This window comes from Rhodoferax aquaticus, assembly GCF_006974105.1.
Taxonomy (GTDB): Bacteria; Pseudomonadota; Gammaproteobacteria; order Burkholderiales; family Burkholderiaceae_C; genus Allorhodoferax; species Allorhodoferax aquaticus_A.
In genome coordinates this window covers 962,147-1,192,832 of record NZ_CP036282.1, presented here as the reverse complement: position 1 = coordinate 1,192,832, position 230,686 = coordinate 962,147, and the positions used below count along the sequence as shown (strand labels likewise).

Sequence of the window (230,686 nt, the reverse complement as noted above, 5' to 3'; positions counted from 1 at the left end):
TGCCAAGGCAGATACAACCTCATCTTTGGCGTTCACGGTCAGCACCGGGCCACCGTGAAAAATGAGATCAGGCTCGGGGCCTTGGGTGCACGCGGACAGCAGTGTCGCTACTAGGCATAGAAGAAGCCGCAAACGCAGCTGTTTGTGTGGATACATGAGCGGAAATGAGGAGTTGTGGGCCGACGCGGCCCGCGCGTTTCATCTTAGATGGGGCGCAGTGTTGTGCGCCCCGAGAGAAACCCGCACAAGGATCTGACTTCAGTCGCCTAGGCGACCCGCAAGCGCACCATGGTGGGTGGTCGGCGCGCTTGCGGCTCTGTCATTGCACTTCCGGTAAGAAGCGCCTGCGGCAGCGTATGTGGGCAAGGTCTGCCACGCCCCAAGACCTGTAGGCCTTGGGTGAAACTGCTTGAAGGCCTAGGTATTTCAGCACGCCATTAACCATCTGACAAATACTGAATTCATCTACTTCCATCTGGATTCAAGATGGATAATTCAAGGCACCAACACCTTGCACCCAGGGCACCTCCCATGGAATTACGTCAACTTCGCTACTTTGTCGCCATTGCCGAACACGGCGCTTTCTCTAAAGCCGCTGACAAGGTGTTCGTGGCCCAGTCGGCCCTGAGCCACCAACTCGCCCAGCTAGAAGACGAACTGGGGGTGCAACTGCTGCTACGCACACGCCGGGGCGTGGAGCTCACCGAACCAGGGCGCGTTTTTTTGGCGCATGCTATTTCCATCTTGCGTCAGACCGAAGATGCCCGCTCCAGCGTGCGCAGTGCTTTGGGGGAACCGTCTGGCAAAGTGGTGTTTGGCATTCCCCACAGTGTCTCGAACGCGCTGGCCCTGCCACTCTTGCAGGCGGTGCGCCAGCGTCTGCCCAAGGTGGAGCTAGAACTTACAGAGGAGCTCACCGGCAACTTGATCCCGCAGTTACGCACTGGAGTTTTGAACTTGGCGGTGCTGTTTGACGATGGGCACTTGGATGAGTTCACCACGCTAGCGCTGCTGAGCGAGCGCTTAAGCCTCATTGGCTCCACCCAGTCACCGGCCTTGCGCGTGGCGAAGTCCATCACCCTCAAAAAGGCGCTGGCATTGCCCCTCATCTTGCCCGCGGACCCGCATGGTGTGCGCCCCACCATTGAAGCGGCTGCGCGCAAGCGTGCTTACCCACCGCCCCATGTGGTGGCGGACATCAGTTCTATCAGCATCTTGCGGACCACCTTGCTCGCGGGTATGGGCCACACGCTGCTGCCCGTCATGCCGCTGCGCGCCGATTTAGATGCGGGGACGCTCAAGGCCATTCCAGTCGTTTTGCCCACGCTCCAGCGCGTAGTGAGCTTGTGTGCGTCCAAGCACATCCCCATTTCCACCGCGGCCACTGCGGTAGCGCAGTTGACGCATCAGTTGGTCCATGACTTATGCAAGGAGGGTGCGTGGGTCGATGCCAGTCCAATAGAGGGCAACACCACGGGCTTCACGATTGCGGGGCGCACTGCCAAGACCTAGGGCGTGCATGCTGAGTGCTAACTGCAGAGAGGTCCTAAGCCGAGCTGTCTGAGGTCTCCGAATCGCTGCCACTCGGCCTGTCGCGGTGCGGCACAGGATAGGCATCTGCCACGTAGCCCGGGCCTTTCATGACCATGACCACCCAACACCCTATGCCCACGGTGAGCACCATGGTCAAATGAAACACTACGGCGCCCACGGCCACGTAGCCCGCTGTCGACAGGAACCGGGCGTCTTTCGCATGGCTTGCAGCATCGAGCCACAGGTCTAGGCCCAGCCACAGCAAAGCGGGCAACACACTACCCAGCAAGGCGATGAGCGGCAGTTTGCGCCAAATCTGCCACTCCAAGCCACTGGCCGAGCGCTGAGAGCCTTTCAAGACGGTAAACCAATTCATGCGCCACAGGCTAGCACTGCCCGCCTTGCGCTGCAATGCCTTAGGTCAAGCTCCCACAAACTGCAGGCTGAGCCGCAAACCTCAAGCTTGGGGAAGCACCTTCTCGAACTCTTCAAACATCAGGTTTTCCACCAGCATGGTTTCTTTGCCGTTGTTTGCGGGGAAAGGGTGCACACGGCCGGTGCGGCGGTAGCCACGGCGCTCGTAGAAGGCAATCAACTCATGGCGCACGGTGATGACGGTCATCCACATTTTCTGCACATTCCAAAGCGCTTGGGCATAGCGCTCGGCCTCTTGCATGAAGCGCTTGCCCAAGCCGCCACCTTGCAGCGTAGGTTTGACGACAAACATGCCGAGGTAGGCGCCATCGCCCTTCTTGGCCAAGTTCACGCAACCGACCAACTCGGAGGGTGCGCCCGTCGCCGCTTCAGCGTCTGCAAAGCAGAGGTAGACCACGGAGTCTGGGGCTGCAATGAGTCCGCTCACCTCATGCGCAGAGGTACGTGAGCCCTCCAGCAAGTCAGCTTCCGTAGTCCAGCCTTGGCGGCTGGAGTCGCCCCGGTAGGCGCTATTGACCAGGTCTGCAATGGCAGGGGCGTCAGCCGCAGTGGCGATGCGATAGCTGAGCGCGGGTTGCGATGGGGTTGTCATAGAAGCAAAGGTTAAACGGATGAGCACGCATTATCGAGGCCGGGGGTGGGATGCCCCCTGGGCTGCGCAATGCGGGCAAAAAGCCATCAGAGCAGCGCTGGAATGATGGACAAGACCAAGAGCACCGCCATCACCCAGTTGAACACTTGGCGCTGCTTCGCATCGGCCAAGTAACGGCGCAGGTGCTGGCCCATGAGTGCCCACGCTGCACAACAGGGCAAACCCACTATGGCAAACAATGCCGCCATGCCCACCAAGTAGATGGGGCCCTTGCCCGCAGGGACATAGGTGCTGAAATAGCCAATGGCCATGATCCATGCCTTGGGGTTGATCCACTGAAACGCTACCGCCCCCCAAAACCCCAGGGTCTTGCCACCGTCGCCCTCGGCCCCAGAGCCCGCGCTGTGGGCCAAACCCCAGGCCAGATACAGCATGTACGCCACACCCAACCATTTCATGGCCGTGTGGGCCATGGGAAGGGCCACAAACAACTCTCCAAGCCCCAAGCCGACAGCGGACAGCAGGATGAAGAAACCAAACTCAATGCCAAAGAGTAGGCGCAGCGAACCCGCAAATCCATGGTTCACACCGGAGGCCAGCAGCATCATGTTGTTGGGGCCAGGTGTGATGGATGTCACAAACGCAAACATGGCGAGTGACAAGACAAGTTGCAAAGGTAGTAGTTCCATATAGCGTTCTCTCAAAAAGCGGCGTGCATAGTGCTGCCCCAGTACCAAGCATCAGCTGCGCAGGCGTTCTGTGCAGTGTCTTGGATAGGGCTTACCCACAAGCTTAAAGCCTCTTTGCATTACAATTTTTTAATTGTCATAGATACAAACCCACATGCCTGCACCGCGCTACAAGACCTTGGTTGATGAGTTTGCCAAGAACATCCGCCAGGGCACCTGGCCCTCTGGCATGCGCTTGCCCACGCACCGGGTCTTGGCGCAGGACTATGGCATTGCACTGGCGACGGCCACCAAGGTCTATGCAGAGCTTGAGAACATGGGCTTGGTGATTGGTGAAACAGGCCGAGGCACCTATGTGCGCGACCTGCATGTGCCGCCAGGCTATTGGCAAACCCATGACCATGCGCGCTCGGGCGTGTTGGACTTGGCTTTTACCTACCCCCAGCTACCCGCGCAGGCCGATGCCTTGCGCCACGCACTGCGTGAACTTGCCACTGGCGGCGACATGCACAGCCTGATTGCACCCCAGCCTGCCCAGGGTCGGCAGGCGGAGCGTCGATTGTTGGCCCAGTACCTAAAGCAGCGCGGTCTCAACGCACATGCGGCAGATGTAGTGATCGTCAACGGCGCGCAGCAGGGCTTGGCACTCACCGTGATGGCCTTGCTGCGCCCAGGCGACGTGGTGGCGGTAGACGCGCTTACCTACCCCGGCTTCATTGGCTTGGCCCAAACACACCGCTTGGATTTGGTGGCCATTCCCATGACGCCACAAGGCCCCAACCTCAGCGCCTTGGAGCGCCTGCTGCGGGAACGCCCCGTTAAGGCCATCTTCACCATGCCTACGCTGCACAACCCCATGGGCTGGGTCATGGGGCTAGCGGCGCGCACCCGGTTGGTGGCGCTCGCACGCAAGCACAAGCTGCTGATCATTGAAGACGGAAGCTATGCATTCTTAGTGGAAGACGCGCCTACGCCTTTGCGCGAACTAGCGCCCGAGCGCACGGTCTACGTATCGGGCTTGAGCAAACCCATGGGGGGAGGCATTCGCTTTGGATACGTGGTCACACCACCGCAACATCTCGCAGCCTTGGACCAAACCCTGCGCGCGCTCGCGATCAGCAACTCCACACTGATCACCGCACTGTGCGGGCGCTGGCTGGAAGACGGCACGGTGCTGCGCTTTGAGGCCGAAAAGCGCGCCCACGCTGCAGAACTTCAGGCACTGGCGCACACTATGCTGGAAGGTCTGCACGTGATTGGCAACCCCAACTCCTATTTCGCCTGGATCATGCTGCCCACCAACGTGCGGGCCGACCAATTGGCGGGAAGGTTGTCGCAGCGCAACATATTGGTGGCGACCTCTGAGGCCTTTGCCACGAGCAGTGCGGTACCGCACGCCATCCGCTTGAGCATGGGTTTGGCCGACATGGCCAGCCTGCGCGTGGGTCTGAAAACCATTCAACAAACCATTGCCGACATGGTGAACGAGGCCTAGTGCAGTGGCACAGGCAGGGTGCGCACCGCCCACAGAGAAAAGCTATATTTTTAATAGCTGCTTGCGCTTATTCCATGGGCACCAGCCCACGCTCCAAACTGCGCCCGTGTACCACCGCAGTTAGCCGATTTAGCGAGACACCGCGGTAGCGCCTTGCCCCTGCAGGGCGGGCAACACCTCCCGCGTGAAGTAAGGTTCTTCGGGGTACCAAAAGATGTAGCTGGCACCCAGTGTTTGCTGGGCAAAGTCGAGAATATCGGGCAGGGTGATGCCCTCAACGCGCCCGTCGTACCCTGCACCGAGTGCGGCCAAGAGTTTGGCAAAGCGCTCGGCCACCGCGCTGTCCCAGCGCCGGGCCACCCAGCCGCCTAACTTGGGCTTGGCGTCTTTGTCGTTGGCAAACTCGTACTGCCGGTCCACCCCCCCATGAAACGCAGGGTCGGTGCGCAGGTACTCCGGCACATTGACGATGTCTTCACTGAAAGACACATCTTGGATTTGCAAGAACAGGCGCTTGCCTTGGGCGCTAAGTGTGGCCAGGTCTTGGTCAATCGCCGCAAAGTCGTACTCCCCAGGCCGCGGCTCCAAGGAGCGCCACGTGTACTTCAGTTGCGCCCCCTCAAACACCTTGGAGCGCGCGAACCAGGGCTTTTGGATGCCAGCGCGCTCTAGGATAAAAAACACATAGTGGTGCACAGGTGGCGTTGCGGGTGCGGCGTGGAGTTGTAGCGCTGCAGAGCACAGCAGCACAGACACCATGCGTTTGAACACCAGAAAACCTCCATACACCGGGCCGCACGCTGCGACCCCACAGAGCGCTCGGACAGCGCCCGCTAGACGCTATATTTTACATAGCTGTCTAGGCAGTATCCATGCGCGCGAGAGGCCTTTTTCTATTCAGAACTATCCATACTGGCCAGCAGATGCCATTGGGGATCGAACAGCACCAGGTTGGCAGGCATGCCCAGACGCAAATGGCCTACGGTATCGGTCAGGCCCATCAGTTCTGCGGGATTGTGGGTCGCCATGCGCAAGGCCTGCTCAGGCTCTATGCCCACTTGGCCAATCAGCCTGTGTACGGATGTGGCCAGGTCAATGTGGGCCCCCGCTAGCGACCCCGCCTGGTTGACCAGTTTGCCGTCCACCACGCGTATGGTCTCGCCATACAGCGAAAACTCCGAAGGCCCGTGTGTGGTGGCCATCGCGTCTGAAACCAGCACCGTGCGGTCAGCGCGCGGCCGTGCGCGAATAGCAATGCGCAACACTGCATCAGCCACATGGTGGCCATCGGCAATCACGCCGCACCACGCCGTGCTGTCCAGCGCCGCCCCCACCACGCCAGGCTCGCGCGAGCCCATGGGGGTCATGCCGTTGAACAAATGGGTAAAACAAGTAGCCCCTTCGGCCAAGGCAGCGTTCACCTGTGCAGAGGTAGCCGCCGTGTGACCCAAGGAGACAACAACCCCCATCGCGCACAAGCGGGCAATGCTGCCGGGGCGCTGCATTTCAGGCGCAAGGGTCAGCAGCACCGGGATGTTGTGGGCTCGCAAGCCCGCCAGCAGATCCAGAGTCGCCTCGCTGAGCGGGTGAATGCGTTGCTCCAAATGGGCACCACGGCGTTGCACGCTGATATGGGGGCCTTCAAAATGCACACCGACCACGCCATGGCGGCCATACACGGCCTGTATGGCCTGTGCTGCCAGTGCCATGCGCTCTGGCGTGTCGGTAATGAAGGTGGGCAACCAGGCGGTGGTACCCGCCCGGGCAAGCGCATCTCCAATGTGGCGCAACGTGGGGGCATCGGGTGTGTTGTTGAACATGCGCCCTGCCCCCCCATTGACCTGAATGTCAAAGAGGCCAGGCGCGACGGTGCCCGCCGTGTGCCACACCGGCAAGCCCACGTTCATGGGCGCTTGCAGGGGGCCTATGGCCGCAATACGACCCTGCCTCACGGTGACTGCCGTGTCCGGCAAGAACGCTTGGCCATCAAAGACCTGAGGGGCATGTACACACCACGCAGGGGTGTGACGCCAATCAAACGCAGGCCGCAGTGTAGAGAGGTCGCCGTGCATACGCTCAGGCAACGGGCTTGGCCACCAGGTAGGGTCGCAGCGCTGCTTGTACTTGCGCCAAAACCAAGGCCTGGGCCCACGCAAACCCTTGGGCTTGCAGGGCTTGGCTTGACTCCAAGACATCAGATGCAAAGTGCTGCTCCATGAGCGGCCCCAAGGGCGCAGGCATTGACGCCAAGAGTTGCATGAGCTGCTCCACCGCGCGGCTGGCAGCGGGTTGGCCCCAGTAGTAGCGCACACGGTCGGCATAGCTGAAGTGACGCAGCAGGTACACCGCATGGGCATCGCCGCTGTAGTGCTTGTGCCAGTGCCGTGGTTCCGCCAACATCAACTGCTCCATAACCTGCGGCACTCTGGCTCGCGTGCTGTTCGGCGCCAGCCAATGGGCAAGCGCGTCCAAGGCATACACCGCTTGGCGGTAAGCAAACGTGAGCGCAGGGCCAACTTTGAGTACCGTGAAGTGCCGCCGCGCCAACTCTGCAAATACCGCTGGTTTTTGGTAGTCGGTGGAGTGGGCTTCAAACGCGAGTTGCGGGTAAGGCACCAGTACCTGCGACAGCCAATCCGGCGAAGCGAGATCAAAGTGATGCACGTGGTCAGGCGCAAACTCCAAGCCCGGCTGCACCACCAATGCCGCCACACGGGTCCAAGCGGATTGCAGGCCACGCTGGGCAAAGGCCTGCGCATGCGCAGCGATGGTCTTACGGGCGCTGTCTGCGGAGGTGGGCACCACCAGCATAGAGCCGTCTTCAGCGCGGGCACCCCCTGGGGGTGGCACCTCAGTTCCCACTACATAGCTGAGGCTGCTTGTCTCACTGCTTGCTTCTTCGCACACTTGGGCAAGTTGCGCAGCGCGTTCGGCGCTGACGGTATCGCCGACCTGGCCCGGCTCTCCCGCACAGCCCTCAGAGCAATCCAAGTGGATTTTGCTGAAGCCAGCCTTCACATAAGAGGCAACCAAGGCACTGGCATGGCCCATGGCAGCGTGGGCATCTTGGTCACGCCAAGCCTGGGGGCCCAAATGGTCCCCCCCAAAAAGTACCAGCGTGCGCTCCACGCCATGGCTTTCGCAAATGCCATAGACGTAGGCAATGAAGTCAGCCGCTTGCATACCGGTGTAACCGCCAAACTGGTTCACTTGGTTGCTCGTAGCCTCTACCAGCAGCGGACGGTGTGTCTCCTTGGCCAATAACAAGGCGGCCAATAAGACTTGCGGATGTGCAGAACAGACCGATGGCATGCTAGCCAGCGCGTCGGGGTTGCTGCGGTTACGGTGGTTTATGTCGAGAAGGGTTTGCATGGCAATTTCTTAGGAAGAGATGAGGCGTTGCGCCAAGATGGCGGCTCCCCGCACGCCACTGCTGTCGCCAAATGTGGCGCTGGTGAAGTGCGGTGCACGCAGGCCTGAGAGTTGGTGTGAGGGGAAGGCACGCGCCACGTGCTCGGCCAGCGCAGGTATGCGCGAGAGCCCGCCACCAAACACCACGCAGTCTGGGTCTACCACCAGCTGCACGGTGTGGAGCAGCTCACAGAGCAAGGACACCCACACCCCAAAGACGCTTTGCAGCAGTGGGTCGCCATGCGCATTGCCTTGCACAATCTCGGGGGCACTCAGTGCCTGCCCGGTGAGGTGCTTGCACAGCCGGGTCATGCCGGGGCCAGACACATAGGTCTCATAGCAACCAGTACGCCCGCAGCCGCAGCGAATAACCGGCAGCCCCCACTGCGCAACACATTGCGCGGGCAAGGCGATGTGCCCGACTTCACCGCTAAGACCATTGTGGTGCAGCATGAGTTCCCCTTGGGTACACACACCACCACCTACACCGGTGCCCAGTATCAAACCGAACACCACGCCGTGCCCTTGCCCCGCGCCACCTTGGGCCTCCGACAACGCAAAGCATTTGCAGTCGTTCTCTACCGCAATGTGCCGCCCAAGTCGCGCACTCAAGTCTGCTTGCAGGGGGCGCCCCATGGCCGCGAGGTTGGCGGTTGTTGACAAGCCAGAGCGGCGGTCTATGAGACCCGGTATCCCAATGCCTATGGGCAACTGCGCATTGCCCGCTTGGGTTTGTAACCACAGGCACTGCTGGACGATGGCATCGAGCAGTTCGGCATAAGAGCCATGGGGCGTAGCTCTACGCTGGCGCTGCAGCGCTTGCAGCTGCGGGTCAAACACGCAAGCCTCGATTTTGGTCCCGCCTAAGTCAATGGCACCTAGCATGCAGTGAACTCCCGGCCTATACCGCGTGCACGGGGTACAGCGTTACACCGCTGACCACGCGGGTCAGGTTGCCGCTGGTGAAGGGGTTATCCACCTGGAGCCCCATCGCATGGGACCAGTGCATAGCCATGTACTGGGCAAACAGCACATACAGCACCACGCTCCAGCCATCGTTGCCCACCACCGGCACGACCACGTCACACTGGGCTTGATCCGGCCCTATGGTGCAAACCGCACTGGGGCCAAACTGGCGGCGAATTTCGTGCACCACATCCAGGTCGTAACGCTGGGTGTGAGGGTCAGACGACACCAGCACATGCACCCGCGTATTCGCATTGACAAACGCCTTGGGGCCATGGCGAAACCCCAAGGTGGAGTCCCACAAGGTGGCCACTTCACCCGCCGTAAGCTCCAGCACTTTCAAGGCGCTTTCGCGGGCCGCCGCAAGCAAGGGCCCACTGCCCAAAAACACGGCACGGGACGGGCGGGTGTGTGCATTTTTTTCCGCCCAAGCGGGCATGCCGTCCAGCAGCGCTTGCGCAGCTTGCGCCAGAGCGGGCAAAAGCTGCTGCACGGGCAGCGGTGGCTGCGCATCAAAACACGCCAAAGCGGTGAGCAGCATGGTGGTGTAGCTTGACGTCATGGCAAAGCCTGCATCGTCCGTCTCAGCAGGCAGCACCACGGTGCGTAAAACGCCGGGCCCAGGCACGCTGCGCAGAGCCAAAGCCCCTGTGGCATTGCAGGTAATGTGCAAGCGGTCTGCATGGGGCGCCAATGCGTCTAGCGCATCCAAGGTGCCCAGGCTTTCCGAGCTGTTGCCACTGCGCCCGAACGACACCACCAGCAGCTTGCCAGCAGTCTGCAAGGCGTGGTAGGGCTGGGCCACCACATCCGTGGTGGCAACCGCCCGGTAGCGAGGCGTGGCACTGCGGGGATTGAGGTAGCTAGCCAATGCCTCACCGATGAAGGCGGAGGTCCCGGCCCCACAAAACCATACCGCCGCATAGTCTGCGTCTTTCAGCCACCCCTGCAACGCGGGCAATTGCTGCGCCAATTGCGCAGCCCAAGCGCTCCACACCCTGGGTTGGGCATGGATTTCCCGGTAGGTGTGCCACTGCTGCATGGCGGCAAGTGGGTCAAACTGGCTATCGTTTTGGCTGCTGTCAGCCGAAGGCGTGGATGTACGGTTCATAGTTTTAGGCGGTAGCTGGCGCGGGGTCAACGCGAATGACGTGTGTGCCCCGCGCGATCAAGGCGTTGGCAATTTCAAGGGGAAGACCGGTGTCGGTGACGATGGTGTGGATGCGATCGAGGGCGCAAATACGGTGCAACGCGGGCGACTTGAACTTGCTGGAGTCGGCCAGCACCACAACCCGCGTGCACGCCCCCATCATGGCAGCGCCTTGGTGGGCTTCTGCCTCATTAAAGGTGCTGAGTCCGGCCTCTGGATCAATACTGTCGGCACCAAAGTAACCGGTATCAAAGCGCATGTTTTGCAAGGTGGTTTCCACCATCCGGCCACTCAAAGATTTGGACTCAAAACGCAGCGTTCCGGCAGGCAGCATGAGCGTGTGCTGCTCAGCGCCCCACAGAGCCTCCACCACATTCAAACCCGTCGTCAAAATAGTGCGTCCCGCCACGCTGCGCAACTGGCGCGCAAAGATCGCCGTGGTAGAGCCAGAGTCCAAAATAATGGCGCGGTCCGGCTCTAACAACTGCACAGCGGCTCTGCCAATGGCTAGTTTCAAGTCTCGGTTGACCACGGCTTTGTCGGCCACATTGGGCTCTACAAATTGCTGGCTGGCCGCTTGTGCGTTGGCCTGGTCCACCAAAGACATGGCTAACGCGATGCGAAACTCTGGAATGCCTTTGTAGCCAAAGTGGCGGCTGTAGCGCAGCACCGTAGGCTCGCTCACCTGCGCTGCGCTCGAAATCTCTTGGATGGACTTGTGCATAAAGTCCCCGGGCGCCTTGAGCAAGTAGGTGCTGACGCGCTTAAAGGCCGTACTCGTGGTGGCCAGTTCCGCAGTGATGGTTTCGATCAATGAATGGCTGGGGCGGTTTGAGGTCATAGACGTCTTTGTTGGCACAGTGTTGGAACTTGCGGAGCTAGCCATGCGTTGGGGCTGCATGCATGGCCAGATTGTGGCCCTGTGCATCGAACGCGATGACACGGGCACTCACAGGCACCACACCGATGCGCTGCCCTGCGTGGAACTGTGCCTGTCCTTGCAAGCGCACGGTGATGCGCTGCCCATCGACCAAATGCCCGTACACAATGGTGTCACTGCCCAACTGCTCAATCACCTCCACGGCAAGTGCCAAGGCCTGTGCATCGGAACTGAGCTGAAAGTCTTCTGGGCGCACGCCCAATTCGTGCACGGGGGTGCCGACGGGGTTGACACGCGCATCCAAGGTCAAGCGGTAGCCCCCGGCCAGCAACAAGTCGCTGCTCGCAGGGCTGCAAGCACAGGACTCCACGCGAATAAAGTTCATAGGCGGCTGTCCAAGAAAGCCCGCAACAAAGCGCGTTGCAGGCTTGTTAAACAGCTCAAGCGGTGTGCCCACTTGCTCGACCACGCCCCCCTGCATCACGACCATGCGGGTGGCCAAGGTCATGGCCTCGACCTGGTCGTGGGTCACGTAAATCATGGTGTTGCCCAACTCTTGGTGCAACTTGGCCAACTCCACCCGCATCTCAGCACGCAAAGACGCGTCCAAGTTGGACAAGGGCTCATCAAACAAGAAAATACGGGGCTTGCGCGCCAATGCTCTGCCAATGGCGACACGCTGGCGTTGGCCGCCAGACAGGGCTTTAGGTTTGCGCTCCAAGAGTGCGCCCAAGTGCAAGATATCTGCGACTTCACGCACCCGTGCGTCAATAGCCTCTTTGCGTTCGCCAGCGATCTTCAAGCCAAACCCGATGTTTTGCGCCACAGTCATATGGGGGTACAAGGCATACGACTGAAACACCATGGCCACCCCACGGGCGACAGGGTCGGCGTGGGTGAGGTCTTGTCCATCGATCAGGAGCTTGCCCCTGGTGATGGGTTCTAAGCCTGCAATAGAGCGCAGCAGTGTGGACTTGCCGCAGCCCGAAGGGCCCACGAGCACAATGAACTCGCCCTCTTGCACCTGCAGGCTGACCGATTTGATGATTTCGACGTTACCGTACGACTTGTGGATGTTTTGCAGTTCAACGCTAGCCATGGGGGGAATGCTCCGAATCAGAGGGGGTTGCAAGATGCACATTGGCACCTTGCATGCGAAAGTTGAGGTGCGCAGGCACCGGGTATTGGGCTTGCCAAGCTTGCCATGCAGCGGGAGTCCAGCACTCGCCCCAATGGGCTTTGCACAGACCTTGGTGCAAGGTCGTCCACAAGGTGTCTAGCAAAGTTTCACCTTCGCGCACAGTGGCAAACGGGTGGTCTAGCAGGCGTGCCAGCAGCGGCCAGTCTTGCGCATGGGCCGCCAACTGCGCTTGCGCCGTGTGGATGCGCTCCAGCGCGCGAACGTTCGGCGGCAGCTCGTCAACAAAGGCACGTGCAGCATCCATGCGCCCGGCTTGCAGCAAAACATGGACGATTTCAACCGCCAAGGCAGCAGGCGCACCTGGCAGCCGCCAGGCGACCAGATACGCCATTTCCCGCGTGCAGGCGTTGGGCGCCAACAAGGCGCTTTGGCGATACGCCAGCCACGTGGGCTTAAGCGCTAGGCTGCGCTCCACCCACGCACGCGCTTGCGCCATATCGCCTCGATTCTGGGCGGCCAAGCCCAGCGCCAGGGCATGCAACCACGTGCTGCCATACAGGGCCGCACTGTGCTCCAAAGCGGCACACCAACGCGGGGACATGGCCCAGGTTGCAGGGACTGATTCCAGGCTAGCCGCACTGAAGCGACCCGTGTGCAAGAGTTCGTCCCAGGGGTCCATGCCTTGCATGGGCGTGCGCACACCAAAGTCCAAGCCCTGCGCCAGCGCGCTCTGGGTCAGCTGTTCATGGCGCATACCCCATGACGCACCTGCGTGCAGACGCTGGGTCAGCGCTTGGCTAGACACTGCACGCAAGAACGTGTCAATCTCGGCCAGTTCATCGGGGCCTATGCGGGCGTGCACCACCTCGCCCGCGGCGCGGCACGCACCTTGGTAATCCGCTTGGTGCGCCCATTCTGGCTCCAGTTGCACGCAGGCATAAGCCTCGGTCCAATGCACTTCGCTGTGCGCAGGCAATGCAAAGCGCTGATTCTGGGTGGGCGTCATGCCACTTTGAATTTCCACATAGTTGCCGCGCTGTGGCTGCGACAAGAAGTCCATCCACTGCTGGCCTCCGGAGCCGGTGCCAAAGTAGAAGAACTTACGTCCTTGCATATGCGGCGTTGCGACCTGCGCGAGGCCTGTGCCTTGTGCATCTAAGGCTGCAATCCACAAGGGTTGCGGCTCTTGCGTGCGAAAAAACACCGAGGTCGCATCGACCCAACGCTCAGGGTAGGACCCGTCAAAGCGCGCGGGGTCGGGAAACGCAAAGCGTTCCAATTGGTTGCCCGGTAATACATGCTCAATGGCGTAGTCAGCGGGACTGAGCACCCGCATACCGGGAGTGGCAGGAACGGCCATATTGGTCCACCAATAGGCTTCTTTATCCAAGGCATCGGCATTCACAATGCGCCCATGCACAAAGAGGCGGTCATCGTCAGCGGGCAGGTACAGGTCTATTTGCCAAGTGGCTTCGACAATGCGGTCAAACTCATACACACGCAGCACCGGTCCGCGCTCCGTCTGTACGACGCCCGCAAACACTGCCGAGCAGCTCACTGGGGTGTGGCCTGGGATCAGCCCATTCCACTCCACACCACCTGAAAACCAGGCATTCAATGCGCCCAGATTGGCTGGCTGAAACACTGGGTTTGTAAACAAAAGATCGCGTCCGGCAGCTTCGTCACGCAAGCTGAGCAAGCGACCCCCCAAGTGGGGAGCCACTAAAGCCGTTAAACGGCCATTGCTGATCTCCAACACACGGAGCTCACCCACCGTCTGCGCACGATCGTATTGGTCTAAGACCTGGTACGGCAAGATGGAGTCTGCGCCCCACGCGAAGCCGCGACTGGACTCTTGCGCATTGAGCCCCCGATTCGGCGGCGTGGGCTTGCTTTGTATCGGTTGCTGGTGCGCAAAATGCGGCAGCGGGTTGGGCGAGCCCAAGTGCGACATGGGCATAGTGCACGTCGTCCACCGCACGTGGGTGTGGTTGCTGCTCACTTGACGCCCCCCATGGTGATGCCGCTAATCATGCGCTCTGACATTGCCACAAACATGATGATGGTGGGCACCATAACGATGGTGATGCCGGCAAACAGGCCCGGCCAATCGCCCCCCGAATACTGCATCGATGAGATGAGTGAGTAAATGCCCAGCGACAGCGTGCGGTTCTCCGGGCTGTTAATGAGCACCAATGAGAGCTGGTATTCGTTCCACAAGCCCACGAAATTGAGGATGGCTACCGTGGCAATGCCTGGCATCGCCAAGGGCATCATCACATGCCAAAACGTTTGAAAGTCTGAGCATCCGTCAATGATGGCGGCCGACTCGATTTCCCCCGGCAAGGATGCAAAAAACCCCATGAGAACATAGATGGTGAATGGCACTGACAAAGCCACGTACACCACGGACAAGCCCGACAGGCTATCGCCCATGCGCAATGTGGTCATGATCACGACCAGCGGCACAAACAAAAGTGGAATGGGGACACCCATGCCCAAAATGAAGAAGTTGGCCAGTGCCTCACGCCCCCGAAAGCGAGCACGCGCCAAGACATAGGCCGCTGGCACACAGACCACCAACAACATGCAAACCGAAATGGACACCACCCACAAGCTGTTCAAGAAGTAGTCCCCAAAATGGCTGCTCACCCACGTCTTGACGTAGTTGCCCCACACCGGCTTGAGCGGCAGGCTCCAGGGCTCACTGAACAGGTCGCGGGTTTTCTTGAGTGAGGCAATCACAATCCACACCACAAAAAATACGGTGAATAGCGACCAAGCGCCTACCGTCGCGTAGGTGAAGGCGCGCCCTATGCCACGCTTGAGCGAGGTGCTGCGGGACGATGAAGATGCTGGCTGCATGCTTAAAACTCCAAAGGTTCGCGCTTGAGACAAGCCCGCATGGCGAGCACCGCCGCAATGGTGACGGCGAACATAGCAACCCCAATCGCGGTTGCATAGCCCAAGGCGTAAACCGGGTCACGCTGACCAAACCCCATGATGTAGAGATAGATGGCGGGCGTGTACACGTCTTGCGAAATATTGGGCCCGCCAAAAGCGTAAGGAAACTCCATGATCTTGATAGCTTGTATGCACCACAAGACCATCGTGATCACAATCACATCCCAAATCATGGGAACGGTAATAAAGCGAAAGATTTGCAATTGGCTAGCGCCTTCTAGGCGCGCAGCCTCAAACATGTCGGTAGGCACTTTGTCGGCCCCAGCCAAAATCAAGATGGTGAAGAAGCCACTGGAAATCCAAACCAGCCCCACCAACATGGACCAAAACACATTCTCTGGAGCGGTCCACGACACAGAAGCCAAGCTATCCAGGCCTACGCTCTTGAGCACATTGGTGAGCAGGCCGTAGCGCGGCATGAACACAAAAGACCAGAAGGTGGTGATCGCTGTCACAGCAATCACGTTGGGCATAAAAATCAGCGCACGGAAAAGTTTTTTGCCCCACAACCCAGAGCTAAGGAGCATGGTGAACACAAAGGCCAAGCCAAACACGCAGGCACCGCCAACCACCAAGATCAGCACCATATTGAGTAAAGACAACCAAAACACTTTGTCATTCCACAGAGCGATGTAGTTGTCCAGCCCCACCCATTGCATGGTGTCGGAGAAGCCCGAGGTTTTAAACAAGCTGATGTAAAAGGCCTGCAATGACGGAAACACTAGCAAGCCGAGGTATAGCAACAGTGCGGGCGCTAGAAACGAGATAACCATGCGAGGCCTAATCACTCACGACTCCTTAGTTAGGAAGAAACACTTTCCAGGCGAAAACTTCTGAAGGCTGAGACACAAGCCCCGTGCATTGCGATGCAATTAGGCTTGTGTCGCAGCTGACCTGCAGTCTTACTTTTTGTTGGCCCAGAAGTCTTTGGTCTTGGCTGCCAGAGTGGCAACCAATTGCTGAGGTGTTCCCTCGCCCAAGAACATCTTGTTGAACTCAGGTGCCAGCACGGTCGCGGTGAACTCGGGGTACACCATTTTCAAACCGCCCCCAAAGTTGGACAAGGCCGTGGCTTCGCGGGCCGACTTCTCAGCATCTGCCAAGACGGCGGGCCACGCCACACCTTTGCGCGTGGAACCAATTTGCCCTTCAGCCACCAAGATTTTTTGCGCTTGTTCGCCAGCCACAAACTTGATGAAGTCCACGGCCTCTTTAGGATTCGGAGCCGTCTTTAACACCATCATGGAAAGCAAAGCCACTTGCAAGTCCGTTTGCTTACCTTTTCCGTTTTTGACAGTCGGGAAGTTAAAGGCACTCCATGGGAAGTCCTTACCGGCGCTCTCGCTCAGCTCCGTTGGCAGCCAAGAGCCGACTAACTCGCCCAAGGTGTCACCCAAGGCAATGGTTTGCTGTCCAGCAGGGTACTGAAAACCGCGGGCATCTTTGGAGATGCAGCCTTTGTCCCACAAGGTCCGCGTCATTTGGGCGGCTTCCAGCACACCTGCTTGTGTCCAGCCGTTGCCCGTTTTGTCTTCAAACAACTTCGCCATGCTGTTGGCGCCATAGGTGCGCTCCAACAGGTGTGAGAAGTACAGCATGTTGTAGTCCGACACATTGCCTTCAATCACCAAAGCGCTCTTACCGACCTTCTGAACGGCAGCGCACAGATTGAGCAACTCATCCCACGTTTTAGGCGGTGTGGCACCTGCCTTTTTCATGAGGTCGCGGTTGTACCAAAAGTTGACGGTGTTGTAGACATACGGCACGGAATACACCTTGCCGTTGTTGGCATAGAGATCCAATGCACCGGGTAGCAAGCTGTCTTTAAAGGCTTTGTCTAGGTCTTTGGTGATTTCCAGTCCCGCACCAGCGGCTTGCAGGCCACCGTACAACTGGTCACCGTCTTGGTCCATAAAGTCCACCTTGGTGCCAGCTTGCAAAGCGCCGCGCAACTTGGTTTGGTTTTGGCGACCATTCCAAACCACCTTGAAAGTTACATCGGGATGCGCTTTGGTGTAAGCCGCCATCACGGAGCGCAAAGCCTTGGCTTGCGGCTCAGGTTCATTCCACATCGACCAAAAGGTCAACTCTTTGGCGGAAACGCCCAGCGCAGCAGCGCTCAACATACTGGAAAGCAGCACTTTTTTAGTCGTCGACCACCGCTGTGGTGTACTTGTCTTCATGGTTTTCTCCTAAGAGGCACGTTTAATAAAAGCCCACGTAGACCACCCCAAGTGGCCTTTGTGTACCCACTACAAACTCCACGCATTGCCCGAGTTTGTAATTTTACAAATATTCAATGTAGTTTTATGAACATTTGAAGTAATTTTACGAACATGAAAGCACATGCCAACCCGGTGTAAACCCTCGAAACATAAGTTTTTGCCCGTGCAGACGCAAACGCACAGGCGCGCAAAACGCCGTGCGATGAGCCAAAATTGGTTTTGGGAAACGCTACGATTTGTGTAGCTAGTCACGCAATAGGCATGAGCACCACAGGCCAATTTGCCTAAGAAATCAGCGCAAACGGACCCACATCCCAGATGCATCGGCATGCAGTTCCACCACATCCGGCACCGCCTCTAGCCAAGCCGCCAAGGTGGGATAGCCTTGCTCCACCGGGGAGAAACTGGGCTCTTGACGGCGCAACCAGGAAACCACCTCCGCGATGGCCACCCAAGCTTGCCCGTGCATTTCACTCAGCACCGTCAGCGCACGGGCCACACGCTGGATGGCCGGGTCATCGGCAAAGCGTTGCGCGGCGTTGGCGCTGGCTTCCATCAAGTCTTCGTAGTACGAGAAACCATGGCAGCTGTGCGCCCAGTGGCGGTTGGTGGTTTTGCGAGCACCAATGCCAATCAGGGTGCGCCCGGTCGCCTTGACGCTTTGGGCCAAGGGCATGAAATCGCTGTCGCCGCTCACAACCAGCACGGTCCCGATATGCGGGAAACGAGCGAGGTCACCGACCACATCCAGGCACAAGCGAATATCGGCCCCGTTTTTGGCTGAGGCCCCAGGGGGAAACAGCTGCACCAGATCCATGCCCGCCTGCAAGAGCGCATCGCGGTAGCGGCCAAAGAACTGCCAGTTGCAGTAGGCCCGGTGCACTGCGATGGGCCCGTAGGCTGCCGCCAGATCCACCACAGCCTGCACATCGATCAATGGATCTTGCAGCTTAAAGCGCCCATCAGGCTTGCCGTAGCTGCCCTCGCCCCACTTGGCTTCGGACAGACTGGCGTGCAGGTTTTCAAAATCCCAGTAAACCGCAACGCCCGCCACAGCGCAAGCAGCTTGGGTAGGCAGCATCACCATGCCCTTATCCACGGCTAGACGGCTGGGAGCGACTACCGGCGCGGCGCTGCTCGCGCTGCATAAACAGGTACAGGCCCTCTACCTTCTCGCGGGCCCAAGGCGTTTTGCGCAAGAACTTCAGGCTAGAACTCACGCTCGGGTCCAGCGCAAAGCAGCGAATGGGAATGCGCTGCGCCAGTTCCTCCCAACCGTAATACTCCGACAGGGCCGTGACTATCATTTCCAGCGTCACGCCGTGCAAGGGGTTGCGGGCTTGCGCAGGAGGGTTGGGCGGTGCAGGAGGTGTAGAACTGGGCGTGGTCATGCCCCGATTTTGGCACCGCTTGGGGCTGCGCACCATTGCCTATACTCAAGGCTTCGCTTACTCCCTTATCGATCGGGAACTTTATGACCTCCACTCGCCGCTTTCTTTTGGCTGGTGCTGCACTGTTGTGCACCATGGCCGGACTCTCCGCCGCACACGCACAGGCCCTGCCGGACCTCAAAGGTCGCACCATTGTGGCGGTCACCGAGAACGCTTATCCCCCCCTGAATTTCAAAGATCCTAAGACGGGCGAAAGCGTAGGCTGGGAATATGACGCCTTCAACGAGATTGCCAAACGCCTCAACGCCAAGGTGGAGTGGAAACTCACCAGCTGGGACACCATGATTGAAGCGGTGCGCCAAGGCCAGTTCGATGTGGGCATGGATGGCATCACCATCAAAGCCGACCGCAAAAAACAAGTGGACTTCTCCGATCCTTATATGGTGTCTGAGCAATTCATGATGGTGCGCGCCAATGAAAAGCGCTTTGACAACCCCAAAGCCTTTAAAGCCAACGCCAAACTCCTCGTGGGCGCACAAGGTGGCACCACCAACTTTTTCACCGCGGTCTACGAAGTACTAGACGGCAACGAAAAGAACCCACGCATCAAGCTGTACGACACCTTTGGCCTGTCCATGCAAGCCCTCAAAGCGGGTGACGTAGATATGGTGCTGACCGACAGCGCCTCATCGCAAGGCTATATCAAGGCCTTCCCCAACACCTACAAAGTGGTGGGCAAGCCCATGGGACACGAAGAGTTTGGCTTTATCTTCAAGCCCAAATCCAACCTGGTCGCGCCTATCAACGCAGCCATCAAGCAGCTCAAAGCAGACGGCACGTTTGACAAGCTGAACCAAAAATGGTTTGTGGACTACAAGCTGAACCAGTAACACGTGCACGCACCCGTTGAAGCGCAAAAACCCTATTGGCTGGCAGCGGTGCTGCTGGCCTTTTTGTTGTTTGCCGTACTCTTAGTCAAAGATGGCCGCTACTGGCTCATCTTTACCACGCTGCTGCAAGGCATTGGCGTCACTGTGCTGGTGGCCGTGCTGGCGTTTGCGTTGGCAGCATCGCTTGGGCTGCTGATTGCCATGGCGCAATTGTCCAAACACACGTGGCTCAACCAGCCCGCCCGCCTGTACACCGAAGTGCTGCGGGGTTTGCCCACTTTGGTGATCTTGCTGTATGTCACCTTCGCGGGCGCGCCCCTGGTGATCGAGGCTTACCAGTGGTTGTTTGAAACTGCCATTGCGCAAGGCGAAATGCCCGATTGGCAGCTGCGTGACTTTTCTAACCTCGCCCGTGGCGTGATCGCCTTGGCCTTGGCCTACAGCGCGTTCTTGGCAGAGATTTTCAGGGCTGGCATCCAATGCGTACCGCGCGAGCAAATTGAAGCAGCCAAGGTCTTGGGACTTAACCGCGTGCAAACGTTCCGGCTGGTCGTGTGGCCGCAAGCTTTGCGCAGCATCTTGCCCGCCTTGGGCAACGACTTTATTGCCATCGTTAAGGACTCCTCTTTGGTGTCGGTCTTAGGTGTGAACGACATCACCCAACTCGGTAAGTTGCATGCCTCTAGCTCATTTTTGACGGTAGAAACCTACAACGTGGTCGCGGTGCTATACCTCATGCTGACCATCAGTTTGTCGCTGCTGCTAAGGCGCTTTGAGAAACATTTACGCAAAGCCCAACACGCGCAATAAGCACCTGCGCACAGGTGCTTGGTCAATGGATCAAAACACTTTTTCCGGCTCTTACGCAAAACAGAGGCACACAGCAGTTAGAATACCGACCTTCTGGAAGCTTGGCCGAGCGGTTTAAGGCACCGGTCTTGAAAACCGGCGAGGGTTTATCCCCTCCGTGAGTTCGAATCTCACAGCTTCCGCCAGAAAAACCATCGTAAGCTGTTGATTTATAATAAGATTTATAAAATATCAACAGTTCTGAAACGCCTCAACACACGTTTCTATCCACATTTCATTTTGCGCTTGGGTGAGAGTACTTGCGAGCAACTGCGAGCTTTTGGCGATCTGCTGCGGGCACGTGAATCCAAGTTAATTTGCCTAGCGAAATGACGGTATAAACGGTCATGAGTACCGTTCAGTCAAAAAAGCCTGCCGCACAATCTGCGCTAGAAAAGCACCCAAAATATTTGTATTTGGGGCTGAACGAATCCGGTCGCATCCGCTTAAAACTGGAAGGCAAAACCCTGCTAATTAACGGTGCGGTATATGCCTCCACCGCTCCCGCGCCAGGACATACCAAAGTCGTACTAGTACCAGTCAACTCCACACCAGGCTACAAGCGAGCATCAGAGCACAAGAAATATCTTGTACACACCGAGACAGGCGAGACATTTCGCGTCATAGGGACAGTGGAAAAAACCCTCACATCCTCAGCGCCCATCCAGAAAAAAAGCGTTCGCACCATTCTCGGTAGTGCAGCAAATGCTCCAGTCAACTCGCCCCGTGCGCCAGCGCCTCCATCCAAACTCGCACTTCCAGCAACTGTCCCCTCAGCCGCAATACCAGCACAGTCCAAGCCTATTGATGCAAAAAAGCAAGCCAAACTCGCCCGGCTGCAAAAGGAATTTCAGCGCGTGAATGCACAACGAGCCAGCGGCATCGACCCCGCTGTTCGCATCGCATTTGCCGCCCACTACTTAGGCGAGTCTGAGTCAAACCTATACCGCCGCCGCGCCGACGGACAGTTTCCCAAACCCATCCAACGAGGCAAAGGCGCATTCTGGCTGATGTCCGATCTGGACGCATTCAAGGCAGGTACATGGAAGGAATCCACCTGAAAGTGGAACGCCCTCGCCTAGCAACGACACAGTTCAGTCCAAGCCACCCGGTCTGCCACGTGGGCACGCCACGAAGTAAGGCAAGGCACTCTTAAGCGTGCTATCTGACCAAGTCAACTGCTTGCTGTACTTTCGCTTCAACTCCGAAACCAGTTCATTCAAAGACAACTGGCATTTATAGGTTCTATGGTCTTTCTTTCGGCCTGCTTCGAGCACACCATTGCGTTTCCTTGAGAATTCCACAGCCAAGCATTCGTCCAAAGCAACCAATACCCGTTTGCCGCACGCCCGCTCTAAATCCTGACGACTACGCTTCCGTCGCTTCATATGTCGATCGACGCCGACTTTGACCTTCCGAATCCCTTCTGAGACCTCAGGAGCGAGCTTGGGGAGCACTACTTCCAATGGAGGAACCTTCGGAACAACAACACCTACTGATGGCTCACCGAAGAACTTCCACTGATGGCAGTAAGGCCAATTGGGTTTCTTCGGCTGCTCAACCAGCATTTCCTCAACCGTATATCCAACCAATGTGCCCAATCCGTCGCGCTCACGTTCAGGGCCGACATAGTTCTGCGTAGCTCTATCCCAACGACGGTATAGGACAGTCATGCCATCCGCTCGCATCTGCTCTTGCCAGTCTTCAAACACTCTTAAAACTGCGCTCACTGGTTCTACATCGGCTTCATGCATCAGCCGAAGCCACACCACCGGCGGAAACTTGGCGGACTCACTTAGTCCAACGGACTCCATTTTCTTGCGCAGTCGTTCCAGTACGCTCGGCAGGACTGCTGCCAATAGCTTCATGTCTTCGCGCTCACGCAAGCGCCCGAAACGCCCTGCAAGTGCATCGTCGAACACCTGAGGCAAGCAAGACTCCGCGTTTTCAATAGAAACGAACAGCCTGGAGTCAATCGCCAACCGCTTCAATGCGGTCAGAAATATCCAGTTCTTTTCCCAGTTTGCAACCATGTACTACCTGCAATTCGTGGACAAATAATACCTCTATTCATTTCTCTATTCATCATTTGAATTGTGCTTCTTGTAAATGAAGTTCGCAAGGGCGATGCGGGCAATTCTGCACAGCCGCTCCTGCATATTTGAGGAAATTCAAATGAACTTGAAAGCCAAACCTAGCAGCGCTGCATCGTGCAGCACACAACAAAGTCTAACTGAGGCTCACCACAGCGCGGCAATGTCCAAGTAGCTTCAAGCCAGTCTCTGATACCAACTCCGGCGTCTTCCCCGAAAAAAAGAAAAAAAAGGGGTGCAAAAACAGGTGGAGCGAGTGGAGCTTTTTTTCTAAAGTTTTTGAAGAAAAAAACAATACCAAGTGAGAAGCACTTTTGTCAGTTCTCTGACTTGCTTCCACCCACTCCACACCATCAACTGTTTGCGCACCAAGCCCTCTTTTTTTTCAGGGGAAACAGCGCCTCAACAATTTGAAAGAAATTTATGAAATTTAATCATTCGATGGTCAGCATGACCAACAAAGCAAAATCATCACCCCTACCAGACAAAGCTGAAATGCTTCGATTCATTAAGCTGCTGCACGGCAACAAGCCTGCGTGGTTCCTGAAGTATCGCAAGAGCAGTGCGGCCCAACTTTACGAGTCTGATGCGCAACAATTTGGCACGCCAGCCCGTTGGCTAGACACGCTAATTGATGCCAACATCAAGGGGCGCAACATAGCAGTAGCCGTCAACCAGATTCAGTCCAGCAAGCGATCCAATGACAACGTCACCGGCATCAACGCTGTTTTCATTGACATTGACAGTGGCGATACCACTGAGAACGACTTGATGAAGCTGCCGCTTCAACCCAACATAATTGTGACGACTTCGTATGGTCGATTGCACGCATATTGGCTTGTGAGCAACTGTACTGTTCAAATGTTTAAGCGTATTCAACGCGCACTAGCCCAACGTTTTGACAGTGATCCTCAGGTGTGCGATCCCGCACGCATGATGCGTTTACCCGGCTCAATCAACTGGAACCACCGCAGCCCGGTAATGGCACAAACACTTTTTGAAGTGCCGCGTGCGCCGATTGCGGTTGGCAAACTGGTGCGTGCTCTGGGCCTGAAAGTGGAGAAACCAGTAAAGTCCGCAGCCTCTGGAATGCCAGTAGCTGCTAGCGAAGTAATGGGTAAAGTCAATTGCACACCCCAAAAGCTTTTGACTGCTGCAAAGCAGGCTCAGATCAAGAAGGCACTTTCCGCCCTACCCCCAGATGATCGCAATATGTGGCTGCATGCAGGTATGGCTATCCACTCGGTAGCCCCCAGCAAGCAGGGTTATGCATTGTGGACTGCATGGTCAAAGGATGGGACAAAGTTCGACGAAGTGGTACAACTAAAGACGTGGAAGCATTTCAAGGCCAAGGGTGGAATCAATATCCATTCTCTGTTCTGGCTTTCACGCCGCGCTGGCGCTGCAAGTGGTTTCGATGACATGGATGCCGCGCAATTGTTTGCAACAACATATAAAGGTATGTTGCGCTTTGACCCGCAAATGGGACTTTGGTATGCCTTCGACGGCGTGGTGTGGCGTGCTGACAAGCAAGCGCCTATGCGTGCGGCTCGTCTCCTGGTCACGGACTTAAGCGAAGGAGAAGGAAAGAAAGACCCATCCGTCAAAAAGCTGCGCAGCCATGCGGGCATGACCGGCATGGTCAAGCTTGCTGAACTTGAGTCGGTGCTACATATTTCTGAAAACCAGTTTGATCAAGACGCAAACCTACTGGCCGTCATGAATGGTGTCATTGACTTGCGTACCGGACTGTTCCGTCAGGCCAAAGCACATGACTATCTGCGTCGCCGTTGCAATGTTGCGTTTGACAGTGAGGCTCGTTGCCCCGAGTGGAAACGCTTTGTGGCGGGAATTACATGTGAGGACTACAAGCTCGCTGGCTTTCTTCAGCGTTCTATCGGATACACCCTGTTCGGTCACACCAAGGCACAGGCGTTCTTCGTGCTTGAAGGAACTGGTGAGAACGGCAAAGGTGTCTTCATGCGCACCATAACGGCAATGCTGGGTGACTATGCAACCGAGCTTGCGCCGAACTTGGTGACCTCAGCCTATGCTGGCGCAGCGAGTCAAGCCAACTCTGCGTTGATGGCGCTCAAGGGCAAGCGTCTTGCCATTGCAACTGAGTTGCCGGAGTCACGCGGGTTCGATACCGCGTTTGTGAAGCAATTTGCAGGCGGAGACAGCATCACGACGCGGGCGAACTATGGCGACACCATCACGTTCAAGCCAGAGGCCAAGCTGTGGCTCTCGACGAACGATATGCCAGACATCCGTGCCAACGATAAGGCCATGTGGCGTCGCATCTTTCCGGTTCCGTTCAACGGCAATTTTTCCGGGGTGAATCGTGACGATGATGTCGAGGAGAAATTACTCAAAGAGCACGCGGGCATATTGAATTGGGCTTTGCGCGGCGCACGCCGTTACCACGAACAGGGAAAGCTAGTGTCGTGTACGGCGGTTGATGAAAAGAAACGCAGCATGCGCAAGGAGTCCGACACATTGGGCGCGTGGATTGCAGAATGGTGCGTCACTGGCAAAGGCGAGTCGCTGCAAGCCAGCATGGCGTACACCAGCTACTGTGACTATACGAAACGCCTTGGTCGTCACCCTCTGACGCAGAAGGCTTTCCACATCCGCATGGAGTCGGCTGGCTACCCGCGTCGCAAGCGCAGCAATTTCAACATCTACTTGGGTGTGGACTTGCGTGCAGGATCTACAAAGGCAGGCTAACACTTGAAAATGGGAACTGAGCAAACAATCTTTGTCTCAGTTCCCAAAAATACACCCTCTTCTTGCAAAGCCAAGTTTCAGCTTGGCGCTGTTGCCGCAAACTGTAACAAGTGAGCGGCACGGTTCACATTTTCTCGACTACTTGGACAAGCGATTCCAGTCTTTGGAAAGCTCGTAAACGTCCGGCATCCAGCTTTCCACGTTGGAGAAAGTGATGACCATCCGATTGTTGTTCGGGTCTGTATTCCAGCCGATGCGCTGACCACCCCAGCCAGAAGCCCATGCCGTGTTCGGAACAATGCTGTTTTCCGTCCAAGTGAAGTAGCCGTAACCACCAAACAGCTTGCCCATTTTGCGGGTGCTGGGGTTACTTCCATTGGAAATCTGTGTGCTGGTGGCTGCACGCACGTAGTCACCGAAACACCCTGCCTCTTTGGAACTGCGCTTGACCCACACGGCGAATCGCATCCAGTCCTCTAAACGCATCCTCAAACCGCTGTCTGCCAGTCCGTTTTGTTGACGGTCCTGAACGTACAGTCCCGGTTTGGCCGCGCCCATTGGGTTCAAGATTTGCTCCTGAATCCATTGGCTCCACACTGTGCCCGTGGCGCGACTGACCATGATGCCCAGCACGTAGGGGTCAGTGCTCTTATATGTGGACACTTCACCCGGTTTGAAGTCTGAGAATACGCCCTTGGCTGCTTTGGCAATGCGATCTTCCGTCACCAAGTTAACAAGATTCAGATTGCCACGCCCCCACTCTTTGAACTGGTCAGGTGTCCATACTGAACTGTCTGGGTTGGGATCAGCCGCACCGGATGCCATGCGCAGCAGATCGCGCACGGTGGCGTTGCCCAATGCTTTGCCATTCAGTTCCGGCATAACTTCGCTGGCCTTGGTTTCCAGCTTGAGCTTTCCTGCACAAATGGCCTGACCAGCGGCCATAGCTGTGACCGTCTTGCCCATGGAGAAGCCAAAGAAGACGGAATCAGCGTCTGCTGGCGCTTTTGTCTCCGAGTACAGCACCGTGTCACCGTCCATCAAAACAAACGCTTTGGCTGGCCGATTTGCCACCAGTGCGCGTGCTCGATCAATGATGGCTTGCTCTGCTGCCGTGGGTGCGCGCTTTTGAAGTTGAACAGGCGTCGGACTCGGCTTGGTTTCGTACCACCACGGATTGCCTTTCTTGACCAACAACCACTCGTCAGGCGCGGCGGCATTGCCATCAGCATAGGGGTTGCTGGATTGGGAGAATGCTGGAATACAAAGAGCTAATCTACCCCATGCCAAGAGTTTAGAAATTTGCATCAATGTCATGGCTCACTTCCTCAATCCAACCACCAGTGCCAACACAATGGCACCGATCACAAACAAGATCGAACTGGCAGAGCCCTCCGGCATGAACAGATTGATAACCCAGCCAGCAGACAGAAAGTAAAACGCGGTCTTGAAGTTCGCTGGCAGCGTTTTGACTGCACCATCTTTGGCTGCATAGAACAAGTCTCCAGTGGCCGCTATAAGCCCTGCGAGGGGTGATACGGTTAACGCAGCTATCAAGACAAGCCAGCGGCGACGGAACCACGGCACATCGCTATAGCTGCTTGGTGTTTTGGCAGCACTAGCCACGCTCTTTGCGTTTGCTGTGCTTTGTGCTGATGCTGGAACGCCAGCCGCTTTCTGTGGTGCTCCGCATTTCGGGCAAGTCTGCGCTGTCACATGAAGCTGTGCGCCGCAGCCACAGCAGGGTACGAATTCACTCATTTCTCTCTCCTTTTTTGCTTGGGTTGAAACTCATTGCATTTAGCAATTGATGTGTTTACACATCATATTATGTTGTGTCTATCATGTTGATAGTGTTGGGTACGTCGGTCACGATTCGCCCACATGTCAGCGAACTCAAAAACCACCAAACCCGTTGTGAAGGGGGCTGCGAAGAAGCAGGCTATTCAGCCGTCTTCTGCAATTGCCACCAAAGCATCAGATGCCGCCGCAAAGTTGAAAGCACGGGAAGACCGCGCAAAGAATGCGGTCAAGCGTCGGCGTGAATTGGCCCAAATGGAGTTGTCAAAAAAGCTCGGGGCCAGACTCAAAGAATTGAGAATCGCATGCGGTCTGAGTCAAGAGCAATTGGGTGGCGAAGCGGAACTCACTCGCACTGCCATTGGTGCCATAGAAACTGGCACGGCCAATCCAACGATCTACACACTCTCTGCGATTTGCCACGCGCTAAAAATCTCTTTGGCTACGCTCGTTGAACCCATCACCGCAGATATGAATCTCAAACCGACTTGGCTTGAACCTTCGGCTTTACGTCGTCGCGCCAATGGGGCCAAACCAGTGCGCAAAGACACCGCTACAGCGCGTGGACTTCACTAACCATTTGTGACTCTCTCACTCACTCCAGCAACTCAAAGCACAGCGCAGAGACAAGCGAAACCGGCTCACTCTTAAAGCCAGCAGCTTCATACACCCAACGCGGACTCGCTTTGCGACGCGGAGTTACATCACGACGAAGCCGCGCATTACTGACCGTGAAGGGCTGAATACCATCGGCTGGGTCTATCGCTAGCAAGGTGTCCACATTGGTAATCGCCGGTGCAGCATGTGACACAGCAAGCCCTTCTACGCCAATTCCAGTAAGCCAGTGCTGGTGACGATTCTTTAAGCTGGCATAGGCCAGCATCGTGAATCGTCCCTTGAATAAGCAGTTCACCGCAAACTCACTGACCACTGCCAGTTGCGCAACATTCGTCTTGCTGGTGCAGTGGCGCATGCTCAACTTGATGGGTAGAGACAAACTTTCTATGGCCGCTTTAAGTTCTGGTGCTGTGATGCCAGTCATAAAGAACGGCCCTAGCACGCGCCATACGTCGGCAGCTATTCCTGACTGCCGATGTGACATATTTTCTAAGGCACTGGGTTTGGCTAGGCCATAGGCAGACAGCACCATGCACAAGCACGTAAGGCCACAGCTAGAGCAAATTGAGCCTTGTGCGAAATGGATAGAAATAGGTTCTTGTCGCTTCGTTTGCACCGTCAGTGTGGGGCCAGCTTGCAATTCAGCGTAATAGCGACTGAACCGATATGCGGCTGCTTTGTTTTTTGACTCTGCTGCCATGCTAATACTCGGAAGGTGTGAGCAATGTCGTCACTTCACGGGAGGTACGAGGATGGTTTTCATCGAGGGCCGCGTCTGTGATACACCACAACGTTGGCAATGCTGCACGCCTATGACTGGGGGTACTTCGCAATGTTTGTGGGTCACATAAGCGGTACACGCTCATGATTCTGGAGCCATTGGCAAGAGCTTGCTCATTGAGTTCAGCATCTTCTTTGCACACATCGCCCCATTCGCCGTGCATGTGCATTGCCAGAATGCTTGCGGCACTTCTGCCAGTTTCTTCCAATATACGGATGGCTTGCGGAGTCGCTAATACCTGGCCTAGAGCGAACTTTGCGGAATTGGTGATGATGGTGACGGATGGCTTTTTTTGCTCTGTGTCAGTGAATGCATGAAAGTCGGTCATGGTCTTCTCCTTGTATGTGAAACGTTGCAGTAATAAATGCACGTAACGAAGCCTCGGCATGGGCTAACCGATACGTGGCACGGCTAAGAAAAAATCAGTCTGTGGTGGCGCGACGCTTGAACACGACGCTACAACCATCTTGGCGTTTGAGTTCACGCCCGTCTTTGCTGCTGATAACCGTATAGGGCATGCAGCGGTGTTCAAAGCCGTTGCAGTCGCTGCGCCAATCGCAAGCGCGGCAGATGTTTCCAAGGCGTTCAGTTGCTACTTCGCTTTTGAGCACCGCTACAAAGCCCGCTGGGGCTTCATTGGGGTCAAGTATTCCGTGGCTTGTTGTGCGCATAGCTATGTCCTCAACATCGGTTGGAATAGTCAATTCATATATTTACGACGATGCGGCATACAGCGCCTTGACCAGTGCATGTGATGTCAAGGGTTTGTTGATTTGCGCACATTCCAGTGCCACTCGTTTGATCGCATCGCGCAGAGCTTCTACTGTGATGTGACCAGCCAATGGCGAGTAAAACGATGGGAGCATGCGATACCCTGCGGTGTACCAACTCACCAATGCTTGGATGTGAATGGATTTCAATGGCCGGTCTAGCACCGCACATTCGTAGGCTTCTGCTATCTCCTTGGGGAGCACTTCATAGAGGTAGCCTAGAGGTGTGGTGCCATCGTCGATTAAATCGAGGTCTTGTTCGGGCTCCAGAATGCCTGCTAGCAGTGCTTGGTGTGATCGGTACGGTGTTTCCAGCAGCGTGACAAACTCATCCGTCAGTACAAATACATCCCGCAAAGTTCGCCTTTGGTTAAAGGCGGCAGCATCAACGAATCGCAAAGAAACGAGTATGGACGGTGATGCAAACAGGGCCTGAACATCTGCCAGCGGCGCATTCAACAAAACGGATACTGCGCGGTTTCGGTGGGCATCGTCTGCCAAGCCAATGTGGGCCAGTGCGACTTTGAGGCTACTGGACTCGTCTTTGGTCAGGCTGTGGATGCTGCAATGTACGTAGGCCAGCGTCAGATATTGGATGGCCGTATCGCTCAAATTCAACAGCTTTTGCAACAGCGCCAGCTTGGATGCCACGATGCACGGCACGGGCGTTTCTTTAATTGGCACTTGCACCAACTGGTCGGCCAATTCCTGTGCGTTGACTCTGTGCTCTAAGGTGTGATCTGGATGGAGAAGAAATCTAGGTACATCCGTGGGCAATTCGGGCGGCTGAGATAGCCCCAGCTCGTTCCAGAAGTAGCGGCGCACGGTGTGGGCGCAATACTGCAAATCTTCGCCAGCGGGATTGCTCACAATCTCGGCCAACTTGGTGCCCAGTCGGTGCAGAAAGCGACTCTCTGTAATTGTCTGAAACACTAGGTTTTCAGGGTGCGGCACAAGACTGTGGCTGTCAAAGCTGGTGAATTCACGGATAGTTTCAAATGCGGTAGTGATGGATTCATCGAGGTGCATGGTTGTTCTCCTGCTGAGTTAAAGATGCTCACAACAGTGCTTGATAAAAAATAAACGCGAGCACGCCAAAGTGACCGTGCATAGCAAAGCCAACTCAAGAGCAAAAGCGTGGAAATCTTTGGAAAAGTGGTGCCAGAGAATTGCTGCGGCGCAGCATGGCAATAGAGAGTAAATAACTAGAAACCGTTGTAAAACAGTTTACATATGCTATTATAGCATACAAATGCAATTGTTTTAGATCCATTTTTGCATATAGAGCCAAATGGACGCTGACGGCGGCTCAAACTGCCCTGTTTGATGCCAATACAAGCTCCCCGATGGTGTCCTTAACAGCCCTAAACGGCATGCTGGACGATTGGCTTGCACCCCTGAAAAGTGCCTGAAAACAGGCGATTTATTCGACCAATCCCAGCTTTAATAGGCAAGTCCTAATCATCGCCTCGAAAGCAAGGGGATTACGCTAGGGCACCCGTCATTCAGACCAGCTATCGCCCAACGCCTGAGCTTGCTGAAGGATGAGTTCAACAGCGGCATCTTGCATATCTGGTGGGTATTTGTATTTGCGCAATATGCGCTTGACCATCAGACGCAACTTGGCGCGAACGCTCTCACGTTCTGACCAATCGACACTCAGGTTTTGACGCAAGTTTTCCGTGAGTTCGTGCGCAATCTTCTTGAGCGTTTCGTCGGTGAGTTCCCGAACCGCTGACTCGTTATTCGCCAATGCGTCATAGAAGCGGACTTCATCTTCAGTGAGTCCGAGCGCATCACCACGCGAAGCCGCCTCACGGAACTTTTTCGCCATGGCGACTAGTTCTTCCATGACCTGCGCGGTTTCAATGGAACGGTTCTGATACCGGGTAATGACGTTGGTCAGCATCTCCGAGAACTTCTTGTCCTGGACCAAATTGCTTGCAAACCGGCTCTTGATTTCACCCTCAAGCAGCCGCTCCAGCAGTTCTACCGCCAGATTCTTTTCGGGCAAGTTGCGCACTTGCGCCAAGAATTCATCGTCGAGCAAACCGATGTTCGGTTTATCAAGGCCAACAGCGTCAAAAATGTCAACGACGCTTTCAGACACCACCGCAGAATTGATGATCTGACGGATAGCCAGTTCACGCACTTCGTCGGTACGGCGCTGCGCGGTTATGTCGCGCTTTGTCAGAATGACTTTGACGCCCTGCAAGAAGGCTACTTCTTCACGGACAGTTTTGGCATCGTCCAAGGTGCAGCAAAGCGTAAATGCTTTGCTCATGGCAAGTGCAACATCCGCGAATCGTTTTTTGCCATCCTTGATTCCCAACACATGGTTGGCAGCACCAGCAAGCAAGCGGTGGCCTGCGGTCATGAAATCTTGGTAGTCGAAGCCGTGCAACATCGAGCGCAGAACGTCGATCTTTTCCATTAGCAAGCTGTACGCCTCGTGGGCATCCACCGTCGGTCTGCCGCGCCCCTTGGACTGCGTGTATTCCTTCATGGCAGACCTCAACTCATTGCCAATGCCAATGTAATCGACCACCAAGCCGCCTTGCTTATCTTTGAATACTCGATTGACACGCGCAATGGCTTGCATCAGGTTGTGGCCTTTCATCGGCTTGTCCACATACAGCGTATGTACACATGGGGCGTCAAAGCCGGTGAGCCACATGTCACGCACGATCACCAAACGCAAAGGATCAACCGGGTCTTTGAAGCGTTTCTCCAGCCGCTTCTTGGTCTGCGAACTGTAGATATGGGGCCTCAGCAACGCTTTGTCGCTGGCGGAGCCGGTCATGATGATTTTGATGGCCCCTTGCTCTGGGTCTGCACTGTGCCAATCCGGGCGCAGCTTTATGATTTCGTTGTACAGGTGGACGCAAATCTCGCGGCTCATGGCAACCACCATGGCTTTACCGGACTGCGCCTTGTTGCGCTCTTCAAAGTGCGCGACCAGATCGGCGGCCACACTGACCACGCGGGGTTGCGCACCAACCACTTTCTCCAGTGCAGCCCATCGACTTTTGAGTTGTGACTGGGTGCTTTCCTCTTCGTCTTCCGCCAGTTCGTCTACTTCAACGTCAATTGCCGCCATGTCCGCCGCACTCAGACTGAGTTTGGCAAGGCGAGACTCGTAGTAAATGGCAACCGTTGCGCCATCTTCTTTAGCCTGCTGCATGTCATAAACGTGGATGTAATCACCAAACACTGCACGGGTGTCACGGTCTTCACTGCTGACGGGTGTGCCAGTGAAGGCGACGAATGTTGCATTTGGCAGGGCATCACGCAAATGCTGGGCATACCCCACTTCATACCGTTCTGTGTATTCTGGTGGCGCAAACTCTGCACGGTGCGGTGTCACCTGACCGTCACCAGTAGCAATCGCCTTGGATGACGTTTTGCGAACCTTTAGCTTGGCTTCAAAGCCGTATTGCGTGCGGTGGGCTTCATCTGCGATGACCACAATATTGTGGCGGCTTGAGAGTACCGGAAACGTGTCTTCGTCCTCACCGGGCATGAACTTCTGGATAGTGGCGAATACGATGCCACCAGATGGACGATTGGAAAGCTTTGCCCTTAAATCCTGCCGGGTGCTGACTTGTACCGGCTGTTCGCGCAACAGGTCTTGTGCCAGACTGAACACGCCAAAGAGTTGACCGTCAAGATCATTCCTGTCGGTAATGACCACAATGGTCGGGTTCTCCATAGTGGGTTCTTGCATCACCCGTGCCGCGAAGCACGTCATGGTGATGCTTTTGCCGCTGCCCTGCGTGTGCCAGACCACTCCGCCCTTCTGGTTTCCGCCAGGTCGAGAAGCTTCGATCACTTGCACGATGGCAGCGCGCACGGCATGAAACTGGTGGTACCCGGCTATCTTTTTAACCAAAGCGCCATCGTCTTCAAACAGTACGAAGTAGTGCAGATAGTCCAGCAAATACTGCGGTGCCAGCACCCCGCGCACAAGAGTTTGGAGTTCATTGAACTCACCCAAGGGGTCAAGGGTGACACCATCAATGGTGCGCCACGCCATAAAGCGTTCGGCATCAGCAGACAGGGACCCGAGCAATGCCTCCGTGCCATCGGATATGACAAGCACCTCGTTGTACTGGAAAGTGTCGGAAATTTGCTCTTTGTAGGTCTGAATCTGATCGTAGGCTTTCCACACGTCAGCGTTCAGGTCTGCCGGATTCTTGAGTTCGATCAGTACCAATGGCAGGCCGTTCACGAACAGGATAACGTCCGGTCTGCGCGTGTGATGTGGGCCACGGATGGAAAACTGGTTAACCGCTAGCCACTCATTGCGGTCTGGTTGCGCCCAGTCGATCAGGCGCACAAAGTTGCCCCGCGTTTCGCCAGCCAATTGGTACTGCACAGGAACACCCGTCACCAGCATGCGGTGGAAGTGCTGATTGGCAGACAGCAATACCGGCATGCCAAGGTCGATGACTTGCTTCAGCGCATCCTCACGAGCGGCGGTGGGGATGTCAGGATTCAGCCGATTGATGGCTTCACGCAGTCGAAACGGCAACACCACTTGCCGGTAATTGGCTCGTTCTGGGCTTGAACCGTCAAATGCAATGTCCGGGCCGTAGAGATGGGTGTAACCCACATCTTGCAGCCAGCCAAGTGTTTCCTGTTCAAGTTGGTCTTCGGTCATTACGTCTTTCCCTGAATGGCGCTTAGTTACGCCGCCTTTTTCTCAAATGCATGAAACCCAATTGGAAGTGTCGTTTCCTCCGAATCAATTAGAACCTGACCCGTTAGGTCAAAGGGAAGAACCCAGAGCTTCATCCCATCGCCATAGTCAAACACAGGCAGAGACTTTGAAAACGATTCGGTCGCCGGGTAGATAAGCACAAGCTCGCTTGACGACTGCCCTGCGAGGTACTTTTTTCCATATGCATACAGTTGGTAGAAATCGCCCTGGCTCAAACCGTACTTATTGCCTCGGTCTGCGGCATCCAACTTCTTCCACTTGGTATCTAGCACCCACTTATCGTTGGTGGACTCCAGCAATAGGTCAGGCTCCAACCGGAACATCTTGTCGCCATCGTGCACTGTTAGGTACTCGCTGGCAGCGGGGCTTCGTAGTCGAATCGTTGGCGGAATACTGCGGCGCAACCACGCTGCAACATAGCGTTCAAATAGCTTGTCCATGGGAAACAGCAGACTGAGGCCATGCCAGTTGCCCGCAACGGACAAAGGCATTTGTTGGTTCAGGATAAGTTCGCACCATGGTTTAACCGGGCGGTAATGGCTCATGAGTCTTTCATTGCGCCACCGCTTGAAATCACCATCTACGTCTTTGCTGGAGCCAATCTCACTCATGAGGCTACGCAATTCACCGGCAAGTTTCCAGTTCGCAGCGTCCCGAGTGGTCTTCGATACCTGTTCCAGAGCCAGCTTCAAAAGCCGGTTTTCCGCACCATCGGGGTCGAAAATATCGTGCCGAATATGGAAGAAATGCTGTTTGCCCGGTGGCTGTCGCATTTGACGCACGGTGTTCAATTGCCCGCGCAAGTAGCGTTGCTCTTCCTCTACTCTGCGGTAGTCGAACCGGATGCCTGTTTTAACAATGCGCTCCAACGCAGCCAAGAACCGACCCATGACCCATTCAGTCAGCGGCGCATTAAATAGCTGCAGGTCCGCTGCTCCGACCTCACGCGCTGGCAGGTCAAACGAAGCCGCAATCATTCGCTGTAAGAGGGCTCTGCTTTCGTGAATCACGTCGCCAGATTCGTGATGCTTGGGCAGAATTTCAATCCGTGTGCCGCACGGAGTCTCAATGACCCCGACATGCTTATCCAGCCGCAACCAAGTCCGCCCCTCGACTATCGCAAGAGATGCACCAGCCGCACTGAATTTTTGGTTTAACTTGCAAATCCAATCGAAGGCAGACTGTGAAATCTGTGCCCGATCAAGCGTGCTTTCAATGGACGTGCCATCCACTTTTTCAGTCGTAAGACGTGCGTATTCGCGCACCACAACCGATTGCACAATCACTCTGAAACTCCAACAATGTTGATGTAACTGTCGATGGATGTGAGGGCAGCTTCGTTAACCGCCCAACGTGTGTCACGAAGACCGCCCGCCACTTCCGAGCCAAAGAGTTTTGCCAATGACGTTGAGCCATGACCGCCAGATCGAATGAACGGCTCACCCTTGGTACGGTGATCATTCAGTACCCAGCCAATACGCTCGCAGTCTTCAAAAAAGTACTCTTGAAGTAGTGGCAGAACCTGCTGTTTGAATATTGCCGACAAACGTTCAATGGAGCGGTCCTTGTCTAGCGGTAGAAAGTAGGCATGGCCGATACAGTGGTCCCGGTCAAGTAGAACTTCAATGCGCTGATTGATCGACCGCAGCATCTGGCCCACGGACAGCCCGGAGATAGTCACCTTGTCCAACAGCTCCGGCTTAGCAGGCATTTCCTTAAAGACGAATCGGCGGCGCAGCGCAATGTCGAGGCCAGTCAACGACTTGTCAGCCGTATTCATCGTGCCAATCAAATAGACATTTTTCGGTACGCCAAATGGCTTCTTTGAATAGGGCAATGTGACGGTCAAAGACTCTTTCGCGCCAAGTCGCTTGCTGGGTTCAATCAGCGTAATGAGTTCACCGAATATGCGGGAGACATTGCCACGGTTGATTTCATCAATGATCAGAACGAAAGGAGCTGAGGTGATTTCAGTGGGGCCAACAGCTTTCAAATCAACACCCGCTGCGCTTAGACCTTTCAGCAGTTCGGGCCAACTGAAGCGGGTAATTTCGTAGACCGTCTTTAACGTGAAGCGTTTTTGACTGTTGAGGTTCAATATTGAAAAATTGCAATCGGTGACTATCCAGTTCACGGGCAGAACGTTTTTGTAATCTGCCCGAACACTGCTAGGCGGCGTTGCCTCATAGCGGTAGTTGCCACTGACGATGCCAATCGCCGCCACCTCTGTGTTGCTTCCGATGCAGAGCAGGACGTCGCCAACTGCAATCTCATTGCCAAAGAGTTCGAGAGTGCTTCTGTCGTTTGATCCCAATGTGAACGAAGGGTCATTCAATTGCGCCGTCTTTAGGTCGCCGACGTTACCCCAGCCAATTCGGGCCTCGCCATGTTTTAAACAATACTGACGGGTTGCGCTATCACCAGTTCCATCAATGGAAATCTTCCAAATTCGGGGGCTGTCGCTAACACCCAGCTTTGCGGTTGCACTCTGAATGGGCTTGCTTGCGTCTTCACAGATCGCTTGGAATACCCCCTTCTCAATGACATACTGAATCTGCCCGCCTTCAGCTTCGTCAGTCTCTGCCCGCAAGCCTTCAACAAAGTCTTCGTAGCTAAAGCTCTGGTGAAATGTCACGAACCTGATGCGATTGTTTGCAACCAGATCATCAAATCGCTCTTTGAGGGATTCGCGCTCGCTCTCATTCTTGGCATAGAACTCGGGGTCCAAAATCTTGATGGCTTCATCAATGGTTGTGAACGTTTTTCCTGTTCCTGGTGGACCATACAGAATCGTGTTTAGACCAGTCGGAAGTTCCGAATCCTCATCATCCCCTGCAACAGGCAGCAGTACCGACTCGTCGTCAGAGCCGTCATCCACTTCTGCACTTGCCTCTTTGACCGGAGCGAATCCAGCAGTCGGGCTATACAAGACATGCATGAAGTCGTATGGGGTAATGCCGGGTATCTGTTTCTGAGCGGAAAAAAACAGTTCACGCAAAAGCATTGAGCGCGCAACGGGCTGCTCAACCTTGGGAATGTCCGCAACTGGACAGCCAAACAACTCCAAAAAGTGCTTCAAGTGATGCGATGACGAAATCGGCAGCACTGCGTCGGGGTTATAGCAACTCAGGATGCGTAGTTTCCGACCGTCACCGATAGTGACACGTGGTGTTACACCCGCACGCTTGTATAGCTGCTCGTCATCGTCTATCCAACTGAGGTCTTTGGTAACGTCTGCATTCGCAATGGCAGACTGAATTTTCAAGGTGTACTGAAGCGCATCCGTGTCCGACAGGTCACGCAACTTGCGGTTTTTGTAGACCTCACCATCCGGCTTGAAGTAAACGATATGTCCTCTGGAGGTGCCGGGCATGTACCGCCCCAAGACTGATTGAAGACCACGCTCAATCCACCAACAAAAGCTCTCCTGCGATTTCTTGCCAACGCAATACTGGTCAAGCGTCAGTGTCGCCAATGTGTTGGCAGGAAAAGACTTTGCAAATGCGATGTGCTCGGGTGTTTTGCTTCGCGGGATTGATGTACCACCGGTTTTGAGCAGAGCCAATAGTTCGGTGAATTTCTCGTTGGGTACAAATGCCATAGTGAGTTCCAAGCGTTGGCTATTCGGTAAGGTGATTGATGCGCAACTGGCCGGAGATCAGGCGCGGTAGCAAGGTGTCACGGGTAGTCTTAAGGGTTTGGGCAAGCAAACTGCTTTCAATAAGCATTTCAACCATAGGTCCGAGTATGGAAGTTGCTACCCTCAGCATTCCCTCATTCGGAATGCAAACTCTTGCAGCGGTCAAATGCCCTCGCTGAATATGCCCCATCGTGGTCGCCTTGCTGGCAGCGATTTGTCGGAAGTCTTCGAGATGATGACGTGTCCAGAAGTAGTAGAACCACTTGGGGAAATCCTCAGATGTGACTTTGAATAAGTGCTGATTCAATGCGCCTTCACCGCCGCACCATATTTCCACTTCAAGGCTTCCCGACCAGGAAAACAAAACGTCGCCATCTTTGACGATGTATTCGGGCTTGATGTCTCGTGATGCTTGATCTGCACCGACGGTATCGCCTTTGCGTAGCTGCGCAATCTTGATAACTGGTAGGTCGTCAATCCCGGTGGGCGGAAATTTTTGGAGTGCCAGTCCGTTTAGGAATGTGGCAATAGTGTCTAGTGACTGCACCCTCCACCCTTTCGGCACCAATCCAAACTCCGACTCGTCAAAGCGGTCTGGGAAAAGCGCAGCAGTTGCCTCGTCCATGCCTTCAGGGGCCCGACCTTCCAACTTGGCGCGTACGGGGTCAAAATTGACAAACCACGACTTGAACAGCGCCTGAGCGATGGTTTCCAGTGTCGCTTTTGTTTCGCGTAGGAGGTTAATCCGGTCGTCTAGGGCTTCAAGGATGGTGGCAATGACTTCTTGTTCTTTCAATTCCGGCGCAACAAACGGAAATGCTTTGATCAATTGCCCATTTAGATTTTGCTGAGCACCACCGTTCTTCAGGTCTACGAGTTCCTGATAGCGGTCCATAAGATAGTAGTAGACGAACCTGAAATCTGCCTTTTCAGGATCTACTACAAGATTGCAGCAGGCTTGATTGGTCGTTAATGGGATTTTGTTAACCGCAACACGTCCAGCGGTATCTCCATTGCCGTACATAGCAACAATTACAGCGTTCACCGGCACAAGCTTCGCTGATGAATTCTCCAAGCCTAATTGCGTGATGTGCTGCTCTGTCTCATATACCTTACCGTAGTTAACTTCCTTCGTTCGGAGCCACGGTATCGACCCACCGTAATATTCAGTATTGGTTGACTTTGGCGTCCCACCAGAAAAGACCTTTACACAAACTGCCCCGATAGTCGAGGTGTTCCACTCAGAACTCATACCCCAACCCTCCGAGCTTTTGTCGGATTAACTGGTCAAGTTCAGCACCCCTAGACATCTGCTCACCCAGCTTTTCGGTGAGTTGCTGCATCTTGACAGTAAAGTCTTCATCGTTATCTTCCACTTCCTCCGCGCCAACGTAGCGGCCCGGAGTGAGCACGTGACCATGCTGCGCAATCTCTGCCAACGGGACGCTGCGACAAAAACCAGCAATGTCTTGATACTCGCCTGCATCAGGTTCACCGCGCCACGCAGCCACGGTCGTGGCAATTCGCTCGATTACCTCATCTGTGAACTCGCTTTGCACGCGGCTAATCATGGTCGCCAGCTTGCGGGCATCCACAAACAGCACTTCGCCCTTGCGCTTGGTCTTCTGCTTGACCAGAAACCACAGGCAGGCCGGAATCTGGGTGTTGAAGAACAGTTGGCCGGGTAGCGCCACCATCACTTCCACCACGTCGGCGTCCACCATGGCGGCGCGGATGGTGCCTTCACTGTTCTGGCTGGAACTCATGGAGCCGTTGGCGAGCACTATTCCAGCACGGCCAGTTGGCTTGAGATGGTGCAACATGTGCTGCAACCAAGCGTAATTTGCATTGCCCTGCGGCGGGTCGCCATACACCCAGCGCGGGTCGCCGGTCAGGCTACCATGCCACCAGTCGCTGATATTGAAAGGCGGGTTGGCCAGAATGAAGTCGGCCCGCAGGTCGGCATGCTGGTTGCGGGTGAAGGTGTCGCCCGGTTCGCGGCCCAAGTTGAAGTCAATGCCGCGAATGGCTAGGTTCATGGCCGCCAGCCGCCACGTGGTGGGGTTAGCTTCTTGACCATAGATGGATACATCGCCTAGCTTGCCGCCATGGGCTTCAATGAACTTTTCTGACTGAACGAACATGCCACCTGAGCCGCAGCAGGGGTCATAAACCTGTCCGCTGTGCGGGCTGAGTACCGCCACCAGTGTTTTGACGATACTGGCCGGGGTGTAGAACTGCCCGCCGCGCTTGCCCTCTGCGCTGGCAAACATTCCAAGAAAATACTCGTATACCTGACCCAAAATGTCACGAGCCGTGCTGGGGTTGTCGCCAAAACCAATGGTGGAAACCAAGTCCACCAACTCGCCCAATTTGCCATCGGGTAACTGTGCGCGGGCATAGCGTTTGTCCAAAATGCCTTTGAGCTTGGCGTTTTCCGTCTCGATCAGCGTCAGGGCTTCGTCGATGCGCTTGCCAATGTCCGGCTGTTTGGCGGCGGCTCGCAGGCTTTCCCACCGAGCGGGTTCCGGTACCCAAAAAGCGTTGACCTCTTTGTAATAGTCGCGGTCTTCCAGCTCCTGCTCCAGATCGGCCGGAGTTGCGTTGGCAAAGAAGTAGTCGTCTGCCGGGTTGGTGAGGCGCGTGGTTAGCTCAGCACGGCGGGCGGCGAACGTGTCCGAGATGTACTTGACGAAGATGAGGCCCAGCACCAAATGCTTGTATTCGGCCGCGTCCATGTTGGCACGCAGCTTGTCAGCCGTTGCCCAGAGTGTTTTTTTGATGTCTTCGAGCATGAATTTCCCTTGGAATCAATGAAGCTTGACCCCGTTTCAGATGATTATGACGTGTGAAAATGTGCCGCCTGCGACGTGGCCGAAGATGTGTCCCCGGTGGATTGACAGCAAAGTCTGGGCGTTGGAAGTCAGAAAAGAGTGCTTGCTGAAATTGATCGCAATTTGCCCAAGCTTTGTCAGCAGATAATCTTTCCTGAGATTGCGACTCGGGCCGGCATTTATTGGACTGACTCAAGCACAAATGACATTAAAGAGAATAAGCGCAGGGAGATTTCGATGGCTAGAAAGCGTAAAACAAGTCCCTTAGAGGACATGCTCGATTTGGTGTCATTGATGCCATGGTGGGCTGGTGTTGCAATTGCCGCAATTGGCTATGTGGTTCTGCACCGCATGGCCGCTCCGGTTCACGTGACGGCTGTCCAGCCAGGACAAGTCGGTAACCTCATTACGCAAACGGTATTCACAAGCTTCGCTTCGATTGGGCAGTATCTGGTTCCGCTTGTCGGCTTGGTTGGTGCCGCTATGTCATTGGTTCGACGCAAACAGCGGACTACTTTGGTCACAGATGTCGCTCAGGCGCAAAGCGCCAGTGCTCTTGACGGCATGTCATGGCGTGAGTTTGAAATGCTTGTCGGCGAAGCGTACAGATTGCAGGGTTACCGCGTCACCGAAACCGGAGGTGGTGGAGCCGATGGAGGCATTGACTTGGCTTTGACCAAGGGCAGCGAGAAATTTCTTGTCCAGTGCAAGCAGTGGAAAGCCTACAAAGTCGGTGTGGATGTGGTGCGGGAACTGTACGGTGTGATGGCTGCAAAAGGCGCTACTGGCGGATTTGTTGTCACTTCCGGGCGATTTACTGACGATGCGAAAGCGTTTGCAGAAGGTCGCAATGTTCAATTGGTGGACGGCCCCAAGCTTTTTTCCATGATCAAGCAGGCGAAACTGTCGCTAACAGCTACCGCTCAACAGCCAGCTAGCAAACCCACAATGGCACAGTCCAAAGCTGTCATTGAGCCAATTTGCCCGCAGTGTGGGTCAAGCATGGTCAAACGAACTGCGCGCAAAGGTGGAAATGCTGGTGGTGAATTCTGGGGTTGCTCAAAGTTTCCGACTTGCAAAGGTGTCCGGCAACTGGGCTAACTTGAGAAAAATCCACCGCTTGCCTGGCTGTCAATAGCCTGAGAAAATACAACATAACTTTTCACTGCAATGGTGAGGAGTATTGACTGACGCACGCTGTGTCAGTTTGGTTTTTTCTCCTTAGTTTCCCCGCTTAATTTTCTTCTTGCCATGCCCTTGGCTCGTGCTGAATTCGCACGTCTGAACGCCTGAAAACGCGGGGAAATTAAATTGTTCTTGAACCCATCGACCGTAGTGATTCCGTTTCCAAAGCAATAGCTTCGGAGCATGGTTTTGCACGTCGTTTCACCCATCTGAAAAGGCAAAAAATGTCCAAATTCCCTGACCAAAATGCAGCCGCTTTGAGCGATGCCAAGACCAGCAAGCCACACACCAACAGACAAGCTCCAAAGAAGCCGCCAAAGGCGGTTTGCGGTGATTTTGCTGCCATTGCCGAGGGCTACATTCAAGCCGCAACCGCTGAGTCCACACGCCGGAACTTTGACAGTGACATGCGCCACCTGGCTATAAATGAAATTTTTGCAGAAAGCCCTCCCGCCGCTGTTCTTGAATATCTGGCGAAATATGCTGGGAACCACAAAGTCGGCACGCTGGAACGGCGCATGGTTTCGCTGCACAAGGCCGCGATGCGTAAAAACCTGCCATCTCCCGTCAAATCTTTACCCGTGCAGCAAGCTTTGGCAGGTATCCGGCGTACACATGGAGTTCGTCCCCGACGTGTAACACCCGTTGTTAAAAGCACTTTGATTGAAATGATGATCGTCGGAGAGCAGAGCCAGAAAAAAATAGCTTTTGCCCGCGACAAAGCAGTCCTCATGCTTTCTTTTTGTGGTGCGTTGAGACGCAGCGAAGCGTGTGCGCTTGAGGTAGCTGACTTGACGTTTTTGGATGGGGGAATGGATGTGCTGGTCCGTCGCAGTAAGACTGATGGCGAAGGTCATGGACAGACGATTTTTGTACCGAAGGCGAACGGCTCACGGTGTGCAGTTGCCGCAGTTCAAGAGTGGCTTGCTTTGGCGCAGATAGTTGAGGGTCCAGTGTTCCGGGCAGTGTCACGCAGCGACCGTGTACTACCGGGTGCGCTGTCACCGCAAAGCGTGGCGTTGATTGTCAAACGAGCGGCTGCACGCATAGGGGCAAACGCTGATGATTTCAGTGGGCACTCGCTTAGGGCTGGTTTTTGTACCGAAGGTTCAATGGCTGGCCTTGCAAACTGGCAGATAAGGGCGGTGACTCGTCATGTCAATGATGTGCACCTTGCGACTTATGTCAGACCACTCTCGAACAAGACGCCTAGCCTACTGTGAATTTTGGTGCTGCGAACTTTGTGATGCGAAGCGGCAGCAAACATGAATCAGGAAAACGTAATCTTTAGTTTTCCAGATGGCACTTGGCTATCGTTGAACGTAACCTCGGTCATGAGATGCAAGTCTCTGGTGTACGGCTCACCTGGCTGAATTAGCTGACTCAAATCAGCCTCGGCCAGCGCAGTGAAATCCGCAGTGGCAACCATCAACTCGCTGAGTTCCAACGACTCGCCACCTGCGGTTAAAGTTATTGCGTCCACGGGCATCAAAAAACTGCGCCCACCGATATCGACCATCTCATGTTCGCCAGGCCTAAATGACCCAGCAACCAATGTGTGAAGTCTGGCTTTTGTAGGGGGATTGTCAGTAACTACGGCCCAGCTAAGCGATCCCCATACAGGCTGCTTCTTTCTGACCATGATGTCGATTCGACCGTCTAGGTGTTGCACGTTGTTTCGCATACCTTTGACCGGATGCAAGTTCTGGACAAAGCCTCGGCAGTATTCCGCTTCAGCAATCAATGGTGCTGACATACAAAGTGCTCTCAAACGGTTGAGAGAGTCGATAGCCAGCCAAGCATCAGCGACAGCATGGACATACTCTTGAATGTCATCTTCCTCATCAATCCTCTTCGATATGCTCCAAAGCGTTTCCCTCAGTCGCCGGTATGCCATGTCAGCGATTTCAATGGAATAGACGATTCCATCAAAGTAGGCACGCTGCCTGACGTTAAATGATGCGGGTATTCTTCTAAGCGGCGAGTTCGGTTGAACAATTGCAGGACGGTGGTATATGTGTTCCATTTATGTTTTTCGAGACAGTCGCAGAAATGGTGACAGGTTCCATCAATTCAGGGGGAGCCTGTCACCACGCATCTAGGCACCCCAATTCTGCATAGACTTGATTGCTCCATCGACTTTATTCAAGACGGTGCGCAGCGGTTTACTGTCCGGGTAATGCGCCGCCAGAATGCGCTTCACTTCTTCCAAGCTGTGGGTATGTTTCAGTCGCTCATTTTCAGAAAGTGAGCGTTCATAGGTGTTGCCAGACTCGTGATAGTAGAGGTCAAAGAACACTTCACTGGGTAGCTCTGCGCGGTTGTATTCCCGCATAGTCCATTCATCAAGTTCGCTGCGAATTCCGTCGACTCGGTTGTAGACACCCTTGCGGTGATAGCTGGCAACCAGCACAGACTTCAAGAGTTCACCTACCTTGGCGTGCGTCTCCACTGGCATGGTCCCGTTGGGTCGCCGCTGTGCACCAACAAAAGTCTGAACATAGCCAACGGTATTGCGCTTGCCCGTTGTCGGTTTGCTGGGCTTCTGCGGTGGCAATTTGATTGCTTTTGCATGCTCAATAGTGCCCGGACTGATGAAGTACGGTAAGGAGGATGCAGACTCACCATCCCAAGTTGCCTCTACTATCGGAGCGGGCAGCCGCTCAAGTGCAGCGACCACAGGTGCCAGTGGAATTCCCTTCTGTGAATCCGCAATAAGGAAAAGGCGGGAACCACCATCTGGAAAGTACATTCCGGGCCACGTTGGCTTCATGATTGTGAAACCATGGCGTATTGCCCAAGCCTCCCGCTCTTTCGTCGCCCGTTCGACTGCCGCCTCATAGGGCTCGTCAACGTACAGATACCGCTTCGTTTCCGGGTCGTACCAAATACTTTCATGATCGTGAGCAGGCACGGCATTGCTGGAGCGCCCACCTGGGTAGGCTCGGCTGTGGCTTTTTGATGGCCGAAGCTTGGTCGCATCCATAAACTGTAGAGCGCGTGCCGCCGCACAGGCGTAATACCTTGCACGTGACTGCGAGTCAGCAAGTTCTGGTTTGGCTAGATGATCCGGCCCTTCGCGGCGAAAGTTCGCCATCGCCCGGTGGTTTTGAAAATGGACTGGCTGGATCAAATCACTCCACAACGTGGAGAGGTGAAGCTCAAGCGTTTCGCGTCCTCGGATGTCAGTCTTTTTGTCGCGCCAGTACACAGTAAGAAAGACGCGATGGACGCTGCGTAACTTGTGTGTTTTGGGCTGGTCAAATTGCAGCTTGTTGCGCGCATGACGGAAATTCTCAAACCCAGCCAATCGAGCACTTTCATCAAGGGCCACTGCGTGCTGAATTGCACGTTCGGTTTTGATTGACTTGGCTAGGCGCTTAATGCCGTCCAAAGTTGACGGACGAATGTTCTCACTCGACATAACAGTTCTCCCGGCCCACGCAAAACGTCACCCGTCTGCCGCTTCTCGGACCTGAACATGAAATGAAGAGGTGGGAAGTGGATGTCGGCAGTGCTGTCAACAGCTTTTCTTTGACGGGTGGATGGCTTCTGCCCAAAGCCGATTCCATTATGACAGGGTATGAAAATTAATATCGCTGTTCTAATGTCAGTAAACAGGGGAGACCGACAGTGATTGCATTTTTGATTGACGCCGACAATTTCTCATCACCGGCATGGATAGATGAGGCATTCCAGACGCTTGAGCGAACAGAGGGCTCAATTTCAATTCGACGCGCCTATGGTAGTGCTGAGAATTTGAAAGGGCTAGCAGACACGCTGCGTATATGGGCTGTTCGTCCATTCGTCAATCTACCCCTCCCCAAGAACACCACTGATATTTCTTTGGCAGTGGATGCGATGGAGTTAGCCTGCATGGCTCCAAGACCAAAGCTGGTTGTTGTCGGTTCGGGTGATCTGGACTTTGTGCCGCTGGTTGTGCGACTTCGGGAGCGGGGTATCAAGGTCGTTTGCGTTACCGAACGGAGCAAGATGGCGCAGGATGCTGTGCCAGCCTACGATCAAGTGATCTATGTGGGTGGTGATCAAGTTGACCGGCCCAAAGCCGTAGAACCCAAGCCAATGGCGACCGCACCAGTACGTGCCGTCACAAAAAAGGCAGCAACAAAATCGCCTGTCGTTAAGACTGCAAGCCCCAAACCAGCAGCAGCTAAGAAAGCGGTGGCAAAGAAGGTCCCTGCCAAGAAGACCACGGGCGCGGCAAGCGATGCCGTCACAGTTCCAAGAATCCTAGCGGCGGTACCAAATTTGAAGGCTGGGCAATGGCAACCGTTGGGTGATGTTGCTAAGGTCTTGCATGACGAAAAATTGCTTGCCAAGAGCGCGACCTCCACGAAGCTCTTTAAGAAATTTCCCCACCATTTCGAGTTGATGCCAGCAGGTAAGCCCAATCAAGTTCGCTTCATCTTGCCGCCGCAATAGGAATCCTACGGGGCACACTGCGGTCTATGCTGATGCGCGCCCTTTCACTTTGCTAGCGAAGTATCATGATCCCTTTCAAGGGGGTAACAATTGAAGTCAATTTGCCAAACAACACTACCGCTGCTAGTGCTCGTCATTTTGGGTGGATGCGCATCGGTAAACGACAAGCAAACAGTTCAATCGTCAGGCGATTCCAAATCATCTCTTGTTGTTCAACTCAAGTATGAGGATGCAAAGGATGACTTGAATGACAAGTTAAAAACTGGTTCAGTTGGGTCTCTTGACTTGAAAAGTGACCCAAACCAAACCCATTTGGCTGGGCCCTACGTCAGTGTCGCCCGAACGTGCGATTTGAACCGCACTTCATGCAAGCTTGGTGTAATCAAGACTGGACTGAAGTACACAGTGGTACGCAAGGGCAATGACTGGATTATTGAAGGCAATATGACGACAGTTATGTCCAGAAGTGAAAGTGCAGAAAATGGGAATATGGTGTTTTCAAGATCGCTTCCTGTAGATGTCCCTCTTTTGGACGGAGAACCATCTCAAATACGGCATTTTCGCTGGATTGCCAATATTGAGGGGGACCTTGAACTCAAGGGTCCAGGAGGTGTGAAGTTTGTCTTTACTCGACTCGTAAATAATTGAAGTTCGAGCCTAGTCTTCACTCAATTCGACGCTATCGACAGAGTCAATGCTGATTTCCACATTGCCATCAAGAGCGTCCTCAGTCGAAACATCCGCCAGCACGGCGGCTGGAATCATGATTTTCAACATGCCTCTGACTGTGACCTCACGCTCCTCTTCCGCCTGAAAGTAGTGATCGTTGTGATCAGTCACACTTGGAGAATCATCATCACGTAGCGCGTAATAGTCAGCCTTGTAGATGTAATAGATCAATGTAACGGTTGATGTGTAGCTATATGGCAATCCGAACTCACCGCCACCAAAATACGACAGGTTATTGAGGTCCAATTCAATGTTTTCGGGATCGTAATATCCTTGAATTGTTGCCTCATGGTTGTCGTCTGGAATCGAATGCGAATGGACAGTTCGACCAACTATTTTTTCGTTAGCTTCTTTCTGTAGGACATAAAAAATTTCGTTGCTTTCGGCTTCGTATTTTCCCAACTCTGCGCAAATGAGCGGAAGGTTCTCGACGACGTCCAGATGCAGTACCTCAGCTTGAATTGGGTCTGACTCAATGAAGCTGCCCAAGCTCTTAAGTACGGAAACGCCCTTCAGCGCCTCAGATGCTTGGGCAACCTTTCCGTCGGCCGAAATTACAAAAAGTTGCGCTGATACCTTGGATAGTTCAACAATGGTTTGAAAAATGAAGGCATCGGGGATGTCGGCTCTTACCTTCGGCGAAGTCAGCGGTGATGTGCCTAGAAAATATGCCTCAAGTGCGGCTCTCGCACTTGATTCGCTTACAGAATGGCGCACTGCGCCAACTGAATCCAACCAACTTATGAATGAAGCTTCTACGTTGCCAATGATTGCATTCTCTTGGTTGAGCAAATTCTCAAGCAACACCTTCATTGAGTTCAGCCGTTCGACATTAATTTCGTATTGCACCAAGTACTCAAGGCCTTTTTGAGTCGCCTCCAGTTTGTCCTTCGCGCCAGCAACCAAATGCGTCTGAAACTCTCGTTCAACAATATATGGAATGTGGAGTTGAACAACCCCCGCCTTACAGAGACGAGACAGCGCCAAAAAGGGCAACTTTGATCTTGCTTGATCTTTATGGTAGATATTTGTATCAATAACGATGTCGTACTTGGCCATCAGCGACGATCCCTTTAATTTCTCAACCGAGTCTAGGCGGTTGCTTCTTTTTGTTGCCGTTAGCAATTGTCTGACGAAATCATCACTCGGGATTCTGGACCAGCGTTACCCCCTCTTTTGACTTGATGTAGTCAGCCCAGTCCTGCATCAATTGATGCCGCTTCTCCACCATATCTGATCGCTGGTAGGACTGCACCGTTTTGTCACCTACAACGTGCGCAATAGCAAACTCCAACATTTCATGTTCATAGGTCGTGAGGGCTGCACCCCATGTGCGGAAACTAGCTCTAAACCCGTGCATGGTGTGATCAACCTTCATGCGCCGAAGTATCTGGGTGAATGTCATATCACTGAGTGCTCCACCATTAATGTTGGGGAAAATCAGGCCAGTGGGCTTTCCTTTCGCTGTGAACAACTCAGAGCGCAACTCCTTGGCACGCACAAGCACAGACATGGCAGCTTCTGACAACGGAACCGTGTGCACACGGTCTGCTTTCATCCGCTCTTTTGGAATCGTCCACATTCGCTCTTCCAAGTCAATTTCTTCCCACACTGCGAAGCGCACTTCACCCGAGCGTGCAGCGGTCAAAACAATGAATGCAAACGCCAGCTTCACGGCATCTGAGGAAGTGCCGTGCATGACTTTGTGAAGTACCGCACCAACTTGACCGTGGGGACACGATGGGTGATTTTCTCCGGCCAACTGCTTGCTGTTCTTGGGTAGGGTCTCTTTCAATTGAACCCATTGTTCACTGTCAAGACCATTGCAATAGCCCATTGCCGCACCGTAATTAATGGTGGTGCGGATGCGCTGCAACACACGTGAAGCAGTTTCCGCTTTGGATTTCCAAATGGGTAGCAAGGCTTGGCGAATCTGGTCGCGGGTCAATTGGCTCATGGGGACTTTTCCGAAGACTGGAAAAGCGTAAGTGGTCAGGGTGTTAATCCACTGGTCTTTGTGCTTGGTGTTTTTCCAATCGTCTGCATTGGCATCGTGGTACTCCTTTGCACATTCGGCAAACGTGCGCCGCAGTCGCGATGCTTCTGTTTCTTGGGCAGTCCTATGCAAGCGTTCTTGTTCGCGGAAGGTCTGAGGGTCTATTCCATCAGTTAGCAATTGACGGTACTTGTGGGCACGTTCTCGGGCCTCGGCCAAAGTCCAGTCGGCGGCAGAACCTAAGCCCATGTATCGGACAGATTTATCCAAGGTGTATCGCAGCACCCAAGATTTTGTTTTGGTGGGGCTGACTTGCAAATAGAGCCCTCCGCCATCGTGGTGGTAACCCACCTCGTTGAGATTACGCACTGCAACCGCCGTAAACCTATTACGGGCGCGGCTTTTCGGGGTTTTTGATTTATTGTTTTTGGCTGCATCGTCCATCAAAGGCTCTCAGTTCTATCAACATTTCAATCCACATTCAAAATTGAAATAGAACTGTAGCAGGCTAGATGAGATGAGGCAAACTTGGAGCGAGTGGCGGACATTTTCTCCAATGCCGATAAGCACTTGCGATAAACTGAGAGTAATTGCGAGATTCTGCGATTGCACTTTCTGCGGTCACAGCTTCCGCCACTGAGGTGCATCGCACCACGCTGGCATCACCCTCTTGTTGCGTTCCATCACCAAGACAGGTCACACTCCCCATGCTTCCCATCGCCATTGTTCAAAATGCGTCCAACGACGGACCGTGCTTTTTTGCGACTTGGCTAGGGGCAAATGGATTCGCCCACCACATGTTTCGCATGGACCTAGGTGAGGCTTTGCCAAGCACCTTGGATGGCTTTTCGGGTTTGGGTATTTTGGGTGGCCCTATGAGTGCCAATGACGACATGCCCTACTACCCCGCGATGTTTGGCCTTATCCAGGCATCCATCGCACAACATAAGCCGGTCATCGGACATTGCCTAGGCGGTCAACTCTTGAGCCGCGCCTTGGGTGGCACCGTGCAAGCCGCTGAACATGCAGAGATTGGCTGGAGCACATTGCGCGCGGAATCCCATCTCGCCACCGAGTGGCTAGGCACCCACGAACCCTTGGAATTGTTCCAGTGGCATGGCGAGTCGTTCAGCATCCCGGCTAGGGCAACACGCATCGCCACAGGCCGCTATTGCGCCAACCAAGCCTATGTGGTGGACGGCCTGCATATCGGCATGCAGTTCCATTGCGAGGTGGATGCGCCCAAAGTGCGCGACTGGCTGCGCACAGGCGCGGCGGAGATTGCAGCCAGCATGTCCCCTGCGGTACAAACTCCGGCCCAAGCCCTTGAACACCTAGATGCCAAGCTTGCAAATAGCCAAGCCATTGCCAGCACCATTTACCAGCGCTGGGCGCAGAACCTCAAACCCTAAATCCACCGACTGCAGCGCATAGCCGCTTGTCACGTCCACAAATCAAGCGGCGGCTCTGCCACCACTGCCCGCAAGATATCGGAGCGGGACACAAATCCGACCAAGGCGGACGCGGCATCGACCACCGGCAAGCCAGGCAAACCCGTGCTCAACAGCACGCGCGCCACACGGCGAATGTCTGCATCTGGCACCACGCTGGGAACAGGCGTCCACATAACTTCGCTCACCGCCTGCAACAACAAAGCACGCCACACCAAGGCATGGCTTTGTGGCCCGGGCAAGCGCTCAGGGCGCATCAAATCTGCACGCGAGAGCAAGCCCACCAAGCTGCCTTGCGCATTGACCACGGGCGCTTGCCCCACGCCCTTCTCAGACAAAACTGACCACGCTTGCTCGACTGTGTACTCGTCTTGCACGGTAACCAGTGCATGGCTCATGATGGCAGCCACCTGCGACAAAGGGTGGCGTGCCGGTGACTCGTTGTGCGCGTGTTGGTAACTGGAGACCGCAACGCGATGCGCGATATCGTGGGGCTCGGGATTAGGCATTTGAGATGCCAAGTGATTCTGAAAGGGCGCATGGTCTTGTGCATCTTGCCCAATGGGCTGCACCCTGTGCATGCGCGCCAAGGCCTGTGGCGGACCCACCCGGTACAGGTCTTCCAGCGGGCCATGAAACAAGCGCCCACCCAATCCATACACAGAAAACATGACTGCCCTCCTTCACGCACGGCAGCCTTGGGTGCCCGCGTGAGAGCCACTATAGTGCGCAGCTAGGTGTTTGGGGAGAGGAAAAGCGCTTGTAAATCACTCAAAAAATCAAAGCCCCGCACCGTGGGACGTACGCGTGCAAAGTCACGCTCAATCAAACCTTTGCGCTCTGCCTCGCTGAGCGCAGCCTCTATGGCGGTGATGGCAAGCCCCGTGCGCTCGGTAAAGTCGCGCAAGCCAAAACCATTGCGCAAACGCAGGGCGTTGAGCATGTATTCAAACGGCAAGTCGGCACGCGCCACTTCTTCGTCTTGGGCCAAGGCATTGCCGGCTAGCGCCCTGTCCATGTAGAGCCGGGGTTCACGCAAGCGCACTTGGCGCACCACGCGGTGGGCAAAGCTGAGTTTGCTGTGGGCCCCCGCGCCAATGCCTAGGTAGTCACCAAACTGCCAGTAGTTCAGGTTATGAAAACACCGGTGGCCATCACGGGCATAGGCGGACACCTCATAGCGGTCCAAGCCGGCTTGGCTGGTCAGCTCGGTGATGCGGTCCAACATGCCATAGGCCGTGTCGTCTTCTGGAATGACAGGCGGGTATTTGGCGAAGTAGGTGTTGGGCTCGATGGTCAGGTGGTAGATCGAGATATGGGGCGGCTTAAACTGCAAAGCCAGCGCCATGTCTTGCTCTACCTGCGCCAAGCTTTGGCCCGGCAGGGCGTACATGATGTCCAGGTTAAAGGTGTCAAACGACTGCGCCGCCTCTTCCACCGCGGCCAAGGCCTGGGCACGATTGTGCACGCGCCCCAAGGCCTGCAAGTGCGCATCGTTAAAGCTTTGCACCCCGATGGACAAACGCGTCACCCCGGCATGGCGAAACGCCTTGAAGCGATCTTTCTCAAAAGTGCCGGGGTTGGCCTCCATGGTGATTTCGCAGTTAGCCTCTAAGCGCAAGCGGGCACGGATATCCCCCAGCAAGCGATCGATAGACTCCGGCGAGAACAAGCTGGGCGTGCCCCCACCAATAAAAATGCTGTGCACCGTGCGCCCCCAGATCAGCGGCAGTGCCGCTTCAAGATCTGCGATCACCGCATCGATGTAGCGCTGCTGCGGCACCACATCGGGAGCCATTTCATGCGAATTGAAGTCGCAGTAAGGGCACTTCTTCAAGCACCAAGGCAAATGCACATACAAAGACAAAGGCGGCAAGGCCGCCAGTTGCAGCGTGCCAGGGCGCATGTAGTGCTGAATGTCGTGCGGCACGACTGCCTGTGCCGCCTCGCTCGCGGGCAGGATAGGAATCACGCCAATGCGCCAGCCGCTGCGGGCAACCAACGCTCACGGATCAAAGCAGCCATGGCCTGCGCTGAGCGCCCCCGGTGGCTGTGGGCGTTTTTCACCTCAGTGGGCAGCTGGGCAAAGGTTTGGCCAAACTCAGGCAACCACATCACGGGGTCAAAGCCAAACCCGTTGCTCCCCACGGGCGCGCGGGCAATCTCGCCCACCACGCGGCCTACGGCGATCAAGGGCTCAGGATCGTCAGCAGAGCGCACCGCCACCAGCGTGCTGACCATGGCAGCTCGGCGGTTATCGATGGTCTGCATTTGTTCCAGAATGGCGCGCACATTGTTGTCGTCACTTTTGACGTAGCCAAACTGCGTGGCGTAGTAGGCGGTATCGACCCCCGGCAAGCCGCCAAACGCGTCGACACACAAGCCGGCATCGTCAGCCAAAGCTGGCAAACCCGTGTGCGCCGCCGCATTGCGCGCCTTGGCCAAGGCGTTCTCTACAAAGGTGCGAAAAGGCTCGGGCGACTCAGGCACGCCCAAATCGCCCTGACGCACCAAGGTACAGCCCAAGCCCGCAAACATGGCTTGCAACTCGGCCAACTTGCCTTGGTTGTTGGACGCCAAAACAATTTTCATAGCTGCGGCCATGCTTAGTGGCGGAAGTGGCGCACGCCGCTGAACACCATGGACACACCACGCGCGTTGGCCGCGTCAATGACCTCTTGGTCGCGCATGGAGCCACCGGGCTGTATGACGCAGGTCGCGCCGTGGTCCACCACCACGTCCAAGCCGTCACGGAAGGGGAAGAACGCATCGCTCGCCACCACGGTACCTGCCAAAGACAGGTTGGCGTGGCCAGCTTTGATAGAAGCAATACGGGCGGAATCCAAGCGGCTCATCTGGCCAGCACCCACGCCCATGGTCATGCCACCCTTGCAAAAGACGATGGCGTTGGACTTGACGTACTTGGCCACCTTCCAGGCGAACAGCAGGTCGTTGAGTTCTTCGGCAGTAGGTTGCTTGGTGGTCACCACCTTCAGATCGCTCAGCGCCAGCTCATGGTTGTCGGCCGTTTGCAGCAAGATGCCAGAGCCGATGCGCTTCATGTCCATCAGGTTGCGGCCCTGATCCCATGCCGACGCTCCACCCTTGGGCAAGTCAATTTGCAGAATACGCACATTGACCTTGCTCTTGAAAACTTCCAGCGCGGCGGGCGTGAAGCTGGGGGCCATCAGCACTTCCACAAACTGCTTCGAAATTTGTAGCGCACCACGCTCATCCAGTGGCGTGTTCAGGGCAATAATGCCGCCAAACGCGCTGGTAGGATCGGTTTGGAAGGCCTTGCTATAGGCCTCCAGAGCATCTGCACCCACGGCCACGCCGCAGGGGTTGGCATGCTTGACGATCACACACGCAGGCGTGTCAAAGCTTTTCACACATTCCCAAGCCGCGTCGGCATCGGCGATGTTGTTGTAGCTCAGCTCCTTGCCCTGCAATTGCTTGGCGGTGACCAGCGAGCCGGGAGCAGGCAATAGGTCGCGGTACAAGGCAGCTTGCTGGTGGCTGTTTTCGCCGTAGCGCAGGTCTTGCACTTTCACGAAGCGGCCATTGCTTTGGCCGGGGAACAAATCCAGCACCGGGGCTTTGTCGCCTGCCGGAACTTCGTCGCCAATTTGGATGGCCGACAGGTAGTCGCTGATGGCACCGTCGTACTGGCTGATGCGGTTGAACGCGGCAATCGAAAGACCCAGTTTGGTCTTGTCGCTCACGCGGCCAGCGGCCTTCAGTTCGGCGATCACGGTGTCGTACTGGGCCGCGTCGGTCAGCACGGCCACATCTTTCCAGTTCTTGGCAGCGCTGCGCACCATGGCGGGGCCGCCAATGTCGATGTTCTCAATCGCATCTTCCAACGTGCAGCCGGCCTTGGCCACCGTCGCCTCAAACGGGTACAGGTTCACCACCAGAAAGTCGATGGTGTTGATGTGGTGCTCGGCCAGCGCTGCCATGTGGGTCGGGAAGTCGCGACGCGCCAGCAAGCCACCGTGTACACGGGGGTGCAGCGTCTTGACACGACCATCCAGCATTTCGGGGAAACCGGTCATCTCCGCCACTTCGGTCACGGGCAGACCTTGGTCGGCCAGCAGCTTGGCAGTACCTCCCGTAGACAGGAGCTTGACGCCTTGGGCGTGTAGCGCTTGGGCGAGTTCAACGATGCCAGTCTTGTCAGAGACAGACAAGAGTGCTGTTTGGGTGGCGGTCATAAAGCGAGTGGGTAAAGTTAAAAAAGTGAGTGCAGGCTTACTCGGCTAGCTTGTGTTCAAGCAGCTTTTTACGCAGCGTATTGCGGTTAAGCCCCAGCCATTGGGCGGCTTTAGATTGGTTGTTAGCAGCCTGCTCCATCACGACCTCCAACAAGGGCTTTTCGACAGCGCGCACCAGCATGTCGTGCATGCCATGCGGCTCAATGCCGTCGAGGTCTTGAAAATAGGCTTGCAAACTAGCGCGCACGCTCTCGTCTAATGGTTTGGTGCTCATAGCGCTAATTCCATACTCTGGGTTCCCTGTACATCCGTTGCCGCGCTCGCCCTTGCGGGGATGCGGTCCATGGTTTGATTCAACTCGTCAAAAAAATCTTCTACGGCTTGCACTTGCGCCGTACTGTCTTGCAAAGTGTTCATGTGCGCCCGAAAAGCCTGCGCGCCCGGCAAGGTGTGCACATACCAAGCAATGTGTTTGCGCGCGGAGCGCACACCGATGAACTCGCCATACAGGCTGTAGTGGTCGTACAAATGCTCCACCAGCAAGCGCTTGACCTCGCTCACCAGCGGTGGCGCCAGGTGCGTGCCATGCTCCAAAAAGTGGGCAATCTCACGGAATATCCAGGGCTGCCCTTGGGCGGCGCGGCCAATCATGAGCGCGTCAGCGCCAGTCAGGCGCAACACCTCTTGCGCCTTTTCGGGGCTGGTGATGTCGCCGTTAGCGACCACAGGAATGCGCACTGCTGCCTTCACTGATGCCACTGTGTCGTATTCGGCATAGCCTTTGTAGCCTTGCTCGCGGGTGCGGCCATGCACGGTGAGCATCTGAATGCCCACGTCTTCAAAGCGGCGGGCCAGGGTCAAGGCGTTTTTATGGGTTTGGCACCAGCCGGTGCGCATCTTGAGGGTGACTGGCACGTTGCGGGGGGCACAGGCCTCAACCACGGCTTGGGCAATCGAGGTGGCTAGATCTTCGTCTTGCATCAAGGCAGAGCCTGCCCATTTGTTGCAAACCTTTTTGGCCGGGCAACCCATGTTGATGTCGATGATCTGGGCACCACGGTCAATGTTGTACAGCGCTGCGTCCGCCATCATTTGCGCCTCGGTACCTGCAATTTGCACAGCAATCGGGCCGGGCTCACCCTCATGGTTGGCCCGGCGCGAGGTCTTCAGCGAATCCCACAAGTCTGGGCGCGAGGTGACCATTTCGCTCACTGCATAGCCAGCCCCCAGCCGCTTGCACAACTGGCGAAACGGACGGTCTGTCACCCCTGCCATAGGAGCCACAAATAGGGAATTCGCCAAAGCGAACTGGCCAATGAACATGCGTTGAACGGTGAATAAAACGGGGAGGGTTGGGGGATGTGGCGAAAGCCGGGGGTATTGTAGCTGCCCAATATTTCAGCAACCAAAATCTTTATTGGGAACTTACCCTAGCTTCCCTTAAGGTTTGCAGGCTGACTTAGTTTTTGAACCTTGGGGTGCTGTAGCGCGCGCCAGTGACGAGCCCAATGTTCCTATACTGAGCCCACCATGGAACTCTGGATACAGCAACTGATTACCCTCTTGGCCCTGCCCCAGTACAGCCTTGGCGCGGTGTTCGTGGTGTCTTTTATCTCAGCCACCTTGCTACCGCTGGGCTCAGAGCCCGTGGTGTTTGGGCTGGTGCAACTCAACCCCAGCATGTTTTGGCCCGTGATTGCTGTGGCCACCGTGGGCAACACCTTGGGCGGCGCGGTGGATTGGTGGATGGGGTTTGGCGCGCGGCACCTGACCCACAAGTATGCCCATTCGCAGGTGCATTTGCGCGCCTTGGACTGGCTGGAAAAACTGGGGCCCAAAGCCTGCTTGCTGGCCTGGCTCCCCTTAGTGGGCGACCCGCTGTGTGCAGTGGCTGGCTGGCTCAAACTGCCGTTTTGGCCATGCGTGGTCTACATGGCGATCGGCAAGTTTGCGCGCTACCTCACGATGACCGCGGCACTCACCGGACTGTGGAAGCTATGGTAGCCACATAAGCTGCGCCCCAAATAAAAACAGCTCTCAATTTGCTACCAAATTAAGAGCTGCTTGCGCTTATTCCATGAGCGACAGAGGCCGATTTGGCCTCGATAAACCGGCTTTATGAGCTAAACAAGAAGTTCAACACGTCACCGTCTTTGACCACATAGTCTTTTCCTTCGGCGCGCATCTTGCCCGCGTCTTTGGCACCTTGCTCACCCTTGTAGGTAATGAAGTCGTCAAACGCAATGGTTTGGGCGCGGATGTAGCCTTTTTCAAAGTCGGTGTGAATCACGCCCGCCGCTTGTGGCCCGGTGTCGCCCACATGGATGGTCCAAGCGCGCACTTCTTTCACGCCTGCGGTGAAGTAGGTTTGCAAGCCCAGCAGCTTGAACGCGGCGCGGATCAAACGGTTCAGGCCTGGTTCGTCTTGGCCCAACTCTTCCAAGAACATCTGACGATCTTCGTCGCTCATCTCGCTCATCTCCGCTTCCATCTTGGCGCAGATGGCTACCACGGGCGCATTTTGCGCTGCAGCGTATTCCTTGAGACGATCTAAGAGCGGATTGTTTTCAAAGCCATCTTCTGCCACATTGGCCACAAACATGGCGGGCTTGGCGGTGATCAAGAAAAACTGCTTGAGCAGCGGCAACTCTTCCTTGCTGAAGTCCAAGGTGCGTACGGGCTTGGCTTCGTTCAAAGCCAATTGGCATTTTTCCAAAATGGCCACCAACTTTGCGGATTCCTTGTCGCCCGAGCGCGCCGTTTTGGTCACGCGATGCAAAGCTTTTTCAACCGCGGCCAAATCTGCCAAACACAACTCGGTCTGAATGACTTCAATGTCCGAGATGGGATCAACCTTGCCGGACACGTGGATCACGTTGTCGTCTTCAAAGCAGCGCACCACGTTCACGGTGGCGTCTGTTTCGCGGATATGGGCCAAAAATTTATTACCCAAACCCTCGCCCGTACTGGCGCCAGCCACCAAACCGGCAATATCCACAAACTCAACGATGGCCGGCACAATGCGCTCTGGCGAGATGATGTTTGCCAACTGTTGCAAACGCGGATCGGGCAGCTCCACCACACCCACATTGGGTTCGATGGTGCAAAACGGATAGTTCTCCGCTGCGATTCCTGCCTTGGTCAAGGCGTTGAACAAGGTCGACTTTCCTACATTGGGCAGGCCTACAATGCCACACTTCAAGCTCATAAAAACCCCTAAAAACTGGGTGCCAAGTGTATGTCATACCTGCTCACCCGCCTGTTCTTAGCCTTTCTGTGCGTCGCAAGCGGCTTAGTATGGGCGTCCGAACCAGCGCCCATGCGCAATATCGTTTTAAGCGACAGCAACCCTTCTTTTGATGTGAAGTCCGAGTTGCGCAGCTGGATAGACCCGACAGGCATCGCCACGATCGAAGAGGCCGTGTCTGACCCCGCACGGTTTGATTCGGCGCCAGCGAGCTTGGGCAGGGAGCTCACTGGAGACAACGCCTTGTGGATCAAGCTGCGCGTGCTCAGGGTGGAAGGAAACACCGATGCGTGGACCTTGAACGTCCCCATACCCGCCATTGACTCCGTGCGCCTATTTCAGAAGGAGGCGGGCGGCACCGGCAAATGGAGTGTGCAAACTGCAGGTGACACCTGGCCGCAGTCTGCCTGGGCGCGCAGGGGCTTTTACGCAGACTTTGATTTGAGCTTCAACACGGCCGGCGCTCAAGATGTGTACTTACAGATACGCGACTTCCATCGCTTGAACATTCCGATACGCATCGCCAACAAGCAAACGCGTGAATTCCATAGGCTCGTAGAGACGCTGCTCATGGGGCTCATGGTCGGGGGGCTGCTGTCGGTCGCTGCGCTGTCGCTCATTCGGTACAAGGAGCACCGCAACCCGACCGACCTGCGGGCCAGTGTCTATGGCCTTTTGATTTTGCTGAGCGTCGCACAGTTCAGTGGCATTAACAGTGCCACGCTATGGTCTAGCCTGCCACAGTTGGGAAATTATGCGTCCAGCATTTTGCCGCTGTTCGCAGTGGGAGTCTCTTTGCTGTTTGTGCGGGACTTGTATGCGCTCTCCACGCAGTACCACCGATACGACGCATTTTTGGCGGCAACCGGTTGGGGCACGCTGGCTTGGATTGCCAGCTTCTTGGTGCTGGACCGCGTGACGGCGGACAGCATTGGTAGCGCCATCATCTTTTTTGCTTCCACCGTTGGGCTGGCAGCGGCTGTGTTGTCGTGGCGCGGAGGTTCGCCCATTTGGGCGTGGATGCTCCTGGCCTATGTTCCCCAATACTTGGGCGTTATTCGCCTCGTTTTGCAAACCCTGGGGCTGGTGCCGACCTTATGGGAAGCTCGCTACTACACCGCGTTTGCTGTCGCTTTGTCGGTCCCCTCTTTGGTCTATGCCTTAAGCAAGCTCACGCACGACCGGGCTGAAGTCAAAAACCGCGCTGAGCATTTGCCCACCCAAGATGCTTTGACAGGCTTGCTGACCTTAGAAAAGTTTTCTACCCACTTGCAAGAAGCGTACTCGCGCGCCATCGAAAGCCGAGAGCCCATTGCATTGGTCATGGTGCGCGTGGTCAACCACGAGCATATTCGTAACACCTTAGGCGACCCCGTGGCAGAGCAAAGTCTGCTGCGCGCGGTCGTCAAGCTGCACCGTGTGCTGCGTGACGTAGATCCGGCGGGGCGCGTTGATACCGCCCAATTTGCCTTGTTACTTGAAAGCGTTCCCACACGCCAAGTACTGACGGAGCGCATGGTGCAGCTCATAGCTTCTGGCTTGATTCCACTTCCGGGTTTGACGCCGCCAGTCACTTTGCAGTTTCACGTGGCCTGTGTGCTTTTGCATGAAAACCCGGTGCCACCCGAAAGCGCATTGGGTGAGTTGGAAGAAGTGCTGGATGACATGTCACCACACACCCATAGGCCCATTCGTTTCCTAGAAGCGGTCCCTACCCAAGCGGGCATTTTGCAGGCCGAAGAACTCGCGCCATGAAAGCGTGGAAGAGCATGTCATGGCTCAGGTGCTGCATGGTTGTAGTGATTGCACTATGTTCCCTGCACAGCCACGCAGCCGAGGATTCAGACAGTCGGGGCGCACTCGAACCCTTGGTTCTGGATGCCCGCCACGGAACCATACAGCCGGCTCACCACATTGCGTTGTACCTGGAAGCGGGTGCAGGTAGCCCTATTGAGACCATTGTGGCCCTGCCCAGCCGATTCAGCATGGCCCCCAGTGACCAGGCTTTCGCACTGACAGAAGCAAACACGTTGTGGTTACGACTCCAACTTCAGCGCACATCCCCGTCACCATCGAGTTGGACGCTGCATGTGCCACTGCCCTACATTGACAGCGTCACGCTGTTTCAGAAGGACGCAAAGGGCCAGTGGATTGGCCATGCAGCCGGGGACGTGACGGCGGTCAGTCGGTGGGCACGCCCAGGCCTTTACCCAGAGTTCGAGCTGCAACTAGCGAGCACAGAGGTGGTGGAGGTGTTTATCAAAGTACGCAACTACAAGGCAGTTGCGGTGCCCTTAAAGCTCCAAACTGCAGAAGCCAGAGAGAGCCAACGGCAAATTGAATTCGTGCTCATTGGTGTGGTCCTAGGGACCCTGCTCATGGTCTTGGGCAATTGCTGCATTCAGTATGCGACATCCAAGAACGCCATTGAGGCCTATTACATTGCGTACATCACCATTAGTGCATGCGTGGTGTGTGCCATCACCGGTTTTGCTGGTGCATTTGTATGGCCGGATTCTCCTGTGTGGACGAACTTTGCGTACTCAGCAATTCCCATTGTGGGCGCGGGCGCCACCGTTTTGTTTACCCGCCATGTGTGCGCACTGCACATGAGCTTTCCGCGCTTCTCCCACGCCTTGCAATGGTATGGCTGGCTTTGCCTCCCCTTGCTGATGCTATGCGCCATGCTGGACCGCACCACGGCTAGCGCCTTCTTCAACATCTACTATGCGGTGGCCGGTGTGGTTGTCATTGCCGCGCCACTGCTGGCATGGCGACGGGGTGACGTGGTGGGCAAATGGCTTTTGTTCGCCTACGGGCCACAGAGCGTGGGGGTGATGGTGGTTGCTGCCCAAGGGTTTGGCCTGCTTCCCCCGTGGTGGCAAGTGCTGCACGGTGTAGTGCTGGCCATTGGCGTATCGGTGCCATTGATGTTGCATGCCCTGCACCTGCGCGCACGTGCTCGGCACGAGGCCGAAGACCGCGTCAATGCCCTTGGCACACAAGACGCATTGACCGGGCTGCTTGTGAAACCGGTATTCCTAAACCTGGTGCAGCGCGCCATCAAGCGTGCGCAGCGCGACCAAGAACCTGCCGCCATCGTGCTGGTCGAAGTCGTCAACCATGGTCGTTTGAAACAACTGTATGGTGAGGCTGTAGCTGAGCAATGCCTCTTGCGGGCTGTGGTGAAGCTACACAGGGTGCTGCGTGATGTAGACCCCGCCGGACGCGTCTCCGCAGCTCGCTTTGGCATGGTGCTGGAAGGGGTAAGCACCCGCCAGGCCCTCAGCGAACGCATGGTCAGCCTCATAGCGTCCGGGCTCATACCCTTACCGCAGCTCAAACCAGAAGTGTCTTTGCAATTTCACATTGCCTGCGTCATGCTCAATGAATCTGTTCCCAACCCCGACACGGTGATGGGCTTGCTCAGTGACTTACTCGCTGATATTGCTCCCAAGTCGCGCCGCCCGATTCGGTTTTTAGAGCACTTCGACACAATGCCTGCGTCTGACAGGTCGGACTCGGGGTTTGATGCAGAGCGAACCGCAAGCTTCCTAGCGACAACCGTGCAACCATCCCACGCAATGACACAGCAATTGCCGGGATAACCCGACCGGCCCCGCACGCTGGGCATGGCCTCCTACAATCTCGCCATGGCAAAACCCTTTGACATCTGTATTCGCGGCGCTGGCATTGTCGGTCGCACTTTAGCTTTGCACTTGGCCGGCAAACGGTTGCGGGTGGCACTCACCGTTTTGCCCCGCACGGCCCCCGAGGCTTCGCCCGCTTCTGACGTGCGAGCCTATGCACTGAACCAAGCTGCGCGCAATCTGCTGGAAGGTATACGCTGTTGGCCAGACGACGTGCATGCCACGCCCGTCCTAGCCATGCAGGTCCATGGTGACCAAGGTGGCCATGTCTCATTTTCAGCAGCAAGCCAAGGGGTGAGTGCCTTGAACTGGATTGTCGACGTGCCTGCACTTGAGACGCGCCTAGAAGAAGCAGTTCGGTTCCAACCCCTCATTGAAGTGTGCGACGTACCGCCTCCAGCGGCCCTTACCGTCATCTGCGAAGGCAAAGCCAGCCAAACCCGGGTGGAACTGGGCGTGGAGTTCACAACGCTACCTTATGCACAGTGCGCAGTAGCTGCGCGCGTAGAGTGCACCCAGCCCCACGCCCAAACCGCCAGGCAGTGGTTCCATGAAGGCGAAGTATTGGCCTTTTTGCCACTAGGTGGCGCACAAGGGAACTTATGCGCGATTGTGTGGTCCATCTCACCTGAACGTGCCCAGCAGCTGCTAGGTGCCAGTGCCGAAGAGTTTTGTACGGCGCTGCAATCTGCCAGCCACAACGCCCTGGGGTCCTTGCAACTCAGCAGTCCGCGCTCCAGCTGGCCTTTACAGCAAGCTTTAGCAAAGCGCTGGTGTGGACAAAGCGCTGCAGGTGCCTGGGTTTTGGCGGGAGATGCGGCCCATACGGTGCATCCTTTAGCAGGGCAAGGCTTGAATTTAGGTCTAGGAGATGTCGCCGAGTTGAGCCGGGTCTTAGATGGTCGTGCGTATTGGCGCACCGTCGGAGACCCTAAGCTGTTGAGGGCTTACGAACGTGCGCGGCGTGCCGACTTTGCCTTAGTGAACCAAGCAGGCGACACCTTGCAACAACTATTTTTTCACGCCCACCCCGGATTGCAAACCTTGCGGAATTGGGGCATGAACCAGTTTGAACGCAGTGGCCCTCTCAAGCACTGGATTGCTCAACGCGCAATGGGCGCGGCGAATACTATTTGACTAAAACGTAAACCCACCATGAACCTTATGTACCGTATCTTGCTCAGCCTCTCCCTGCTAGTCACTTTAGGAAGTGCTATCGGCCAAGAAGCAGTGATCCGCAAAAATATTGCACAGCGCGTGCCCCAACTCAAAGACATTGAAGATGTGCGCAAATCTGCCATGCCAGGTTTGTATGAAATCACCGTCAACGGCAGTGATGTCTATTACACCGACGCGCAGGGAGACTTCTTGATTCACGGCAGCTTGATTGACACCAAAAAGCGCCGCAACCTGACCGAAGAGCGCGTAGACAAGCTCACGGCCATCAAGTTTGATGAGCTTCCGTTCAAAGATGCCTTCACTATCGTGCGTGGCAACGGTAAACGTAAGATCGCCGTGTTTGAAGACCCTAATTGCGGCTATTGCAAACGTTTTGAACGCGAGATGCAAAAAGTTGACAACGTCACTTTCTACATGTTTTTGTACCCTATCTTGGGAGCCGACTCCGTTGAGAAGTCCAAGGCCATTTGGTGTGCCAAAGACCGTGCCCAAACATGGCAAGACTGGATGGTGCGTGACCAAGCGCTGCCGAGCACCCCTGCCAACTGCGATACCAGCGCACTCAACCGCAATGTAGAAGCGGGCCGCGCAAGCAAAATCAACGGCACGCCGACCTTGCTCTTCACCAATGGCACACGTGTTCCAGGCGCCATTGACGCAGCACAACTCGAAAAGACATTGGCCGAGATTAAAGGCTAGCCCGCACACATCACGTACGTACCTTGGCACACGTGGCTCGCCATTTTTTGCTATACATTTCATAGCCACTTGCACAGTATAGAAGAGCGTCATCGGCACTATTTATGAAAACACCGACTCAAAAACGTCACAGCTCTGGCACCGCAAAAGCAGCGTTAACGCCGGTGCACTACACCGTTGATATGGCGACTGTGCACGACCATCTGTTCAGCGTGACGCTGCGTATTGCAAAGCCTGCGGCGCAACAGGTGTTGCGACTCCCCGTTTGGATTCCTGGCAGTTATTTGGTACGAGAGTTTTCCAAGCACGTGCAGCATCTTCAGTGCCGCCAAGGCACACGCCTGCGCAAGCACCAGCAAGACGACAAAGCCACATGGACCGTGGGCTGCGACCCGGAGCAGCCCCTAGAGGTCAGCTACCAAGTCTATGCCTTTGACAACTCCGTGCGCACCGCATGGTTGGACGCGACACGCGGTTTTTTCAACGGAACCAGCCTATTCTTACAAGTGGAAGGTCAAGACCAAGCCGAGCACCTTGTCCACATTGCCAGTCCGCAAGCCGCGCCGCATTGGAGCTTGGCTACCGGGCTCACCGCCGTGGCGACTGACAAGGCGGGATTTGGCACCTACCGTGCCGCCAACTATGACGAACTGGTCGATTGCCCCGTGGAGATGGGGTCGTTCTGGAGCGGTAGCTTCACGGCCGGGGGTATTCCTCACCGCGTTGTGGTGGCTGGCGCACCCCCCAGCTTTGACGGTGAAAAGCTCTTGGCAGACACCCGCGCCATTTGCGAAGAAGAAATTCGCTTTTGGCCTGGCAAAGCGCCATTTAGTCACTACGTCTTCATGCTCAACGCCGTCGCAGATGGCTACGGCGGATTGGAGCATCGCAACTCCACAGCCTTGATTGGCACGCGCAAAGACTTGCCCCGCTTGGCACGCACTTCGTTGGCACCCACCACACACAAGCAACCAGAGGGCTACACCAAGCTCTTGGGCCTGATCAGCCACGAGTACTTTCACACGTGGAACGTTAAACGCCTGCGCCCGTCTGAACTGGCCAGTTACGACTACACCCAGGAAAACTACACCGAGCTGCTGTGGTTCTTTGAGGGTTTTACCAGCTACTACGACGATTTACTGCTGCGCCGCGCCCAACTGATTGACGACGCGACCTACCTCAAACTCATCACACAAACCATCAACCAAGTGCAGCAAACCCCTGGGCGCTTGGTGCAAAGCGTGGCGCAATCCAGCTTTGATGCATGGGTCAAGTACTACCGCCAAGACGAAAACACGCCCAACGCCACCGTGAGTTACTACACCAAAGGATCTTTGGTGGCGCTGTGCCTTGACCTCACACTCCGGGCAGAAGGCACAACCACCTTGGATACCGTAATGCAAGCCCTGTGGCAGCGCTGCGCAGGTGGCCCCATGCGCGAAGCAGATGTCTTGAGCGTGCTAGAGCAGTTGTCCGGGCGCTCTTATGCCAAGGAACTCGCGGCCTGGGTGCACAGCACCAAAGAGCTGCCGGTCGCCGAACTCTTGGAGCGCCATGGCGTGCAAGTGCACCGTGAGCCCGACCAAGTGGCACAGCAACTGGGCCTGCGCGTCAAAGAAGGCAACGGCTTGTTCATTCACCAAATCCTGCGCGGCGGCGTGGCCGAGAAGGCTGGCTTTGCCAGCGGCGACGAGTGGCTCGCCGTTGAAAACCTCAAAGGCCCTGCGCCTGGCCCATGGCGCGTGCGCAGCCTAGACGACTTTTTGCTGTACACCGGCAATGCCAAAGAAGTCAAAGCGCTGGTCGCGCGCGATGGGCAACTCACCACACTCACCCTCGCCATGCCCAAACCCAGTCAGGCCGTGCGACTGTCCGTGCGCGATGCCAAGCTGGTGAGTAACTGGCTAGGCAACACCCGCAACCCTGCGGCAAAATAGTTTTTCAACTTCTGCACCGAGCACCATGAACTACGAATGCATTACCACCCGCATTGAAGGTGACAAAGTCGCCATCATCACGCTGAACCGACCCAAGCAGCTCAATGCGCTGAACGACCAGCTCATGGACGAGTTGGGCCATGCGCTCAAAACCTTTGACGCAGATGCCTCCATTGGTTGCATGGTCATCACTGGCAGCGAAAAGGCCTTTGCCGCTGGAGCCGACATCACTGCCATGGCCAAATTCAGCTTTGCCGACGCCTACAAAGGCGACTTCATCACCCGCAATTGGGAAACCCTGCGGAGCGTCCGCAAGCCCGTCATCGCCGCCGTGAGTGGCTTTGCCTTGGGCGGAGGGTGTGAGCTGGCCATGATGTGCGACTTCATCATCGCGTCTGACACAGCCAAATTTGGACAACCCGAAATCAAGCTGGGCATCATTCCAGGCGCAGGCGGCACGCAGCGCTTGCCACGCGCGGTGGGCAAGGCCAAAGCCATGGACTTGGCACTGACCGGCCGGATGATGGACGCCGTGGAAGCAGAACGCGCAGGCTTGGTAAGTCGCGTGGTGCCAGTAGAAAAATTGTTGGACGAAGCCTTGGGTGCCGCGCTTTTGATCAGCGGCTACTCGCAAATTGCCACCATGGCCACCAAAGAAACGGTGAACCGCGCCTTTGAGAGCGGCTTGTCTGACGGTCTGATGTTTGAGCGCCGCCTGTTCCACGCCCTCTTCGCCACGGCTGACCAAAAAGAAGGCATGGACGCTTTTGTAAACAAACGCCAGGCGGAATTCAAAAATCTATAGAAAAGCAAAAAAGACTTTGCTATAATTCTTGGCTTCGGTCGTATAGCTCAGTTGGTTAGAGCGCAGCATTCATAATGCTGATGTCGGTGGTTCAAATCCACCTACGACCACCAAACACTGCTGAACTTCGGTTCACAACACAAAGCCTGCTAACCCTTGGTCTAGCGGGCTTTTTTGTTTCTGCCCACGTTGCGGGCGTTCCTTGCGCTAGGGCTTCAGCGCATTTTCCAGTTGCAATCGCCCACCCGGCGTTGCCATCAGCACCAAGGCAACGCCTGGTGTCAGCACATGCTCATCCGGTGGGTTAAACACCCATTTGCCCTGCTCATGCGTGGCCATCAGCACGTAGTCGCGTGATTTCGGCACCAGTTTGCCCAAGGCGGTCGGTGGCATATGGGCCGGAACGACGACCTCCTCCACGCGCAAGCCTTCGTCGCTGTGCAGCATTTTGTCCATGAAATTCACCACATGGGGGCGCAGCATGGCCGAGGCGATACGCATGCCGCCGGTGAAGTCGGGCGACACAATTTCGTCCGCCCCCGCTTTGCGAGCCTTATTGGCGTTGCGAATATCGTGCAATCGCGCTACCACGCGTGCCTTGCTGTTCAGCAACTTGACGGAAAGGGACACCATGAGGTTGTGGCTATCGTCCCCCGTCACAGCAAATACCCCGGCTGCCGACGTAACGCCTGCGGCCAAGAGCGTGTCATCATCGGCTGCGTCACTGTGCAAATACAAGGCGTCAGGGTGGTGCTCCAACCAACGATCTAGGGCCTGCTTGTCGCTCTCAATCACCACCATATCGCGCTTGGTTTTTAACAACTCTAGCCCTACGTTGGTCCCCACACGCCCAATGCCGCACACAATGTAGTGCCCAGACAGCCGCGAAATCTCATGTTGCATGCGTTTCTTCCTTAATGCCGTATTCAGGTCAGACTCCAAGAGCAAAGCCACGAAGGTGGAGAACAAATAGCTCATGGTGCCAATGCCCACCACGGCAATGGCCACGGTGAACAAGCGGCCATAGGGGTGAAAAGTCAGATCCACCGTCTCCCCATAGCCGATGGTGGCCACGGTGATGAACGTCATATAGAAACTGTCGACCCACGTGGCCGTGCCGCCGCTGATGATGCGGTAGCCCAAGGTCCCCACGATGTGCACCAAAACCAGCAAAACCAGTCCGCGCACAAATCCAGATAGATGCGAGCCTCGCAATAGTTTCTTCACACTGTGTTTGCCCCTAGCGCAGCCTAAGTGGGCTGCTGCGTCAAATTGTAGTGCGGCAACCCCGTGGTACCATGCGCCCCTTTTCTCCACAGCCTCTGGACATACACCATGAACCGCTGCCCTGCATCAACACCGCGCCGAATCTTGTTTCGGCAGTTCGCCGCCTTGGGCCTTACGGCCTGCTTGGTCGGCTCCGCGCTCGCCCAAGTGAGCCAATCGGTACGCCCCTTCCCAGCCACCGCGAAGCGCGCCACCATGGTGGTCACAGCGCCGCCGGAACTGACCCTGAACGGAAAGACAGAGCGCCTCTCGCCCGGTGCGCGAATTTGGAGCGACACCCGCATGCTGACCATGTCGGCTTCCCTGGTCGGTAAAAGCGTGGTGGTGAACTATGTGCGTGAGCCGATGGGCCTGATCCACGAAGTGTGGATTCTGAACGCAGCGGAAATCGCGCAAAAAACGCCAGCGCCCTAGGCTTGTGCGACAGCCCCGGGTGAGGCCTGTGCCTCAGTTCACCGCAGCAAGTCCACACCAAGGGAAAAACAGGCTATTGCGCCCATCTTTATTGCGCAAGCCACTATTAAACATATAGCAAGTGAGCATCCCCATGTCCAAAAAAGTCTTCATCAAAACCTTTGGCTGCCAAATGAACGAGTACGACTCCGACAAGATGGCCGACGTTCTGGGCGCCGCCCAAGGCTATGAGCCCACGCAAAACGTAGACGAAGCCGACCTCATTTTGTTCAATACCTGCTCCGTACGCGAAAAGGCCCAAGAAAAGGTGTTCTCAGATTTAGGCCGTATCAAGCACCTCAAAGCCAAGGGCGTGCAAATTGGCGTGGGCGGCTGCGTAGCCAGCCAAGAAGGTGCGGCCATCATTGCGCGGGCGCCGTATGTGGACGTGGTGTTTGGGCCCCAAACCCTGCACCGTTTGCCTGAGCTTCTCAACGCGCGCAAGGCTTTGAACAAGCCGCAAGTGGACATCAGCTTCCCCGAAATTGAGAAGTTTGATCACCTGCCGCCCGCCAAGGTCGAAGGCGCCAGCGCTTTTGTGAGCATCATGGAAGGCTGCTCCAAGTACTGCAGTTACTGCGTGGTGCCCTACACACGGGGCGAAGAGGTGTCGCGCCCATTTGAAGATGTGCTGGTTGAGGTCGCCGGTTTGGCAGACCAAGGGGTCAAAGAGGTCACCCTCTTGGGGCAAAACGTCAACGCTTACCGGGCCAAGATGATTGGCAGCGAAAACTCGCTGACCGCTGAAATGGCGGACTTTGCAACCCTGCTGGAGTATGTGGCCGACATCCCCGGGATTGAACGCATCCGCTACACCACCAGCCACCCCAATGAATTCACGCCCAGCCTGATTGCAGCCTACGACAAGATCCCCAAGCTGGTGAGCCACTTGCACCTGCCGGTGCAGCATGGCAGCGACAAGATTTTGATGGCCATGAAGCGCGGCTACACCGCCATGGAATACAAGAGCACGGTGCGCAAGCTGCGCGCCATTCGCCCCGACATGGCCATGAGCTCTGACTTCATCGTGGGCTTCCCCGGTGAGACCGAGGACGACTTCAACAAGATGATGAAGCTGATTGACGATGTGGGCTTTGACAACAGCTTTAGCTTCATCTTCAGCCCCCGCCCCGGAACGCCTGCGGCCAACTTGCATGACGATACGCCGCACGAGGTCAAGCTGCGCCGCTTGCACCACCTGCAAGAGACCATCAACGCCAGCATCACCCGCATCAGCGAAAGCCGCCTGGGCACAGTGCAACGCATCTTGGTCGAGGGCAGCTCCAAACGGGACAACGGTGAGCTCATGGGCCGCACCGAGTGCAACCGCGTTGTCAACTTTGCAGGCCCTGCGCGCTTGGTGGGCAATTTGGTGGACGTCAAAATCACCGAGACCCGCAGCTACACCTTGCGCGGCGAAGTGCTCACCACGGCAGACGCTGAACTCTCGCTGTAATTTCTAGAGCGCTTGCGCCCGTGGCCAGGGGCGCAAGCGGCCTGCCCGCATCAGGTCCACTCGATGCGTGCGCCCAAGCTGCAAATGTTTTCCACAAAACGTGGATGCGCCCGGCGAATGGGTGCCGCGTGGTGGATCATGGAGCGACCAGGGATACTGGAAGCCACCATCAGCAAGGCAATCGCCACGCGGATGATGTAAGGGCTCTCTACCTCAGCGGGCGTCAAAGGCTTGCCGCCGAAGGTGATGATGCGGTGCGGGTCAGACAAGAATGCGTGCGCGCCGAACTTGGACAACTCCGAGGTCCAGCCCATGGCGCCGTCATACACCTTGTTCCAGAACATGGCACTGCCTTCGGCCTTCACTCCCAAGGCCACAAAAATCGGCAGCAAATCCACCGGCAAGTAAGGCCAAGGCGCGGCCTCCACCTTTTGCAAGATGTTGCGGGTAAACGGCTCTTTGACTTTCAAAGGGCCGTTTGTCACCGAGCGCGACCACCCACCTTCATGCACAATTTGCACGCCAAACTTGGCAAAGGTGCGGTCGATCAAGGGAAACTGCTCGGGCGTAGAGTTCTTTACCTCTACCGAGCCACCCGTGATAGCGCCCAAAGCCAAGAAGGTCACGATTTCGTGAAAGTCTTCCGCAAACGTAAAGTCAGCCCCGCCCAAGGTGGATACCCCGGTGATGCTGAGCTTGGAGGTGCCCAAGCCCTCGATCTGCGCGCCTAGCATGCGCATGAACTGGCAAAACTCTTGCACGTGCGGCTCAGACGCCGCGTTCATTAGGGTGGACTGGCCTTGCGACAGCGCGGCGCACAGCACAAAGTTCTCGGTGGTGGTGACGGAGGCGTAATCCGTCCAATGGTCGTTGGCTTGCAGCTTGCCATCGACCGACAACACCAAACCGACATCTCCACGATGCACTTTGGCGCCAAACCGCTGGAAGACCTCCACATGGGGGTCAATTTCCCGCACGCCCAAAGTGCAGCCGGTGACGTCATCTTCAATCCGTGCAGAACCAAACCGGGCCATGAGTCCAGGCACCAGCATGATGGAGCTGCGCATTTCTTCAGGCAAGCGGTGCACGGCGGCGTCGAAGAAGGTGTCTCGGTGCTCCAAATCCAAAACACCTGTGGCGTAGTCCATGGACACATTGCTTCCCAAGGTGCGGAAAATTTCCAAAATCTTGCGCACGTCGGTCAGGTCCGGCACCCCGCGTAAGCGCACCGGCGCGCGCGTGAGCAAGGTGGCGCACAGAATAGGCAGCACCGCATTTTTGTTGGCTGAAGGAATGACGCGCCCTGCTAAAGGTGCGCCACCGTGAACGATCAAATTGGACATAGGGTCAAAGGCCGCAAACCGGAACGGTTTGGGCAAACATCAAGTTGCTATAAATAATGAAGCTGCTCACGCAGCATCCATGCGCGCTACAGGCCAAAAACCATCAAAAATCACTAAAAGGGCATCTTGGGCATGCCTTTCATGCCGCCCAAGCGCTTCATCATTTTCATCATGCCGCCGCCCTTCATCTTCTTCATCATGTCTTGCATTTGCTCAAATTCCTTGAGCATGCGGTTGACTTCTTGCACCTGCACGCCGGAACCAGCGGCAATGCGGCGCTTGCGGGTGGCTTTGATGAGCTCAGGCTTGCGGCGCTCCAGCGGCGTCATGCTTTGGATGATGCCTTCTTTGCGCTTGATATCCCGCTCCGCGCGGTCCATATCGACCTGTCCCGCCTTGGCGGCCACGGCCGCAGGCATTTTGTCCATGAGGCTGGAGAGACCGCCCATTTGCTTCATTTGCTGAATTTGGGCCAAGAAGTCGTTCAGGTCAAAGCCGCCGCCGGTTTTGACCTTGGCTGCCAGCTTTTGCGCGGCTTCCATATTGACCCCGGCAGTCACCTGCTCCACCAAGGCCAAGATGTCACCCATGCCCAAAATGCGCCCTGCGTGGCGTTCAGCGTCGAATACCTCTAGCCCGTCGAGCTTTTCGCTGGTACCGGCAAACTTGATGGGTGCGCCGGTAATTTGGCGCACCGACAGCGCCGCACCGCCGCGTGAGTCACCGTCCGTTTTGGTCAAAATGATGCCGGTCAGTGGCAAGGCATCTTTGAAAGCGCGCGCAGTGTTGGCCGCATCTTGGCCCTGCATGGCGTCCACCACAAACAGGGTTTCCACAGGGTTGAGCGCGGCGTGCAAACCTTTGATTTCGGCCATCAAGGCCTCATCAATCGCCAAGCGACCGGCGGTATCCACGAGCAACACGTCAAAAAAGTGCTTCTTGGCATAGTCCAGTGCGGCCAAGCCAATATCCACCGGCTTTTGATCGGGCGTGCTGGGGAACCATTGGGCACCGGCTTGGGCCGTCACGGTTTTCAACTGCTCAATGGCCGCGGGGCGGTAGACGTCGCCCGATACCGTCAGCACTTTCTTTTTGCGCTTTTCAATCAGGTGCTTGGCCAGCTTAGCCGTGGTGGTGGTTTTACCCGCACCTTGCAAGCCAGCCATCAAGATCACCGCCGGTGGCTGGGCCGCGAGGTTGATGTCACTCACGCCTTCACCCATGGTCGCGGCCAGCTCTTTGCTCACAATGCTGACCAGCACCTGGCCGGGCTGCAGGGACCCCAGCACGTCTTCACCTAAGGACTTTTCCTTCACGCGGGCAATAAAGTCGCGTACCACGGGCAAAGCCACATCGGCCTCTAACAAGGCCATGCGCACTTCGCGCAACATGTCGGAGACATTGGATTCCGTAATACGTGCCTGACCCCGTAATTCTTTAACGAGGCGGGAAAGTTTGTCGGTAAGGGCGGAGGCCATAGGTCGTATTCCGGTGAACGGAACCTGTAGTGAAGACCAGCATGGGCTGGCAAGGTGCAAAACGCTAAACTGTAGCCATGATTTTAGCCAGTGCGCCCCCCACCCAACTGATTCTTTCAGTTTTAGCCTCAGCAGCCTACGCATGGCCCGCTGTGCGTGCCGCGCACATGGGCCCCGTTAGCGCACGCAAGTGGGTGTGGGCAGCTTGGGCATTGCATGGCGCTGTGTTGAGCTGGAGCTTGTTGGGCGACGCCCCCCGCTTTGGATTTGCGCCCGCGCTGTCGATGACCGCGTGGCTCGTCGCAGCGGTCTATGCCGTAGAGGCGCACATTTTTCCTCAGCTGCAGACCCGGTGGGCCTTGTGCGGACTAGGCGCAGTGGCCGTTGTGCTCAGCGCACTTTTTCCGGGACACGCCATGGCGAGTTCGGCATCCGGCTGGCTCCCCCTGCACTTGGCGTTTGGCGTAGCGTGCTACGGATTGTTTGGCACAGCAGTGGTTCACGCGTGGTTCCTTACGCGCGCGGAGCACCGCATTCGTTTGGCAGAAGATCCGCATAGCGGCCTTCCGTTGTTGACACTGGAAAGACTGACATTCCGCTTTGTAGGTTCAGGCTTTGCGGTCTTGAGCGCCACTTTGCTTGTGGGTTTTGTCTTTGGCGAGGCTGTCTACGGACAAGCCAAAGCATGGCGCTGGGACCACAAAACGGTGTTTTCCGTGTTGTCATGGCTGACGTTTGCCGTCTTGCTGTTAGGCCGACGCGCTTTTGGCTGGCGCAGCAAGCGCGCCGTCAACATGCTCTATGTGGGCTCGGTGTTTTTGCTGTTGGCCTACGTAGGCTCACAGTTCGTCATGGAAGTATTGCTAAGGCGCACCCCATGAGGTACGCCTTGCTGATAGCCGGTGTTCTGTTGCTGGTGTGGCGTTTTCGTACGTGGCGCGCTGGACAAGACATAGACAGCCCGCGTGTAAGACCAGTCAAGAAGCCATCGACAACCACAGACATGGTGCCATGCCGGCACTGCGGAACGCATATTCCTGTCCAAGAGGCAATTGAAGGGCGCTTGGGCCAGTACTGCAGCGCCGCGCACCACCGAAGCTTGGAGGGATAAGTGGCAAGCGCTGACCCCCTGCATTCATGGTTGGGCCCCACCGAGATCGAAACACTAACGCCTGAACTACGCGAACCCTACGAATTCGAACGCCTGTGGCAGGGCTTTATGACAGCCCGATTGACCCTGGGCACCGTACTGCTCGCATTGCAAGCAGGCTTGTTTATCAGTAGCACCTCGCATAGCAAGGCCTTGGTCGCCATTTGTTTGGCTTACTTTATAGGCACAGTTGCCAGCAAGATGAGCGGAAAACCCGCGCGCTTGGGCAAGTCCTTCAACCGCACCTGGGGTGCTTTGGTGGGGCTCGATGTACTGGTGTTTTCTGTCTTGCAACTCATGCAAGGTACGAGCATCAACTACACCCCACTATTTGCTCTGCCCATCTTGTTGGCCTCGGTCCTAGGCACCCTACGCTTGGCACTGGGCACAGCGGCAGGTGTCTCCATGCTGCTGCTAGCCAATACCTCATGGAACTATTTGCAAAACCCTGGGGATGCCACCTCGTCCTTTGTGCAAGCGGCCTTAAGCGGGGTGGGCTACTTTGTCATTGCGTTTTTAGCGCAGCAGTTGTCGGCACGGATCGCCAGTGAAGGCAAACGCGCACTGCACAACCAGCTGGCTGCCAGTGTGCAGCGCCAAGTCAACGAACTCGTCATCGAATCCATGCCAGAGGGGGTACTCATCGTAGACCGGCGTGGGCGTGTGCGAGCGGCCAACCCTGCGGCACGGGCGTTTTTAGGGCCTAGAGAAGATGTACGTATTCCGGTGTTTGATCTCAAAGACGAACCCGGTTGGATGCCCCTGCTCAACTTGACTCAGCTGAGTGTGGCCACGGGTCAAAGCCACGAAGAAGACGTCACGCTTCGAATGCGCGGGCAAGGCCCCCGAAAGATTCGGGCTCGAACCAGCCTCGCTGCCCCGTTTAGCCCGGACGGGGACAGCCTGTGTGTGCTTTTTTTGCAGGACCAGCGTGAGCTCGAAGCCCGCATGCGCACCGAAAAGCTCGCCAGTATGGGCCGTATGTCTACCGCTGTCGCGCACGAAATTCGCAACCCCTTGGCGGCCATCGTGCAAGCCAACGCGCTGCTCGATGAAGACCTCACGGACCCTCGGCTCAAAAAGTTAACTGCCATGGTGGGGCAAAACGCGAAACGTCTAGAAAAGATTGTGGACGACATTCTCAATGTGTCGCGTGTACAGACCGAGTCTGAGGCCGTCACGCTGTCGGTGGTCAACCTGCACGAGGCAACGTTGCAAACGTGCAGCGATTGGGCTGCACAAAACAAGGTACAAAAGCGCGTATCGGTGGACCTTCCTGAATCGTCTCTGCTGGTACGTTTTGACAATGAGCATTTGCGCCGCATGCTGGTGAACTTGCTGGACAACGCCTTGCGCTATGCCACCACGCAAGCCCAAGCGATTCAAATCAATACGCGCGAACACTCAGATCAGCGAGCCATGCTGTCGGTTTGGAGCGACGGCCCGCCCATGGACAAGTCGGTGGAGCGCCATTTGTTTGAACCCTTTTTTTCGTCGGAAAGCCGTTCGAGCGGGCTGGGCCTCTTCATCTGCCGGCAAATGTGCGAGCGCCACGGTGCCACCATTTTTTACCAACGCAATAGCAGAAACGCGCGCGGACAGTGGGTAGAAGGCAATGAGTTTGTGATCACTATGCATACAACCCCCTTACCCGCGCGCGCAACGCAATCCGAAACCCAGACGACTCCATGGCAAACCACGCTGTACTGAACGACGCCAAAATCTTGGTGATTGACGATGAGCCCGACCTGCGCACCTTGTACGAACTCACCCTTCTGCGAGAAGGCTATCGTGTAGACACCGCCGGAAGCCTGCAAGAGGCATGGCAACTGCTCAATGACAAATCGTTTGATGTGGTCATCACCGATATGCGCCTGCCCGATGGCATGGGTGTGGACATACTAGGTGGCATCAAATCCCAACGCCGCGCTGAGCGCTGCGTTGTGATTACTGCTTTTGGCTCCGCAGAAAACGCGGTCAGCTCATTCAAAGCCGGGGCTTTTGACTACCTCACCAAACCCGTGGACTTAAAGCAATTCAGAACGGTCATTGCGTCAGCTGTCCACAACGCCGCCGCACTGCAGCAAACGTCTTTGGAGGCTTCTTTTGCAGGCAAGCGACGTGCTGCACCACAGCGCCATGGCACCGCAGACACTTCCTTGGCCCGATTGGCCGGAGAGTCTGCCAGCATGCGCAACGTTAAAGAACGCATTGTGAAAGTGGCGCGTAGCATGGCGCCCGTTTTGATTCGGGGAGAGTCGGGAACCGGCAAGGAGTTGGTTGCAAGTGCGCTACATACCAATAGCCACCGCGCGGATGGACCTTGGGTCGCGGTCAATTGCAGCGCCATTCCGGAGAACTTGCTGGAAGCTGAATTCTTCGGTGCCAAAAAAGGAGCCTATACAGGGTCCAACCAGGACAGAGATGGGTTTTTCCAAGCCGCCAAAGGCGGCACGCTGTTTTTGGACGAAATCGGCGACCTGCCCTTGTCCATGCAAGCCAAGCTCTTGCGCGCCATCCAAGAGCGATGCGTGCGGCCTATTGGCTCCAACCAAGAAGAGTCGGTTGACGTGCGCATCGTGAGCGCGACACACAAAAATTTGCCTGAGGAAGTGACACAAGGCAAGTTTCGCCAAGACCTCTACTACCGTATCAACGTCATAGATATCGTGATTCCACCGTTGCGAGAGCGCATGGAAGACCTACCTGACCTATGCCACGCGCTACTCAGCAAGATTGCCGATGAATCGGGCTTGCCTGCGCCACGCATGTCTGAAGAAACTCTACGCCAGCTTATGCAACTACCGTTGCATGGCAATGTGCGCGAGCTAGAAAACCTTTTGCACCGTGCGGTAGCGCTCAGCGATGGGGATGAACTACTCTTTGAAGACTTTGAGGCGCATGCATCGCATGCCCCTGCCTTCGCAAGCACAGCGGCCATCACCAATGAGACGGTGTCCGACACTTCCGATAAGCCAATGGGCACCCATGCAGAAAGTGCGGAGAAGGAAGTCACGATTCCTGCCGACTTGCAAAGTCACTTGGACCAGCAAGAGCGGGAAATTTTGGTTCACACGCTCAAGGAAACAGGTTTCAACCGCACGTTGGCTGCGAGCCGATTGGGGCTGACACTGCGCCAGATTCGCTACCGTATCGCTCGCCTGCGAATTGATGCGCCTCAAGCGCAAGACGAGTCAAACGATGGCAGCTGAGTCGTCTCGCCCTCTCACAGCTTGGACTGAGGGCTGGCTATCGAGCGCGCACCACTTGCCTTCGCCCAATTTCGGCGTCAGGCCAGCCCATGCGTCAATTGACTTGGTCGTGGTGCACTCCATTAGCCTGCCTCCGGGACAGTATGGAGGTGATCAAGTATTGGACTTGTTCACCAATCGGCTAGATTGGGAGGCGCACCCCTATTTCAAAAGCATAGAAGGCACGCAAGTTTCAGCCCATTTCTTTATCCGCCGCACTGGCGCGGTTTGGCAGTTCGTGAGCTGCGATGACCGCGCATGGCACGCTGGTAAATCGAGTTACCGTGGACGTGACAACTGCAACGACGACTCTATTGGCATCGAGCTGGAGGGCTTGGAAGGTGACACGTTTGAAGCGGCCCAGTATGTGGCGCTTGAAGATCTGCTGAATCAACTCAAACAGCGCTATAGCTTGAAGTACTTAGCAGGGCACGAACATATTGCAGTGGGGAGAAAGCAGGACCCTGGGCCGGGATTTGATTGGGAACGTATGCGACAATCGCCCGCCTTAGAAAATTGGTGTTTTCCAGACCCCGTGCGTTAGACCTGTTTTATTTTGCGAAATTAGCCCAATTTAGTCGAATAACGCATTCATTGTTTGAATGTCGTTCTTGCGCGTTCACTCAAGGCATGCGGCCTGCGAAACAAAATCCTGCGCAAAGCCACACCAGCCTTAGAGACCACGTTCAAAGCTAAGCAATCATGGGGCCTCACGTGGCATTGCGCTCCCAAGACATTTCATCCATCCGAACAAACCCCAGACAAACAACAAAAAAACCACGCACATATTTTTCCTACAGAACACTACCTGTAGTAGCTTGCAAGCACCTCAAACACCAGATATAGTGTGCATAGCTTTCTGGGGCGTTGAAGATAAAAGCTCCATAACGCCCCATCTACATCTCCACCAGCACATAAAAAATACCGACTTCATCGAGGGAACCATGCAAAGCGCTTCACTTACTCCAAGCCCTATTTCCACCGGCATTTTGACCACCAGTGCACCAAGCGCGGCGGAAACCGTCGCTTCCAGCACGCTCAGCCACTACCAAATCATCCGCCGCAATGGCGCTGTAGTGCCCTTTGAGCCAGGCAAGATAGCGATCGCCATGATGAAAGCTTTTTTGGCTGTGCACGGCACCCAAGGTGCTGCGTCCGCCAGCGTACGCGAGACCGTGGACGAGTTAACCCAGCAAGTAGTGCGTGCACTGATGCGCTCTCGGCCGGGCGGCGGCACTTTTCACATTGAAGATGTGCAAGACCAAGTGGAACTTGGACTGATGCGTGGCAGCCACCACGAAGTAGCTCGCGCTTACGTGCTGTACCGCGAGCACCACAACCAAGAGCGTGCAAAGCAAGTCGCCCAAGCCACGCCTGCCGCCCCTGTATTGCACGTGCTGGACGCTGGCCAACGCGTAGCATTGAACGTCGATCAACTCAAGCAGCGTATTGAAACCGCCTGCGCGGGTTTAGGCGCTGAAGTCAGTGCAGCACCCATCTTCGCAGAAACCATGCGCAACTTGTACGACGGCGTACCTATCGATGAAGTCTACAAGGCGTCCATTTTGGCCGCTCGCACTTTGATCGAAAAGGACCCAGACTACACCTACGCCACAGCCCGCTTGCTGTTGCATACGATTTCACGCGAAATATTGGGCAAAGATGTGGCACAAGCCGATATGGGGCAGGCCTACGCAGAGTACTTTCCTGGTTTTATTCAACGCGGCGTCAAATCAGAGCTCTTGGACCCCGTATTGTTGCAATTTGATTTAGTGAAGTTGGGCTCCGCACTTAAAGCGGAACGCGACTTGCAGTTTGACTATCTAGGTCTGCAAACTCTGTATGACCGCTACTTTTTGCATGAAGGCAAAACACGCATTGAATTGCCACAAGCATTCTTCATGCGGGTGGCTATGGGCCTGAGCCTGAATGAAAGCAATCGCGAAGACCGCGCCATTGAGTTTTACGAAGTGCTTTCCTCGTTTGACTTCATGTCCAGCACGCCAACATTGTTCAACAGCGGCACATTGCGCGCCCAACTGTCGTCTTGCTACTTGACCACGGTGCCCGACGATTTAGATGGCATCTACGAGTCCATCAAAGAGAACGCCTTGCTGTCTAAGTTTGCTGGCGGACTGGGCAATGACTGGTCACGCGTGCGCGCGTTGGGTTCGCACATCAAAGGAACGAATGGCGAGTCGCAGGGTGTCGTGCCTTTCCTCAAAGTAGTCAATGACACGGCTGTGGCTGTCAACCAAGGGGGCAAACGCAAAGGGGCTGTTTGTACCTACTTGGAGTCATGGCATCTGGATATCGAGGAGTTTCTGGAGCTGCGCAAAAACACCGGTGATGACCGTCGACGCACCCATGACATGAACACTGCCAACTGGATTCCAGACTTGTTCATGCGCCGTGTCATGGAGAAAGGCCAGTGGACCTTGTTCTCGCCCTCCAGCGTGCCTGACTTGCACGACAAGTTTGGTGCTGACTTCGAACAAGCCTATGTGGCGTATGAAGCAGCTGCAGCTCGGGGCGAACTCAAGCCTGCACGGACCATTCAAGCCAATGACCTGTGGCGCAAGATGCTCACCATGTTGTTTGAAACGGGGCACCCTTGGATTACATTCAAAGACGCTTGCAATGTGCGCTCCCCTCAGCAACACGCTGGCGTGGTGCACTCCAGCAATCTGTGTACTGAAATCACACTGAACACCTCAGACACCGAAACTGCCGTCTGCAACTTGGGCTCTGTCAATCTACTGCAGCACATGAAGGATGGCGCACTCGACCACGACAAACTCAAGCGCACGATTTCCACAGCGATGCGCATGTTGGACAACGTGATCGACATCAACTACTACGCCGTGAAGAAAGCACGTGACTCCAACTTGCGCCACCGCCCTGTTGGATTGGGCTTGATGGCCTTTCAAGATAGCTTGTACTCGTTGCGTATACCGTATGCAAGCCAGGCAGCGGTGGAATTCGCCGACAAGTCCATGGAGGCGATTAGCTATTACGCATACTGGGCATCTACGGAGTTGGCGAAAGAACGCGGTCAGTACTCAAGCTACAAAGGCTCTTTGTGGGACCAAGGCATATTGCCTCTGGACACCTTGAATCTACTAGAGAAAGCCCGCGGTGGCTATGTGGATGTGGACCGCTCATCCACCTTAGACTGGGACGCTTTGCGCAAGAAAATTGCAGCAGACGGGATGCGCAACTCCAACTGCGTAGCAATAGCGCCGACGGCCACTATCTCTAACATTATCGGTGTCGACGCTTCTATTGAGCCAAGTTTTGGGAATCTGTCGGTCAAGTCCAACCTGTCGGGTGAGTTCACCATCATCAACAGCTACTTGGTCCGAGACCTGAAGAAGCTGGGCTTGTGGGACGATGTCATGGTGATGGACCTCAAGCACTTTGATGGTTCTTTAGGCCCCATCGACCGGGTGCCCAATGAAATCAAGGCCCTCTATGCCACCGCCTTTGAAGTCGAGACCCAATGGCTAGTGGAAGCTGCAGCCCGCCGTCAAAAGTGGATTGACCAGGCGCAGTCACTGAATATTTACATGGCTGGTGCCTCCGGTAAAAAGTTGGATGAGACCTACAAACTCGCATGGTTGCGTGGGTTGAAAACCACCTACTACTTACGCACCATGTCAGCAACACATGCTGAAAAATCCACCGTGACGGCTGGACGCATGAATGCGGTGTCCTCCAATATGGATACCCCTGCGCCAGTGTCCAAAATGAGTGCATTGGAAGCTGCAGCGGCTGCTGCAAATATGCAGATTGAAATGGCCACAAACGCGGCCACTGACATTAAGTTTTGCGGTGTAGACGACCCCACATGTGAGTCCTGCCAATAAGCCTAAGGGAAGCCAACCGATGGCTTCCCGATGCTGTTGAGCAACACATTTTTTAGACAGCAGCGTGATTGCTTTTCAATTCAATTCGCTGCTCTCATAATCCGCTGATTGGAAATACATATGTTGACCTGGGAAGAAGAAATTAAGCCCTCCGTGCCACCGAGTTTCGCACCCATGAACCCTGCACCATTGCCCTCTACAGATAGCAGTGCTGCTGTGCGCAAAGACGACGTGATCAGCGCGACTGCGCTAGGGCTTGCGGTCGCGCAGCAAAGCGCCCAGCGTGTACGCGCTGCGGACAAGCGCATCATCAACGGCAAGACTGACGTCAACCAACTCGTGCCATTCAAATACAAGTGGGCTTGGGAAAAGTATCTGGCTTCGTGTGCGAACCATTGGATGCCGCAAGAGGTCAACATGACCCGAGACATCGCACTTTGGAAGGATCCCAATGGATTAACCGATGATGAGCGACGCATCATCAAACGCAATCTTGGTTTTTTTGTTACCGCGGACTCCTTGGCCGCCAACAATATTGTCCTTGGCACGTACCGACACATTACGGCGCCTGAGTGCCGTCAGTTTTTGTTGCGGCAAGCATTTGAAGAAGCTATTCATACCCATGCCTATCAGTACATAGTGGAATCGCTGGGCTTGGACGAGGGTGAGATTTTTAGCGCTTATAACGAGATCAAATCGATCCGTGACAAAGACCAGTTTTTGATCCCTTTTATTGAGGCGATCATGGACCCGAACTTCCACACAGGAACGCTCAAAGACGATCAGACACTGCTGAAGTCCTTGATCGTTTTTGCCTGCTTGATGGAAGGCCTGTTCTTCTACGTGGGCTTTACACAGATCTTGGCTTTGGGACGTCAAAACAAGATGACGGGTGCCGCAGAACAGTACCAGTACATCCTGAGGGACGAGTCTATGCACTGCAATTTCGGCATTGACCTGATCAATCAGCTGAAACTTGAAAATCCCCAGTTGTGGACCGCTGAATTCAAAGCTGAGATCAAAGCGTTGTTTGAAACTGCTGTCGAACTCGAGTACCGCTATGCAGAAGACACTATGCCGCGTGGTGTTCTAGGCATGAATGCGTCCATGTTCAAAGGCTATTTGCGTTACATCGCGAATCGTCGCGCGACACAAATCGGCCTTGAAGCGCTCTTCCCCAATGAAGAGAATCCGTTCCCATGGATGAGCGAAATGATTGACCTTAAGAAGGAACGCAATTTTTTCGAAACACGCGTCATCGAATACCAGTCAGGCGGCGCCCTGTCTTGGGACTGACACACCACATGATGTTGAGAATTTCACGCCCACCCTATCCACCCAAAGTGGGGTTAGATCAAGCGTGTCACCGAGTTCATGGTGCTGGGTACCTGCCCAGCACCATGAATCGCTTCCTGCACGCAACGATGCAAGAAGTGCTCTTTGTTGATTGATCAAGGAGAAAATAATGGCAACTGCAAAAAAATCAGCCGCAAAAAAGGCTGCTCCCGCGAAAAAAGCTGCACCAGTAGCTGCTGCGCCAGCTAAAAAGGCTGCGCCAGCTAAGAAGGCTGCGCCAGCTAAGAAGGCTGCACCAGCTAAGAAGGCTGCACCGGCTAAGAAGGCTGCTGCACCGGCTAAGAAGGCTGCTGCACCGGCTAAGAAGGCTGCACCAGCTAAGAAGGCTGCACCAGCTAAGAAGGCTGCACCAGCTAAGAAGGCTGCACCAGCTAAGAAGGCTGCACCAGCTAAGAAGGCTGCACCAGCTAAGAAGGCTGCACCGGCTAAGAAGGCTGCACCGGCTAAGAAGGCTGCACCGGCTAAGAAGGCTGCACCGGCTAAGAAGGCTGCACCAGCTAAGAAGGCTGCACCAGCTAAGAAGGCTGCACCAGCTAAGAAGGCTGCACCAGCTAAGAAGGCTATCGCAAAAAAGGCCCCTGCGGCACCCTCAGCGCAGACGACCCTCAACCCGCAAGCTGCTTGGCCGTTTCCTACTTCCAGCAAGCCTTAAAGGCACATCGGATAGTTGGCGCAAAGCCCGAACCGAAAGGTTTCGGGCTTTTTTCTTGTGAACCAAGATGGTCTAAGGATAGAACGCCAACAGTCGATAGCCAGAAACTCGTTCAGAGTTGCTAGGTAACTTTACGCTCACGGGTACCGAGACAGATAGATCCGAACCTGTCGCCAATGCACTGTTTTTGAGCACGTCAATCTCAGTGGCTGCAATTACCCTGCGCACGATGGTCTGGTCTTGCGAGTCCGTCAAGGTCAACTCCAAAGAGGGCATTGCCAACTCCGTGCTCGCCGTGTTCTTCAGCGTCACATTCAGTTTATAGACCTCCGCTTTGATCTTCACAAACGAAGAGCTGTCAATAACAACCGACTCAATCTCACGAGGCAATCCCAGCTGACAGGCCGCGAGCTCACAAATTGCTTGTAACAAGGGCTTAAACGCTGGCGCTTTGGCAGCCAGTCGATCTCGGTCGTGTACGGATACCTGCCCCAGCAAGAGGGCAAAAAATGCCAGTGCAACTAACGAAGAGACGGTACGAATAGCCAAGCTACGCTTGGTCGACGGCTCGGACTGCGAACGCATGAACGTCGCTCGCTCTGGCTGCGCATCAGAAGCGTCACCCGTGTTCAATTCAAACTTAGGCAGTGCTATTGACGGAAACCCGGGGGCCCTTACCTCGTCCGCAGGACCACGCGATAAGTCGGTCGGCATTGGGTCCCATCGCGGCTCTTGAGTGATAACACGTTCAAAGGCAGAAGCCCCTTCAGGCACCAAAGACTGATGGGGCTCATGGTCAAGGATTGGATCCCGTTGCGCTCCTGGCGCATCTGGTCGCAGGCTTTTTCCCACGGCGGAAGGCCCTGTTCGGGCATTTTGCACGTAGGGCCTCGTTGGAAAATCAAGTCCCACTATCGCTGTTGTTGCCTCGATGGGATCGTCCACCAATAGCGACGTATCCCCCTGAGATTCGTCATCAGAAAACCTCGTGGACTCATACCCATCGCGATAAACAGCCTCTTGTCCCTGCAGGTGGATGTTGGCATCGAATACCTCATCACACTGACCACAACGTACCCAACCATCCGAGACTCGCAATTGATCAGGCACCACCTTGAACATGGTGCTACAGGCTGGGCAACGAGTTACAAAACTCATTTGGAGCGCATCGCTAATAGGTACAACCGCCGCTCAAAGTATGGCTGTCATGAGAATCCAGCCGTCTTCTCGATCTGCCACGGTCAGATTGCAATAGGGCGCATAGGCCTGCACCAACTCTTGCTCTTGGCGCTCCAAAATACCGGCCATTACCAAGTGCCCTCCGCTTTGTACATAACTGCACAACAACGGAGCCAGCACCTTCAAGGGGGTCGCGAGAATGTTGGCCAAGACAACCTTGTATTGGCCTGCCACAAGGTCAGGCAAGCCTGCACTAAGCACCACATCATTGGCACGCGCATTGTCCACTGTGGACTGCACAGCAGCAGTGTCAATATCCACGCCCACTACGTCTTGGGCCCCAAACTTGGCAGCCGCTATGGCCAAGATTCCAGAGCCACAGCCGTAGTCCAGAACGCGCGTAGGATTGGGGTGCGCGGCAACCCAACGTAAGCACATCCGTGTAGTGGGATGGGTGCCCGTACCAAATGCCAGTCCCGGATCTAAGCGAATCACCTGCTCCGCTTTAGTCGGCGGTTCGTGCCAAGTGGGTACTATCCAAAAACTGGGCGTTATCTCGACAGGTGCAAACTGCGATTGGGTCAAGCGCACCCAATCTTGCTCCGCCAATTCACTGATACCGAGAACGCTACAGTTGGCAAAAAAATCTTGCGCTTGCAACAAGACGAGTGCTTGCTCTGCAAGACCTTTTTCCGCGAACAATGCTGTTATGCGCGAACGCTGCCAACCTTCCTTGGGCGGTGGCATGCCAGGCTCGCCAAACAACGCTTGTTCTGCGTCCGTTTGCGCATCCGCATCCTCAACGCTGACACTAAGTGCGTCCAGAGCATCAAAAGCATCGCTTAAGGTCTCCACCCCGTCCTCAGGACACATCAAACTTAGTTCATACATGGGCATTGCCTCTAGCGCTTGTGCTGCTCTAGCCATTGCTCTAGGTAATGGATATTGGTGCCGCCATCCATAAACTTAGCATCAACCAACAATTCCCTATGCAATGGAATATTGGTGTTAATTCCTTCGACCACGGTTTCCGCCAGCGCAGTCCGCATACGGGCCATAGCTTGCTCACGGTCATCGCCATGGACAATGATTTTTCCAACCATCGAGTCATAGTTTGGGGGAACAAAGTAATTGGTGTACACATGCGAGTCCACACGAACGCCTGGCCCCCCGGGGGCATGCCACATTGTGATCCGGCCTGGTGAGGGCGTGAATTTGTACGGATCTTCTGCATTCACACGGCATTCAATGGCGTGTCCACGCACTTCCACTTGACGCTGGGTAAAGGGCAGCTTTTCGCCAGCTGCCACCATGATTTGCGTTTTGACGATGTCAATGCCGGTCACCATTTCCGTGACAGGATGCTCCACTTGGACGCGGGTGTTCATTTCAATGAAATAGAACTCACCGTCTTCGTACAAGAATTCAAAAGTTCCAGCACCGCGGTAACCAATTTTTTTGCATGCTGCCACACAACGCTCACCAACACGCTCAATGAGCTTGCGATTGATGCCGGGCGCAGGTGCTTCTTCCAAAATCTTTTGATGCCGGCGTTGCATAGAACAGTCGCGCTCGCCCAAATACACGGCATTCTTGTGCTTATCAGCAAGCACTTGAATCTCAATATGGCGTGGATTCTGAAGGAACTTCTCCATATACACCGCAGGGTTGCCAAATGCAGCGCCCGCCTCAGCCTTTGTCATGGTCACGGCATTCACCAATGCGGCTTCTGTGTGCACCACGCGCATACCGCGACCACCGCCACCGCCCGCGGCCTTGATGATGACGGGGTAGCCAATGGTCTTCGCAATACGGCGAATCTGAACCGGGTCATCCGGCAACTCACCCTCCGAACCAGGCACGCATGGAACGCCTGCGCGAATCATCGCTTGCTTGGCGGACACCTTGTCACCCATGATGCGGATTGACTCAGGCGTTGGGCCAATAAACTGGAACCCGCTTTTCTCCACGCGCTCCGCGAAATCTGCGTTCTCACTCAAAAAACCATAGCCAGGGTGAATCGCTTCAGCATCTGTCACCTCTGCAGCAGAGATGATGGCAGGCATGTTGAGGTAACTCAGACCAGAGGCGGCGGGACCAATACAAACGGCTTCTTCCGCTAATTTAACGTACTTGGCTTCCCGGTCGGCTTCGGAGTAGACCATTACTGCCTTGATCCCAAGCTCTCGACAAGCACGCTGGATTCGCAGTGCGATTTCGCCACGGTTGGCAACCAGAATTTTTTTAAACATGTGCGTGTGTCGAAAGATTACTCGATGATGAACAAAGGTTGGCCGTACTCCACCGCCAAACCGTTCTCACACAGAATCTTGGTCACCGTCCCCGACTTGTCTGCTTCAATCTCGTTGAGGATCTTCATCGCCTCAATAATGCAGATGGTGTCACCCTCCTTAATAGAGTCACCTATTTCAACGAATGCTTTAGCGCCGGGCGACGAAGAACGGTAAAACGTACCCACCATAGGTGATTTGACGGTGTGGCCACTGACGACTTCAGGCGCAGCAACCACGCTTGCCGCAGCGATAGGTGCAGGGGCTGCCGTTGGCTGTTGCGGCATCTGAGCGTACACGGGTTGCTGCGCGTAACCTTGCATAACCGCACCGCCACCTTTAACAATGCGAACCTTTCCTTCCGCCTCTGTAATTTCCAATTCAGACACATTGGAATCAGACACCAAGTCGATCAGTGTTTTAAGTTTTCGTAAATCCATGAGACCTCCAACTACCGTCATTTGTGAAGCGGCGAATTTACAGCATAAATTCAGCGAAAACGCGATAAGTGCAATTATTTGAGGTCAATGCACAAGATTTACCAGCAAGCATCTGGCAACTTCTAGGGTTAATCCTAGGCTGCACAGTCGAAAAACTAGCTGAGAGCTGCTATTTTATAGATGCCCAAAGGACCAAGTCTTCCACACTGATTCGTCCCATTTTACGATGTGCAACAAGACCATCCTTACCCAACACTACAGTAAACGGCAGGCCGCCCGTCATGTTCCCCAACTTACGCCCCAGATCAGCCCCTGCTAACCCAGCCATGGCGACTGGGAATTCCACCGGCATTTTCTGCAAAAACGCTTGCACTGGTGCGAGTTTGTCCACCGCCAGACCAAGCACCTGCCACCCATTTTCTTTGTTTTTCCCAAAAAAACTATTCAAGAGAGGCAACTCCTCCACACAAGGCGGGCACCATGTCGCCCAAAAATTAAGCAGCAACGGCCTGCCTTTGAAGGACAACATCTGTAACTGGCGACCTGCAGGGGTTTCCCACTTCAATGTCCAAAGTGCTTCTAAAGGATCAAGGTTTGCGCTGTTCATGGCGCCATGCCCATGCCACCAAGCAAGGGTCGCGCCAGATGCAGCCGCAACGCCGGCCGCAGCCAAAAGCAAGTTGCGCCGGTGCTTGGATGGCACAGCCTCAGCCAAGCCGTCAGAGGAATCATCTGGTTCATTCATAGAAAAAATCTTAACTTTCAGGCTGGGCCACCACTAAAGTACGAACCGCAGTGGTATCACCACGCGGTCGGCGACCTCTTGCGTCCGGCTTCATGGCTCCACGCAAGTCGTCGTAGTCGAAGATCAACAAATGCACCCCAATAAAGGTCCCCAAAACTGGGCTACGAACGTTGACACTGAGTGCATCCACAGTTTCACCATTGAACCCCGTCGTCGCATGGGTTTCAAAACGCACACCCATATCAATCAGGCCAATCTCGGCAGATTTTGGGTCATCGCAAAACAGTTGGATGTAGATATCGTTGCGTTGCGTAGCAGTGCCATGCCATACCGCACCGCTGAGATGGGGCCGAAATCGCTCCAAGCGCTCCATCCATTGCAAGGCAATGGCGCGCAATGCGGCCAACTCTTGGGCCTGGGCTTCGGCACAAAAAAGGGCAATGTAGTCTTGCACGGCAGCCTCTACCAAATCATTGTCTGGTAATGCTGCACGCGCTGACAAACCCAACTGCTTCAGCGCACGACGCTTGGCTGGACCATATTCCAAACCTTCTTCAACCACCATGCGGGCGGCTAAGTTAGCAATTTCATCTTTGTGTGCGTCCATGCTCCTATTTTGCACCCGCCCCAGATGGCCTAGCGCCCGAACGGCTTTGCGGAGGTGTCAAAAATGATGCCTATTAAAATCTCTGGATGCATATACATATCTTAGGCATTTGCGGAACTTTCATGGGTGGATTGGCCGCATTGGCCCGTGAAGCGGGGCATCGGGTCACAGGTTGCGACACTGGGGTCTACCCTCCTATGAGCGACCAGCTCAGAGCACTTGGCATTGAGCTCATTGAAGGTTTTGGCGCTGAACAACTCGCGCTCAAGCCAGATATGTATGTCATTGGCAATGTGGTGAGCCGGGTGCACTACCCCGATGGCACGCCAAAATTTCCACTGATGGAAGCCATATTGAACAGCGGCTCGCCCTACACCAGTGGGCCGCAGTGGCTGTCAGAGCATGTGCTGCAAGGTCGCCATGTGCTGGCCATTGCAGGTACACACGGAAAAACCACCACCACCGCCATGCTCGCCTGGATCTTGGAGAGCGCAGGCTTAGCGCCGGGGTTTTTGGTAGGTGGCGTGCCCATGAACTTCGAGGTCTCAGCCCGCATCGGCAAGGGAAACACCTTTGTGATTGAGGCGGATGAATATGACACTGCTTTCTTTGACAAACGCAGCAAATTCGTCCACTACCGCCCGCGCACCGCCGTGCTCAACAACCTAGAGTTTGACCACGCCGACATATTTGATGACTTGGCAGCCATAGAGCGGCAGTTTCACCATTTGGTGCGCACAGTGCCTAGCCAAGGTCGGGTAGTTGTCAATGGACTAGAAGAGAGCTTAGCCCGCGTAGTGCACAAAGGCTGCTGGAGCGAGGTACGCAGCTTTGGAACGGCAGTCAGCGACTTTTCCGCCGTGGGTGAACCCCACCAGTTTGATGTGCTGCAGCGAGGTAAAGTGGTTGCTCATGTGGCTTGGGGCCTCACGGGCGTGCACAACCAACTCAACGCGCTGGCAGCCATTGCTGCCGCAGAGCACGTGGGCGTTGCAGCCGAAGTCGCCGCACAAGCGCTGGGCAGCTTTGGTAGCGTCAAGCGTCGCATGGAGGTTCGCGCCACCATCACACTAGCAGCAGATGCCAGTGCGGGAGCCTTACCTGTCACCATTTACGACGACTTCGCCCACCACCCCACCGCCATTCGCACGACGGTCAACGGGCTGCGGCGCAAAGTGGGCAACGCACGCATCTTGGCGGTCTTTGAGCCCCGCTCCAACACCATGAAGCTGGGTGCCATGAAAGCACAATTGCCGTGGAGCCTAGAAGAAGCCGACCTCGCGTTCTGCCACAGCGGCGGCCTGGATTGGAACGCCGCCGAAGCCCTAGCCCCCATGGGCGCGCGAGGATGTGTAGGGCACACCGTGGATGAGGTCATCGCCCAAGTGCTCGCCCATGTGCAAGCGGGCGACCACATTGTGTGTATGAGCAACGGCGGTTTTGGTGGCATCCATCAAAAACTACAGCTAGCGCTACAAACAATATAGCTACCTACGCAATAAGGACGCGCGCTAGGGGCGAGAAAGCCCCTCAGCGCAAGTTTACAAAGCGCGGCGCGCCAATACCGCTTGCGACAACACCTCCAAGGCGCTCAGCGAGTCCCCCCAACCTAAGCATGCGTCGGTGATGCTTTTGCCATACTCCAGTTTGGAGGCATCGTCTTTGCCGGGTGTGAATTTTTGCGCACCGGCGTGCAGATGGCTCTCCACCATGACGCCAAAAATGCTTTTGGATCCGCCAGAGATTTGGGTACCAATATCGCGTGCCACCTCCAACTGCTTTTCGTGTTGCTTACTACTATTGGCGTGACTGCAGTCCACCATCAGTGAGGGTGCCAATTTGGCTTTCTCCAAATCGGCGCAAGCGGCAGCAACACTCTGCGCGTCGTAGTTAGGGGCTTTGCCACCACGCAAAATGACGTGGCAGTCCGGGTTGCCGTTAGTTTGCACAATGGCCACTTGGCCGTTTTTGTGCACGGACAAGAAATGGTGACCGCCCGCTGCAGCTTGAATCGCGTCGGTAGCGATTTTGATGTTGCCGTCCGTCCCGTTTTTGAAGCCAATGGGGGCCGACAAACCAGAGGCCAGCTCACGGTGCACCTGGCTCTCGGTAGTGCGAGCGCCGATAGCCCCCCAGGAGATCAAATCGCCAAGGTACTGGGGAGAAATTACATCCAAAAACTCACTGCCTGCGGGCAAACCTAAGCGGTTAATTTCGATGAGCAGCTGGCGCGCAATACGCAGGCCTTCATCAATGCGGAAGGTTTCGTCCAAATAGGGGTCATTGATCAGGCCCTTCCAGCCCACGGTGGTGCGCGGCTTCTCGAAGTAAACACGCATCACAATTTCTAAAGTGTCCGCGTACTTCTCACGCTGCACCAGCAGCTCTTTAGCGTAATGCAGGGCAGCCGCTGGGTCATGGATGGAGCAAGGCCCAATGATCACCAGCAGGCGGTCATTCTTGCCCGCCATGATGTCGTGGATATTGCGACGTGTCTTGCTGATCAAACTCTCGATGGCGGTGCCACGGATAGGAAAGAAGCGAATGAGATGCTCAGGAGGTGGCAGCACGGTGATGTCCTTGATGCGTTCGTCGTCAGTTTTGCTGGTGCGGTCGGAGGGATGCGTCGAGGTGTTCGCATACCAGGCATCGGTGCCGGCTACAGTGGTTTTTGCATTCATCGTGAGGCTCCTAAGTCGTTGAAATAAAGTCGGAAAAGCAAAAAAAAACCGCCGGTGGTGCCGGCGGTTTTTGAAGGATCTGTACGCTGTTTCTAGGTACGTTTAGATCTCTCTACCGCCGAAAGCGCTTGAGAACCAAAAGTAGCTAAAGAAAAAACGAGACAAATTCATAGCGATCACTGTACCACAGCGCAGCGTCAGGCGGTTCCCCCGACAGTAAGGCCATCAATTCGTAGAGTTGGTTGGCCCACGCCAACGGGCACGCTTTGGCCTTCTTTGCCACATGTCCCCACACCGCTGTCGAGCTTCATGTCATTGCCAATCATGCTGACACGCTTGAGGCACTCAGGACCACTGCCCACAATCGTTGCGCCTTTGACGGGGTACAAAATCTTCCCGTTTTCTACCCAATACGCCTCACTCGCGGAGAACACAAACTTACCGCTCGTAATGTCCACCTGTCCGCCACCGAAATTGGTGGCATACAAGCCTTTTTTGATGCTCTTAACAATTTCTTGGGGATCTTTATCGCCACCCAACATATAGGTGTTGGTCATGCGTGGCATGGGAACATGGGCATAGCTTTCGCGTCGGCCATTACCCGTGGGGGCAACTCCCATCAAGCGCGCATTCATGCTGTCTTGGATATAGCCTTTCAAAATGCCGTCTTCAATGAGTACGTTGCGCTGGCTAGGGTTGCCTTCATCGTCCACATTGAGTGAGCCGCGGCGGTCCGCAATCGTTCCATCGTCCAGCACGGTGACTCCCTTGGCGGCCACGCGCTGGCCAATGCGGCCACTAAAGGCACTGCTGCCCTTGCGGTTGAAGTCGCCCTCCAAGCCATGGCCAATCGCCTCATGCAACAAAATGCCAGGCCAGCCAGCACCAAGGACTACCGTCATCTCACCCGCAGGGGCCGGGCGGGCTTCCAGGTTGGTCAAGGCCGCATGTACGGCTTGGTTCACATACTCTTCGATCTGGGCATCGTCAAAATAGGCCAAGCCAAATCGGCCTCCCCCACCACTGGAGCCCACTTCCCGGCGGCCCTTTTGCTCGGCGATGACCGTGACAGACAAGCGCACCAAAGGACGCACATCGGCCGCCAAAGTGCCATCTGCGCGTGCCACCATCACCACGTCGTACTCGCTGGCTAAGCCGGCCATCACTTGGGCAACCCGTGGATCTTTGGCGCGGGCCAGGCGTTCCACCTTGCCCAAGAGTTCCACTTTGGTGGTGCTGTCCATGCTCGCTATCGGATCGACACCTGGATAGAGCTTGCGACTCTTCGCAATTTTAGAAGCCACAATTTTGGTGCGTTTAGATTGCGCCACAGCCGAGATAGAACGCACCGTACGGGCTGCATCCAAGAGTGAGGCCTCCGAAATGTCGTCGGAATAAGCAAACGCAGTTTTCTCGCCGCTCACGGCTCGCACGCCTACACCTTGGTCAATGCTGAAAGACCCAGTCTTGACTATCCCTTCTTCCAAACTCCAGCCCTCTGAGCGGGTGTATTGAAAGTACAAGTCAGCATCGTCGACTTGGTGGGCTTTGATCTCTTGCAATGCACGGGTCAAGTGCGACTCGTCCAATCCAAAAGGCGTCAACAGCAGGGACTTGGCTACGGCCAAACGTTCGATAGTAGGTTCGCGAGAGATCATGGGGACATTTTAGGCCCCGCGTCGCATTCGCGTGCAATAGCTGCGCACAGAAGGCAGCCCTGCCGTGCGGTTTTAGGACTGCACCAAGCGTTTTGCGTTAGAAATGGCCATCAAAATGCCTACCGCCAGTCCGAGCGTCACCATCGCAGTGCCGCCATAACTGATAAAAGGGAGAGGCACCCCCACCACCGGCAAAATGCCGCTCACCATACCCATATTCACAAAGGCGTATGCGAAGAAAATCATCGTCACACTGCCGGCCAAAAGCCGTGAAAACAGCGAGGGAGCCTCCAAGGCAATCGCCAAGCCACGCAAGATGAGAAACACAAAAGCCACAATGAGAAACAGCGTCCCAATCAGCCCAAACTCTTCAGAATAGGCTGCAAAAATGAAATCGGTGGTGCGCTCTGGAATGAACTCCAAGTGGGTTTGGGTGCCTTTCATAAAGCCCATGCCAAACACGCCTCCCGAACCAATCGCAATCATTCCTTGAATAATGTGAAACCCTTTACCTAAAGGGTCACGACTAGGGTCCAAGAGCGTACAAATGCGTTGTTGCTGGTAGTCATGCAGCACCGGCCATCGATTACCGTCTGCACACAAAGACGGCTCAAAAACGACCAGCAGCGCAACGCCTATGACACCAATCAACACGGGTGGCACGATCAGTGCCCAGCTCATGCCCGCAAAGTACAGCACCGACAAGCCCGCAATGAGGACCAATAAAGAAGTACCCAAGTCAGGCTGCTTCATGATGAGCCCGACCGGCACCATCAGCAAAACCCCTGCCACCACAAAGTCCAAAGGCCGTAAATGCCCTTCGCGCTTCTGGAACCACCATGCCAGCATCAAAGGCATAGCAATTTTCAAAACTTCACTGGGCTGAATCACCACCCCGACGTTCAGCCAGCGCTTGGCCCCCTTCTTAGTGATACCGAACACGGCAACCGCAATTAAGAGCGTCACGCCAAATACATACAAAGGTACCGCCAAGGCCATCAGCCGCTGGGGCGGAACTTGCGCCACCACAAACATGATGGTGGCGGCAATCAGCATATTGCGGCCATGGTCCTGAAACCGGGTTCCATGGTCATAGCCCGACGAGTACATGATGAGCATGCCCGCGCAAGCCAAAACAAAGACGGCAAACGCCAAAGGGCCGTCAAAGCCTGCAAACCAGGGTAAGACTCGATGCCTGAGAGAGGGTTTTCCAAATTGCGCCATGGTAAGGATTATCCAGCCAACTATCATGCAGACCATCACCCCAACGCCCCCAAGCCTGCATGACCACGACTCCCCCCGCCGAAAGTCCCCTGCAAACCACCCATTTGCTGTACCTGCATGGGTTTAGGTCATCTCCTCAGTCACACAAGGCACGCATGGTGGCCCACTACGTTGCGCAGCACCATCCTCAAGTGCGCTGGCTTTGTCCCCAATTGCCGCCCTCTCCCAAGGCTGCCATGGCCTTGGTGCGCACAGCCATCCAAAACTGGCCTGTGCGGCAGATGGCAGTTGTCGGTTCATCACTCGGTGGCTTTTACGCTACCTACGTGGCGGAAACCTTGGGGTGCACGGCGGTGGTGCTGAATCCTGCCGTCAGTCCGTCACGGGATTTAGAGAAGTACATTGGCGAACAAACCAGCTGGCATGACCCGGCAGCCCACTTTTACTTTGCACCTGAGTACGTGCAAGAACTGAGTGACCTGCAGTGTGGCCCCCTTAGTCAGCCCGAGCGCTATATGGCCGTCATTGCCAAAGGCGATGAACTGCTCGATTGGCGTGAAATGCACAACAGATACAGCGCTAGCCACCTACGTTTGCTTGATGAGAGTGACCACGCGCTCAGTGACTTTGATACGCATATCGACGCAGTGATGGACTTTTTGCAGCTCGCTTAAGGCCTTTCAACCCAAGTCCCCCCCCCAGAACAAGCGAAGTGAAACTGCCTAATGAATGGGCACTCAAATTTACTGGGACAATGCCGCCTATGTTTTTATTGTTTGAAGAAGCCGGAAAATTCATGGCCGGTCGGGTACTGTCAGAAGCGGAATCTTCTGCACAGGTGGAGTTGGACAGCGGCAAGCGCGTCAAGGTCAAGGGCGCCAACATCCTGCTGAAATTTGAGAAACCCTCGCCCGCCCAAATGATGGCGAGCGCACAAGCGATCGGCCTAAGCATTGAACTCGACATGGCATGGGAGTTTGCGCCAGATGAGGAATTTGGCTTTGCAGACCTAGCGCGTGACTACTTTTCAGCGCAGGCCAGCCTTGAGCAACAGGCGGGTGCGCTTTTTCGTCTCTACGACTCGCCCCACTATTTCCGCCGTGCTGGCAAAGGGCGCTTCAAAAAGGCTTCCGCCGAAATTTTGGCCCAAGCCCTGGCTGCTATTGAAAAGAAAAAGCAAATCACCGCGCAAATCGCCCAGTGGGCGGCCGAGTTAGGCGCTGGTACCTGCCCTGAGCCCATCAAAGAGCAGCTCTACAAAATTCTGTTCAAGCCAGACAAGAACGCACCTGAGTACAAAGCCGTGGTGGATGCCTCTCGGGCCACCCACACCGCTCCCTTGGAGCTGCTACAAAAGGCAGGCGCCATCAGCTCGCCGTACCAGTTTCACTGGAAACGTTTTTTGCTGGAGAACTTCCCCAAAGGCACCGGCTTCTCAGCCAGTTTGGAAGCACCGCAAATTACAGACGATTTGCCCCTGTCTCCCGCGCAGGCCTATTCCATCGATGACTCGGCCACCACAGAAATTGACGATGCCCTGTCCGTGCAAGGCTTGGGCACCGGCCAAGTCACCGTCGGTATCCACATTGCAGCACCAGCGCTGGCCATTGCGCCGGGCAGCGCGGTAGACCAGGTGGGCCGAGGCCGCCTGAGCACGGTCTATATGCCGGGCTACAAGGTCACCATGCTGCCGGATGCGGTGGTGCAAAACTACACACTGCAAGAAGGGCGCGATTGCCCTGCGGTGTCGCTCTATGTGCGCTTTGACGAAGCCACACTCGACATTCTGGGCAGCGAAACCAAGCTAGAGCGCGTGCACATCGCCCACAACCTGCGCCATGACCAGCTCGACACCGTGGTCACCAGCGCGTGGCTGGAAGATGCGGGTTTTGAGCATGAAAACACGCCACAGCCCTTACCAGCACTGCGTGAACAGCTATCGTTTTTATACCACCTGGCAAAGAACCTCAAAGCCAAGCGCGAAGTGGTGCGTGGCAAGCCCGAAACTTTTAATCGCCCCGACTACAACTTCCGCTTGGTCCGTGAAGCGGACTACGAGGCTGGCACCGAGCCCCAAGGCCACGAGCCCGTGCAAATCACCACCCGCCAACGCGGTGCGCCGCTGGACTTGATGGTGGCCGAGGCCATGATTCTGGCCAACAGCACCTGGGGCAGTTGGTTGGGTGAACTGGGTGTGCCCGGCATCTACCGCAGCCAGGCCTCTTTGGCGCCCGGCGTCAAGGTGCGCATGGGCACCAAAGCCCTGCCGCACGCAGGTATTGGCGTCAAAAGCTACGCCTGGAGTACCTCACCGCTACGCCGCTATACCGATTTGGTCAACCAATGGCAAATCATTGCGTGCGCGCGCCACGGCAAAACTGCTGCATTGGCAGCCCCGTTCAAGCCCAAAGATGCGGAGCTGTTTTCCATCATTTCCAGTTTTGACGCGGCCTACAGCGCCTACAACGGCTACCAAGGCGCTATGGAGCGCTTTTGGACCCTGCAGTACGTGCAGCAAAACGGCATCACCGAGCTCACCGCCAGTGTGTTCAAAGACAATATGGTGCGGGCAGACGACATTCCCTTGGTGCTGCCGGTCTTGGGTGCGCAAGGCCTGCCGCGCGGCGCGCGGGTACGCGTGAAGCTAGGCGAAATGGACCTGATTACGCTGGACGTGAACGGCACAGTGATCGAACGCTTGGACAGCCCCGTGGCCACCGCCGAGCAAGATCTAGACGCCGCTGGGGACGAAGACGACGAAGTCGCTGGCCCCATCGCCATTGCGGTAGATGTAAACGAAAACCCTGAAACCAGCAACGATAATCCTGCCCCGTGAACCTTCGGTCTTTTAGCACTATGCAGATTGCGCTTGCGGCATCCATTGCGGTGCACGCAGGCCTGTTGACATTGCGCATCGTCGATCCAGAGCGCTTTAACCGGGTGTTTGAAGACACGCCCTTGGAAGTGATTTTGGTGAATGCCAAGACCACCGATGATGCAGACCCCAGCAAAGCCAAAGCGATTGCACAGGCCACCCTCAATGGGGGCGGCGATGCTGAAAAAGGCCGCGCCACTAGCCCCCTTCCGCCTTCGGCACTCACCCAACTGGGCGACACAGAGGAAGAAGAAGCCAGCCGCAAGTTAGAGGCCTTGCAAGAGCAACAAACGCTGATGTTGGCGTCGATCAAGAGCCAACTCGCCGCGCTCCCGCCTAAAGACCCGCGCCCCGCCAACAAGGCGGAAAGCGCCGAGCGTGAACAGAAGCGACGCCAGTTGATCAAGCTTTTGGCAGAGATTGAAAAACGCATCAATGCCGAGAATGCGCGCCCTAAAAAGCGGTACATCAGCCCAGCTACCCGGGAAGAGGTGTATGCGGTGTATTACGACACCTTGCGCCATACCATTGAAGAGCGTGGCACCGTGAACTTCCCCACCTCCAAAGGCAAAAAACTGTACGGTCAACTCACCATGCTCATCACCATCAACCACGATGGCACTGTGCTGGACGCCGAGGTGGTAGAGCCGTCTGACAACCCCACACTGGACAAACGTGCCAAGGCCATTGCCCGCAGCGCGGGGCCCTTTGGCCGGTTTACCAAGGCCATGCGCCGCCAAGCGGATCAAATTGTGGTCGTGTCGCGCTTCAAATTCACCCGGGACGAAACGCTAGAAGCCAACGTCTCTGCAGCCCAATAATGAAACGCGTCTTCAACTGGTTCGCCCTGTGCCTGCTGGCCGTGCTGGCCTTGCAGTTGTTCTTTGTGGCCCGCATTGCCGCTATGGCGGTGCTGGCACCAGAATCCACCAGCTTTCAGCGTTCTGAGATGTGGCGCGTGGTGACTGAAAAAGGGGAGCTGCGCTGGCGGCAAGAGTGGGTGCCTTACGCACACATCTCAGACCACCTCAAACGCGCAGTCATCGCGTCAGAGGACGATGGCTTTGCCAACCATGACGGCGTGGACTGGGACGCCCTAGAAAAAGCCTGGGAGAAAAACGCCAAGGCAGAGCAAAAAGCTGCCGCGCGCAAACCTACAGCCACTGCAAAACCCAATGCCAAGCCGCCCAAGGTAGTGGGCGGCTCCACCATCACGCAGCAGCTCGCCAAAAACCTGTTTTTATCAGGCGAGCGCACGCTGGTGCGCAAGGGCCAAGAGTTTGTGCTCACCATGCTGCTAGAGGCCCTGCTCACCAAAGAGCGCATCTTGGAGATTTACCTCAACAACGTGGAATGGGGTGAAGGCGTCTTTGGGGCTGAGGCCGCGGCACAGCATTACTACCGCAAGCCAGCTGCCAAACTCAGCGCGTTTGAGGCCGCGCGCTTGGCGGTCATGCTGCCCAGGCCCAAGTACTTTGAAAAAATGCCCAACTCGGCCTACCTCACCGGCCGAGCCGGTGTGATTGTGGGGCGCATGGGCGGCGCAGAGCTTCCGTAGAAGCCCCTTGCGCAGCGCTGCCTAGCGGTAAAACACCTCAACCTTGCCTTTGATCTTGATTAGCAAGGGGCGGCCCTTGCGGTCCACTGTCTTGCCAGCGGGCACTTTGATCCAGCCTTCGCTGATGCAATATTCCTCCACATCAAAGCGCTCTTTGTCATTGATACGAATACCAATGTCATGCTCAAACACAGCGGCCACATGGTGGGGGCTGCGGGGATCGATGGACAGGTGGTCTGGCAATTCGGGGCGTTGGATGGCGTCGGTCATGGGAGAGTCATCTGGTTGTTCGTTAATAAGCCCTGATTTTCCCGCATTTGTGCCGCCGTCTGGCGCACCCGCAAACCAATAAAAGGGGTCTGTATCATCTCGACCATGCTAGCCAAACTCATGGGCATGTTTCTGTTGGGCTTGATCCGGGTACTCACCGGATCCCAAGCGCGATGGCACGGCTGCCCCCCCAAAGCCGAACAACGTATTTATTTCGCCAACCACCAAAGTCACGCCGACCTGATGATGATTTGGGCCGCACTGCCCAAAGAGCTGCGCAGCGTGACCCGTGCCATTGCGGCCAAGGACTATTGGACTAAGACACCGTTTAAAAAGTGGCTCACCACCGAGGTGTTCAACGTCATTTACGTCTCGCGGGATCGCACGTCTGACGAAGACCCGTTGGAGCCCCTGATTGAAGCGCTGGGCAATGGCGACTCCATCATCCTCTTTCCTGAAGGCACGCGCGGACACACCGGCGAGCCACAGGCCTTCAAAGCGGGCCTGTACAACTTGGCCAAGAAATGTCCGAATGCGGTTCTCGTGCCTGCGTGGATTAACAACGTGCAACACGTGCTGCCTAAGGGCGAAGTGGTACCCGTGCCCGTCTTGTGCAGCGTGACCTTTGGCGCCCCCCTTGCGCTAGGACCCGATGAAGACCGTGGTGTGTTTTTGAAACGCGCGCGTGAGGCCGTTGTGGCCCTGCGTGACGTCTGAGCGGCCTTCCCTATGTTGTACTTTTACTTACGAGACCTCAGCCCCAACCACCAAATTGGGGCCTTGTTTATCTTCGTGTTCGGTTTCTTGCTACTAGCCAATATCGTGACGTTTGTGATGTCCATTCGCGAGCACGCGGATGATGCGGAAGGCGACAAGCGCCGCAAAGACCTGGCCAGCATGCAAGGCGTGATCCGCACCAGCTGGATGATGGTGTTGGTGTTTTGGGTGGGCTGGGTGACGGGTGACTGGGTGGCCCTGACCGTGTTTGGGTTTGTGTCTTTCTTTGCCCTGCGCGAATTCATGACCCTGTCGCCCACCCGTTACGGCGACCACCGCAGCTTGGTGCTAGCCTTTTTTGTGGTACTGCCCCTGCAGTATTGGTTGATCTGGGCCGAGCATTTCAATATGTTTGCCGTGTTCATTCCCGTCTATGTGTTCTTGGCGCTGCCGGTGGCCAGCGCCTTGGCAAATGACCCTACCCGGTTTTTGGAGCGCAATGCCAAGCTGCAATGGGGCATCATGGTCTGCATTTACGGCATCAGCCACGTGCCTGCACTCTTGCTGCTCAAGTTTCCGGGCTACAACAACAAGAGCGCCTTCTTGGTGTTTTTCTTGGTGTTTGTGGTGCAAACCTGCATGGTCACCCAGCACCTGGTATCACGCAAACTCAAGCGCGCGCCTGCCATTCCAGCCATCAGCCAAAGCTTTAACTGGCCCAGCTGGTGGATCGGCGTGACGGCAGGCAGCTTGTTGGGCGCTTTGCTGGCCGGCATCACCCCGTGGGTACCGGGCACCGCATTTGCGTTTTCCTTCATCGCCTGCGTGGCGGGCTCTTTGGGGCATTTGGTCATGAAGGCCTTGAAACGGGACCGCGGCATTCCCAGCTGGGGGGTTAACGTGCGCGCGGTCACCGGTGCTGGCGGCCTGCTAGACCGGGTCGATGGCCTGTGCTTTGCAGCACCCGTTTTCTTCCACTCTGCCATTTGGTATTTCAACCTCTAGCGCCCGTGGATATTGCGCAAGCAGCTACTAAAAATATAGCATGAGAATTCTGGGCATTGACCCTGGCTTGCGCATCACCGGCTTTGGTGTGGTGGATGTTGACGGGGCAGACCTGCGCTACGTCGCCAGCGGCACCATCAGTACCAACAGCATGGCCACCCGCGCTTTGCCCACGCGGCTCAAAGTGCTGTTTGACGGCATTGGCGAGGTAGTGCAGCGCTACCAGCCAGACTGCGCTTCGTTGGAAATTGTGTTCGTCAACGTCAATCCCCAGTCCACCTTGCTCCTGGGGCAGGCCCGTGGCGCGCTCATCGCGGCTTTGGTATCGGCCAACTTGCCGGTCGCCGAATACACCGCCTTGCAAATGAAGCAAGCGGTTGTGGGCTACGGCCGCGCTGACAAGACCCAGATCCAAGAAATGGTGCGCCGCCTGCTCACGCTCTCTGGCCTGCCGGGTACCGACGCCGCCGATGCGCTTGGCATGGCCATTACGCACGCCCATGCGGGCAAGGCCATGGCCCGCATCGCACAAGCCGATGGGCTGGGTGGCAACGCCAGCGCGCTGCTGGGCAAGTACAAAGACGGACGCAGGCGCTAGGCCTACGCCATTTGCTTGAATTGGGCTGGGCATGGTGTCTCGCCTGTCGCTCACGTGAGCGCGCCAGCGTCACGCGAGTGGAAATGCAGGCCATCTGACAGGATGAACGCAAAGCGGCCACCACCCCACCGTGGGTTAACGATGAACATAGTCTGGCCAACTGGACATTGGCAATACGCGCAGCGGTAGTGGCACCTACTGCGCGTGCAGTGGGAGCCACCGCCAGTCACGCCCCAAACCTATGACAGGCGGGTGGCCCAGGCAAAAAAAGCGCGCACCGCACCCAAGTCCGCCGTGTCTTCGCGGCAGACCAACCATACCGCTTTGTCGGACACCTGCTCACTGCGCGCCAACACCTGTAAGCGCCCCTCGGAGACAAAGCCCTGAACCAGCGATTCCCGCACCCACGCTACGCCGCAGCCCATCAAGGCAGCTTGTGCCAAGAGCAAGGCGTCGTTGAATTCAAAACCATCCGCCACAGTCAGGCGCACTGGCGCGGTGCCAAGACCCTCCACGGTTAGCCGCGCAGGCCACGGCTCGTGGCTGTGGCGCAGCAGCTGGTGTGCGGGCCACTGCGCAGCGTGGGAACCATGCTGCACCACCCAGTCAGGGCTGGCCACAGCCACCAAACGGTCAAACCACAGGCGCTGGCAACGCAAGCCTGCGCGGGCAAAGTGCCCAAAGCGAATGGCCACCGCAGGCTGCAAGGGCGGCAGGCTCACTATCTCATAGCCGGTTTCCACCGATAGTTGGACCTGAGGGCAAGCACGCGCAAAAGCCGGTAGCAGCGGCACAAGCCATGTGCAGGCGATGGACGACAGCATCAGCACCTTGAGCGGCTGCTTGGCAGCGGCCACCTCCTCAAGCTCCAAGGCCGCGTGCAGCGCTTGCAAGGGCTCGCTCAGACGCTGGCGCAAACGTTGCCCGCTCGCGGACAGCAACACCTTAGGGCCCTTGCGGTCAAACAAGGTTTCGCCGCACCAGTGCTCCACCGATTGGATGTTGCGGCTGATCGCACTGTGCGTCAGCTTGCGTTCCACCGCCGCTTTGGTAAAGCTCCCCAAACGCGCCGCTGCTTCAAACGACTGGAGTGCGGCCAAGGAAGGCAAGGTCTTTGGTGTCATGGCGTGTGTCTATGAAGGTGTTGTGCACAGTGTTGCGGCGTTCAAGTGCAAAGAATGTGAAGCGCCTCACGCAGTTGCAACTGGTTTGACTGTGCAATTTGCACATATTAACTGTGTTAAGTATTCGTTTTTCATTGCTATTTGCACGATAAAGAATACGCAACTGTTTCAACCCAGATGCGCTACCCCCATGAAAACCAAAGACCTTTGCCTTGCTATCGCCGTTGCGGCGATTTGGGGACTCAACTTCTCCTTCATCAAACTCGGCGTGGCCCATGTGGACCCGTTTGTGTTGGCTGGCTTGCGCTTCACCCTCACGGCGCTGCCCCTCATCCTGTGGCTGCCACGCCGGTCCGTGGCTTGGCGCTGGCTGGTGCTCTACGGGCTCGCCTTTGGCGTGGGCACCTGGGGCCTAGTCACGCTGAGCGTGCGCGCGGGCTTGACGCCAGGGCTCGCAGCGTGGTTGCTGCAGTCCAGCGCCTTCATCACGCCTTGGATGGGCATGCTGTGGCTGGGGGACGCCTGGACCCGAGGGCAAAGGCTAGGAGCGGGCATTGCTCTGGCCGGATTTGGGGTGGTGCTTGCAGCCACAGGCGGCAACACCTCCGCGACAGGTATTGCCTTGGTGCTGTGCGCGGCCTTGGCCTTGAGTGTGGCCAACATCGTGGTCAAGCGCTCTGGAATCCAAGCCTCCAATGTGCTGGCTTTTTTGGCATGGTCTTGCCTGTTTGCGCCGCTGCCCCTGTTCGGCTTGGCATACGCCAGTGGTGGCAGCGCGGTGTTTACCGACTTGCCGCAACAATTTGGCGGCGTGGCGCTGGCGTCCCTCGCGTTTCAGGTTTACCCCACCACCGTGTTTGGCTACTGGGTGTGGAACACCCTCATGGCGCGTTACAGCAGCGCTGAAGTCGCCCCCGTGGCCTTGCTGGTTCCCATTTTTGCTTTGCTCTTTGCTTGGCTCATTTTTGGCACCACCACCACCGTGGGCCAAAGCCTGGGCATTGGCTTGATTCTGCTGGGCCTGTTGGTCAACACCTTTTACGGGCGTTGGCACAGTGGGCGGCAACTGCGCCGCCTACAGGCGCCCCAGCCACCTGCAGCTTGAATTCCGGCACACCGTCCTTACCTACACTTGAGGCATAGGTCGCACCTGGCGTCCAAGTGCGACCCTCGCAACCTTTAGGTAGACAAGGATTTCTCCATGAGCAACACCCCGAACAACAGCTCCGCACTGACCCACTTTGACACCAAGGGCGACGCCCATATGGTCAACATCTCGGCAAAACTGCCCACCCACCGCAAGGCCGTGGCGGGTGGACGCATCCAGATGAAGCAAAGCACCCTAGAGTTGATCCAAAACGCACAAGCTGCCAAAGGCGATGTGCTGGGCGTGGCCCGCGTAGCCGGAATCATGGCCGCCAAGAAGACGAGTGACTTGATTCCCCTGTGCCACCCCATCATGCTCACACGGGTGGCTATTGAGTTTGAGCCGGTACCGGCAACGGCCACTACGGGCCCTGCCATTCAATGCTTGGCCATTGCAGAGACCACCGGAGGCACAGGCGTGGAGATGGAAGCGCTGACCGCAGTACAAATCACCCTACTCACCATTTATGACATGTGCAAAGCCGTGGACAAAGGCATGGTGATGACTGACGTCAAGCTCTTGGAAAAACACGGCGGCAAGTCGGGCACTTACCTCGCTGCACCCTGATGGGCCCAAGCCACCATGAGTGGCTGTCTGCTTACACACGCGTGCGCTAATGCCCTAGCTTGCGCAGTGTGGCCCCAAGTTCGGCCGCTTGCGCTTGGATAGCTGAGACAACAGGGCTGTCATGCGCCAATACGGGCAGTAGGCGAGCCAAGTCGTCTGCATTTCCCTCACGCCAATAGCTGGCCACCAGCTGTGTGCCCAAAGGCTTAAAGCTGGGGAATGCGTTGTAGTCAGCCCCCGGCGGGCCGTCGCGACCGGGTAGCACTCGGCGCTCCCCAAGATAACCCGCAAAGCTGTAGAACGCGTCGCTAGGCGCTAAGTAAGCCAGTGCGTAAGTGGCCTCGTGCGCGGGGTCGCTCACGTCCGCCGATGCCATGCCCGACGCAGGTGCCAACTCCATCAGGTAGGGCAAGGTCTGTGAACTCACAAACCCCACAGCCCTCCGGATGGTGCGTCCAGTACGGTGGGGATACAGCTCATTTGACCGCACGGCAACATCTAACTCCAAACGTCCATCGCTAGCCACCTGGACACTTTGCCCATTCACCCCTTCTCCCAAAACATAGGTACGCACACCGTTGTGCTGCTGCAGCATCAACGCCACGGGCCGCTCTGACTCATTCAACACCACGGTGGCGGCCGTGTAGTGGTCTAACTGGTGCCAATCGTCCACATCCCCCATGCACTGCAAAGCCCAAGCCTGCCACCATGCCAAACCGGCCACCAAGCCTGAATGGCGAAACACCAAGTGGTAGCTCAAAAATTTAAACCGACGGGGCGGTCCCACGCCCAGCGCCACATCTGCAATGTCCACACGGGCAAAGACCTTGGCACCTGCAGTTTGGGCAGAGGAGTTGGGCCTGTGTGAAAAAACCGCCAAGGGGTCGGCTTTGAAGCGGTTCAGAACGTCTTGACTGGGCGCTTGAACCTGGACCTTGCCGTCACCCGAGACCAGGGTGCCATGGGCGATGTAGTCTCCATAAAAGTCAATAGGCCCTGCATGACCGGCGGGCAACCACACATGCGGCTTGTGGCGCTCTAGCAGCAAGCGTTCTTGGGCATCGGCGACCGTGGTTCGCCGTGGGTGTTGTTCGTAGTAACTGGCAAAGCCCGGGTGCTGCGAGAAGTTCGTGCCCGACGAGCATGCGCTCACCATGCAAGTTACTACAACCCAGTACACACTGTGCCACTTCATAGTGGCGCAGTATCGCACCGTAGCTACGGGTAGTAACAGGCCTTGAGTTTGGCGTAGTCGTAAAAGTAGCTAGTGGCACTGAGCTTGGCGCTGCTGCAACTGGCTTTGAAGTCCGTCTCTTTTTCGTTGTACAGCAGCTTGACCAACAGCCGGTTATCGCCATTGCGGTACACGTCCCATTGCATATTCGCGGCCATCGGTGAGACCTCTGCACCGCGCCATGGGTTACTGGCATAGCTAAACACGTACGCCTGCCCAAGCTGCTGCCCGGCACGCGGTAACCCCATATGTGCCGCTAAAGGAATCATGATCTCTGCATGCGCAAACCGCAGTTTGGCCGCGTGCTTGAACTGGCCATCCGCAATAGCGTCCACCTCGGCAAACAAATCGTCCACCAGTATCTGCGCCATTTTGTAGCTCACATCCCCCTTCTCTGTCATGCCTGGGCCTTTGTCGTAGAAATCGGCGGCATCGTTGAGCTCTGCAAACACCCTCGCTTGAGCGAGCGGCATGTATACCGAGAAATCAAGCTTGGCCTCTTCGCGTAGACCCGGGGCGATGGCGTACAGCTCATACAACATGGTCCCCGCGTCTGCCAAACTCTCAATGGTGGCTTTGCCGTCACCCGTCAGACGGGGCAAGAACTTCCCATCCTCGCTCACAAAAGCCATGGTGCCGCTGTTGGAAAAGCGGTACTGGCCCGACGCGAGCCTTTCGATGAACGCTTTGGTAAACAAACGCTCCAACACCGCACGCCCTGCATGATTGGCGGCATCTGTGGCCAATAGCGTGGCTTGTTTTTCCTGCAGCTCTGGATCGCTGTTTTTGTAGCGTTGGTAGGCTTGGCTTGCAGCGTATGTTCGGGCCAGGGGGTTGGCGGGGTTGGTGACTGCATCGGCCCCTTTCACCAGCTTGTGAAAGTAGAGCAAAAATCGGTTGGTACCCTCAGGCTGCGCTACGACCGAACCACCTTCCGGGTAAGGGCCCGGGGCGGCAGGTTTTCGAATCAAGGGGTTGAGCGCTGGCAGCCCTGTGACCAGCCCCTGCACAAAATAGTTGCCGCTGTCCACCGCACGGTCCACGCCCGAGGTCACCACCACCAGCTCACGCGCCGGCGCATCTTTGGCCACCTCGTCCCACAATCCAGGCAGGCGCTGCAGCATGCGTTGGGCCAATTTTTTGTGTTCACTTATGCCTACCAAGCTTTCGTTGCCGTAGCCAGGGTTGCTGATGCCTTCAACGCCATAGCCCAACAAAAAGTTAGCCTTCATCAACTGCAGCACATCAGGCCCCAAGCGCTCACCCAAAGGGGTCAGCGCCCCATCTGCCTGCGCTTGTCTCCACAGGTTGTAGATGGCCAAGTCAGACTTCATGCTTGATAAGCCACGCGAGCCATGCCGCGCCACCAGCTGCGTGTAAACAGGGCGGAAGCCCACCGGTGGCTCTTCGTAACTGGCTAGGTCTTGCAGAGGTGCGTACGGCGTTTTGGTTTGGTAGTGCTGCGAGCCCACCAGCAAAGCTTGCGGAGCATCTACGTTCCGTCCAGACGTGCTACATGCTGCCAACCCACACACAAAAAGGAAAAGGCCACTCAAGCGAAGCCAAGGGCAATGAGTCAATGGAACAGAGTTTTTCATTAGAAATAAGTGCACATTGCCAAAAAGCGAAACGCCAAGCCTGCCGACTCGTGTGATGTGCGCCAATTTTCCGTCATCGCATTACTTCACAAGGCAGCGGCACGGTGAGCTCCGACTAGGCCGAAAACGCTTGGAGCTCTGACAGTGAGGCGTGCAGCGCCTCAGCGTGTGCCAACTCCTGAAGCAAGAAATCTACCGTCACTCGGACACGGGGAGCCACCAACGCACGATGAGGATACTGCAAGGCCATAGACCTGCTGCCGCTGTGATGCGCCTTGGCCAACACCACCTTCAACTGCCCCGCTTTCAAGTGGATCCACGCATGGTGAAGACCAATTTGCGCAATCCCCATACCGCTTACCGCCGCTTCAACTGCAGCTTGAGGATCGGACACCACCAGGGCGCATGGCTCAGGCAAACGCTCTTGCAATGCACCCGCAACGGCAAACGTCCATGCGGAGGTTTGGCCCGTCAAAAAGCGCACAGCAATCAAGCGGTGGTGGTCTAAATCGTGCACCCGTTTAGGTACGCCGAACTTTGCCAAGTAGCTAGGTGCGGCAACCAACACAGTGACAAGGTTGCAGATGTGCCGAGACTCCAGGCTGGAGTCGGTCAGCTGACCTCCTCGCACCGCAATATCAAAGCCATCGCGCACGATGTCCACCTTGCGGTCATCAAAGTCGAGTTCCATCACGATAGCGGGGTACTTTTCTGCCAAACGCGGTAGCAAAGGCAATAAGTAGCGGTGCCCAAAGGCATTGCTGGTCGACACCCGAACTCGTCCTTGCGGATGTGCCCGCTGCGCGGCCACGGTATCAATGGCCGCGTCCAGCGCGTCAATGGCCTCGCGTGCACCTTGCAAGAACGCCTGCCCTTCACTGGTGAGTTGCAAAGAGCGGGTGCTGCGGTTCATCAGCCTCACGCCCAAGGCGCCTTCCAAACCGGCCACGTTCTTGCCAACCGCCGCTGAGCTGATGCCCAGCGCACGCGCAGCGGCCGCAAAACTGCCACGGTCTGCCGCCTGCACAAAGGACAGCATGGCTCTCACACGTTGGGTTGCATCCATGGCACATTGTAAACATGAGGTTGTGAATATGCGGCACATGAGTGCTATTCACATTGCGAATCAATACGCTGACACTTCAGTCCGTTATCACCCACCATCTATTTCACTTCAAAGGAAATCACCATGACAAACACCAACCCTAAAACAGTGGCCATCCTCGGCAATGGCGTGGTCGGCATCGCGCTGGCCAAGGGCTTTGCAGAGCTGGGGTATGCGGTCGTCTTCGGCACCCGCGATGCGCAAGGCGAAAAAACGGTTCAGGCCTTGGCTGCCGTGCCCGGGGCAACGGCTGCGTCCTTCAGTGAGGCCGCACGTGCGAGCAGCGTGGCGGTCTTGGCACTGCCATGGTCGGGCCTAGAGGCAGGCGTCTTGGCTGCTGGCGCTGAGAACCTGGCTGGAAAACTGGTTATTGACCCCAGCAATCCACTGGACTTCTCCACCGGTGCACCAACCCTGGCCGTTGGCCATACCGACTCTGCAGGCGAGCTCGTGCAACGCCTCTTGCCAACCGCCAAAGTCGTCAAAGCTTTCAACATCATCACCGCGGGCCACATGGTGCACCCCAAGCTGCTGGATGGAACACCGGACATGCTGATTGCCGGCAATGACGCCGAGGCCAAAGCACACGTAGGTGCATTGCTACTTGCCTTTGGCTGGCGCGCGCCGATCGACATGGGTGACATCACGGCCAGCCGCTTGCTGGAGCCCTTGGCCATGGTGTGGATCAGCTACGGCTTTCGCAACAACCATTGGACCCACGGCTTTAGCCTGCTGGGTCAAAAAGCGTAAGCACCACGGTGGCAGATATGAAACACACATTGATCGTGGGCGGTACGCGTGGCATCGGTTTTTCCACAGCCCAGCAGTTACTGCAATTGGGGCACCGCGTAACCATTACAGGGTTAAGCCCGGAGTCTGTTGACAAGGCCGTCACCCGTTTGGGTTCGCTTGCCAATGGAGTGGTCCTGAATCTAAAAGAACCCACTTCGTTTGCGGCGACCTTCGATAAGCTCGGTGCTCTGGACAACCTAGTGCTGGCGGGCAGCAGCGACATTGCATGGGGCGCCTTCTCAGCCGTCAACATGGGTGCCATCGTCACGGCGCTGCAAATGAAACTGATGGGCTATCTCGGCGTTGCGCAAGCCGCATTGCCAGTCATGGCGGCCAATGGCTCCATTACGTTTCTGGGCGGTGCCGCCGGGCGCGTGGCATTGCCTGGCACACTAGGTTTGGCCGTGGTTAACGGGGCACTTCAATCCGCCACCCGCACCTTGGCCAAAGAACTTGCGCCTCGACGGGTGAACCTTGTGTCGCCAGGCCTGACGGATACAGAGGCTTACGATCACCTGCCCCAAGAGCATAAGCAGCAGATGTTCGCTGGCGCTGCCGCCCGAATTCCGGTGGGTCGGACTGCAGAGTCTTATGAAGTCGCGCAAGTCGTTGTGCTGGCTGTCACCAACGGATTTATGAGTGGTGCGGTCCTGGATGTCGACGGTGGCTTGTCAGTGACCTGAACTTAGGCTCAATACGCCGGGGGCAACCAACGCCTTCGGCCTGCGCAAGTACAGGCTGTGCGTCGCTGGCGAGGCGTAAAGGCGCCATCCCACACCGAGGTAATGAGCAACGCAGAAATTTGCAATGCGGCTGGCCACAGCTGAAACATGGCTAGGCCAGCGCGCTACCTAGTCTGCGAAGCGTTCGCGTCCACAACCAGCACGCCCTGCGACTGATAGACCAGCACAAAGCCCATCAACACCGCCACGCAGGCTGCAAACCACATAAGCGCTTGGCTGTGGGTGGCTGTCATGGCCCAACCCGCGACGATTGGCCCAACGACCGCACTCAAGGAATACACCATCGACAAGGCACTCACGTTGCGTGCCATGTCGGCCGTAGGCGTTTTGGTGGCCGCGACAAGTGCCAAGGTTAAGAAACCCGTAATGAGTCCACCCAGTGCAAACATGCCGCCATAGGCCAAAAAGCTACCTGGCAACATGGCCAGCGCTGCAGCTAGCAGGCCTGTACCCGCCGCGCACACCACGCCTGTGGCTTTAAGACCCCAATGGTCGGCAAGCCAACCCACGGGGTATTGAAGTAAAAATCCCCCTAGGCCAAAGGCAGTGAGCAACTGGGTTACCTCTCCCACCGCAAAGCTGCGGTCTTGCGCAAAGATGGCGAACAAGCCCACCACGGCAGATTCCAACATGCCACCAAACAGTGCAATGGCCAAGCCCGCACGAAAAATGCCATACCCATAGGCACTGCGCAAGCTCTGGGACCAACTGGGCTGCGTGTGTGCATCATCCGCCACCGGTGGACGCCTGGCCAGCGCCAGAGGTACCAATGCAGACACGGTGAACGAAGCACCCACCCACAGCACCGTGTTACCTTGCACACCCCATTGCCCAGCAATAACAGGGGCCACCACGGGCGCCGCAGCAATCAGCGTTTCATGAAAACCCACCAAGCGACCCCGCGCATGCGCTGGGGCAATGTGGTACAGCCAGGGCTCCAAACCAATCCAGCGCAAGCCCATGCCAAAGCCAGCCAACACACCGCACAGCAAATACACAGGCCAGGCCCCTACGGCCAAGCCAAAGAGTGCGACTAAGGTACACAGCAAGCCAGCAATGACCACCCTGCGCGGCCCCAAGCTGCGGCACAGCGCAGGCGCAAGCGCCAAGCCCGGTAACTGCCCCATCCACAAGGAAGCGGCAAAGAAGCCCAGCTGCGCGGCATTGAGCCCCTGCTCCGCCAGCCACACCGGCACAATCACATACAGAATTCCGAACTGCCCCACCTGCGCCAACGCAGAGACGATGTTGAGCGCCGTGATGGTGCGCCAGTCGTAGCTGGCAGGGGGTGTGATGGCGGGCGTCATGGTGTGCGAGATAACAAAGGCGCAAGTCTAACGAGCGCATGTTTCAAGTGGACCAACGCAGGGGCGGAGCTTGGGCAAAGCATTGGCTGTACATTGGAATGGCACACCACAACAGCGAAAGGGAGCTATTCCAAATGACGGACAACATCACCACAGAAATTAACCACAGCGAAGAGCAACTGAGGCTCGCCATGCTTGCGTCTGATGTGCAAGCACTGGATGCACTCATTGCGCCAGACTTGGTGTTCACCACCCACTTTGGCTCTGTCATCACGAAACAAGAAGATCTGGCAGCGCACCAGTCAGGCACACTGAAATTTCACTCGATAGCGCTTTCTGAACAACGCGTCTTGGCTCTGGGTGGTGTTGTCTATGTATCGGTCCGGGCCAAGGTCACTGGCACGTATGCCAGTGCACCTTTCCAGAATGACTTGCGGTTTTCACGCATATGGCAACGTACCGAAAACAGCACGTGGCAAATTGCCGCGGGACACGCCACCGTCGTGCAGGCTTAGTCAAAAGTCCGCACTATCAATTCAGTAGCTAGTTACGCATACGCCGTAAGCGCTAGCGACCATTTATATCAAAAACCAAACTACGCCATCGCATAGGCAGCATATGCCTGGCGCCTAGCAGCCACTTCGCCGAAGGCATCACAAATTCAGCACCTTTGGGGAGGCGATTCATGGCAATGGCCGGGTGGAAGGCGTTGCACTGCGGTGCGTACCGAAATGAAGGAGCCAGCGACGGCCAGACGGGCGGAGCACACGAGCGCCTCAATCTGTTAAAAGGGTTCATTCTCCCTCTTGTGCTCTGCACCGACCCCCATGACCCACCCTACTCCCGGCGCAGACATCTCCAGCCCCGCCATGCCCACCATTTACTGGACTGAACATGGCGAAGAACAGCATGCACGGTGGCGCTCCGAGCGGGGCAGCCCCGCCCCTAAAAAGGTGGTCCTAGCAGACGACACCACCACCGCCGACACGGCCTACCGCTTGGCGTGTGAAGGCACCGCGCTGCTTTGGCGTGGAGACTTTCACAATGGCAGGCAACTGCTGCAGGCGCTGGGGCGGCGGGCCGACCAAGTGCCTGCACGCAAGCGCAAGAAGGCAGCGCAAGAAGTGCCTATCGTCGATGCGTTTCACCAGCACCGGCTGGCCCAATCACAGCGCGCCCGTATGTTGGGCATGCTGCTGATCCCCTTCAACGCCGACTACAGCGTGCCACTGCGGCGCGCACCAGATGTGCAAGCCGCCTGCACCGATGCTTGGGGGCCAGCGGCTCCTACTGAGGTGGCCTCGGTGGCATCGCTGCGGGAACTGCTGGGCGTGACCAGCGCACACGAATGGCGCAGGGTCGGCGTAGAAATTCCGTCGCTGGGCGATGCCCCTAACAACCGCATCCACCCGCATTACGGCGTGTTTTCGCCCGTGCGCGGTGAGTACATCCACCTGGTGGCCACCGCCCATTTGCCCAAGCCGCCCACCGGGCAAAGTACGCTGTTGGCATTTGACATTGGCACGGGCTCTGGGGTGTTGGCTGCCGTTCTGGCCAAGCGCGGTGTGGCCGCAGTGATTGCCACCGACCAAGACCCCCGCGCGTTGGACTGCGCGCGTGAAAACCTGAAACAGCTGGGTGTAGAGGCACAAGTGACCGTGGCCCAAATAGACCTATTCCCCGAAGGACGTGCCTCGCTGATTGTTTGCAACCCGCCTTGGCTGCCAGCGCGCGCCAGCTCCCCCGTTGAACGCGCCGTGTACGACGAGGGCGGAAAAATGTTGGCGGGTTTTCTCAAGGGTCTGACCGCCCACTTGGCGCCCAAGGGAGAGGGCTGGCTGATTCTGTCCAACTTGGCCGAGCACCTGGGTTTGCGCTCCCGCGACGAGCTTTTGGCGGCCATTGAGGCCAACGGCTTGAAGGTCATCAGCCGCATCGACGCCAAGCCACTGCACCCTAAGGCAGCGGACGCTGGTGACGCCTTGCACCAAGCGCGGTCGCGCGAGGTGACGTCCTTGTGGCGACTCGCGGCGGCATAAACCCCACGGTCGCTCCCCGTTGCCTAGGTGGGCATGCAGCGCAGGCTGCCTTATTGGGTTTTATCCACCTAGCTTGAGAGCCTCTTCAAACTCCGCAAGCTCTGCGGCAATGGCCGCATATTTTTTGGACTTGGCTCGGTTGTCGACCCACTGGAGGGTGGCGGCCTCTAGGTCTTCTTTGAAGTGCGCGAGTGCCGCTTCTTTGGCGGCTTGCGTCGCCGTTTTCTCGGTACTCGACCACAGGTCAATCAGATCAGACAGACCATTGTCGAATTCGTCGAAGGTCTCCAGGTGGATCCACTGGCCAGATTTATCGAACATGGTTTCTTTCAGGCATTGATGACGGGCTTATTGGATGCGGCTCCTAGACCTTTCCACGAAGTGTTGGGAAGATGATCCCAGGTCAGGGCCCTGCTGTTGATTGTAGGTCTCTGAATTCCACCATTGGCACCATCCACACGGATAGCGCGCGCGTCGCCGTGTAGACCTCAGCAACAGGCTTCGACCCCCGCGCGAACCTTGGATTTCCCGCCCGTGTGGCAGGTTCACCATGCAGAAGCGCCGCAAGCCACCCCCATAGCGTTGCGAGGGGTGCGTTGGGTGCAGGCCTAGCCAGCGGCAAGTCAAGATCGCCACCTCAGCCACTTACTCACTGATGCGCTGTCTACCCAAGAGACTACGCCGTAGTCTTGGCCCGAAGTAGCCCTAGCCCTACTTCGCCGTTGGCATCACAAACTCTGCGCCTTTGGCGATGCTTTCGGGCCAGCGTTGCATGATGGATTTTTGCTTGGTGTAGAAGCGCACGCCCTCTTCGCCATACGCATGCATGTCGCCAAACAGGCTCTTCTTCCAACCACCAAAGCCGTGCCAAGCCATGGGCACAGGGATGGGCACGTTGATGCCCACCATGCCCACTTGCACGCGACGGCTGAATTCGCGCGCCACGTTGCCGTCGCGGGTGAAGCAGGCCACACCATTGCCGAACTCGTGGTCGTTGATGATTTGCAAGGCTTTGGCAAAGTCAGGCACACGCACGCAGGCCAGCACCGGGCCAAAGATCTCTTCTTTGTAAATGCGCATGTCAGTGGTGACATGGTCAAACAAGGTGCCGCCCAGCCAGAAGCCTTGTGCGCAGCCCTCACCGGCTTGGGTGCCGTCAAAGCCTCTGCCATCGGCCAATAACTTCGCGCCTTCTTGCACGCCCAGGTCGATATAGCCGCTGATGCGCGCATGCGCTGCGGGCGTGACGATGGGGCCCATTTCTGCAGCCAGGTTGGTGCCGTTGAGCACCTTGAGCGCCTTGGTGCGTTCCAGCAGTTTAGGGATGACTTTGTCCGCCACATCACCCACCAGCACGGCCACGCTAATGGCCATGCAGCGCTCGCCGGCCGAGCCGTAGCCTGCACCGATCAGGGCGTCCACCACTTGGTTGATGTCGGCATCCGGCATGACCACCATGTGGTTCTTCGCGCCGCCCAAGGCTTGCACGCGTTTACCGTGGTGAGCGCCGGTTTCATAGATGGTGTTGGCAATGGGGGTCGAGCCCACAAAGCTCACCGCCTTGACATCGGGGTGCACCAAGAGTGCGTCCACCGCCTCTTTGTCACCCTGCACCACGTTAAACACGCCGTCTGGCAAGCCCGCTTGTTTGAGAAGTTTGGCCATGAACAAGCTGGGGGTGGGGTCAATCGGGCTGGGCTTGAGCACAAAGGTATTTCCCGCCGCAATAGCCACGGGGAACATCCACATGGGCACCATCACCGGGAAGTTGAATGGCGTAATGCCTGCCACTACGCCCAAGGGCTGGCGCAGCGTCCAGTTGTCGATGCCTGTGCTCACTTGGTCAGTGAAGTCGCCTTTGAGCAGCTGAGGAATACCGCAGGCAAATTCCACAATGTCGATACCGCGCGAGACCTCGCCCTGCGCATCGGTGAACACCTTGCCGTGCTCGGCGGTAATCATGTGCGCCAGCTCGTCTTTGTGCTGGTTGAGCAACTCCAAAAACTTGAACATGACGCGTGCACGGCGAATGGGTGGCGTGTCTGACCAGGCCGGAAACGCGGCTTGCGCTGAGGCGACAGCTGCGTCCACTTCGGCGGCATTGGCCAAGGCGACTGAGCCAGTGACTTGCCCGGTGGCGGGGTTAAACACCTCTTGTTGGCGGCCACTGGTGCCTGGGGTGACTTGGCCACGGATGTAGTGAGCAATGGAAGTAGGAATGGATGGGGGGCTAGACATGCAAGGCTTTCAATAAGTGGGGCTAGACGCTGGCGGGGGCCAGCATCCACTCGTGGGCGGGGTCGTTCTTGAAGACCCAAAAGCGGTTGGGCCCGGCCATCACGTTGAGGTAGTACAGGTCGTAGCCATGGGGGGCCACCACCGGGTGGTAGCCACGCGGCACCATGACCACGTCGTGGTTCTCCACGGCACAGGCCTCGTCCAAGCTGCGGTCGTCGGTGTACACCCGCTGGAACGCAAAGCCTTGGGGCGGGTTCAGGCGGTGGTAATACGTTTCTTCGAGCTGGGTCTCTACCGGCGGTTGCTCAATGTCGTGCTTGTGGGGCGGGTAGCTGCTGGAGTGGCTGGCAGGCGTTACCACCTCCACCACCAGCAAGTGCGCGGCGGTGGGGTCGTCGTGGGGCAATACGTCGCAGATGTAGCGGGTGTTGGTGCCCTTGCCACGCACACTGCGGCGCATGGTGGCGGGGTCTATCACCCGCACGCTGCCAGGGGTGCTACCTGCTGGCGCGGTGCACAACGCAACTTCCGCTGCAGACACGGCGCGCACCTGCACTTGGCTGCCTGCAGGCACATACACGGCGGCGGGCGACACCTCTTCAAACACGCTTTGGCGCTGCCCCAGTGCGGGGTAGGTGGTGCCGTCTACCGTCACATCGACCGTGCCGGTAAGTACTACCAAGCACAGCTCGCGGGCTTCGGTGCCAAACGCCTCGAACTCGCCCGCTTGCAGGCGCACAGCGCGAAAGCCCACATGGGTCCAGCCCGCGCGCTCGGGTGTCACGTTCACAATCTCACGCCCTTGGTGGGCGGCTTTGGCTAGTAAAGGGCTGACCATATTTGCCGTCTCAGGCCAGGCTCTTAACCAAAGCGTTCAGGGTTTCAAAGCCCTTCCTGGCATAGGCATAGCTGGGGGCTACAGCAGGGTCTTGCTCCGCCTCCACCACCAGCCAACCTTCATAGCCTGCTTCACGCAAGGTGGTGAGCACTTCGCGGTAGTCGATGCTGCCGTCACCAGGCACGGTAAAGGTGCCATTGAGCACACCACTCAAAAAGCTCCAACCGTCGTTGCGGGCTTGGGCAATGACCGGGGTGCGCACGTCTTTGCAATGCACATGGACTACGCGCTTGACGTGTTTCTTGAGCAAAGCTACGGTGTCGGTTGCGCCACCAAAGTAGGCATGGCCGGTGTCGTACAGCAAGAACACCTTGGCAGGATCGGTCAGCGTCATCAGCTTGTCGATGTCCGTCGGCGACTCCACATAGGCACCCATGTGGTGGTGGTACGCCAGCTTGATGCCGTAGGTCTTGATGAGGTGTTCACCAAAGGCGTTCAGGCGCTCGGCATAGGCAAGCCACAAAGCATCGTTGGCAAACTGCGGGCGCTTGGACACGGGTGTATCCATTTGGCCTTGCACGGTGCCCGCGCATTCGCCATAGACCACCACCTTCACGCCGTTGTATTGCAGCTTGCTCATGTGCGCTTTGCAGCGCTCGATTTCAGCGGCTACAGCCGTCGAGTTCGTTTGGCCTGGCTCCAATTCGGCCAAAAAGCCTGAGTACCAGCCCGACACGCAGGCCAGCCCGTACTCGTCTAACTTGGCCTTCAAGCCTGGGCCATCTTTGGGAAATTTGTTGCCTAGCTCAAAGCCCACGTAGCCAATCTCTTTGCCTTCGCGCAGCGCGGTTTCCAGAGGCGTTTCGCCACCTAGTGAGGGCATGTCGTCGTTGAACCAAGAAATAGGGTTGATGCCGATTTGTACGTTCCAAGTCATGAATTTTCCTTTTGCAGTGTCTGCTGAGTTCTCAAGAATAGGGGGGTGGTGCTACACACGCTGTGCATTTTTTGCGACCAGGTATTGGAGGTGTGCCGCCTTCACTTCGGCACGCTCAGACACTTCTGGGATGGCGACCTCCCACCAGCAGCCACCGTCTTCCGTGGTGCGGGTGTGTGTGGTGTCAATCACGATCACCTGCGTCTTGGTGGCTGCGCGTGCGGCTTGCATGGCGGCTTTGAGCTCCGCCACATTGGCCACATGCACGCCGCCTGCGCCCATGCTGCGGGCATGCATAGCAAAGTCAATCTCACTGGGGTTGCCGCCTTCAGGCACGCAGTCGTCCAGCAGGTTGTTAAAGCGCGGATTGCCCGTGGCCAGTTGCAAACGCTGAATGCAACCATAGCCCCGGTTGTCCAGCACCACGATGATGAGCTTTTTGCCCAGCATGACGGAGGTGGCGATCTCGGAGTTCATCATCATGTAAGAGCCATCGCCCACCATGACGATGACTTCTTGCGCGGGACGCGCCATCTTGACGCCCATGCCGCCCGCAATCTCGTAGCCCATGCAGGAGTAGCCATACTCCATGTGGTAGTTGCCCGGCAGGGTTGCACGCCACAGCTTGTGCAGCTCGGCAGGCAATGTGCCTGCGGCGCACACCGCTACGTCATGCTCGCCGCTGTTGCCACCCGTGTCGTTCAGCGAGTCACGCACCGCGCCAATCACCTCTGCGTCGTAGGGCAGCACATCGCTTGGCGTAGCAATGGTGAGCGCGGTGACACGAGCCTCCCAGCGCGAGGCCAGGTCTTTGCCACGTGCGGTCCACGCAGCATCGGCTACCCACGCGCCTAAGGCGCTGCTCAGCTGCTCCAGGCCCACACGGGCGTCAGCCACCAAGGCCAGGCTGCGCCATTTGTGGGCGTCCATGCTGTTGACGTTCAAACCCACGATGGTGGCTTTGGCAAACAGGCTGTGCGAGCCGGTAGTGAAGTCTTGCAGGCGCGTGCCCACGGCCAGCACCACATCGGCCTCGGCAGCCATGGCATTGGCTGCGGGCGAGCCGGTAACGCCAATGGCACCCAAGTTCAGCGGGTGGTCCCAGGCCAAGCTGCTCTTGCCCGCTTGCGACTCCACCACGGGCACGCCATGGGCCTGCGCAAAGGCACGCAAGGCATCCCACGCTTGCGAATACAAAACACCACCACCCACAACAATGAGCGGTTGCTTGGCAGCGCGCAGCGCTTCGGTGGCGCGGCGCAACTCAAACGCATCCGCTGGCGGACGGCGAAAGCGAATCGTCTCAGGCTGCAAGAAGCTCTCAGGGCAATCCAAAGCCTGGGTTTGCACGTCTTGTGGCAGCGCCAAACACACCGGGCCGCAGTTGGCGGGGTCGGTCATGACCTGAATGGCGCGTGGCAAGGCCGTCAAAATTTGGCGGGCATCGGTGATGCGGTCAAAGTAGCGGGTCACGGGCCTGAAGGCATCGTTCGCACTGAGGTCGCCTTGGGCAAAGTCTTCGATTTGCTGCAGCACCGGGTCCGGCGCACGCGACGTAAAGGTGTCGCCCGGCAAGAGCAGCACGGGCAAGCGGTTCACATGGGCCAGCGCTGCGGCGGTGACCAAATTAGTAGCGCCAGGGCCAATGGAGGTGGTCACCGCCATGATGCGTTGGCGAAACTGGGCTTTGCTGTACGCAATAGCCGCATGCGCCATGGCTTGCTCGTTGTGCGCCCGGTAGGTGGGCAAGTCGGTGCGGCTGGCCCACAGGGCTTCGCCCAGACCAGCCACATTGCCGTGGCCAAAAATAGAAAACACCCCGCCGCAATAAGGCTGCACGGTGCCGTCGTTCATCTCCACGCGCAGTGCAGCCAAATGGCGCACTAGGGCCTGGGTCATGGTGAGTTTTTGCGTTGTCATCCGAATCGTTGTGTAAGTTGTGACTTGCGCGCAGTGCTTAGGACTTGCGCTTGCGCCAGGCGTCTACCAAGACGGCAAAGTTAGCAGCAACCTCTTGCACCAACATAGCGTCCGTAATTTCGTTTTTCAACCAACGCAAAGACGCGCTGGCCCATAGCGTGCGCCCCACCATAAAGCCTTTGACGATGGGGTTGGTCGCCAGTGCAAAGCTGTCCACCAGCACTTGCAAAGGTTGGTTCAAGCCCAGAATCACCGCACCACGGCAGTAGGGGTCGCGCTCCGCCACCAAGGCTTGCAAGTCGCTCCAACCCTGTGCTTGCAAGGGCGCTAGCTTCCACCACTCGGGCTTCACGCCCAGGTTGTAAAAGCGTTTGACTGCGCGCAGCACGGCGGCGTCTTCGGTGCCCGCTGGCGTCATGGCGCGGGGGCAAATGATTTCTAGCAAGAGTTCGTTACCGCTGGCGCGTGTGGCTTCCCACAACTCCAGCACACGCTGCTCTTGCTCTAGGCGCAGGGTATACGCATCATCGGGGTGGTAGTGCACCAAGCATTTCACCACTTGCTCGGTGGGCCACTGGGTGAGCGCGGTGCCAATCGAGCGTGTGCCGTCAAAGCGCAAGGGGCGTGAGCCAGGCAGCTCCACAGGACGACCCACCCACCAGCCACGGCCGGTCGCGCTGGCCAAGGCGTCGGCGCCGTAGTCGCCACCGTCCACCAGCACACCGGTGTGGCCTTGGAGTTGGTGGCTTTTTTCTACCTGTTCAGCGGCTTGCACCAGCAGCTTTTTCAAGGCGGGGATGCGGGCATCAGAAACGCCTGCTTCACGGCTTAATTCAAAGAACTGGCTGCGGTGGTCAAAGGCCATCACGCACAGCTCGTTCCACACAGGGCGCGCGGCAGTCACGCGGTGCAAATGCTTGAGTTGTTGGTCAGCATCGACCTTGGGGTTGCGGCTGCCCCCAAACCAATGGGCCAGCTCGGCTGGCGTAGGCATCGCGGCAGAACACGCGTGGCGCGACACCACAATGGCGCCACAGGCATTGGCCACTTGCGTGGCTTGCGCCCAGTCTTTGCCTTGCAGCAAACTGGCCATGAGGCCCGACAAAAATGCGTCGCCCGCGCCCAGCACGTTGAGCACTTCCACACGCTCGCCTTGGTAGGTCGGGGCATCGTTGATGTTGGCCGGAATGTCACCCTCAATCACCGCGCAGCCCAAGGCTCCGCGCTTCACCACCAAAGTGGCCTTGCTCACCGCACGCACGGCCTGCAAGCTGGCAATCAAATCGTCAGCCACGCCGCCGGCAATAAAGAACTCTTCTTCGGTGCCTACCAGCAGGTCAAACTGGGGCAACACCTCTTGCAGTTGCTGGGTGACTGCGGCGTCGGGAACGTAGCGGTTTTCGCCAGCACCGCGCGGGGTCAGGCCCCACAGCACAGGGCGGTAGTCAATGTCCAGCACCCGCACCACGCCATGGGTGTGCGCATGGCGCAGCGCTACCTGGGCCGCAGCACGGGTGCCGGGGGTAGACAAGTGCGTACCGGTAATGGCCAGGGCGCGGCAGCGGGCGATAAAGGCCTCGTCAATCAGGCGTGCATCCAAGGCCATATCGGCGCAGTTTTCGCGCACAAACAAGAGCGGAAATGTGTCACGGTCTTTGATACCCAAAAGCACCAGCGCGGTTAAGCGGTGGGGGTCGACTTGAACTTGGCTGGTGTCGCAGCCCGTGGCGTTCAAGGTGTCGGTCAAGAACCGGCCCATTTGCTCGTTGCCCACGCGAGAAATCATGGCGCTCTTGAGCCCCAAGCGGGCCACACCAAATGCCAGGTTGGCAGAACTGCCGCCCAAGTACATGGCCATGCTGCGCGCGTCTTCCAAGCGGCTGCCCATTTGCTGCGCGTACAGGTCAACGGCTAGGCGGCCCAAGCACGCCAAGTCAAAGTCGCGCCCTGCGGGAAATTTCAAGTGTGTCATGCGCGCCTTAAATGGTTACACCGTCTAAATCGGCCATGAGTTTTTGCATCTCTTCGCCACCGGCCATCATGTCCAAGACTTCGTCCTTGCTCACGTCTTTCTTCAAATACGTGCCCAAAGACTTACCCCGGTTGAGCAGCGTGAAGCTGTCTGCGATAGGGTAAGCGTGGTTCACATTGTGGGTGATGAAAATGACCGAAATGCCCCGCGCACGGGCCTTGGCAATGAGCTTGAGCACATTGGCCGATTGCTTCACCCCCAAGGCAGCGGTAGGCTCGTCCAGAATCAACACCTTGGCGCCAAAGTGAATCGCGCGGGCAATGGCCAAGCACTGCTTCTCGCCGCCCGACATGGTGCCAATCATCTGGTTGGCATCGCGAATGCGAATGCCCATGTCGCGCAGCTTGTCGCCCGCGGTTCGGGCCGCATGGTGGTGGTCCATCACCGGCAAAAAGCCGAACAGTTTTTTGACCGGCTCGCGGCCCATGAAGAAGTTGCGCGCCACACTCATCAGGGGCACCAACGCCAGGTCTTGGTACACGGTACCAATGCCTAGGTCCAAGGCTTCGCGTGGCGAGTTAAAGCGCACGGGCTTGCCTTCCAAGATGTACTGGCCTTTGTCTGGGGCATGCACACCCGCCAAGGTCTTGATCAGGGTGGACTTGCCTGCCCCGTTGTCACCCAGCAGGCAGTGCACTTCGCCACGGCGCAGGCGCAGTGTGACGCCACCCAGGGCGATCACCGAGCCAAAGTATTTGCTCACGTCTTCGAGCTGAAGAATGTAGTCAGTCATGCTGTTTCTCTGTCAATGTTTAGCGGCGGCCCAAGGCAAAGCGGGTGCGGATGTAGTTGTTAAAGAGCACCGCAATCAGCAGCATCAAGCCCAAGAACACGCGGTACCAGTTGTTGTCAATGCTGGTGTAGCCAATGCCAATTTGCACCATGCCAAAGATCAAGGCACCAAACGCTGCCCCCACCACCGAGCCATAGCCACCGGTGAGCAAGCAGCCGCCAATCACCGCGGCGATGATGGCTTCAAACTCTTTTTGCAAGCCCCGGTCGGCTGCTGCAGAGCCGGCGTCTGCCACTTGCAAGACCGCGAACACAGTGGAGCAAAACGCCATGAACACAAACAAGCTGATCTTGACGCGCGCCACCGGTATGCCCACATTCTTGGCCGCGTTGGCATCACCACCCACGGCCTGAATCCAGTTGCCCATGCGGGTGCGGGCCAACACAAAGGCGCCTGCCGCTGTCAACGCAAACCACCACACCACGGCCTTGGGCAAACCAGTTGCCAAGGCGGTGCCATCGTCACGCGCAGCAATCACCCCCATGCGGGCCAGTGCATCAAACACCCCCGTCAGGGTGTAGCCATGGAAGAAGAAAGAAATCACGGGATCGGTGGCAAACATGTCACGCAAGACCAAGTCGCCATTGCCGCTCAAAATGGTTTTGCCAGTGAAGATGACGGACACCGCCAAGGATAGGCCACGCAGAATAAAGAAGAAGGCCAAAGTCACAATAAAAGACGGCAAGCCGGTGCGCACCACCAGCCAGCCGTTGAGCCAGCCCAAGGCCAATGCGACGGCAAACGCAAATACGGTGGCCAACCACAAAGGCCAGCCCCAGTACAAGGCGGGTATGGCCAAGAGCATGCCGGCAAAGCCAATCATGGAGCCCACCGACAAATCAAACTCACCGGCAATCATGAGCAGCGCTGCGCCCACGGCCAACACGCCCAGGTAAGCGGCAACAGTGCTCCAGTTCACCACGCCTTCGGCGCTAAACATGCCAGAGCCGCCTGCGCTGACCGCAAACATGGCAATCACCAACAGGGTTCCCGCCAAGGCGCCGAACTCGGGGCGCGACATCAGTTTGCGCAAGGGGCTGACCTCGCGCACCCGGTCATCCGTGGGTGCAGCAGGTGCTGGGTTGGGGGCTTGGGGGGTCATAAGGGTCGCGTCCATCATTCTGGCTTTGGCTTGGGGTACGAGGAAATGGAGGGCCTTTTCAGAGGCCTTAAGACAGGGTCAAAGGCACGCGTGTGCCTAAGACCCTGGGGGACTACGCGTTAACGGTATTGGCCAGCGTATTTTTCAACCTTGCCAATGTTTTCCTTGGTCACAAAGCCAGGGCCAGAACCAATGTGGCGTGGGCCGTAAGCAGGTGCCAAGCCGTATTCAGCAAAGCGTGCAGCCGTCTTGGCGTTGGCTTTTACTGCGGCAGACACAGCGGCCAAATCCGTGGACTTGGTGGACTTCATGGTCGCAAGCACCGCCACAGGGATGTAGCCTTGCAAGTACGGTTGTTGGTCAATACCAAACTTCACCGAACCGTCTTTGATGCCCTTGGAAATTTCGTCGGACAAATCGAAAGTCGCCATCCACATCTTGCCCTTCAGGCCTGCTTTTTCCAGCACTTTCAAAGTGGGGTGGGCCGAGGTTGGCCCCAGGGTCAGCACCGCACCGGTAGTGGGGTTTTGACGCAAGTAAGCCGACACTTTGGCTTCGATGCCCGTTGGGTCTTCGCCAGAGTCAATGGTGCTCTTCTTGAAGTCCGCGCCAATGGCTTCCGCAAAACCACGGCAACGCTCAAACGATGCAGGGTTGGTGGCGTAATGGTTCACGCACAAGAAAGACTTCACACCGTCAGCTTTGGCACGCATGCCCGCGCCCTTGCCTGCCTCGTACTCAGGTTGGCCCACATGCATGATGGCGCCCAGCTTCTCGCTTTGCTCGGTGGTGCCGGAGTTGATGGTGATCACCGGAATCTTCTTGTCCGTGAGCTTCTTGATGGAGCTTTGCAGCACGTTGTAGTCCGCAATCGTCACGATCACGCCGTCATAGCCTTGGGCTGCGGCCTGCTCAATCAAACGCGCCATGTCGGCCAAGTCGCCGTTGGCGGGGTTGCGGTAGTCCACCTGCACGCCGTAGTCTTCACCAGCTTGCTTGACCGAGTTTTTGATGGTGTTCCACCAAGAGTCAGAGTCGGGCGCGTGACTGATCAGGGCGATCTTGGATTGCGCCGCTGCAAATCCGCTGGCAGCCACCAAGGCGGTGACCAACAGAGTTTTAGCAAACGACTTGCGGGATAGGTTCAGGCTTTTCATACAGTCTCCAATTTTCTAGTTCAACAAGTGGTTAACAGGTAAGGGACAGTTCGCTGCGAAACAGCAGATACGGCAGCAGTCACCAAGGACTCCCGGCATCTGCGACAAAGTTTATCTATTTTCTTAAATTTTAGAAATGATTTTCTAATAGGGATAAACCCTAGAATAAATATTCGTTCTATGCAAATCCTTTGACGGATAATTTGTTCTGAAAATCCGTGCCATTTGCCACCCGCAAATGGTGTGTTGCCCCCGCGAAACCCAGCGCAAGACAGCCATGAACCCAACCGAACCCAGCAGCGCCCCCGCCAGCGAAGAAGCCTTGATCGCTGCCATTGCGCGCGAATTTGACGGTTTGAGCCGCCAGCTCAAGCAAATTGGCCAGTACGTCGAGCAACACCGTGGTCAGTTGGGCATTCAGTCCATCCAGCAAGTGGCGGAGCTGTGCCAAGTGCAGCCCTCGGCCATTGTTCGGTTTGCCAAACACTTTGGCTTTAGCGGCTACTCCGAGCTGCAAAAACTGTTTCGCGAAGGCCTGGCGCGCCAGATTTCACCCAGCCGGGACTACCAGTCGCGCATTCGCGGTGCCATTGAGTCGGGCGCGCAAAACTTGAGCAGCAGCGACATCGTGCACGCCATGATTGGCGCAGGCATTGCCGGTATGGAAGAGCTTGAAGCCAGCTTGCAAGAGCCCGCATTTGATGCAGCGGTGAACCTGCTGTTTGAGGCTGACACCGTGTGGCTCATGGGTTCGCGCCGCTCCTTTGCCATCACCACCTACTTGGCCTATGCGCTGCAGCACACCGACAAGCGCGTGCAGCACATCACGGCCTTGGGCAATATGCAAGACGGCCAGTTGCGCGGCCTGCGCAAGGGCGACGTGATGGTGGCCATCTCGTTTGCGCCTTATGCGCCGGAAACTGAAACCGTGGTGCGCGAGGCCAGCGAGCGCGGCGCGCACATCATCTGCATCACCGACAGCAGCTTAAGCCCCATGTGCCGCGTGGCGCAAGCCAGTATTTTGGTGAACGAAACCAGCGTGTTTGGCTTTCGCGCACTGACCAACACCATGACGGTGGCGCAAAGTCTTTTTATGGCCCTGGCCTACCGGCTAGAGCTGCAGTACAAGCCCACCCGGGCCTGATTCCTACATTTCACCCCACCACTTAGACGACACCCCCTATGAAAAAAGTAGCACTCTTTGGCGCTGGCCGCATTGGCCGCATTCACGCCGCCAACCTGGCCGCCATGCCCGGCATTGAACTCACCGCCGTGAGCGACCCTATGGCCGCCAACGCCGCAGCCTTGGCCCAAGAGCATGGCGCCCGCGTAGACAGCATTGAAGCCATCTTTGCAGACAAGTCGATTGACGCGGTCGTCATTGGCAGCCCCACCACCACACACAGCGACCTGATTACCCGCGCAGCCCAAGCCGGCAAACACATCTTTTGCGAAAAGCCGGTCGACCTGTCGGCCGAGCGCGCGCAAGCCTGCGCCGCGGTGGTGGCGCAAAACGGTGTGGCCTGCATGATTGGTTTTCAGCGCCGCTTTGACCCCACGTTCAACGAAGCCAAAACCCGCTTAGACCGCGGCGACATTGGCAACCCCGAAATGCTGGTCATCACCAGCCGCGACCCCGGCGCGCCGCCGGTGGAATACATCCAGCAGTCGGGCGGCATCTTCCGCGACATGCTGATCCACGACTTTGACGTGTTCCGTTGGATCTTGTGTGGCGACGGCGACAAGGCCGCATGGCTCAGCGCCACCGGCTCTTGCCTGACCGACCCCGCCATTGGCCAAGCGGGCGACTTCGATTGCACCGCCGTCACCATCAAAACCGTGAAGGGCCGCCTGTGCCAGATCAACACCACGCGCCGCGCGGCCTATGGCTACGACCAGCGCTTTGAAGTCATTGGCTCCAAGGGCATGCTGCAGTGTGGCAACCACAAGCCCAGCGAAGTAACCCAGGCCACCGCACAAGGCACCTCCCACGACAACCCTGAGGCCTTCTTCTTGCAACGCTACGCCGCCGCCTACCGCTTGGAGATTGAGCACTTTTTCACCGTGCTGCAAAAGGGCGGGACCTTCCGCACCACCGTGCAAGACGGTGTGGATGCCCAAGTGCTGGCCGACGCAGCCGCCAAGAGCGCTGCCACCAACCAAATCATCACCTTCAACTGAGGCACACCATGCTGAGAAACCTACGAGTCGGCATTGCCGGTTTGGGCCGCTTAGGCAAGCGCCACGCCGAAGCTCTGGCCCACCAAACCCGCCACTGCGAGTTAGTTGCCGCGTGCAGCCCCGTGACCCAAGAACGTGAGTACGCCACCCAGCAACTGGGTGTGGCCCATGTGTACGAAGACTACGCGGCCATGCTGGCCAACCCCGAGATCGACGCCGTGGTGCTGGTTACCCCCACCTCGCTGCACGCCGACCAAACCATTGCCGCCTTGCAAGCTGGCAAGCATGTGTTGGTAGAAAAGCCCTTGGCCCTGAACGTGACCGACTGCGAACGCGTGCTGGCAGAAGCCGTCAAGCACCCGGCGCTGGTGGCCATGGTGGGCTTTGTGCGCCGGTTTGACCCCAGCTACTTGCATGCCCATACCGCTGTGGCGGCGGGCGACATTGGCAGGCCCTTCTTGGTGCGCTCGCAAACCTGTGACCAAAACGACCCCGAAGGCTTTTTTGTGCGCTTTGCGCCCACCTCCGGCGGCATCTTTATGGACTGCAGCGTGCACGACATCGACCTCGCGCGCTGGATGCTGGGCCGGCCCAAAGCCACCCGCGCCTTTGCCACTGGCACCAACGCACTGCACCCAGCGCTCGCCGAGTTTGGCGACGTAGACAACGGCATGGCCATCGTGGAGTTTGAAGGCGGCCAACGCGCGGTGTTCTACGCGTCGCGCACCATGGCGCACGGCCACGAAACCAGCACCGAAATTATTGGCACCGCAGGCAAGCTCTTGGTTGGGGAGCACGCCGCCAACGACCGCGTGATCCGCAGCGACGCGCTGGGCGTGCGCCACGGTGTGGTCAAAGACTTTTACGAACGCTTCGAAGCCGCCTTCGGCGCAGAGATGTCTGCGTTTGTAGCCGCCTGCCGTGGCGAGCAAGCGCTGACGCTCACACTGTCCGACGCACTAGAAGCCACCCGAATTGGCCTGGCCATCACCCGCTCGCTGCACAGCGGCATGCCAGAGGCTGTGTAGGCACGTAGCCCGGGCGAAACACTGGCAAAAAGTGCCATTTGCGCTCATGGATGTTGCGCAAGCAGCTATTGTTTAGATAGCAATCAAAAAGGAGGCCATTAGCCTCCTTTTTTTGCACCACTATGGCCCAGCGCGCTACACCGACTTGCGAAACGCCAGGGGCGTCATGCCTGTTTCTTTGCGAAAGAACTTCACAAAGTTAGTCGCCTCGTCAAACCCCAAGTCTTGCGCAACCACTTGCATGGCTGCGCTGGTGTGGGCCAGCAGGCGCTTGGCTTCTAAGGCCAGGCGTTGGTGGATCAGTGCCTTGGCAGAAGCGCCTGCCGCTGCTTGGCAGGCGCGGCTCAAGGTCTTGTCGCTCATTCCCAGCGCCTTGGCGTAGTGCTGCACTTGGTGTTGCCGGGTGAAGTCAGACTCCAGCAAGGCGCGAAAGCGCCTGAAACCCTGCTGCCACGTGAGCTCAGCCTGCCCCACCGCTGCGGTTGGTGACTGCCAAACCGACAGGCGTAGCAGCGTCGTCGCCAACTGCAAGCGCAGCAGCTCATTGCGCACGGCCACTTCGACCGCAAGGGCCGCATCCTCTTGCATCTGCCGCATGGCGCGCACCATCCACGCGTGCGCTGCACTGGCTAAGGCGTGCAAGCTTTGCAGGTCTTCCACGCGGCGCAAAAAGTCCATCTCTTGCGCCGCGCGGCTGTTGCCCGCGCCCGCCAGGGTGTCGGGGCGAAACACCATCAGGCAACCGTCCCAGCCCTGCGCAAAGTCATAGCGAAACACCTGGCCTGGCCGCACCAAGAGCCAGTCACCCGCATTGGCCACCAGTGTGCGGAAATCCACCATAGGGTGGGTCTGCCCTTCCAGCACACCAATGAGGCGATAAAAGTCAGCGCGCTGCAGCTTCTCAAAATGCTCGGGCGGCGCCTTTTGCCTAAGCTCAGCAATCGACATCACCTCCACCGCCAAGTGCGAATCTTTAGGCGGATTAAAGCCCACGGGGATGATGGTTTTGGAGCTAGCAGTGGTGGTCATTCTGTCCAGTTTTTACCATAGTTAGTCTTGATTTGACCTCGCCGAAAGCGCGTCGCCGGAAGACACTGAGGGCATTCGCAACTTACTAAGCAATCCCACGAAAGACTGACCATGACACGCTTTACCCTTCGCCCCCTCGTCGCTCTTGCTTTACTCGCAGCCACCGCGCCAAGCTGGGCCCAAACCATGACCGTGGAACAAGCCCGCAAGCAAGTGGCACCGTTCTACGAAATGCTCAACCAGCCCGCCACCAAAGACATCAAAGCGCTGTCCGAGCAAGCCTTGTCGCCCGACTGGAAGTCTTACTCCAGCGAGACCGACTTCAAAGGCCGCGATGGCTTTGTGGCCCAGGTGGGTGGTTTTGGCAAGCTCATCCCCGACCTGAAGTGGGACATCAAAGACGTGCTGGTGGACGGCAACCGCATCATCGTGCGCAGCGAAGCCAGCGGCACACCGGTGGGCCCCTTCTTTGGCGTGGCCCCCAGTGGCAAGAGCTTCAAGATCATGACCATTGACATCCACACCATCAAAGATGGCAAAACCATCACCGCCCACCACGTGGAAGACTGGGCCAGCGCGCTACGTCAACTCTCTGCCAAATAACCCTTCAAGTACCCCAAGGAAATCAAAATGACCAAAGACGAAGTACAAGCCATCGTTGCCCCTTTCTACAAACAGGCCCTCACGGTCAATACCGAGACCACGTCTACGGCTGTGCTGGAAAAAATTCTGGCCGACAGCTTTCAGTCCATCAACAGCCAAGGCAGCAAGGACAAAGCCACGCTCATCCAGCAAGTGGCAGGTTTTTGGAAGCTCATTCCCAACTTGGTATGGGAACCACAGGACCTGGTGATTGGCGTGGACGGCAAAAAAGTCGTGGTGAGAGCGGTGGCCACCGGCTCACCCAAGGGCAACTTCATGGGCATGGAGCTAGACGGCAGCAAGCCCTTCAAGATCGACACCACCGATATCCATGAGATTGACAACGGCCAGATCGTGCGCGTGCACCACCTCGAAGACTGGGCCACGGGTCTGAAGCAGCTCAAAGGCTGATGGGGGGGGGCAGCCAGCCACGCCGCTTGTACCCAAATCCTAAGAAAACAGGCAAAAAATGCGTTCAGCGCTTATGGATATTGCGTAGACAGCTATTGAAACTATAGCAATCACTCAGTAATCGTTTCTGCGGCTTTCAGTTGCCTATGCCGCGTGACAGGTCACCCATCATCGCGTGCTGGCTGCACGCCGTAGGCCCGCATAGCGGATGCAACCTGAGACTGCTCTGTCGTCTCGGCGGCGTAAAGCCGATAGCTAGGAGCGAGGATGGGTTCAATCGCTTTGGCGAGCACTAAGATCACGCTGTGCATGGAAAAACGCGGCCCCGCCTTCGCTTCCAGTGGGGCTGCCCAGTACGCGAAGTCGGCGTCTTGTCTAGGCACATTGCGGGCCTCCCCCGTTACCTTGAAACCCTTTTGGACGAACACATCCACAAAGCTCACGCACACAAGGGGGTTGACTGCAAGGTTGCGCACGCTGGTGGGTGAAGCGATGTTCGCTATGACAAGGTGCTCAGCATCAAAAGCAGCAAAGATTTCCTTGGGTGAGACATTGGGCTGGCCGTTTTCATCAACAGTTGCAAGCCAGCACAGAACGCTGCGGGCGGCGGAATTTCGGACTTCAGGCGACAACATAGGCGTAGAGAAAAAATACAGCGGGTTGGCAACCCAGTGGATCTGAGCTTGCGAACCACTTGCAGGCCCGCTGCAATGGATAGATCGGAGTCATGATTCTCGCTTATCGATGAATGACCAAGTGTCCGCTTCACCAACTACGCAAAATGACCAGAGTGCACCGAGGCGGCGGCACATAGAGCGGTGCAAATTGGTCGCCGTGTGAGAAGCATGAGGTATCTGGATACGAACTTGGCCGCAGTGGCATAAGGCTGTCAGCATGAGTTTTCGGACTCCAATCAATAGCTTGAAGGCGCAGTCCGTGCACCTTAGGACCCGCACTTGGTAGCAGGTGAAGCCAGCTTCATGAATAAGCCCGCTGAGGGTCATAGTCACGCTCCTTTGATTTGGAACTCACTGGTTTATACCTGAGCAAGGCTGACTGTTGGACACAAGCGTACCCCACGTTAGCGCACGGTCACATGGCACGATTCCAACGGTAGAGGCTAGAAGTCAAAGCGCCCCCTGCAGTGGTGCAACGACAAGAACTTGATGTCTTGCACCGATGGCCGTTGACCTCACCGAGCCGCTTCAAGGCAGACACCCTCTAGCGCTTATAAAAACTGCGCAAGCAGCTATCTAAACCGTAGCACTTAGCGCAAAGCTATCGTCCGCCAAACGCCAGCCGACGCAGTGCTGCGCTGTACACCGCGCGACCGTGCAAAAGGCACAGCGTCTATCAATTAGCGCCCATTCATTTCAGGCAGGCTAAGGCGATGAATAAGCCCACCGAAGTGGGCATTTCACGTGCGAGAGGCAATCAGAACTTGGCAACTAGCCCAGCGCTAAGCAATGAAACATCGTTGTTGCTGAGGCCTGAAACGCTGTTGTAAGACGTGTAGGCGACACGAACGCCGAGCGCTTCTGTGATTTTTGCGTCGTAACCCATACCGAACAAGGCGCCAGAACCGCTCGTCGTTTTGCTTTCTATTCCAGACACGCCTCCAATAACTCCGCTAACGTCTGTTTGTGTACTGAGTGTGTGTCCGCCAATGCGGATAAACAGGCCATTGAGTCCAGTGGAGTGGCTTGGACGAATCAGCGCAGAGTAATCAACGCCATTGGTTTTCGTTGTCGCACTAAGGGAATAAGCTACTGCGCTACGGCTTACACCAGAAACTGTGGCGCTTGCTGTACTCGTAGTGATGTAGCCCAATTCGGCACCAAAGTTTTCAGAGATTGCAAGACCGCCAAAGAAACGACCAGCACTCATCCCCGCATCTTGAGTGCTAGTAGCTGTACCGCCCACTGCGTTTACAAAGCCAGAAGCAATACTGGTTTGGTCTTTTCACTTGAAGGACGCAAACTCTGCGCCCATGTAAGCTTTAGATGCATTGGAGTCTTGGGCAAACGCAGTGGTTGCACCGAGGCAAATTGCCGTGACAGCAGCGGCTTGAAAAAACGATTTCATGTATTCCTTGTTGGTATGAGACTCGCCGACTAGTGGCGAAAAAAGTAAGTGACTGAAGGACTCTTTGGCCCTTTGCTTGGATTCCGACGACGCACCTAGCAGCCTAGTGACACGAGAGAGTTATCTATACGCCATCAGCGCTCAGCAATGCGACAAATATGCTCGGACTGAATCAACAGCTCCATATGCAAGGCAGACGCAATCGTGCGGAGCCATATCGCTCCCCCCGCAAGCGGGGCGACTAAATTGCAACGAAAAGTGTTGCTGGCCAGGACGACCGGGTCACGTTGATGCGCTCGCTCAACGAATGAACACCCGATCAGAAACACTCGATTTCGCCCATGAATAATACACAAGCAGCTATCAATTAAAGAGCAACCATCACGCAAGCGAAGCACTGTAGCCACGCTTGCTATTTGTAAGCCACACGTAACGCCGATCCAGGGTAAGCGTATTTGTAGCAAGGGTGAGCGCCCATGCCATAGGGATATGTTGCTCGCTTTCATAAGCTGCGGCCTGCGTCGTTAGGCCCTCTGTGCCAGCTGGGCTTGACCCGCTTCATTGCCAATAGTCGACGGCGCAATTTTTGCCACTTTGCACCCCGACTTTCGATGAAACCCATGTCCACCCGCGTTAGCACAATCACCCTCATGACGGCACTGGCCGTGGCCGCCTTATCTGCCTGCGGAGGTGGCGAGAAAGACGCATTAGGCGCTACGACAGGTAGCCCCAGCGCACCAATCGGTCCTGGGCCCGTAGACCCAGAGGCACCCCCAAGCAGTCCAAGCAGTCCAAGCAGTCCAAGCAGTCCAAGCACTTCAGCAACGCCCATAACGCCTGTATTCAGAGTGGTGGTAGTGAACGACACCAGCATGTTGCTGACGTGGCCTGTGGACACCAATACGACCCGCTATGTGATTACACGCAATGGGGTCCCTATTGCCTCACCTGCAGTAAACATCAGCAAGGGCACGTTTACGGATGCAGGCCTAATCCCATCCACCGCCTATACCTACACCGTGCAGGCCTGCAACGCCACGTCCTGCTCAGCCGTTGGCACAGCGCCCGCCAAGAGCACGATGACGAGCGCCTTGGCCACAGCCGTCACTGCGAACGGCAGCGACTTCTATACGAAATCGATCTTGCTCGACAACGTGCCAGACCTGCCGGCAGATATCCCCACCTTCGCCGCGACGCCGTACAACTCGTTCAAAGGCACTACCAGCAAAGGCAACGATGCATGGAGCACCAAGCGGCAGGACATCATCACTTGGTACAACGCCATACGCTTCGGTGACAACACGGTCTGGAAAGAATACACAGGCACCACTCCGGTCTTTGCCGAACTCCCAAAGTGGGAGGTGGGTGCTTACCGCATGGGCATTTTGAACAAGCAATGGCAGACCAATGCGCTGGATTTTTACAACTTTGCGCGTGCCTTGTTTGGTGCCCAGTGGAATTACATGTCTGGCTACAAAACAGTTGCAGCCCAAGCTGCGGCCATGTCCAACCTCAACGGCGGTCATGGGCCATCACCGGTGGATGCCGCCGCTATAGGAATAGGGGGTCCCATGTTTGACGCCATTGCTTTCGCGCGAAGCACAAGCAACTTGATGGGCGGTCCAGTCAAGACAACGAACGATTACGGCGCGATGACTTCATTTCCCATGAACTCAAAGTTAGCGTCCATCTGGAGCGAGTCCGAATCTGGCCGCATTGCAGAAATGGGCCACCGCTCCGCATTTATGTATGCCCCAGGCCGTGACATTGGCATTGGTGGGGTCAGTGGATATCACACATGGATGGCCTATGGCGGCGATCCAAAGGCAAACAATGGCCAACTGCTGGGTGCTGTTGAGCAAAAAGCAATGTTTGATCGCTGGCCGGTTGGGCCCATGCCTGCGGGAGGGGTGCAAACCTGGCCTTCGCACGGTTACTTTCCCTTCTTTATGCTGCGCGGCAATAACCAAGCTTGGAGCACCAAGCTATTTGGTGGCACCGGCGCGAACCCGACCGTGACACGCCCAGTAAAAGGAGAGCGCATCAACCTCAAAATGGAATACTTTGTTCACACCCAAGATGGGGACCTGACCACGCTCGCTGCCCCCGTGCAGACCATAACGCTCACGGCGGTGGTGGGTGACCCCAAAGGTGGCAGCGGGCCAGACTATGCCAACGCAGAAATGATTCCTAGTGGTGGCACGGGTGCACAGTTCCAGCAGGGTGGCGGCTACTACTTCACCGCAAACGGTTACTCGTTCCCCTTTGAATGGCGCATGCCGACCGGCTGGTACAACGAGATGGCCAAAGACCTCGCAAGTACGAACCCTGCGCCTCGCTACCACACCGTGCGCGCCACTTTCATGAGCGATGGCAACGGTTTCAAAGTCAAAAATCCGTTTTACATGAACCCCACCGTTGACGCACCCCTGGTGATCCAAACCACGTTCTTTGATATCCAGCGCCAGACAGGTGCGAACTAAAACACAAGCAGCCTAGGCAAGCCAGCCCCATGAGCTAGAGGGCTAGGCTTGCGGCTGCAATGGGGCCTCAGTGAATTAGGTACACGAGAAAAAGCACCCTGTGCGCCCATGGATACCGCGCCGCAAGCTACAAATTACAGAGCACGCAACGCATATCAGTTGTGCGCTGCAGCCTCACAGGCGAGCAGCCAAGGCCACCAGCTGCGCCATAGTTGGCGCTGGAACTTGGGTTGCCAAGTCAGCCTCTAGCGCCTTGCGCGCAGTGCTTGCCGGATCATTCACCACGGCCTCAGCCCAAGCAATGGAAAGCGCCAGTACGCGACCAGCACCGTCCGTTGCGGTATAGCGCGCGCGCAGCAGTTGTAGCAGGCTGGGCGGTACATCCCACGCGGCGAGTAGGAGCCAGGTGAAGTCCACGCCGTCTTCGTACGGCCCTTGCAACTCCGGTGCGGCGAGTGCGCCAAGGTTATGGGCCATGGCGGCTAGCGCCAAGCGCGCTGGCATGTCGGCCTGCATATTGGCAAGCAGATGCGGTGCCAACAACACGCTGGCGCGGGCGGCCAAGTTGGCAAGCTGCCAGGCCTTGGTGGCCTTGACTTCCGCTGCAAGTTCATGTTTAGGCAAGCTTGCGTCTACCAAGTTGCACAGCACGTAAAACGGCACGCGCTCTAACAACGCCGCATCGAGCGCGCAAGCGCCCACCGGCAGCTGGCCTGCGTGCATGCAATAAGCCAGCAGGCGCAGGTGCAGCACGGGGTCGGCACGCAAGGCCGCACACATGGTATTGGCTTCGTAGTTGCTCTGCGCCAGCGACTCGCGCACATAGGCGAGCTGGGGGCTATGGCGATGCCAAGCAGAAGGCGCGCTCCAGTCGGTGTCGCGGCGCTCCCCCACCCAGCGCTGCGCGGCCTTGCGGCATTGCGCAAGAGTGATGCCAAAGCGCTCTCGGAATGCCCGCTCCAGCGCACTGCGGTCCCCATAGCCAGTGCGCAGGGCAATGCTCTCTGTTCTTTCGTCGGTGTTGAGTACTGCATCCATGGCGGTGCGCGCGCGCTGCGCGGCCAGCAGCGCAGAGAAGCTGCTGCCTGACTGTGCCAGTTGGCGGCGCAGTGTGCTGGCCCCCAAGGACAGCTCTGCGGCGGCCAGTTCCAGCCCCACGTTGGCCAAGCTGCTGCGCTGACCCAGCCAGTTCACCACGCGCCGCAGCGTGGTGTTGCGCTGCAGTGCACTGTTAAGGCGTCGCTCAAACATAGGGCGGATGGCCTTGCGCAGCGCCTCGCTGGCGCCGGGCAGGTGCAGCTTGCACACGGCTGTGCTGTAGCCCAATGCAAACTCTGCAGCGCCCCAGCGCGGCTCAACCCCCAACAGCTCTAACAGCTCTGTATTGTCTGTAGCGGCGTTGGTCATTAACTCCACGTACTCAGCGGCCAAAGGCACGCCAGTGATGTCGCGTAGCACCCGCATGAGCCACACCACGATAGCCTCATAGCGCAGCCGCATGCCGAGCCGGTCCACCAGCACCGTGGGGCTCACCACCAGGCGCACGGTATTGCCACGGTGCTCAATGGCAATGCGCCCGTCCGGAAACAAGAGGTTGCTCATGCGGGCAATCTCGTCGAATGCATCTTGCAAGGTGGCGTGAGCGCGTAAGTAGTACACCAGCCCGTCACCCGCGCCTAGGTCTAGCTCACCAGCGAGCCAAGCAATGGCGTGGGGGTCGCCCTGGGCGTGCAGCCACTCGCCAATTTGCAAGGCCATTTCGGGCAACAAAGGTGCAGGGTCTGAAGGTGCCACGCGGCGCAAGCCAAAGTGGGTTTGCAAGGTGTGCAACGCATCAGGCTGGCTGCGGTAACGCGCCAGCAAGACTTGGAAGTGCCGCAACTGCGGCACATATTCGTAAGCGTAATCGTCGTACATCGTCAACGCTGCGGGGGTGCAGGGTGAATCAATTGGGGAGTGTTGTAAGTGCCGCCACTGAGCGCATTTGCAGCATGGGTGAGCGTCAAGGTAGCAGCCTAAAAGGGTCGAGGCTTCTAAGCTCGTTTACTGGGAATCTTATCAGCAGCCCAGTGGACGCTCGCCTGTGCGTGAGCGTTTGGAATTCACCTGATTAGGCGTAACTGCCGTAGTAAGCGGACTGCAGCATGCGGAGATGACCGTCACAGTAACTTACAAATTAGTGCACCAGTTTACACAAAAAAACATATGTTGGGTACGTCAATTTTGAGAAAACAATCGATTCTTGCGCTTACGTCGTTAGTGGTCCTGAGTTTGGTCGCCTGTGGCGGCGGCGACAAAGGCTCCGGTTCTGCGACCAGTTCGGCCACTGGCACCACCAGCACACCCTCGCCCTCCGCCCCCACTGCTACGCCCAGCACGGATGCGATCACCTTGGCCTTGCAAACGGGCGACCCACGCGCGCTCACCGCCACCGACCGCGACGTTTTGATGCAGCGCGCCCTTGCCACTGCCACAAGCTTACGCAGCAAGCAAAGCCAAGCGCTGAGCTCGATGTACAGCGCAGACATCACGCAGCTCGCATTGGACCATTCCAACAGCAGCATCTCCATCACCGCCACCAAAACCACGATTGCCACGCCCTTGATCGTGTCCGACAGCGGCACGGGTATGGCCGCCATTGCACAAGTGGGCACAGGCCGGGGCCTGGCTTACGGCGCCAACGTGCTGGGCATGATGGCGGGAACCACCACCCAGCAGCAGCACTTACCGCTATTCACACGCGCATTCAGGTGGCTGATGACGGGTGACGGCGCAGGCGCACTGCCAGCCAACTTTGCAGTGGCCACCGCGGGCTACGACGTCAACAGCGTGAAGCAATTTGCCACTCGCGTGGGCAGCACCGCCACTGCAAGCAGCTGCAAAATTGAAGACCCCAGCAACACCTGCTGGCAGACCCTGGACTTGATGGTGTTTGGTGGTGACACTGTGAACAGCGCGGGCCTGAGCGCTTTGGTGCGCAGCTACTTGGAGGCCGGCAAGGCGGTGATGTACATGCACACCAAAGGCTGGCAAGACTCAGCGGGAGGGCGCAGCGTGGTCAACGCGCTGGGTATGTCCATGGGTGGCTACCCTGGCAACTATTTTGCCAGTGATACCAACCTCATCAAGTCGGTAGGCAGCACCCGCACGCGTGAGGCGAGCTTGGCCAATGGCGACCAGTTTGGCGCCTTGGCCACCACGCTCAACCTAATGAGTCGCAACGATGTGAAGCTAGACCTGGCCAACGACCGGTCTACGCTCAAAGCCATCGACGCGATCCACAACGGGCTCGCCGCCATACAAAGCAGTGGTGGCGATGTGTTTGCCGACCCTGATGCCGACCTGTACCGCAGCCTTATTTTGTGGGCCGACCAGTACCGCACCGGCGTGGTGTACGGCGCGCCGCTGGCGATAAGCGGAGATTCGGACCAATTTTTGCGCACCTACGCCTCGGACTCTTGGTTGGCATTTAACCGTGCGGCCACCACCGTGCCGCCCAAGGGCTCTGGCGACTACATGCCTGCTGCCGCAGCCGCATTGCCGGTTGCAGCTGACTTTGAGTCGATCGATGTCACCATTCCGCAGTCCAGCGGCATCACACTGATTGGCCGAGGAGCAGTGCCAGGCAAGACCGTGACAGTGCAAATTGACGACGCAGCGGGCGTCACGTCCTTAGGCCTGCAAACCAGCTATTTGCGTGTGTGGGGGAGCCCGATCGATGAGGCGGTGTACAAACGCCCACGCCGTCCCAACTCATTTGGCATTCCGCTTTCCAAACAAAAAGACACGGTGTTTGTCACACCCTTTGGCGGGCCCTTGATGCTGAGTTACAGCGGTGCCACGGCGGGCAGCGTGGTGAAGCTGCGAATCAAAGGCGGTGCGAAGTACGCGCACTATGACTTCACCCGCAACCCGTCGCAGGCCGAGATTGCCGAAGCGTCTGCAGCCCTAAAACGTGGTGACTTTGGCTGGCAAACCAACAAGCTAGTGGGCGGCGAAGTGCAGCAAACCATTGGCTACGCCAAAAGTGCCATGGGCACTTTGAGCCCTGAAGACTATGTGGTGGGCCGCCTCAAAAACATGCTGTTTGACAGCAACCACTTTGCCAACGGCTACAACAACATGCCCATGTCAGACCGCGCCCAAGCGCTGTGCGATGGCTTGGGGTGGACCTGTACAGGGCCCTTGCACCGCGCCCCCGGCGTGCAGCATTTCATTGGCTGGATTGCAACATGCGGCTTTTTGTGCTCCGGCAACCCGTCTGACGGATTTGCAGGCATTGGCAGTGGCTGGGGCCACGCCCATGAGTTGGGCCACAACACGGTGCAACGCGTGATGCACATTGCCCCCAATGGCAAGGGCTGCGTGGTGGAGTGTGACAACAACATTCTGGCCAGCGCCACCATGCTGCGCCAAGCAGCCTTGCTGGGTGAAGACACCGGCCACAGCCTCGACCACAAAGGCCTGTACGCCTACATTGTGGCTAACCGTGCGACCAACCTAGCGGGGGAGGCTTTGCGTGCCGATATGGAAGTCAGGCTATGGCAAGGCCCTAGCCAAGACCCCATGCGCGCGGTGCATTTTCAGATGGCTTTTCAGTACAGCAAGCTGCGCGCTGCACTGGCGCAACCTACGATGGAGAGCACTTTGGAGTTTTTCCAACTGCTGACCAAGGGCGACCGACTGGTGGCCCGTGCCTGGGATGCCAACAACAAGGCCAAGTACGGCATGGGTCGATTTGCGAATAACACGATTGAAAACGAAGACCTGTTCTACGTGCTGAGCTCCAAGATCATTGGCCAAGACATGCGCAAGCATTTTGCGATGTACGGCATTCCGCTAAGCCAAACCGCGCTGGACTCTGTGGCCGATTTAGCTCTGCCCATAGCTCCACTCACCTTCTATGCCTTGGCTCCTGGCAAGCACAACCAGCTGGCGACCGGCCAGTGGACCCCTATCGACGCGGCAACGCCCGCCTACCCGTTCTAAATGCATCTGACCGCCATGAGTTACTACGACACCCCCAAACCCCGTGCTACGCAACCAGCGCAGCATTTACTCGGCAACAAAGATGTAGACGACCTGTGCCACAGCGATGAAGCGTTGGTGCAGTTGTATGAAATAGACGGCGAGGTGGAAACCCCACGTTGGAGCGAGAAACGGCGCGCCGCTTTTCTCACCGAGGCAAGCTAAGTCCGGCCTTTTGCGCGGGACATGCCGTATGTCCATTGGGGCTTTGGTGCCTGATCAATTGTGCTCACCGAGGTGAGCTTTCACAGTAGGAAGCACTATGTTGGGCCCTTTATTCACCTATCTTTTTCCCGACAGGAAAAAGGCTGAAAAGCGAGCGCTGATTGCGAGGCTCATGAAGGCAACCGCGGCGGAATTTCCGCTGCGAAAGCGCAAGCTACTCAATCAGCAAGAGTACGAGATTTATCAGCTGGTCAGGCATGTTTACGAAGGCCAGGACGTCTTGGTCAAGACATCGCTAACAAGAATGGTGGTGAGCGCAGATGAAGCGAAAACGCAGGCGCTGTTTCAATGCATTGAGCATCTGGTGTTTCTCTTTGTAGTGATGGATGCTGAGACCCATGTGCTCGCATGCATCGACTTTTACGACCCCGCATCAAGAAAGAGAAAAGATGTGAGGCTTAAAGCTTCCATCATGGCCTCACTAGGCATTGATTACTGGGTGCTGAGCAGCGACTACTTAGACGACCTTAAGAAGGTGCAAGCAAAGTTCGACTTTTCAAAAGTTGGCCAAGCAACGTTTCAAAACTCTGCGGACGAAGCCCATAGCAATGACTTCACGCACGCAAAGGCACAGCTCCACGAGCGACTCAAAGACCGACGCAACGAAGTAAGGGGCTTTGGGGATAGCTCCCCCCCTGGGTCTGAGTTTGGAACGAGTGCCAACTCTTTCTTGCTCCCCCTTGATGAGCGCTAAAGAGAAAATGTGCCGATTGCGCCCGCAGCTATTGCGCTAGTCGCTATAAATTACGTAGCGCCTCTTGCTGCAGACGCATCAGCTCGGTAACGCCTTTCTCAGCCAAATCGAGCAACTGATTCATCTCGGTCCGGCTAAAAGCCTGGCCTTCAGCCGTACCTTGTACTTCGACAAAGTGGCCCGCGCCCGTCATGACCACATTCATGTCGGTGTCGCAGGCAGAGTCTTCGGTGTATTCCAAATCCAAAAGCGGCGTGCCATGCACCACGCCCACTGAGATAGCCGCCACACTGGCCACGATAGGGCTTTGGCTGAGCTTGCCGCTAGCCAGCAAGCCATTTACTGCGTCTTGCGCCGCTACAAAGGCGCCCGTGATGGCGGCGGTGCGGGTGCCGCCGTCGGCCTGAATCACATCGCAGTCCAACTGGATGGTGCGCTCGCCCAAGAGCGTGAGGTCGAACACCGCGCGCATGGAGCGGCCAATAAGGCGCTGAATCTCTTGCGTTCGCCCGCTTTGCTTGCCCTTGGCTGCCTCGCGGTCGCTGCGCTTGTGGGTGGCCCGGGGCAGCATGCCGTATTCGGCGGTGACCCAGCCTTCGCCACTGCCCCGCTTATGCGGCGGCACTTTGTCTTCCACGCTGGCGGTGCACAGCACTTTGGTGCCACCAAATTCGATGAGCACAGAGCCTTCGGCGTGCACGGTGTAGTGCCGGGTGATGCGCACAGGGCGCAGTTGGTCGGCCGCACGGCCTTCGCTGCGAATAAATTCAGCCATAGTTGAACCTTTGGTGGGCCCCTGCGGGGCTAAGTCTTGCGCTCGGCGGAGCGGCGGATCGCTTCATTGATCTCGGCAATGGAGCGCTCGATGGCGGCGTCATCCAAGTCGTCTTCCGCACCATCCAGCCAACCTGCTTGCACGGTCGAAGCGAATACGCCTTCATCAATATGGTCCGTAGAGATCGTGCCACGGGTGGACTCAAAGTTGTCGGGCGTCTCCCACTCTACGGCGATCAGCGTTACGTTGTCGCTGTGGGTGCCCGCCTTGATCAAGGCCCGCTCCACCAAATCAGGCGCGGCAACGGCGACTGGCTTTTGGCCCAAATGGAACACGATATCGGCATCGTCTATAGAACCCCATAGCCCGTCGGAGCACAGCAGGACCTTATCCCCCTGCTGCAAAGAGACGGGGCCAACAATGTCGAACGTGGGTTTCGACGGCGACCCCAAACAGGTAAACAGCACATTGCGGTTAAAGGATGCAGGGAGATCTGCTTTAGGCCCAGTACCCGTCTGGCGCTGCTCCAAGTAAGAATGGTCCCGTGTGCGCGCCACTAACTCACCTTGGCGCACAAAATACAGTCTGGAATCGCCACAGTGCATCCAGCTCACAGCTCCGTTTTGCATGATGGCCGCCACCAGTGTGGTGCGCGGGGTGTCCATCAGCCCGTGCTCGGCGGCATAGCGCAAGATCTGCCGATGGGCCGTCATCACTGCCATGCTGAAGAAGGCCTTGACGTCTTTGACCTCAGGTTGCGCTTCTTTTTGATACAGCGCGGAGATGACTTGCAGTGCGATCTGGGCCGCCACTTCCCCCTCCGGGTGGCCCCCCATACCGTCAGCCAATAAAAACAAACCCGAGCTTTTGGTATAGCAATAGCCCATGCGGTCTTCGTTCTTGTCTCGTCCACCGCGGCGGCTAATTTGAAACACCGAAAACTTCATGAGGATTTTTCCCCACGGCCCAGGCCACCTTGCACTGTTTTCTTGGTGTCAGCCACGATGGTGTCAAACTGCATGCGCACCTTTTCGCCGACACTCAGCTTGGTGTAACGCCGTTCACCCTCACGGCTCAACTCTTTTTGCAAGGCAAACACCGACTGCGGTCTTGAGAGCGGATCTAAGGACATGCACCACTCCACCACTTCAATCAAGTTGTCTGAATACACCCCACGCAAGCGGGCTAACGCAGTACCTATGCGGTCCTTCTCCAAGCGCTGCGGGGCTTCATTGGGCGGATAGCCCTGCATACAAGCGTAGATACACGCCCCTATGGCATAGATGTCCGTCCACGGGCCCATGGGCGCGTCTCGGCGGTACATCTCTGGCGCAGCAAAGCCCGGGGTATACATGGGGCGAATGAAGTTACCTTCTTTGCTCAACACTTCACGTGCAGCGCCAAAGTCGATAAGCACCGAGCGGTTGTCATCGGTAATAAAAACATTGGCGGGTTTGATGTCTAAGTGCAGCATCTTGTGCTGGTGCACGATGCGCAAACCGCGCAGAATTTCGTCGAACAAGGAACGGATGGTGGACTCGCGAAAGACCTTGCTTTGTTTGAGATCGCGCGCTGTAACAATGAAATCTTGCAGGGCCCAGCCCTCCAAGTAGTTCATGACCATGTACACGGTCTCGTTTTCGCGGAAAAAATTCAACACACTCACCACGGAGGGATGAGAGATTTGGGCCAGTGAGCGCCCTTCTTCAAAAAAACTCTTGAGCCCTAGCCGGTACAAAGACAGCTTTTCTGGAGCAACCTTAGGTAGCAACTCTCCGGGCGCACGTGAGGCCAAGGATGACGGCAAGTATTCCTTGACAGCCACTTGCTGGCCATCGGAATCCAAGGCCAAGTACACCAGTCCAAAGCCCCCCGCAGCAACTTTACGAACAATGCGGTAGCCACCGATTACGGAGTCAGGGGGTAAGGGTGCTGGCTTGACCTTTGACATAAATTTGGAGTTGGTATCTCGTCTGGTGCATCTGAACCGGGTTATTCTCGGAGCCGTTCCAACGTCCCGAGAAACCGCCATGGCAGTTTACAGCATGACTGGCTATGCCAGTGCACAGCACAGCACAGCCAATTCCGCCGTTGACGGCGAACCTAAAAACCCACTGGTCAGTCAGCTGGGCTTGGAAATTCGCTCCGTCAATAGCCGCTTTTTGGATTTGTCATTCAAGTTGCCCGAAGACTTGCGGCCTTACGAGCCCGCGCTGCGCGATTTGCTCATTGCCAAGCTCAAGCGAGGCAAGGTGGAAGTGCGTGCATCCGTGGAAACCAGCAGCTCTAGCAGTGTGCCAGACCCCAGCCCCAAACTGCTGCAGCGGCTCAACGCGGTACAAGACAATGTAAAAGCGTGGCTCCCACAGGCCAACCCACTCAGTGTGGCCGATGTGTTGCGCTTGTGCGCCGCTGAGCAGTCCAGTCACCATGACTGGAGCGGCACAGTGCTGCAAGTGGCCGAAAAGGCGCTCAAAGAGCTACTGAGTGCACGCCAACGCGAAGGCGCGCGCTTAACTGCCATGCTGAGCGACCACGTGTCACAGATTCGCACTTTGGTGCAGCAGGCCAGTCCGCTAGTTCCCCAGTTAGTGGCTCAGCAACGCCAGCGTTTTCTAGACCGCTGGAAAGAGGCCATGGCTTTGACAGACGGCACCACACTGCCTGAAGCCGCGCAAGACCGGGCGCTCACGGAAGCAACGGCGTTTGCCATTCGAATTGATGTTGCAGAGGAAATAACCCGGGTCAATTCACACCTTGACGAGATAGAACGGCTGCTAAAAAAGGGGGGTGAAGTAGGTAAGCGGCTGGACTTTTTGATCCAAGAACTGCACCGCGAGGCCAACACCATGGGCTCCAAGTCGGCGGCATTGGAGTTGACGCATATTTCGGTAGACATGAAGGTCCTGATAGAACAGATGCGCGAACAGGTACAGAACATAGAATAGGGTGACTTCAGCTACCGCCTCCAGCGCCCTTTGTATGGAATACCCCGGGAACCTTTTTGTCGTCGCCGCCCCTAGTGGGGCTGGCAAGTCCAGCTTGGTAAAAGCATTGCTTGAGCTAGATTCGCATGTTCAACCGTCTGTGTCACACACTACCCGCCCGCCGCGTGGCCAAGAAAAGCACGGGCGCGAGTACTTCTTTACCTCCCAACAAGAGTTTGATGCGATGGTCGCGGCCAATGCGTTTGTCGAATGGGCCCACGTGCACAACAACCGTTACGGCACTAGCAAGAAAGCCATTGAAGACCGCATGTCACATGGCGAAGATGTGATTTTGGAAATTGACTTTCAAGGCGCAGTCCAAATCAAGAACATCTTTGCGAACGCGGTGTGTATTTTTATCCTCCCGCCGAGCTGGGAAGAGCTGCGTTCACGCTTGGAGCGACGCGGGGAAGACAAGCCCGATGTCATTGAAATGCGCATGAAGAACGCCCAGGTTGAAGTTGCACACGCGGAAAAATTCGATTTCGTTATAATTAACGAGTTGTTTGACCGAGCGCTTTTCGATTTGAAGGCCATCGTTCACTCCCAACGGCTCAAATTTGCAGCGCAGCGTCGCGCCAGAGCCGAAACGTTCAAAGCGTTGCATATCCCCTAGTCTTTCGGAGAATCCCATGGCCCGTATCACAGTAGAAGACTGCCTTGTGCAGATCCCCAATCGTTTTCAATTGGTATTGGCGGCAACCTACCGTGCACGCATGCTGAGCCAAGGGCATACACCCAAGATTGAAAGCAAGAACAAGCCAGGCGTTACCGCTTTGCGTGAAATCGCTGCTGGCAAAGTCGGCATTGAAATGCTGAAAAAAGTACCCCTGTAAATCAGGCGCACGGAAAAGGGCACCGCAAGCGGTGCTTTTTTTTCGCCTGAACGAGACACGAAAATAGACCACACGCTACATTTACGGGATGGGCAACTCTCTCAATCCAACAGTCAACGGGGACAGCAAGACCCAAACCGCGGGTGCTGCTGCAGCCCACCCGGCAGCCAATAACGCGGCAGCGGCCAGTTTTGCCGGGCTTACCGCAAAGCTAGACTACCTTTCACCCGCAGACATTGAACAAGTCCGCCTCGCTTATCGCTTTGCTGATGAGGCCCACCTAGGGCAAATGCGCAATAGCGGCGAGCCTTACATTACCCACCCTATTGCTGTTGCGGCGCAATGCGCTGAATGGAAGCTTGACGCGCAAGCTCTCATGGCAGCCCTCTTGCATGACGCACTGGAAGATTGCGGCGTCACCAAGGCAGAGCTGATCGAACGCTTCGATGCCCCGGTGGCGGAACTGGTCGACGGTCTTACCAAGCTGGACAAGCTGCAATTCAACACGCGAGAAGAGAACCAAGCCGAGTCTTTTCGCAAAATGCTGCTGGCCATGGCGCGCGATGTACGCGTGATCTTGATCAAGCTCGCTGATCGCTCGCACAACATGCGCACGCTATCCGACATGCCTCGCTCAAAATGGGGGCGCATTGCATCAGAAACCCTTGAAATCTATGCCCCGATTGCGCACCGCCTTGGCCTAAACCAGACCTATCGGGAGCTGCAAGACCTGTCGTTTCAGCACCTTCGCCCGTGGCGCTATGCAATCTTGTCCAAAGCGGTTGCGAAAGCTCGCAACCGCCGCCGGGACTTGATTCAAAAGGTTCACAAGGAACTAGAGGCCAGCTTCGCTGCAGCAGGCATGCCTGTGCGCATAGCTGGCAGAGAAAAGACCCTGTACTCCATCTATAAAAAGATGGACCTTAAACACCTGAGCTTTGCCCAAGTTACCGACATCTATGGATTTAGAGTGCTGGTCCCCACCATCACTGACTGCTATACAGCCTTAGGCTTGCTGCACCAGCTCTACAAGCCGGTGCCGGGCAAATTCAAAGACCATATTGCGATTGCCAAGGTCAATGGCTACCAATCGCTGCACACCACCTTAGTTGGCCCCTCGGGGGTGAACGTCGAGTTCCAGATGCGCACGGAAGCCATGCATGTGGTGGCAGAGTCTGGCGTTGCTGCCCATTGGCTGTACAAAGTCAACGGTGCCCAGGACCCGAGTAATGACCGCTTGGGCACTAAGTGGTTGCAGTCGTTGCTCGATATACAAAACGAGACCCGTGATGCGGCAGAGTTTTGGGACCATGTGAAGGTGGATTTATTCCCTGATGCGGTGTATGTTTTCACTCCGAAAAGTCGCATCATGGCGTTGCCGCGTGGTGCAACGGTGGTGGATTTTGCTTATGCGATCCATAGCAACATTGGCGACCGGACCATGGCGGCCCGTATCAACGGGGAACAAGTGCCTCTGCGCACAGAACTCAAAAATGGTGACGTGGTGGAGGTGGTCACAGCGCCTGTGTCTACGCCCAACCCTGCTTGGCTGGGCTTTGTAAGAACCGGCCGAGCGCGCTCTAAGATCAGACATCACTTAAAGACTTTGGCACACGTAGAGTCGCAAGAGCTTGGGGAAAAACTCTTGGTGCAAGCCTTACGCGCGGAAGGCATCGACAACGTCACGCACGATGACCCCACCTACGACGGCGTGTGGGAAAAGCTACTTCGATTCACTGGCAACAAGACACGCCAAGAATTACTGACCGACATTGGCCTAGGCAAACGCATCGCCAACATCGTTGCCAAGCGCCTCGTTCATCTGCTGATGGAGAAAGGCACGCGCCCTGACGCACTGTTACTTACACGTGAACGATTTACCAATCACGACTCGTCCACCTTGCGGGCCATTACGCTAGACGGAAGTGAGAACGCGTCCGTTCAGTTTGCGAGTTGCTGTCGCCCGATTCCTGGCGATGCGATCTTGGGCTACTTGGGGCGCGGAGAAGGCTTGGTGGTGCACCGTGACGAGTGCCAGGTCGCCAAGAAACTCCAATACAAAGACAGCGAGCGCTTTATTGGCGTGGAGTGGTCCGATGAGCCCGTGCGGCCGTTTGAGACAGAAGTTGTGGTCACCGTTACCAATGGCAAAGGTGTGCTCGCCAAAGTTGCCGCCTCGCTGGCCAGTGCAGAAGCCGACATCGTGCATATCGACATGGGACAAGAGGGTCAACACGATGCAACAGACTTGCGCTTTATCATTGCAATACGGGACCACAACCACCTAGAAGGCGTTTTGCGGGCGCTCGCGCGAACCAGTTTTGTCTTGCGCGCTTCACGCAAGTCGGCCGCCAGTACCTTTTAGTGGCTTAAGCGGCTAGGGGCATGGGGTACTGCACGCTGAGCACCTCAATTTCACTCACACGCCCAGGGACCAAAAGCTTCAATACATCGCCTTCACGTGCTTTGAGCAAGGTGCGGGCGATGGGCGATATCCAACTGACCTCCCCCGCCGCGCTATTGGACTCGTCGATGCCTTTGATGGTCACGGTGCGTTCCACACCTTCTTCGTCGGCGTAACGCACGGTCGCGCCAAAAAAAATCTGCTCGTTACCGTGATGCACCGAGGGGTCAATCACCTCGGCAATTTCTAGACGCTTGGTTAAGAAGCGGATGCGGCGGTCAATCTCACGCAAGCGTTTTTTGCCATAGAGATAGTCCCCGTTCTCGGAGCGATCGCCGTTGCTAGCCGCCCAAAATACAGCCTCCACGATCTTGGGGCGCTCGTTGTCAATCAAGTCCAACAGTTCATGGCGCATGACCGCATAGCCCGCTGGTGTGATGTAGTTCTTGCTGCCAGCAGGAATGGCGGGCAAGCGCACTTCATCGTCGTCGTCTTGGTCTGTCTCTTTGGTGAAGGCTTTACTCATAGCGGAGAGTGTGCACGTGATTCATAGTGCCCAAGTGGGCACCATGCAAAAGTGAAACGGAAAAAGAAAAAGGTCTGCAACCTTACGATTGCAGACCTTTACTTTTTGGTGCGGCTGGCAGGAATCGAACCCACGACCCCTTGGTTCGTAGCCAAGTACTCTATCCAGCTGAGCTACAGCCGCTAAGAAGTGTATTGTAGCACGGCTTTTCGGGTTCAGCGAACTAATTCAAAGTTTTCTGACAATAGTTGAACCACACGATCACTTGAGTCCAAGCAAGGCCCGCGCTTCTGCAGGCGTTGCGATTGACCGGCCCGCCCTTTGTGCGCATTGGGCCAAGGCCTCGATCAAGACGCCATTGCCAGCGGCACGTTCACCATTGGGCAAGTAGAACGTATCTTCCAGTCCAGTGCGCAGCATGCCGCCCATGTCAGCGGTCTTTTGGTGCACGGGCCATATCTCGGAGCGGCCAATCAGCGTGGCTTGCCAAATGCTGTTGGGTGCCATCCATTGCGGCAACAAGGCCAAGAGATCCGCGTCGCAGGGCATGCCCGAGGCTACGCCCATGACCAAGTTGTACTCTGCTCGGCCCATCTCGGGCTTGAGCATGCCCGCTTTGAGGTACATGGTGACGCTGCGCACAATGCCCACGTCAAAGCACTCAAACTCAGGGTGCGTGCCGCTTTCTCCCATCACATCCAAGAATTGCTGCACCTTGGCCACCGGGTTGTCGAACACCATAGGGGGCCACGCCCACTGGCCATCGTCTTTGATTTTGAGGTAGTTCAGGCTTCCCGCGTTGCACGCCGCAATCTCGGGTTTGACGCGGCGTATGCAGTTCAAGGGGCCGGAGATGTCTTTGCCCACAACACCCGTGGTTAAGTTGATGATGACGCCGGGGCATGCCTCACGGATGGCGTCAACCACTTGGGCTGCGACTTCAGGGTCCCACGAGGGCATGTGGCCCATGCCCTCTTCTTGGCTGCGCACATGCACATGCATGATGCTGGCACCTGCATGGAACGCGTCTTTGGCTTCGGCAGCCATTTGCGCAGGCGTTACCGGCACCGGGTGCTGCTTGGGGTTGGTCAACACACCCGTCAGAGCGCAGGTCAGTATGGCTTTTTCCATGGGGATTCCTAGGTTGCGGATGAAGAAGCGGTGGGGGTGGCTGCGGGTTCGCCGAGGGTTAACTCCGCCAAGAGCGCCCCCGACTCCACCTGCTCGCCGACTTGGGTGTGCACCGCTTTCACGGTGCCATGGGCTTGCGCGTTCAGCCACATTTCCATCTTCATGGCTTCCACGCACACCATGGGCTGGCCGTCTTGCACGGTGTCACCTACTTGCACCAGAATCTGCGTCACCCGTCCCGCCACAGGTGAGCGCGCGCGGCTGGCATCTTTCAAGGCGTCAGCGCTGGGCATGGCAGAAGGTTCTGTGAATACAAAGCAGGTTTCCTCAATGGCAAGATGCAGGGCATTGCCCTCAAACACCGCAATCAGCCTGCGTAGCACGCCATCAATTTCATAGCACAGTGCGCCCGTTTGATAAGCCACACCACGGTATGCGTGGTTGGTACCGCCTTGGGTCACGACCACCTCACCGCCCTGCCCCGGTTGTACACGCAAGCTGCGTGTGCTGTCGCCCAAGGCCAAGCGCACATCAAAGGCGGCCACGCTGTTGGCGCGCCAGCTGCTGCCGTGCTGCACGGCAAATGCAAGTGCCGCGATGCGCCAGACCTCGTCACTCGCCACAGGAGCTTGGAGCAAAGGCTCTTGGGTCTCTAACCATTGGTCAATGAGGGTGGTGGTCATCTTGGCTTCGCGAAACGCCGGGTGGTCCACCAAGTCCGACAAAAAGCGGCCGTTGTTGCGCAGGCCTAGCAAGGGCGCATGGGCCAAGGCAGCACGCATGCGGCGTATGGCGTCATTACGATCCCGGCCATGGACAATCACTTTGGCCACCATGGGGTCGTAAAACGACGACACCACACTGCCTTGGCGTATGCCGTGGTCAATGCGCACCCCAGCGTGCAGCGCCTGTTCCGGCTGCCACCACAGCACCGTGCCGGTTTGCGGCGCGAAGGCGGCGTAGGGGTCTTCCACATACAAGCGGGCTTCGATGGCGTGGCCCGTCATCTGGATTTGGTCTTGGCTCACTGGCAAGCGCTCACCACTGGCCACACGCAGCTGCCACTCCACCAGGTCAAAGCCGGTCACCATTTCGGTCACCGGATGCTCCACCTGCAAGCGGGTGTTCATTTCCAAGAAGTAGTGCTTGAGGTTTTCATCCACGATGAATTCCACCGTGCCTGCCCCCTGATACCCCACGGCCAAGGCAGCCGCTACCGCGTCTTGGCCCATGGCCTGGCGCATGGCGGGGCTCACCACTGGCGAAGGAGCCTCTTCAATCACCTTTTGCCTGCGGCGCTGTGCGGTGCAATCGCGTTCGCCCAAGTACACCGCGTTGCCATGGGCATCGGCAAACACCTGAATTTCAATATGGCGCCCATGGTCGATCAGGCGCTCCAGCATCAAGGTGCCGTCACCAAATGCGCTCAAGGCCTCACGGCGTGCGCCCTCTAAGCCTTGCGGCAACTCAGCGGCGCTACGCACCAAGCGCATACCACGGCCACCCCCACCTGCCACCGCCTTGACCAGCAAGGGGTAGCCCAGTTTTTCCGCCTGCGCCAACAAAGTCTCGTTGTCTTGTTCTTGGCCCAAGTAGCCCGGTGCGCAGGGCACACCCGCGTCCAGCATGCGGCGCTTAGCCAATGCCTTGTCGCCCATGGCCTCAATCGCTGCGGCGGGCGGCCCGATGAACACCAACCCCGCGTCCACACAGGCCTGCGCAAACCCAGCGTTTTCGCTCAAAAAGCCATAGCCCGGGTGAACGGCGTCCGCCCCGGTTTTGCGGGCGGCTTCCAAAATGGCGGCAACGCGCAGATACGACTGGGCAGCGGGCGACGCGCCAATGTGCACGGCTTCGTCTGCCAACTGCACATGGGGTGCATCGCGGTCGGCATCGCTGAACACCGCCACCGTTTGGTAGCCAAGGTCACGCGCGGTGCGAATCACCCGGCAGGCGATTTCTCCCCGATTCGCGATCAATATTTTGTTAAACATGGCCACCTCCCATCGGGGAGCAATCGCCTGTGCGCACTGCGTGCGCCATGCAATTTGGCTTCGCCGCTGCACCGCGCTGCGGCTGGTCTCCCCGATTCGCGATCAAGATTTTTGAAAAAGTCATTGCAGGGCCCATTGGGGTTTGCGTTTTTGAAGAAATGCGCCCATGCCTTCCATGGCCTCTGGGCTTTGGGCGGCTTGGGAGAAGGTGCGAGCGGCCTCGTGCACCAAGTCCTGGGGCGCGCACCAGCGGGCGCGCGCCATGAGCGACTTGGTGGCCGCTAAGGCATTGGGGGCACAGGCCAAGATGTCGACCAACACTTGGTTAAGTGCCGCTTCAACCGCTTCGGGTGCGTGCACGCTATGCACCAAGCCCAAGGCCAGTGCAGTGGCGGCGTCCAGCCGACCACCGGTGACCGCCAAGCGCTTGGCCTGCGAGTAGCCCAGTCGCTCCACTAAAAATGGCGCGATTTGGGCAGGCACCACACCCAAGGATGTTTCGGGCAAGCGGAAGCTGGCCGTGGTGCTGGCCAAGGCCACATCGGCCACACAGGCTAGGCCAAAGCCGCCGCCCATGACGGTGCCTTCCAATACAACCACCACCGCCAAGGGCGTCTGTGCATAGGCCGCACAGAGTTCACCAAACGCCGCGTTGGCTTGGGCAATGGGGTCCAAGCCCGTGCCAGCCTCTGCTGCATCTGACGGGGATTGCATCAAGCGTGCACGCGCAGCCGCCATGTCTTTGAGGTCGGCTCCACTGCAAAAGTGGCCGCCCTCCCCGCGCAGCACCAGCACACGCACGGCACCTGTTTGGCCGGCGCTTTGCTCGGCCGACAACAGCGCTTGGCGCAGCTCTGCCACCATGTGCAAGGACATGGCGTTGCGCGATTCGGGGCGATTGAGGCGTACATGCAGCACCCCGCCCACCTGCTCTACGGCAATGGTTTGAAACGGATTTGCTTCACTATTGATAGCTGCTTGCGCAGTATCCATGGGCGACAGTGGCATATTTGGCTCTTGTTGATGGCGCAAATCTGCCTTATTGGCCCTTACCAGGCAGGGTGCCTTCTAGCTTGCAGATGATGCCGAGCATGATTTCGTCGGCACCGCCGCCAATGGAGATCAAGCGGCTGTCGCGGTAGGACTGGGAGATCGGGTTGTCGGCCGTAAAGCCCATGCCCCCCCAGTATTGCAAGCAGCTGTCGGACACCTCACGCGACAAGCGGCCTGCTTTGAGCTTGGCCATGGAGGCCAACTTGGTCACGTCCTTGCCGCCTACATAGGACTCCACGGCGCGATAGGTCAGAGCGCGCAGGGCTTCTACTTCAGTGCGCAGTTCGGCCAAACGGAAGTGCACCACTTGGTTGTTCAAAATAGGCTGGCCAAAGGTTTTGCGCTGGCGGGTGTACTCAATGGTTTGGTCGATGAGGCGGTCTAGCGAGCGCAGGCAGCCCGCTGCACCATAGAGCCGCTCTTCTTGGAATTGCAGCATCTGGAACATAAAGCCCATGCCTTCTTGGCCAATGAGGTTGCGCCGTGGCACGCGCACATTGTCAAAAAAGAGCTGCGCCGTGTCGCTGGAGTGCATGCCAATTTTTTCAATCTTTTGGCGGGTAATCCCAGCGGCATCCATAGGCACCACGATGAGCGATTTGTTTTTGTGCACCGCACCCTCAGAGGTGTTGGCCAAGAGGCAGCACCAGTCGGCCTGCATGCCATTGGTGATCCACATCTTGGAGCCGTTGATCACGTAGTCGTCGCCGTCTTTGGTGGCTGTGGTTTTTAGCGCTGCCACATCCGAGCCGCCACCCACTTCGCTCACGCCAATGCAGCCCACCATGTCACCCGCAATGCTGGGTGCGAGGTAGTTTGCGCGGAGCTCGTCGGAGCCAAAGCGGGCCAAGGCTGGGGTGCACATGTCGGTCTGCACGCCAATCGCCATGGGCACGCCGCCCGCGTTGCATTCGCCCAGGGCCTCTGCCATCACCATGGAGTAGCTGAAGTCCAAGCCCATGCCACCAAACTCGGTGGGGTACTTGATGCCCAGGAGGCCCAAGTCGCCCATTTTCTTAAACACCTGGTGCGCGGGAAACTGCCCGGCCTTTTCCCACTCGGGCAGATGGGGGTTGATTTCGTTGGCGACGAATTTGCGGACGGTGTCAGCAATTTGCTCATGCTCAGGTGTGAATTTCATGGTGTCTTCTCGGGTGGTTATGGGTTGGAGGGGCGGTGATGGGTGGCGTTTACATGCGGGCCACGCCAAAGGTGTTGGGGCGCAGTTGGCGTTGGTCAGCTTCAGCCGCCAACGCCAGGCACAAGCCCAAGATGCGGCGGGTGTCACGCGGGTCAATGATTCCGTCGTCCCACAGGCGCGCAGTACCAAACAAAGCGGCAGATTCTTTGTCTAGGCGCAGGCGTAGGCCATCCGACATGGCTTTGAGGGCATCTTCATTGGCCTCCATGCCCATGCGCTCGATCTTGGAGCGATTCAAGATGTCCATCACCTTGGCAGCTTGCGCCCCGCCCATGACCGCCGTGCGCGCGCTGGGCCAGGCGAAGATGAAACGCGGATCAAACCCACGGCCACACATGCCGTAGTTGCCCGCCCCGTAGGAGCCGCCCAGCACAAAGGTGAACTTGGGCACGCGCGCATTCGCCACGGCCTGGATCATCTTGGAGCCATGCTTGATCGCGCCGCCCCGCTCTGCCGCCGAGCCCACCATATAGCCGGTGGTGTTTTGCAGAAAGACCAAGGGCGTGCCGGTTTGATCGCAGAGTTGAATGAACTGCGCCGCCTTGGTGGAGCCTGTGGGCTGTATCGGCCCGTTGTTACCCAAGATGCCCACCAGCTGTCCGTGTACGCGTGCATGGCCACACAACATCTCGGGCGCGTACTCAGCTTTGAACTCCAAGAAGTCTGAGCCATCGACCAAGCGGGCGATGACTTCGCGCACGTCGTAAGGCTCGCGCTCGTCGGCAGGGACAATGCCCATCAGTTCTTGCTCATCAAACAGCGGTTCAGCAAAGCCAGCCGATGTGGGCACAGCGTCCCAGCGCAGCTTGTCCATCACCTCCCGAGCCATAGCAATGGCGTGTGCGTCATCCTCGGTCAGGTATTCGCCCAAGCCCGTGACCTGAGCGTGCGTCTCGGCCCCCCCCAATTCATCTTCGGTGCAGTCTTCGCCAATGGCGGCCTTCACCAAGGGTGGCCCGGCCAGGAATATGTTGGAGCGGCCACGCACCAAGATCACATAGTCCGACAGACCCGGCAGGTAGGCGCCGCCCGCGGTACTGGAGCCGTGCACCACTGAGATTTGTGGAATGCCCGCGGCTGACATGCGCGCTTGGTTGGCGAAGCTGCGGCCCCCTTCAATGAAGATTTCGCTCTGGTACATCAGGTTGGCACCACCACTCTCGACCAAGGAGATGATGGGTAGCTTGTTCTCGCGGGCAATGTCTTGTGCGCGCAGGCCTTTCTTCAAACCCATGGGCGCCACGGTGCCACCTTTGACGGCGCTGTCGTTCACAGAGATCAAGCAGCGCTTGCCCGCCACCACGCCAATACCCACGATGGAGCCACCGCCCAAGACCGACTTCTTGCCATCGTCGTCGTGCATATTGAGGCCCGCCAAACGGCTGAGCTCTAGAAACGTGGTGCCACGGTCGAGCAAGCGGGCCACGCGTTCGCGCGGAAGGAGTTGTTTGCGTTTCTCAAACTTATCCAGCTTAGACTCCGACTCGGCAATCACCATCGCCTCCAGGCGCTGCACCTCTGCCAGCAAGTCGCCCATGCGCTGGGCATTGGAAGCAAATGCAGAAGAGCGCGGGTTGATCTTGGAGCGAAGTGCGGGCATGGCGTCAGGTCCTTGTGAAAACGTAGGCCATTAGAAAACATGGTTACGTTAACGTCAACCAAATAACGAATAGGTGTTTTCACTAGGGTATAGGGCATGCTGCGCTGATAGCATTGCGCCAGTGCTTCCCCCTTCCAACCCACCCCAAGGAAACCCCATGAACTTAGAAGCTTGTACTGACGCCATCCGCAGCAAAGTAGGCGCTGACAGCGGTTTGGCCGCCACCCTAAAATTCGACATGGGTGCAGACGGTGTCATCGTGATTGATGGCAAGTCCACGCCCAACACCGTGAGCAACACCAACACCGATACCGACTGCACCGTGGGCATCACCTTGGACAACCTCAACGCGATGTTGAGCGGTGATTTAGAACCCGCAACTGGCTTTATGGCTGGCAAACTCAAGGTCTCGGGCGACATGAGTGTGGCCATGCGTTTACAAAGAGTGATTTAAATGGAACTGAGCGAAGCCCAAGCCTTTGTCGACTCCCACCGCGATGTGGAAGAGACCGAACTGTTCGGCATCACCGAGCTATGCCGAGATTTCGGCATCACCTTGCGGGCCTTACGTTTTTACGAAGACAAGGGCTTGCTCTCTCCACGCCGCATCAATGGTGCACGCGTCTACACCCGCCGTGACCGCGCCCGCATCACCCTGATCTTGCGCGCCAAGGCCATTGGCTCGCCGCTCTCAGAGATCAAACGCTACCTAGACCTGTACGGCAACCAAGGCGAAGGCCGCATGCAACAACTGCAGTACGTGATTGACCGCACCGCCAAAGAAATCGCCGACCTAGAACGCAAACGCGCCCAAATCGACGTGACCTTGGCCGAGCTACGTGTTATCAACGAAAGCTGCCATGGGCATTTAGCCGAACGGATGAAAGCGGTGAAGTAATCACCGCACGGCGCAACACATGCGCCACGCGCCCCAAAGCAAAAAGGCCTGCGAAACATCGCAGGCCTTTTCATTTGTTTAAATGGTAGGGCGTGACAGACTTGAACTGTCGACCAAAGGATTATGAGACTGTCTCAAGTGTCCTATTGGAATAAATCAAAACAAGTGAGCGCAATGTTTATGGGGGTTTCAGCGTAAGTGAGTGCTTTCAATTGTTTTGAATTGTTCCGACTGTTTGTCCCACAGTGTCCCGCCAGTGTCCCATGTGAGCAATCTCACCAAACAACATGACAGCCTGATTGTCCTTGCGCGGTGTTTCTGACTTTGCCCTGTCTTTGAAGGCTTCTTCCGTTTCTTCAGGACGTCGGTTCCACTGGTTGCCGTGGTTGTCACGAATGTGGGTTATCTCCATGCCGACTTCACCCATGCCCACAAGAATTATGAAGATCACCTTGTCTGCTTGGGGGGCAGACTTTTCCAATGCCGACACTCGTTTTTCAAGACTTTGTTGCATTGCGTTGCTCCAGTTGGGTTATGCGTGCGTTCAGTTCGTCAAACTCGGCAATCTTTCCAATCGTGCCGACAGCCGCGATCAGTTGGGCCGCTTGTGCTGGCGAGAGTTCTCCAAGGGCCGCAGCGTCAAGCAATGCCCCTGCCTTGGCAGTTAGAGTGCCGTCAGGCAGTTGAAGCGTTACAGCCTGTTCTATGGCCTTCAGTGGTGGCAATACGCGCTCTAGGATCAATCGAGCCGCATTTATGTTGCCCCCTTTTGCAGCGTCAACCAATGAAGCCAATATTTCAGGCACGTCTTCAGCGATTGCGTCCCTGAGCTTTTGTAGCTGTCCGCTGCCGGGTGTTCTGCCTGCCGGGTTGCCAGATTCGCCAGCTTTCCACCGTCCGGGCCGTTTGTTTTTTGATTCAGTCATGCTTGTAAAAGTCCTGCTTTAGCAATGGCGTTATTGCCACGCGCTTTGTTCAAATGCTTCGGAGTCCTGCCAGCCTGAAAAGTCGCAGTCTTCACGAACAATGACGCGGGTGTCTTCGTTCTGATTTAGCTGGATAGCAGGCCGTGGTGCTTGCGCTGGTGTGGTTGGTTTGTTGCCTAACCCTACAGAGCATAGGGATAGACTGTTTCCAGAGCGTTCTAACCCTATAGGCTTTGGGCTGTAGGCAAACCCTATAGGCTTCAAAGGCTTGTTTGAACCCTTGCCCTTGCTTGTGAATATTTGCGCCGTTGATCGTTGTGGCTTGTCCGCAGTCTTGGTTACTTCCAGCCCCAAGACCTGAGCGCAAGCAACGGGATCACGGGCGATCAAATCGCGTATCAAGGGCCATAGCGCCGAAGTCTGCGCGGTGTCAATGGTGGCATGAATGTGATTCATGACCGTCTGAGCCGTTTTAGCCTTCGCTTGTCCCTGTAGCCTTGCCGGAGCCTTTGCAAGCCCATAGCGCCCTGCTACCGCAGCATGAAAGTCGTTTTGCAGGAATTGCAAGCGCTGCCGATTTCCGAACAGATCGCTGCCATTCATGCGCCCGTCGATCAAGGGCAATATCAAGACGTGCAGGTGTGGAGCGCTTTCGTCTAGGTGTACGTCAGCAGAAAGCACGTTATCCAACCCGCCAAAGTTCCGCGCCACCCAATGGACGCAATCATTGAAATAGGCTTTCAGATCAATGTCGGTGTTTGCTGGCAAGCTGAAGACCTGTTCCAGCGCCAGCACAGCGTTCTTCTTTTGTGGCCTAACGCCAGCGGCTGCCATGCGATCCTTTGCGAGACGTGCCACAGCTTCAGGTGAATCAGGCCCGTGAAGCGATAGGTTCAGACAGATACGCGCCGCGTCTATGTGACTGTCAGCGCCCTGTTCTGCCTGTATTGCGCGCTTGTTGTGGCGACTCGCTGCCAAGACCTTGCCAGAGCCTTTGAGCTTTTGCATCTTGAAGAAGCCACTTGCACTCATAGCGGAGTCTGATAGTCAGCAGCGCAAGAGTTCAGCGCCTGTATCTGGCGTTGAATCAAATCTGAGCCTATCGCCACAGCCTTAGATTGCCACTGCCTTCCGTCCTGGCCCTTGTCCCATTTGGACGTGGTTTCCAGTTCGTGCACCTTGCCTGCCGCAATCCAACGGGGAAGACCCGTAATCACAGCCGCACGAAGTTCGTTAGCCGCCACCATGAAATAGCGCCCGGTGTCACTTGCTGCAAACAGGATCAGTTCAGCGCCACCAGCCTTGTTTAACCAACCATGCGAGCCAGCACAGTCAAGTTCAACAACGCAATCCAAGGGTTTGCCGTACTGAGCGCCGTAGTCCTTGCGGCGAAGCTTCAGATCAATGCCAATGCGTGAGCCGTCCGGCATATGTGCCCAAAAATCAACGCCTGCTTTGTCTTCGGCATGGCTTGCACGCTTCAGGCCGATACAGTCCGGCAATTCGGCTTTGCACGCCCTGATTACCAACTCATAGGCCGCTGGTGTATCTGAAAAGCGGAAGTCGTCATTGAATGAATGGATCATTGTTTGATCCTTCCGCGCTGTAGGAATGTCAGGACAGCAAGCTTTATCCGTAACGCAATGTGCAGTATTGACGGCATGGTTAGTGTCCTTCCGCAACTTTTGACGTAGCGCTATGGGGACGCTCGATCAACTCATAGAAGGCAATGCGCGGGTGTGGAAAGCCTTGATCGTCGTAGACGGTGCGCTGATCAACCTTGGCGATGTTGTAACCGTGCCGTTCGTTCATTTCCTTGATACGTCCGGACGGGTGAATGACGCCCAACTTGCGGAAGTCAATGGTAGATATGAGCTTGCCGGGGTAATCAAACCCTTTGTCGACTCGCTGATATTGGGCTTCCTTGTGTGCCGACTTGCTAGCAGGCTTAAGCGTTGTTTTGGTGGAGTTCGTCATTTACGCCACCTTGCTTTCTGGTGCTTGACCTGCCAGCCATGCGCCATAGCGATCCAGATCAATCAGGACACGGCGACCACGGCGAATGATTGCGCCGTGAGCCGCTAGGCCGTTACCTTGAATGGTTTCGCCGCGTGAGTTCAGACGGCTATCTGCTTTGAAGACGTTGCAGCGAATAGCGCCGGGCGTCTGTCCGGCATTGGCGAAGTGTTTAGCTGCGTTCTCGACCGTGGCGAGATTGGGTGAAGATTGCTTTTCCAAGTCAGTTCCTTGTGCCCCCAACCGCTGGATTGTTCCTGCGACATTTGGAGTAAAAGGATTTTGAAAATGCACCTATTGGTTACCCGGCTAACCCGTGGAAGGTTTTTGCTCTCCGAAAATTGTCTCGAACCTATCAAGGCCAATGTCTTTTAGATCGCCCTTCACGTCCCAGTACCAAACCCGTCCGCCCTTCATTTCTCTAACCACATCGCCGCCGCACAGACGATCCAATATTTCAGCAGCCGAAGCAAACGGATCAAACCGCCTTTGTTCTGCGACTGCCCTTGTCAAGGTGCTTCTACGATCAACCTTGCGAGTTTGTTTGGCTTTGAGCGTTGCCGTCTGGCTGGTTGTTTCTCCACTAATAGAAGCTACGATTAAGGGCAATTGCCGCTTCCACTCTGGACAGACATAACGATCAATCAATATGCGCCCGAGCTTCATGTGCGCGTCATAGGCCCACAAATCCACGTCTTTCAACTTGACGCCGATTTTCTGCAGCAATGCCAGTGTCTTTGCAGTTGCGACTGGATTGCGTGACTGCGGAGCAATGTCGGCTTTTGCCCCGTCCGGCAATGTGACCGTGATTTTGTGAACGAGCCTAGACCTGTATTGCAAGAACACTTCAATGTGATCCTGAAGCAATTCAATCAAAGTCCTTTGTAGATCACTCAATTGTGGTGGCTTGCCTACACCTTCAACTAGTGACATAGGTGGGCTATCTGGCATGTCAGCGATTACGCTACTAATACGCCAAGCCTGATCCAACCAATTCGTATCAAACTTTTTAATGTGCGCCATCAGACCCCCAATCTAGCTGCCAGAGCGCCCGATATCTCAATCTTGCGCCCCGGTGCAAGGTGGGCATATCGGCTAACCATTGCCATTGTTCTATGGCCTAGCAGCTTGGATATCTCCAATGGACTAACGCCGGACATTGCCAGATAGCTTGCCGCCGTATGGCGTAAGTCGTGCCAATGGAAGTCTTCCAGTTCAGCAGTCTTTACAGCCGCGTCCCAAGCCTTCCGCAAGTCGAAATACTCGCTTTTGGTGGATCGCGCCGTTGGCGGGAATATCCGGTCTTCCTTCAGCGTTCTGACTTTGGCGCGTTCTAAGAGCAATTGCAGCGCCGTCCCCACTACGGGCAGTGTCCTAGCGTCCCCGTTCTTTGTATCGCCTAGAAGGGCCGTCTGAGCCTTCAAATCGACTTGCTTCCAGCATAGGCCCAACACTTCCGATTTACGCGCTCCAGTGGACAGCGCAAGGCAAACAGCAAGCAAAAGGTGGGGGCTGGCTGAAGCTTTGCACGCCGCTAACAGCTTTGGAAGTTCTTCGTCAGACAGATAGCGAACCCGTCCCTTTGATTCTGAAAACTTGCGAACGTCTTTCAGTGGATTGCTTGCGATCCAGCGCAGTTCCTTTGTCCCATACGACAGCGCCGAAGACAGAGCCGCCAGCGTCCGGTTTACGTCAGCGCCAGAGCGAACCTTGCCGCCCCGTTCCGTAGGTGTGGCCTTCAGCGTGTCACGCGCCTTCATAAGCACGTCATGCGTTACGTCCGACAACAGCCGCTTGCCAATGGAGTCTTTCCAATAATCAAGCCTTGCGCCTACCGTCTTAGCGCTTTTGAGCTTGTGCAGTTCGTCAGTGGTGTACCGATCAATCAACTCTGTGAGCGTATGACGTTTGGACGCTCCAAAGTAGCGCCGATCCTTTTGCTCCGCTTCAATCTTCTTAGCCCACTCGACAGCGTCAGTCTTGCGCTCAAATGACGCGCTTACGGGTTCATGGCCTTTAAGCCGAACCTTTGCCCTGTAGCTGAATGAGCCGTCCGCGTTCTGCCGTTTTTCGATTGCCGCCATGTTGCCCCCTTGAATCATTGAAAACTAATGAAAGGAGTGTGGCGGAACTGGGCATAAATGGCAACAACAGATCAACAATCCATTGATCTAATTAAATAGACCGTTGTTTTATATATGTTTTTTATGGTTGCCCAACCAAATTGGGACACTGGCGGGGCAGTGACGTCAAAAAACCGCTTCCCAATGCTCCAAAAGTGACGCTAGTAAAGGGCTAGCAGCGTGCTAGCAATAGTGCAATTGTTCTGACTTATTCTGCCGCAGTGTCCCGCCAGTGCCCCATGAGCCCAAAAACAGAAAAGCCCGCTATCTTTTGAATAGCAGGCTTTCTATATCTGACGCGGTATTAAATGGTAGGGCGTGACAGACTTGAACTGTCGACCAAAGGATTATGAGTCCTCTGCTCTAACCAACTGAGCTAACGCCCCGAACCAGCCCGCTATTGTAACGGGCTACTTGTGGTGGCTTAGAGCGTTGCTCACCAATTTTGATGTGATGTCCACTATTTGGATCATGCGGTCGTAGGCCATGCGGGTGGGGCCGATCACGCCCAAGGTGCCTACCACTTTGCCATCGACTTCGTAGGGTGAACTCACGATGGACAGGTCTTCAAACGGTACGACTTGGCTCTCGCCGCCAATAAATATACGCACACCTTCGGCCTGGCCGGTGTTGTCCAGTAAGCGCATGAGCTGGGCTTTTTGCTCAAACAGATCAAAGGCGCGGCGCAGGTGGCTCATGTCGCTGGAAAAATCGGACACAGAGAGCAAGTTACGTTCGCCCGAGATGACCACGTCATCTTGGGTTTCGGTCATGGCCTCTGTGCCAGCGGTCACTGCGGCTTGCATCAGGCTGGCGATTTCGGAGCGCAGGCTTTCTACTTCGCCCTTCAGCCGGTCGCGCACCTGCTCAATGTCTAGACCCAGGTAGTTGCTATTGAGAAAGTTGGCCGTCTCGACCAGTTGGGCTTGGGTGTAGTCCACCTCGGTGTAGATCACGCGGTTTTGCACATCGCCATCGGGCGACACAATGATGACCAACACACGACGCTCAGAGAGCCGCAAAAACTCCATGTGCCTGAACACAGACGCACGCCGCGGTGCCACAACAACGCCTACAAACTGCGACAAGCTGGAGAGCAAATTCGCGGCGTTAGAAATCACGCGCTGCGGCTGGTCAGGCGCCAAGCTGTGGCTGGCGTACTGTGCCGGTTGCGCCGTAAGCATGGTGTCCACAAACAAGCGGTAGCCACGCGCGGTGGGGATGCGCCCTGCCGAGGTGTGCGGGCTTACGATGAGCCCCAGTTCCTCTAGGTCAGACATCACATTGCGGATCGTAGCGGGAGACAACTCTAGGCCAGAGGCCTTAGACAAAGTACGGCTTCCCACAGGCTGACCGTCAGCGATATAACGCTCAACCAGAGCTTTCATCAACAACTTAGAACGATCATCAAGCATCGACACATTTTAGTGATGTAATTTGCCAATGAAGTCCCAATTTAGACAGGTTGCTCTCGTTGGCAAGTACCAGGCCACTGCCGCAGGTGCGGGGGGGGCATCTTCGAAGCACGCGTTGGAAAAAATCGCCCATTTCTTGATGGACCATGGCTGTGACGTGGTGGTTGAGAAAGACACCGCCGCCAATATGGGGCTGCACCGCTACACAGAGATGGATGTGGCAGGCATAGGTGAGAGTTGTGACCTGTGCCTTGTGGTTGGGGGCGACGGCACCATGCTCGGCATTGGTCGCCAGCTGGCGCAGTACGGGGTGCCGCTCATTGGTATCAACCAAGGGCGCTTGGGCTTTATCACCGACATTCCGTTCGATAAGTTCCAGAGTTCGCTGCTGCCTATGTTGGCTGGCGAGTTTGAGGAAGACCACCGGGGCTTGATGCAAGCCCGCGTGATGCGTGATGGCCATTGCGTGTTTTCTGCACTGGCCATGAACGATGTGGTGGTCAACCGTGGCGCTACATCTGGCATGGTGGAGCTGCGGGTGGAAGTCGACGGGCACTTTGTGGCTAACCAGCGGGCGGACGGCTTGATCATCGCCACCCCCACAGGGTCTACCGCCTACTCACTGTCGGCTGGGGGGCCATTGCTGCATCCCTCTATCCCCGGGTGGGTAATGGTGCCAATTGCGCCACACACATTATCAAATAGGCCAATTGTGCTCGCCAATATTGCGGAGATAGCTATAGAAATAGTAGCGGGACGTGATGCCAGTGCCAATTTCGATATGCAGTCTTTGGCCACTTTGATGCACGGTGACCGCATCGTGGTTACCCAATCGCAGCACCATGTGCGCTTTTTGCATCCGCGCGGATGGTCGTACTTTGACACCTTGCGTCAAAAACTACATTGGAATGAAGGAGCCGTTTAAATGCGTGCAAACCACAACACTTTGTGCCTGACTTGGAGGCAAGCGTAGTGGGTCTCAAACGAATTGTCTTGCGTGACTTTGTCATCGTGAGCGAGCTAGAACTGGACTTTGAAAGCGGATTTACGGTACTCACCGGCGAAACCGGGGCCGGCAAATCCATCCTCATTGACGCCTTGCAGCTGGTAACCGGCGCAAGGGCCGACGTCGGCGTGATCCGTGAAGGCGCCAGCCGCACCGATGTCAGCGCTGAATTTGACACGCCAGCGCAGGTGCTGCCCTTGCTAGAAGAAGCGGGCTTTGACAATGCCGAGGTCTTGCTGCTGCGCCGCACGGTAGACCAACAAGGCAAAAGCCGGGCTTGGGTGAATGGCAGCCCCGCTACAGCGCAGCAGCTGCGTGCCATTGGGGAACAATTGCTAGACATCCACGGTCAGCACGCCTGGCAAAGCCTTACCCGCCCTTACGCAGTGCGCGGCCTGTTGGATGCTTATGCCAAGGTGTCTACGGCCCAGCTCAGCACCCTGTGGAGTGCTTGGCGCCAGGCACAAGCCGCGCTGAGCCAAGCGAAAGATGCGCAAGACTCGCTGCAACGCGAACGTGAGCGGCTGGCATGGCAAATTGGAGAGGTTGAAAAGCTCGCCCCCCAAGCCGACGAGTGGGATGAGCTCAACACCAGCCACAGCCGTTTGTCCAATGGGCAAGCCTTGTTGGATGCGGCACAGGGCGCGCTCACCCTGTTGGAGGACGAAGACAGCAATGCGCTGACGCTGCTGCACGGGGCCATGCAACAGCTGCAAAGCCAAAGCCATGTAGAGGCAGACTTTAAGGAGCCAGCTGAACTATTGGCGTCTAGCATTGCGCAGGTGGAAGACACGGTGCACACCCTGCGCGCCTATATTCGGCGCACTGAGCTAGACCCCGAGCGCTTGGCCGATTTGGATGAACGCTTGGGGCTCTGGGTGTCACTGGCACGGCGCTACAAACGCAGCCCCGAAGACTTGCCCACCCTCTTGGATAGCTGGAAGGCAGAACGCCTGCAACTCGATGCGGCTACCGACCTAGAAGGCCTGCAGCAGCGTGAGAGAAAAGCCGAAGCTGCGTATATGGCAGAAGCCAAATCCATCTCCAAAGCCCGAACCAAGGCAGCGCCCTTGCTGGCACAGGCCATTACCCAAGCGATGCAAGGCTTGGGTATGCAAGGTGGGCAGTTTCATGTGGCGCTTGAGGCCAGCCCACAAGCGATGCAAAGTGGGCTAGAAGACGTGAGCTTCTTGGCAGCGGGCCACCCAGGTAGCACGCCTAGGCCCGTGGGCAAAGTGGCCTCAGGCGGTGAGTTGTCACGCATGGCGTTAGCCATTGCGGTAACCACCAGCCAGCTGGGCACTGCGCAAACCCTCATCTTTGACGAAGTGGACTCCGGCGTGGGCGGTGCGGTCGCCCAAACTGTCGGGCGCCTCATGCGCCAATTGGGCATAGACCGCCAAGTATTGGCTGTCACCCATTTGCCCCAAGTCGCAAGCTGTGCCGATCACCATTTGGTGGTTGCCAAGCAACGCGATGCAAAGCAGACGCTCAGTACAGTCTCGGTTGCTCAAGGTGACATGCGTGTTGCCGAGATAGCACGCATGCTCGGAGGTGAAAAGATATCGGATGCCACCCTGGCCCATGCGCGCGAGATGCTGGTAACAGGCCTGTAAATTCACAACTAAAGGGGTATGTCGATGGAGATCGTGCTGATCACGGGAATGTCTGGCTCGGGCAAATCGGTCGCCCTGCACGCCCTCGAAGACGCAGGCTTTTACTGTGTGGACAATCTGCCACCCGAGCTCTTGATGCCGTTTGTTGAACTTGAGCGGCAACATCAAGTCAGACACTTGGCCATTGCCATGGATGTACGCAGTGCGACTTCCCTCCCCATCGTTCCCAAGCAGCTTGAGGCCCTGCGGGCACAAGGTGTGGTGGTTAAGCTCATTTTTCTAGACGCGGCTACCGAAACTCTAGTCCGCCGGTACTCAGAGACACGGCGCAAGCACCCACTCTCGCAGGTGGACACGCGGATGCCTCAAGACGATGATCGGCGCGCGCTGATGGACGCGATAGAGCTGGAGCGTGAGCTTTTGGCTGTGCTGCGCGAACAGGCCCATGTCATTGACTCCAGCATCATTCGCGCGGCGCAACTGCAAGGCTATGTCAAAACACTGATTGCGACCCCGGGAGACCAATTAACGTTGGTATTTGAGTCCTTTGCGTTTAAACGCGGTGTGCCCACCGACGCCGACTATGTATTTGATGTTCGCATGCTGCCGAACCCCCATTACGAGGCCGAACTCAAGCGCCTGACGGGCAAAGACCCTGCCGTTGCCGACTACTTACGTGCGCAAACCGAAGTAGGCGTCATGCAGCAGCACATTGCCCAGTTCTTGGAGCACTGGTTGGGCGCTATTGCCAAAGACCATCGCAGCTACGTCACCGTGGCCATTGGCTGTACGGGCGGTCAGCACAGGTCTGTGTATTTGGTGGAGCAGTTGGCTGCTCAATTTGAGACGCAGTGGGTCACACTAAAACGCCACCGTGAAATGGACGCTTTGCAGGTGCATTAGCTTGCCAGCGGTGACAGCAGTTTGCGGATGGGGGCCGGCAGGCCCATGGCCTCCCAGGTGTCTCGCGCCATCCATTGGCTGTCTTGGGGTTTCCAGTCTGGCTGAGCCACAGTTAAAGACCATGGGTGCATGTGCAAATCTTTATGGGTCAGCACATGGGTGAACACGGGCGCTGGATGCAGTTGCCGTTGCAAATGCTCCGGCACCGCTGCCAATAGCTCGGCTTCACTGTCAAACAGAGGAAGGCAATACAAACCCGCCCACACGCCCGGTGTCGGCCGCTGAGAGAGTGCCACCGCCATGTCCGCCGTGTGCACCCAGAGCAGCCAAAGCGACTGCGTTGAGCGCTTTAGTTTACGTGTGCGAACGGGATAAACCTCTGGGTTTCCAGCTTTGGCCGCCATGCAAAACCGGTTGACCGGGCAGAGCAAACACTGCGGTTTTTTGGGGGTGCACACTGTTGCACCCAAATCCATCATGCCTTGGGTATAGCGGGGCATGGCTTGGGCATTTTCGGCTTGCGCTGGCAACAGCGTCTCCGCTAGGTCCCACAGCGTGCGTTCGTTGCGCGCCGAGGCTAGGTCCGAATCAAACCCGAGCGCGCGGGTCAGCACGCGCTTGACATTGGCGTCCATGATGGCAACACGCTCGCCAAAACACAAAGAAGCAATGGCCGCCGCCGTAGAACGCCCGATGCCGGGCAACGTGACGAGGACAGCGGCGGAACTTGGAAAACTACCGCCATGCAGGTGCATCACGTCTTGGGCGCAACGGTGCAGATTTCTGGCCCGGCTGTAGTAGCCAAGGCCACTCCACAAGCCCAACACCTCGTCCAAACTGGCTTCGGCCAATGTTTGCACCGTGGGGAATCGCGCCAAAAACCGTGCAAAGTAGTCCTTGACGGTGACCACTTGGGTCTGCTGCAGCATGATCTCTGACAACCACACCCGGTAGGGGTCTTGGGTGTTCTGCCAAGGCAAGCTGTTTCGACCATGCACAGCTTGCCATGCCACCACTGCGCTGGCGAACACACCCGACTCCATAGGCGTACTCAAGCTGAGGGGGCCAATTGCCTTGCACTGTCGTGTGCGGCAATTAAGTAAGACGTTAGCTCAGTGAGTTTGACGTCTAGTTGACTCAGGGTATGGACCTGCTGGTCAATTTCAACAATGCGATCTTCCAAACCACCGGAGGCTTGCTGAATCCGGTCAATAGCCTCGATGCGGCGCGTGAAATTGCGCCGACGTTCGCGCATTTGGGCATCGAGTTGTGCTGCGGCCGTTTTGCTCCACAGCTCAACTTCAGCCAGAGCTGACTCGTGCACGCTGCGCACACGGGTAGAGAGTGCGCGGACCAATCGGTCAGAAAACTCCACCTGAGCCAGCTTAAAGGCATTACCCACGCCCAAGTACTGCAAATGGTTGCGTTCGATCATGTCTAACTCTGCAATGACCCCCGAGACTTGGGGCTCACTAGGTGCTTGCAAAGACAAGCCGTACTCCGCATTGAGCTGGCGAAATGAGGCATTCAACATCGATTGAATTTCAGCAACGATGCTCTGCACCGTCTTGAGATTGGCACGCAGCTTCTCAAAAGTATCCCCATAGGCTTTCTTGGCGCCAATTTTGAGGCCCTTTTGAGTCAGCACGATGGTCAACTCGGCCATTTCTCGTTTCAGCACGCTGGACCCTAGAAGCAGAAAAACTTCTCGCAAGAGTTTCAAGTGCACAGACCGAACCGCATGAATCTTCGCACCGCCCACGTCGAACTCGCTTTGCTCGTCAGCAATGCGTGCGCGCATGTTTTTGATGACGGTGGCATTTTTCCCTTGCAAGCCTTTGAGCTCCAAGGTCTGCTCGTTCAAATCACGCTTGCGAATGTTGATAACCCGGCCTGTTTCTTGGCGCAAAGCCTTGATGCCATCCGCCATCGCTTGACTCAAGATTTTTTGCCTGCGCCCCATGATGCCATTGCCAAGTGCATCCTCCAGCTGAAGCAAACAACTCTGTTGCAAAAGCTCATCGTCTTTGGTGACTTTGGCAACCAATCCTTTTTGTGCCGACACTGCGATGACATGGTCCTGCGCGATTTCCAGAATCTGTGCAGTGGATGCCTTTTGACGCTCAATTTCAGAGTCAATTTGCTGCGGGGTGCTAAGCGCATCCCACATAGTGTCGATCTTGTTAAGCACCACCAAGCGTGTATCCGCCTCGCTAGATTCGGTGATCAAATGCTCACGCCAAATAGACAAATCGGATTTGGTAACTCCGGTGTCTGCTCCCAAAATAAAGACCACGGCATGTGCCTGGGGAATGAGGCTGACCGTCAACTCTGGTTCAGCGCCAATGGCATTCAAGCCCGGGGTATCCAAAATCACCAACCCTTGCTTTAACAAAGGGTGCGCAATGTTGATCAACGCATGACGCCAACGCGGAACTTCCACCATGCCGTGAGCGTCCACCATGGGGTTGTCTTGTGGCGACTGGTTATGCCAAAACCCAAGCGAGCGCGCTTCGTCTTGGGTAACCTTGATTGTCTCTGCCACTTTCTCAAGCGACTTTGCTAAATGCTGTGGATTATTGACATCCAAGTCAAAGCGCACCCATTTTTCCGGGGCCATTCGCCACTCCATGAGTGCCTGTGGCTGCAAACGTGTTTCTATCGGTAAAAGTCGTAAACAGGGTGGTACATCTGCGTCGTAACCCATTTCTGTGGGGCACATCGTCGTGCGCCCAGCGCTGGCGGGCATGATGCGACGGCCATATCCGGCAAAAAACACCGCATTAATCATCTCGGATTTGCCGCGCGAAAACTCCGCCACAAACGCAACCATTACCTTATCGGAGCGCACCTGGGTTTCCAAACGGCGCAACCGCTCTTCCACGCCTGCGTCCAGCAGATCGTGGTCCTTCATCCACTCAGCTAGCAGCTTTAGACGGAGCGCAAACTCGCGCCGCCAAGTGCCGAGTTGGTCAAATTGTTCGTTGAATGATGTAGCCAAGAGTCCCCCACGGAATCCTTCAATATAGCATTCCGCCCCGTTTGGGCCTCATCGCTTTTGGCAAGTGGGGCAAAAATAGGTGGAGCGTTGACCTTGACGAATCATCCGAACCTCTGAGTTGCAGACCTTGCACGGCAAGCCTTGGCGTCCGTACACCATAGTTTCGTGCTGGAAGTGCCCTAAATCGCCGTGTGCGTTTGAAAAGTCTTTCAGAGTTGTGCCCCCTAGCTCGACTGCCCGCGCTAACACCTGTTGAATCGCATGGTGCAAGCGCAAGACTTTGGGTCGACTGAGTGTCGAAGCTTTTGTACTGGGCCGTATACCTGCCATAAACAAAACTTCAGAAGCGTAGATATTGCCAACCCCGACCACAAGGTCACCAGCCAACAGTACTTGCTTAATGGGCGAATTGCGGCGCTTGAGTCCGCCCACAAAGTCTGACGAGAGGAAACCATCACCCAAAGGCTCCATACCCAATTTGCCAAGAAGCTTCTGCGCGATGGGCGCTGACTCGGCATCTGCGTACACCACCGCGCCAAATCGGCGTGGGTCATGCAAGCGCAAAGTGCCCTGGTCTGTGAGCAGCTCAAAATGGTCATGAGGTCCGCGTGCCGGCAGTGTGGTTGCAAATGACAGACTGCCAGACATACCCAAATGCACAAGCAGTAGCCCATGCTCCAAGTCAAACAACAAGTATTTGCCACGCCTGCGCACGCCGAGGATTCGCCGCCCAATCAAATCGTCGGTGGGGCAATTCAACGGCCAGCGAAGTGGTTTCCCCAAGTAAAGGGCCTGCACCTTGGCGCCACGAATACCTGCAACCAGGGTCAAGCGAGTGACTTCAACTTCAGGTAATTCGGGCATGCAGTGTGTCGTCCATGTAGTTGGATTATTATGGCTTGATGTACAGAATCAAACGCCTGATGGGCTTCACACTGGGGCTGCTTGTAGCCAGCTGCGCCTATGCGCAAGCTCTGCAGAAACCACCAGAAGTCAAGAACTCAAATTTGAGCGCCGTTCTATTCCACCAGCTCTTGGTGAGCGAGTTGAGCGCAGAGAGTGGAGACATTGATTCGGCTTTTTCATTAATGCTGGATGCGGCCCGCCGCGCCAACTCTGAACAGTTGTATGAGCGCGCGGTTGGCTTATCGCTTAGTGCGCGCAATGGCCCGTCCGCGCTTATGGCGTCGCAGGCATGGGCCAAAGCGTTTCCTGCCTCCCGCGAAGCCAATCGCTATGTCATTCAGATTCTGATTGGACTGAACCGTATTCCAGAAGCACTAGAGCCACTCAAAAAAGAGGTTGCAGTTGCGTCCGTGCGCGACAAGCTAGTCGCCATCGCGCTGATACCTCGCTACTTCGCACGTGCGACGGATAAGAAAGCTGCGACCACTACCGTGGAGCAAGCACTGCAATCCGAGCTGAGCCATGTGGAAACCGGCCCTTTAGCTTGGGCGGTTATAGGACAAATGCGTTTGATAGCGTCTGACTCAGAGGGCGCGTTGCAGGCAGCCAAAAATGCAGCGAAGCTCAACCCAATGTCCGAAGAGCCTGCTGCCTTGGCTCTGAATCTGATCAGCCCGGATAGGCCCGCCGCTGAGGCCATCGTAAAAACCTACTTGGCAGGAAGCCCGACTGCAGACATGCGCATGGCCTACACACGGAAACTGTTGGATGCGCAGCGTTACCCGGACGCATACGCGCAAATGCTGTTGCTTACTGGCAAACATCCGGACTATGGGGACGGGTGGCTTGTACGTGGATCGCTTGAATTGCAAGACAAACGCCATACCCAGGCGGAAGCATCACTGAAGAAGTACGTCGATTTACTTATCCCAACTCTCAAAGGAACAGAGGAAACACCTCGCGGCTTGGTTCAGGCCTACCTTTTGTTGGCGGAAATCGAGGAGCGCAAGCAACAGTACGATGCAGGGCTCCAGTTCTTGCAAAAAATCAAGAGTAGCCAAGACATCGCTCGAATTCAGACGCGCAAAGCAAGCTTACTTGCGCGGCAAGGCAAAGTGGATGAGGCACGCGCTCTAATTCGCAATCTACCCGAGTCACAGCCGGAAGACGCACGAATGAAGCTCAATGCGGAAGTCCAACTATTGCGGGACCACAAGCGCTTTCAAGAAGCGCATCAGTTGCTTGGCGATGCGTTGGCACGCTTCCCCGGAGATACTGATTTGGCCTACGACAAGGCAATGGTTGCGGAAAAGATAGGTGCGCTGGACGAAATGGAGCGCCTACTTCGTGGCGTAATTGCCGCAAAGCCGGACGCCCACTATGCGTACAACGCCCTAGGCTATTCGCTTGCAGACAGAAACATACGACTGCCAGAAGCCATTGCACTCATCAAAAAAGCCTTAGCGTTTGCGCCACTTGATCCCTACATCGTAGACAGCTTAGCTTGGGCCGAGTTTAGAAGCGGGCGCTCTCAGGAAGCATTGAGACTGCTGCGGCAAGCGTTTGCCGCAAAACCGGACGCTGAAATTGCCGCGCATTTAGGTGAAGTTTTGTGGAGCATGGGGCAACAAACTGAGGCCCAAGAGGTGTGGACAAAGGGCCTTGGCTTGAATGCCGAGAATGAGACTTTGCTCGAAACCATGAAGCGACTGAAGCCCTAGAGCTTATGCGCACGATCTCACGCGCGTTGGCTTGCACCTGTATTCTGTGGGTGACTGTGCTTCTATCAGGCTGCGCCAGCACCGCAACAAACAAGCTTAAAACAAGCACCGACACGCCGTACTGGCAAGGGCGCTTGTCGCTCACCGTGCACAACACGCCCCCGACGTCTCTAACAGCCGATTTTGAGTTGGAAGGCAACAAAGACAAAGGCGCACTGCGGCTGAACTCGCCCCTGGGCAACGTACTGGCTGCGTTGAATTGGTCGCCAGCAGGAGCGCAGCTAACTGCGCAGGGATCGACCCAACAGTTTGACTCTTTGGAGGCGTTGGTTCTGCATGCAACAGGGACCCCTTTGCCCGTGGCCCAACTGTTTGACTGGGTGCAGGGTTTAGACACTTCTGCCGAAGGATGGCAAACAGACCTGAGCAACTACCAAAACATGCGTATTCAAGCCAGACGCGTGATCGCCACCACCGCTGAACTAAAGATAATCCTAAGCTCTGACTAATCCCTTATCGCAGTAACAACGCACGTTCATGCAGTCGCTTTACGACATTCCCGCCCCCGCCAAACTCAATTTGTTTTTACACATCACAGGGCGGCGCGCAGATGGCTATCACCTGCTGCAATCAGTCTTTATGCTAATCGACTGGAGCGACACGCTGCACATCGATGTGAGAGCGGATGGCCACATTAGCCGAGAAGACTTAAGCTCGCCTTTGCCAGCAGATGACTTAATCATTCGCGCTGCCAAAGCTTTGCAGCAACACAGCCATTGCCCCTTGGGCGCCCATATCGGCATAGAAAAATCTATACCCGCCCAAGCGGGCATGGGCGGTGGATCGTCTGATGCTGCGTCCACCCTTTTGGCATTGAACAAGCTATGGGGTTTAGATCTCCCACTTTCAACATTGCACCAAATTGGCCTGTCCCTTGGTGCCGACATACCCTTCTTTTTGCATGGCACCCATGCTTGGGTAGAAGGCATTGGCGAGCAATTGACATCCATCGACCTACCCAACGGGCAGTTTGCAGTGGCGAAGCCAGAGGAAGGACTAGAGACTCAAAAAATTTTTTCAGATTGTTCTTTGAAACGCGATACAGAGCCTGCTATAATTTCAGGCTTCGCTGCAGATGCTTTTGGCTACGGCCAGAATGACTTGCAGGCCGTAGCCGAAAAGCTGTGTCCGAGCATTACACGAACAATTTCGTGGCTAGCCTCCAAGGGCTTAAATGCAAAGATGACTGGGTCTGGAAGTGCTGTATTTGCACATTCATTGAGCGAAGTTGACTTGTGTGGCGCGCCAAGCGGGACGCAAGCGAGAATTTGTAATGTATTGGAAGTTCATCCTTTATATGGATGGGCAACCAGAGATGGTTTATAGGTGGGTAGCTGTTAGCTGCCAACCCGTGTAGGGGAATCGCCAAGTTGGTTAAGGCACTGGATTTTGATTCCAGCATGCGAAGGTTCGAATCCTTCTTCCCCTGCCAAATCTGTTAGCCGGAAGGTGCCGGAAACAGCACTTGCATAGTACAGGCATAAACCCACTCTCTTCGCTGGAACTCACATGCAGGCACCTACCCCCCCTGATTTCATGGTTTTCACTGGCAATGCCAATCCTGGCATGGCGGCAGATATTGCACGTCATCTTGGAATTTCATTGGGTTCTGCGACTGTCGGCCGTTTTTCCGATGGGGAAGTTACCGTCGAGATCAACCAGAACGTGCGGGCACGGGATGTGTTTGTGGTGCAAAGTACATGTGCGCCGACCAATGAAAACCTCATGGAACTGCTCATCATGGTGGACGCACTGAAGCGTGCATCCGCAGAGCGGATCAGCGCAGTGATTCCCTATTTCGGATACGCGCGCCAAGACCGTAGGCCTCGTTCAAGCCGTGTCCCCATTACCGCAAAAGTAGTGGCGAATATGCTTCAAACTGTGGGTGTTGCTCGTGTTTTGACCATGGATTTGCATGCGGACCAAATCCAAGGATTTTTCGACATTCCCGTAGATAACATCTATGCGTCTCCCGTATTGCTGGGAGATCTACGTCAAAAGAACTACGAAGATTTGATCGTTGTTTCTCCTGATGTTGGCGGTGTTGTGCGTGCACGAGCTTTAGCCAAGCAACTAGGATGTGACTTGGCCATTATTGACAAGCGCCGTCCACGGGCTAACGTCAGTGAAGTCATGCACGTGATCGGCGAAATTGAAGGTCGCAACTGCGTGATCATGGATGACATGATTGACACTGCTGGAACATTGGTTAAGGCAGCTGAAGTCCTGAAAGAGCGTGGCGCTAAGAAGGTTTATGCGTATTGCACACACCCTATTTTTTCCGGCCCCGCCATAGAGCGCATCGCTAACGGCGGTGCATTGGATGAGGTTGTCGTAACCAATACGATTCCTCTCAGCAGTGCTGCCATCGCATGCAGCAAAATTCGCCAACTTACCGTGGCTCCGTTGATTGGTGAAACCATACAACGCATTGCCAAGGGTGAGTCTGTGATGAGTTTGTTCTCAGACCAGGACAATTTGTTCTGATCGAGACCAAAAGTTGACGTCGCATTTGTGTAAGTCGGCGTCTTTTTAAACCGGAGTCACACTGGTCGCGGTGGACTCCTTCTGGAGTAAGTTATGAAATTTGTCGCTTTTGAGCGCGCTAAGCAGGGCACGGGTGCGAGCCGCCGTCTCCGCATTTCCGGCCGTACACCCGGTATCGTCTATGGTGGTTCTGCCGAACCTTTGGCCATTGAAATCGACCACAATGCTTTGTGGCACGCCCTCAAGAAGGAAGCGTTCCACGCGTCCGTATTGGACATGGAACTGAATGGTGTTGACAGCAAGGTTCTGCTGCGCAACGTGCAAATGCACCCCTTCAAACAACTGATTTTGCACATCGACTTCCAACGCGTCGATGCGAACACCAAGCTGCACATGAAAGTGCCATTGCATTACAGCGGCGAAGAAAACTCCCCCGCAGTGAAGACAGACAACTGCTTGGCTAACCACGTCGTCACCGAAATCGAAGTGTTGTGCTTGCCCACAGACTTGCCAGAATTCGTGGCTGTGGACCTGAGCGGACTAAAGAAGGGGGCTTCTTTGCACTTGGCCAACATCACTCTGCCAAAGGGCGTGACAGCCGTATCCCGCGGTGGCAACAAGAACCCCGTGTTGGTGTCTGTTGTGCCGTTGGCCGTTGAAGTCGCTGCACCTGTGGAAGCCGCACCTGCTGGCAAGGCCGGCGCTAAGGGTGGTAAAGCTGCCAAGAAGTAATCTGCGCTAGCGGATGGTAAAACGGCCCACCTAGGTGGGCCGTTTTCATTGGTGCCTTGGGAAAATGGCATAACATCTTACGCGTGATGTCAGTGTCTACATTTCATTTCACATGATTAAATTATTGGTTGGCTTAGGTAACCCTGGTCCCGAGTATGAAGAGACACGCCATAACGCGGGCTTCTGGTGGCTTCACACTGCGGCGCAGCAGCTCAAGGTAACTTTACAACCAGAAAAGGGCTACTACGGTTTGGCCGGAAGGACCATGGTACAAGGCCAACCGGTTTGGCTCTTGGCGCCCCAGACCTTTATGAATCTCTCGGGTAAATCAGTCGCTGCCTTGGCCAAATTTTTCAAGATTGCTCCAGACGAAGTTTTGGTGGTTCATGATGAGCTTGACATTGCGCCAGGGGAAGCCAAACTAAAGCTAGGTGGCAGCCATGCTGGCCACAATGGTCTACGCGATATCCACGCGCAGCTCGGCACCGATGCCTATTGGCGTTTACGCCTAGGAGTAGGACACCCGGGCGTTAAGGCGGAAGTGGTCCACTGGGTACTGAAAAAGCCCAGCCTAGACCACCGCATTGCCATTGCGCAGTGTATTGATCGCACTGTGTTGGCGCTTCCAGACCTCTTAGCTGGGGACATAGCCAAAGCAACATTGAAGATTCACACCAGCAAACCCGCTCGGCCTAAGCCCCCTAGGCAGACCCTGCCTGCGGTGCCCGCAGCCGCTGCCCAAGAAGTGGTTGAGACCACCAGCAAAAACCCAACATGACGGTTAACAGCATCGTGGGGTCGAACTCAATGTGCAAAACATTCGCTATGTTTTTTATAGCTTGTAGCGCTTATTCTACAAGCGCCGTGGCCACAAATGTGTATAAGTGCGGTAACGCTTACAGTGAATTGCCTTGCCCCGGTAGTGAACTCGTAGAAGCAAAAGATGCGCGCACGCCCGAACAAGCTAGACATGCACAAGTCGCTACCGAAAAAAACTGGATACAAGCCCAGAGCTTAGAGAAAAAGCGCTTGGCGGAAGAAGCTTTATCTGAAAAACCGGAACAAACTTCCGGTAATGCCAAAGCCAAGGCGAAAAGCGGGTCTAAGGACAAGCTAAAAGGCACCAAGGCAAAGGCAAAAACAAATAAAAAGAACGCTCCGGAGTTCTTCACTGCCAGCGCCGAAAAACCACCTAAGCGCCCTAAGCCTTAACTCCCAATCAGTGACCGACTAGCCAATGCTCAAACAGATGGTGGCGACGGGGGCTGCGCTTGCTGCAAGCGGCGGTATTTTTCCCACAGGGTTTCTTTAGCCTCCACAAACTCGGGATGGATGGGTATACAAGAGACCGGACAGACCTGAACACACTGCGGTTCATCGAAATGCCCGACGCATTCTGTGCATTTGTTCGGGTCGATTTCATAGATTGCGGTGCCCATATAGATGGCCTCATTGGGGCACTCGGGCTCGCAGACGTCGCAATTGATGCATTCATCGGTAATGGTTAGTGCCATGACGAATCCATAGACCGTGAAAACGAAAAGAAATAATGGGGGCGCATAATGGGATTATCCCAGTTGACAGTACCGAGGACCAACGCAGAGCACCAAAGCCCCAACTGACGCCGCACTACTCTTGGGGTTTAACAACCACCACAGGCACGTTACTGGAGTGCAAGAGTTCATTGGACACGGAGCCCATCATGGCGCTTCTCAACGTACTGGTACCCCGCGCACCCATCACGACCATATCGCAATCAAACCGCTCAGATATCTCAATTAAGGTGTGGGCGGGGTCGCCTTTGGCCACCTCACATTCACAGTCTATGCCTGCGGCGCGCAGCAAAGCTAAGGCATCTTGCAAAGCATGCAATCCCGCTTGCGCACTTGCTCGGTCAATCGCCTCCGCGTCATGCACAAGCACTAGCTCGTACAAAGACGCGGGCTCTTGGACATTGGCAAGGATCACTGTTGCATTAAGTCCTGCTTTGACCAATCGAACCACGTAATGCACAGCTTCTAGGGCTAGTAGCGAACCATCAACAGGAAGAAGAATACGCATCATGAACTCCTAGTGGATTGGGACGGGGCCTTGGGAAACTTCTGTAGCAATGCCTGGTGAATACTCGGCGTGACAAAGTCGCCCACATTGCCCCCCAAGGCCGCGATTTCACGCACCAAGGTACTCGAAATAGCTTGGTAGCGAGCATCAGCACTGAGATAGACGGTATCAACCGCAGAGCAAAGTGTGCGGTTCATACCCGCCAACTGTGCTTCATAGTCATAGTCCGTCACCGAGCGAATACCTCTGACCATGGCACTTGCCTTGTGCTGAGATGCAAACTCGACCACCAAACCACTGAATCCGTGGACGCGTACATTGCGAAATGGTGCCAACTCCTGCGTAACAAGCGCGATACGTTCGTCAAAAGAAAACAAGGTCTTCTTGTGGTGGGCAGTTGCAACCGCCACGATCACTGTTCCAAACAGCACCGCGGCCCGCTGAATTAAATCGAGATGGCCTACCGTCAGCGGGTCGAACGTGCCCGGATAGACCGCTACTGTGTGCGCTTGTTCCATCGTCATCCTTCCTCAAACGGCACTTGTGCAGCGCAGCAAATGTGCGTGAACTGCACCGGCCTTTAGGTAACGGTGCACTGCAAGCCCAGCATTGGCAAGTCTAGATTCATCCCACAGCTCAGGGGCCTCTAAGTAGATATACCCTTCCGCGGCAACAGCTTTACCGGCTGCCTCCACTGCGGCCTCGAATACTTTGGCATCAAAGGGAGGGTCGAGAAAGATAACGTCTTGGCTTCGTGCCGACAAATGTCTCAATGCCGCCACGCCATCGCCTCGTTGTACACGCACGGCCGAAGCGCCAAGCTGCGTTTGTATGTTCGTAAGTTGGACCACCAACTCACCATCTGACTCCACCAGCAAAACTTCTTTTGCACCGCGTGACGCGGCTTCAAATCCCAAAGCACCTGTACCTGCAAATGCATCTACACAGCGTAAACCGGTGAGATCTTGTCCAAGCCAATTAAACAGTGTTTCGCGCACCCGGTCTGGCGTGGGTCGCAAACCTGGCTTATCGGCAACTTTCAACTTGGTGCGTTTCCACTGGCCACCTACGATTCGAACTTCATGGGACTGGGGACCGTTCGCTCGGCGCGGGGCCTTTGTACGCGCGCCCGGCTTCGTTTTTGTGACTTTTTTATCTTTCATGCGCGCAGCTTACCGCAAGCTGGCTGTGCCGTTAGTGGTTTCGAAAACTAAACGCTTGCCCTCAAGAAACTGAATAATTCAATGAGAGCAGGGATACACGGTGCTCAGGGCATTGAACATGACCAATTGCACCGGCATATCCGCTTCATAAACACCTTGATTGCGCTTGAGTTCGGTGTTGTACAAACTCTTCGCCATACTGGGCTCAAGCTTCCGACCTTCCAGACAAACAGCAACGAGAACCCCAGTACGAGCAGACTGCGCTTGCGCTTCTAGAACACCCTCCATCGTGCCGACCAAGTAATAGTTGACGTAGTTTTCGCCATGTGACTTGTCCGATTTTTCCAAGCCACGTAGTTCACGTATCGACATCGCGTGGGCATTGCTCGCTAGCATCAAAAAGGACAGCACAGCAAGCCCTACCAAGGACCACTTAGATTTGAATGAGGTATGCAACATGGCCTTAAGTCGGACCTATCAACCTATTCTTACACCAAGCGCATTTGCGCGGCACGTGCATGGGCTTGAAGGCCCTCGCCATAGGCAAGCTCGGCGGCAATTGGACCTAAGACCTGAGCACCCGCTGCGGTTACTTCAATCAAGCTAGAGCGCTTTTGGAAGTCATAAACGCCCAAAGGACTTGAAAAACGCGCAGTCCCGGAGGTCGGCAATACATGGTTGGGCCCCGCGCAGTAATCACCCAGGGATTCGCTGGTATAAGCACCCAAAAAAATCGCCCCTGCATGTTTAAGCAGGTGTTCCCAGCGGTGTGGGTCTTGGCTGGAGACCTCCAAATGCTCAGGTGCAATGGAATTACTGAGATCACAAGCCTCCTCCATGCTGCGGGTGAGTATCAAAGCGCCTCGCCCTGAAAGGGATTTGGCAATGATTTCAGCGCGGGGCATTTCGGGCAACAAGCGATCAATGGCCGCTTGAACCTCTGTAATGTAGGCGGGGTCTGGGCACAGCAAAATACTCTGAGCGAGCTCATCATGCTCGGCTTGGCTAAACATATCCATAGCCACCCAATCGGGTGGTGTTGTGCCGTCGGCGAGAACCAAAATTTCACTAGGTCCTGCAATCATGTCAATGCCCACCGTGCCGAACACCCGCCGCTTTGCCGCTGCAACATAGGCATTGCCAGGCCCCGTGATCTTATGAACCGCGGGGATGGTGGCGGTGCCGTAAGCCAAGGCCGCAATGGCCTGCGCACCTCCCATGGTGTAGGCGCGCGTCACCCCAGCTACGTAAGCGGCGGCAAGCACCAACAGGTTTCTCTCTCCTCTTGGAGTCGGGACGACCATGATGATTTCGCCCACACCCGCCACATGCGCAGGGATTGCGTTCATCAATACGGAAGAAGGATACGCCGCCTTGCCACCGGGCACATAGATACCCACACGGTCAATGGGAGTCACTTTTTGCCCGAGCAAAGTTCCGTCCGCATCGCGGTAACTCCAGCTCTCACCGCATGCGCGCTTCTGCGCCTCGTGGTACAAACGAACGCGATGTGCCGCAGCCTCAAGGGCACTGCGTTGGGCTGAGGGAATAGCATCGAATGCTGCTCTCAGCTCAGCTTGCGAAAGCTCTAGTTCCTGCACCGTGGCGGCAGTCAAGCCATCAAATCGCGCGGTGTACTCCAACACGGCAGCATCGCCACGGGATTGCACATCCTGCAGGATTTCAGCCACACGCGCTTCAATGGCTACATCCGTGTCAGCTGACCAATGCAATCGGGCTTGGAAATTTTGGAAAAAGTCGGCACTAGCCGTTGACAGATAAGCGGGGGAAGCTACTATTTTCATAGCGTTACTCAGGTTCCTTGGCCAATCGCGCCAGCGAATGCATCAATGATCTTCCGAATGGGGTCTTGTTTGAGCTTGAGTGCGGCTTGATTCACCACCAAGCGCGAGCTGATTTCCATAATGGGCTCTACTTCCACCAAGTGATTCGCGCGCAAGGTGTTTCCTGTAGAGACCAAGTCAACGATGGCGTCCGCGAGTCCCACTAGCGGGGCAAGTTCCATGCTGCCGTATAGCTTGATCAAGTCCACATGCACACCTTTGGACGCAAAAAAATCACGGGCAATGGCGACATACTTCGTCGCAACCTTCAAGCGAGACCCCTGCTTCACCGCTGATACATAGTCAAAGTCTGCGCGTGCTGCCACACTGATTCGGCACTTGGCAATTTGCAAGTCCAGGGGTTGGTACAAGCCTTGGCTACCGTGCTCCAAGAGCGTATCTTTGCCAGTAATGCCTAGATCTGCCCCACCATACTGCACGTACGTTGGCACATCCGTTGCGCGCACGACCAGCACTCTCACGTGTGGCTGGTTGGTCTCCAGGATCAGCTTGCGAGACTTCTCTGGATCATCTAACACTTCAATGCCCGCTGCTTTGAGTAGGGGCACAGTTTCTTCAAAAATACGCCCTTTGGATAGGGCTAGGGTAATCATGCTGTTGCTCATGTGTGGTTCATTCATTACGGCTCAGCGAATACGCTCTATGTCCGCACCAATTCCGCGTAACTTGGATTCCATTTGATCGTAGCCACGGTCAAGGTGGTAGATACGGTCAACAACCGTTTCACCATCAGCGACCAAACCTGCGATCACCAAACTGGCAGATGCACGCAAATCAGTGGCCATCACGGTCGCCCCCGATAGTTTCTCTACCCCCTCCATCACGGACACCTTACCGTCGATCTGGATTCGCGCGCCCAGTCGCACCAATTCATTCACATGCATGAAACGATTTTCAAAAATCGTCTCTGTGACTTTGGCATGGCCATGTGAAATGCAATTCAGGGCCATAAACTGGGCTTGCATGTCGGTCGGGAAGCCCGGGTACTCGGTGGTGCGAAACGATTGCGCCTTCAAGCGTCCAGTCGCTTGGATACGTATTCCGTCGGTAACAGCGGTCACGGTAGCACCCGCATCACGCAACTTCTCAACCACGGCCTCAAGGTGTTCCACTCGCCCATGCTTGAGCACGACATCCCCGCCGGTCGCGGCCACGGCACACAAGAAAGTGCCTGTCTCAATGCGGTCTGCCACCACTTGGTGATCGCACCCATGCAGGGCGTCAACGCCTTGAATACGAATTCGACTGGTTCCATGTCCTTCAATTTGGGCCCCCATCCCAATAAGCATTTCTGCTAAATCAGGAATCTCTGGCTCTTGCGCTGCATTCTCGAGGATAGTTTCCCCTTCTGCGAGGGTTGCAGCCATAAGCAAGTTCTCCGTACCGGTGACCGTGACCATGTCGGTCGCAATTCTGGCACCTTGAAGCCGGCTTCTTCCCTTGGGAAGTTTTGCAATCATGTAGCCATGCTCGACCACGATCTCCGCACCCATGGCGGTAAGCCCTTTAAGGTGCTGATCTACCGGGCGTGAACCAATAGCACAGCCCCCAGGAAGTGACACGGTCGCCTCACCAAAACGAGCGAGTAAAGGGCCCAATGCGAGCACCGATGCACGCATGGTCTTCACCAATTCGTAAGGTGCCTCGGGAGAGCTAAGCGAACTCGCATTGATACAAACCACACCAAGCTCAGTTTGGCTGACTTGCACGCCCATGTTGCCAATCAGCTTCAGCATCGTGTTCACGTCTTGCAACCGCGGCACATTGCGCAGAGTAACAGCCTCGCGCGTCAAAAGCGCAGCACACAACTCAGGCAAGGCCGCATTCTTGGCACCTGAAATCAGAACTTGCCCCGCCAAGTTCCGCCCACCCCGAATCAATAATTTATCCATCGGTTGGCGCTCCTATTGGGCAGCAGACGTCGCCCACTCGGTGGGTGTATAGGTCTTCATGGACAAAGCATGCACTTCATCCGTTTGCATCCGATTGCCCAAAGTCGCGTACACCATTTGGTGGCGTTGAATCAAGCGCTTACCTTCGAACGAGGCGGACACTATCGTTGCGTACCAATGCCGACCGTCACCTTCAAGGTGGCAATGCTCCACAGGCAAGCCGTTGGAAATCAGGGAGGTCAGTTCTTCAGAAGTCATGGAAAGTACAAATAAAAATTAGCTACGGAGTTTGTAGCCTGTGCGCAATAACTGAATCGCCACAGCACTTACGGCAAGCAATGATCCCGCGACCACGCCAAAACTTAACCAAGGTGAAGCGTCGCTAACGCCAAAGAAGCCATAGCGAAAACCGTCGATCATGTAAAAAAATGGGTTGAAATGGCTCACGCTTTGCCAAAACGCGGGGAGTGAATGGATCGAGTAAAACACGCCACTCAAAAATGTCATCGGCATGACGACAAAATTTTGAAAGGCGGCCAACTGATCAAATTTCTCCGCCCACAATCCAGCGATCAGCCCCAGTGTGCCCATCAAAGCAGCCCCCATGAAGGCGAAAACCAAGATCCACAAAGGCGCGACAAAACTAATAGGCGTAAACAAGGCCGCGACCAAAAACACGCCAACCCCAACAACGACCCCTCGAACAACTGCCGCGCCCACATAGGCCACATACCAGTGCATGTAGGACAAAGGGGTCAACAACAAGAAAATTAAGTTACCCATGACTTTGCTCATGATCAAGGACGACGAGCTGTTGGCAAACGCGTTCTGCAGCACACTCATCATTGCCAAGCCAGGCACCAAAAAGGCCGTGTAGCTGACGGTGTCATACACCTTGACGTGCGCCTCGAGGGCGTGACCAAAGATCAGCAAGTACAACATGGCAGTGAGCACAGGCCCAGCAATGGTCTGGAAAGCCACCTTCCAAAAGCGCAAGACTTCTTTGTACAACAGCGTTTGCCAACCATTCATCGTGACACTCCGTGGACAGAGTCCTTGTTTTTGGTCATGACGTCCAAAAAGACGTCTTCCAGATCGGCTTTGCGAATTTCAACGTCCTGCGCGACCAAGCCTGTCTTTCGTACTTCGGATAAGTAGTGCTCTATTTCCACTGCGCTATGGGCAGGAAACTGAACGATACGGCCTGTAATTCGGGCTTTATTCAGCAAATGCGTTGGTAACACTCCGTCAATCTTGAAGCGCAACACGTTGCTTGAGGCCGCCTTTAGCAATTCAGTAGTGCTGTCTAGCGCTACGATCCGCCCGGTCTTAAGCATTGCAATGCGGCCGCACAACGCTTCCGCCTCTTCTAGGTAGTGCGTAGTTAACAGCACGGTGTGGCCTTCTTTGTTGAGCCGTGCAATGAACTGCCATAGCGTCTGACGCAACTCCACATCCACACCCGCCGTAGGCTCGTCCAACACAATAACAGGGGGTTTGTGTACCAAGGCTTGCGCCACCAATACACGACGCTTCATCCCCCCGGACAGTTGACGCATATTGGCGTTGGCTTTGTCGGCAAGACCTAGGCTCTCAAGTAGCTCGTCTATCCATGCGTCGTTATTCTTGATGCCGAAATACCCTGACTGAATCCGCAGGGCTTCGCGGACATTGAAAAATGGGTCAAACACCAATTCTTGCGGAACGATTCCCAGCTTGCGTCGCGCTTGTGCAAAATCAGTTTGGACATTGCTGCCTAACACTGAGACGGTGCCTGCCGTTGCCTTGGACAGGCCCGCCAAGATACTAATCATGGTCGTTTTGCCTGCCCCGTTGGGGCCTAGCAAGCCAAAAAACTCACCTTCCTGAATGTCGAGATTGACACCATCTAATGCGAAGAAGGTACTTCCCTTGGGTCCTTTGGGCGACGGATAGGCTTTAGAAACGGATGTAAATGAAATAGCGGACATGAGATGCCGCAGTCTCGTGCGGTCAGATTGAGGTACGGGCTAAGCGCTTGGCAACAAGCTTTCGACCCCATACAAGGAAGCCAAATCCCGCAGCCGTTGCGGCAAACCCTGCACTGTAAAGTGCTTACCCGCACGCGCGCATTCTCTGCGCAATGCAAGTAAGACAGCTAAGGCCGAAGTATCAAAACTTCGCAAGCGGGCCGCATCAACAACCACTTGTGCGGCTTCTGACCGTAAACCTGCGGTCAATTGCTCCAAACAAGCACTTGCATCGTTCTGGGTGAGGGTGGCGGGTAGACTGAGCACGTTAACCCTTCTTGTTGTTGGACTTGTTTCTTTCCGAGAGAGTAGTAATCAAACCATCAAGTCCCTTGGCATTTATTTCTTGGGAAAACTGCGTCCGATATGTTTCCACCAACCACACACCCAAGACGTTGAGGTTATAAATCTTCCACCCGAAACCTTGGCCTGGGGTTTTTTCCAACCTGTAGTCCAGTTGAATTGGATCACCAGCCCCTTTGATTTCACTGCGTACGACGACCTCTTTGTCATCTGGTGACGCTCGAAACGGCTTCATCGAAATGGTCTGCGTAGTCACTTGCGCCAATGCACCTGCGTACGTACGAACCAGCAGTATTTTGAACTCCTCTTCAAGCCGCTTTTGCTGCTCAGCACTAGCCTGACGCCACGCAGGGCCCACCGCCGAGGCTGTCATGCGCTGGAAATCCACATTGGGCATGATGCGCGAGTCCACCAAAACGATAACCTTGCTGAGATCACCAGAGCGGATCGCTTTGTCTGCGCGAATCGTATCCAATACTTCTGTGGAAATGCGCTTAATCAAAACATCAGGCAGCTCATCTTGCGCATGAGACAAACGTGGCAGCGCCAAACTCAGACACGCCACGAGCAAGAGGAACAAATTACGAAAGTCACGAACAAAAACCAACATATTTCTCCAGTCAGACAACCCATTATCGGCGTGACGCACGTTTTGTGCAGTCACCGTGCTGAAAAGCACCTACTTACCCAACGGAGCCTCATCTTCTTCGGGAGGGTTTCCATCATAGACTAGGTTTCTTCGGCGCTGCAAATAGCCATCACGGATGAAGCTGTACTTATCCAACGCAGCCTCTTCGACCACCTGCCCAGCCCCCAAGAAAGCGGCTCGGGTGTCTACCAAATTCACCAAAGTTAGTGTGTCACGAACTTGCACATCTGATACTTTGCCAAGAATACTGCCTTGGCTATCCACAGGAAGCCCTACGGCGTCGCGCAAGGAGCTCGGCCCAAGCAAAGGCAGCACAAGATAGGGGCCTGGCGCTACGCCCCATCGGCCCAATGTCAAACCGAAGTTGGAGGGGTGTTTGTCGATATTGAGATCACTGGCCACGTCCACCACACCCAATAGCCCGATGGTCGTATTGACCATTACACGACCGATGCTGTCACCAGTCTCTTGCCCACGAAGTTGCAAGGCATTGTTGAAGGCTGACCAAACGTCGTCCAAATTACCAAAAAAGTTACCGACGCCCTTACGAAACCAAAAAGGCGTAATGCCCTTGTAGACCGTAGCCACTGGCTTGGCCACTGCCCGGTCGACCGCGTCATTGAAGGAGAAAACACCGCGATTGACCGACTCAAAGGGATCCCGTGCATCCGGGTTGGGCACACTGGCACAACCTTGTAATAAGGCAATGACCACGCCCAAGCTCAGACACCGTAACCACCCGCTGGTAACTCGACCAATCACAAACATATGGCTCCGAATCACTTTTTGTCTTTATCAGAAGAAGGGCCATCAGCCGCCTTGCTGTATAGAAATTGGCTGATCAGATTTTCCAACACCACGGCGGACTGCGTCGTTGAAATACTGTCGCCTTGCGCCAAATTCACACTATCAGCGCCTGCTTCAATGCCAATGTATTGCTCCCCAAGCAAGCCGCTCGTGAGTATTTTCAAGGAACTGTCCTTAGGAAAGGCATAACGCTTGTCCATTGCCAAAGCAACTTTGGCTTGGTAGGTTTTGTCATCAAAGGTTATGGATTCCACCCGACCGACCACTACGCCACTACTTTTCACAGCTGCTTTTGGCTTTAATCCACCAATGTTGTCGAATTTCGCTGTTACAGCATATCCCTTATCAAAACCCAAGGAAAGCAGGTTCGCTGCCTGCAAGGCCAAAAACACAATCCCGGCAGCCCCCAGCAACACAAATAAACCTACCCACACATCACTGTTCGAACGTTGCATAAACACCCCACCTAGATACTGAACATCATCGCCGTTAACACGAAATCTAACCCTAGCACCGCGAGCGAGGCCGCCACAACTGTGCGTGTGGTCGCCCTTGCAACACCTTCGGGCGTTGCTTGTGCGACATAGCCTTGCAGCAGTGCAATAAAGCTGACTGCAAAACCAAAAACGACGCTCTTCAACACCCCATTGCCAACGTCACGCCAGACATCCACACCGCCTTGGGTTTGACTCCAGAAGGAACCTGAGTCAATACCAATCAGCAAGACCCCGACCAACCAGCCCCCCATCACACCAACCGCACTGAATATCGCAGCCAATAGGGGCATCGCAATTACAGCGCCCCAAAACCGAGGGGCCAATATACGTTGCACAGGATCTACCGCCATCATTTCCATCGCACTGAGCTGCTCGCCAGCTTTCATTAAGCCGATCTCAGCGGTCAGTGAGGTCCCTGCGCGTCCAGCAAACAAGAGCGCCGTGATCACAGGCCCAAGCTCTCGAACCAAACTCAGGGTTACCAGCAAACCCAAAGCCTCAGACGATCCATAGCGCTGCAACGTGTAGTAGCCCTGCAACCCAAGAACAAAACCCACAAACACGCCCGACACCGAAATGATGGCCAAGGAGTAGTTACCCATAAAGTGCACCTGGTCCAACACCAAGGACGGGCGACGCATTGTGGCAACCAAAGAGGTCAGTAATCGCAGAAAGAGCCGAGCCCCAAAACCTATATCTGCAAGCTTGCCGCGAACAGCGTAACCCAGCTCGCGAGGGTCGTACCACTTCATGGCAATAACTCCTGCGCAAAGTCCTGGTCAATGTCGACCGCAGGGTAATGAAAGTGCACCGGCCCTTCGGGCAGTGCGTTGACAAACTGATGCACCAATGGGTCCCGGCTATCACGCACTTCTTGGGGTGTGCCCTGCGCGGCTATGGCCCCATTGGCTAGCACGATGACGTGGTCCGCAATTTGAAAAGTTTCATCCAAATCATGCGACACAACAATACTAGTCAGTCCCATGGCGTCGTTAAGCTGTCGGATGAGGCGTGCGGCAGTCCCCAACGATATCGGGTCTAGACCAGCGAAGGGCTCGTCGTACATCACCAATTCAGGATCCAAGGCAATTGCCCTGGCTAAAGCGATGCGGCGGGCCATACCCCCGGACACTTCGGAAGGCATGAGATCTCGCGCTCCGCGCAGCCCCACTGCATTGAGCTTCATGAGAACCACGTCGCGGACCATGGCTTCCGGCAGGTCCGTGTGTTCACGCAAGGGAAAGGCAACATTGTCAAAAACACTGAGGTCCGTAAACAAAGCCCCGAACTGAAACAACATGCCCATGCGACGCCGTGCTTGAAACAAGGCTTCGCGCCCCAGACGTCCCACATCTTGTGGAGCAGCCTCTTGAGAGCCCCCATGGAGCAACACTTCTCCCGATTGGGCTTGGACTTGCCCACCGATGAGACGCAACACTGTCGTTTTGCCCCCACCCGATGCGCCCATCAATGCTGTGACTTTGCCTTGAGGAATGCTAAGACTGATGTCATCCAAGATCAAGCGCCCCCCGTAGCCGAAGCTCACGTGGCGAAACTCTATCAAGGGGGGAGCTAAATCGTTGGATTCCATAAATGCAAAAGCCGGTATATTTCCGGCCTTTGGATCATACGGGATTACACCTATTAGCGGGGCAGGTTACTTACACCCATTAAGTACTCATCTACGGCCCGAGCGGCTTGTCGACCTTCACGGATGGCCCAAACCACCAAGCTTTGCCCTCTGCGCATGTCACCAGCGACGAAAACTTTGTCCACGTTCGTACTGTAGCCCCCTACCAAATCGACGCTCGCTTTTGCATTGCCACGCGCATCCTTGCCAACGCCAAAGGCATCCAGCACGGTGCCGACAGGGTTTACGAAACCCATGGCAAGCAGTACCAAGTCGGCTTTGAGCACTTGCTCGGAGCCCGCAACTTCCACCATCTTGCCGTCTTTCCATTCCACCTTCACAGTCTTCAGACCGGTGACTTTGCCTTTTTCCCCGACAAACTCTTTGGTGGAGATGGCAAAAACGCGCTCGCATCCTTCGTCATGGCTAGAGCTGGTACGCAGTTTCAGCGGCCAGTAGGGCCATGTCATCGGGCGGTTTTCAACTTCCGGAGGCTGGGGCATCACCTCAAACTGCGTCACGCTTACCGCACCGTGCCGATTGCTCGTCCCTACGCAATCGGACCCCGTATCGCCGCCACCAATGACGATCACGGCCTTGCCGTCGGCACGCAGTTGGCCTTTGACTTTGTCACCTGCATTCACTTTGTTTTGCTGCGGCAAGAACTCCATGGCGAAATGAATGCCATCGAGATCACGGCCAGGGACTGGCAGGTCACGTGACTGCTCAGAGCCGCCGGTCAACAACACGGCGTCAAAATCAGCCTTGAGTTGCGCTGCTGAAATAGTCTCTTTAGCCCAGTTGGTCACCTTGCTACCCTTGGGCATCTCTCCGACTAACACCCCTGTTCGGATCGTCACGCCCTCTGCCTTTAGCTGGTCAGCGCGGCGGTCAATATGCGATTTTTCCATCTTGAAATCTGGAATACCGTAGCGGAGCAATCCCCCAACGCGGTCATTCTTTTCAAACAAAGTGACAGCGTGCCCTGCACGCGCTAGCTGTTGGGCAGCTGCCAAGCCTGCAGGACCTGAGCCGACTACGGCAACCTTCTTGCCGGTTTTGTGGATGGCCGGCTGGGCTGTCACCCAACCTTCAGCCCAAGCTCGGTCAATGATGGCATGTTCAATCGACTTAATACCCACAGCGTCTGCGTTCACATTCAAGGTACATGCAGCTTCGCATGGCGCGGGGCAAATACGTCCTGTGAATTCAGGGAAGTTGTTGGTGCTGTGGAGTGTGTCAATTGCAGCCTTCCAATCTTGGCGAAACACCAAGTCATTGAAGTCCGGAATGATGTTGTTCACCGGGCATCCGTTCGTGCAGAACGGTGTGCCGCAGTCCATGCAACGGGCCGCTTGGGTTTTGGCTTGTGCATCGTCCAAACCAATAACAAATTCCTTGTAGTGCTTCAAGCGCTCGGTGACGGGCTTGTAGCCCTCTTCGATGCGCTCAAACTCCATGAAGCCAGTGACTTTTCCCATGATGACCGTCCTTTATTGCAATACGCCGCTGGCTTACTTAGCCGGAGCTGCTTCTGTTTTTGTAGCGGCTTGCGCACGACTGGTGAGCGCTACAGCCTCTTTTCGTGCATGAATCTCGCCCAAAGCGCGCTTGTACTCATTGGGGAACACTTTGACGAACTTGGCCCGTGCTGCGTCCCAGTTGTCCAATAGTTCACGCGCCCGCTTGCTGCCCGTCCAGCGGTTGTGCTCTTCCAGCAGCTTGCGCAATTGCGCTTCATCGGTTAGGCCACGGTGCCAGATCGCGGGAGATACGCTGGCTTCTTGTTCCGCTGCCGGCAAAACCTTGTCTAAGCTCACCATGGCGGTGTTGCAGCGGGATGCGAATTGGCCATCTTCGTCATAGACATAGGCAACACCGCCACTCATACCTGCAGCGAAATTGCGCCCCGTTTTACCCAGAACAGCCACAGTGCCGCCGGTCATGTATTCGCAGCCGTGGTCGCCCGTACCCTCCACCACCGCGGTTGCACCCGACAAGCGCACCGCAAAACGTTCGCCGCCCACCCCGCTGAAGAAGGCTTCACCGGTGGTTGCGCCATACATCACCGTGTTCCCCACAATGGTGTTGCGAATGGCGTCACCACGGAAGTCGATACTGGGGCGCACTACGACGCGGCCGCCCGATAAGCCTTTACCGGTGTAGTCATTGGCGTCACCAATGAGATAGAGCGTAATGCCGCGCGTCAAGAACGCACCAAAGGACTGGCCGCCGGTACCTTCTAGCTGAATGCGAATGGTGTCGTCAGGCAGCCCTTCGGGGTGAACTTTGGTCACTGCGCCGGACAGCATGGCACCCACAGAACGGTTCACGTTACGCGCTACCTCGATGAACTGCACTTTCTCGCCTTTGTCGATCGCTGCGCGGGACTTGGCAATCAGCACATTGTCCAAGGCTTTCTCTAAGCCGTGGTCTTGCAACTCGACTTGGAAGCGTGGCACATCTGCAGGCACTTGAGGTTGGGCAAACAAACGGCTGAAGTCCAAGCCGGTTGCTTTCCAATGCTCAATGCCTTTGCGCATATCCAATAAGTCGGAACGGCCAATCATGTCGTCGAACTTGCGAATACCCAACTGCGCCATGATCTGGCGGACTTCTTCGGCAATGAAGAAGAAGTAGTTCACCACATGCTCAGGCTTGCCAGAGAACTTGGCGCGCAGCTCAGGGTCTTGGGTGGCAACGCCCACTGGGCAGGTGTTGAGGTGGCACTTGCGCATCATGATGCACCCTTCAACCACCAGTGGCGCCGTCGCAAAGCCAAATTCGTCTGCCCCCAAGAGTGCGCCAATGGCAACGTCACGGCCCGTCTTCATCTGGCCGTCGGCTTGCACGCGGATACGGCTACGCAAACGGTTCAGCACCAGCGTCTGCTGGGTTTCGGCCAAGCCGATTTCCCAAGGACTGCCTGCGTGCTTGATGGAGGACCAGGGGGAGGCACCTGTGCCGCCATCATGCCCTGCAATCACCACATGGTCGCTCTTGCACTTTGCAACGCCTGCCGCAATAGTGCCCACGCCAATTTCGGACACCAGCTTCACGCTGATGCTGGCGTGCGGCGCCACATTCTTCAGGTCGTGAATGAGCTGCGCCAAGTCCTCAATAGAGTAGATGTCATGGTGCGGCGGGGGAGATATCAGGCCGACCCCAGGCACCGAGTGGCGCAAGCGGCCAATGTAATCAGACACTTTGCCACCGGGCAGTTGGCCGCCTTCGCCGGGCTTAGCGCCCTGGGCCATCTTGATCTGGATCTGATCGGCGCTGCTGAGGTACTCTGCGGTCACACCAAAACGTCCGGATGCCACTTGCTTGATCCGGGAACGCAATGAGTCTGTTGTTTCAAGTGGGATGTCCACTTCCACAACATCATGGCCAATGATGTCGGCCATGGTTTGGCCTTGTTTGATTGGGATACCCTTGAGCTCCTGGCGGTAGCGTGCGGGGTCTTCGCCGCCTTCTCCCGTGTTGCTCTTGCCACCAATGCGGTTCATCGCGACGGCGAGGGTTGCGTGCGCTTCGGTCGAGATAGAGCCCAAGGACATAGCGCCTGTAGCAAACCGCTTTACGATTTCTTTTGCAGCCTCTACTTCGTCTACGGAGATGGCTTTGGCTGGGTCAATCTTGAACTCGAACAAGCCGCGCAGCGTGAGGTGGCGCTTGCTTTGGTCGTTGATGATCTGCGCGTACTCTTTGTAGGTATTCCAGTTGTTCGCGCGTGTCGAATGCTGCAACTTGGCAATGGCGTCAGGGGTCCACATATGCTCTTCCCCACGCACACGCCAGGCGTATTCGCCGCCCGCATCCAAGGCATTGGCCAACACGGGGTCAGAACCAAAAGCTGCTTTGTGCATGCGAATGGATTCTTCGGCGATTGCGAAGACGCCAATGCCTTCCACGCGGCTGGGTGTGCCTGTGAAATACTTGGACACTGTTGCGCTTGATAGGCCAATCGCCTCAAACAGCTGTGCACCACAGTAACTCATATAGGTGCTCACACCCATCTTGGACATGATTTTGGACAAGCCCTTGCCAACCGCCTTGATGTAGTTGTAGATTGCCTTGTCTGCGCTCAGATCGCCAGGCAGGTCTTTGTGGATGCTGACCAAGGTTTCCATTGCCAAGTAAGGGTGAACCGCTTCTGCGCCGTACCCTGCGAGCACTGCAAAGTGGTGAACTTCGCGGGCGGTACCCGTTTCGACTACCAAGCCGGCAGTAGTGCGCAAGCCTTCACGCACAAGGTGCTGGTGGATGGCAGACAAAGCCAACAGCGCTGGAATAGCAACTTGGCTAGAGGTGACGTTGCGGTCACTGATAATCAAAATGTTCTTGCCACCCTTGATGGCATCGACCGCCTCTGCGCACAGTGAGGCCAGTTTGGCTTCTACGCCTTCATGCCCCCATGTCAAGGGATAGGTGATGTCCAAGGTATAGCTGCGGAACTTACCTTGCGTGTGCTTTTCTATGTCGCGCAGCTTGGCCATATCTGCAAAGTCCAGCACAGGCTGCGAAACTTCCAAGCGCATGGGCGGGTTGACTTGGTTGATGTCCAAGAGATTGGGCTTAGGCCCAATAAAGGACACCAAAGACATCACGATCGCTTCTCGGATCGGGTCGATGGGCGGATTGGTAACCTGTGCGAACAGTTGCTTGAAATAGCTGTACAGCGGTTTATTTTTGTCAGAGAGAACTGCCAGCGGACTGTCATTGCCCATGGAGCCAATGGCTTCCTCCCCCGCACTTGCCATGGGGGCGATGAGGAATTTAAGGTCCTCTTGGGTAAACCCGAAGGCCTGTTGGCGGTCCAGCAACGATACTTTGTCGGTCACGCGTTTAGGCTCGACACCCGCGACCACCTGTGACAATGCTGTGCTTGCGCGACGTTCCGCAAAGCACACATCATCGAGCTTGATGCGCAAATTCTCGATCCACTGCTTATACGGCTTGCTGTTGGCCAAGTTGGCCTTGAGCTCCTCGTCGTCAATCATCCGCCCCTGCTCAAGATCGATCAGGAACATCTTGCCTGGCTGCAAGCGCCACTTGCGGACGATTTTGTTTTCTGGAACGGGCAATACACCTGACTCGGAGCCCATGATCACTAAGTCGTCATCGGTAATGCAGTAGCGAGAGGGGCGCAAGCCGTTGCGATCCAAGGTGGCGCCAATTTGGCGACCATCGGTAAACACGATCGATGCAGGGCCGTCCCATGGCTCCATCATGGCGGCGTGGTATTCATAGAAAGCCTTGCGACGCTGGTCCATTGTGGTGTGTTGCTCCCACGGCTCTGGGATCATCATCATGACGGCCTGGCTGATGGGGTAGCCGGCCATCGTGAGCAACTCAAGGCAGTTATCGAACGTGGCTGTGTCGGACTGGCCTGCAAAGCTAATAGGGTAGAGCTTTTGCAGGTCTTCACCCAAGACCGGCGACGACATAACGCCTTCGCGGGCCTTCATCCAGTTGTAGTTGCCTTTGACCGTGTTGATTTCACCGTTGTGCGCTACATAGCGATACGGATGGGCAAGCGGCCATTCAGGAAATGTATTGGTAGAAAAACGCTGGTGCACCAGGCCCAAAGCGGATACGCACCGCGCATCTTCTAAGTCTTTGAAGTACACGCCCACCTGGTCGGCCAAGAGCAGGCCTTTGTAGACCACCGTACGGCTGGACATGCTAGGTACATAGTACTCTTTGGAGTGCGTTAAGCCGAGGGCTTGGATGTGGGCGCTGGCTGTTTTGCGAATGACGTACAGCTTGCGCTCCAAGGCATCTTGCACAATGACGTCGTTACCGCGGCCAATGAACACTTGGCGCAAGATAGGTTCTTTTTCCCGCACGGTGGGCGACATCGGCATGTCGCGGTTGACCGGCACATCGCGCCAGCCCAGCAACACTTGGCCTTCCGCCTTGATGGCACGCTCCATCTCTTGCTCGCATGCCAATCGGGACGCGTGCTCTTTAGGCAAGAAAATCATGCCCACGCCGTACTCACCCAATGGGGGTAAAGCGACGCCTTGCGCAGCCATTTCTTCCCGATACAAGGCGTCTGGCAGCTGAATCAAGATTCCGGCACCGTCGCCCATGAGTTTGTCAGCACCTACCGCGCCACGGTGATCCAAGTTTTCAAGAATCTTCAGCGCGTTTTTAACGATGCTGTGGCTTTTCTCTCCACGAATATGGGCCACAAAGCCCACACCACAAGCGTCATGCTCGTGTTCTTGGGAATACAAACCGTTGGCGTTCAAATGCTGGATCTCGGCTGCCGTAGTCATGGCGCACTCCTCATTAATTTCACAGGGACGTCAAGAATACTGCAGTGCAGCAGAATTTCAAAGCAAAATAAATGGGGTCAGATACAATTTTAATTGCTTGTATGGTTGTTGGTATAAAAATGGGGACACATCAAAGATGCGAGCAATAAGGCCAGATAAAGAAAAGTCCTTGGCCTATTGCAAGGCCTTTGGAGTTAATTTCGTGGGACGCCCTGGGGATAGTTTTTGGAGTCTTCGGTCTGTTTTCTTTTGCAGACTAGCCACAAATTCTTGATCGCCCACAGCCCAGCCATGCTTCGCTGTGTCCATCAAATCCAGTCCTTGACTGGTGCTAACTGCAGACTGGCTCAGCTCAGCATAGCGCGCCTCACGTGCAAACGGTGTATTCCCAAGTGCCCAAACCGTGGGGTGGCTGGTGAGCCAACTGATGTTTGCAAAGCCTAGGTAGTGTGCTTGGCTAGACCATGGATAGGGACTGGCCTCATCGCCAAGGCCCACCAGCGCTGGGTACGCATCCATTCGAACCATGGTCGGCAACAAGTGGGTTTCAGGCTGCAATACAGTGCTTCTGTAGCGCCCTTCCCACAAAGTGCCTGAACGGCCATAGCTGTTGTTGTAGACGCGCACATAGGTTCGTCCTATGGCTTGCATCATGCTCGATAGCGCCCCTTCAGCCGAGGGTGTGAGCAACAGCTGGAAATGGTCAGGCATGAGTAAAAAGGCATGGACTGCAACCTTGAACTTCTGCGCGTGTTCACGCAGCAAGCTGAGGAACAAGGCGTAATCAACGTCACTGCGAAACACGGGCTGCCCATTGTTACCACGCTGAGAGACATGGTGCAAACACCCGGGGACGGAGAGCCTAGCGAGTCGCGCCACAAGCCGATTCGAGCTCTATTGACGTACTGCAGCCTTCAACAAAAGGCTACTTCGGAGCCTTGGTGACACGGACCTTGCCACCGGTGGTGATGATGATGACCGGGTCACCTGCAGCCAACTGCTCGGTACCTTTGGCCTGAACAATCGCCCTGCGATCGCCGCCTTTAAGTTGCACGAGTACTTCAATCGCGTCTTCTTTGGTCGCAAACCGTTCAATCGCGTTGCCTGCCGCGGCACCAGCGACTCCAGCCAATACGCCCAGCACTTGGGCCTCGCGTTGAACGCCACTACCGCCATAACCTCCTAGCGCCCCCACCACTCCACCTACAGCCGCACCGACACCGGTTTGAGATCCATCGACCACCACCGTGCGAATGGACAACACAACAGCGTCTTCCACTTGGGCCATGCGCTGGGTATCCCCGCGCTTAATGACGTCTGGACTGCTGCTTGCGCAAGCGGCCAAGAGCCCTACTAACGCAGAAGCGCACACCAGCTTAATGACTGAACCCATTTCGATCTCCAAATTAAAAAACAACCACATCCATGCTTAACGCATCAAGTCCCTAAAGCGTTGTCAGACGCCACCCAGATTGTCGGGTGGCAGTGTAAAGCGTGTATGAAGCATCTCTGTGATCCCGAACTGCTGCAGAAGTTCACGTAGCCGAGTCGCGGCCTTGACATTGGGCTTACCGATGTGGCGGGCGATGATGAGCTCATTTTTCATGCTGTGCTCCCAACCGACCAACTCGGTCACCGTGACTTGGTAGCCACGGGCCTCCAAATACAGACAACGCAGCACGTTGGTAAGCTGACTCCCCATTTCACGCGTGTGCAAGGGGTGCCGCCAGAGTTCAGCCAAGGGCGTGCGGGCCAATGAAAGCGCTTTGCTCTGGGTCAGATGCCGGGCAACTTCTGCCTGGCAACACGGCACCAGCACCATGTACTTGGCTTGCTTTTCAAAGCCAAACGCAATCGCGTCGTCGGTTGCGCTGTCACATGCGTGCAGTGCAGTAACGACGTCCATGCTTGCAGGCAGATCGCTTGCAATGGTGGCCTGCGCCACAGATATATTCAAGAAAGACATGCGGCTAAAGCCTAGGCGCTCAGCCAACGCCTTTGATCGCTCAACCAACTCAGAACGCGTTTCTATTCCATAGATATGACCGAGCGAAGTCCCAGTGGTTTGCGCCTTGAAAAACAAGTCGTACAAGATGAAGCCTAGGTAAGACTTCCCTGCCCCATGGTCAGCCAAGGTAAGTCCACGCGCGCCACCCTCGCCTGAGGAAACCAGTTCGAGCAGCAATTTTTCAATGAACTGGTACAGGTGATACACCTGTTTGAGCTTGCGGCGCGAGTCTTGGTTTAGCTTGCCTTCCCTCGTCAGAATGTGCAACTCTTTGAGCAGTTCAATGGACTGCCCGGGACGAATTTCCGGGGGCACCGCTAGCGCAGTCGCGGCACTCAATGGAGTGGAGCGCTGGTTGTTTTTGGTAAGAAGCTTTTGTTTCATGATATTACTGGATGTGGCCCCACATCCAGGCCCTGCCAGCCCTCTAAGCCCAACGCAGTCATCGTTTCCATATTGGTTTCAAAAATAGCGGACGCATCCGGAAATGCCTGCACAGCGCGGTCAATACTGGACTCTCGAAGCAAGTGCAAGGTGGGGTACGGCGACCGATTGGTGTAGTTGGTGATGTCGTCAGGTGATGTGCCCGCAAACTGGTACTGCGGGTGCATGGACGCAATCTGGAAGTCGTCTTGCGCATCAAGCCTTACTAGCAACCGATCCGCTCGCTCTAGGAAGGCATTGTATTCGTAGAAGTCGGACAGACAGGAAACCGCTATCAAAAGTGTAGTGTCCCGCGCTTTCGCATCAAGGGCACGGAGCTGTCCAAGCTCACTCTCCAAGTCCTGCAATAGCTCTTCGGGAGTCAGAGCGGCACTCACTGCGTAGTGGATCTGGCCCTTGACGTGCACGCTTTTAGCAAACGGGCATAAGTTGAGTCCAATGACAGCCTTCTCTATCCAGCGAACCGTGTCTTGGATCGCTCTTTCTGCTATGTCCGAGCTTTGCATGGTATTTCCAGTTTAGGTTTCAACATGCGATGCAGAGCGCATCGCTCGCAAAGCAAAACGCACGGCCACGGTGTAAGACAGCATCGTACAAACTGCTAAGCCGAAAATAGCTTTTGCCCCGTCATACGTTCGTGCTCCTTCAGTGCAAAACGGTCGGTCATGCCGGCGATGTAATCGGCCACTGCGCGTGGGTCCCCATTGCCCACATGCGCGGCATCGCGGCCTTCTTCGGCAACCAATGTGTCGCCTTCCTTTTTGAGCATCTCCTGAGGGCTCCCCGTATAGGCAGCAAACAAGTCACGTATCACTTGTTTGGCCAATGTCATCTGATTGACCACATTGGTATGGCGATACAGCTTTGCAAAAAGAAATGACTTCATCTCCCCTGCCTCCCTAGACATGGCCTCACTGAATGCTACCAAGGGTGGCAAGGCGCCCACTTCTTCACTTGAGCGTGGCTGCGCGGTGAGCAAACGATTCTTTGTGGTCTCGATCACGTCATATACCTGAGCGCTCAGCATGCAGCGAATGACCTCGTACAAAAGTCGACGTGCTTCCGAGGCCTTGGCCAGGTGGGGGTGTGAAGCCAATACTTGCTGGTGAAAGCGCTTAAACACCGGCACTTCAGACAATTGATCGACAGTCAACAAGCCTGAGCGCACACCGTCGTCCATATCGTGCGCGTTATAGGCAATAGCGTCGGCCAAATTGCACAGTTGCGCCTCTAAACTGGGCTGCGTTCGGGTCAAAAATCGCGCTGCAACTCCTCCTCCGCTGTCGACATAGCGGTGCTCTTGGGCTTCCAGCAATAGTGCGTTGGCGCGTGAGCAGTGTTTCAAAATACCAGCGCGGGTTTCAAAGCACAGGTTCAAGCCGTTGAAAGCTGGATACCGCTGCTCAAGCACATCCACTACGCGCAAGCTTTGTAGGTTGTGTTCGAACCCTCCCGCCGCCTGCATACACTCATTCAGAGCGTCTTGCCCAGCGTGACCAAATGGCGTGTGGCCAAGGTCATGGGCGAGTGCAATGGCCTCCACCATATCTTCATTGAGGCACAAGGTCCGAGCGATGGATCGGCCAAGTTGAGCCACTTCAAGTGAATGCGTCAAACGGGTGCGAAACAAATCTCCCTCGTGGTTGAGGAACACTTGGGTTTTGTAGACCAAACGCCTGAAAGCGGTGGAATGCACGATGCGATCCCGGTCACGCTGATACTCAGTTCTGGTGGGTGCAGCAGATTCTGGGTACTTGCGGCCTCTTGTCTTCGATGGATCAGACGCGTAAACGGCGAGACTCATGGTGGAGACCTTCGGACGCAAAGCCAAGAGAAAAAGCTAGGACTCAAGCTGGGATGCCATCAGGCGCAGGCCGCTTGGATCACCGCGTGCACCAACGCATCCGGGGCGCCTTGAACCGCGGCAACACCGGGCTTCTGGATCACGACAAACTTAATCTCGCCAGCTTCGGCCTTCTTGTCTACCCGCATCAAATCCATGTAGCGCGCCACGTTGTTGGTCGAATCCAAGATAGGTGCAGTCACAGGCAGACCTGCGCGGGCGACCAAGGTCCGAATACGCGCCAAAAAATCTGCATCAATGCCGCCAAGGCGATGGGACAACTCGGCAGCCATGACCATGCCACAGCCCACCGCTTCACCGTGCAGCCATTGGCCATAGCCAAGACCTGCTTCAATAGCGTGTCCAAACGTATGACCAAAGTTAAGGATGGCGCGCAGCCCAGCCTCACGCTCATCTTGACCGACCACCCATGCTTTGATCTCGCAGCTGCGCTTTACCGCATGGGCCAAGGCACTAGCGTCCCGCGAAAGCAGTCGGTCCAAGTTATCTTCAATCCAGACAAAGAACTCCATATCTGCAATGGGGCCGTACTTAATCACTTCAGCCAGACCCGCACTGAGCTCACGTACAGGCAATGTCTGAAGCGTGCCCAAATCACAAATGACCTTCAACGGCTGATAGAAGGCGCCGATCATGTTTTTGCCCATCACATGGTTAATGCCGGTCTTTCCACCTACGGACGAATCCACTTGGGCCAACAGCGTCGTTGGAACTTGAACAAACGGCACCCCCCGCATATAGCAGGCAGCGGCAAACCCGGTCATATCCCCGACCACCCCCCCGCCGAGTGCAAAAAGCGTAGTCTTACGGTCGCAATGGTGCGCCAACAAGGCGTCAAAAATTGTGTTGAGGGTATCGAGATGCTTGTAGGCCTCCCCGTCCGGCAAGACCACTGTGTGAACCTGTCGATAGCTTAGGCTTAACGTAGCCTGCAAGCGGCTCAAGTACAAAGGTGCGACTGTTTCATTGCTGACGATTAATGCGGCGCTTGCCTTTGGCAAGTCCGCAAACTGGTCAGTGGCACTTAGCAAATCCGTTCCGATGGAGATGTCATAGCTTCGCTCTGCCAGCGATATGCGGACGGACTGAACGGGATGCATAGTCATGGACTTTATTCAAAAAAAGGGATGGGCGAGACCGTGAGTTTAGTCTTAGCTAACGGAAGGCAGGGACCATGCAGTCCGACCTAGGCACCTCGACCTGTCTAAGCTACTCGCTCCAAGACCAGTACGCAAAAAAAACCAAATGCAGCCAGCATGGTCCACTTCAAGGTTTTTTGGCCAAACCGCTTAAAGCGCTCTTGGCCGGTGGCAATGTACAGAGCAAAACATACTCCCGCACCTAGCAGGAGCATCAGCATAGTCCAACGAAAGAGCAGCATGGTGGGATGGTTTTTGCCTAGTACTTACCAAGCGTTAGCGAGCTTGGAAAAACCACTCGGCGCACGCTTTTCATCTTCGAACGTTACGACGTCCCACGCATCGGGATGCGCAACTAACTCACGCAATAGTCTGTTATTGATGGCATGGCCGGAACGAAACGCACTGTAGCTGGCCAATAAGGGCTTGCCTATGACGTAAAGGTCACCCATGGCATCCAAAATTTTGTGTTTTGCAAACTCATCGTCGTAACGTAAGCCATCCGAGTTGAGGACTTTGTATTCGTCCATCACGATGGCATTGTCCAAGCCTCCCCCCATAGCAAGACCTTTGGCTCGCATGGCTTCCACGTCTTTGGTGAAGCCAAACGTGCGAGCGCGTGCGATGTCCTTGGTATAGGAGTCCTTGCTCAGATCGAATTCCACGACCGAGCCGCTGCCATCGACTGCAGGATGGTTAAACACAATCTCAAAGCGCAGCTTGTAGCCGTGGTATGGCTCAAACCTCGCCCACTTCTCATTGGCCCCCTCGCCCTCGCGAACCTCTATCAGACGGTTGATGCGAATGAACTTGCGAGCGGCGTTTTGCAGCTCAATGCCTGCGCTTTGCAGCAAAAAGACAAACGAAGCAGCCGAACCATCCAGAATCGGGATTTCTTCATCGCTGACATCGACATACATATTGTCAATGCCCAAGCCTGAGCACGCGGACATCAAGTGCTCAACCGTCAGCACTTTCACAGCGCCGACCGACAACGTAGTCGCCAGTTGGGTCTCCGTAACGCCCAGCGCTGACACTGGAATATCGACAGGCTCTGGTAAATCTATCCGGCGAAACACAATGCCTGTATCAGGCGCTGCCGGGCGCAGCGTTATCTCCACACGCTTGCCACTATGCAGGCCGACACCCACGGCACGGGTTAAAGACTTGAGAGTTCGTTGTTTTAGCACTAGGGTATTGTAAAAGTATGCGGCCAAGGGCACGCATTGTGCCCTTTATGGGCCTACAAACGGCTTGGCGCTAACCCTAGCTAGGCTAGCGCCAAGCCTGACTCCCTCGCGAGCCAAGCAGGAGAGGGATCAGTCTGCTTGCTTGCGCAAAAAGGCAGGGATTTCGTAATCATCCATGCCTCCGTTGGACAAAGCGTCGACCCGAGCCGCTGCCGAGGTACGTCCTCTCCATACAGCCGGAGTACCCATGCTGCCGTAGTCAGGTTGCGCAATGCCGTTGCCCATTGCAGGGGCAGCACTAGGATTAGCCATGGTGTTGAGGGTCGGCACGTTAAACGGCACATTGTCCGTGCCGGTGCGCAGCACTTGCAAAGGCGGCGCGGTGCGGCGCATACCTTGGCGGCTCAAGCCAGTGGCCACCACGGTGACGCGGATGTCATCCATCAGGCTGTCGTCATACGCAGTCCCGTAGATCACATGTGCGTCTGGCGATGCATAGGCACGGATGGTGTTCATCGCCAGTTTGGACTCGGCCAGTTTGAGCGAACCCTTGGCGGCCGTGATCAAGACCAACACACCTTTGGCGCCAGAGAGATCGATACCTTCCAGCAGTGGACACGCTACCGCTTGCTCAGCGGCAATACGGGCGCGGTCTGGGCCGCTGGCCAATGCAGTACCCATCATGGCTTTGCCTGGTTCACCCATGACCGTGCGGACGTCTTCGAAGTCGACGTTGACGTGGCCTGGCACATTGATGATTTCGGCGATACCACCCACGGCGTTCTTCAGCACGTCATTGGCGTGCGCGAAGGCTTGGTCTTGGGTCACATCATCACCCAGTACCTCAAGCAACTTCTCGTTCAACACCACGATCAGAGAATCAACGTTGGCTTCTAGTTCAGAGAGGCCGCCATCGGCATTGGTCATGCGGCGGCCACCTTCAAACTCGAAAGGCTTGGTTACTACGCCCACGGTCAAGATGCCCATTTCTTTTGCGATGCGTGCAATCACGGGTGCAGCACCCGTACCAGTGCCGCCGCCCATACCTGCCGTGATGAACAGCATGTGGGCACCTTCGATGGCGGTGCGAATGTCAGCTTCTGCCACTTGCGCAGCATCACGTCCCTTGTCAGGCTTGCTACCAGCACCCAAGCCGCTTGCGCCGAGCTGAATGGTTTTGTGTGCGCTGCTGCGGCTCAGGGCCTGTGCATCGGTGTTGGCGCAAATGAACTCCACGCCGCCCACGGCTGTCTGGATCATGTGCTCAACGGCGTTTCCGCCGCCACCACCGACACCAATCACCTTGATTTGTGTACCTTGGTTAAACGCTTCTTCTTCAAATAATTCGATAGGCATTTGTGGACTCCTTTGATTTCGATCTGTATACGGTTGGATTAACTTAACGCTTGTGTCAGTGTTCAATGAGGCGGTCTCCTTATTACGAAGGAGGGTCCGCGATGGAACCGAATCCATAGGGACTTCCACGGGCAAAGTGAATAGGGTGTTTCATGGTCAGAAGTTCCCCACAAACCAGTCTTTCATCTGGCCTAAAGCGGTCTTCATGGACCCATTTTTCTGAGCAACCTTGTAGCCACGCATGCGTGCCATGCGGGCTTCTTCCATCAAGCCCATTACGGTGGCAGCGCGGGGCTGCGCCACCATGTCGGCCAATGAACTGGAGTACTTCGGAATACCCCGTCGCACGGGCTTGAGAAAAATGTCTTCGCCCAACTCCACCATGCCTGGCATCACACAGCTGCCGCCGGTGAGCACAATCCCGGAAGAAAGCACTTCTTCGTAACCAGAGTCGCGCATGACTTGGTTAACCAAGGAGTAGATTTCTTCAATACGGGGCTCTATCACCCCGGCCAAGGCTTGGCGGCTCAGCATGCGCGGGCCACGGTCACCCAAGCCAGGCACCTCCACTTGGATGTCGGGATCCACCAGCATTTGCTTGGCGTGGCCACTCTCTACCTTGATGTCTTCCGCGTCTTTGGTGGGTGTACGCAAGGCCATGGCGATGTCGCTGGTGATCAAGTCACCCGCAATCGGGATCACCGCGGTGTGGCGAATGGCACCATTGGTGAATATGGCGACGTCAGTAGTACCGGCACCGATGTCTACCAGCGCCACGCCCAACTCACGCTCGTCTTGGGTCAACACTGACAAACTGGACGCCAAGGGATTCAGCATCAACTGATCCACTTCCAAACCACAGCGGCGCACGCACTTGATGATGTTCTCTGCCGCGCTTTGGGCACCCGTCACGATATGAACTTTGGCCTCTAGGCGTATGCCGCTCATGCCGATGGGCTCTTTCACATCTTGGCCATCGATGATGAACTCTTGCGGCTCTACCAACAGCAATCGCTGGTCGGTGGAGATATTGATCGCCTTGGCCGTTTCGACCACACGCGCTACGTCTGCGGCCGTCACCTCCCGGTCTTTGATCGCCACCATACCGCTGGAGTTAATGCCGCGAATATGGCTTCCGGTAATGCCGGTGTAGACCCGCGTGATCTTGCAGTCCGCCATGAGCTCAGCCTCTTTCAAGGCTTGCTGAATGCTCTGCACTGTGGCGTCAATATTGACCACGACACCGCGCTTGATCCCATTGCTGGGCGCTACGCCCAGCCCCGCTAGCTTGAGCTCGCCACCGGGCATGACTTCGGCCACGACCACCATGACTTTGGCGGTGCCAATATCTAGCCCGACTACCAGATCTTTGTACTCTTTTGCCATATGCTTACCTGCTCTAACTTTCTGTGCTATTTCTTCACTGCGGTGACCACTTCCACGGTGCTTACGCCCCGCAAACGTAGCGCATACCCGTTGTCGTGGCGCAAATCCGCGGCTTCCAAGGCTGCCACTTGGCGGCCATATTTGGAGGTCACCTGGGTCAAGGTCTTCAGGAATCGGTGCACGCGCGACACCACCTCAGCGACATCACCCCGTCCCATTTCGATGCTGGCCCCAGTCTCCAAACGCACACGCCAGCTGCCGCGTGCAGTCATCTCAAACTGGTCAATCACCATATCCATGGGGGCAAACAATGGCGCCACCGCGCGGTACATGGTCAGTACCTCTGCGCTTTGCCCTTCGGGACCCAGCAAGCGCGGCAGTCCTTCTTGCTCTAACTCCCCCAGATTGGCTTCAAACACTTCACCATAGCTATTGATGAGGCGGGACTCTGCATCACTGCCCCAGTAGGCAACCGCTTGGTGTTCCTGCAAGACGACCTGCAATCGGTTGGGGAATTGCCGGTGGACGATGGCTTGACGAACCCATGGCGCTGCCTCAAACGCTGCGCGCACCCGATCCAAATCCACCGAGAAGAAGGTCCCGCGCATGCGTGGCGCAACGTTGGCGCGCAGGGTGACTTCGTTGTTGTGACTGACGTCGCCCACCACCGCTACGGAACGAATGTCAAACAGTGGCAGGCGTGACGCCCAACGCGCCGCCGTGAGCACCCCCAGAAACGCAAATGCCACAAACAAGACCGAGGCGGTCAAGTTCATGAGCTTTACGTCCAAGGGGGCAACCACAGCATCGGCCATTAGGCAGCTCCCGCGTCCGTCGTGGCGCTTTCTAAGAGGCGCACGCACAGGTCTTCGTAGCTCAAGCCCGTCGCTTTGGCTGACATGGGTACCAAAGAGTGCCCCGTCATACCAGGCGAAGTGTTGATTTCCAACAGGTAGGGCTTGCGTGTCTTGCCGTCGATCATGACATCCACGCGACCCCAGCCGCGGCACCCGAGAACACGGTAGGCCTTGAGCACCAAGGCCTGAATAGCTTCTTCTTCGCCCGCAGGCAAGCCGCAAGGAACTAGGTACTGCGTGGTGTCCGTAAAGTACTTATTCTGATAGTCGTACTGCCCCTCGGGCGCCACAATGCGAATGACAGGCAATGCCTGTGCGCCATCTGCCGTACCCAGCACGGGGCAGGTTACTTCCTCGCCTTCAATGAACTCCTCGCACAAGATGTCGGCATCCAATTGGCCTGCAGCCTCCACGGCACTGGCCATCCCTGAGTAACCCATGACTTTGGTAACGCCGATGGACGAACCTTCTCGCGCTGGCTTCACGATGACCGGCAAGCCCAAGGTATCTGGTACTTCAATGACCTCGCGACGCTCAAACGAACCTTTATGCAGCAGGGTGTAGCGTGGGGTGGGAATGCCTTCGGCAAGCCAAATGCGTTTGGTCATGACCTTGTCCATCGCAACGCTGGATGCCATGACGCCAGAGCCGGTGTAAGGGATACCCAGCAACTCCAGCGCGCCTTGCACCGTACCGTCCTCACCAAACCGTCCGTGCAGGGCGATGAAGCATCGGGCGAAGCCCTCGCGCTTGAGGTCACTGAGGTCCCGCTCTGCGGGATCAAATGGGTGCGCATCGATGCCCTTGGAACGCAGCGCAGCCAGCACGCCATTGCCCGACATGAGCGACACCTCGCGCTCGGCTGAGGCGCCACCGAACAGTACGGCAACTTTCCCGAATTTTTGGGCATTTAGGCTCATTGCGCCCGTCCTTCCTGCGTAGCTAGCTCTGTTTTATGTAGCATATCCACAATTTTAGCGGGGACAGCCCCAATGGAGCCCGCGCCCATGCACATCAAAACGTCTCCGTCTTTCGCGTTGTCAATCGCCGCTTGGGCCATGGCCGCAATGTCGTCGACAAAGATGGGCTCGACCTTGCCAGCCACACGCAAGGCGCGGGCTAAAGCACGTCCGTCAGCCGCCACGATAGGCGCCTCACCGGCGGCGTACACCTCTGACAGCAGCACGGAATCAGCGATGCCGATGACCTTCACAAAGTCATCGAAACAGTCGCGGGTGCGGGTGTATCGGTGCGGCTGAAATGCCAGTACCAAACGCCTACCGGGATACGCTCCGCGTGCAGCCGCCAGCGTGGCGGCTACTTCGACGGGATGATGGCCATAGTCTTCAATCACGGTGACATGACCGCCCTTTGGCAACGCGAGGTCGCCATAGCGCTGGAAACGACGTCCGACACCTTTGAACTCACGCAAGGCCTTTTGAACGGCCGCATCTGGCACATTGAGTTCGACAGCGATCGCAATTGCGGATAGCGCGTTAAGCACGTTGTGCATGCCCGGAAGGTTCAACTCGATATCGAGGTCGGGCAGAACCACGCCATTGCGCCGCTGCACCGTGAAGTGCATTTGGCCGCCTACCGCCCGCACGTTGATGGCGCGCACCTGCGCATCTTCGTTGAAGCCGTAGCTGGTGATGGGGCAGGTCACTTGGTCCACGATGTCCCGCACAGCGGCGTCATCGGTGCACAAAATAGCGGTGCCATAAAAGGGCATGCGGTGGAGAAAATCGACGAAGGCTTTCTTTAAGCGACCAAAGTCGTGGCCATAGGTTTCCATATGGTCGGCGTCAATATTGGTAACCACCGCCATCACAGGCAAGAGGTTCAGGAAGGACGCATCCGATTCATCGGCCTCGACCACAATGTGATCTCCGCTGCCCAAGCGCGCATTGGCACCAGCACTATTGAGGCGCCCGCCAATCACGAAGGTTGGGTCCAGCCCCGCCTCACCCAAGACACTGGCAACCAAACTGGTCGTGGTGGTTTTCCCGTGGGTCCCCGCGATGGCGATGCCTTGCTTCAGGCGCATCAACTCTGCGAGCATCACGGCCCGAGGCACTACCGGAATGCGCAACTCCCGTGCCCGTAGCACCTCTGGGTTGTCGGATTGCACTGCGGTCGATGTGACCACCGCGTCAGCATGGGCCACATGCGCAGCGGCATGGCCTACATAGGTGGTCATGCCCAGGCTCGCCAGGCGGCGCAAGGTAGCACTGTCTGACAAGTCTGAACCGGAGATGGCATAGCCCTGGTTTTGCAGCACTTCGGCAATGCCGGACATACCAGCGCCGCCGATTCCGACAAAATGAATATGTTTGATTGCGTGTTTCATAAAGCGAGTTCCTCGCAGGCTGCAACCACCGCAGTGGTTGCAGCCGTTTTTTCAAGTGTTTTGGCCTGCAGCGCCCATTGGACAAGCACAGAGCGCTCTGTTGTTTGTAGCATGTGTGCCAACACCTCTGGAGTGAACTCGGGCTGCGGCATAAGCTGACCCGCACCTTGGGCGACCAAGAAGCGCGCGTTATGCGTTTGGTGGTCATCCACAGCGGACGGAAACGGTACAAAGAGAGCAGCAGCCCCCACGGCAGCCAACTCGGTCACCGTACTCGCGCCTGCGCGGCAGATCACCAAGTCGGCGGCGGCGAATGCCTCTGCAGTGTTGTCAATAAACGGGGTCAATTCAGCTTCCACACCCGCATTGGCGTAGTTGGCACGCAGTTCTTCCAGTTGCTTTTCGCCGCTTTGGTGAATAACGACGGGGCGTGCGGCAGCGGGGATCAATGCCAATGCTTGTGGTACCACGGTGTTCAGCGCGCGCGCCCCCAAACTGCCACCCACCACGAGTACCCGAAGCGGGCCACTGCGACCGGCAAACCGGACTTGGGGTTGGGCTTGAAGCAAAAACTCGCTGCGCAGGGGGTTGCCCACCCATTGGGCTTGGGCCATGGTGCCCGGAAAGGCTGCGAAAACCCGCTTAGCCAGGCGCGCCAGTACTTTGTTCGACAAGCCGGCGATGGAGTTTTGCTCATGCAAAACCAAAGGCTTACCCATAGCCACCGCCATCAGTCCACCCGGCAATGAGATATAGCCACCCAGACCAATGACCACGTCAGGCCGCACCCGTTGCAGCACTTGAACGCTTTGTGTGAAGGCACGCAGCAAGCGAATCGGCAGCATGAGCAAGGTCTTTACACCCTTGCCGCGAACGCCGGAAAAGTCCACCGTTTCCAACGTGAAGCCCTGGGGCGGCACCAATCGGCTTTCCATGCTGTTGGGAGCACCCAACCAGTGCACGCGCCAGCCCTTATCGCGCAAGGCTTTGGCTACGGCCAACCCGGGGAAGATGTGCCCCCCAGTGCCGCCCGCCATGACCAGTGCGCACGGTATCTTGGTGCTCATACGCGACCTCCATGCATGAGCTGTCGGTTCTCGTAATCAATGCGTAAAACAACGGCAATGGCGACCAGGTTAATCAAAATGGCCGACCCGCCGTAACTCATCAGCGGAAGCGTCAGACCTTTGGTAGGCAAAGCGCCTAGGTTCACTCCCATGTTGATGAAGGATTGAAATCCCATCCAAATGCCCACGCCTTGCGCCACCAAACCGGCAAACACCCGGTCCAGGGCAATCGCTTGACGCCCGATGTGCATGATGCGTCGGGTCAGCCATAGGAACAGGCCGATCACGAACACGACCCCCACAAGCCCAAACTCTTCACCGATAACGGCTAGCAGGAAGTCGGTGTGTGCTTCGGGCAACCAGTGCAGCTTCTCGATACTGCCGCCAAGGCCCACGCCAAACACCTCACCCCGGCCAATCGCAATCAGGGAGTGAGACAGTTGGTAACCCTTGCCCAATGCGTATTTGTCGTTCCATGGATCGAGGTACGCAAAGATACGGTCCCGGCGCCACTCGCTCATGGCGATCATGAGGCTGAAGGCAATGACCAAAATGGCTCCAATCAAGAAGAACATCCGAGCATTGACACCACCCAAGAACAAGATGCCCATGGCGATCACGGCAATGACCATGAAGCCGCCCATATCGGGCTCGGCCAGGAGCAAAAGCCCGACCACCGCGACGGCAATGGCCATGGGCATCACCGCACGGAAGAACCGCTCTTTGACTTCCATTTTGCGGACCATGTAGTCCGAGGCATACAAAAGCACAGCAAACTTGGCAAGCTCTGAAGGCTGAAAGTTCAGTACCCCAAGCGAGATCCAGCGGCGGGCTCCGTTGACCCCCTTACCGATGAAGGGAATGAGCACCACAATGAGTAAGACCAAAGACACGACCAGCAGCCAAGGAGCTACTTTTTCCCAGGTTTGCACCGGCACCTGGAAAGCCATCAGCGCCGCAACGAAGGCCACCCCAATCGAAATGGCATGGCGGGTCAAAAAATACGTATGGGTGTAATTGGAAAACTTAGGGTTATCTGGCATGGCAATGGATGCGGAGTACACCATCACAATGCCCCAAAGCAAGAGGGCTACAACCACCCAGATCAGGGTTTGGTCCACACCCCGCGCGCTGTCAGATGCGCTAGGTGCAGTCAGAGTCCCTCGGGCACCCAGGCGCACAGGCAAGGCTGCGGCTGCAGGCGCCCATTTGCTGGTGAACCACGCGGACAAGGACTGCACAGACAGGCTCATGCAAGGCTCTCCATGTCAACCCCAGCGTCCAAAGCCAAGTCTTTCACCGCTGCGCAAAACACTTGGGCCCGGTGCTCATAGTTGTCAAACATGTCAAAGCTTGCGCAAGCGGGTGACATCAACACGGCATCGCCTGCGTGGGCACGTTGGTTGGCGATAGCCACTGCGGCCTCCATGGTCGCGGCATCCTGCATGGGCAGACCCACATTGCCGAGTGCTGCACGAATCAATGGCGCATCGCGACCAATCAACACCACAGCGCGCGCGTAACGCTCAAGCGGCGCAGCCAAGGGGGAGAAGTCTTGGCCCTTGCCCTCTCCACCCAGTATCACGACCAGCTTGCGTTCCTCGCCGAGGCCTCGCAGTGCTGCGGCGGTGGCGCCGACATTGGTGCCCTTGCTGTCGTCAAAAAACTCGACACCATGGATGATGCCAATCGGCTCCACACGGTGTGGCTCTCCGTGGTACTCACGCAAGCCAAACAAAATAGGTGCCAGCGCGCATCCCGCAGCGCCGCACAGCGCCAGGGCAGCCAACGCATTGCTGGCGTTGTGGCGCCCGCGTATGCGCAAGGCGTCTGCAGGCATCAGGCGTTGAATATGCAGCTCTTCTTCATCGTCTTTGCGCTTCTTGCGCGTTTCATCCGACTCCAAGGCGCGCACCAGCCACGCCATGCCATTGACTTCTTCCAAACCGAAGTCTCCGGGCCTGCGTGGCATGTCAGTGCCAAAGGTCTGATACGCCCGCTCCACGGGACGCTGCAGCTTGACGCGCACCGGCTCCGGCAACATGGCCATGACCAAGGGATCTTCTCGGTTCAACACCATCAGTCCATCACGTCCAAAAATGCGTGCTTTGGCTGCGGCATACGCAGCAAGGCTTCCGTGCCAGTCCAAATGGTCTTGGCTGACGTTGAGCACTGCGGCGGCGGTAGGCTCGAACTTGGCGTCAATATCGAGTTGAAAGCTAGAAAGCTCCAGCACCCATACGTCAGGCAACTGATCAGCATCCATCGCTTGCGCCAAGGTGTCCAACAAGGTCGGGCCAATATTGCCGGCCATAGCCACAGACTTGCCTGCCCAAGCCAGCAAATGGCGGGTCAAGGAAGTCACCGTCGTCTTGCCGTTGGTACCTGTAATTGCCAAGACCTTTGGCGCGTACTGCTTGTCTTCCTTCAACTGAAGCAGGGCTTGCTGAAAGAGGCTCAACTCACCGCCAATCCACAAGCCAGCTTCAGTGGCAGCCTGCATGACCGGCAAGGTTTCTTGAGGCGATAGTCCTGGGCTCTTGAATACAGCACGAATCTCAGTGCCGACGACCAGGGCGGCGTCAAACGGTCCGGACACAAAGCGCACGTGGGGCAAAAGTTCGCGCAACACAGGCAACTGTGGGGGCGCTTCGCGTGTGTCAGCCACTGTGACTTGCGCCCCCAAACGTGCGCACCACCGGGCCATGGCCAAGCCCGATGCGCCAAGGCCAAGAATCACAACGTTTTGCCCTTGCAGCTGGTTCACGGCTTACCTCAGCTTCAGGGTTGAAAGACCCACCAAACACAAGAGCATGGTGATGATCCAGAAGCGCACAACCACCTGGGTTTCTTTCCACCCGGACTTTTCAAAGTGGTGGTGCAAGGGCGCCATCTTCAGGAGACGGCGGCCTTCGCCGTATTTTTTGCGGGTGTACTTGAAGTACATGACTTGCAGCATCACTGACAAGGCTTCCGCTACAAAGATGCCCCCCATGATGGCCAGAACGATCTCTTGACGGACGATGACAGCAATCGTGCCCAGCGCAGCACCTAAGGCCAAGGCACCGACATCCCCCATGAACACTTGCGCAGGGTGGGTGTTGAACCACAAGAAAGCCAAACCGGCACCCGCCATGGCCGAGCAAAAGATCAACAACTCACCTGCGCCCGGGATATGCGGGAAGAACAGATACTTGGAGTACACCGAACTGCCGGCGACATACGCAAACACACCTAGCGCAGATCCCACCATCACCACGGGCATGATGGCCAAGCCATCCAGCCCATCCGTCAAATTCACGGCATTGCTAGAACCCACAATGACCAAATACGTCAGGATCACAAAGCCCAAAACCCCCAGGGGGTAGCTCACTTCTTTGATAAAGGGCAGCAACAGGCCTGCTTTGGGAGGCAGGTTCACGTCAAAACCAGACCCCACCCAGTTGATGAAGAGTTCCATGACCTTGAGGTTGGAACTTTCCGAGATACTGAACACAAGGTACAGGGCCGCCAACAGGCCAATCACAGATTGCCAAAAATACTTCTCGCGCGAACGCATGCCTTCGGGGTCCTTGTTGACCACCTTACGCCAGTCATCCACCCAGCCGATCGCACCAGACGCCAAGGTGACCACCAAGACAATCCAAATGAACCGGTTGCTCAAGTCTGCCCATAGCAAGGTGGACACCGTGATGGCCAGCAAGATCAACACGCCACCCATGGTGGGTGTGCCACTTTTGCTTAAGTGGGTTTCCATGCCATAGCCGCGTATGGGTTGGCCAATTTTGAGTTCCCGTAAGCGGCGTATCACCGCGGGTCCAGCGGCCAGTCCGATCAGCAATGCGGTCAAGGCCGCCATCACGGCACGAAACGTCAGGTACTGAAAGACCCGGAAAAAACCGAACTCAGGCGACAAGCCTTGCAGCCACTGCGCCAACGCTAACAACATGGGGTACTCCCGTTTGCCATTTTGTATTCCATTTCAATGCCCTCCTTCGCTGGCAACCTGTCCACGCGCGGCATCTACGACCCGCTCCATGCGCATAAAGCGTGAACCCTTGATCAATATGCTGCCCAAGCTAGGGAGTGCAGCAAGTACGCCGCTAATCAATGCATCCATGGAGTCGAAGTGCTGCGCGCTCGGCATCGTGTGTGCAAGGTGTTGAGACAGCTCGCCCAAGGTCATCACTTGCTCAATACCCGCCTGCGCGGCGTACTGGCCCGCTTCCGCATGAAAGGCGGGGCCGTTATCGCCCACCTCACCCATATCACCCAACACCAGCAAACGCGGGCCGGGCAACTCAGCAAGTACATCGATGGCCGCGCGCACCGAATCAGGATTGGCGTTGTAGCTATCGTCCACCAAGGTGACCAGCCGCCCTGACACCCGAACAGACAAAGCCCGTGAGCGTCCCTTGACGGGAACAAAGGCTTGGAGCCCAGCCACGACAGCTTCTTTGCGCACGCCAGCGGCCAGAGCACACGCAGCTGCTGCCAAAGCGTTTTTGACGTTATGACGGCCGGCGATTGCGAGCCTAAAGCGCAGGTCTACGCCGAAACCGGACGCATGGACTTCCCAAGCGCCATCTTGCCAGTGGGCGCTTTGCACACACAGGCTTGCTGATGAGGATGGCCCCTCCGCGGCAAACGTGAGAGTTTGGCGCGGTGCCGCCAAGCTGTGCCAGACCGCTGCATACGCGTCATCGCTAGGGAAAATTGCAACCCCATCAACTGGTAATGCGGCTAAAACTTGTCCATTCTCTTGCGCGACAGCCTGCACGCTGTGCATGAACTCAAGGTGCTCGCGTTGTGCGTTGTTGACCAAAGCCACTGTGGGCCTAGCCATAGCCGCGAGCACCGCTATTTCGCCGGGGTGGTTCATGCCCAGTTCCACCACCGCTATGCTGTGGTTGGCACGCAGTCGCAGCAACGTAAGCGGCACGCCGATGTCATTGTTGTAATTCCCGAGCGTAGCCAATGAGCCGCCTTGGGGGCTGTGCGCCTCCAAAATAGCGGCCACCATTTGCGTGACCGTGGTTTTGCCATTACTGCCCGTAACTGCAATGACAGGAAAGTTGAAGCGTGCACGCCACTTGGTTGCCAACTCAGACAACGCCAGTTTGGTGTCGGCGACTTCCAGACGTGCCAAGCCTTGGGGATACGAACTAGCGGCCATGCCAGCCTGGCAGATGACGGCTGCTGCGCCTTGGTCTTTTGCTTGTTGCAAGAAGGCATTGGCGTCAAAGCGCTCACCCTGGAGTGCAACAAAGAGATCACCTACTGCAATGCTACGGGTGTCCGTGTGGACACGGTAGACCACCGTTTCGGGGTCTCCCACGAGTACGCTGCCGGGCAACAACTCGGCAGCGAACGCCAACGTCATGAGCGGGTCTAGCGCTGGGCTCGCCATACCTCTTTCGCGTGCGATGAGTGCGGACTGCGCATGCTCACGGTCTGAAAATGGATGCTTAACGTGTGCAATATCCTGGTAGTCCTCGTGGCCCTTACCTGCAACCAAAATGACGTCTTGTGCGGATGCTTGCGCAATGGTTTGAGCAATTGCAAGAGCACGGTCAGTTTGCACACTCACCAAAGGGTTGTGCGGCACACCGACAAGGATCTGGGCAATGATGGATTCAGGCCGCTCGCTACGTGGGTTGTCGCTGGTGACCACCACTTGGTCCGCCTGTTGGGCCGCAATCGCCCCCATAAGGGGTCTTTTTGACGCATCGCGATCGCCACCGCAGCCAAATACACACCATAGACGCCCGCCTCGCGCCTGCGCCAAAGGCCGCAAAGCGGCTAACGCTTGACCTAACGCGTCCGGGGTATGGGCATAGTCTACGGCGACCATGGGCTGTGCGGCTGAACCCAAGCACTCCATGCGGCCAGGCACAGGTCGGAGTCCACTGCACACCTCTGTCGCTTGCTGCAAAGGTACCCCCAAGCAGCGCATTGCACCGATCACACCTAGCAGATTAGAGACGTTGTAGTCCCCAATCAAATGCGTCGCGACATGCACGGAAAGCACGCCTTCGACCACATCGAAGCTCAATCCCTCATGCCCGTACTGGATGTTTTGTGCCCTTAGACGGGCGGGTTTTCTTGTGGAGACCGACCACACATCCAAGCCACTGCCCGCCAAGCGAGCTACCAACTCGACGCCTTTGGCATCATCTACATTGATGACCGCACTTTCCAAACCTGGCCACCCGAATAGCTTCGCTTTGGCAGTCCAATACGCTTCCATGCTTGCGTGGTAGTCCAGATGGTCTTGTGTGAAATTCGTAAAGACAGCCACGCGAACCGTGCATCCAGCCAATCGTTGTTCTTCAATTCCGATGGACGAGGCTTCAATCGCACAAGCTCGTAAGCCATTGCTCGCAAACTCGCGCAAAGTGTGTTGCAACACGACAGGGTCTGGAGTGGTCAAACCGGTGCTGAGCACGCTATCAGCCCCCACCATGGGCTCGTCACCAATAGCTGGGGGACGGCCTACACCCAAGGTACCAATCATTCCGCAAGGCGTGGCATGCTCCCCTTGCAATGCAGACAACGCCTGGGCAAGCCACCATGCGCTGGAGGTTTTACCGTTGGTTCCAGTGACAGCAATGACTGCGAGTTCGGCAGATGGGTTGCCATAGAACTCAGCGGCAAGTCTTCCCGTGTGTGACTTTAGGTTGTCCAGTGTGGCTACGCCGTCTATTGCGAGGTCAAACTGATGAGCACCCGCAGACTCCACCACACATGCAACTGCGCCTAGTTCCAAGGCCTGCCGCACATACTGGCGTCCATCAGACACGGCACCAGGCCACGCAATGAAGCCCGCTCCTGGCACTACTTTGCGACTGTCAGAAGTGAGCGTGCGCGCTCCCAAGGTACGCAACCACTGAGCTGCTGCAAGTGGAGTGGACAGCAACGGCATTAGAAGCTCTCCTCTTCTGCCTGTGTCACCACCATAGGCCGAACCGCGATATCTGGCTGTACGCCCATCAAGCGCAGGGTCTGTTGCACGGTCTCGCTAAACACTGGGCCTGCGACTGCGCCGCCGTAGTACTTACCAGCGGTTGGCTCATCGATCATGACGGCCACGATAACGCGGGGTTGCTCAATCGGGGCCATCCCCACGAACCAACTGCGGTACTTGCGGTTGCCGTCACTGCCGTAACCTTTGCCGACTTGTTTGTAGGCCGTGCCTGACTTCCCGCCAACAGAATAACCAATCGTTTGGGCTTGGGGCGCGGTACCACCAGGGCCTGCAGCCATCTTGAGCATGTTGCGCACTTTGACCGCCGTATCGGCGCTGAAGACAGGGACACCCACTGCTGCTTGATTGCTTTTCAGCAAAGTTGCCGGAATCAACTCGCCATCATGGGAGAACACGGTGTATGAGCGTGCCATCTGAAACAGGGACGCAGACAAACCGTAGCCATAAGACATAGTGGCCTGCTCGATCGGACGCCAAGTCTTGGCAGGTCGCAGTTTGCCCGACACCGCGCCGGGGAACTCAATTTGAGGCTTCTGCCCGAAGCCTGCCGAGGAGAATGCTTGCCACATTTCACTGGGCTGCATTTGCATCGCAATTTTGGTAGTGCCCACGTTACTAGAAACTTGAATCACTTGGTCGACAGTCAGCGCCCCGTGCGGATGCGCATCACGAATCGTGGCCCCCGTGATAGTGATAGTGCCTGGCGCGGTATCAATAATGGTGGATGGCTTCACACGGCCTGTCTCAAGGGCCAGTCCGACTGTAAAGGGCTTCATCACAGAGCCCGGCTCAAACGTATCAGTCAACGCTCGGTTGCGCAGTTGCCCTCCGGTGAGGTTTTGGCGCTTGTCGGGCGCGTAGCTTGGGTAGTTGGCCAACGCCAATACTTCGCCAGTTACGGCATCTAACACCACTACGCTGCCTGCCTTTGCCTTATTCAGCAGCACTGCATCCCGCAGTTTTTGGTAAGCGAAAAACTGCATCTTGCTGTCGATGCTGAGCTGTAGATCTTTGCCTTCCATCGGGGGAATTTGCTCACCCACATCTTCTACAACTCTGCCCAAGCGGTCTTTAATGACGCGACGGGAGCCACTGCGACCAGACAACTCTTTATTGAAGGACAGCTCAACACCCTCTTGACCTTTGTCTTCAATGTTAGTGAATCCCACGACATGCACGGCTGACTCGCCTTCAGGGTACTCGCGCTTGTATTCTTTGCGCTGATACACACCCTTCAGCGCCATTGCCGCAATCTCTTTACCTGTTGCTTCACTGACTTGGCGCTTCAACCATACGAACGATTTGTCTTCATCCTCTAACTTCTTGGACAAGTCCTGAACCGACATCTCCAACAACTTAGCCAATTTGGCCAACTCAGCCTTATCAAGGTTGACGTCTTCAGGAATGGCCCAAATGCTGGGCGCTGGCACACTGGATGCCAAGATCAGGCCATTGCGGTCCAGAATGCGTCCACGGTTAGCGGGGAGTTCTAGGGTGCGCGCAAAGCGTGCCTCACCTTGATGCAAAAAGAAGTCGTTGGCGATGACCTGGATGTAAGCCGCCCGTGCCGCCAACCCAAAAAACGCAAGCGCCAAGGCTCCCACAAGCAGCTTGCTACGCCAAACCGGGGTGCGACTTGCCAACAAAGGGCTGGATGTGTATTGAATGCTGCGACTCACGGGGCCACCTTATGTACCTGTGAGGCGGTGGCTGCGGTCCCGTCCGAAATCGAAGCGTCTGGTGCACTGTAGGTCACGTAGCTGGTAATGCCTGGCGTTACCTGACGCATCTGCAGTTTGTCTTTTGCCAACAACTCCACGCGCGCCGGTGTGGCCTGCGCGCGCTTTTGCACTTGCAATAGCTCATGCTCCACCTCGAGCCTATGGGCTTCACTGCGCGCGCGATCGAGCTCAGTAAACAACCGGCGTGACTCATACTGCACGTTGACTAGATACAAGGCACTCAATAGCACCGCAAAAATCAACATGAGGTTGAGTCGCATCATGGCTCTTGCGTCCTCAAGGCCACGCGCATGATGGCGCTCCGCGCCCGCTTGTTGCCGGAGACTTCGGCTTCACTGGGCTTGACCCGGTCCAAGGCCTTGAGCCGCATGGCCTTCGGCACTGCAAAGGGTGCGCGCCGGTCATACTCTTCGCGGGAGTGTTTGGCTATGAACTGCTTGACGATGCGATCTTCCAGCGAATGAAAGCTGATCACAGCCAAACGTCCACCCGGCTGAAGCACGGTCAGACTGGCCTCTAGCGCCTGCTGCAGCTCTTCAAGCTCGGCGTTGATGAAAATCCGAAAAGCCTGAAATGTGCGCGTTGCAGGGTTCTGGCCCGGCTCGCGGGTTTTGACCGTGTCAGCCACGAGTTGGGCCAACTCGGTGGTGGTTGAAATTGGGCCCCGTTCCTGTCGGCGCGCAACAATCGCCTTTGCAATTGGCCCAGCAAACCGTTCTTCGCCATAGTCACGTATCACCTCCGCGATTTGATTAATCTCGGCTGTCTCCAGCCACTGAGCCACGCTTTCACCACGCGTGGTGTCCATACGCATGTCCAAAGGACCGTCGAAGCGAAAACTAAATCCGCGCACGGGATTGTCAATTTGGGGGGAGCTCACCCCCAAGTCCATCAGAAGTCCCGCAACGCTGGCCTTGGGCAGTTCTCGCAAGTGGGAAAACCCTTCATGCCGAATCGAGAAACGCGCGTCCTGAATCTGCTGCGCTTGCGCCACTGCGTCAGGATCGCGATCAAAGGCGATGACCCGCCCTTGGGTGCCTAACTTTGACAAGATAAGTTGCGTGTGCCCGCCACGCCCAAACGTCGCGTCGACGTAGGTGCCTTGCGCAGCATCTGCGTACTGGCCGCTATCACCAAACAATGCGTCAACCGCTTCGTTCAACAATACCGTGGAGTGATTCCAAACGGTGTCCACAGCCATACCTTAGAAAGAAAAGTCCTTGAACACATCAGGCATCTCGCCTTGCATGGCTTTTGCCTCTTGGGCGTCATAGCTCGCCTTGTCCCACAACTCGAAGTGGTTTCCCATACCCAACAGCATGGTGTCCTTGGCGATTCCTGCAGCCTCGCGCAACTCGGGTGAAATCAAAACGCGCCCCGTTGCATCCATGTCAACGTCCATTGCGTTGCCCAGAAAAATACGCTTCCACCACTGCGCAGACATGGGCAAGGCAGCAATGCGTTCGCGGAATTTTTCCCACTCTGGGCGCGGAAAAACCATCAAGCACCCATGCGGATGCTTAGTCACCGTTAGCTGTCCTCCAGCGGTCGCACTCAAGACGTCACGATGCCGAGTCGGCACTGATAGCCGCCCCTTAGCATCCAGACTGAGTGACGAAGCCCCTTGAAACACGCTAACCAACCCCTTTTTGACAGAATTCCGGCAAACCTGACAATTAATGGCACTTTTCACCACTAAATTGCACTTTTTTGCACTGTATCAGCAAATGAAGTTCTTGCAAGAGGGTCTGTTCTAATTTTTCCAATGAAATCAATAACTTAGCAGCGATTTTGCAAGTCAAAATGACCCAAAAATCGTTCTAAATTAAGGACTTAGCATCCGTTGTGAAAGTGATGCTTGAAGGACAAGGCGTTTTCGCCTTAGGGATCGATTACAGAATATAACGAGACAGATCTTCGTCTTGGCTGAGGGCCGCCAAGCGCTGGTCGACGTACGCAGCGTCAATAGTCACCGTTTCGCCAGCATGGGCAAAGGCATCGAAGCTGAGTTCTTCTAGCAATCGCTCCATAACGGTTGCCAAGCGCCGCGCCCCAATGTTCTCCGTGCGCTCATTCACTTCAAAGGCAATTTGCGCCAAACGGGTGATGCCAGCAGGACTGAATTCCAAAGTGACTTGCTCAGTCGACAAAAGCGCTTGGTATTGGCGCATTAAGGACGCATGTGTTTGGGTCAGTATTGCTTCAAAGTCTTGGACCGCAAGAGACTGCAACTCCACACGAATCGGAAACCTTCCTTGTAACTCGGGGATTAGATCGCTGGGCTTGCTCAAATGGAACGCACCGGACGCAATGAACAGAATATGGTCGGTTTTCACGATTCCATACTTCGTAGACACAGAAGTACCTTCGACCAAAGGCAATAAATCGCGCTGAACGCCCTGTCGCGACACCTCGGCACCACTCCCTTCACTGCGCGAAGTGACTTTATCAATCTCATCAATAAACACAATGCCGTTCTGCTCCAGTGCGAACAATGCCTGCGCCTTGATGTCGTCTTCATTAACAAGTTTTGCGGCCTCTTCATCGGCCAGTAGCTTGAAAGCTTCCGCAATTTTGAGTCGACGCGACTGGCGTTTGTTTTGGCCTAGTTGGCCAAACATTTCACGCAACTGGCCCGTCACCTCTTCCATTCCAGGTGGAGCCATGATTTCCATCTGTGGCGTGGACTGCAGAACGTCTATTTCTATCTCACGGTCTGCGAGTTGCCCCTCCCGCAGCTTCTTGCGAAAGGTTTGTCGGGCCGCACTCTCGGGCGCTTCGTCCGCCGCCGCAGGGTAGTCTGTGCGCGCAGGAGGGATCAAGATATCCAAAATCCGATCTTCCGCGGCGTCTTCAGCGCGCGCACGAACTTTTCGTTTCTCAGTATCACGTGTCTGCTTAACGGCAATGTCAGCCAAGTCACGAATGATGGCATCGACATCTTTACCGACATAGCCCACCTCGGTGAATTTGGTTGCTTCCACTTTGATAAATGGCGCATCGGCCAGCCGAGCCAAACGTCGCGCGATCTCGGTTTTCCCGACACCCGTCGGGCCAATCATCAGGATGTTTTTGGGTGTGATCTCAACGCGCAAACTGGGCTCGACTTGTTGGCGGCGCCAACGGTTACGCAGTGCGATAGCGACTGCGCGCTTGGCCTGCGCTTGGCCGACGATGTGTTTGTCAAGCTCTGCAACAATTTCGCGAGGCAATAGGGTCTGCATGGGTATTCACTTAAGTTGCGCGCCTCGGCATGGGCACGCGAAAAGTAACTGGTTAGAGCGTTTCCACGGTGTGATGCATATTGGTGTAAATGCACAGCTCACCAGCTATCTCTAATGAACGCTTCACAATATCTGGGGCAGACATATCCGTGTGGTTCAAAAGCGCAACCGCAGCGGACTGGGCATATGCACCACCAGAGCCGATGGTAACTATGCCGTTTTCTGGCTCCAAAACGTCACCATTGCCAGTGATGATAAGAGAGGCATCTTTATCCGCCACGGCCAGCATGGCCTCAAGCCGCCGCAGTACGCGGTCAGTGCGCCAATCTTTGGTCAGTTCAATCGCGGCGCGAACCAAATGCCCTTGGTGCTTTTCTAGCTTGGCTTCAAAGCGCTCAAACAAGGTGAAAGCGTCGGCCGTAGCACCTGCAAACCCCGCCAACACTTTGCCATGGTAAAGCTTACGTACTTTACGCGCCGTGCCTTTGACCACAATGTTGCCCAAGGTCACTTGACCATCACCGCCAATCGCCACCGAGTATCCATCGGCAGTCTTTCTCCGAACACTAATGATGGTGGTACCGTGAAATTGTTCCATAGCTTTATGTATTACTGTAGTCCACAACAAACCTTGGGCACTAAATGGAGCGTGTCAACACCTTAGCGTGCTCATTGATACCAATCACTGTGAAAAATGCAGCGACCAGACGATGCACCCCTACAAATTGGATCTGGTAACCCAAAGCTTCTTTTGAAGCTACCCAATTCAGCAGGCTTCCCGCAGCAGAAAAATCTACTCGAACCAAGTGATGGCATCCAATGTGAATCGCCTTGCCTGCTATGGGGGTTTCGTCTTCGGTTAAGGCTTTGGCACCGTCCCCCAACACAGCGCCGCGCAACTCCAAAATTGGGGTGATCGGGAGTACTGCCGTGGAAGCGAACCCGCTTGACGACGCTTTACGCGCACTGGAGTCCCAAGCACTGCCACCACTAACAGGGTACTGCTGGGAGTCAAGGTCTTCAATTACGCAGCGAGCCGGCACCCAAGCCGGTGGAGATACTTCAAAAGTCACACAGTAGTCCAATGCCGCCAATTCGAACTCATCGTGCAAACCCATGACACGCAAGGCATTGAGCCGAACCATCCACCATTGGGGCGGCACAGTACGGTCATTGGACGGCGTCATGTCACGCAAACAGGCAACTAAATCTTCCTCTCCCAAGAATCCCAGCGACACCGGCTCATCGCACAAGCTCCCCAAAAGGCCGCCAAGCAGCGGAACCGCTTCAGGCTGAATATGTAACAAACCCGTCCATCGCAGGTTCCAAGGCGTCGCATTCGCGGCCAACAAGCTGCGCAACTGCTCCATCGAATCCACCGTTAACTCCGACGGACTTCTCCAAAGCACATTGGCGGCTTCACTGCCGAAAGGCTGGTACACCGTTGGCGCTGAGGCCAAGCTGACGCCAGGATCTGAGCGTTGCGGCGCAGGTTCGGAGAACGAAGTCCATATTGGCGACAAGCCTTCAAAACGGAGGGCGAATTCATCGAGAGCATGATCAAAGCCATCCCGATTGTTGGTGGCACGGTACAGATCAAGCAATGCAACCGCCCAAGACAGCGCAACCTCCGGCAACAAGGCATCTCCTCTTAAGGCTGTGAGCAAGCCCTCTTCTGCCCCTAGGTCGTCACCGTTTGCAAACCGAATCGCGGCCTCCTCAAGCTCCGGGTCAGTGGCCAAGTCTTGCCCCTCCATTGCAAACAACTTGGAGGTGGAGAAGCCAATTTCTGCCGCATCAGCTTTTTCGCCGAAGCCAGCAGGAACCGTGGGCGCCATAGCCTGTGCGCGTTTAAACATCGCGACATGCAACGAAGTCGGCTGCATGCCTGGGCCCATTTCAGTCTCAGTAAACTCGGTCGCTCGGCGCAGTGGCTCCCCGGGAACTGTCGATTGAAAACTACCGGAAGAGGTTTGGCCAGAAACCACTGGGGCAACCGCTGCGGGCTCTTTGGGGCTAGGCAACGTGGAAGCGGCTTCTGCAACAGGCTCCGCCTTGCCCTTCCACCATTGCTTGGACATTTGGGCTTCAATCTCATCAATCTTCTTCAGAGTGACCGCCCGCCCATCAGGGTCGGTTGCCATGCTGTTCTGAAAGATCGATGGACGCGCAAGCCCGCCTACCTCAGACGACTCGCGACGCCTTAACTTGCGCAGGTGATCGAACTCTCGCCTGCGCACAAAGTCGTTCTGGCGCTTGCGCTCAATCATGGCTTTCAACGCCTGCTTGTCGTAACCGCTTTCTGCATTCGGGGCAGGCCGATCTAGCTCGGCCCAATCCTTGGTGGGATTGCGAACAAACAGTGCCACCTTGGACAATAAACTGAGACGGTCGTTCTGTGTAGCCATGACTACCTTAGCGAACGTTCACACCAGATCGCATCAAAACCTTAGTCACCAAACATCTTTTGCTTCAGTTCACGGCGCTGCTGCGCCTCTAAGGACAGCGTGGCTGTGGGGCGAGCCAACAGCCGGCCCACGCCAATAGGCTCGCCAGTTTCATCGCAGTAGCCGTAGTCGTCAGCATCGATACGAATAATCGACTGCTCGATCTTCTTCAACAACTTGCGCTCGCGATCACGGGTACGCAACTCAAGCGCATGTTCTTCTTCGATCGTGGCACGGTCTGCCGGGTCAGGCACTACCGACGTATCTTCACGCAAATGCTCGGTAGTTTCACCCGCGTTGCTCAAAATGTCGGTTTTCAGTTTAAGAAGCTTTAGGCGAAAGACTGCCAACTGCACTTCATTCATGTACTCCGAGTCCGGCATCGCCATTAGTTCGGCATCACTCAATTCGGCAGCGGGTTTGGTTTTCCAGTTATTGGCTAGCTTTGGGTCTTTTTTGATCGAAGAAGCCAATGCGGGAATGATCACCGGGGCGGGAGCGGATTGAAAAAAGCTCGCTTTCGCCGACGTCGATGCGACTGACTGCGCCATAGAGGGCACCGTCAATTGGGCCAAGCGTGAAGACGGACGACCTGCTTTCGCCGGTACTGCCGACGTTGTATTGGCCTCGGATGCCACGGGCTTTGCTGCGGATGTATTTGCTTGCACTTTTTGTATTGCCTTGGGGATCTCGGTTGCAACAACCGGTTTAACTGACTTCTTGGTGGCCACTGGGGCTACCGACGTTTCCACTGATTTTTTTGCAGACTTGCTTGCCTTAGGCACCGAAGCCTCAGCGGGCTTTGCTACCGCTTTGGCCACAGGCTTTGAAACAGCCTTAGGGGCCGGTTTGGCCGCGGCCTTGGCTGGCACTTTATGCTCAGCTTTGGCGGCTTTCGCTACTTCTACCTTGGCCGACTTAGCTTTGCTTTTGGTGTCTTTGGCCTTGGCATCTTTCCCATTACTGGATTTCACTTCTTGTCTCCTGGCAGTACCCGTCCGCGCATGATCAGTGGTCGCGATTGCTCCGCTTGCAAGCTTCTGTGCCTTGGCCAGCGGGGCATCTACGGCGCGCGAGTGTACAGGCTTCGCTATCGGAAAACCCATAAGTTGCAAAATCGAGACAATCATTTGACATCTACCCCGAAAGTTAAAACGCCTTACGCATCCACTAGTGACTGCTCCATGCCTTGCAAAAAGATGTCTTTGGGCAGGTCGATGCCAATAAACACCATTTTGTTGCAGCGTGTTTCCCCCTCAGCCCAAGCAGGCCCTAGGTCGCTGCCCATGAGCTGATGCACACCTTGGAAAATCACTTTACGGTCTGTACCCTTCATATAGAGAACGCCTTTGTAGCGCAACATCCGAGGGCCATAGACATTGACGATAGCGCCTAAAAAATCCTCTAGCTTGGCAGCATCAAAGGGGCGGTTGGACTTGAATACAAAACTCTTAACGTCATCATCCACATGGTGATGATGGCCCGCGCCATGGTCGTGGGCATGGGAGGGGTGATCGCAGTGTTCGCCCTCTGCGTGGTCATGGTGCTCATGGCCCTCTTCCTTTAAGAAGTCAGGATCAATGTCCAACTTAGCATTTAAGTTAAAGCCACGCAGGTCAAACACATCATTCAATGCCACTTCACCAAAATGCACTGCTTTTTGCGGCGCGCGAGGGTTCATATGCTTGATGCGGTGCGTCAGCGCCTCCAGCTCTTCAGCCGAAACCAAGTCTGACTTGCTGATAAAGATTTGGTCAGCGAACCCCACTTGGCGCCTTGCCTCTTGGCGCTCATTCAACTGGCTTGGCGCGTGTTTAGCGTCTACCAGGGTCAAAATAGAGTCTAGCAAGTAGCTTTCAGCCACTTCATCGTCCATAAAAAAGGTTTGCGCCACAGGACCGGGGTCGGCAACGCCGGTGGTTTCAATCACCACGCGCTCAAAATCCAACTCGCCTTTACGCTTTTTCTCAGCCAGATCGCGCAAAGTAGCCCGCAGGTCTTCGCGAATCGAGCAGCAAATGCAGCCATTGCTCATCTGGATGATTTGCTCTTTGGTGTCAGACACCAGAATGTCGCTGTCGATGTTTTCTTCACCGAACTCGTTTTCAATGACCGCAATTTTCTGCCCATGGGCTTCTTGCAGCACGCGCTTGAGCAAAGTGGTCTTACCTGAACCTAAAAATCCGGTCAGGATGGTGGCGGGAATAAGGCTCATTGGAATACCCTGAAATACATTACTTGGGGAGTTTAGCGGCCATTTCAAGGCCGCAACTGCGTGGCGCCTGTACCGCAATGCACCTAGCGCACATGACACTTACTTGCGCATGACCACCAATCCCTTGAGGTACTCCCCTTCTGGGAAGTTGATGGTCATGGGGTGATCTGGCGCGCCACCTAAGCGCTCTGTAATGAAACCATCCACATGCGCATCGATGCCTGCGGACGCCACAATTTTGTGGAACAAATCAGCACTGATCCCGCCTGAACACGAGTACGTGAAGAGCACGCCACCTGGCTCCAAGAGCTTGAACGCCAAGCGGTTGATATCTTTGTACGCACGCGCGGCCCTATCCGCATGGGCCACCGTAGGCGCAAACTTGGGTGGGTCCAACACAATGGCGTCAAAGCTGCGCCCTTGCGTGGCAAATTGCCTAAGTGATGCATTCACATCCGCGTCCATCCAGGTCGCGCGCGAAGCGTCTAAACCATTGAGTGCCACGTTGGCCGCACCCTTTTGCAGGGCCGGACCCGACGAATCAATGGACGTCACATGCTGGGCGCCACCCATCAAGGCTGCAACAGAAAAGCCGCCGGTGTAGCAAAAGCAGTTCAACACACGTTGAAACTTCAGGCGCTCGGCATATTCGGCAAACTTCTTACGGCTATCGCGTTGGTCCAAATAGAACCCGGTTTTATGGCCTTCCGCAATATTGATGGCCAGCTTCCATTGGTGCTCTTGCAGCTCTAGCTCTACCGCCCCATCTCCACGCAGCCAACCCGTGGCTTCGGGCAAACCTTCGAGGGCACGGCTGCTGGCATCTGAGCGCTCGTAGAGCTTGCTCAAGCCTGTTTGCTGGAGCAGGGCATCTGCGATCACAGACTTCCAGCGCTCTATGCCAGTCGACAAAAACTGGGCCACCAAGGTGTCACCGTAGCGGTCCACAATCAAACCCGGCAGCCCGTCTGCCTCACCGTGGATCAGACGCACGCCATCGCTTTGTACGTCAAATCTGGCTCTTGCGCCTATAGAACGTGCGCAGGCAGCTATCAAAAACGCAGCATCAATGCGATCTGCTTCGTTAAAACTCCAGGCCCGCGCCCGTATTTTGGAGCTCGGGCTGAACGCGGCCCACGCCAAAAACTTACCGTCAGAGGACTCCACGCGCACGGTTTCACCAGGGTCTGCGCCACCTTTGGCAATGGCAGACTCAAAAATCCATGGGTGGCGGCGCTGCAAGGAGCGCTCTTTGCCTTCGCGTAGTCGAATAGTTTTCATAGGCGCCATTGTCGGTGCAATTTGCGACCGATTCACTTGACCGCGCAAGCCTTTGGCCTTTATAAGGCTTGTGTCACCACTCTCAATGGATGTACGCCATGCAACTGACCGACTTCAAGATTGCCACACTGCTCAAAATGGGCTTTGGAATCCTCATCGTGATAGTTGCGGGCATCGCCGCGCTGGGATGGTCACAAGTCCGCCAAGCGAACTTGTCCCTCAAGACAGTCTACGATGACCGCGTGGTGCCCTTGAGCCAGCTCAAGACTGTTACAGACATGTATGCCTCCAACATTTTGGACAGCGCCAACCGCGTATCCGTGGGCTTGCTCGACCCCAAGGTAGGTTTGAACCGTGTAACGACAGCCATCTCAACCATTGATACCCAATGGAATGCATACTTGGCCACGGAGCTAACACCCGCAGAAAAGTTGGTGGTGGAAGCAACGCAAGCGTTGATGGCCAAAGCCAAGCCCCAGGTCGACGCTTTGCGGGTGGCCTTGGAGGTGGGCCATAACGACAAAGTCATGGAGCAATACGGCGCACTGTACGACGCCCTGTCTCCCCTCCACCAAGCGCTGAACGAGCTCGCCGACGTGCAGCTAACGGAGGCCAAGTCGGTCTACGACCAAGCCGTCATTTCTTACCAGCACACCATTGCTGTGCTGACAACCGTTGTCGCGCTGGCGCTGGCTTTTGGAATCGGGCTGGCCTGGCTGTTGATTCGTGCGGTCACAGAGCCGCTGCAACAAGCGGTAGAAATAGCAAGGCATGTGGCCAGTGGCGACCTAGCCATGCAAATCACCAGCTCCGGCAAAAGCGAAACTGCCGCCATGTTGCAGGCCTTGCAGGACATGCAAACCGGTTTGGCCAAGGTGGTCTCCACCGTGCGCACGGGCTCTATGGGTGTAGCCAACGCCAGCGCAGAAATCGCATCTGGCAATCATGACTTGTCTGCCCGCACCGAACAGCAGGCCAGCGCACTGGAGCAAACCGCCGCATCCATGGAAGAGCTCAGCGCTACCGTCAAGCAAAACGCTGACAATGCGCGCCAGGCCAACCAAATGGCGGCCAATGCCTCCCATGTCGCGGCCAAAGGTGGGCACGTCGTCAACCAAGTGGTAGAGACCATGAAGGGCATCAACGACTCGTCACGCAAAATTGCCGACATCATCAGCGTGATTGACGGCATCGCGTTTCAAACCAATATCTTGGCCTTGAACGCTGCAGTTGAGGCGGCCCGCGCAGGTGAGCAAGGGCGTGGCTTTGCCGTGGTCGCGAGCGAGGTGCGCGCCCTGGCTGGGCGCTCGGCGGATGCAGCCAAAGAAATCAAATCCCTCATCTTGGCCAGCGTCGAAAAAGTCGAACAAGGCTCTAGCTTGGTCGACACCGCAGGTGAAACCATGAACGAAGTGGTTAGCGCCATTGAAGGGGTCACCACACTCATGAGCGAAATCAGCTCCGCCAGCAGCGAGCAGGCGTCTGGCGTCGCGCAGATTGGCGAAGCTATCGCCCACATGGACCATGCCACTCAACAGAACGCCGCCTTGGTCGAACAAATGGCTGCCGCAGCCAGCGGGCTCAAGAGTTTGGCCAATGATCAAGTTGAAGCGGTGGCCTTCTTCAACTTACCAGCGTCACCGCAAGGCAGCGGCCACGTTGCAGGCTTGCTGCATTAATCGTCTTTTTTCCCACCCTTTGCATGGGCCCGCGGGTGCGCTGCATCGTAGGCCTTGGCCAAATGCTGAAAGTCCAGCCGGGTGTACACCTGCGTGGTGGTGATATTGGCGTGGCCCAAGAGCTCTTGCACCGCCCGCAAGTCACCACTGGACTGCAACACATGGCTGGCAAACGAGTGGCGCAGCATGTGCGGGTGCACAGGGCTCGCTAGCCCCGCTTGCTGGCTGCGGCGCTTCAATCGCTGCCAAACCGACTGGGCCGTAAGTCGCGTGCCATAGCGACCGGTGAACAATGCCGCGGCTGCATTGGTTTCAGACGCAGCCACCATACCCACCCCTAAGGTGCCCATGGGTCCGCGTAAGGTCAGCCAACGTGCCAAGGCCTCCAGTGCCACCCGCCCCACGGGCACACCGCGCTGCTTGTTGCCCTTGCCTAGCACATGGGCCTGCGCGCCCTGCATATCAATCCAGCCCCGCGCCGTTTTGCTCGGCACCACATCCAGCCCCACCAACTCGCCCACGCGCAAGCCACTGCCGTAGAGCAGCTCCACCATGGCCGCATCACGCGCCTCCAGCCAGGGGTTGTCTTCACTCTCAAAGTCGGCGAACTGCACGGCGTCATCCACCGCCAGCGCCTTGGGCAAGGGTTTGGGCGCTTTGGGGGCGCGTACGTCCTGCACGGGGTTGCTGGTGACCCAACCTTCTCGGCCTAGCCACACATAGAAACCACGCCACCCCGAGAGAATGAGCGCAATACCGCGGCCAGTGCGTCCTCCGCTGTGCATTTGCGCTACCCATCGCCGTATGTGGTGGTTTTGAACATGCACCAGAGCCACCTGCGCGGCATCGGCGTGCGACTGCAGTTTTTCTAAGTCCAGCGTGTAGAGTGAGACGGTGCGCTCGGCCAAGCGCTTTTCAAAGCGCACGTAGGCAAGATAGCGCGCAACCAATGCAGCGTTATCTTGCACTTTCGCCCTAGCGCAAACGAGCCAGCGCTGCGCCAGCGATGTCACCAATACGGGCCAAGAAGTCGGTCCCCATGCCGCTGCTGAAGCGGTAAGCATCGCCACTGGCCAGCACCAACATACCGAAGGTGGTGACGGTTCCATCAACCGCAGTGACACGCAGTGGAATCAAGGCCAGCGAAGCCACGTCAGCAGGCTCAGACAACCAGCTAACGGCTTCAAACCCGGTGTTCAGACCACAAAACGGTTCATTGAGTGAGGCGGCAAACAGCTTGGCGTCATCACTCACGCCTTGGGCATAGACGTGGCTATTCAAGGAGGCAGCCACTCCCCACAGCCGCACACCGACCTGAGGTACCGAAAACTGGTCCTGAATATCTTGGGTAACACGCGAAGGCAGGTCTGCAAGCTCTGTCGCTAGGAAGAGCTTGCTGGCCCATCGCAGGACTTTGTCAGAAAGCATCACGTTTTCGTTGCCATTGCGCACCATTTCCATAATGCGTTGCTCCAGCAGCTTGATCTTTTCGCGCAGCATTTCTGCTTGACGTTCTTGCAAGCTCACTGCGCGGTGGCTGTGCGGACTGGTGAACTGCACAGCCGCCAGCAACTCGGCATGGCGCTGAAAGAAGTCTGGCGTGTTGGCCAGGTAGTTGGCAATGTCGTCTTCGGTGATGGGGTTGCCCAAAGCGTGATTCACAGGAGTTGTCATAGCGTCAAAGTTAGGTAGTTCGCCCCATGGGGCACTGCATCAAGAAATATCGTCGGGCAAATCAATTTCGCCCTGAAAAACGGTGACCGCAGGACCGGTCATGAACACGGGCGCATTCCCGCCAGCCCATTCAATGGTGAGCAGGCCGCCACGGGCCTGTACATCCACCCGTGCGTCCAGCACGCCCAAGCGAATGCCACTGACCACGGCGGCACAAGCCCCGGTGCCACAGGCCAGGGTTTCGCCCACACCCCGCTCATACACCCGCAGGCGCACGTGGCTGCGGTCTTGCACCTGCATAAAGCCTACGTTCACCCCTTGGGGGAAACAACCATGCGCTTGCACCAAGGGCCCCAGGCGCTCCACTGGCGCTGTGTCTACATCATCAACCACCAGCACCGCGTGTGGGTTACCCATGGAAACTGGTGTGAATGCTACATTTTCAGTAGCTGCTTGCGCTGTATTCACGGGCGCAAGCAGCCATTTCCCCCATGTACCGTCAGCAACATACTGCAGACCAGCTGTGCTAAACGGAATCTCGGGCAGGTCAAATTGCGGAGCCCCCATATCCACGGTGACACGGCCATCCGGGTTGAGCTTTGGCGCAATCACCCCCTTCATGGTCTGCACGCGGATCGTGGTTTTGTCGGTCAGCCCACGGTCGTGCACAAAGCGTGCAAAGCAACGCGAGCCATTGCCGCACTGCTCCACTTCTTGACCATCCGCGTTGTGAATCAGGTACTCAAAGTCAATACCCTCGGAAGGGGACGGGCGCACGGTCAGGATTTGGTCCGCACCCACCCCGTAATGGCGGTTGCCTAGAAAACGGTAGTGGGCCGCACCGAGCCCCAGGGTGCCACGGGTTTCATCAAGCACAACAAAGTCGTTGCCGGCGCCTTGCATTTTGGTGAACTGAATTCGCATGGGCACAATTATCGGCCCTGCGCCGCAACACGGCGGCCTTGGTGCAGACCACTCGCAGTATTTGGCTGCAAAATGCACTGCATGGTACGAACAAGCTCCATTCTCAATCCGGCCTTTGGCCCAATGCCACCTCACCAGCCATGGCAAACAGACCGCCCGGTGGCGCTGCTGCGCAACGTGCTGCGCCTCACCGCCCCCAACCCTGGCGTGATGACGGGGCCGGGCACCAATAGCTACTTGGTAGGTGATGCGCACACCGGCTTCATCGTCATCGACCCGGGCCCGGCAGACGCAGACCACCTGCAACGCCTGCTCAGCGCTGCGGTTCACCCCGACGGCAGCGGCGGCAATATCCACACCATTGCCTGCACCCACTCGCATGCCGACCACGCCCCCGGTGCGGCGCCTTTGCAGGCCCTGTGCATCCAAGCCGGACACACTCCCCCCATTGTGGGACTACCCTCCGCCCCCTCTGCACGCACTGCAAGTTACTTCAGACCGGACAAATCGCTACAAAATAGAGAGCTGCTTACGCTGAATCCACGGGCGCAAGAGACCAATTTGGCGCAAAAACCTAGTCACAACTTGCTAGCTATTCACACCCCAGGCCATGCCGCCAACCATGTGTGCTTTTTGCTGCAAGAAGATGGGCTGCTGTTTACAGGCGACCACATTTTGAACGGCAGCACCACCGTCGTGGACCCGCCAGACGGCAATATGGCAGCTTATCTAGATTCACTGGATACACTACGCGCCGCTTGCATTGCGCACCAAGTGCAGTTCATCCTGCCTGCCCACGGCCACGTGATGGATGGGGCGGTTGCTGAAATCGACCGACTCAAAGCCCACCGCTTAGTCCGCGAGGCCAAGGTGCTGGCGGCCATGCAAGCCCTGCCCGATGGCACGCTAGACGACTGGCTGCCCTTGGCATACGACGATGTCCCCCCGCGCATTTGGCCTGTAGCCAAGCGCTCGTTGTTGGCACATGTCGAACGCATCCAGTGGCTGCAAAGCCGCTAACCCCTTACACCACTGCCAAAGGCGCCTTATGAACCGATCTATCCCCCACGCCGAAGAAGGCGAGCGCCTGGCCAAACGTGTCGCGCAAATGGTGCCTTGCTCGCGCCGCGAGGCCGAGCAGTACATTGAAGGCGGCTGGGTGTCCGTCAACGGAGTCGTAGTCGAAGAACCCCACTTTCGCGTGACCCAACAGACCATCAGCATAGACCCGAATGCCAGTCTCCTGGATATGACGGCCATCACGCTCTTGCTGCACAAACCACCCCATTTTCTAGACGGCACCGATGAAGATGACGAGGACGATGAAGACGAAGCACCGGCCCCCAAACGTCCAGGCCCCAACACGAAAACAAGCCACGCAACGGCAGCGCGCGGCAAAGCCGTCAAAAAACTGCCCGACAACGCGCGCAGCCTGCTAACCCTTTCCAACCACTGTGCGCAAGACCCCAGCGACATCAAGGTGCTCAAGCGCCACTTCAACCATTTAGAGACTTCGGTAGAGCTAGAGACAGGCGCCAGCGGCCTGTGTGTATTTACCCAAGACTGGCGCACTGCCCGCAAACTCAACGAAGACATGGGCGCCATGGAGCACGAACTCATTGTGGACGTGCAAGGTGAGGTGGGCGGTGACTCGATTCTGCACCTCACCAAAATTTTGAACGACCCGCGCAACGCCTTGCCACAAGCCAAGGTGAGTATCAACAGCGCCCAAGCTGAACACAGCAAGCTACGTTTTGCCGTGAAGGGCTCGCACCCCGGACTGGTGGCCTATCTGTGCGAGCGGGCACAGCTCAATATTTTGGCGATGCGCCGCATTCGTCTGGGGAGAGTGGCTTTGAGCGACTTGCCTGTAGGCCAGTGGCGGTATCTGGCAGCCTACGAGCGGTTCTAGGCCCCCAGCAGCTTGTTTTGAGCTGCGCTTGAGGGCTCAAATGCGGGACCTTTGTCACTCAGTTTGCGGCATTGCACTGGCCGCAATCGGTTTAGGATGGGCTTGCGCGCAGCGATAGAAGCTGGCGAATTGACCGCAATCGTCTGTTGAAACGAGCCTTGCCCGAGCCTATTTGCCCTTTAACTGTATTGAGCCCCTCACATGCACACCACCATGAAACACGCAGCCACCGCACTCTTGGTTTGTCTATCCACCACAGCTGGACACGTTCTGGCGGGAGACATGTATTTCTTAGGCTCCATGGGCAGTGCCTCCTATGGCAGTGGCACACAAACCAGTACCGATGCGGAGTTGGCGCGCCTTGGCAGAACCGTAGTGCAGTCCAGCCTAGGCAGCGGCGCCAAAAACTACAAAATCATCTTGGGCTACCAGGTCAACCCCTATATGGCGTTTGAAGGCGGCTACTACGACTTGGGCGTTGTCAACTACAACGCCACCTTCACAGGCGGCAGCATTTCGGTGGACTCTAAAGCCACGGCCATGGGCTTCTCGTTGGTGGGCATTTCGCCCCTGAACTACCAAACATCTGTCTTAGCCAAAATTGGTTACACCATTGGCACTATCAAATCCAGCGGAAGCACCTCAGGCACAACGGTAAGCACTACCCAGGACAAAAACAGCATCAGCTTCGGGTTTGGC

Annotated in this window: 213 protein-coding genes, 5 tRNA genes and 1 pseudogene (2 of these 219 cut by a window edge); 75 read left to right on the top strand and 144 right to left on the bottom strand. The window is 56.2% G+C overall.

Translation table 11 applies throughout. The annotated features are described in order from the left end of the window. On the bottom strand, window positions 1-156 hold the beginning of the coding sequence (locus EXZ61_RS05635) for an amidohydrolase (RefSeq protein WP_142809833.1). Its footprint begins 1,542 nt before the window's first position; only the first 156 of its 1,698 coding nucleotides appear in the window; the start codon lies at window positions 154-156; its stop codon lies beyond the left edge, outside the window. Between the two features lie 375 nt (window positions 157-531). On the opposite strand from EXZ61_RS05635, the gene EXZ61_RS05630 reads away from it, so the two are divergent. Further along, entirely contained in the window at window positions 532-1,512 is a 981-nt protein-coding gene (locus tag EXZ61_RS05630) for a LysR substrate-binding domain-containing protein (protein WP_142809831.1), read from the top strand. A 34-nt stretch (window positions 1,513-1,546) separates the two neighbouring features. On the opposite strand, the gene EXZ61_RS05625 is transcribed toward EXZ61_RS05630, so the two are convergent. The 3 genes from EXZ61_RS05625 to EXZ61_RS05615 form a co-directional block, all read right to left on the bottom strand. Beyond that, window positions 1,547-1,909, bottom strand: coding sequence for a hypothetical protein (locus EXZ61_RS05625; protein ID WP_142809829.1), 363 nt, complete (start codon window positions 1,907-1,909; stop codon window positions 1,547-1,549). An 81-nt stretch (window positions 1,910-1,990) separates the two neighbouring features. Next, a complete protein-coding gene (locus EXZ61_RS05620) occupies window positions 1,991-2,560 on the bottom strand; it encodes a GNAT family N-acetyltransferase (protein WP_142809827.1) in 570 nt (189 codons plus the stop codon). Window positions 2,561-2,646: 86 nt separating this feature from the next. Beyond that, on the bottom strand, window positions 2,647-3,249 hold the full coding sequence (locus EXZ61_RS05615) for a LysE family translocator (RefSeq protein WP_142809825.1): 603 nt from the start codon (window positions 3,247-3,249) through the stop codon (window positions 2,647-2,649). Window positions 3,250-3,403: 154 nt separating this feature from the next. Between EXZ61_RS05615 and EXZ61_RS05610 the strand changes: the two genes are divergently transcribed. Then, complete coding sequence (locus tag EXZ61_RS05610) at window positions 3,404-4,744, top strand: aminotransferase-like domain-containing protein (protein WP_142809823.1); 1,341 nt, start codon at window positions 3,404-3,406, stop codon at window positions 4,742-4,744. Between the two features lie 129 nt (window positions 4,745-4,873). Here EXZ61_RS05610 and EXZ61_RS05605 read toward each other — a convergent pair whose 3' ends face one another. The 13 genes from EXZ61_RS05605 to EXZ61_RS05545 all read right to left on the bottom strand — a co-directional run bounded on the left by EXZ61_RS05605 (window position 4,874) and on the right by EXZ61_RS05545 (window position 18,872). Next, window positions 4,874-5,515 (bottom strand): hypothetical protein, encoded by a 642-nt coding sequence (locus EXZ61_RS05605; protein WP_142809821.1) that lies wholly within the window; start codon window positions 5,513-5,515, stop codon window positions 4,874-4,876. Between the two features lie 122 nt (window positions 5,516-5,637). Continuing rightward, a complete protein-coding gene (gene nagA / locus EXZ61_RS05600; RefSeq protein WP_168224709.1) occupies window positions 5,638-6,816 on the bottom strand; it encodes an N-acetylglucosamine-6-phosphate deacetylase in 1,179 nt (392 codons plus the stop codon). Window positions 6,817-6,820: 4 nt separating this feature from the next. Then, the gene (locus EXZ61_RS05595; protein WP_142809817.1) at window positions 6,821-8,116 is read right to left on the bottom strand and encodes a class II D-tagatose-bisphosphate aldolase, non-catalytic subunit; all 1,296 of its coding nucleotides are present in this window, start codon (window positions 8,114-8,116) and stop codon (window positions 6,821-6,823) included. 9 nt (window positions 8,117-8,125) lie between these two features. Next, window positions 8,126-9,040, bottom strand: a complete 915-nt coding sequence (locus EXZ61_RS05590) for an ROK family protein (RefSeq protein ID WP_142809815.1) — start codon at window positions 9,038-9,040, stop codon at window positions 8,126-8,128. 16 nt (window positions 9,041-9,056) lie between these two features. Then, window positions 9,057-10,232, bottom strand: a complete 1,176-nt coding sequence (locus EXZ61_RS05585) for an AgaS family sugar isomerase (RefSeq protein ID WP_142809813.1) — start codon at window positions 10,230-10,232, stop codon at window positions 9,057-9,059. 4 nt (window positions 10,233-10,236) lie between these two features. Next, a complete protein-coding gene (locus EXZ61_RS05580; RefSeq protein ID WP_168224708.1) occupies window positions 10,237-11,112 on the bottom strand; it encodes a transcriptional regulator in 876 nt (291 codons plus the stop codon). 37 nt (window positions 11,113-11,149) lie between these two features. Continuing rightward, window positions 11,150-12,250, bottom strand: coding sequence for an ABC transporter ATP-binding protein (locus EXZ61_RS05575; RefSeq protein WP_142809809.1), 1,101 nt, complete (start codon window positions 12,248-12,250; stop codon window positions 11,150-11,152). Next, window positions 12,243-14,252: a DUF5107 domain-containing protein gene (locus tag EXZ61_RS05570; protein WP_142809806.1), complete on the bottom strand. Its 2,010-nt coding sequence runs from the start codon at window positions 14,250-14,252 to the stop codon at window positions 12,243-12,245. The genes EXZ61_RS05575 and EXZ61_RS05570 overlap by 8 nt, the downstream gene beginning before the upstream one ends. Before the next feature lie 38 nt (window positions 14,253-14,290). Beyond that, window positions 14,291-15,157, bottom strand: coding sequence for a carbohydrate ABC transporter permease (locus EXZ61_RS05565; protein ID WP_142809804.1), 867 nt, complete (start codon window positions 15,155-15,157; stop codon window positions 14,291-14,293). Between the two features lie 2 nt (window positions 15,158-15,159). Continuing rightward, window positions 15,160-16,029, bottom strand: coding sequence for a carbohydrate ABC transporter permease (locus tag EXZ61_RS05560; RefSeq protein ID WP_142809802.1), 870 nt, complete (start codon window positions 16,027-16,029; stop codon window positions 15,160-15,162). Window positions 16,030-16,158: 129 nt separating this feature from the next. Further along, window positions 16,159-17,439: an ABC transporter substrate-binding protein gene (locus EXZ61_RS05555; RefSeq protein WP_142809801.1), complete on the bottom strand. Its 1,281-nt coding sequence runs from the start codon at window positions 17,437-17,439 to the stop codon at window positions 16,159-16,161. A gap of 334 nt (window positions 17,440-17,773) precedes the next feature. Continuing rightward, a complete protein-coding gene (locus tag EXZ61_RS05550; protein WP_142809798.1) occupies window positions 17,774-18,562 on the bottom strand; it encodes an NYN domain-containing protein in 789 nt (262 codons plus the stop codon). Window positions 18,563-18,572: 10 nt separating this feature from the next. Beyond that, complete coding sequence (locus EXZ61_RS05545) at window positions 18,573-18,872, bottom strand: VF530 family protein (protein WP_142809797.1); 300 nt, start codon at window positions 18,870-18,872, stop codon at window positions 18,573-18,575. A gap of 83 nt (window positions 18,873-18,955) precedes the next feature. Between EXZ61_RS05545 and EXZ61_RS05540 the strand changes: the two genes are divergently transcribed. The 4 genes from EXZ61_RS05540 to EXZ61_RS21995 all read left to right on the top strand — a co-directional run bounded on the left by EXZ61_RS05540 (window position 18,956) and on the right by EXZ61_RS21995 (window position 21,672). Further along, window positions 18,956-19,762, top strand: a complete 807-nt coding sequence (locus tag EXZ61_RS05540; protein WP_142809795.1) for a transporter substrate-binding domain-containing protein — start codon at window positions 18,956-18,958, stop codon at window positions 19,760-19,762. Between the two features lie 3 nt (window positions 19,763-19,765). Further along, window positions 19,766-20,572 (top strand): amino acid ABC transporter permease, encoded by an 807-nt coding sequence (locus EXZ61_RS05535; RefSeq protein WP_142809793.1) that lies wholly within the window; start codon window positions 19,766-19,768, stop codon window positions 20,570-20,572. Between the two features lie 95 nt (window positions 20,573-20,667). Then, window positions 20,668-20,757: transfer RNA gene (locus tag EXZ61_RS05530), tRNA-Ser, on the top strand. Between the two features lie 201 nt (window positions 20,758-20,958). Next, window positions 20,959-21,672, top strand: coding sequence for a helix-turn-helix transcriptional regulator (locus EXZ61_RS21995; RefSeq protein WP_201799114.1), 714 nt, complete (start codon window positions 20,959-20,961; stop codon window positions 21,670-21,672). Between the two features lie 33 nt (window positions 21,673-21,705). On the opposite strand, the gene EXZ61_RS05520 is transcribed toward EXZ61_RS21995, so the two are convergent. Next, window positions 21,706-22,644 carry a hypothetical protein gene (locus tag EXZ61_RS05520; RefSeq protein WP_142809791.1) on the bottom strand — a complete coding sequence of 313 codons (939 nt, stop codon included), beginning with the start codon at window positions 22,642-22,644 and terminating at the stop codon, window positions 21,706-21,708. Between the two features lie 483 nt (window positions 22,645-23,127). On the opposite strand from EXZ61_RS05520, the gene EXZ61_RS05515 reads away from it, so the two are divergent. After that, window positions 23,128-25,434, top strand: coding sequence for a phage/plasmid primase, P4 family (locus EXZ61_RS05515; protein ID WP_142809789.1), 2,307 nt, complete (start codon window positions 23,128-23,130; stop codon window positions 25,432-25,434). Between the two features lie 138 nt (window positions 25,435-25,572). Here the strand turns inward: EXZ61_RS05515 and EXZ61_RS05510 are convergent, their stop codons facing one another. Beyond that, on the bottom strand, window positions 25,573-26,751 hold the full coding sequence (locus tag EXZ61_RS05510) for a serine hydrolase domain-containing protein (protein ID WP_237219099.1): 1,179 nt from the start codon (window positions 26,749-26,751) through the stop codon (window positions 25,573-25,575). Between the two features lie 3 nt (window positions 26,752-26,754). Further along, window positions 26,755-27,195, bottom strand: coding sequence for a hypothetical protein (locus EXZ61_RS05505; protein WP_142809787.1), 441 nt, complete (start codon window positions 27,193-27,195; stop codon window positions 26,755-26,757). 123 nt (window positions 27,196-27,318) lie between these two features. Between EXZ61_RS05505 and EXZ61_RS05500 the strand changes: the two genes are divergently transcribed. Next, window positions 27,319-27,810, top strand: a complete 492-nt coding sequence (locus tag EXZ61_RS05500; RefSeq protein ID WP_237219098.1) for a helix-turn-helix transcriptional regulator — start codon at window positions 27,319-27,321, stop codon at window positions 27,808-27,810. 19 nt (window positions 27,811-27,829) lie between these two features. On the opposite strand, the gene EXZ61_RS05495 is transcribed toward EXZ61_RS05500, so the two are convergent. From EXZ61_RS05495 to EXZ61_RS05455, 9 genes are all read right to left on the bottom strand, one after another. Then, window positions 27,830-28,552, bottom strand: coding sequence for a hypothetical protein (locus tag EXZ61_RS05495; protein WP_142809785.1), 723 nt, complete (start codon window positions 28,550-28,552; stop codon window positions 27,830-27,832). Window position 28,553: 1 nt separating this feature from the next. Then, window positions 28,554-28,961, bottom strand: a complete 408-nt coding sequence (locus EXZ61_RS05490) for a type I restriction endonuclease subunit M (protein ID WP_178084836.1) — start codon at window positions 28,959-28,961, stop codon at window positions 28,554-28,556. A 94-nt stretch (window positions 28,962-29,055) separates the two neighbouring features. Continuing rightward, window positions 29,056-29,304, bottom strand: a complete 249-nt coding sequence (locus EXZ61_RS05485; protein WP_142809783.1) for a hypothetical protein — start codon at window positions 29,302-29,304, stop codon at window positions 29,056-29,058. A gap of 42 nt (window positions 29,305-29,346) precedes the next feature. After that, complete coding sequence (locus EXZ61_RS05480) at window positions 29,347-30,432, bottom strand: hypothetical protein (RefSeq protein WP_142809780.1); 1,086 nt, start codon at window positions 30,430-30,432, stop codon at window positions 29,347-29,349. A gap of 472 nt (window positions 30,433-30,904) precedes the next feature. Next, complete coding sequence (locus EXZ61_RS05475) at window positions 30,905-34,066, bottom strand: type I restriction endonuclease subunit R (protein WP_142809778.1); 3,162 nt, start codon at window positions 34,064-34,066, stop codon at window positions 30,905-30,907. Window positions 34,067-34,092: 26 nt separating this feature from the next. Further along, complete coding sequence (locus tag EXZ61_RS05470; RefSeq protein WP_237219097.1) at window positions 34,093-35,412, bottom strand: McrC family protein; 1,320 nt, start codon at window positions 35,410-35,412, stop codon at window positions 34,093-34,095. After that, on the bottom strand, window positions 35,409-37,727 hold the full coding sequence (locus EXZ61_RS05465; protein WP_201799113.1) for an AAA family ATPase: 2,319 nt from the start codon (window positions 37,725-37,727) through the stop codon (window positions 35,409-35,411). The genes EXZ61_RS05470 and EXZ61_RS05465 overlap by 4 nt, the downstream gene beginning before the upstream one ends. Before the next feature lie 19 nt (window positions 37,728-37,746). Further along, window positions 37,747-39,018 carry a restriction endonuclease subunit S gene (locus EXZ61_RS05460; protein WP_142809776.1) on the bottom strand — a complete coding sequence of 424 codons (1,272 nt, stop codon included), beginning with the start codon at window positions 39,016-39,018 and terminating at the stop codon, window positions 37,747-37,749. Next, window positions 39,008-40,561: a class I SAM-dependent DNA methyltransferase gene (locus tag EXZ61_RS05455; protein WP_142809775.1), complete on the bottom strand. Its 1,554-nt coding sequence runs from the start codon at window positions 40,559-40,561 to the stop codon at window positions 39,008-39,010. Before EXZ61_RS05455 ends, EXZ61_RS05460 begins: the two co-directional genes overlap by 11 nt. A 276-nt stretch (window positions 40,562-40,837) precedes the next feature. Here EXZ61_RS05455 and EXZ61_RS05450 point away from each other — a divergent pair, with 276 nt between their 5' ends. Both EXZ61_RS05450 and EXZ61_RS05445 read left to right on the top strand, forming a co-directional pair. Next, window positions 40,838-41,701 carry a restriction endonuclease gene (locus tag EXZ61_RS05450; RefSeq protein ID WP_142814117.1) on the top strand — a complete coding sequence of 288 codons (864 nt, stop codon included), beginning with the start codon at window positions 40,838-40,840 and terminating at the stop codon, window positions 41,699-41,701. 308 nt (window positions 41,702-42,009) lie between these two features. Then, window positions 42,010-43,008, top strand: coding sequence for a site-specific integrase (locus EXZ61_RS05445; protein WP_237219096.1), 999 nt, complete (start codon window positions 42,010-42,012; stop codon window positions 43,006-43,008). Window positions 43,009-43,055: 47 nt separating this feature from the next. Here EXZ61_RS05445 and EXZ61_RS05440 read toward each other — a convergent pair whose 3' ends face one another. Next, window positions 43,056-43,811, bottom strand: coding sequence for a hypothetical protein (locus tag EXZ61_RS05440; protein WP_142809773.1), 756 nt, complete (start codon window positions 43,809-43,811; stop codon window positions 43,056-43,058). Between the two features lie 72 nt (window positions 43,812-43,883). After that, window positions 43,884-45,209 (bottom strand): DUF5623 domain-containing protein, encoded by a 1,326-nt coding sequence (locus EXZ61_RS05435; RefSeq protein ID WP_142809771.1) that lies wholly within the window; start codon window positions 45,207-45,209, stop codon window positions 43,884-43,886. Window positions 45,210-45,430: 221 nt separating this feature from the next. Here EXZ61_RS05435 and EXZ61_RS05430 point away from each other — a divergent pair, with 221 nt between their 5' ends. Together EXZ61_RS05430 and EXZ61_RS05425 are read left to right on the top strand one after the other, a co-directional pair. After that, window positions 45,431-46,228: an NYN domain-containing protein gene (locus EXZ61_RS05430; RefSeq protein WP_168224707.1), complete on the top strand. Its 798-nt coding sequence runs from the start codon at window positions 45,431-45,433 to the stop codon at window positions 46,226-46,228. 90 nt (window positions 46,229-46,318) lie between these two features. Beyond that, window positions 46,319-46,876 (top strand): hypothetical protein, encoded by a 558-nt coding sequence (locus tag EXZ61_RS05425; RefSeq protein WP_142809767.1) that lies wholly within the window; start codon window positions 46,319-46,321, stop codon window positions 46,874-46,876. A 9-nt stretch (window positions 46,877-46,885) separates the two neighbouring features. Here EXZ61_RS05425 and EXZ61_RS05420 read toward each other — a convergent pair whose 3' ends face one another. Then, window positions 46,886-48,016, bottom strand: a complete 1,131-nt coding sequence (locus EXZ61_RS05420) for a PIN domain-containing protein (RefSeq protein ID WP_142809765.1) — start codon at window positions 48,014-48,016, stop codon at window positions 46,886-46,888. Window positions 48,017-48,098: 82 nt separating this feature from the next. Beyond that, window positions 48,099-49,397, bottom strand: coding sequence for a tyrosine-type recombinase/integrase (locus tag EXZ61_RS05415; RefSeq protein WP_142809763.1), 1,299 nt, complete (start codon window positions 49,395-49,397; stop codon window positions 48,099-48,101). Window positions 49,398-49,660: 263 nt separating this feature from the next. Here EXZ61_RS05415 and EXZ61_RS05410 point away from each other — a divergent pair, with 263 nt between their 5' ends. After that, a complete protein-coding gene (locus tag EXZ61_RS05410) occupies window positions 49,661-50,365 on the top strand; it encodes a type 1 glutamine amidotransferase (protein ID WP_142809761.1) in 705 nt (234 codons plus the stop codon). A gap of 29 nt (window positions 50,366-50,394) precedes the next feature. Here the strand turns inward: EXZ61_RS05410 and EXZ61_RS05405 are convergent, their stop codons facing one another. The 6 genes from EXZ61_RS05405 to dusB form a co-directional block, all read right to left on the bottom strand. Beyond that, complete coding sequence (locus EXZ61_RS05405) at window positions 50,395-51,075, bottom strand: CBS domain-containing protein (RefSeq protein WP_142809759.1); 681 nt, start codon at window positions 51,073-51,075, stop codon at window positions 50,395-50,397. A 62-nt stretch (window positions 51,076-51,137) separates the two neighbouring features. After that, window positions 51,138-52,382 carry a radical SAM family heme chaperone HemW gene (gene hemW / locus EXZ61_RS05400; protein WP_142814115.1) on the bottom strand — a complete coding sequence of 415 codons (1,245 nt, stop codon included), beginning with the start codon at window positions 52,380-52,382 and terminating at the stop codon, window positions 51,138-51,140. Then, complete coding sequence (rdgB, locus tag EXZ61_RS05395; RefSeq protein ID WP_142809757.1) at window positions 52,373-52,996, bottom strand: RdgB/HAM1 family non-canonical purine NTP pyrophosphatase; 624 nt, start codon at window positions 52,994-52,996, stop codon at window positions 52,373-52,375. Before rdgB ends, hemW begins: the two co-directional genes overlap by 10 nt. 14 nt (window positions 52,997-53,010) lie before the next feature. Beyond that, window positions 53,011-54,621 (bottom strand): bifunctional phosphoribosylaminoimidazolecarboxamide formyltransferase/IMP cyclohydrolase, encoded by a 1,611-nt coding sequence (purH, locus tag EXZ61_RS05390; protein ID WP_142809755.1) that lies wholly within the window; start codon window positions 54,619-54,621, stop codon window positions 53,011-53,013. Window positions 54,622-54,658: 37 nt separating this feature from the next. Continuing rightward, window positions 54,659-54,895, bottom strand: coding sequence for a helix-turn-helix domain-containing protein (locus EXZ61_RS05385; protein WP_142809752.1), 237 nt, complete (start codon window positions 54,893-54,895; stop codon window positions 54,659-54,661). Continuing rightward, the gene (dusB, locus tag EXZ61_RS05380) at window positions 54,892-55,944 is read right to left on the bottom strand and encodes a tRNA dihydrouridine synthase DusB (RefSeq protein WP_142809751.1); all 1,053 of its coding nucleotides are present in this window, start codon (window positions 55,942-55,944) and stop codon (window positions 54,892-54,894) included. The genes EXZ61_RS05385 and dusB overlap by 4 nt, the downstream gene beginning before the upstream one ends. 207 nt (window positions 55,945-56,151) lie before the next feature. Here dusB and EXZ61_RS05375 point away from each other — a divergent pair, with 207 nt between their 5' ends. Then, window positions 56,152-56,625, top strand: coding sequence for a YqaA family protein (locus EXZ61_RS05375; RefSeq protein ID WP_142809749.1), 474 nt, complete (start codon window positions 56,152-56,154; stop codon window positions 56,623-56,625). Between the two features lie 112 nt (window positions 56,626-56,737). Here EXZ61_RS05375 and ychF read toward each other — a convergent pair whose 3' ends face one another. Beyond that, window positions 56,738-57,829 carry a redox-regulated ATPase YchF gene (gene ychF, locus EXZ61_RS05370; protein ID WP_142809747.1) on the bottom strand — a complete coding sequence of 364 codons (1,092 nt, stop codon included), beginning with the start codon at window positions 57,827-57,829 and terminating at the stop codon, window positions 56,738-56,740. A gap of 111 nt (window positions 57,830-57,940) precedes the next feature. On the opposite strand from ychF, the gene EXZ61_RS05365 reads away from it, so the two are divergent. From EXZ61_RS05365 to EXZ61_RS05335, 7 genes are all read left to right on the top strand, one after another. Next, on the top strand, window positions 57,941-59,623 hold the full coding sequence (locus tag EXZ61_RS05365; RefSeq protein WP_168224705.1) for a sensor domain-containing diguanylate cyclase: 1,683 nt from the start codon (window positions 57,941-57,943) through the stop codon (window positions 59,621-59,623). A gap of 35 nt (window positions 59,624-59,658) precedes the next feature. Next, the gene (locus EXZ61_RS05360) at window positions 59,659-61,476 is read left to right on the top strand and encodes a sensor domain-containing diguanylate cyclase (protein WP_168224704.1); all 1,818 of its coding nucleotides are present in this window, start codon (window positions 59,659-59,661) and stop codon (window positions 61,474-61,476) included. A gap of 45 nt (window positions 61,477-61,521) precedes the next feature. Further along, entirely contained in the window at window positions 61,522-62,655 is a 1,134-nt protein-coding gene (locus EXZ61_RS05355; protein WP_142809741.1) for an FAD-dependent monooxygenase, read from the top strand. Window positions 62,656-62,673: 18 nt separating this feature from the next. Beyond that, entirely contained in the window at window positions 62,674-63,396 is a 723-nt protein-coding gene (locus tag EXZ61_RS05350; RefSeq protein WP_142809739.1) for a DsbC family protein, read from the top strand. A gap of 104 nt (window positions 63,397-63,500) precedes the next feature. Then, window positions 63,501-65,333, top strand: a complete 1,833-nt coding sequence (locus EXZ61_RS05345) for a M61 family metallopeptidase (protein ID WP_142809737.1) — start codon at window positions 63,501-63,503, stop codon at window positions 65,331-65,333. Between the two features lie 25 nt (window positions 65,334-65,358). Continuing rightward, a complete protein-coding gene (locus tag EXZ61_RS05340) occupies window positions 65,359-66,138 on the top strand; it encodes an enoyl-CoA hydratase (protein ID WP_142809735.1) in 780 nt (259 codons plus the stop codon). A 36-nt stretch (window positions 66,139-66,174) separates the two neighbouring features. Continuing rightward, window positions 66,175-66,251: transfer RNA gene (locus tag EXZ61_RS05335), tRNA-Met, on the top strand. A 94-nt stretch (window positions 66,252-66,345) separates the two neighbouring features. Here EXZ61_RS05335 and EXZ61_RS05330 read toward each other — a convergent pair. Further along, complete coding sequence (locus tag EXZ61_RS05330) at window positions 66,346-67,365, bottom strand: potassium channel family protein (protein ID WP_237219095.1); 1,020 nt, start codon at window positions 67,363-67,365, stop codon at window positions 66,346-66,348. Between the two features lie 108 nt (window positions 67,366-67,473). Here EXZ61_RS05330 and EXZ61_RS05325 point away from each other — a divergent pair, with 108 nt between their 5' ends. Both EXZ61_RS05325 and miaB read left to right on the top strand, forming a co-directional pair. Beyond that, window positions 67,474-67,839 carry a hypothetical protein gene (locus EXZ61_RS05325; RefSeq protein WP_237219094.1) on the top strand — a complete coding sequence of 122 codons (366 nt, stop codon included), beginning with the start codon at window positions 67,474-67,476 and terminating at the stop codon, window positions 67,837-67,839. Between the two features lie 133 nt (window positions 67,840-67,972). Then, complete coding sequence (gene miaB, locus EXZ61_RS05320) at window positions 67,973-69,334, top strand: tRNA (N6-isopentenyl adenosine(37)-C2)-methylthiotransferase MiaB (RefSeq protein WP_142809733.1); 1,362 nt, start codon at window positions 67,973-67,975, stop codon at window positions 69,332-69,334. Window positions 69,335-69,384: 50 nt separating this feature from the next. On the opposite strand, the gene EXZ61_RS05315 is transcribed toward miaB, so the two are convergent. Continuing rightward, window positions 69,385-70,677 carry a UDP-N-acetylglucosamine 1-carboxyvinyltransferase gene (locus EXZ61_RS05315; RefSeq protein WP_142814112.1) on the bottom strand — a complete coding sequence of 431 codons (1,293 nt, stop codon included), beginning with the start codon at window positions 70,675-70,677 and terminating at the stop codon, window positions 69,385-69,387. 113 nt (window positions 70,678-70,790) lie between these two features. Further along, window positions 70,791-72,155 carry a signal recognition particle protein gene (gene ffh / locus EXZ61_RS05310; protein WP_142809731.1) on the bottom strand — a complete coding sequence of 455 codons (1,365 nt, stop codon included), beginning with the start codon at window positions 72,153-72,155 and terminating at the stop codon, window positions 70,791-70,793. 77 nt (window positions 72,156-72,232) lie between these two features. On the opposite strand from ffh, the gene EXZ61_RS05305 reads away from it, so the two are divergent. From EXZ61_RS05305 to EXZ61_RS05275, 8 genes are all read left to right on the top strand, one after another. Further along, window positions 72,233-73,036 carry a cytochrome C assembly family protein gene (locus EXZ61_RS05305; protein ID WP_142809729.1) on the top strand — a complete coding sequence of 268 codons (804 nt, stop codon included), beginning with the start codon at window positions 72,233-72,235 and terminating at the stop codon, window positions 73,034-73,036. After that, window positions 73,033-73,266: a PP0621 family protein gene (locus EXZ61_RS22565; RefSeq protein WP_425353610.1), complete on the top strand. Its 234-nt coding sequence runs from the start codon at window positions 73,033-73,035 to the stop codon at window positions 73,264-73,266. The genes EXZ61_RS05305 and EXZ61_RS22565 overlap by 4 nt, the downstream gene beginning before the upstream one ends. Then, window positions 73,267-75,015, top strand: coding sequence for a two-component system sensor histidine kinase NtrB (locus tag EXZ61_RS05300; protein ID WP_142809727.1), 1,749 nt, complete (start codon window positions 73,267-73,269; stop codon window positions 75,013-75,015). It begins immediately after the preceding gene. Further along, window positions 74,994-76,517, top strand: a complete 1,524-nt coding sequence (locus tag EXZ61_RS05295) for a sigma-54-dependent transcriptional regulator (RefSeq protein WP_142809725.1) — start codon at window positions 74,994-74,996, stop codon at window positions 76,515-76,517. Before EXZ61_RS05300 ends, EXZ61_RS05295 begins: the two co-directional genes overlap by 22 nt. Then, on the top strand, window positions 76,507-77,100 hold the full coding sequence (gene ampD, locus EXZ61_RS05290; protein ID WP_142809723.1) for a 1,6-anhydro-N-acetylmuramyl-L-alanine amidase AmpD: 594 nt from the start codon (window positions 76,507-76,509) through the stop codon (window positions 77,098-77,100). Before EXZ61_RS05295 ends, ampD begins: the two co-directional genes overlap by 11 nt. 400 nt (window positions 77,101-77,500) lie before the next feature. Next, on the top strand, window positions 77,501-80,425 hold the full coding sequence (locus EXZ61_RS05285) for a ribonucleoside-diphosphate reductase subunit alpha (protein WP_142809721.1): 2,925 nt from the start codon (window positions 77,501-77,503) through the stop codon (window positions 80,423-80,425). Between the two features lie 120 nt (window positions 80,426-80,545). Further along, window positions 80,546-81,721: a ribonucleotide-diphosphate reductase subunit beta gene (locus EXZ61_RS05280; protein ID WP_142809719.1), complete on the top strand. Its 1,176-nt coding sequence runs from the start codon at window positions 80,546-80,548 to the stop codon at window positions 81,719-81,721. A gap of 169 nt (window positions 81,722-81,890) precedes the next feature. Next, entirely contained in the window at window positions 81,891-82,433 is a 543-nt protein-coding gene (locus tag EXZ61_RS05275; protein WP_142809717.1) for a histone, read from the top strand. A gap of 72 nt (window positions 82,434-82,505) precedes the next feature. On the opposite strand, the gene EXZ61_RS22075 is transcribed toward EXZ61_RS05275, so the two are convergent. The 6 genes from EXZ61_RS22075 to EXZ61_RS05245 all read right to left on the bottom strand — a co-directional run bounded on the left by EXZ61_RS22075 (window position 82,506) and on the right by EXZ61_RS05245 (window position 87,695). Then, window positions 82,506-83,147 carry a DUF3426 domain-containing protein gene (locus tag EXZ61_RS22075; RefSeq protein WP_237219160.1) on the bottom strand — a complete coding sequence of 214 codons (642 nt, stop codon included), beginning with the start codon at window positions 83,145-83,147 and terminating at the stop codon, window positions 82,506-82,508. Window positions 83,148-83,624: 477 nt separating this feature from the next. Next, window positions 83,625-84,503 carry a 50S ribosomal protein L11 methyltransferase gene (gene prmA, locus EXZ61_RS05265; protein WP_142809715.1) on the bottom strand — a complete coding sequence of 293 codons (879 nt, stop codon included), beginning with the start codon at window positions 84,501-84,503 and terminating at the stop codon, window positions 83,625-83,627. Between the two features lie 11 nt (window positions 84,504-84,514). Beyond that, window positions 84,515-85,864, bottom strand: a complete 1,350-nt coding sequence (gene accC, locus EXZ61_RS05260; RefSeq protein WP_142809713.1) for an acetyl-CoA carboxylase biotin carboxylase subunit — start codon at window positions 85,862-85,864, stop codon at window positions 84,515-84,517. Window positions 85,865-85,881: 17 nt separating this feature from the next. After that, a complete protein-coding gene (gene accB, locus EXZ61_RS05255; protein WP_142809711.1) occupies window positions 85,882-86,343 on the bottom strand; it encodes an acetyl-CoA carboxylase biotin carboxyl carrier protein in 462 nt (153 codons plus the stop codon). 169 nt (window positions 86,344-86,512) lie between these two features. Continuing rightward, a complete protein-coding gene (locus EXZ61_RS05250) occupies window positions 86,513-86,950 on the bottom strand; it encodes a TlpA disulfide reductase family protein (protein ID WP_237219093.1) in 438 nt (145 codons plus the stop codon). Between the two features lie 148 nt (window positions 86,951-87,098). Next, complete coding sequence (locus tag EXZ61_RS05245; protein ID WP_142809707.1) at window positions 87,099-87,695, bottom strand: hypothetical protein; 597 nt, start codon at window positions 87,693-87,695, stop codon at window positions 87,099-87,101. Between the two features lie 86 nt (window positions 87,696-87,781). Between EXZ61_RS05245 and mpl the strand changes: the two genes are divergently transcribed. Further along, entirely contained in the window at window positions 87,782-89,182 is a 1,401-nt protein-coding gene (mpl, locus tag EXZ61_RS05240) for a UDP-N-acetylmuramate:L-alanyl-gamma-D-glutamyl-meso-diaminopimelate ligase (protein WP_142809705.1), read from the top strand. A gap of 54 nt (window positions 89,183-89,236) precedes the next feature. Here the strand turns inward: mpl and EXZ61_RS05235 are convergent, their stop codons facing one another. The 3 genes from EXZ61_RS05235 to rodA form a co-directional block, all read right to left on the bottom strand. Continuing rightward, on the bottom strand, window positions 89,237-90,376 hold the full coding sequence (locus EXZ61_RS05235) for a 3-deoxy-7-phosphoheptulonate synthase (protein WP_142809703.1): 1,140 nt from the start codon (window positions 90,374-90,376) through the stop codon (window positions 89,237-89,239). 197 nt (window positions 90,377-90,573) lie between these two features. Further along, the gene (tldD, locus tag EXZ61_RS05230; RefSeq protein ID WP_142809701.1) at window positions 90,574-92,034 is read right to left on the bottom strand and encodes a metalloprotease TldD; all 1,461 of its coding nucleotides are present in this window, start codon (window positions 92,032-92,034) and stop codon (window positions 90,574-90,576) included. 72 nt (window positions 92,035-92,106) lie between these two features. Further along, window positions 92,107-93,258: a rod shape-determining protein RodA gene (gene rodA, locus EXZ61_RS05225; RefSeq protein WP_142809700.1), complete on the bottom strand. Its 1,152-nt coding sequence runs from the start codon at window positions 93,256-93,258 to the stop codon at window positions 92,107-92,109. 59 nt (window positions 93,259-93,317) lie between these two features. Here rodA and EXZ61_RS05220 point away from each other — a divergent pair, with 59 nt between their 5' ends. The 4 genes from EXZ61_RS05220 to mtgA all read left to right on the top strand — a co-directional run bounded on the left by EXZ61_RS05220 (window position 93,318) and on the right by mtgA (window position 97,691). Then, entirely contained in the window at window positions 93,318-93,932 is a 615-nt protein-coding gene (locus EXZ61_RS05220) for a YqiA/YcfP family alpha/beta fold hydrolase (RefSeq protein WP_142809698.1), read from the top strand. Window positions 93,933-94,021: 89 nt separating this feature from the next. Then, window positions 94,022-96,094 (top strand): ribonuclease catalytic domain-containing protein, encoded by a 2,073-nt coding sequence (locus tag EXZ61_RS05215; protein WP_142809696.1) that lies wholly within the window; start codon window positions 94,022-94,024, stop codon window positions 96,092-96,094. Between the two features lie 20 nt (window positions 96,095-96,114). Next, window positions 96,115-96,954 carry an energy transducer TonB gene (locus EXZ61_RS05210; RefSeq protein WP_142809694.1) on the top strand — a complete coding sequence of 280 codons (840 nt, stop codon included), beginning with the start codon at window positions 96,115-96,117 and terminating at the stop codon, window positions 96,952-96,954. Further along, a complete protein-coding gene (gene mtgA / locus EXZ61_RS05205; protein ID WP_142809692.1) occupies window positions 96,954-97,691 on the top strand; it encodes a monofunctional biosynthetic peptidoglycan transglycosylase in 738 nt (245 codons plus the stop codon). The genes EXZ61_RS05210 and mtgA overlap by 1 nt, the downstream gene beginning before the upstream one ends. 21 nt (window positions 97,692-97,712) lie before the next feature. On the opposite strand, the gene EXZ61_RS05200 is transcribed toward mtgA, so the two are convergent. Next, on the bottom strand, window positions 97,713-97,961 hold the full coding sequence (locus EXZ61_RS05200) for a DUF3297 family protein (RefSeq protein ID WP_142809689.1): 249 nt from the start codon (window positions 97,959-97,961) through the stop codon (window positions 97,713-97,715). Between the two features lie 105 nt (window positions 97,962-98,066). Between EXZ61_RS05200 and EXZ61_RS05195 the strand changes: the two genes are divergently transcribed. From EXZ61_RS05195 to ruvC, 3 genes are read left to right on the top strand one after another with little or no spacing between them, the layout of a single operon-like run. Beyond that, window positions 98,067-98,678, top strand: a complete 612-nt coding sequence (locus EXZ61_RS05195; protein WP_142809687.1) for a lysophospholipid acyltransferase family protein — start codon at window positions 98,067-98,069, stop codon at window positions 98,676-98,678. Window positions 98,679-98,690: 12 nt separating this feature from the next. Next, entirely contained in the window at window positions 98,691-99,683 is a 993-nt protein-coding gene (locus tag EXZ61_RS05190) for a phosphatidate cytidylyltransferase (protein WP_425353609.1), read from the top strand. A 40-nt stretch (window positions 99,684-99,723) separates the two neighbouring features. After that, window positions 99,724-100,281 (top strand): crossover junction endodeoxyribonuclease RuvC, encoded by a 558-nt coding sequence (gene ruvC / locus EXZ61_RS05185; RefSeq protein ID WP_142809685.1) that lies wholly within the window; start codon window positions 99,724-99,726, stop codon window positions 100,279-100,281. A gap of 239 nt (window positions 100,282-100,520) precedes the next feature. Here ruvC and EXZ61_RS05180 read toward each other — a convergent pair whose 3' ends face one another. Next, window positions 100,521-101,405: a LysR substrate-binding domain-containing protein gene (locus EXZ61_RS05180; protein ID WP_142809683.1), complete on the bottom strand. Its 885-nt coding sequence runs from the start codon at window positions 101,403-101,405 to the stop codon at window positions 100,521-100,523. Between the two features lie 190 nt (window positions 101,406-101,595). Here EXZ61_RS05180 and EXZ61_RS05175 point away from each other — a divergent pair, with 190 nt between their 5' ends. Next, window positions 101,596-102,510 (top strand): EamA family transporter, encoded by a 915-nt coding sequence (locus EXZ61_RS05175; RefSeq protein ID WP_142809681.1) that lies wholly within the window; start codon window positions 101,596-101,598, stop codon window positions 102,508-102,510. A gap of 96 nt (window positions 102,511-102,606) precedes the next feature. Then, the gene (gene moaC / locus EXZ61_RS05170; RefSeq protein WP_142809679.1) at window positions 102,607-103,119 is read left to right on the top strand and encodes a cyclic pyranopterin monophosphate synthase MoaC; all 513 of its coding nucleotides are present in this window, start codon (window positions 102,607-102,609) and stop codon (window positions 103,117-103,119) included. A gap of 46 nt (window positions 103,120-103,165) precedes the next feature. Here moaC and EXZ61_RS05165 read toward each other — a convergent pair whose 3' ends face one another. From EXZ61_RS05165 to EXZ61_RS05155, 3 genes are all read right to left on the bottom strand, one after another. Further along, window positions 103,166-104,314, bottom strand: coding sequence for a hypothetical protein (locus EXZ61_RS05165; protein WP_142809678.1), 1,149 nt, complete (start codon window positions 104,312-104,314; stop codon window positions 103,166-103,168). Between the two features lie 23 nt (window positions 104,315-104,337). Beyond that, a complete protein-coding gene (locus EXZ61_RS05160; RefSeq protein WP_142809676.1) occupies window positions 104,338-105,951 on the bottom strand; it encodes a histidine-type phosphatase in 1,614 nt (537 codons plus the stop codon). Window positions 105,952-106,066: 115 nt separating this feature from the next. Continuing rightward, window positions 106,067-107,017, bottom strand: coding sequence for a LysR family transcriptional regulator (locus EXZ61_RS05155; protein ID WP_142809673.1), 951 nt, complete (start codon window positions 107,015-107,017; stop codon window positions 106,067-106,069). 123 nt (window positions 107,018-107,140) lie between these two features. Here EXZ61_RS05155 and EXZ61_RS05150 point away from each other — a divergent pair, with 123 nt between their 5' ends. Beyond that, on the top strand, window positions 107,141-107,806 hold the full coding sequence (locus EXZ61_RS05150; protein ID WP_142809671.1) for an NADPH-dependent F420 reductase: 666 nt from the start codon (window positions 107,141-107,143) through the stop codon (window positions 107,804-107,806). Between the two features lie 17 nt (window positions 107,807-107,823). Beyond that, window positions 107,824-108,531 carry an SDR family oxidoreductase gene (locus tag EXZ61_RS05145; protein ID WP_142809669.1) on the top strand — a complete coding sequence of 236 codons (708 nt, stop codon included), beginning with the start codon at window positions 107,824-107,826 and terminating at the stop codon, window positions 108,529-108,531. A 164-nt stretch (window positions 108,532-108,695) separates the two neighbouring features. On the opposite strand, the gene EXZ61_RS05140 is transcribed toward EXZ61_RS05145, so the two are convergent. Further along, window positions 108,696-109,898: an MFS transporter gene (locus EXZ61_RS05140; protein WP_142809668.1), complete on the bottom strand. Its 1,203-nt coding sequence runs from the start codon at window positions 109,896-109,898 to the stop codon at window positions 108,696-108,698. Window positions 109,899-110,032: 134 nt separating this feature from the next. Here EXZ61_RS05140 and EXZ61_RS05135 point away from each other — a divergent pair, with 134 nt between their 5' ends. Both EXZ61_RS05135 and EXZ61_RS05130 read left to right on the top strand, forming a co-directional pair. After that, window positions 110,033-110,413, top strand: coding sequence for a nuclear transport factor 2 family protein (locus EXZ61_RS05135; protein WP_142809665.1), 381 nt, complete (start codon window positions 110,033-110,035; stop codon window positions 110,411-110,413). 312 nt (window positions 110,414-110,725) lie between these two features. Then, a complete protein-coding gene (locus EXZ61_RS05130; RefSeq protein ID WP_178084835.1) occupies window positions 110,726-111,937 on the top strand; it encodes a methyltransferase in 1,212 nt (403 codons plus the stop codon). 60 nt (window positions 111,938-111,997) lie between these two features. Here EXZ61_RS05130 and EXZ61_RS05125 read toward each other — a convergent pair whose 3' ends face one another. The 9 genes from EXZ61_RS05125 to EXZ61_RS05085 form a co-directional block, all read right to left on the bottom strand. Further along, complete coding sequence (locus EXZ61_RS05125) at window positions 111,998-112,258, bottom strand: hypothetical protein (RefSeq protein ID WP_142809663.1); 261 nt, start codon at window positions 112,256-112,258, stop codon at window positions 111,998-112,000. A gap of 390 nt (window positions 112,259-112,648) precedes the next feature. After that, window positions 112,649-114,175, bottom strand: coding sequence for a CoA-acylating methylmalonate-semialdehyde dehydrogenase (locus tag EXZ61_RS05120; RefSeq protein ID WP_142809661.1), 1,527 nt, complete (start codon window positions 114,173-114,175; stop codon window positions 112,649-112,651). 22 nt (window positions 114,176-114,197) lie between these two features. Continuing rightward, on the bottom strand, window positions 114,198-115,013 hold the full coding sequence (gene iolB, locus EXZ61_RS05115) for a 5-deoxy-glucuronate isomerase (protein ID WP_142809658.1): 816 nt from the start codon (window positions 115,011-115,013) through the stop codon (window positions 114,198-114,200). 10 nt (window positions 115,014-115,023) lie between these two features. Next, on the bottom strand, window positions 115,024-115,950 hold the full coding sequence (iolE, locus tag EXZ61_RS05110) for a myo-inosose-2 dehydratase (protein ID WP_142809656.1): 927 nt from the start codon (window positions 115,948-115,950) through the stop codon (window positions 115,024-115,026). A 51-nt stretch (window positions 115,951-116,001) separates the two neighbouring features. Further along, window positions 116,002-117,870 carry a 3D-(3,5/4)-trihydroxycyclohexane-1,2-dione acylhydrolase (decyclizing) gene (iolD, locus tag EXZ61_RS05105; RefSeq protein ID WP_142809654.1) on the bottom strand — a complete coding sequence of 623 codons (1,869 nt, stop codon included), beginning with the start codon at window positions 117,868-117,870 and terminating at the stop codon, window positions 116,002-116,004. Window positions 117,871-117,907: 37 nt separating this feature from the next. After that, on the bottom strand, window positions 117,908-119,842 hold the full coding sequence (locus tag EXZ61_RS05100) for a bifunctional 5-dehydro-2-deoxygluconokinase/5-dehydro-2-deoxyphosphogluconate aldolase (protein WP_142809652.1): 1,935 nt from the start codon (window positions 119,840-119,842) through the stop codon (window positions 117,908-117,910). Between the two features lie 7 nt (window positions 119,843-119,849). Continuing rightward, entirely contained in the window at window positions 119,850-120,635 is a 786-nt protein-coding gene (locus tag EXZ61_RS05095) for an ATP-binding cassette domain-containing protein (RefSeq protein ID WP_142809650.1), read from the bottom strand. 19 nt (window positions 120,636-120,654) lie between these two features. Then, entirely contained in the window at window positions 120,655-121,797 is a 1,143-nt protein-coding gene (locus EXZ61_RS05090) for an ABC transporter permease (protein ID WP_142809648.1), read from the bottom strand. A gap of 119 nt (window positions 121,798-121,916) precedes the next feature. Then, window positions 121,917-122,954: a sugar ABC transporter substrate-binding protein gene (locus EXZ61_RS05085; protein ID WP_142809646.1), complete on the bottom strand. Its 1,038-nt coding sequence runs from the start codon at window positions 122,952-122,954 to the stop codon at window positions 121,917-121,919. A gap of 277 nt (window positions 122,955-123,231) precedes the next feature. Here EXZ61_RS05085 and EXZ61_RS05080 point away from each other — a divergent pair, with 277 nt between their 5' ends. From EXZ61_RS05080 to EXZ61_RS05070, 3 genes are read left to right on the top strand one after another with little or no spacing between them, the layout of a single operon-like run. Then, window positions 123,232-124,098 (top strand): MurR/RpiR family transcriptional regulator, encoded by an 867-nt coding sequence (locus EXZ61_RS05080; RefSeq protein WP_142809644.1) that lies wholly within the window; start codon window positions 123,232-123,234, stop codon window positions 124,096-124,098. Between the two features lie 38 nt (window positions 124,099-124,136). After that, window positions 124,137-125,135 (top strand): inositol 2-dehydrogenase, encoded by a 999-nt coding sequence (gene iolG, locus EXZ61_RS05075; protein WP_142809642.1) that lies wholly within the window; start codon window positions 124,137-124,139, stop codon window positions 125,133-125,135. Between the two features lie 8 nt (window positions 125,136-125,143). Next, entirely contained in the window at window positions 125,144-126,163 is a 1,020-nt protein-coding gene (locus EXZ61_RS05070) for a Gfo/Idh/MocA family oxidoreductase (protein WP_142809640.1), read from the top strand. Between the two features lie 135 nt (window positions 126,164-126,298). Here EXZ61_RS05070 and EXZ61_RS05065 read toward each other — a convergent pair whose 3' ends face one another. Continuing rightward, window positions 126,299-127,192 carry an AraC family transcriptional regulator gene (locus EXZ61_RS05065; RefSeq protein WP_142809638.1) on the bottom strand — a complete coding sequence of 298 codons (894 nt, stop codon included), beginning with the start codon at window positions 127,190-127,192 and terminating at the stop codon, window positions 126,299-126,301. A gap of 111 nt (window positions 127,193-127,303) precedes the next feature. On the opposite strand from EXZ61_RS05065, the gene EXZ61_RS05060 reads away from it, so the two are divergent. Both EXZ61_RS05060 and EXZ61_RS05055 read left to right on the top strand, forming a co-directional pair. Further along, entirely contained in the window at window positions 127,304-127,795 is a 492-nt protein-coding gene (locus EXZ61_RS05060) for an ester cyclase (protein ID WP_142809635.1), read from the top strand. Between the two features lie 27 nt (window positions 127,796-127,822). Then, window positions 127,823-128,245 carry an ester cyclase gene (locus EXZ61_RS05055; protein WP_142809633.1) on the top strand — a complete coding sequence of 141 codons (423 nt, stop codon included), beginning with the start codon at window positions 127,823-127,825 and terminating at the stop codon, window positions 128,243-128,245. Window positions 128,246-128,406: 161 nt separating this feature from the next. Here EXZ61_RS05055 and EXZ61_RS05050 read toward each other — a convergent pair whose 3' ends face one another. From EXZ61_RS05050 to EXZ61_RS22350, 3 genes are all read right to left on the bottom strand, one after another. Beyond that, the gene (locus EXZ61_RS05050; protein WP_142809631.1) at window positions 128,407-128,880 is read right to left on the bottom strand and encodes a pyridoxamine 5'-phosphate oxidase family protein; all 474 of its coding nucleotides are present in this window, start codon (window positions 128,878-128,880) and stop codon (window positions 128,407-128,409) included. 799 nt (window positions 128,881-129,679) lie between these two features. Next, a complete protein-coding gene (locus tag EXZ61_RS05045; RefSeq protein ID WP_142809629.1) occupies window positions 129,680-130,132 on the bottom strand; it encodes a porin family protein in 453 nt (150 codons plus the stop codon). Between the two features lie 75 nt (window positions 130,133-130,207). Further along, complete coding sequence (locus EXZ61_RS22350) at window positions 130,208-130,330, bottom strand: hypothetical protein (protein WP_281063821.1); 123 nt, start codon at window positions 130,328-130,330, stop codon at window positions 130,208-130,210. A 620-nt stretch (window positions 130,331-130,950) separates the two neighbouring features. Here EXZ61_RS22350 and EXZ61_RS05040 point away from each other — a divergent pair. Then, window positions 130,951-132,813: a fibronectin type III domain-containing protein gene (locus EXZ61_RS05040; RefSeq protein WP_142809627.1), complete on the top strand. Its 1,863-nt coding sequence runs from the start codon at window positions 130,951-130,953 to the stop codon at window positions 132,811-132,813. Between the two features lie 174 nt (window positions 132,814-132,987). On the opposite strand, the gene EXZ61_RS05035 is transcribed toward EXZ61_RS05040, so the two are convergent. Then, window positions 132,988-134,730: a helix-turn-helix transcriptional regulator gene (locus tag EXZ61_RS05035; RefSeq protein ID WP_142809625.1), complete on the bottom strand. Its 1,743-nt coding sequence runs from the start codon at window positions 134,728-134,730 to the stop codon at window positions 132,988-132,990. A 306-nt stretch (window positions 134,731-135,036) separates the two neighbouring features. On the opposite strand from EXZ61_RS05035, the gene EXZ61_RS05030 reads away from it, so the two are divergent. The 3 genes from EXZ61_RS05030 to EXZ61_RS05020 all read left to right on the top strand — a co-directional run bounded on the left by EXZ61_RS05030 (window position 135,037) and on the right by EXZ61_RS05020 (window position 138,760). Then, entirely contained in the window at window positions 135,037-137,802 is a 2,766-nt protein-coding gene (locus EXZ61_RS05030; protein ID WP_142809623.1) for an ImpA family metalloprotease, read from the top strand. Between the two features lie 15 nt (window positions 137,803-137,817). Beyond that, window positions 137,818-138,006, top strand: a complete 189-nt coding sequence (locus tag EXZ61_RS05025; RefSeq protein ID WP_142809621.1) for a hypothetical protein — start codon at window positions 137,818-137,820, stop codon at window positions 138,004-138,006. Window positions 138,007-138,178: 172 nt separating this feature from the next. After that, window positions 138,179-138,760 (top strand): DUF2726 domain-containing protein, encoded by a 582-nt coding sequence (locus tag EXZ61_RS05020; RefSeq protein ID WP_168224702.1) that lies wholly within the window; start codon window positions 138,179-138,181, stop codon window positions 138,758-138,760. Between the two features lie 43 nt (window positions 138,761-138,803). Here EXZ61_RS05020 and rph read toward each other — a convergent pair whose 3' ends face one another. The 3 genes from rph to EXZ61_RS05005 are packed head-to-tail and all read right to left on the bottom strand — an operon-like array spanning window position 138,804 to window position 141,486. Further along, a complete protein-coding gene (gene rph, locus EXZ61_RS05015) occupies window positions 138,804-139,535 on the bottom strand; it encodes a ribonuclease PH (RefSeq protein ID WP_142809617.1) in 732 nt (243 codons plus the stop codon). 29 nt (window positions 139,536-139,564) lie between these two features. Continuing rightward, window positions 139,565-140,482: a PP2C family protein-serine/threonine phosphatase gene (locus tag EXZ61_RS05010; RefSeq protein WP_142809615.1), complete on the bottom strand. Its 918-nt coding sequence runs from the start codon at window positions 140,480-140,482 to the stop codon at window positions 139,565-139,567. After that, the gene (locus EXZ61_RS05005; protein ID WP_142809613.1) at window positions 140,479-141,486 is read right to left on the bottom strand and encodes a serine/threonine protein kinase; all 1,008 of its coding nucleotides are present in this window, start codon (window positions 141,484-141,486) and stop codon (window positions 140,479-140,481) included. The genes EXZ61_RS05010 and EXZ61_RS05005 overlap by 4 nt, the downstream gene beginning before the upstream one ends. A 79-nt stretch (window positions 141,487-141,565) precedes the next feature. Here EXZ61_RS05005 and EXZ61_RS05000 point away from each other — a divergent pair, with 79 nt between their 5' ends. The 4 genes from EXZ61_RS05000 to EXZ61_RS04985 all read left to right on the top strand — a co-directional run bounded on the left by EXZ61_RS05000 (window position 141,566) and on the right by EXZ61_RS04985 (window position 145,723). Then, window positions 141,566-142,483: a YicC/YloC family endoribonuclease gene (locus EXZ61_RS05000; protein WP_142809611.1), complete on the top strand. Its 918-nt coding sequence runs from the start codon at window positions 141,566-141,568 to the stop codon at window positions 142,481-142,483. A gap of 34 nt (window positions 142,484-142,517) precedes the next feature. Continuing rightward, a complete protein-coding gene (gene gmk, locus EXZ61_RS04995) occupies window positions 142,518-143,138 on the top strand; it encodes a guanylate kinase (RefSeq protein WP_142809609.1) in 621 nt (206 codons plus the stop codon). A gap of 16 nt (window positions 143,139-143,154) precedes the next feature. Beyond that, entirely contained in the window at window positions 143,155-143,358 is a 204-nt protein-coding gene (gene rpoZ / locus EXZ61_RS04990) for a DNA-directed RNA polymerase subunit omega (RefSeq protein ID WP_105261191.1), read from the top strand. 88 nt (window positions 143,359-143,446) lie between these two features. Continuing rightward, the gene (locus EXZ61_RS04985; protein WP_142809607.1) at window positions 143,447-145,723 is read left to right on the top strand and encodes a RelA/SpoT family protein; all 2,277 of its coding nucleotides are present in this window, start codon (window positions 143,447-143,449) and stop codon (window positions 145,721-145,723) included. A gap of 4 nt (window positions 145,724-145,727) precedes the next feature. On the opposite strand, the gene greB is transcribed toward EXZ61_RS04985, so the two are convergent. From greB to EXZ61_RS04950, 7 genes are all read right to left on the bottom strand, one after another. After that, window positions 145,728-146,288, bottom strand: a complete 561-nt coding sequence (gene greB, locus EXZ61_RS04980; RefSeq protein WP_142809605.1) for a transcription elongation factor GreB — start codon at window positions 146,286-146,288, stop codon at window positions 145,728-145,730. Window positions 146,289-146,394: 106 nt separating this feature from the next. Continuing rightward, window positions 146,395-146,471 (bottom strand) — tRNA-Arg (locus EXZ61_RS04975). 78 nt (window positions 146,472-146,549) lie between these two features. Continuing rightward, window positions 146,550-147,419, bottom strand: a complete 870-nt coding sequence (locus EXZ61_RS04970) for a beta-keto acid cleavage family enzyme (protein WP_178084834.1) — start codon at window positions 147,417-147,419, stop codon at window positions 146,550-146,552. An 8-nt stretch (window positions 147,420-147,427) separates the two neighbouring features. Next, window positions 147,428-149,413, bottom strand: a complete 1,986-nt coding sequence (locus EXZ61_RS04965; protein WP_142809603.1) for an acetyl/propionyl/methylcrotonyl-CoA carboxylase subunit alpha — start codon at window positions 149,411-149,413, stop codon at window positions 147,428-147,430. 120 nt (window positions 149,414-149,533) lie between these two features. Next, window positions 149,534-150,421 (bottom strand): enoyl-CoA hydratase/isomerase family protein, encoded by an 888-nt coding sequence (locus tag EXZ61_RS04960; RefSeq protein ID WP_237219092.1) that lies wholly within the window; start codon window positions 150,419-150,421, stop codon window positions 149,534-149,536. A gap of 31 nt (window positions 150,422-150,452) precedes the next feature. Further along, a complete protein-coding gene (locus EXZ61_RS04955; protein ID WP_142809601.1) occupies window positions 150,453-151,607 on the bottom strand; it encodes an acyl-CoA dehydrogenase family protein in 1,155 nt (384 codons plus the stop codon). 49 nt (window positions 151,608-151,656) lie between these two features. Beyond that, window positions 151,657-153,267 (bottom strand): acyl-CoA carboxylase subunit beta, encoded by a 1,611-nt coding sequence (locus tag EXZ61_RS04950; protein ID WP_142809599.1) that lies wholly within the window; start codon window positions 153,265-153,267, stop codon window positions 151,657-151,659. Window positions 153,268-153,424: 157 nt separating this feature from the next. Here EXZ61_RS04950 and EXZ61_RS04945 point away from each other — a divergent pair, with 157 nt between their 5' ends. Further along, entirely contained in the window at window positions 153,425-153,721 is a 297-nt protein-coding gene (locus EXZ61_RS04945) for an SCP2 sterol-binding domain-containing protein (protein ID WP_142809597.1), read from the top strand. After that, window positions 153,722-154,165, top strand: a complete 444-nt coding sequence (locus EXZ61_RS04940) for a MerR family transcriptional regulator (protein WP_142809595.1) — start codon at window positions 153,722-153,724, stop codon at window positions 154,163-154,165. A 208-nt stretch (window positions 154,166-154,373) separates the two neighbouring features. Here EXZ61_RS04940 and EXZ61_RS04935 read toward each other — a convergent pair whose 3' ends face one another. The 10 genes from EXZ61_RS04935 to hrcA form a co-directional block, all read right to left on the bottom strand. Beyond that, window positions 154,374-154,679: a hypothetical protein gene (locus tag EXZ61_RS04935; protein WP_142809593.1), complete on the bottom strand. Its 306-nt coding sequence runs from the start codon at window positions 154,677-154,679 to the stop codon at window positions 154,374-154,376. Next, window positions 154,663-155,091: a DUF5681 domain-containing protein gene (locus EXZ61_RS04930; protein WP_142809591.1), complete on the bottom strand. Its 429-nt coding sequence runs from the start codon at window positions 155,089-155,091 to the stop codon at window positions 154,663-154,665. The genes EXZ61_RS04935 and EXZ61_RS04930 overlap by 17 nt, the downstream gene beginning before the upstream one ends. Before the next feature lie 30 nt (window positions 155,092-155,121). Beyond that, window positions 155,122-156,099 carry a plasmid recombination protein gene (locus EXZ61_RS04925; protein WP_237219158.1) on the bottom strand — a complete coding sequence of 326 codons (978 nt, stop codon included), beginning with the start codon at window positions 156,097-156,099 and terminating at the stop codon, window positions 155,122-155,124. A gap of 20 nt (window positions 156,100-156,119) precedes the next feature. Next, entirely contained in the window at window positions 156,120-156,677 is a 558-nt protein-coding gene (locus EXZ61_RS04920) for a hypothetical protein (RefSeq protein WP_142809587.1), read from the bottom strand. 79 nt (window positions 156,678-156,756) lie between these two features. After that, on the bottom strand, window positions 156,757-157,068 hold the full coding sequence (locus tag EXZ61_RS04915; RefSeq protein ID WP_142809585.1) for a helix-turn-helix domain-containing protein: 312 nt from the start codon (window positions 157,066-157,068) through the stop codon (window positions 156,757-156,759). Next, window positions 157,069-157,329 (bottom strand): hypothetical protein, encoded by a 261-nt coding sequence (locus EXZ61_RS04910; protein WP_142809582.1) that lies wholly within the window; start codon window positions 157,327-157,329, stop codon window positions 157,069-157,071. It lies immediately after the preceding gene. 87 nt (window positions 157,330-157,416) lie between these two features. Beyond that, the gene (locus tag EXZ61_RS04905) at window positions 157,417-158,130 is read right to left on the bottom strand and encodes a hypothetical protein (protein ID WP_142809579.1); all 714 of its coding nucleotides are present in this window, start codon (window positions 158,128-158,130) and stop codon (window positions 157,417-157,419) included. Continuing rightward, window positions 158,130-159,191 (bottom strand): site-specific integrase, encoded by a 1,062-nt coding sequence (locus tag EXZ61_RS04900; RefSeq protein WP_142809577.1) that lies wholly within the window; start codon window positions 159,189-159,191, stop codon window positions 158,130-158,132. The genes EXZ61_RS04905 and EXZ61_RS04900 overlap by 1 nt, the downstream gene beginning before the upstream one ends. A gap of 348 nt (window positions 159,192-159,539) precedes the next feature. Further along, window positions 159,540-159,616 (bottom strand) — tRNA-Ile (locus tag EXZ61_RS04895). A gap of 24 nt (window positions 159,617-159,640) precedes the next feature. Then, window positions 159,641-160,645, bottom strand: a complete 1,005-nt coding sequence (gene hrcA, locus EXZ61_RS04890; RefSeq protein WP_142809575.1) for a heat-inducible transcriptional repressor HrcA — start codon at window positions 160,643-160,645, stop codon at window positions 159,641-159,643. A gap of 28 nt (window positions 160,646-160,673) precedes the next feature. Between hrcA and EXZ61_RS04885 the strand changes: the two genes are divergently transcribed. From EXZ61_RS04885 to rapZ, 3 genes are read left to right on the top strand one after another with little or no spacing between them, the layout of a single operon-like run. Then, window positions 160,674-161,570 carry an NAD kinase gene (locus EXZ61_RS04885; protein WP_142809573.1) on the top strand — a complete coding sequence of 299 codons (897 nt, stop codon included), beginning with the start codon at window positions 160,674-160,676 and terminating at the stop codon, window positions 161,568-161,570. Between the two features lie 47 nt (window positions 161,571-161,617). Then, complete coding sequence (gene recN, locus EXZ61_RS04880) at window positions 161,618-163,267, top strand: DNA repair protein RecN (protein WP_142809571.1); 1,650 nt, start codon at window positions 161,618-161,620, stop codon at window positions 163,265-163,267. An 18-nt stretch (window positions 163,268-163,285) separates the two neighbouring features. Further along, window positions 163,286-164,170, top strand: a complete 885-nt coding sequence (gene rapZ / locus EXZ61_RS04875; RefSeq protein WP_142809569.1) for an RNase adapter RapZ — start codon at window positions 163,286-163,288, stop codon at window positions 164,168-164,170. Here the strand turns inward: rapZ and mutY are convergent. From mutY to mutM, 3 genes are read right to left on the bottom strand one after another with little or no spacing between them, the layout of a single operon-like run. Continuing rightward, on the bottom strand, window positions 164,167-165,213 hold the full coding sequence (mutY, locus tag EXZ61_RS04870) for an A/G-specific adenine glycosylase (RefSeq protein WP_142814107.1): 1,047 nt from the start codon (window positions 165,211-165,213) through the stop codon (window positions 164,167-164,169). The two genes, rapZ and mutY, sit on opposite strands and share 4 nt — an antisense overlap. Before the next feature lie 8 nt (window positions 165,214-165,221). After that, window positions 165,222-167,171: a dynamin family protein gene (locus EXZ61_RS04865; protein ID WP_142809567.1), complete on the bottom strand. Its 1,950-nt coding sequence runs from the start codon at window positions 167,169-167,171 to the stop codon at window positions 165,222-165,224. A gap of 48 nt (window positions 167,172-167,219) precedes the next feature. Then, window positions 167,220-168,035 carry a bifunctional DNA-formamidopyrimidine glycosylase/DNA-(apurinic or apyrimidinic site) lyase gene (gene mutM, locus EXZ61_RS04860; protein ID WP_142809565.1) on the bottom strand — a complete coding sequence of 272 codons (816 nt, stop codon included), beginning with the start codon at window positions 168,033-168,035 and terminating at the stop codon, window positions 167,220-167,222. 38 nt (window positions 168,036-168,073) lie between these two features. On the opposite strand from mutM, the gene EXZ61_RS04855 reads away from it, so the two are divergent. The 8 genes from EXZ61_RS04855 to EXZ61_RS04820 all read left to right on the top strand — a co-directional run bounded on the left by EXZ61_RS04855 (window position 168,074) and on the right by EXZ61_RS04820 (window position 174,289). Further along, window positions 168,074-169,798, top strand: a complete 1,725-nt coding sequence (locus EXZ61_RS04855) for a tetratricopeptide repeat protein (protein ID WP_142809563.1) — start codon at window positions 168,074-168,076, stop codon at window positions 169,796-169,798. Window positions 169,799-169,803: 5 nt separating this feature from the next. Next, window positions 169,804-170,307 carry an outer membrane lipoprotein LolB gene (locus EXZ61_RS04850; RefSeq protein ID WP_142809561.1) on the top strand — a complete coding sequence of 168 codons (504 nt, stop codon included), beginning with the start codon at window positions 169,804-169,806 and terminating at the stop codon, window positions 170,305-170,307. 28 nt (window positions 170,308-170,335) lie between these two features. Then, window positions 170,336-171,184 carry a 4-(cytidine 5'-diphospho)-2-C-methyl-D-erythritol kinase gene (ispE, locus tag EXZ61_RS04845; protein ID WP_142809560.1) on the top strand — a complete coding sequence of 283 codons (849 nt, stop codon included), beginning with the start codon at window positions 170,336-170,338 and terminating at the stop codon, window positions 171,182-171,184. 29 nt (window positions 171,185-171,213) lie between these two features. After that, window positions 171,214-171,290: transfer RNA gene (locus EXZ61_RS04840), tRNA-Gln, on the top strand. A 77-nt stretch (window positions 171,291-171,367) separates the two neighbouring features. Continuing rightward, a complete protein-coding gene (locus EXZ61_RS04835; RefSeq protein WP_142809557.1) occupies window positions 171,368-172,345 on the top strand; it encodes a ribose-phosphate pyrophosphokinase in 978 nt (325 codons plus the stop codon). A gap of 93 nt (window positions 172,346-172,438) precedes the next feature. Continuing rightward, entirely contained in the window at window positions 172,439-173,077 is a 639-nt protein-coding gene (locus EXZ61_RS04830; RefSeq protein ID WP_142809554.1) for a 50S ribosomal protein L25/general stress protein Ctc, read from the top strand. Window positions 173,078-173,189: 112 nt separating this feature from the next. Next, a complete protein-coding gene (gene pth, locus EXZ61_RS04825) occupies window positions 173,190-173,855 on the top strand; it encodes an aminoacyl-tRNA hydrolase (RefSeq protein ID WP_142809552.1) in 666 nt (221 codons plus the stop codon). Further along, window positions 173,852-174,289, top strand: a complete 438-nt coding sequence (locus EXZ61_RS04820) for a hypothetical protein (protein WP_142809550.1) — start codon at window positions 173,852-173,854, stop codon at window positions 174,287-174,289. Before pth ends, EXZ61_RS04820 begins: the two co-directional genes overlap by 4 nt. A 29-nt stretch (window positions 174,290-174,318) precedes the next feature. Here the strand turns inward: EXZ61_RS04820 and EXZ61_RS04815 are convergent, their stop codons facing one another. The 46 genes from EXZ61_RS04815 to EXZ61_RS04590 form a co-directional block, all read right to left on the bottom strand. Beyond that, window positions 174,319-174,591: a YfhL family 4Fe-4S dicluster ferredoxin gene (locus EXZ61_RS04815; protein ID WP_142809548.1), complete on the bottom strand. Its 273-nt coding sequence runs from the start codon at window positions 174,589-174,591 to the stop codon at window positions 174,319-174,321. 115 nt (window positions 174,592-174,706) lie between these two features. Then, the gene (locus tag EXZ61_RS04810; protein ID WP_142809546.1) at window positions 174,707-175,141 is read right to left on the bottom strand and encodes a universal stress protein; all 435 of its coding nucleotides are present in this window, start codon (window positions 175,139-175,141) and stop codon (window positions 174,707-174,709) included. Beyond that, the gene (gene coaD, locus EXZ61_RS04805; RefSeq protein ID WP_142809544.1) at window positions 175,138-175,656 is read right to left on the bottom strand and encodes a pantetheine-phosphate adenylyltransferase; all 519 of its coding nucleotides are present in this window, start codon (window positions 175,654-175,656) and stop codon (window positions 175,138-175,140) included. The genes EXZ61_RS04810 and coaD overlap by 4 nt, the downstream gene beginning before the upstream one ends. Window positions 175,657-175,668: 12 nt before the next feature. Then, on the bottom strand, window positions 175,669-176,301 hold the full coding sequence (gene rsmD / locus EXZ61_RS04800) for a 16S rRNA (guanine(966)-N(2))-methyltransferase RsmD (RefSeq protein ID WP_142809542.1): 633 nt from the start codon (window positions 176,299-176,301) through the stop codon (window positions 175,669-175,671). Between the two features lie 78 nt (window positions 176,302-176,379). Further along, window positions 176,380-176,760, bottom strand: a complete 381-nt coding sequence (locus EXZ61_RS04795; RefSeq protein WP_142809540.1) for a hypothetical protein — start codon at window positions 176,758-176,760, stop codon at window positions 176,380-176,382. Window positions 176,761-176,789: 29 nt separating this feature from the next. Then, window positions 176,790-178,106, bottom strand: coding sequence for a histidinol dehydrogenase (gene hisD / locus EXZ61_RS04790; RefSeq protein ID WP_142809538.1), 1,317 nt, complete (start codon window positions 178,104-178,106; stop codon window positions 176,790-176,792). Window positions 178,107-178,114: 8 nt separating this feature from the next. Further along, window positions 178,115-178,759, bottom strand: coding sequence for an ATP phosphoribosyltransferase (hisG, locus tag EXZ61_RS04785; protein ID WP_142814106.1), 645 nt, complete (start codon window positions 178,757-178,759; stop codon window positions 178,115-178,117). A gap of 33 nt (window positions 178,760-178,792) precedes the next feature. Then, window positions 178,793-180,058: a UDP-N-acetylglucosamine 1-carboxyvinyltransferase gene (gene murA / locus EXZ61_RS04780; RefSeq protein ID WP_142809536.1), complete on the bottom strand. Its 1,266-nt coding sequence runs from the start codon at window positions 180,056-180,058 to the stop codon at window positions 178,793-178,795. A 12-nt stretch (window positions 180,059-180,070) separates the two neighbouring features. Beyond that, complete coding sequence (locus EXZ61_RS04775; protein WP_142809534.1) at window positions 180,071-180,316, bottom strand: BolA family protein; 246 nt, start codon at window positions 180,314-180,316, stop codon at window positions 180,071-180,073. Window positions 180,317-180,334: 18 nt separating this feature from the next. Beyond that, window positions 180,335-181,090 (bottom strand): ABC transporter permease, encoded by a 756-nt coding sequence (locus EXZ61_RS04770; protein WP_142809532.1) that lies wholly within the window; start codon window positions 181,088-181,090, stop codon window positions 180,335-180,337. After that, window positions 181,087-182,028 (bottom strand): ABC transporter ATP-binding protein, encoded by a 942-nt coding sequence (locus tag EXZ61_RS04765; protein ID WP_142809530.1) that lies wholly within the window; start codon window positions 182,026-182,028, stop codon window positions 181,087-181,089. The genes EXZ61_RS04770 and EXZ61_RS04765 overlap by 4 nt, the downstream gene beginning before the upstream one ends. A 39-nt stretch (window positions 182,029-182,067) precedes the next feature. Further along, window positions 182,068-182,334 carry an STAS domain-containing protein gene (locus EXZ61_RS04760; protein ID WP_142809528.1) on the bottom strand — a complete coding sequence of 89 codons (267 nt, stop codon included), beginning with the start codon at window positions 182,332-182,334 and terminating at the stop codon, window positions 182,068-182,070. 1 nt (window position 182,335) lies between these two features. Next, on the bottom strand, window positions 182,336-182,980 hold the full coding sequence (locus tag EXZ61_RS04755) for an MlaC/ttg2D family ABC transporter substrate-binding protein (protein ID WP_142814105.1): 645 nt from the start codon (window positions 182,978-182,980) through the stop codon (window positions 182,336-182,338). A gap of 69 nt (window positions 182,981-183,049) precedes the next feature. After that, on the bottom strand, window positions 183,050-183,787 hold the full coding sequence (locus tag EXZ61_RS04750) for an MlaA family lipoprotein (RefSeq protein WP_142809526.1): 738 nt from the start codon (window positions 183,785-183,787) through the stop codon (window positions 183,050-183,052). 11 nt (window positions 183,788-183,798) lie between these two features. Next, the gene (gene mlaD / locus EXZ61_RS04745) at window positions 183,799-184,281 is read right to left on the bottom strand and encodes an outer membrane lipid asymmetry maintenance protein MlaD (protein WP_142809524.1); all 483 of its coding nucleotides are present in this window, start codon (window positions 184,279-184,281) and stop codon (window positions 183,799-183,801) included. Between the two features lie 11 nt (window positions 184,282-184,292). Next, window positions 184,293-185,075, bottom strand: a complete 783-nt coding sequence (gene mlaE / locus EXZ61_RS04740) for a lipid asymmetry maintenance ABC transporter permease subunit MlaE (RefSeq protein ID WP_142809522.1) — start codon at window positions 185,073-185,075, stop codon at window positions 184,293-184,295. Further along, on the bottom strand, window positions 185,072-185,914 hold the full coding sequence (locus EXZ61_RS04735; RefSeq protein ID WP_142809520.1) for an ABC transporter ATP-binding protein: 843 nt from the start codon (window positions 185,912-185,914) through the stop codon (window positions 185,072-185,074). The genes mlaE and EXZ61_RS04735 overlap by 4 nt, the downstream gene beginning before the upstream one ends. 53 nt (window positions 185,915-185,967) lie before the next feature. Beyond that, window positions 185,968-187,434 (bottom strand): glutamate synthase subunit beta, encoded by a 1,467-nt coding sequence (locus EXZ61_RS04730; RefSeq protein ID WP_142809518.1) that lies wholly within the window; start codon window positions 187,432-187,434, stop codon window positions 185,968-185,970. Window positions 187,435-187,467: 33 nt separating this feature from the next. After that, window positions 187,468-192,240 carry a glutamate synthase-related protein gene (locus tag EXZ61_RS04725; protein ID WP_142809517.1) on the bottom strand — a complete coding sequence of 1,591 codons (4,773 nt, stop codon included), beginning with the start codon at window positions 192,238-192,240 and terminating at the stop codon, window positions 187,468-187,470. 174 nt (window positions 192,241-192,414) lie between these two features. Next, complete coding sequence (locus tag EXZ61_RS04720; RefSeq protein ID WP_425353608.1) at window positions 192,415-193,044, bottom strand: transposase; 630 nt, start codon at window positions 193,042-193,044, stop codon at window positions 192,415-192,417. A 121-nt stretch (window positions 193,045-193,165) separates the two neighbouring features. Next, complete coding sequence (locus EXZ61_RS04715; RefSeq protein WP_237219091.1) at window positions 193,166-193,633, bottom strand: hypothetical protein; 468 nt, start codon at window positions 193,631-193,633, stop codon at window positions 193,166-193,168. Between the two features lie 63 nt (window positions 193,634-193,696). Further along, entirely contained in the window at window positions 193,697-194,632 is a 936-nt protein-coding gene (locus EXZ61_RS04710) for a class I SAM-dependent methyltransferase (RefSeq protein WP_142809513.1), read from the bottom strand. Then, complete coding sequence (locus EXZ61_RS04705) at window positions 194,629-195,198, bottom strand: DUF1415 domain-containing protein (RefSeq protein ID WP_142809511.1); 570 nt, start codon at window positions 195,196-195,198, stop codon at window positions 194,629-194,631. The genes EXZ61_RS04710 and EXZ61_RS04705 overlap by 4 nt, the downstream gene beginning before the upstream one ends. Window positions 195,199-195,293: 95 nt before the next feature. After that, complete coding sequence (locus EXZ61_RS04700) at window positions 195,294-196,496, bottom strand: deoxyguanosinetriphosphate triphosphohydrolase (RefSeq protein ID WP_142809509.1); 1,203 nt, start codon at window positions 196,494-196,496, stop codon at window positions 195,294-195,296. Window positions 196,497-196,555: 59 nt separating this feature from the next. Continuing rightward, the gene (gene aroB / locus EXZ61_RS04695; RefSeq protein WP_142809507.1) at window positions 196,556-197,662 is read right to left on the bottom strand and encodes a 3-dehydroquinate synthase; all 1,107 of its coding nucleotides are present in this window, start codon (window positions 197,660-197,662) and stop codon (window positions 196,556-196,558) included. Window positions 197,663-197,961: 299 nt separating this feature from the next. Next, window positions 197,962-198,885 carry a UDP-3-O-acyl-N-acetylglucosamine deacetylase gene (gene lpxC, locus EXZ61_RS04690; RefSeq protein ID WP_142809506.1) on the bottom strand — a complete coding sequence of 308 codons (924 nt, stop codon included), beginning with the start codon at window positions 198,883-198,885 and terminating at the stop codon, window positions 197,962-197,964. Between the two features lie 129 nt (window positions 198,886-199,014). Then, complete coding sequence (ftsZ, locus tag EXZ61_RS04685) at window positions 199,015-200,241, bottom strand: cell division protein FtsZ (RefSeq protein WP_142809504.1); 1,227 nt, start codon at window positions 200,239-200,241, stop codon at window positions 199,015-199,017. A gap of 156 nt (window positions 200,242-200,397) precedes the next feature. Then, window positions 200,398-201,627: a cell division protein FtsA gene (gene ftsA / locus EXZ61_RS04680; protein ID WP_142809502.1), complete on the bottom strand. Its 1,230-nt coding sequence runs from the start codon at window positions 201,625-201,627 to the stop codon at window positions 200,398-200,400. 26 nt (window positions 201,628-201,653) lie between these two features. Next, on the bottom strand, window positions 201,654-202,442 hold the full coding sequence (locus EXZ61_RS04675) for a cell division protein FtsQ/DivIB (protein WP_142809500.1): 789 nt from the start codon (window positions 202,440-202,442) through the stop codon (window positions 201,654-201,656). Then, a complete protein-coding gene (locus tag EXZ61_RS04670) occupies window positions 202,442-203,404 on the bottom strand; it encodes a D-alanine--D-alanine ligase (RefSeq protein ID WP_142809498.1) in 963 nt (320 codons plus the stop codon). Before EXZ61_RS04670 ends, EXZ61_RS04675 begins: the two co-directional genes overlap by 1 nt. Next, window positions 203,401-204,834 carry a UDP-N-acetylmuramate--L-alanine ligase gene (gene murC / locus EXZ61_RS04665; RefSeq protein WP_142809496.1) on the bottom strand — a complete coding sequence of 478 codons (1,434 nt, stop codon included), beginning with the start codon at window positions 204,832-204,834 and terminating at the stop codon, window positions 203,401-203,403. Before murC ends, EXZ61_RS04670 begins: the two co-directional genes overlap by 4 nt. After that, the gene (gene murG / locus EXZ61_RS04660) at window positions 204,831-205,901 is read right to left on the bottom strand and encodes an undecaprenyldiphospho-muramoylpentapeptide beta-N-acetylglucosaminyltransferase (RefSeq protein ID WP_142809494.1); all 1,071 of its coding nucleotides are present in this window, start codon (window positions 205,899-205,901) and stop codon (window positions 204,831-204,833) included. The genes murC and murG overlap by 4 nt, the downstream gene beginning before the upstream one ends. Then, on the bottom strand, window positions 205,898-207,154 hold the full coding sequence (ftsW, locus tag EXZ61_RS04655; RefSeq protein ID WP_142809492.1) for a putative lipid II flippase FtsW: 1,257 nt from the start codon (window positions 207,152-207,154) through the stop codon (window positions 205,898-205,900). The genes murG and ftsW overlap by 4 nt, the downstream gene beginning before the upstream one ends. Beyond that, window positions 207,151-208,668 (bottom strand): UDP-N-acetylmuramoyl-L-alanine--D-glutamate ligase, encoded by a 1,518-nt coding sequence (murD, locus tag EXZ61_RS04650; RefSeq protein WP_142809490.1) that lies wholly within the window; start codon window positions 208,666-208,668, stop codon window positions 207,151-207,153. Before murD ends, ftsW begins: the two co-directional genes overlap by 4 nt. A gap of 3 nt (window positions 208,669-208,671) precedes the next feature. After that, the gene (mraY, locus tag EXZ61_RS04645; protein ID WP_142809488.1) at window positions 208,672-209,850 is read right to left on the bottom strand and encodes a phospho-N-acetylmuramoyl-pentapeptide-transferase; all 1,179 of its coding nucleotides are present in this window, start codon (window positions 209,848-209,850) and stop codon (window positions 208,672-208,674) included. Window positions 209,851-209,883: 33 nt separating this feature from the next. Further along, window positions 209,884-212,826: a bifunctional UDP-N-acetylmuramoyl-L-alanyl-D-glutamate--2,6-diaminopimelate ligase MurE/UDP-N-acetylmuramoyl-tripeptide--D-alanyl-D-alanine ligase MurF gene (murF, locus tag EXZ61_RS04640; RefSeq protein WP_142809486.1), complete on the bottom strand. Its 2,943-nt coding sequence runs from the start codon at window positions 212,824-212,826 to the stop codon at window positions 209,884-209,886. Next, a complete protein-coding gene (locus tag EXZ61_RS04635) occupies window positions 212,826-214,568 on the bottom strand; it encodes a peptidoglycan D,D-transpeptidase FtsI family protein (protein WP_142809484.1) in 1,743 nt (580 codons plus the stop codon). The genes murF and EXZ61_RS04635 overlap by 1 nt, the downstream gene beginning before the upstream one ends. Beyond that, the gene (gene ftsL / locus EXZ61_RS04630) at window positions 214,565-214,894 is read right to left on the bottom strand and encodes a cell division protein FtsL (RefSeq protein ID WP_142809481.1); all 330 of its coding nucleotides are present in this window, start codon (window positions 214,892-214,894) and stop codon (window positions 214,565-214,567) included. The genes EXZ61_RS04635 and ftsL overlap by 4 nt, the downstream gene beginning before the upstream one ends. Then, entirely contained in the window at window positions 214,891-215,832 is a 942-nt protein-coding gene (gene rsmH / locus EXZ61_RS04625) for a 16S rRNA (cytosine(1402)-N(4))-methyltransferase RsmH (protein WP_142809480.1), read from the bottom strand. Before rsmH ends, ftsL begins: the two co-directional genes overlap by 4 nt. Before the next feature lie 3 nt (window positions 215,833-215,835). Continuing rightward, complete coding sequence (gene mraZ, locus EXZ61_RS04620) at window positions 215,836-216,264, bottom strand: division/cell wall cluster transcriptional repressor MraZ (RefSeq protein ID WP_142809478.1); 429 nt, start codon at window positions 216,262-216,264, stop codon at window positions 215,836-215,838. Window positions 216,265-216,523: 259 nt separating this feature from the next. Then, window positions 216,524-217,855, bottom strand: coding sequence for an ATP-dependent protease ATPase subunit HslU (gene hslU / locus EXZ61_RS04615; protein ID WP_142809475.1), 1,332 nt, complete (start codon window positions 217,853-217,855; stop codon window positions 216,524-216,526). Window positions 217,856-217,907: 52 nt separating this feature from the next. Continuing rightward, window positions 217,908-218,453 (bottom strand): ATP-dependent protease subunit HslV, encoded by a 546-nt coding sequence (gene hslV / locus EXZ61_RS04610; RefSeq protein ID WP_142809473.1) that lies wholly within the window; start codon window positions 218,451-218,453, stop codon window positions 217,908-217,910. 40 nt (window positions 218,454-218,493) lie between these two features. Next, entirely contained in the window at window positions 218,494-220,263 is a 1,770-nt protein-coding gene (locus tag EXZ61_RS04605; protein WP_142809471.1) for an STAS domain-containing protein, read from the bottom strand. 41 nt (window positions 220,264-220,304) lie between these two features. Beyond that, complete coding sequence (gene dksA / locus EXZ61_RS22065) at window positions 220,305-221,276, bottom strand: RNA polymerase-binding protein DksA (RefSeq protein WP_237219090.1); 972 nt, start codon at window positions 221,274-221,276, stop codon at window positions 220,305-220,307. Between the two features lie 185 nt (window positions 221,277-221,461). Further along, a complete protein-coding gene (locus EXZ61_RS04595) occupies window positions 221,462-222,517 on the bottom strand; it encodes a CobW family GTP-binding protein (protein WP_142809468.1) in 1,056 nt (351 codons plus the stop codon). 99 nt (window positions 222,518-222,616) lie between these two features. Continuing rightward, on the bottom strand, window positions 222,617-223,798 hold the full coding sequence (locus tag EXZ61_RS04590; RefSeq protein WP_142809466.1) for a class I SAM-dependent rRNA methyltransferase: 1,182 nt from the start codon (window positions 223,796-223,798) through the stop codon (window positions 222,617-222,619). Between the two features lie 98 nt (window positions 223,799-223,896). Between EXZ61_RS04590 and EXZ61_RS04585 the strand changes: the two genes are divergently transcribed. After that, window positions 223,897-225,477, top strand: a complete 1,581-nt coding sequence (locus tag EXZ61_RS04585; protein WP_142809464.1) for a methyl-accepting chemotaxis protein — start codon at window positions 223,897-223,899, stop codon at window positions 225,475-225,477. Here EXZ61_RS04585 and EXZ61_RS04580 read toward each other — a convergent pair. The 3 genes from EXZ61_RS04580 to dapF are packed head-to-tail and all read right to left on the bottom strand — an operon-like array spanning window position 225,474 to window position 228,075. Beyond that, complete coding sequence (locus EXZ61_RS04580) at window positions 225,474-226,445, bottom strand: tyrosine recombinase XerC (RefSeq protein WP_237219089.1); 972 nt, start codon at window positions 226,443-226,445, stop codon at window positions 225,474-225,476. The genes EXZ61_RS04585 and EXZ61_RS04580 overlap by 4 nt on opposite strands. Before the next feature lie 7 nt (window positions 226,446-226,452). Continuing rightward, the gene (locus EXZ61_RS04575) at window positions 226,453-227,151 is read right to left on the bottom strand and encodes a DUF484 family protein (protein WP_142809460.1); all 699 of its coding nucleotides are present in this window, start codon (window positions 227,149-227,151) and stop codon (window positions 226,453-226,455) included. A gap of 39 nt (window positions 227,152-227,190) precedes the next feature. Further along, window positions 227,191-228,075: a diaminopimelate epimerase gene (gene dapF / locus EXZ61_RS04570; protein WP_142809458.1), complete on the bottom strand. Its 885-nt coding sequence runs from the start codon at window positions 228,073-228,075 to the stop codon at window positions 227,191-227,193. Window positions 228,076-228,216: 141 nt separating this feature from the next. Here dapF and EXZ61_RS04565 point away from each other — a divergent pair. The 3 genes and pseudogenes from EXZ61_RS04565 to EXZ61_RS04555 all read left to right on the top strand — a co-directional run. Beyond that, window positions 228,217-229,095: pseudogene (locus EXZ61_RS04565) on the top strand (MBL fold metallo-hydrolase); the annotation flags it as partial. Window positions 229,096-229,123: 28 nt separating this feature from the next. Further along, window positions 229,124-229,987 carry an RNA pseudouridine synthase gene (locus EXZ61_RS04560; protein WP_142809454.1) on the top strand — a complete coding sequence of 288 codons (864 nt, stop codon included), beginning with the start codon at window positions 229,124-229,126 and terminating at the stop codon, window positions 229,985-229,987. A 213-nt stretch (window positions 229,988-230,200) separates the two neighbouring features. After that, window positions 230,201-230,686, top strand: partial view of an outer membrane beta-barrel protein gene (locus EXZ61_RS04555; protein WP_168224700.1) — the 5' portion only. The gene runs 102 nt beyond the window's last position; the window shows 486 of its 588 coding nt (coding positions 1-486); the start codon lies at window positions 230,201-230,203; its stop codon lies beyond the right edge, outside the window.

Bases quoted from the DNA above. Each gene is read 5' to 3' on its own strand.
- EXZ61_RS05630 (WP_142809831.1), top strand. From the start codon at position 532: ATGGAATTACGTCAACTTCGCTACTTTGTCGCCATTGCCGAACACGGC.
- EXZ61_RS05625 (WP_142809829.1), bottom strand. From the start codon at position 1,909: ATGAATTGGTTTACCGTCTTGAAAGGCTCTCAGCGCTCGGCCAGTGGC.
- EXZ61_RS05620 (WP_142809827.1), bottom strand. From the start codon at position 2,560: ATGACAACCCCATCGCAACCCGCGCTCAGCTATCGCATCGCCACTGCG.
- EXZ61_RS05615 (WP_142809825.1), bottom strand. From the start codon at position 3,249: ATGGAACTACTACCTTTGCAACTTGTCTTGTCACTCGCCATGTTTGCG.
- EXZ61_RS05610 (WP_142809823.1), top strand. From the start codon at position 3,404: ATGCCTGCACCGCGCTACAAGACCTTGGTTGATGAGTTTGCCAAGAAC.
- nagA (WP_168224709.1), bottom strand. From the start codon at position 6,816: ATGCACGGCGACCTCTCTACACTGCGGCCTGCGTTTGATTGGCGTCAC.
- EXZ61_RS05595 (WP_142809817.1), bottom strand. From the start codon at position 8,116: ATGCAAACCCTTCTCGACATAAACCACCGTAACCGCAGCAACCCCGAC.
- EXZ61_RS05590 (WP_142809815.1), bottom strand. From the start codon at position 9,040: ATGCTAGGTGCCATTGACTTAGGCGGGACCAAAATCGAGGCTTGCGTG.
- EXZ61_RS05585 (WP_142809813.1), bottom strand. From the start codon at position 10,232: ATGAACCGTACATCCACGCCTTCGGCTGACAGCAGCCAAAACGATAGC.
- EXZ61_RS05580 (WP_168224708.1), bottom strand. From the start codon at position 11,112: ATGACCTCAAACCGCCCCAGCCATTCATTGATCGAAACCATCACTGCG.
- EXZ61_RS05575 (WP_142809809.1), bottom strand. From the start codon at position 12,250: ATGGCTAGCGTTGAACTGCAAAACATCCACAAGTCGTACGGTAACGTC.
- EXZ61_RS05570 (WP_142809806.1), bottom strand. From the start codon at position 14,252: ATGCCCATGTCGCACTTGGGCTCGCCCAACCCGCTGCCGCATTTTGCG.
- EXZ61_RS05565 (WP_142809804.1), bottom strand. From the start codon at position 15,157: ATGCAGCCAGCATCTTCATCGTCCCGCAGCACCTCGCTCAAGCGTGGC.
- EXZ61_RS05560 (WP_142809802.1), bottom strand. From the start codon at position 16,029: ATGGTTATCTCGTTTCTAGCGCCCGCACTGTTGCTATACCTCGGCTTG.
- EXZ61_RS05555 (WP_142809801.1), bottom strand. From the start codon at position 17,439: ATGAAGACAAGTACACCACAGCGGTGGTCGACGACTAAAAAAGTGCTG.
- EXZ61_RS05550 (WP_142809798.1), bottom strand. From the start codon at position 18,562: ATGCTGCCTACCCAAGCTGCTTGCGCTGTGGCGGGCGTTGCGGTTTAC.
- EXZ61_RS05545 (WP_142809797.1), bottom strand. From the start codon at position 18,872: ATGACCACGCCCAGTTCTACACCTCCTGCACCGCCCAACCCTCCTGCG.
- EXZ61_RS05540 (WP_142809795.1), top strand. From the start codon at position 18,956: ATGACCTCCACTCGCCGCTTTCTTTTGGCTGGTGCTGCACTGTTGTGC.
- EXZ61_RS21995 (WP_201799114.1), top strand. From the start codon at position 20,959: ATGAGTACCGTTCAGTCAAAAAAGCCTGCCGCACAATCTGCGCTAGAA.
- EXZ61_RS05520 (WP_142809791.1), bottom strand. From the start codon at position 22,644: ATGGTTGCAAACTGGGAAAAGAACTGGATATTTCTGACCGCATTGAAG.
- EXZ61_RS05515 (WP_142809789.1), top strand. From the start codon at position 23,128: ATGAAATTTAATCATTCGATGGTCAGCATGACCAACAAAGCAAAATCA.
- EXZ61_RS05510 (WP_237219099.1), bottom strand. From the start codon at position 26,751: ATGACATTGATGCAAATTTCTAAACTCTTGGCATGGGGTAGATTAGCT.
- EXZ61_RS05505 (WP_142809787.1), bottom strand. From the start codon at position 27,195: ATGAGTGAATTCGTACCCTGCTGTGGCTGCGGCGCACAGCTTCATGTG.
- EXZ61_RS05500 (WP_237219098.1), top strand. From the start codon at position 27,319: ATGTCAGCGAACTCAAAAACCACCAAACCCGTTGTGAAGGGGGCTGCG.
- EXZ61_RS05495 (WP_142809785.1), bottom strand. From the start codon at position 28,552: ATGGCAGCAGAGTCAAAAAACAAAGCAGCCGCATATCGGTTCAGTCGC.
- EXZ61_RS05490 (WP_178084836.1), bottom strand. From the start codon at position 28,961: ATGACCGACTTTCATGCATTCACTGACACAGAGCAAAAAAAGCCATCC.
- EXZ61_RS05485 (WP_142809783.1), bottom strand. From the start codon at position 29,304: ATGCGCACAACAAGCCACGGAATACTTGACCCCAATGAAGCCCCAGCG.
- EXZ61_RS05480 (WP_142809780.1), bottom strand. From the start codon at position 30,432: ATGCACCTCGATGAATCCATCACTACCGCATTTGAAACTATCCGTGAA.
- EXZ61_RS05475 (WP_142809778.1), bottom strand. From the start codon at position 34,066: ATGACCGAAGACCAACTTGAACAGGAAACACTTGGCTGGCTGCAAGAT.
- EXZ61_RS05465 (WP_201799113.1), bottom strand. From the start codon at position 37,727: ATGGCATTTGTACCCAACGAGAAATTCACCGAACTATTGGCTCTGCTC.
- EXZ61_RS05460 (WP_142809776.1), bottom strand. From the start codon at position 39,018: ATGAGTTCTGAGTGGAACACCTCGACTATCGGGGCAGTTTGTGTAAAG.
- EXZ61_RS05455 (WP_142809775.1), bottom strand. From the start codon at position 40,561: ATGCTCGAAGACATCAAAAAAACACTCTGGGCAACGGCTGACAAGCTG.
- EXZ61_RS05450 (WP_142814117.1), top strand. From the start codon at position 40,838: ATGGCTAGAAAGCGTAAAACAAGTCCCTTAGAGGACATGCTCGATTTG.
- EXZ61_RS05445 (WP_237219096.1), top strand. From the start codon at position 42,010: ATGTCCAAATTCCCTGACCAAAATGCAGCCGCTTTGAGCGATGCCAAG.
- EXZ61_RS05440 (WP_142809773.1), bottom strand. From the start codon at position 43,811: ATGGAACACATATACCACCGTCCTGCAATTGTTCAACCGAACTCGCCG.
- EXZ61_RS05435 (WP_142809771.1), bottom strand. From the start codon at position 45,209: ATGTCGAGTGAGAACATTCGTCCGTCAACTTTGGACGGCATTAAGCGC.
- EXZ61_RS05420 (WP_142809765.1), bottom strand. From the start codon at position 48,016: ATGGCCAAGTACGACATCGTTATTGATACAAATATCTACCATAAAGAT.
- EXZ61_RS05415 (WP_142809763.1), bottom strand. From the start codon at position 49,397: ATGGACGATGCAGCCAAAAACAATAAATCAAAAACCCCGAAAAGCCGC.
- EXZ61_RS05410 (WP_142809761.1), top strand. From the start codon at position 49,661: ATGCTTCCCATCGCCATTGTTCAAAATGCGTCCAACGACGGACCGTGC.
- EXZ61_RS05405 (WP_142809759.1), bottom strand. From the start codon at position 51,075: ATGTTTTCTGTGTATGGATTGGGTGGGCGCTTGTTTCATGGCCCGCTG.
- rdgB (WP_142809757.1), bottom strand. From the start codon at position 52,996: ATGAAAATTGTTTTGGCGTCCAACAACCAAGGCAAGTTGGCCGAGTTG.
- purH (WP_142809755.1), bottom strand. From the start codon at position 54,621: ATGACCGCCACCCAAACAGCACTCTTGTCTGTCTCTGACAAGACTGGC.
- EXZ61_RS05385 (WP_142809752.1), bottom strand. From the start codon at position 54,895: ATGAGCACCAAACCATTAGACGAGAGCGTGCGCGCTAGTTTGCAAGCC.
- dusB (WP_142809751.1), bottom strand. From the start codon at position 55,944: ATGTTCATTGGCCAGTTCGCTTTGGCGAATTCCCTATTTGTGGCTCCT.
- EXZ61_RS05375 (WP_142809749.1), top strand. From the start codon at position 56,152: ATGGAACTCTGGATACAGCAACTGATTACCCTCTTGGCCCTGCCCCAG.
- ychF (WP_142809747.1), bottom strand. From the start codon at position 57,829: ATGAGCTTGAAGTGTGGCATTGTAGGCCTGCCCAATGTAGGAAAGTCG.
- EXZ61_RS05365 (WP_168224705.1), top strand. From the start codon at position 57,941: ATGCGCAATATCGTTTTAAGCGACAGCAACCCTTCTTTTGATGTGAAG.
- EXZ61_RS05360 (WP_168224704.1), top strand. From the start codon at position 59,659: ATGGTTGTAGTGATTGCACTATGTTCCCTGCACAGCCACGCAGCCGAG.
- EXZ61_RS05355 (WP_142809741.1), top strand. From the start codon at position 61,522: ATGGCAAAACCCTTTGACATCTGTATTCGCGGCGCTGGCATTGTCGGT.
- EXZ61_RS05350 (WP_142809739.1), top strand. From the start codon at position 62,674: ATGAACCTTATGTACCGTATCTTGCTCAGCCTCTCCCTGCTAGTCACT.
- EXZ61_RS05345 (WP_142809737.1), top strand. From the start codon at position 63,501: ATGAAAACACCGACTCAAAAACGTCACAGCTCTGGCACCGCAAAAGCA.
- EXZ61_RS05340 (WP_142809735.1), top strand. From the start codon at position 65,359: ATGAACTACGAATGCATTACCACCCGCATTGAAGGTGACAAAGTCGCC.
- EXZ61_RS05325 (WP_237219094.1), top strand. From the start codon at position 67,474: ATGAACCGCTGCCCTGCATCAACACCGCGCCGAATCTTGTTTCGGCAG.
- miaB (WP_142809733.1), top strand. From the start codon at position 67,973: ATGTCCAAAAAAGTCTTCATCAAAACCTTTGGCTGCCAAATGAACGAG.
- EXZ61_RS05315 (WP_142814112.1), bottom strand. From the start codon at position 70,677: ATGTCCAATTTGATCGTTCACGGTGGCGCACCTTTAGCAGGGCGCGTC.
- ffh (WP_142809731.1), bottom strand. From the start codon at position 72,155: ATGGCCTCCGCCCTTACCGACAAACTTTCCCGCCTCGTTAAAGAATTA.
- EXZ61_RS05305 (WP_142809729.1), top strand. From the start codon at position 72,233: ATGATTTTAGCCAGTGCGCCCCCCACCCAACTGATTCTTTCAGTTTTA.
- EXZ61_RS22565 (WP_425353610.1), top strand. From the start codon at position 73,033: ATGAGGTACGCCTTGCTGATAGCCGGTGTTCTGTTGCTGGTGTGGCGT.
- EXZ61_RS05295 (WP_142809725.1), top strand. From the start codon at position 74,994: ATGGCAAACCACGCTGTACTGAACGACGCCAAAATCTTGGTGATTGAC.
- ampD (WP_142809723.1), top strand. From the start codon at position 76,507: ATGGCAGCTGAGTCGTCTCGCCCTCTCACAGCTTGGACTGAGGGCTGG.
- EXZ61_RS05285 (WP_142809721.1), top strand. From the start codon at position 77,501: ATGCAAAGCGCTTCACTTACTCCAAGCCCTATTTCCACCGGCATTTTG.
- EXZ61_RS05280 (WP_142809719.1), top strand. From the start codon at position 80,546: ATGTTGACCTGGGAAGAAGAAATTAAGCCCTCCGTGCCACCGAGTTTC.
- EXZ61_RS05275 (WP_142809717.1), top strand. From the start codon at position 81,891: ATGGCAACTGCAAAAAAATCAGCCGCAAAAAAGGCTGCTCCCGCGAAA.
- EXZ61_RS22075 (WP_237219160.1), bottom strand. From the start codon at position 83,147: ATGCCGACCGACTTATCGCGTGGTCCTGCGGACGAGGTAAGGGCCCCC.
- prmA (WP_142809715.1), bottom strand. From the start codon at position 84,503: ATGTATGAACTAAGTTTGATGTGTCCTGAGGACGGGGTGGAGACCTTA.
- accC (WP_142809713.1), bottom strand. From the start codon at position 85,864: ATGTTTAAAAAAATTCTGGTTGCCAACCGTGGCGAAATCGCACTGCGA.
- accB (WP_142809711.1), bottom strand. From the start codon at position 86,343: ATGGATTTACGAAAACTTAAAACACTGATCGACTTGGTGTCTGATTCC.
- EXZ61_RS05250 (WP_237219093.1), bottom strand. From the start codon at position 86,950: ATGAACAGCGCAAACCTTGATCCTTTAGAAGCACTTTGGACATTGAAG.
- EXZ61_RS05245 (WP_142809707.1), bottom strand. From the start codon at position 87,695: ATGGACGCACACAAAGATGAAATTGCTAACTTAGCCGCCCGCATGGTG.
- mpl (WP_142809705.1), top strand. From the start codon at position 87,782: ATGCATATACATATCTTAGGCATTTGCGGAACTTTCATGGGTGGATTG.
- EXZ61_RS05235 (WP_142809703.1), bottom strand. From the start codon at position 90,376: ATGAATGCAAAAACCACTGTAGCCGGCACCGATGCCTGGTATGCGAAC.
- tldD (WP_142809701.1), bottom strand. From the start codon at position 92,034: ATGATCTCTCGCGAACCTACTATCGAACGTTTGGCCGTAGCCAAGTCC.
- rodA (WP_142809700.1), bottom strand. From the start codon at position 93,258: ATGGCGCAATTTGGAAAACCCTCTCTCAGGCATCGAGTCTTACCCTGG.
- EXZ61_RS05220 (WP_142809698.1), top strand. From the start codon at position 93,318: ATGACCACGACTCCCCCCGCCGAAAGTCCCCTGCAAACCACCCATTTG.
- EXZ61_RS05215 (WP_142809696.1), top strand. From the start codon at position 94,022: ATGTTTTTATTGTTTGAAGAAGCCGGAAAATTCATGGCCGGTCGGGTA.
- EXZ61_RS05210 (WP_142809694.1), top strand. From the start codon at position 96,115: ATGCAGATTGCGCTTGCGGCATCCATTGCGGTGCACGCAGGCCTGTTG.
- mtgA (WP_142809692.1), top strand. From the start codon at position 96,954: ATGAAACGCGTCTTCAACTGGTTCGCCCTGTGCCTGCTGGCCGTGCTG.
- EXZ61_RS05200 (WP_142809689.1), bottom strand. From the start codon at position 97,961: ATGACCGACGCCATCCAACGCCCCGAATTGCCAGACCACCTGTCCATC.
- EXZ61_RS05195 (WP_142809687.1), top strand. From the start codon at position 98,067: ATGCTAGCCAAACTCATGGGCATGTTTCTGTTGGGCTTGATCCGGGTA.
- EXZ61_RS05190 (WP_425353609.1), top strand. From the start codon at position 98,691: ATGTTGTACTTTTACTTACGAGACCTCAGCCCCAACCACCAAATTGGG.
- ruvC (WP_142809685.1), top strand. From the start codon at position 99,724: ATGAGAATTCTGGGCATTGACCCTGGCTTGCGCATCACCGGCTTTGGT.
- EXZ61_RS05180 (WP_142809683.1), bottom strand. From the start codon at position 101,405: ATGACACCAAAGACCTTGCCTTCCTTGGCCGCACTCCAGTCGTTTGAA.
- EXZ61_RS05175 (WP_142809681.1), top strand. From the start codon at position 101,596: ATGAAAACCAAAGACCTTTGCCTTGCTATCGCCGTTGCGGCGATTTGG.
- moaC (WP_142809679.1), top strand. From the start codon at position 102,607: ATGAGCAACACCCCGAACAACAGCTCCGCACTGACCCACTTTGACACC.
- EXZ61_RS05165 (WP_142809678.1), bottom strand. From the start codon at position 104,314: ATGAAGTGGCACAGTGTGTACTGGGTTGTAGTAACTTGCATGGTGAGC.
- EXZ61_RS05160 (WP_142809676.1), bottom strand. From the start codon at position 105,951: ATGAAAAACTCTGTTCCATTGACTCATTGCCCTTGGCTTCGCTTGAGT.
- EXZ61_RS05155 (WP_142809673.1), bottom strand. From the start codon at position 107,017: ATGGATGCAACCCAACGTGTGAGAGCCATGCTGTCCTTTGTGCAGGCG.
- EXZ61_RS05150 (WP_142809671.1), top strand. From the start codon at position 107,141: ATGACAAACACCAACCCTAAAACAGTGGCCATCCTCGGCAATGGCGTG.
- EXZ61_RS05145 (WP_142809669.1), top strand. From the start codon at position 107,824: ATGAAACACACATTGATCGTGGGCGGTACGCGTGGCATCGGTTTTTCC.
- EXZ61_RS05140 (WP_142809668.1), bottom strand. From the start codon at position 109,898: ATGACGCCCGCCATCACACCCCCTGCCAGCTACGACTGGCGCACCATC.
- EXZ61_RS05135 (WP_142809665.1), top strand. From the start codon at position 110,033: ATGACGGACAACATCACCACAGAAATTAACCACAGCGAAGAGCAACTG.
- EXZ61_RS05130 (WP_178084835.1), top strand. From the start codon at position 110,726: ATGACCCACCCTACTCCCGGCGCAGACATCTCCAGCCCCGCCATGCCC.
- EXZ61_RS05125 (WP_142809663.1), bottom strand. From the start codon at position 112,258: ATGTTCGATAAATCTGGCCAGTGGATCCACCTGGAGACCTTCGACGAA.
- EXZ61_RS05120 (WP_142809661.1), bottom strand. From the start codon at position 114,175: ATGTCTAGCCCCCCATCCATTCCTACTTCCATTGCTCACTACATCCGT.
- iolB (WP_142809658.1), bottom strand. From the start codon at position 115,013: ATGGTCAGCCCTTTACTAGCCAAAGCCGCCCACCAAGGGCGTGAGATT.
- iolE (WP_142809656.1), bottom strand. From the start codon at position 115,950: ATGACTTGGAACGTACAAATCGGCATCAACCCTATTTCTTGGTTCAAC.
- iolD (WP_142809654.1), bottom strand. From the start codon at position 117,870: ATGACAACGCAAAAACTCACCATGACCCAGGCCCTAGTGCGCCATTTG.
- EXZ61_RS05100 (WP_142809652.1), bottom strand. From the start codon at position 119,842: ATGACACACTTGAAATTTCCCGCAGGGCGCGACTTTGACTTGGCGTGC.
- EXZ61_RS05095 (WP_142809650.1), bottom strand. From the start codon at position 120,635: ATGACTGACTACATTCTTCAGCTCGAAGACGTGAGCAAATACTTTGGC.
- EXZ61_RS05090 (WP_142809648.1), bottom strand. From the start codon at position 121,797: ATGACCCCCCAAGCCCCCAACCCAGCACCTGCTGCACCCACGGATGAC.
- EXZ61_RS05085 (WP_142809646.1), bottom strand. From the start codon at position 122,954: ATGAAAAGCCTGAACCTATCCCGCAAGTCGTTTGCTAAAACTCTGTTG.
- EXZ61_RS05080 (WP_142809644.1), top strand. From the start codon at position 123,232: ATGAACCCAACCGAACCCAGCAGCGCCCCCGCCAGCGAAGAAGCCTTG.
- iolG (WP_142809642.1), top strand. From the start codon at position 124,137: ATGAAAAAAGTAGCACTCTTTGGCGCTGGCCGCATTGGCCGCATTCAC.
- EXZ61_RS05070 (WP_142809640.1), top strand. From the start codon at position 125,144: ATGCTGAGAAACCTACGAGTCGGCATTGCCGGTTTGGGCCGCTTAGGC.
- EXZ61_RS05065 (WP_142809638.1), bottom strand. From the start codon at position 127,192: ATGACCACCACTGCTAGCTCCAAAACCATCATCCCCGTGGGCTTTAAT.
- EXZ61_RS05060 (WP_142809635.1), top strand. From the start codon at position 127,304: ATGACACGCTTTACCCTTCGCCCCCTCGTCGCTCTTGCTTTACTCGCA.
- EXZ61_RS05055 (WP_142809633.1), top strand. From the start codon at position 127,823: ATGACCAAAGACGAAGTACAAGCCATCGTTGCCCCTTTCTACAAACAG.
- EXZ61_RS05050 (WP_142809631.1), bottom strand. From the start codon at position 128,880: ATGTTGTCGCCTGAAGTCCGAAATTCCGCCGCCCGCAGCGTTCTGTGC.
- EXZ61_RS05045 (WP_142809629.1), bottom strand. From the start codon at position 130,132: ATGAGTGCTGGTCGTTTCTTTGGCGGTCTTGCAATCTCTGAAAACTTT.
- EXZ61_RS22350 (WP_281063821.1), bottom strand. From the start codon at position 130,330: ATGAAATCGTTTTTTCAAGCCGCTGCTGTCACGGCAATTTGCCTCGGT.
- EXZ61_RS05040 (WP_142809627.1), top strand. From the start codon at position 130,951: ATGTCCACCCGCGTTAGCACAATCACCCTCATGACGGCACTGGCCGTG.
- EXZ61_RS05035 (WP_142809625.1), bottom strand. From the start codon at position 134,730: ATGTACGACGATTACGCTTACGAATATGTGCCGCAGTTGCGGCACTTC.
- EXZ61_RS05025 (WP_142809621.1), top strand. From the start codon at position 137,818: ATGAGTTACTACGACACCCCCAAACCCCGTGCTACGCAACCAGCGCAG.
- EXZ61_RS05020 (WP_168224702.1), top strand. From the start codon at position 138,179: ATGAAGGCAACCGCGGCGGAATTTCCGCTGCGAAAGCGCAAGCTACTC.
- rph (WP_142809617.1), bottom strand. From the start codon at position 139,535: ATGGCTGAATTTATTCGCAGCGAAGGCCGTGCGGCCGACCAACTGCGC.
- EXZ61_RS05010 (WP_142809615.1), bottom strand. From the start codon at position 140,482: ATGAAGTTTTCGGTGTTTCAAATTAGCCGCCGCGGTGGACGAGACAAG.
- EXZ61_RS05005 (WP_142809613.1), bottom strand. From the start codon at position 141,486: ATGTCAAAGGTCAAGCCAGCACCCTTACCCCCTGACTCCGTAATCGGT.
- EXZ61_RS05000 (WP_142809611.1), top strand. From the start codon at position 141,566: ATGGCAGTTTACAGCATGACTGGCTATGCCAGTGCACAGCACAGCACA.
- gmk (WP_142809609.1), top strand. From the start codon at position 142,518: ATGGAATACCCCGGGAACCTTTTTGTCGTCGCCGCCCCTAGTGGGGCT.
- rpoZ (WP_105261191.1), top strand. From the start codon at position 143,155: ATGGCCCGTATCACAGTAGAAGACTGCCTTGTGCAGATCCCCAATCGT.
- EXZ61_RS04985 (WP_142809607.1), top strand. From the start codon at position 143,447: ATGGGCAACTCTCTCAATCCAACAGTCAACGGGGACAGCAAGACCCAA.
- greB (WP_142809605.1), bottom strand. From the start codon at position 146,288: ATGAGTAAAGCCTTCACCAAAGAGACAGACCAAGACGACGACGATGAA.
- EXZ61_RS04970 (WP_178084834.1), bottom strand. From the start codon at position 147,419: ATGGAAAAAGCCATACTGACCTGCGCTCTGACGGGTGTGTTGACCAAC.
- EXZ61_RS04965 (WP_142809603.1), bottom strand. From the start codon at position 149,413: ATGTTTAACAAAATATTGATCGCGAATCGGGGAGAAATCGCCTGCCGG.
- EXZ61_RS04960 (WP_237219092.1), bottom strand. From the start codon at position 150,421: ATGCCACTGTCGCCCATGGATACTGCGCAAGCAGCTATCAATAGTGAA.
- EXZ61_RS04955 (WP_142809601.1), bottom strand. From the start codon at position 151,607: ATGAAATTCACACCTGAGCATGAGCAAATTGCTGACACCGTCCGCAAA.
- EXZ61_RS04950 (WP_142809599.1), bottom strand. From the start codon at position 153,267: ATGCCCGCACTTCGCTCCAAGATCAACCCGCGCTCTTCTGCATTTGCT.
- EXZ61_RS04945 (WP_142809597.1), top strand. From the start codon at position 153,425: ATGAACTTAGAAGCTTGTACTGACGCCATCCGCAGCAAAGTAGGCGCT.
- EXZ61_RS04940 (WP_142809595.1), top strand. From the start codon at position 153,722: ATGGAACTGAGCGAAGCCCAAGCCTTTGTCGACTCCCACCGCGATGTG.
- EXZ61_RS04935 (WP_142809593.1), bottom strand. From the start codon at position 154,679: ATGCAACAAAGTCTTGAAAAACGAGTGTCGGCATTGGAAAAGTCTGCC.
- EXZ61_RS04930 (WP_142809591.1), bottom strand. From the start codon at position 155,091: ATGACTGAATCAAAAAACAAACGGCCCGGACGGTGGAAAGCTGGCGAA.
- EXZ61_RS04925 (WP_237219158.1), bottom strand. From the start codon at position 156,099: ATGCAAAAGCTCAAAGGCTCTGGCAAGGTCTTGGCAGCGAGTCGCCAC.
- EXZ61_RS04920 (WP_142809587.1), bottom strand. From the start codon at position 156,677: ATGATCCATTCATTCAATGACGACTTCCGCTTTTCAGATACACCAGCG.
- EXZ61_RS04915 (WP_142809585.1), bottom strand. From the start codon at position 157,068: ATGACGAACTCCACCAAAACAACGCTTAAGCCTGCTAGCAAGTCGGCA.
- EXZ61_RS04905 (WP_142809579.1), bottom strand. From the start codon at position 158,130: ATGGCGCACATTAAAAAGTTTGATACGAATTGGTTGGATCAGGCTTGG.
- EXZ61_RS04900 (WP_142809577.1), bottom strand. From the start codon at position 159,191: ATGGCGGCAATCGAAAAACGGCAGAACGCGGACGGCTCATTCAGCTAC.
- hrcA (WP_142809575.1), bottom strand. From the start codon at position 160,645: ATGCTTGATGATCGTTCTAAGTTGTTGATGAAAGCTCTGGTTGAGCGT.
- EXZ61_RS04885 (WP_142809573.1), top strand. From the start codon at position 160,674: ATGAAGTCCCAATTTAGACAGGTTGCTCTCGTTGGCAAGTACCAGGCC.
- rapZ (WP_142809569.1), top strand. From the start codon at position 163,286: ATGTCGATGGAGATCGTGCTGATCACGGGAATGTCTGGCTCGGGCAAA.
- mutY (WP_142814107.1), bottom strand. From the start codon at position 165,213: ATGGAGTCGGGTGTGTTCGCCAGCGCAGTGGTGGCATGGCAAGCTGTG.
- mutM (WP_142809565.1), bottom strand. From the start codon at position 168,035: ATGCCCGAATTACCTGAAGTTGAAGTCACTCGCTTGACCCTGGTTGCA.
- EXZ61_RS04855 (WP_142809563.1), top strand. From the start codon at position 168,074: ATGTACAGAATCAAACGCCTGATGGGCTTCACACTGGGGCTGCTTGTA.
- EXZ61_RS04850 (WP_142809561.1), top strand. From the start codon at position 169,804: ATGCGCACGATCTCACGCGCGTTGGCTTGCACCTGTATTCTGTGGGTG.
- ispE (WP_142809560.1), top strand. From the start codon at position 170,336: ATGCAGTCGCTTTACGACATTCCCGCCCCCGCCAAACTCAATTTGTTT.
- EXZ61_RS04835 (WP_142809557.1), top strand. From the start codon at position 171,368: ATGCAGGCACCTACCCCCCCTGATTTCATGGTTTTCACTGGCAATGCC.
- EXZ61_RS04830 (WP_142809554.1), top strand. From the start codon at position 172,439: ATGAAATTTGTCGCTTTTGAGCGCGCTAAGCAGGGCACGGGTGCGAGC.
- pth (WP_142809552.1), top strand. From the start codon at position 173,190: ATGATTAAATTATTGGTTGGCTTAGGTAACCCTGGTCCCGAGTATGAA.
- EXZ61_RS04820 (WP_142809550.1), top strand. From the start codon at position 173,852: ATGACGGTTAACAGCATCGTGGGGTCGAACTCAATGTGCAAAACATTC.
- EXZ61_RS04815 (WP_142809548.1), bottom strand. From the start codon at position 174,591: ATGGCACTAACCATTACCGATGAATGCATCAATTGCGACGTCTGCGAG.
- EXZ61_RS04810 (WP_142809546.1), bottom strand. From the start codon at position 175,141: ATGATGCGTATTCTTCTTCCTGTTGATGGTTCGCTACTAGCCCTAGAA.
- coaD (WP_142809544.1), bottom strand. From the start codon at position 175,656: ATGGAACAAGCGCACACAGTAGCGGTCTATCCGGGCACGTTCGACCCG.
- rsmD (WP_142809542.1), bottom strand. From the start codon at position 176,301: ATGAAAGATAAAAAAGTCACAAAAACGAAGCCGGGCGCGCGTACAAAG.
- EXZ61_RS04795 (WP_142809540.1), bottom strand. From the start codon at position 176,760: ATGTTGCATACCTCATTCAAATCTAAGTGGTCCTTGGTAGGGCTTGCT.
- hisD (WP_142809538.1), bottom strand. From the start codon at position 178,106: ATGAAAATAGTAGCTTCCCCCGCTTATCTGTCAACGGCTAGTGCCGAC.
- hisG (WP_142814106.1), bottom strand. From the start codon at position 178,759: ATGATTACCCTAGCCCTATCCAAAGGGCGTATTTTTGAAGAAACTGTG.
- murA (WP_142809536.1), bottom strand. From the start codon at position 180,058: ATGGATAAATTATTGATTCGGGGTGGGCGGAACTTGGCGGGGCAAGTT.
- EXZ61_RS04775 (WP_142809534.1), bottom strand. From the start codon at position 180,316: ATGACTTCTGAAGAACTGACCTCCCTGATTTCCAACGGCTTGCCTGTG.
- EXZ61_RS04770 (WP_142809532.1), bottom strand. From the start codon at position 181,090: ATGAATGGTTGGCAAACGCTGTTGTACAAAGAAGTCTTGCGCTTTTGG.
- EXZ61_RS04765 (WP_142809530.1), bottom strand. From the start codon at position 182,028: ATGTCCGCTATTTCATTTACATCCGTTTCTAAAGCCTATCCGTCGCCC.
- EXZ61_RS04755 (WP_142814105.1), bottom strand. From the start codon at position 182,980: ATGTTGGTTTTTGTTCGTGACTTTCGTAATTTGTTCCTCTTGCTCGTG.
- EXZ61_RS04750 (WP_142809526.1), bottom strand. From the start codon at position 183,787: ATGTTTGTGATTGGTCGAGTTACCAGCGGGTGGTTACGGTGTCTGAGC.
- mlaD (WP_142809524.1), bottom strand. From the start codon at position 184,281: ATGCAACGTTCGAACAGTGATGTGTGGGTAGGTTTATTTGTGTTGCTG.
- mlaE (WP_142809522.1), bottom strand. From the start codon at position 185,075: ATGAAGTGGTACGACCCTCGCGAGCTGGGTTACGCTGTTCGCGGCAAG.
- EXZ61_RS04735 (WP_142809520.1), bottom strand. From the start codon at position 185,914: ATGGAATCCAACGATTTAGCTCCCCCCTTGATAGAGTTTCGCCACGTG.
- EXZ61_RS04730 (WP_142809518.1), bottom strand. From the start codon at position 187,434: ATGGGAAAAGTCACTGGCTTCATGGAGTTTGAGCGCATCGAAGAGGGC.
- EXZ61_RS04725 (WP_142809517.1), bottom strand. From the start codon at position 192,240: ATGACTACGGCAGCCGAGATCCAGCATTTGAACGCCAACGGTTTGTAT.
- EXZ61_RS04715 (WP_237219091.1), bottom strand. From the start codon at position 193,633: ATGGGTTCAGTCATTAAGCTGGTGTGCGCTTCTGCGTTAGTAGGGCTC.
- EXZ61_RS04710 (WP_142809513.1), bottom strand. From the start codon at position 194,632: ATGAAACAAAAGCTTCTTACCAAAAACAACCAGCGCTCCACTCCATTG.
- EXZ61_RS04705 (WP_142809511.1), bottom strand. From the start codon at position 195,198: ATGCAAAGCTCGGACATAGCAGAAAGAGCGATCCAAGACACGGTTCGC.
- EXZ61_RS04700 (WP_142809509.1), bottom strand. From the start codon at position 196,496: ATGAGTCTCGCCGTTTACGCGTCTGATCCATCGAAGACAAGAGGCCGC.
- aroB (WP_142809507.1), bottom strand. From the start codon at position 197,662: ATGACTATGCATCCCGTTCAGTCCGTCCGCATATCGCTGGCAGAGCGA.
- ftsZ (WP_142809504.1), bottom strand. From the start codon at position 200,241: ATGCCTATCGAATTATTTGAAGAAGAAGCGTTTAACCAAGGTACACAA.
- ftsA (WP_142809502.1), bottom strand. From the start codon at position 201,627: ATGGCAAAAGAGTACAAAGATCTGGTAGTCGGGCTAGATATTGGCACC.
- EXZ61_RS04675 (WP_142809500.1), bottom strand. From the start codon at position 202,442: ATGGCCGATGCTGTGGTTGCCCCCTTGGACGTAAAGCTCATGAACTTG.
- EXZ61_RS04670 (WP_142809498.1), bottom strand. From the start codon at position 203,404: ATGAGCCTAAATGCCCAAAAATTCGGGAAAGTTGCCGTACTGTTCGGT.
- murC (WP_142809496.1), bottom strand. From the start codon at position 204,834: ATGAAACACGCAATCAAACATATTCATTTTGTCGGAATCGGCGGCGCT.
- murG (WP_142809494.1), bottom strand. From the start codon at position 205,901: ATGAGCACCAAGATACCGTGCGCACTGGTCATGGCGGGCGGCACTGGG.
- ftsW (WP_142809492.1), bottom strand. From the start codon at position 207,154: ATGAGCCTGTCTGTGCAGTCCTTGTCCGCGTGGTTCACCAGCAAATGG.
- mraY (WP_142809488.1), bottom strand. From the start codon at position 209,850: ATGTTGTTAGCGTTGGCGCAGTGGCTGCAAGGCTTGTCGCCTGAGTTC.
- murF (WP_142809486.1), bottom strand. From the start codon at position 212,826: ATGCCGTTGCTGTCCACTCCACTTGCAGCAGCTCAGTGGTTGCGTACC.
- ftsL (WP_142809481.1), bottom strand. From the start codon at position 214,894: ATGATGCGACTCAACCTCATGTTGATTTTTGCGGTGCTATTGAGTGCC.
- rsmH (WP_142809480.1), bottom strand. From the start codon at position 215,832: ATGGCTGTGGACACCGTTTGGAATCACTCCACGGTATTGTTGAACGAA.
- hslU (WP_142809475.1), bottom strand. From the start codon at position 217,855: ATGCAGACCCTATTGCCTCGCGAAATTGTTGCAGAGCTTGACAAACAC.
- hslV (WP_142809473.1), bottom strand. From the start codon at position 218,453: ATGGAACAATTTCACGGTACCACCATCATTAGTGTTCGGAGAAAGACT.
- EXZ61_RS04605 (WP_142809471.1), bottom strand. From the start codon at position 220,263: ATGGCTACACAGAACGACCGTCTCAGTTTATTGTCCAAGGTGGCACTG.
- EXZ61_RS04595 (WP_142809468.1), bottom strand. From the start codon at position 222,517: ATGAGCCTTATTCCCGCCACCATCCTGACCGGATTTTTAGGTTCAGGT.
- EXZ61_RS04590 (WP_142809466.1), bottom strand. From the start codon at position 223,798: ATGAAAACTATTCGACTACGCGAAGGCAAAGAGCGCTCCTTGCAGCGC.
- EXZ61_RS04585 (WP_142809464.1), top strand. From the start codon at position 223,897: ATGCAACTGACCGACTTCAAGATTGCCACACTGCTCAAAATGGGCTTT.
- EXZ61_RS04575 (WP_142809460.1), bottom strand. From the start codon at position 227,151: ATGACAACTCCTGTGAATCACGCTTTGGGCAACCCCATCACCGAAGAC.
- dapF (WP_142809458.1), bottom strand. From the start codon at position 228,075: ATGCGAATTCAGTTCACCAAAATGCAAGGCGCCGGCAACGACTTTGTT.
- EXZ61_RS04560 (WP_142809454.1), top strand. From the start codon at position 229,124: ATGAACCGATCTATCCCCCACGCCGAAGAAGGCGAGCGCCTGGCCAAA.